Below are 226,199 nucleotides of genomic sequence, written 5' to 3'. Positions count from 1 at the left end.
CGGTGGTCGGGGCGGGGCGGGTGTCGGTCGACCACATGGTAGTGATCAGGCGCAGGGAGTCGGAGGCGGCCAGCGAGTTCGCAGCCGACACGGAGGCGGATCGGGTGATCGCCTCCCTGCGCGACCCCGACGCGACCCCGGATGCCGCAGGGTCCGACAAGCCGGGCTCGGACAGGCCCAAGGGCGGGACGAGCAGGGCCAGAGCGGACGCTCCAGGCGCGGAACCGGCTTCGGACAGGCCGCGGGCAGGAAAGGCCAAGGACGAGTCGAACCTCGAGGACACGGCGCCCCACCCACGCCCCTCGCGCCGCCCCGACCCCGACGAGCCTACGGCTCCCACCCCCGGGGACACGCTGGTAGCAGGCCGCAAGAAACCCTCCCCCCGCGGCCGCCGCCAGTCCCCCACCGACTGACGCCCCCAGGACCGGCCCGCAGCACCCGCTCCCCGGGACTCGCCATACGCGCCACCCCTGCGAGCGGACGCTTGCCGCACGTGGCCGGAAGACCGCGGCGCGGCCGGCGCGGGGAGGCGCCTCACCGCACGGGTGGAGTCAGGTGCGTTGGGCGGGGACGGGGTGGCGGGTCGTGCGTTGGGTAAGGGCGATGGCGGCGAGGATGACCAGGGCGCCGGCCGGCTGGTTCCAGGTGATGTGCTCGCCCAGGATGGCCACGCCCGAGATCACCGCGAAGACCGGGAGGAGGTAGGTGACCATGGAGGTCGTGGTGACGCCGGCGCGGACCTGGACCCAGTAGAGCAGCAGGTACGCCACCCCGGTGCCGAGCCCGCCGAGGCCGAGCAGGCTCCACCAGACCGGCGCGGGCGCGTGCAGGTCCACCAGGGGTACCCCGGCGAGGAGCGTGATGACGGCGAGCTGGACCGTGCCGCTGAGCAGTTGCCCGGCGGCCAGGACGACCGGCGGCTCGGGGCGGCGCCCGGTGATGAAGCGGCCCATGTAGGCCCCGCCCAGCCCGTAACAGGCGGCGGCGCCGAAACAGGCCAGGCTGCCACCGAGCTGCCCGCCGGCCATCGGCTGCCACACCCCGAGCACGACCATGACGCCGGCGAAGCCGAGGCCGAGGCCCGCGACCCGGCCGGGGGTCGGCTTCTCGGTGCGCAGCATCAGGGTGAAGGCGAGGGTGCAGAGCGGGGTGGTGGCGTTCCAGATGGAGGCGACCACGGAGGACACGTACTGCTCGCCGTACGCGAAGAGGGTGAAGGGCAGCGTGGTGAGCACGATCGAGGCGATCTGGAAGTGTCCCCACAGGCGCGGGTCGCTCGGCAGCCGCCTGCCGCCGAGCAGGACGGCCAGCAGCAGCACCAGCGCACCGATGGCCATCCGGCCGAAGGAGACCTGCAGCGGCTGCAGGGCCTCCACGGCGACCTTGATGAAGAAGAAGCTGTTGCCCCAGATGGCAGCGAGCAGCAGGAAACCGGGCAACCAAGGTTTGAGCACGGATGGAGCGTAGCGGTCAGGACCGACAAATAACCATTTGAACGAGTGAGTACTCGCTCATTACACTTGTAGGCATGACGAGAAGGCGAAGGGTGCCGGCCATGGCCCCAGAAGACCGCCGTGCCGCGCTCATCGCCGCCACGCTCCCCCTGGTGCGCGAGCACGGCACCGCGGTGAGCACCCGCCAGATCGCCGAGGCCGCGGGCGTGGCCGAGGGCACGATCTTCGGCGTCTTCCCCGACAAGGCCTCGCTGCTGCGGGCCGCATTGATGAGCGCGTTCGACCCGCAGCCGGCGGTGGACGCGCTTGCGGCCATCGGTGCCAAGGCCGACCTGCGTAAACGGCTGCAGACCGCGACCGAGGTGCTGCGGTCCGGGATGCGCGCCAACGCCAACCTCATCACCGCGCCCAGGGAACTGATGGCCGACGACGCCGAGTTCCACGAGCGGATGATGGAAGGCCGCCACCGGATATCGGCCGCGCTCGCCGCTCTGATGGAGCCCGACCGCGACCGCCTGCGCCGCTCCCCCGAGGCCACGGCGCACCTGCTGCTCATGCTGATCGCGGTGAGTGTTCACCGCGGCTTCGGCCAGGGCGGCGAGATCGGAGACATGGACGACGCGGAGATCGTCTCCGTTCTGCTCGACGGGCTGCTCGTGCGGCCCTCCCCCACCCCTTCGACAGAAAGCGCATCTTGATGCTGCTCCGTCTCTTGCGGGGCCAGCTCAAGCCGTACGGGAAAGAGATCACGCTCGTGGTCCTCTTCCAGTTCGTGCAGACGCTGGCCACGCTCTATCTCCCCACGCTCAACGCCGACATCATCGACAACGGCGTCATCCCAGGCGACACCGGGTACATCATGCGCATCGGGCTGGTGATGCTCGGTGTGACGCTCGTCCAGATCATCTGCTCGATCGTGGCCGTGTACTACGGCGCCAGGACCTCGATGGCCCTGGGCAGGGACCTGCGTGCCGCGATCTTCCACCGGGTGCAGGGCTTCTCCGCCCAGGAGGTCAACAGGTTCGGGGCGCCGTCCCTGATCACCCGGACCACCAATGACGTGCAGCAGATCCAGCTGCTCGTGCTGATGACGTTCACGATGATGGTGGCCGCGCCGATCATGTGCGTCGGCGGCATCGTGCTGGCGCTGCGCCAGGACGCGGCGCTGTCGTCGCTGCTGCTGATCGTGCTGCCCGTGATGATCGTCATCGTGGGCGTGATCGTGACGCTGATGCGCCCGCTGTTCCGCACCATGCAGGAGCGCATCGACCGGATCAACCAGGTGCTGCGCGAGCAGATCACCGGCATGCGGGTCATCAGGGCCTTCGTCCGCGACAGGCACGAAGGCGAGCGCTTCGGCGTGGCCAACGACCAGCTGACCGACGTGTCGCTGCGGGTCGGGCGGCTGATGGCGCTGATGTTCCCCACGGTCATGCTGGTGGTGAACGTCTCCAGCGTCGCCGTGGTGTGGTTCGGCGGCCACCGCATCGCCGACGGGACCATGCAGGTGGGCGCGCTGACCGCGGTCATCTCCTACCTGATGCAGATCCTCATGTCGGTGATGATGGCGATGTTCATGTTCATGATGATCCCCCGGGCCGAGGTCTGCGCCGAGCGCATCGACGAGGTCCTCGACACCGAGCCGACCGTCCACCCACCGGCCGAGCCCGTCACCAAGGAACGGCATCTCGGCGAGCTGGAACTACGGTCCGTGGACTTCCGCTACCCGGGCGCCGAGGAGCCGGTGCTGTGCGACGTGAGCCTCACCGCGCTGCCCGGCCGTACCACCGCGATCATCGGCAGCACGGGCAGCGGCAAGACGACGCTGCTCAACCTGATCCCCCGGCTGTTCGACGCGACCGCCGGCGAGGTGCTGGTGGACGGCGTCGACGTGCGCGACCTCGACCCGGTCGCGCTCTCCAGGGCGGTGAGCCTGGTCCCGCAGTCGCCCTACCTCTTCTCCGGCACCGTCGCCTCCAACCTGAGGTACGGCAGGCCGGACGCGACCGACGAGGAGCTGTGGCAGGCCCTGGAGGTGGCCCAGGCGCGCGAGTTCGTCGAGGCGATGCCCGGCGGCCTGGACGAGCCGATCTCCCAGGGCGGCACGAACGTGTCCGGCGGCCAGCGCCAGCGCCTGGCCATCGCCAGGACCCTGGTGCACCGGCCGGAGATCTACCTGTTCGACGACTCCTTCTCCGCCCTCGACTACGCCACGGACGCCAGGCTGCGCGCGGCGCTGGCCGAGGAGATCACCGACGCCACGATCGTCATCGTGGCCCAGCGGGTGAACACGATCCGCGACGCCGACCGCATCCTCGTGCTCGACGACGGCCGCGTGGTCGGCACCGGCACCCACGCCGAACTCATGAGCACCTGCCCGACGTATCGGGAGATCGTGCTGTCCCAGCTCACCGAACAGGAGGCGGCGGCATGACGACACAAGCGCCCCCGCGCCGGCCTCAGCCCGGCTTCGGCCCGGCCAGGATGATGTCCGGGCCCGCAGAGAAGGCCCTCGACTTCGGCGGGTCGCTCCGCCGCCTGCTGCGGCTGCTGCGTCCCGAGCGCGCGCTGCTGGCCGTCGTCCTGGCCCTCGGTACGGCCAGCGTCGCGCTGACCGTGACGGGCCCCAAGATCCTCGGCCACGCCACTGACCTGATCTTCTCCGGCATCATCGGGGCCCAGCTGCCCGCCGGGATCACCAAGGAACAGGCCGTGGCCGGGCTGCGTGCCAGGGGCCAGGGTACGTTCGCCGACCTGGTGTCGTCGATCGACGTGGTGCCCGGCCACGGCATCGACTTCACCCTGCTGGCCCAGGTGCTTGCCTGGGTGCTGGCGATCTACCTGGTGGCGGCGCTGCTCGGGATCGCGCAGTTCCGGCTGACCACGGTCGTCGTGCAGCGGGCGGCGTTCCGGCTGCGCGAGCGGATCGAGGCCAAGCTGGCGCGGCTGCCGCTGAGCTACTTCGACAGCCAGCCGCGCGGCGAGATCCTCAGCCGCGCCACCAACGACACCGACAACATCGCGCAGACGCTGCAGCAGACGATGAGCCAGCTCATCTCGTCCGCGCTGACGGTCGTGGCGGTGCTGGTGGTGATGTTCTGGATCTCGCCGATCCTGGCGCTCATCGCGCTGATCACGGTGCCGCTGTCGATCTACATCACCGCGGCCGTCGGCAAGCGGTCGCAGCCGCAGTTCATCAAGCAGTGGTCGTCGACCGGCAAGCTCAACGGCCACATCGAGGAGATGTACGGCGGGCACACGCTGGTCAAGGTGTTCGGCAGGCAGAAGGAGGCCGCCGAGACCTTCGACAAGCACAACCAGGCCCTGTTCGCCTCCAGCTTCCGCGCGCAGTTCATCTCCGGGATGATCCAGCCGGCGATGATGTTCATCGGCAACCTCAACTACGTGCTGGTCGCCGTGGTGGGCGGGCTCAAGGTGGCCTCGGGCGCGATCTCGCTGGGCGACGTGCAGGCCTTCATCCAGTATTCCCGGCAGTTCAGCCAGCCGCTGACCCAGGTGGCCGGCATGGCGAACCTGGTGCAGTCGGGCGTCGCCTCGGCCGAGCGGGTCTTCGAGCTGCTCGAGGCCGAGGAGCAGTCGCCCGAGCCGGCCAAGCCCGCGCGGCCGGCCGAGCTCAGGGGCCGGGTGGCGTTCGAGAACGTGTCCTTCCGCTACACGCCCGACAGGCCGCTGATCGAGAACCTGTCGCTGACCGTGGAGCCCGGGCAGACCGTGGCGATCGTCGGCCCCACGGGAGCGGGCAAGACGACCCTGGTCAACCTCATCATGCGTTTCTACGAGGTGACCGGTGGCCGTATCACGCTCGACGGCGTCGACATCGCCGAAATGTCCAGGGAGGAGCTGCGCGCCAACCTCGGCATGGTGCTGCAGGACACCTGGCTGTTCGGCGGCACGATGGCGGAGAACATCGGCTACGGCGCGGAGGGCGCCACGCGCGAGCGGATCGAGGCCGCCGCGGAGGCCGCGCACGTGGACCGCATCGCGCACACGCTGCCCGACGGCTACGACACGGTGATCGACGAGGAGGGCGCCACGGTCAGCGCGGGCGAGAAGCAGCTGATCACGATCGCCCGCGCGTTCCTGTCGGAGCCGGCGATCCTGATCCTGGACGAGGCGACCAGCTCGGTCGACACCCGGACCGAGGTGCTCATCCAGCGGGCGATGAACTCGCTGCGTGAGGGGCGCACCAGCTTCGTGATCGCCCACCGGCTGTCGACGATCCGTGACGCCAGCCTGATCCTGGTCATGGAGAACGGGCAGATCGTCGAGCAGGGCACGCACGAGTCGCTGCTCGCCGAGGACGGGGCCTACGCCCGGCTGTACTCGGCCCAGTTCGCGCAGGCCGTCGCGGAGGTGGACTGACTAGAGCTCGAACTTCGCCACCCGGCGCAGCTTGTTCATCGCGTCCAGCGCGGCCACCTTGTACGACTCGGCCAGCGTCGGATAGTTGAACACCGCGTCGACCAGGTAGTCGATGGTGCCGCCGCAGCCCATCACCGCCTGGCCGATGTGCAGCAGCTCGGTTGCGCCGGTGCCGAAGACGTGCACGCCGAGCAGGGAGCGGTCCTCGGGCGAGACGAGCAGCTTGAGCATGCCGTACGTGTCGCCGATGATCTGCCCGCGGGCCAGCTCCCTGTAGCGGGAGATGCCCACCTCGAAGGGCACCTGCGCCTTGGTCAGCTCGTCCTCGGTGCGGCCGATGAAGGAGATCTCCGGGATGGTGTAGATGCCGATCGGCTGCAGCGGGTGTATCTGGTGCAGCGGCTCGCCGCAGGCGTGGTGGGCGGCGATGCGGCCCTGCTCCATCGAGGTGGCCGCGAGCGAGGGGAAGCCGATCACGTCGCCGACCGCGTAGATGTGCGGCACCTCGGTGCGGTAGTCGGCGTCGACCGCGATGCGGCCGCGGTCGTCGGCGGTGAGCCCGGCCGCCTCCAGGGCCAGCTCGCCGGTCATGCCGTGGCGGCCCGCCGAGTACATGACGCATTCGGCGGGGATCTTCTTGCCGCTCTCCAGCAGCGTGATCGCGCCGCGCGGGCGGCGCTCGACGGCGGCCACGGTCTCGCCGAAGCGGAAGGTGACGGCCAGGTCCCGCAGGTGGTACTTCAGCGCCTCGACGACCTCCAGGTCGGCGAATTCGAGCATGCGCTCGCGCCGCTCGACCACGGTGACCTTGGTGCCGAGCGCGGCGAACATGGAGGCGTACTCGATCCCGATCACCCCGGCGCCCACGACGACCAGCGAGTCGGGTACGACGGGCAGGCTCAGGATCCCGTCGGAGTCGATGATCGTCTCACCGTCGAACTCCACGGACGCGGGCCGGGCGGGACGGGTCCCGGTGGCGATGATGATCTTCTCGGCGCTGACCTTGACGTCCCTGCCCAGCTCGTCGATGACGTCCACGGTGTGCGGGTCGACGAACCTGGCCGACCCCGTCAGCACGGCCACGTGGTTGCGCGAGAGCTGGCTGCGGATCACGTCGACCTCGCGCCCGATCACGTGCTGGGTACGGATGCCCAGATCGGCCACGGTGACCTCGTCCTTGACGCGGTAGCTCTGGCCGTACATCTCGCGCTGGTTGAGGCCGGTCAGATAGAGCACGGCCTCGCGCAGCGTCTTGGACGGGATGGTGCCGGTGTTGATGCACACCCCGCCGATCATGTTGCGGCGCTCGACGATCGCGACCCGCTTCTCGAGCTTGGCCGCGGCGATGGCCGCCTTCTGCCCGCCGGGCCCGGAGCCTACGACGAGCACGTCAAAGTCGGACACAACCTCACATTAGGCGAGTATCGGTTCCCGGTCGACGATCTGCCGCGCGCCCTCCTGACGGGCGCAGTGGGCGCAGCAGTACCAGCGCTGTTCCACCTGGACGCCGTGGCCGATCACCCTGGCGCCGCAGTGCTCACAGATGGGCGCCATCGCCTGGATGGCGCACTGGAAGGAGTCGAAGGTGTGCACCGCGCCCTGCGCGTGCACCTCGAACGCCATGTCGTAGTCGTTGCCACACGTCTCGCAGACGGCCATGGTCATCCCCTCAATGTCGGTCCGCCGGGGAGATACCCGCATCGAGGTCCACGTTTCCTCAACGGACCGCCATTTTCCGGCCGCGCATATTCAGGCCGCGCTGCCGCCGTCCACGACCAGGTCAGTGCCGACCGCGTAGCCCGCCTCGGGCGAGGCCAGGTAGAGCACGGCGCCCGCGATCTCGTCCAGCGTGGCGACGCGGCCGCTCGGGTTGGCGGTCCTGAGCCGCTCGGCCCTGTCGGCCTCGCTCTCGCCGGGCCGCTTGGACATCGGGGTGTCGGACGGGCCGGGGCTCACGGCGTTGATCCTGATCCCGTCGCCGATGTACTCCAGTGCCGCCGTCCTGGTCAGCGCGCTCACGGCCGCCTTGGAGGCGATGTAGGCGCCCATGCCCGGCGCCCTGCGGTGCGCGCCGAGTGTGGAGGCGGCGTTGACGATCACCCCGCCGCCCTGCTCCCGCATCTGGGCGATCTCGTACTTCATCGACAGCCACACACCCGTCAAGTTGACCGCGAGCACCCGGTCCCAGGTCTCCTTGTCCAGGTCGGCCAGTCTGCCGGGCGCGCCGATGCCCGCGTTGTTGAACGCGATGTCCAGCCTGCCGTGCCGCTCGACGACCGTCCGCACCATCCGCGTGGCATCCGCCTCGTCGGTCACGTCCGCCACCACCAGGCTCGCTCCGCCGCCGACCAGCTCGACGGTCTCGGCCAGAGACTGCTCGGTACGGCCCGCCACCACCACCGTGGCGCCCTCCTTGCCGAAGGCCTGCGCCGTCGCCCGCCCGATCCCGGAGCCACCGCCGGTCACCAATACCACTCGATCACGAAATCTCATGGCATTCACCTTAGGCGCGCCCCATAGACGATCATGAACCCGAGCGCCCCATGCCACACAAATCCCAGCATTCCCTTGCGCATCCGGTCATGTCCCAGTAAAGATCGTTGAACGCCTGTCATCTGCCGAAGGGAAGCCCGTGCTCACGCGAACGGTCATCGCGGCCGCCAGCTTGCTCGTCACCACCGGATTCGCCGCCGTCCCCGCCCAGGCCGCCTCTGCGCCCTACAGCCCGGAGCGGATCTGCGGGCCGGGGTTCCACCGGGTCAAGGACGGGCACCGGGCGATCCGTACCCACGACGGCGACGTCTTCGGCCACGTCTACCTGATGTACAGCAACCGCACCGGCGAGAACTGCGTGGCGGCGGTGAAGACCGAGTTCGTCGGCGAGCGCACGATCGTCGGCGCCAGCCTGGAGGTCCGCGGCGGCGCGCGGTCGGAGGACGTGCGGAACTACCGCTTCTACGCCGAGACCGGCCACCTGCGCGGAGCCTGGAAGTGCGTGAAGTACTCCGGCTGGATGCGCACCCCCGACGGCCGCGAGGAGGCCTGGGGCGGCCGCAGCTCCTGGGGCAACTGCCAGGGCTAGCAGATCCGCTGGTAGTCCCGCCCCGGCAGGTACTGCCGCCATTCCGCCTCGGTCAGCGACCGGCCGGACCGCCGGCACACCGCGCTCATCAGCGGACCGGCCGCCACGGGCAACCTGGTCGTGACGCCGGAGCGTCCGATGGCCAGCACCGAGTCGGAGGTGAAGGCCACCGACCTGGCCGAGCCGGGCAGTGACAGCGGCGCCCCGACGGGCTCGCCGTCGGCGACGTTCCACAGCGACAGCGAGGCGTCCTGCCCGATGAAGGCGAACAGCGCGCCGTCCGCGGAGAAGGCCGCTCCCCAGGCCGGCTCGCCGACGGGGAGCTGCCTGCCGACCTGCCGGCCCGTGCGGGTGTCCCACAGGCTGACCTTCTCGCCCGCCTGGGCGGCGAGCAGCCCGGCGTCGTCGCTGAACCACAGGTCGTCCACGCCGACGGGGAAGCCTAGCCGGGGGCCGAGCTCGCGCCCGGATTCCAGGTCGACGAGGCGGAAGCGGGTGTCCTCCAGCCCGACGGGGCGGCCCTGCGCGCCGATCGTCCAGGCGAGCAGGCGCGGCTTGGCGAGGCGCTTGACGCGGCCGCCGCCGGGCACGCGCCACAGGCTGAGGTCCTTGCCGGTCTCGGCCCATAGGCCACCGGGCGCGAAGAGCACCCTGTCGGCCGCGGGCAGCTCGGCCACCTGCTTGAGTGTGGCGGTGTCCCAGACGACGACGTCGTCCGGCCGTTTGATCGCCAGGTAGCGGTCGTCCGGGCTGAAGGTCATCGTGATGTCGTAGGCGGACAGCGGCGCGGCCTCGAAGGTCCGGCCGCCGAGGCCGATCTTCGGCGAGTCCGGTTCGTGAGCGGCCAGCAGGCTGCCGTCGCGGCTGAGCCGTACCTCGTCGTAGATCTCGCGTGTCGTGGTGTCGCCGAAGGGGACGGTGAGCGCGGTGTCGTCGGCCAGCAGGCGCAGCCCGCCGGGGATCGCGGCCGCGCCGGAGACCTGCACGCCCAGGGGGAAGCTGGTCAGCGTCTTGTCGGGCTCGATCACCCGATAGAGCTCGACGTTCTTGCCGAGCGAGACCAGCAGGCCGTTGCCGGCGAACAGCGGCCTGGCGTCGCGCTCCCACCCCGGCACGAAGCCGGTCTCCTTGCGGGTGGCCGCGTCCATGATCGACAGGGTGTCGCCGTCGGGTCTGGCGAGCAGCTTGCCGTCGGGACTGAACGCGACGGCGGGCCGGTGGCCGCCATAGCCCTTCCCCTGCCTGCCCGAGGGCAGCGCCCAGCGCCGCAACCCGCCGGTGAAGCTGCCGACGGCGTAGTCGCCGCCCGGGTGGACGGCGACGCCGGTGCCGGGCAGGTCGGTCTTGCGCCAGGTACGCGTGTCGTACACGCTCGTCGCGCCGCCCAGCATCATGACCAGGTAGCCCTGGTCGAAGTGGATCTCCAGGTCGATGTTCGCGTCGGCCTCGATCATCGGCGCGGCCGCCCGGCGCCCGGTGGCCAGGTCCCACACGCCGACTCCGCGGTCGTCGGCCACGGCCACCAGCCTGCCGTCGGAGGCCGCCAGGCGCAGCGTCCTGCCCTCCAGCCCGAGCCCGGCGAAGCCGCCCGCGCGCCTGCCCGTGGTCAGGTCCCACACGCGTACCTCGCCCGGGCTGACGCTCACCAGCGAGCGGCCGTCGGAGCTGAGCGCCCGCACCACGTCGGGTCCGGTGGCCGGGTCGTGGAAGGCGCCGCTCACCCGGCCTGCCACGGAGTCGACCAGCGCCGCCCGCGCCTCGTCCGTGGGCGCGAGCCGCCCGGCCGCCACGCTGAGCAGCGCCGCCACCACCGGGTCCCGGCCACGTAGCGTCCCGGCCAGCCCGGCCAGCCGCGCCGAGTCCGCCTCGTCGCGCTGCCCCGACAACTGGACGCCCTGCCGTACGGCGAGCGCGCCCGCGACCAGGGCCAGCGCCAGCAGGCCCGCCAGGGCGAGCGAGACCAGGCGGGTCCTGCGGCCGCGGCGGCGAGTGAGGGCCGCGCCCGCCTCCAGGAAGTCGCGCTCGGCCGGGGTGAGCGTGATGTTGCGCCGTTCGGTGGCCGCCCAGCGCAGCGCGTCGTCCAGCGTGCTGCCCTGGAACAGGTCGGCGTCCTTGCACCCGTGCCCCTGCCAGCGCCCGGCCGCCGCCCAGATCTCCCTGTGCACGGCCAGCCCGTCGCGGTTGGCCTCGATCCAGGCCCGCAGCCGCGGCCAGGCCATCGGCAGGGCGGGCCGCGCCAGCCGTACCCGATCATCGCCGGTGACCACGTAGGAGAAGGCGCCCAGCACCTCGTCGGCGCCCGCGGGCAGCTCGGACCTGTCGGCCTCGCGCAGGGTCAGCTCGCCCTCGCCCGTCACCGTGACCAGGCGCAGGAACACCTCGGGCACCAGCTCGCGGGCGGCCGGGCCGAGCGCGGCGTAGGCGTCCTCGGCGATCACGCCCAGCGCCGGGTCGCGGCCGGGGGTGCCGACCTGCCCGGAGTCGCCGGCGCCCTGGGCGAGCAGCCGCGCCGTGTCGAGCCTGCCGTCGCCGCTGATCAGCGCGAGCAGCAGCTCGCGCGCGGTCGGCCGCTCGGCGGGGTCCTTGGCCAGGGCGGCGCCCGCCAGGCGGCGCACCGGCTCGGGCAGCACGCTCAGGTCGGGCTGGTGCGACAGCACCCGGTGCATGACGGCGCCGAGCGCCTCGGCGGTGAAGGGGTCCTTGCCGGTGGCGGCGAACAGGGTGACCGCGCCCCAGGCGAACACGTCGGCCGGGGCGCCGGCGCGCTCGCCGGAGAACACCTCGGGCGCGGTGTAACTGGGCGTGCCGGCGACCATGCCGGTCGAGGTGAGCGACATCTCCAGGGTCCTGGCCACGCCGAAGTCGATGACGCGTGGGCCGTCGGGGCCGAGCAGCACGTTGTCCGGCTTGAGGTCGCGGTGGACGACGCCCGCGTCGTGGATGGCGGTCAGCGCGGTGGCGATCGCGGTGGCCAGGCGGTGCAGGTCGCCGCCCGCGAACAGGCGCCCGGCCGCGCGCAGACTGGGGCCCTCGACGTACTCGCTGACGATGTAGGGCCGCGGTCCTTCGAGGTCGGCGCCGAGCACGCGGGCAGTGCAGAAGTCGGCCACCCGCTGCGCGGCCACCGCCTCCTTGGCCATCCGGCCGCGCAGCTCGGGCTGGGTGCCGGGGTCGCCGCGCAACACCTTGATCGCCACCCGGGTGCCCTCGGGGTCGTAGCCCTCGTAGACGACGCCCTGGCCGCCCGTCCCGATCCGCCCGGACAGCCAGTAGCCGCCCAGCCTGGTCGGATCCCCGTCGATCAGCGCGCTCCCCATGCTGGGTTGGACTCCCGTCACCCCTGTTTGGTTGGGCAGACGTCGACGTAGGCGATGCCGGGGAGGTACCGGTCCCAGGTCGCCCGGTCGAGCGTGTGCCCGGCGCGGGCGCACACCCGCCGCACCAGGCGGGCGGGGTCGACGGCCACCTCGTGCACGACTCCCTCGGCGGGGGCGTAGAGCGTGGCGCCGTCCTGGCTGAAGGTGATCGGGTCGGGGTTGATGGTGTGCAGGTTGTAGGAGCCGCCGAGGCGCCTGCGGCCGTCGACGTCCCACACCTGCAGCAGCCCGGAGTCGGTGAGCGTGGCCAGCAGGTCGCCGCTGGGAGAGAAGGCCGCGTACTGCACCTGGCCGGCGGCCTTCGGCAGGGCGGGGCTCAGCCGCTTGGGCCCGCGCAGGTCCCACAGGCCCAGCCGGCCGTAGGTGTCGAGCCCGGTGGCCATCAATCCCCGGCGGGCGCTCAGCGCCAGCGCACCGCCGACGCCGAAGTCGCTGCCGACCTGCTTGCCCGTGGCCAGATCCGCCAGGCGGCCGTTGATGGAGGCATAGGTGCGGCCGTCGGGCATGATCGGCCCCATCTCCGTCCGGGTGGCGTACTGGTGCAGGACGCGCCCGTCCGTCGCGGCCATGACATAGGTGTGGAAGAGCGGTATCTCGCCCTGGTGCAGGGTCATCGCGATGGTCTTGCCGTCGGGGGTGAAGTAGACCTCGGCCGCGCTGCCGTCCTTCTCGGGCACCGGCACCGTCCACAGCAGCCTGCGGGAGGCCAGATCCCACATCCGCACCTTCTCGTCCACGGTGACCATGCGTGTACCGGACTCGTCGATAGACTCCGCGGTCGGCGGGTCGCCCTTCAGCGGCAGCGTGCCCAGGACCTTGCGGGTACGCACGTCCCAGACCCGGGGCCTGCCCTCGTTCGGGATCAGCACCGCGACCCTGGCGTTCGGGCTGAGCAGCGTCTGGCCGGGATTCACACGCACCTGCTCGGTCTGCGATCCGAAGTCGACGCTCACCACGGCGTCGTCCATCAGGTAGCGCACCGTACTGCCGTCCGGGTCGAAGGCCACGTCGGTCAGGTCGCCCTCGGCCCGGTAGACGAGCAGCTCGCGCTTTTTGGCCACGTCCCACACGGCCAGGTCGCGGCGGGAGAACCCGAGCAGGTGGCGGCCGTCGCCGCTGAAGCGCAGTACAGCACCGCTGTTGCAGAAGCCGCAGTCGATGCCGTCGCCCTCGGGGTCGAGTAGCCGTCCCGTGCCCGCGTCGACGAGTTTGATCAGGTCGGAACCGCAGGCGAGCGTCCTGCCGTCGGAGCTGAAGGCCACGGCCTCCGGATACTTGTGGCAGCCCTTCAGCCGCTGCTCCTCGGTGAGGCCCGGCAGCGCCAGCTCGCGCAGCTTCTCTCCGGGGACGACCAAGTACCTGCCGGTGGGGTCGACGATCGGGTCGTGGAATTGGTACTTGACGGGTCCGCCTTCCGGGAAGGTGACCTGCTTGCCGGATTCGACGTCGATGACGCGGTAGAGGTCCTCGGTGTCGAAGCTGATGGTCAGCATTCCTTCGCGCTCACCCCAGGTCGGGAGGAGAGGGAAGCTGGCCTCCGGAAGGTCCTTCCGTATCAGCTGTTTGCCTGTCTTCATGTCCCAGACGCGCAGCTCATCGGTGGTGCTCTGGGCGAGGTAGCGGCCCGTGCGACTCAGGCGCGGCGGAGCCGACAGGGTGCCCTTCAGCCGCAGGCCCTGCCAGCCGCCGGTGCGCCTGCCCGTGCGGACGTCGTAGACGTTGACGTCGACACCGCCGTCGCTGACGCCGCGGTCGCTGACGCTGACCATGGTGCGGCCGTCGCGGCTGAGCGCCCGCTGCGCGCCGCCTTTGGCGGACGGGTCGTGGAAGACGGCCGTCTCCTGCTGCTGCGCGGAGGCCGTCAGCGCGGAACGGGCCTCGCTCTGCGGCGACACCTGCCAGGCAGCCACGCTCAGCAGCATCGCGGTGGCCGGGTCGGAGGTCCGCATCCGGTCGGCCTCGCCCGCCACCTGCTTGGCGGCCAGCACGTCGCGCTGCGCGGCGGCCTGCCTGCCCTGGTAGACGGCGACGCCCCCGGCGGCCAGGGCCACCACGAGCAGGCCGGCCAGCCCGACCGTCGCCAGCGTCCTGCGGCGGGTGCGCCGCCTGGTCAGCCCGGTGCCGGCCTGCAGGAAGTCGCGCTCCCTGGGCGTCAGCGTCACGTTCCGCCGGCCGGTGGCGGCCCAGCTCAGCGCCTCCTCCAGGCGGCTGCCCTGCAGCAGGTCGCCGTCCTTGTGCCCGTGGTCGGCCCAGTGCCGCGCCGCCGCGGAGATCTGCCCCAGTACGGCCAAGCCGTCGCGGTCGGCGTCCACCCACATCCGCAGCCGCGGCCAGGCACGCAGCAGGGCGGGCCGCGACAAGGCCACCGCCTCGTCCCTGGTGGTCACCACGTAGGAGAAGGCGCGCAGGATGCGCTCGATCGCCTCGGCCTCGCGCTCGGGCCGACCGCCCAACAGCTCGTCACGCGTGGCCCACCGGCCGGTCTCGTGACCGTCCTCCCCGACGGACACCAGGCGCAGGAACACCTCGGCCGCCAGGTCGCGCTCCTCGGGGGGCAGCGCGCCGTAGGCGTCCTCGGCGATCGTGCCGAGCGCGGGATCGGGCCTGTCAGGCACGTGCACGCCGCGCGCGGTGCGAATGCCGGCGTCCAGCAGCCCGCGGGTGTCGGCGCCGTTGCCGCTGACCAGCGCGAGCAGCAGGTCACGGGCGGCGGGCCTGACAGCGGGGTCCTTCTCCATGGCCGCGCCGACGAGCGAGGCCAGCAAGGGCGGCAGCCCGCGCAGGTCCGGCTGGGCCGACAGCACCTGGTGCATGATCCCGCCCAGGTTGTCGGCGTTGAACGGGTCGCGGCCCGTGGCGGCGAACAGCAGCACCGCGCCCCAGGCGAACACGTCGGCCGGCGCGCCCGCCCGCTGCCCGGTGAACACCTCGGGCGCCATGTAGCTGGGCGTGCCCGACACCTCGCCGGTTCTGGTCAGCGACATGTCCAGGGTCCGCGCGATCCCGAAGTCGATCACCCGCGGCCCGTCAGGGCCGAGCAGCACGTTGTCGGGCTTGAGGTCGCGGTGGATGACCCCGGCGTCGTGGATGGCCGTCAGCGCGGTCGCCATCGCGGCCGCCAGGCGGTGCAGGTCGTCGCCGGTGAAACGGCGCCCCTCGGTGACCGCCTTGCGCAGGCTCGGCCCCGCCACGTACTCGCTGACGATGTACGGCTTGCGCCCCTCCAGGTCGGCGGCCAGCACCCGGGCCGTGCAGAACGAGGCGACCCGCCCGGCCGCCATGGCCTCCTTGGCGAAGCGCTCACGGCTGTGGCCGTTGTCGGCCGCGTGCAGCACCTTGACCGCGACCCGCTCTCCGTCGGGCCCGTAGGCCTCGTACACGACGCCCTGGCCGCCCGAGCCCAAGCGCCCGGACAGCAAGTAGTCCCCGATACCTTGCGGGTCTCCCGCGATCAACGGCTCCACGCCGGGTTAGATGTCCATTGCTGTCAGAAAAGTTGTCACAAACCGGGAGGCTGTCCCGTCCTGCTGGCGTCCCATCTTTTCTTGGAGGTTTCAGATGACCCAGCGGATCAGCCTGCCCCAGTTCGCCCCGGAGGCCTACAAGGCGTTCATCGCCGTCGAGGAGTACCTGGCGGGCAGCTCGCTGCCGCACAGCACGATCGAGCTGATCAAGCTGCGGGCCAGCCAGATCAACGGCTGCGCCTTCTGCGTCGACATGCACAACCGTGACGCGAAGAAGGCCGGTGAGAGCGACGAGCGCCTCTGGCACACCGCTGTGTGGCGCGAGTCGCCGCTGTTCACCCCGGCCGAGCGGGCCGCGCTCGCGCTGACCGAGGAGGCCACCCGCCTGGCCGACCGCGTGGCCGTGCCCGACGAGGTGTGGCAGGAGGCCGCCGAGCACTACGACGAGCCGCAGCTCGCCGCGCTGGTCGTGGCCGTGGCGATGATCAACGCGTGGAACCGGATCGGCGTGACCACGCGGCTGACTCCGGGAAGCTGAGCGCAACAAATCGGGAGACACGCGCGTCTGAGTGATCAATCACCCCCGACGAAGGGCAGAACGTGTCTCCCATCAAGCTCCTCACTGTGACGGCGGCGGCCGTCGCGGTCCTGTCCGCGACGGCCCTCCCCGCCTCGGCCGCCTCCCGCACGCGCCTGGTCAACGGCGCCACCGGCCTGTGCCTGGCCGTCGGCAAGAGCGAGGTCCGCGCCGGCAAGCGCGTCATCCAGTGGAACTGCAACGGACTGAAGGACCAGGCCTGGGTCTACCGCGACCACCGCCTGGTGAACGCCAAGACCGGGATGTGCCTGGCCATCGCCCACGGCTCCACGCAGAAGGCCAAGCCCGCCATCCAGTGGCCGTGCACCGACGGCGGGCTCGAGCAGGAGTGGGTCTACGACGACCTGCAGCGCTTCCAGAACAGGGCGACCGGCCAGTGCCTGGCCATCGGGCGGGGCGAGGCCAAGCCCGGCAAGTACGCCATCCAGTGGCCGTGCAAGACCACGGCGGAGCAGGCCTGGATGATGCAGTAACAACGCGAACCCGTAGAAATGCGTTGAGCTCGCCGGTCAAGCCCGGTTAGGTTGTCGCAAACGGCGGGCAGCCCACTGCAACTGCCCGCCAAGCCGCCGTCAAGCGGCCGGACGCACAGTGAAGGCGACCACCGAGAGGGGGCAGAGATCATGAAGCGCATCAGAATCACCAAGCCGCCGGTCAAGCGGCGCCCGGACCAGAGCACGGATCTGGACCTGCGCTCTCCCTCGGGACGGCGACTTCCGTACTGAAATACGCGATTTACAGCGACCTTACGGCAGTATCTGTAGACAACATAGGTAACAGAAACATCACGCCGGGGGACCCGCTGTATGAAGAGGCTTGTGGTGGTGCCGCCACACATCGCCAGGCACAAGGTGCGCGACATCCGCGGGGTGAGCCACCGCAGGCCCGTCGCCGCCGACCCCAAGGTCGTCGACCTGCGCGCCTACAGCGGTCGCAACGTGATCCGCTTCCCCGGCGGCCCTACTCCAGCCGCCTGACCGACCCCCCGCTCCAGCGGTCCAGCCGGGCGTAGGCGTCACGCCACTCCTCCGCGTAGGCCCGCCGTACCTGCTCGGGGAGTGCGGCCAGGATGCGGGCGGACGTCTGCTTGCCCGCGCCGTCCAGCAGCCACGGGACGGAGCGGGCGGGAGCCTGCCGGTGAGCCTCGTCGAAGGGCGCGTACTCCTCCTGGGTCAGCGTGGCGTCGATCAGCGCGAGCGCCTCCGACTCCTCGCGCCCCAGGTGCTCGCTCAGCCCGGTGAACAGGGCGTCCGTCAGCCCCGCGAGCCGTTCCAGACCGCCCTCGCGGTCGGCGAGCACCGCGTCGATCGCGTACAGCAGCGGATCGACGGTGGCGTGCTCGGCCTCCATCTCCTCCAGCAACGCCAGCTCGTCGGGACGGCCGGCCAGCGCCCGCCGCATCAGCGGCCACAGCAGCCGGTCCTCGGCGACGTTGTGGGCGCGCAGGTGGGCCTTGAACATCTCCCACCCGGCGGCCGTGCCGAGCACCCGGCACGGATCATCCGACAGACGCGCGGTGATGGTCGCGATGTGCTCGAGGTCTCGGCGCAGCGCGTCGTGCGTCGCGTGCATCACCGTGAAGTCGATCTTGAAGTATTCCGCCCCCGCCTTCTTCCTGCGCCGCAGCGGCCAGCCGCCGATCGACCAGCCGTCGGGCGCAGAGGGTACAGGTCCCCACAAAGCGGCAGTTCTCCAGACTGGTCAGGAGCGGGCGTAGAGCTTCTTGGCATAGGAAGCGTCTGCATAGTAGGCCTGTAGCTCCTCCAGCGACTCCGATGTCGTCTGGATCTCCTTGACGAGCTTGGCGTGCGAGGGCAGTGCGTCAGGCTCCCAGTTCTCCGGCTCCCACAGGTGGGAGCGCATGAAGGCCTTGGCGCAGTGGAAGAAGATCGTGTCGATCTCCAGGACGAGCGCCAGGTCGGGGCGGTGGCCCTTGACGATCATCTCGTCGAAGAACGGCGCCTCGCGGACCAGGCGGGCGCGGCCGTTGATGCGCAGGGTCTCGCGGCGTCCGGGAATGAGGAAGATGAGACCGGCGTGCGGGTTCTTCAGCACGTTGTGGAAGCCGTCGGCGCGGCGGTTGCCCGGGCGCTCGGGGATGGCGATCGTGGTGTCATCGATGACATGGGTGAAGCCGGCCGGGTCGCCCTTGGGTGAGACGTCGCAGTTGCCCTCGTCGTCTGACGTGGCGATCAGGCAGAACGGGGAGGCGGCCAGCCATTCCCGGTCACGCGGGTGCAGACGCTGCCGCTCCTTGGTCACGGCCCTGGGCATCACCTCGCCCAGCAGGTCGCGCAGTTCCGCCTCGGACTCGATCTCCACCCAGCTCATGCGATCTCCCTTCGCGTCAAACCCATTTTGTCAGGAGATAAAACACAAAGGCAGCGCAGGGTCAGGAGATGGGGGCCAGCATGCGGTGGGGTTCCTGGAGGGCCAGGCTGACCCGGTCCTGACGGGTGCGCTCCAAGCCCGGGCCGGGACGCACTTCCACGTCCTGTACGGGGACGCGTACGGCGCAGCGCTCGCAGAACGACACCGCGTCCAGCCGGGTCCCGCAGGCGTGGTGGAAGAACATCCGCCGCGGCCCCGAGCCGGTGAGATGCCGCTCACCCCACTGCGACAGCCCCAGCAGCGGCACCCACAGCTCCCTGCCCATCGGCGTGGGCACGTACTCCTCGCGCGGCGGGTTGTCCTGGTAGCGCCGCCGCTCCAGGATCCCGGACTCGACCAGCGTCGCCAGGCGCTGCGACAGGACGGCCCTGGGCAGGTCGAGGTGGGCCAGGAAGTCGCCGTAGCGCCGCACGCCGTACATCGCGTCGCGCAGCACCAGCAGCGTCCACCGCTCGCCGATCACTTCCAGGGCCTTGGCCAGCGAGCAGTCCTGGCCTTCGTAGTTCTTCCCGAGCGCCATGACCCCACTTTAGTTCATTCATTGAACCATGCTAGCGTTGCGGCGCATGAAGAGTTCAATCACTGAACCGACTAGGACGCTGACGGTCGCCTCGATGGCACCGCTGCTGGTGCTGACGAACTACACGGTGCCGATGGTCACGCTGCCGCAGACCGCGCACGACCTGGGCGCGGGCCCGACGGGGCCGGTGTGGATCCTGGGCTCGATCGCGCTGGGCCTGTCGTCATTGCTGCTGGTGTCGGGCGGGCTGGCCGACGACTACGGGCGCCGGCGGGTGCTGCTGGTGGGCACGGCGGTGCTCGCCGTGGCCGGTGTCGTCGCGGCGGTGAGTACGGCGGTGCCGCTGTTCGTGGCCGCCCGGCTGGTCCAGGGCGGGGCCAGCGCGGCGATGCTGGCGGCGAGCCTGGGCATCGTGGGCCACGCCTACCCGTCGGGCTCCGAACGGGTGCGGGCCACCGGCCGGTACGGGGCGATGATCGGGCTGGGCACCGCGGTGGGTCCGCTGGTGTCGGGCTTGCTGGCCACGGTGACGAGCTGGCGGTCGGTGTACTGGCTGATGGCGGCGGCCGCGGTGGTGCTCGCGGCGGTGTCGGCGCGGACGCTGGAGGAGTCGCGCGCCGCCGAGCCGCGCCGGTTCGACGTGCCCGGGGTCGTGCTGCTCACGCTGGGCGTGGCCGCGCTGCTGGCGGGCGTGACCGAGGGGCGGCTCGGCTGGTCGCGCCCGGTGGTGGAGATCGCGCTGCTGGTGGCGGTGGTGCTGATCGCGGCGTTCGTGCTGGTGGAGCGGCGGCGCGGGGAGCCACTGGTCGACCTGGAGCTGTTCAGGCGCCCGCTGTTCCTGGTGTCGACCGGCGGGGCGCTGGTCGTGGGCGCGGCGATCGTCGGGTTGCTCAGCTACCTGCCCTCGGTGCTGCAGATGGCCTACGGGATGACGCCGATGGCGACCGCGCTGCTGTTCTTCGCCTGGTCGGGGATGTCGTTCGTGGCCTCGCTGCTGGCCAGGTACGTGCCGCTGCCGGCGGGCGGGCGGCTGGCCTCCGGGATGGTGCTGACCGCGCTGGGGTTCTGCGGGCTGATCGGGGTGGCCTCCTCGCTGTCGCTGCCGGTGGTCCTGGCCGGGCTGGTGGTCAGCGGCATCGGGTCGGGGCTGATCAACTCCTCGATCACGCACCTGGCCATCGAGAGCGTCCCCGCGCACCGCGTCAGCATGGGGTCGGGGGCCAACAACACCGCCCGCTACATCGGCTCGTCGCTGGGCGCGGCCGGGGTCGCGCTGGCGGTGGGCGGGTTCGGCGTGCGGGCGGGCGCCACGGTGGCGGTCGTGGCGTGCATCGCGCTGACCGGGCTGACCGCGCTGGTCGCCCTGGGAAGCACGCGGGCTACCAGCGTCGCGCACCGGCCATGACGTACAGCAGGGCGTCACGGTCGGCGGCGAAGCGGCGCGGGTCGGCGCCTTCCCGCTCGGCGCGCAGGTGGAGCAGAGTGAGTTCGGTGGCGGCCTGCTGGTAGTCGCCCATGGCCTTGCCGAGCCCGGCTCCCCTGGCCCACCGAAGGGCCTGCCTGCGGCCCGCCGGCGTGCCGAGCATGGCCACGTCCTGCGGCGTGACGAGCCCGGTCGGCTGGTAGCCGGGCAGGTAGGCGGCCACCTTGCCGAGCAGCCGGCGGCGTTCGGCGACCGTGACCACGACCAGGCCGGCCAGCACCGCCATGATCACCAGATAGGCGCCGCCGAGCACCGGCAGCGACTGCGTCGTGGCCGCGCCGTTCCAGAGCGCGTGGAGGATCACTGCCCCGAGGTAGCCGAGCGGCACGGCGGCGAACCTGAACGGACCTCGCCGGGTGAGCGCGTAGGCCACGCCGATCCCGGTCATCGAGGTGTAGATGGAGTGGCCGAGGGGATCGATCAGCCCCCTGAGCACGAACAGGCCGACCGCGCCGCCGACGCCGTCCTCGCCGAAGGCGCCCAGGTAGTAGCCGACGTTCTCCACCGCGGCGAACCCGAGCCCGGCCAGCGCCGCGTACACGATGCCGTCGGTCAGCCCGTCGATCTCGCGGCGCCGGAACAGCAGCAGCAACAGCGCCGACCCCTTGAGCGCCTCCTCGATCACCGGCGCCAGGAACACGGTGCCGGCGTCGTCCACGGCCTGCTCGCCGAGCCCGGCCCTGGCGAACAGGGCCTGGCCTGCCAGCGTCAGCACGACGCCGAGCACGATCGCCACGCCGGCCCCCCAGGCGAAGGAGAAGGCCAGGTTCAGCTTGGGCTCGGGCTCGAGCCGGTCGAGCGAGAGCACCGCCGCCAGCAGCACGGGCAGCGGCGCCACCGCGAGCAGCGCCGACACGGCGAAGCCGACGGGCCCTCCGCTCAGCAGCAAAAGCACCAGCACGATCACGGCCAGCGCGCTGGAGACGCACAGCCCGATCACCAGCGCCTTGCTCGGACGGTAGGGGAGAGTCATGAGGCGACTCTCCCCCGCGCCCATCTACGCGCGCTTGATAGCTACTTGACGGCCTTGATCACCGCGGCCGCGATCGACCTCGGGTCGACGCCGAAGTGCTCGCGCACGGCCTCGCGCGTGTCCGACAGGCCGAAGCCGTCGGTGCCGAGCGAGGTCCACGGCCGGTCGACCCACGGGCTGATCTGGTCGGGCACCGCCCGCATCCAGTCACTGACCGCGATCACCGGGCCCTGCGTGCCCGCCAGAGCCTGCGCGATGTACGGCACGCCGTCCGTGGCCATGGCCTCGCGCCGCAGCTCGCTCCACGAGGTGACCGACCAGACGTCGACGCCCACGCCGTACTCGTCCCTGAGCAGCCGCTGCGCCTCCAGCGCCCAGTGGACGGCGGTGCCGCTGGCCAGGATGTGCGCCTGCCCGCCGCCGGCGGAGTAGCGGTAGATGCCCTTGACGATGCCCTCCTCGACGCCGGGCGGCATCTCGGGCTGGGGCATCGGCTCGTTGTAGAGCGTCAGGTAGTAGAAGACGTTCTCGGGCCGCTGGCCGTACATCCGCCTGAGGCCCTCGCGGACGATCACGCCGACCTCGTAGGCGAAGGCCGGGTCGTAGGCCAGCGCGGCGGGGTTGGTCGAGGCGATCAGGTGCGAGTGTCCGTCGCCGTGCTGCAGCCCCTCCCCCGTCATGGTGGTACGGCCGGCCGTCGCGCCGATGAGGAACCCGCGTCCGAGCTGGTCGGCCAGCGCCCACATCTGGTCGCCCGTACGCTGCCAGCCGAACATCGAGTAGAAGATGTAGAACGGGATCATCGGCTCGCCGTGCGTGGCGTAGCTGGTGGCGGCGGCGGTGAAACTGGCCATCGAGCCCGCCTCGGTGATCCCCTCGATGAGGATCTGGCCGTCGGTGGCCTCCTTGTAGGCCAGCAGCAGTTCCCTGTCGACCGCCTCGTAGCGCTGCCCGAGCGGCGAGTAGATCTTCGCGGTCGGAAAGAGCGACTCCATGCCGAACGTGCGCGCCTCGTCGGGGACGATCGGCACCCAGCGCCGCCCGGTCTCCGGCTCCTTCATCAGGTCCTTGACCAGCCGGACGAAGGCCATGGTGGTGGCGACCGGCTGCTTGGATCCCTTGGCCAGCGCCTGGAAGGGCTTGTCGCCAGGCAGCGGGAGCGCGGTGTGCACGCTCTTCCTGGCCGGGATGGGACCTCCGAGCTCGGCCCTGCGCTCGGCCAGGTAGCGGGCCTCGGGCGAGTCCTGCCCCGGGTGCAGGAACGGCGGGTAGTCCTGAAATTTCGGGACATCTAGGCCGAGGCGCTCGCCCATGACGCGGAACTCGTCCGCGGTCAGCTTCTTCATCTGGTGGTTGGCGTTGCGCGCCTCGACACCGGCGCCCAGCGTCCATCCCTTCACGGTCTGGACGAGGATCACAGTGGGTGCGCCCTTGTTCTCCAGCGCCCTGCGATAGGCGGCGTACATCTTGCGGGGCTCGTGCCCGGCACGCGAACCGCCCACAACCCGGCGCAGGTCCTCGTCGGACAGGTGCGTGGGGATCCCGCGGAACAGGTGCTCCCTGATGTAGGCGCCGTCGGAGGCGGCGAACGTCTGGAACTGCCCGTCGGGCACCTCACCGAGCCGGGCCACCAGCTCGTCCGACTCCAGCAGCGGGTCCCACTCGGCGCCCCACAGCGCCTTGACCACGTGCCAGCCCGCGCCGCGGAAGACGCTCTCCAGCTCCTGGACGATGCGCGTGTTGGAGCGCACGGGTCCGTCGAGCCGCTGCAGGTTGCAGTTGATCACATAGGTGAGGTTGTCCAGCCCCTCGCGGGCGGCCAGCGTGAGCGCGGCGGTGGACTCCGGCTCGTCCATCTCGCCGTCGCCGAGGAAGGCCCAGACGTGGCCGGCGCTGGTGTCCTTGATGCCGCGGTTGTGTAGGTACCGGTTGAAGCGCGCCTGGTAGACCGCGTTCAGCGGCCCCAGGCCCATCGACACCGTGGGGAACTGCCAGAAGTCCGGCATCGCCCGCGGATGAGGATAGGACGACAGACCGCCGACGGTCTCACGCCGGAACAGGTCGAGCCGCTGCTCGCTCAGCCGGCCTTCCAGGAACGCCCGCGCGTAGATGCCCGGCGAGGCGTGTCCCTGGAAGTACACCTGGTCGTGAACGCCGTGGAAGAAGTGGTTGAAGCCCACCTCGTAGAGCCAGGCGGCCGAGGCGTAGGTGGCCATGTGGCCACCTAGCCCCAGCTTGCTGCCTCTGGTCACCATCGCCGCCGCGTTCCAGCGGTCGTAGGCGGCGATCCGCTCCTCCAGCTCCAGGTCACCCGGGTAGGCGGGCTCCTCGGCCGTGGGCACGGTGTTCAGGTAGCGGGTGCTCGTGGCAAGCCTCCGCAGCAGGTACTCGACCCGGTCGGGGCCGGCCACCCGCCGGACCGCTTCGAGCGACTCGAGCCACTCCGCGGTCTCCTGAGGGTCCAGATCTTCCTTCATACCATCTATTAAACACCCAATCATCCCATCATCGGGTGGCCAAGAAATCCGCCGCCTTCCTGGTCCAGGTCCGCACGTCGTCCACGCTGGTGGAGACGTGGAACTCGCTGTTGGGCAGCAGCTCGTGGAGCTTCTCGCCGGTGGAGACCGGGTGGCCGGGGTCGGTGTCCCAGGACAGGATCAGCGTGGGAATCGTGATCTTGCCGACCTCCTCCTGGGCGGGCAGGTCGGAGCGGCCCAGCCCGCGCATCACCGACGGCAGCAGGCGCTCGGCGACGTCGGGCATGGGCAGCTGGGGCCCGTCCGCGAAGATCGCGGGCCCGCTCACGGACCCGAGCAGCTCCGCCAGACCGGTCAGCCCCTTGTCCTCGATCGCGTCGGCGCCCTTACGGTAGATCTCCTGCTGGGCGGGACGCGTCTCCCAGGCGGTCGGCGGGATCATCAGCACCAGCGCGCGGAACCTGTCGGGCGCCTTGACCGCGGCGTGCAGCGTCGTGGCCGTGCCGAGGGACGAGCCCATCGCATTGACGGGCCCGCCGCCCAGGCCGTCGACCAGCGCGATCAGGTCGTCGGCGAAGACCTCGAAACGGTAGTCGTCCGGCTCGGGCCGGCCCGTCGACCTGCCGTGGCCCCTGGCGTCGTAGCGGACCAGCCGGTTGCCCCCGGCCACGAACGGCGCCCAGTCGTTGAGGAAGCGGTCTTCCGCCTCACGGCTCAGCGCGGCGCCGTGCGCGTAGACCGCCAGCGGGCCGCTGCCCTCATCGGTGTAGTCCAGCACGGCATTCGAAAGGTCCAGCGTCGCCATCAGTTCGTTCCTTCGCGGTAGTAGGGGTCGGCCACCTCGCCGTCGGCGTAGACCTCGCGGCCGCCGATGAAGACCCTGCGTGCCCTGCTCATGACGTCCAGCGGGTCGCCGGACCAGATCACCACGTCCCCGTCCAGCCCCGGCGTGAGCGCGCCGACGCGGTCGTCCAGGCCGAGGATCGCGGCCGGGTTGACGGTGATCGTGCGCAGCGCCTCGTCGCGGTCGAGGCCCTCCTTGACCGCGAGCGTGGCCTGGTGGACCAGGAAGTGGATCGGCACGACGGGATGGTCGGTGGTGATGGCCAGCCGTACGCCCGCCCTGGCCAGGATGCCCGGGTTGCGCAGCGAGCGGTTGCGCAGCTCCACCTTGGAGCGGCTGGTGAACAGCGGGCCGATGATGACCGGAACGTCGCGCTCGGCGAGCATGTCGGCCAGCAGGTGTCCCTCGGTGCCGTGGTTGATCACCAGGCGGTAGCCGAACTCGTCGGCCAGGCGCAGTGCGGTGGCGATGTCGTCGGCGCGGTGGGTGTGCTGGCACCAGGGCAGCTCGCCGTCCAGCACCCGGACGAGCACCTCGAGCGTGCCGTCGCGGTCGAACGGCTTGCCCTCCTGCTCGGCGAACTCCCGCTTGGCCCGGTAGTCCTGGGCCTTCATGAACGCGTCGCGGATCACCGCGGCCACGCCCTGACGGGTGGAGGGCAGCTTCTTCTGGTCGCCGTAGACGCGCTTGGGGTTCTCGCCCAGCGCGCTCTTCACACTGACCGGCTCGCGGATCACCATCTCGTCGACGGTGCGGCCCCAGCACTTGACCGCCACGGTCTGGCCGCCGATCGGGTTGCCGGATCCCGGCTTGATCACCACCGTGGTGACACCGCCGGACAGCGCGTCGGCGAAGCCCAGGTCCGCCGGGTTGATGGCGTCCAGAGCGCGCAGGCGGGCGCCGTTCGGGTCGGTCATCTCGTTGGTGTCGTGGCCGGCCCAGCCGTCGGCCTCCTCGTGCACACCCACATGCCCGTGCGACTCCACGAACCCCGGCAGCACCCAGCCGCCGCCGGCGTCCACGACCGGCACGCCCTCGGGGACCTCCACGTCAACGCCGACGGCCACGATCTTCCCGTCCTGGATGAGGACGGTGCCGCCATCGATCGGATCACCCACGACGGGGACGACATATCCCCTGGTAATGGCAACATTCATGGATCGCAACCTATCGCCTTAGCTGGAGCCCCTGTTGCGGCGGATTCCGGACATCCCCTAGACCCCTTAACCCAATTTCGGGCATGGTTGTCCAGATCTTCAGTCAAGTTCTAGGGGGAAGTGCATGCGCAAGTCCGTGACGACCGTCGCCGTGGCGGCCTCGCTGGCGGTGGGGGGCTTCATCGCCAGCCCCGCCCAGGCCATCGCCGCGCGTTACACGCCGGAAGGGGTCTGCGGCGCGGGCTACGGGCGGGTCACCCACGACGGCAGCAGGGACGTGGCGTACCGCGGCGTCTCCTACGGCCGCGTCTACCTGCTCTACAACCGCGCCAAGCAGTCCAACTGCGTGGTCACGCTCAAGACCCGCTACACCGGGTCCAAGACGACGGCCTCCGCCACCCTGATCGTGCAGCCCAAGCCGGTCAAGGACACCAAGCAGGACCCGATCAGGCGGAGCGACTCGGGCAAGTACCAGTTCTACGCGGGCCCGGTCCGCGAGTACGCGCCGCGCTGCGTGAAGTACTCGGGTGTGATCATCAGCCCTGACGGCAAGGCCGCCTACGGCGGACGCACGAACTGGGACAACTGCTCCACCCCGTCCTGACGTTCACGTTGTACGGCAGGCCGCGCACCATGGCGCGGCCTGCCGTACATGCCCTATAGAGTCCGGACATGTCCGAAGAGCAGACGTACGGCCCGGGGCACGGGCCGGGGCCGCGGATGGAGACGGACGAGGAGCTGTCCAGGCTGCTGGCCTCGCAGACGTTCGGCGCGCTGGCCACCAACAAGTCCAGCGGCCACCCGAACCTGTCCACCGTGATCTACAACTGGGATCCCGAACAGCGGGTCGTGCGGATCTCCACGGTCGCGGGGCGAGCCAAGGTGCGCCAGCTCCAGAAGGACCCCAGAGCCGCGCTCTACGTGGCCAGCGACGACTTCATGGCCTTCGCCGTGGCCGAGGGTGAGGCGGAGATCTCCCCCGAGAGCGCCCGGCCGGGCGACGAGGTGGGCAGGGAGCTGCTGGCGATGTCGCCGGGCTTCGCCGATCCCGCCGGCCAGGCCGCCTTCCTGCGCCAGATGGTCGCCGACCGCCGGCTGGTGATCAGGCTTCGCGCATCGCGCCTGTACGGGACCGCGCTCGACGCGCGTTAGCGCGGCGGTCGTTGTAGGCGACCACGGCGATGACCAGCAGGATGAGGCCCAGGTCGATCAGCGCCGAGGTACGCATGCCGCGCACGTAGTCGCCGCCGGCCGAGGCCGCGAAGAACACGGCACCGATCACCGCGACCCCGCCCGATCCGCCGAACTGCTGGGCGGTGGACAGGAACCCTGATCCGATGCCCGCCTGATGCGGCGCGACCTCGACCAGCGCCGCCCCGATGAGCTGCGGCAGCACGAGCCCGTTGCCGGCGCCCACGAGCATCAGCGCCGCCATGATCCATGGCAGCCCGGCGCCGTCCGCCACCGCGACCAGCGTCAGGCCCGAGGCGCTGATCAGGCCGCCGAGGATCACGATCCGCAGGCCGTACCTCCTGACCAGCCGGGTGCCCAGCAGCGAGGTGACCGAGAACAGCACCCCCATCGGCGCGAACGCGAGCCCGGCGTGGAAGGCGTCCAGCCCCTCGCCGCCCTGCAGCAGCAGCGTGAGCGTGAACATGAACGAGGCGAAGTAGGCCATGAACGCGGCGATCGCGCCGACGCCCGCCAGGTAGGAGCGGACCTTCAGCAGCGCCAGGTCGAGCACCGGCTGCCCGCCGCGGGCGCCGAGCACGTACTGCCAGCGGACCGTCAGCGCCAGCACCGGGACGCTGGCCGCCAGGCAGATCCACGTCCAGGCAGGCCAGCCCGCGCTGTTGCCCAGCCCGAGCGGGACGAGGATGAGGGCCAGCCCGATGGCGAGCCCGGCCGCGCCCAGCAGATCGAGCTTGGCCGGCCTGTGCGCCACCTTCGGCAGCACGCGCATCGCCAGCGCGATCACGACGAGGCCGATCGGCAGGCTGATCAGGAAGATCACCCGCCAGCCGAGGCCGAACAGGTTCGCGGTCAGCAGCAGCCCGCCGAGCACCTGACCGGCGATCGAGCCGAGGCCGCCCGCCACGCCGTACCAGCCGATGGCGCGCGCCCGCTCGCCGGGCGGGAAGACGGCCGAGATCATCGCCAGCACCTGCGGGACCATGGCCGCGCCCGCCAGGCCCTGGAGCAGCCGGGCGATCACCAGCTGGACCGGGTTCACCGCCAGGCCGCACAGCAGGGACGCGATCGTGAAGGCGGCCACGCCTGCCACGAACAGGCGGCGGTAGCCGTACCTGTCGCCGAGGCGGCCGCCGGTGATCATGCCGGAGGCGTAGGTGAAGGCGTAGCCTCCCACGATCAGCTCCAGCGCGGCCGGGCCCGCGTCGAGCTCGCGCTGGAAGGCGGGTGCGGCCACGTTCACCACGAAGAAGTCGAACTGCGCCATGAACCAGGCCGAGAGCAGAACGGGAAGCATCCGGCCGGACTTCACGAAATATCCCCCTATTCGACGATCATCTCAGCCTAGGACGGGCCTTGCGGGAGACGTGACTCGGGCTTACCATCCACGTAATTGTTAGGAAACTTTCTTTAAAGAAAGGTCCTGAACGTGCGCCGATTAGTCACCCCCCTGATCGCCGTCCTCGTGATCATCGCCCTCGGCACCGTCCCCGCCCACGCGGCCGCCCGGCTGCTGGCGACCTTCAGCCTGGCGGGCACCACCGGCACGTTCGTCGTCAGCAACCCCGGCACGACCACGGTCACCGGGTGGAGCCTGGTCTTCGACCTGCCCTCCGGTGTGACCGCCGCCAACCCGCAGAACGGGACCATCACCCAGGCGGGCACCAGGGTCACCTTCACCCCCGCCTACTACATCAACTCGCTCGGAGCAGGGAAGAGCACCGAGCCCTACAGCCCCAAGGTCACGCTCAGCTCCGCCGTACAACCGACCGGCTGCACGATCAACGGCGCGAACTGCGACGGCACGGGCAGCGACCCGCCTCCCCCGCCACTCGTCAGCGCGACCTACACCGTCAGCGGCACCTCGGCCAAGTTCGTGATCGCCAACAACACGACCACCGCGCTGAACGGCTGGACGGTCGTCTTCGACCTGCCCGCCGGCGTGACCGCCGCCAACGCCCAGAACGGCACAATCTCGCAGAACGGGCGGACCGTCACGCTCTCCCCCGTCTACTACAACACGACCATCGCGGCAGGCGGCTCGACCGAGCCCTACAGCCCGACCTTCACGGTCAGTACGGCCGGCGCCCAGCCGACCGGCTGCCGGGTGAACGACGTCAACTGCGACGGTTCGCCCGACGCACCGCCGGGGACGCCGGGGAACCTGCGGTCGCCGGTCAAGACGACCAAAACGATCTCGCTGGCGTGGGACGCGGCCACACCCGGCAGCCTGCCGATCACCGGCTACGTGATCTCCAACGGCACGGAGGTGACCGGAACCTCGGCGACGATCACCGGGCTGACGCCGAACACCTCCTACACGTTCACCGTCAAGGCCAAGGACCGCAAGGGGAACCTGTCTCCCGCCTCCTCGCCGCTGACGGTGAAGACGAACAACCCCTCCGACGACACGCAGCCGCCGTCGGCACCGGCCAGCCTGCGCTCGACCGGCAAGACCTCCTCCACGGTCTCCCTGGCGTGGAACGCCTCCACGGACAACACCGGGGTCGCCAACTACGACGTCTACGTCGGGACCTCCGTCGCGGCGACCGTCATGGGCACCACGGCCACCATCTCGGGTCTGTCGCCCTCGACGGCCTACTCGTTCACCGTCCGGGCGCGGGACCTCTACGACAACGTCTCGCCCGCCTCGGCCGCTGTGTCGGTGACGACGTCGGACGTGGTGGAGACGGGGTACGCCCGGGTCGGATATTTCGTGCAATGGGGTATCTACGGCCGGCAGTACTTCGTGAAGAACCTCGAGACCACCGGCAACGCCGCCAAGCTCACCCACATCAACTACGCCTTCGCCAACCTCGACCCGGTCAACCTGACGTGCCTGCAGGGCGTCACCAAGGGCACCACGCAGAACCCGCAGGACCCCTCGCAGGGTGACGGCGCGGGTGACGCCGAGGCCGACTACGGCCGGCCCTTCAGCGCGGCCCAGTCGGTGGACGGCGTGGCCGACTCCGGGTGGGACAAGCTGCAGGGCAACTTCAACCAGCTCAAGAAGCTCAAGGTCAAGCACCCGGACCTGAAGGTGCTCATCTCGATCGGCGGCTGGACCTACTCCAAGTACTTCTCCGACGTGGCGGCCACCGACGCCTCGCGCAAGAAGTTCGTGGCCTCCTGCATCGACACCTACATCAAGGGCAACCTGCCCGTTTACAACACCTACGGCGGGCCGGGCACGGCCGCCGGGATCTTCGACGGGATCGACATCGACTGGGAGTGGCCGGGCGCCGAGGGGCACGCGGGCAACCACGTCTCGCCCAACGACAAGGCGAACCTGACGCTGCTGCTGGCCGAGTTCCGCCGCCAGCTCGACGCGCTGACCGCCCAGACGGGCAAGCGCTACCAGCTCACGGCCTTCACCCCCGCCGACCCGGCCAAGATCGCCGCTGGCTGGGACCTGCCCGAGGTCGCCAAATCCCTGGACATCTTCAACATCCAGGGCTACGACTTCCACGGCGCGGGAAGCGACAACTCGTGGGAGCCGAACCGCACCGGCCACCAGGGCAACCTCTACCTGGACACCGACGACCCGTACTCGTTCCACTTCAGCGTCGAGAACGCGGTCGACGTCTACCTGCAAGCAGGGGTGAACCCGCGCAAGCTCACCATCGGCCTGGCCTACTACGGCCGCGGCTGGCAGCAGGTCACCGACGGCGGCAAGTCCGGCGAGTGGCAGGCGGCCCAGGGCGCGGCGCCCGGCCAGTTCCAGGAGGAGGCAGGCACCCGCGGCTACAGCAACCTCGTCGCCTCGGTGCCAGGCTGCACGGTCCACCATGATGAGCAGGCGGTCGCCACCTTCTGCTACACCGGCGGCAACGGCCAGTGGTGGACCTTCGACGACACCTGGTCGATCGGGAAGAAGACGGCCTGGCTACGCGGCAAGAACCTGCTCGGCGCGATGATCTGGGAGATGTCGGGAGACACCGGCACCCTCACCACCGCCCTGGACGCAGGCCTGAAATAGACCCGTCCTCCGGCGGGCTAGTCCTCGGTCCCTTGTTCGACGTAGATGGTCAGAACACTCCCCTTGGGGGCCGAGACGCCCGCCGGAGGATCTTGGCGGACGACCCACGAGCGGCCGTGGGGTTCGGGGACCGCGATGCGGTCGCCGACGATATTGAAGAGCTCGCGGGCCCAGGCCCACTCCGGGGCGGTCTGCACGGCCTCCATGTTCTGGCCGATCAGGTTGGGGACCTGGACCATCTGGGGTGGCGGCGGCAGCCCCGCCTTGCGGGCCGGGAGGTGCGGTGCGAGCGCCTTGAGCCCGTCGGGGAAAGACGCCTCCTTGGGGTGGTTGACCGCGTGCGAGGCCGCCGCCGCGATCGTGTCCAGGTCGTCCGACACGTCCGCCTGCAGCTTGGCCAGCGCCGCCTCGTCCACCCCGACGAACTGGTCCTGGTGCGCCAGGATGTAGTCGATGTCCTCCAGCAGCTGCCAGTCACGGTTGCGCAGCCGCGCGCACCGCACCAGCACGTCCTGCTGATGCTCCAGGTCGATGAAGTTCGGCGTGCGCGGCAGGTTGAGGATCTCGTGCGAGTCCAGCAGCACCGAGTACGGCACGGCCTCCTCGCGTACCGTGGCGGGCCAGGCCTGCGAGATCGCCTGCAACTCCTCCAGGCTCCCCGGTTGCTTCGTGGCGACCTTGCCCCCCTCGGCGTACACGTTGATCGAGATGCTCTTGCTGCTGAGGGCGTTCTTGAACTCGGAGCTGAAGCCGCCGGAGGCGGAGAAAGTGGCGTATCCCCCGCTGACAGTCGCCGACAGGCTCTGCTGCTCGGTGCTGTCCTTGGTCTGGATCCGGCAGATGCCGACGAAGAAGCCGCCGCGCTGCATGCCCCTGACGAACATGTCGCCGAACACCCCGCGGAAGCGGTCCATGTCGCCGTCATTGATCAGCGCGACCGCCGCAGGGTTGGGCGTGGGGTTGCGGATGGAGGAGAACGCCAGCTGCAGTGTCGCCCGCACCGCGAAGAACACCGCCGAGGAGTGGATCTTCTGGTCGCGCGAGAAGCTCATCCGGGCGCTCGCGCTGAACAGCCCGACCCCGCCCGAGGCCGACGCGGAGATCCCCAGATGGGTCTGAAGGTCCTCTTCCGTCTTCAGCAGCTGCATGCTGTAGGTCAGGATGCTGCCCGCGGCGCCCTGGACCTCGTTGGGCTCGCCCATGGCGGCCAGCGCCTTCTTGTTGCCGCTCGGCGTGTCGATCCCGACGCCGTAGTCCATTCCGCCCTGGTACGGAATGTAGAGCTCCCCCATGGCCCCTCCCCTCCCGCGGCCCCTGCGCCGCCGCCTTCAGAAGAGCCCGACGGTCACCCGCTGTCAACGGCCCGGACGGCTCCACATGGTGAAGGAGGCCTCGGCGACCGTGTGCGGCGATCGCCGAGGATGTATCGCAGGCAGGCGTTCGCCCGGAGCGCCTGGAACGGGGGCACAGCGAAAGGGCGCGCGCCGAGCGGGGGGCGCGCGCCCGACTGCCGGAGGGTCAGAGGCGGCGGAGGACCGCGACGACCTTGCCCAGGACGCTGGCCTCGTCGCCGGGGATGGGGTCGTAGTTCGGGTTGTGCGGGACCAGCCAGACGTGGCCGTCCTTGCGCTTGAACGTCTTGACCGTGGCCTCGCCGTCGATCATCGCGGCTACGATGTCGCCGCTCTCCGCGACCGGCTGCTGACGGACGACGACCCAGTCACCGTCGGCGATGGCGGCCTCGATCATCGAGTCACCCGCGACCTGGAGCAGGAACAGCGTGCCCTCGCCGACCAGCTGCTTGGGCAGGGCGAAGACGTCCTCGACGCTCTCCTCGGCCAGGATCGGGCCACCGGCGGCGATGCGGCCGACGAGCGGGACGTAGGCGGCCGTGGGGCGGCTGATCGTGGACTCGTCGTCGGTGGCTTCGGGGTCGACCCACAGCACCGGCTCGCCAGGCAGGCGCACCTCGAGGGCGCGCGGGCGGTGCGGGTCGCGCCGCAGGTAGCCCTTGCGCTGCAACGCCGTCAGCTGGTGCGACACGCTGGACGTGCTGGTCAGCTGCACGGCCTCGCCGATCTCGCGCATGGAGGGCGGGTAGCCGCGCTGCTGGACGGAGTCGCGGATCACCTCGAGGATCTTGCGCTGCCTCGGGGTCAACCCCAGCGAATCCCGCCGGCGCACCGCGAGGTCGCTGACCCCGTTGCCGTCATCCCGCTCGCTCATGCTCTCCTCCTCGCCGGCGGACCTTCCGGTCCGTGGTCCTGATGTCGCACACAGCAACCGTATCGCCGCTGAAGATCATCTTCAAACAATTGTTCGAGTCTTTCTCGAAATTGTCAGCGGCGTGGTGTAGAACATCGTACGGGAGTTCGATCGACACCGTGTTCGATTTGACGATCTTTGATCGGCCTTTTTTGCGGAGGTCAGCCGTGCGAACAACCACAATCACACACCCGGACGACGACGCCCAGCTCACCCTTCTGGCCGATCTCACCCGCGAGGCGCGCCCGGCCCCGCCCCGCCCGGCGGGCCGCCGCCTGTGGCTTGTCCCCGAGCCGCGCAACGGGAGCGCGCGGCTCGGGGACGCCCCGTCCCGCGCGGACTCCACCCGTACGGCGGGCGGCACGGCCCACCGCCCGCGGCCGAAGCCAACCTCACAGCCGGGCGCCGGCAGGGCCAGGGAGGCGGGCGCGTCCACCGGCTCGCGGCGGCCCGCCGTACTCCCCGGTGGTGCGCGGCGGGGCAGAGGGGATGCGACGGTGCGGCCGGATCGCGCGGCACGGCGCGGCGCCGACGGTCCGGCGCGGCCTTCGAGGCGCGACCCCGGCGACACGGTGCGCGCACTGAGGCGAGGTGCGGCGGAAAGCGTGCCGAGGCCCGGCCGCGACGGCACGGCGGGCGCGCCGGGGTTGAGCGGCGCCCGGCGGCGCGTGGGCGCGAGGCGCGCCGCCAGGAGGCAGGCGTGCCCGGGGCGCGCGGCGGGGGATGGAGCCGTGCGGCTGACGCGGCGGGGCCGGATCGTGCTCGTGACCTTCTTCGTCGTGCTGACCCTGGGCATCTGCTTCGCGGGTGCCACGGCGACCGGGTGGGCGGCGCGGGGGGCCGCCGTGCCGAGCCATGCGGGCCTGCCGTGGGTGGTCGTCGACCAGGGCGACACGCTGTGGAAGATCGCCCAGAACGTCGACCACGGCGACGACCCAGCGAGGGTGGTGGCCGAGATCGTCCGGCTGAACGCTCTCGACGACTCCCTGATCCGCCCGGGCACGCGACTGTACGTCCCGGTGCACTGAACGGCCCGCCATACCTAACTCGACCGACCCCTCCAAGGAGGCCTTGAGAGGGTCAGATCATGGTCATTGATTTCGCCGTCGACCACGACGGAATGCGAACCTCCTCCCTCAGCCTGGGCTGGGTGCAACTTCAGCAGCCGTCCAGGCACGACGGATTCTCCGGGATGCCGTTCGGCGCACTGGGGCTGGTGGGCGAGCGGTTCGCGGCGCTCAGCCACAACCCGGCGGCCGTGGTCGCCGGGGAAGGGGTCGGCCGGGCTTTAGCGCGCGGCGTCACCCGCGCGCTCACGGCCATCGCGGCGCTGGTGGTGCCCGCCCTGTGGATGCGCTTCGCCAATGTCAACGGCGAGCCGATCCTGCCGAGGGCCGACGGCGTGCCCGAGACCGGCTTCCCCAAGATCGCCGAAGCCTGACGCGAGCGACACGCCCGGCACATGCCGCGCGAGCTGGCCTGATCAGCGACTTCGGCCCGATCGGAGCGGTCAACTTGCGTTCATGGTCGCGCACTTCTAGGTTGGAAACCACAACATCTAGTAGTTACACCGATGTAGGTTCACCACAAATTGTGGTTCCGTGGATCGGGCTTTACGCATGTCCGGAGGAGGCGCGAGCGTGCACTGTCCGTTCTGTCGGCACCCGGACACCAGGGTCATCGACAGTCGCTCGACGGAGGATGGCGCGGCCATCCGGCGCCGGCGGACCTGCCCGGAGTGCGGGCGCAGGTTCACCACGCAGGAGACCGTGTTGCTGATGGTGAGCAAGCGTAGCGGGGTAACGGAGCCGTTCTCACGGGACAAGGTGGTCGCGGGCGTGCGGCGGGCCTGTCAGGGCCGGCCCGTGCCGGAAGACTCGCTGGCCCAGCTCGGGCAGCGGGTCGAGGAGGCCATCAGGGCCAAGGGCGCGGCCGAGATCCCGTCCAACGAGGTCGGGCTGGCGATCCTGGGCCCGCTGCGGGAACTGGACGAGGTGGCGTACCTGCGGTTCGCATCGGTATATCGCGGTTTCGAGAGCCTGGCGGACTTCGAGGCCGAGATCGAACAGTTGAAGGTGGAGAGGGAGTCGAACCGGACACCTGGAGATCCCCGCGAGGGCGTCAAGGTGCCAGGTGAGACGGACTCGACCGTTAAAGGCGAGAAGGGGGAGTCATGACGGAGACGGCCAGCGGCTCGGTGGCACGCGGCGGTAAGAAGCCGCGCAAGGGTCTGAAGATGAAGCGGATCTTCACCATGCCCGGAGTGCATCCGTACGACGAGATCGCGTGGGAGCGCCGCGACGTCGTCATGACGAACTGGCGCGACGGCTCGGTCAACTTTGAGCAGCGGGGCGTCGAGTTCCCCGAGTTCTGGTCGGTCAACGCGGCCAACATCGTGACGACCAAGTACTTCCGCGGCGCGGTGGGCACGCCGCAGCGCGAGTGGAGCCTCAAGCAGCTCGTCGACCGGGTCGTGGGCATGTACACCAGGACCGCGGTGGACAACGGCTACTTCGCCACCGACGAGGACGCCGAGATCTTCGACCACGAGCTGAAGTACGCCCTGACGCACCAGGTCTTCGCCTTCAACTCCCCTGTCTGGTTCAACGTGGGCACCAAGTCCCCGCAGCAGGTCAGCGCATGCTTCATCCTGGCCGTGGACGACACGATGGAGTCGATCCTCGACTGGTACAAGGAAGAGGGTGTGATCTTCAAGGGCGGCTCGGGATCCGGCGTCAACCTGTCGCGCATCCGCTCCTCCAAGGAGCTGCTGTCCAGCGGCGGTACGGCCAGCGGCCCGGTGTCCTTCATGCGCGGCGCGGACGCCAGCGCGGGCACCATCAAGTCGGGCGGTGCCACGCGGCGGGCCGCCAAGATGGTCGTGCTCGACGTGGACCACCCCGACATCGAGGAGTTCATCGAGACCAAGGCGCGCGAGGAGGACAAGATCCGCGCGCTGCGCGACGCCGGGTTCGACATGGACCTGGGCGGCAAGGACATCGTCTCGGTCCAGTACCAGAACGCCAACAACTCCGTCCGGGTCTCCGACGAGTTCATGAACGCCGTGGAGAAGGGCGGCGAGTTCGGCCTGCGCGCCCGCCTGACCGGCGAGGTGATCGAGACCGTCGACGCCAAGGGGCTGTTCCGCAAGATGGCCAAGGCGGCGTGGGACTGCGCCGACCCGGGCGTGCAGTACGACGACACGATCAACGACTGGCACACCACCCCGGAGACGGGGCGGATCACCGCGTCCAACCCGTGCTCCGAGTACGTCCACCTGGACAACTCCTCCTGCAACCTGGCCTCGATCAACCTGCTGAAGTTCCTGAAGGACGACAACTCCTTCGACGTGGCCGGCTTCGTGAAGCTCACCGAGCTGATCATCACGGCGATGGACGTGTCGATCACGTTCGCTGACTTCCCGACGGAGAAGATCGGCGAGACGACCCGCGCCTACCGCCAGCTCGGCATCGGTTACGCCAACCTGGGCGCGCTGCTGATGGCCACCGGCCACGCCTACGACTCCGACGGCGGGCGCGCGGTCGCCGGCGCCATCACCTCGCTGATGACGGGCGTGTCCTACCGCCGTAGCGCCGAGCTCGCGTCCGTGGTCGGCCCGTACGACGGCTACGCCCGCAACGCCGACGCGCACAAGCGGGTCATGCGCAAGCACGCCGCGGGCAACGACAACCTGCGCACGATCGGCTCGATGGACGGCAAGATCCACGCCGAGGCGTCCCGCCAGTGGTCGGAGTGCCTCAAGCTGGGCGAGAAGAGCGGCTACCGCAACGCCCAGGCGAGCCTGCTGGCCCCGACCGGCACGATCGGCCTGATGATGGACTGCGACACCACCGGCATCGAGCCCGACCTGGCGCTGGTCAAGTTCAAGAAGCTGGTCGGCGGCGGCTCGATGCAGATCGTCAACCAGACGATCCCGCGGGCGCTCAAGCAGCTGGGCTACCAGCAGGAGCAGATCGAGGCCATCGTCGAGTTCATCGCCGAGCACGGCCACGTCGTCGACGCCCCCGGCCTCAAGCGGGAGCACTACGAGGTGTTCGACTGCGCGATGGGCGAGCGGGCGATCGCGCCGATGGGTCACGTCCGGATGATGGCGGCCGCGCAGCCGTTCCTGTCCGGTGCCATCTCCAAGACGGTCAACCTGCCCGAGTCGGCCACGATCGACGACATCGAGCAGGTCTACCTGGAGGGCTGGAAGCTCGGTCTGAAGGCGCTGGCGGTCTACCGCGACAACTGCAAGGTCGGCCAGCCGCTGTCCAACGCCAAGCCGAAGGCCGAGGAGCAGGTCGCCGCCGAGCCCGAGGTCAAGGTCATCGAGATCAACCGGCCCACCAGGCGCCGGATGCCCAACCAGCGTCCCAGCATGACCACCCGCTTCACGGTCGGCGGCGCCAAGGGCTACATGACCGCCTCGTCCTACCCCGACGACGGGCTCGGCGAGGTCTTCCTGAAGATGTCCAAGCAGGGCTCCACGCTGGCGGGCGTCATGGACGCCTTCTCGGTGGCGATCTCGATAGGGCTCCAGTACGGCGTGCCGCTCGAGACGTACATGAGCAAGTTCGTCAACATGCGCTTCGAGCCCGCCGGCATGACGGACGACCCGGACATCCGGATGGCCACGTCGGTGATGGACTACATCTTCCGCCGCCTCGCGCTGGACCACCTGCCCTACGACGAGCGGGCGGCCCTGGGCATCTTCTCGGCGGCCGAGCGGGCGGCGCAGCAGCGCGGCGAGGACCCGGCGGCGCTGCAGGAGGTCGTGGACAAGGAGGCCCTGGCCCAGTCCGCGCCCATCGAGACGCGGGGGGCGGTCGCGGAGCAGCCCAAGCCGCAGCCGGGCAAGGAGCTCACGCTGGAGAGCCACCAGCGCTTCACGGCCGACGCCCCGCTCTGCATGACCTGCGGCACGAAGATGCGCCCCGCGGGCAGCTGCTACGTCTGTGAGGGCTGCGGCTCCACCAGCGGCTGCAGCTAACCTTTCACCACGGAGGGGGTGCCGGTGTTCACCGGCACCCCCTCCCCCGTGTGGGGGAACGGGCTGGTCCGGCGGAGGGAGTCGGGCAGGGCCGACCCTCCGGGAGTGTGGGGCCGTGACCTTCTCGAATCCGCCCTCCGCCGTTCGCCGGACAGCATGGGCGGGAATCGCGGCCCTGGTGCCGTATGCGGCGATCAAGACGTACTGGGCCTGCGGCGGCAGGGCGGGCCTGCCGCCGGGGTTCGATCTCGCGGATGAGTTCCGGCGCAACGGCGCGCCCGTGGCGGTCATCTGGCTGGAGCATCATGGGGTGGACTTCACCGCGGCCCTGGCCGTAGCGGGAGCCGTCCTGCTGCTGGCACTGACCCGGCCGTGGGGCATGCGCCTACCGCGCTGGATCCCGCTGGGCGTGGCCTGGCCGGGGACGCTGCTGCTGCCGTACGGCGTGCTCACCGCGGTGCTCGCGCTGTCGGGAGGCGGAGGCGGCGGGCACGGCCCCACGAACTGGCTCGTCGTCGCGGCCGTTCTCGCCTTCTGCGGGATCGGTGGCGCGCTGGCGGTGTGCGCCCGCTCGTATCAGGCACGCTCCAGGCGGGTCAGAACGTGAAGCGGTAGTACTGGAAGATGCTCCGCAGGCCGGGCAGCCGGTCCATCCACCGGTAGAGGCCGCGGTAGAAGCCGGAGGGGATCAGCTGCCACTGCGCTCCGAAGGAATGCTGCTCGGCGCGGTGGAGGCGGGCGTTCCAGCGTTCGAGGTCCCGGCCGTCGCCGAGTCCCCAGTGGAAGACGGGCATGAGGCGGATGAACCACGGCGCCCCCGCGTCGAAGATCAACTCCCCGGCGGCGAAGTGGTCGGTCAGGCGCTGGAGAAGGCGGTGGACCTCGGTGGGAACGAGGTACGGCAGGAGCCCCTCGGCGATGATCAGAACCGGGCGGCCGGCGGGGATCTCCGCGAGCCAGTCCGGATCTGTCACCGAGGCGGCGATCAGGTGGTATCCGGGCCGCTCCGGGTAGAGCCTGCGGCGCAGGTCGATGACGGCAGGGATGTCCAGGTCGTACCAGGTCACCCCGGGGGGTGGATCCAGGCGGAGCATCCGGCTGTCCAGGCCGCACCCGAGCTGGAGCACCGTGGCGTCCGGATGGCGGGACAGGAAGTCGGCGCTCCAGGAGTCCAGGCGCTTGGCCCGCAGCGCGACCAGGTACTGGTTGCTCTCCGGGCGGACCCGCCGCTTGAGCGCGTCGAAGTCGTACTCCAGCCGGTCCACGGCCTCGGCGGCGTAGTGGTCGCCCAGGATCGAGCGCGGGTTACGGCTCTCCCACGCCCGCAGGTACAGGGTGCCGAGCAGCGTCCAGGTGATGCCGCCGTCGTCCAGGCCCCTGACGTCGATCTTGTCCGCGTTCAACCCCGGATCTCCTTCCGGTAGTCCTCCCAACGGCGGATCAGGTCGTTGGACTCGCGTTCCACGAAGGTGAGGAAGTCGCGCGACTCCTCCAGCCGGGCGCGCGCGTCGGCGCGGTCGTCGCCGACCACCGAAAGCCCGAACTCCAGGACCTGCAGCCCGTGCGCGACCACGGCGAACTGGGCGCGCAGCACCTGGGTCCACCCGCCCGGCGTGAGCCGGTAGCGGTGCTGGCGGTCGGGGGTGGGGAAGCGCTCGATCACGCCGCCCTCCTGGAGCTGGCGGGCCGCCGTACTCGTCGATGCCTTGCTGACCCCCAGCGCGGCGGCCAGTTCGGTGAGCGACTGGTGCGGGGGGTCGCAGATCATCAGCCGGCCGTACATCCGGCCCATGGTCCGCGAGCCGCCGAAGCCCTCCATGAGCAGCCCCATGCGGTCGACGAACTCGGCCTCTTCCGGCGTCATCCCATACACCTCGTTCAGTATGTACTTAACGAACTATACGTCCAAGCCCAGTGTTGGGCGATATTTCGGGAGATTTCTAGAATGTGTGCGTGACGGATTACCAGCGCGACGGCCTGAAGTGGTCAAAAGCAGCCCCCGAAGTGATCCCCGCCTGGGTGGCGGACATGGACCTCCCCACCGCCCCCGAGGTGGTCGAGGCGCTCAGGCGCCGCGCCGAAGGCGACCTCGGCTACCCCGCCTGGCTGGACGACGCGGCCGTCTCCCCGCTCGCCACGGCGTTCGCCGACCGAATGTCCACGAGGTACGGCTGGCACCCCGACCCCTCACACGTCCGTACCTACTCGGACATCAATCAGGCCCTCCAGGTGCTGCTCCACCTCTGGACCCGGCAGGGCGACGGCGTGGCCCTGCACACCCCCGCCTACCATCCCTTCCTCGGCACGATCGAGACGATGAAGCGCCGCCTGCACCCCATCCAGCTCGAACCCGATGGCGAGACCTGGCGCTCGGGCACCCCCGACCTGGCGAGCTGTCGCGTGCTCCTCCTGGTCAACCCGCACAACCCCACCGGCAGGGTCTTCACCCGGCAGGAGCTCGAAATCCTCGCCGAGCAGGCAGAACGCCACGACCTCCTGGTCATCGCCGACGAGATCCACGCCGACCTGACCTACGCCCCCAACCGCCACATCCCCTTCGCCACCCTCCTGCCCGAACGCACGGTCACGCTGACCTCGGCGACGAAGGCGTTCAACCTGGGCGGCGTCCGCTGCTCGGTCGCCCACGTCGGCATGCCCGAGCTGCGCAAGGCCCTGGAGGAGGAACCCCCCTTCCTGTACGGCTCGGCCAACCTGTTCGGCGTCGAGGCCACGATCGCCGCGTGGCGGCACGGGGACGCGTGGCTGGCGAGCACGCTGGACCTGCTCGACCGCAACCGCAGGACGATCGCGACCCGGCTGGCGGGCTACCGGATCCCCCAGGCCACCTACCTGGCCTGGCTACCTTCGGACCGGAACGCGGAAACCCTGGAACGCGAGGCGAAGGTGCTGCTCAGCGACGGATCGGCGTTCGGACCCGGCGGGGAGGGCCACGTGCGGCTGAACTTCGCGACCACCGAGCCCGTCCTGGCCGAGATCCTCGACCGGCTCACACGCTGAACTTCGGGAACTGCACGTTGTCCGGGACCCCGTCGACGAGCGGCATGTCGTGGTCCTGGCCCACGTCGTGGTACATGAGGCCCATGACGACGGCGACCGCGGCAGCCCGCGCCGTGAGCATGGCCATGAAGAGTCGCCGGCCGACCAGCTCCGTGCCGACCGATGCCGCGGGGTTCCCCGCTCTGAACACCGCCAGCGCGGCCATGGTGACGACCTCGGCGACCACCAGAGCGAACAGCGCGTCGTAGAGCTTGTTCAGCCGCTTGACCGCCTCCTGCAGGCCGAAGAATTTGGCCAGGGCCCGGTCGGCGAGCCGCGTACCCGCGGTGATGAAGTCCCGGATCTTCTTGTCGGCGGTGTCCATGGCGTCGCCACTCCACACCTTGGCGAGCAGATCCCCGGTGTCGACGGCGGAGGTGCCGAAGACGTCGAACAGCTGCAGGGCCTCATCGCGCCAGGACTTGAGCGTCTCGTCGATGGATTCGTCGTCCACGGTCATCATGCCCATCCAGAGGGCGAGCGTGAGGGCCCCGCTGACACACGTCCTGCCGCCCAGCTTGAAGTAGGCGTTGGCCCGGGCGCTGATCTTGCCGATGCGAGCGGCCTCCGTGGGCATGTTGCGCGCTGCCACCGACGAATAGACGTCCTTCATGCTCAACGCACGGCGCTCCAGGCCGGGCAGGCTGAAAAGGGTTCCGGCGGCGACGATCCCCAACACGGCGGGCTGCCAGCCCTTCGTGTCCTGGAAATGCGGGGACCCTGGAGCGAACGTGTCGTTGCCCAGCACGTCCTCGGGCAGGTCCCGTCCTCTCGGGATCAGCCCGGCAAGGGGCTCGTCACGGTCGACCTTCGGTTCGGGCGATCGCGAATCGCTCGCGATCAGGGCGAGGTTGGCGTCGGTGACCTTCTGGTAGCCCTTTGCGTTGGCCGCGAGGGTGCGGGCCATGCCGCTCGCGGAGGTCATGCCGCGCCGGACGTCCTCCACGAAGTCGTCACGCTGATCGTTGTGCCGCATCCTGGCGGGCTCTCCGACCAGGCCCAGCGCGCCCCAGCGCAGCTTGCCCTGATAGTCGGCGCTGCCGACGATTCGCTGCAGGTCCTCGGCGATCCGATCCGCGTTGAATCCGGCGGCACGCAGGCCGTGTTGACTGAAGGCGAGGCGTGTCCGACCCATTGACCAACCGTCACACAGGCAGTCATGACATATCAGCTCTGTGCCCATTTTGTGATCAAATACGGGGAACTTTGCGGGCAGCCGGAATGGACGAGGCCGAGGAGGCGCCGTACCGCCTGCTGATCCGCTCCCCCGGCGCACGGTAACGCGGAAACGAGGAGCGCGACCGCGCCTGGATTGCGGCACGGTCGCTCACCCGGTCATCGGATTCCTCTGCCGTAACCCTGACATGTCGTGAAAACGACAGGTCAGGTCAGCGGGGGCAGCTCCGGCGGTGTGGCCGCGGGGTGCTCCTCCAGCGCCTCCAGGGCCAGCTCGACGGCCTTGGCCAGCTGCGGGTCGCGCCCCGCGGCCCGGTCCTGCGGGGTCATGACGACCTCGAGGTCCGGGTCGACGCCGTAGTTCTCCACGCCCCAGCCGGGTCCCTCCAGCCAGAAGGAGTACCGGGGCTGGGTCACCACGGTGCCGTCGACCAGCGCGTACCGGGAGTCGATGCCGATCACGCCGCCCCAGGTGCGGGTGCCGACCAGCGGGCCGATGCCCCTGTTCTTGATCCCGGCGCTGACGATGTCGCCGTCCGATCCGGCGAACTCGTCGGCGACCGCCACGATGGGGCCGCGCGGCGAGTCCTCCGGATAGCGCATCGGCTCGTAACCGCGGACCCGCGCCCAGCCGGTGACCCGGCGCGACAGCTTCTCCAGCACCAGCTCGGAGGTGTGGCCGCCGCCGTTCTCCCGCACGTCCACGACCAGGCCCTCGCGGGCCATCTCGGTGCGCAGGTCGCGGTGGAACTGGGCCCAGCCGGAGGCCACCATGTCGGGCACATGCAGGTAGCCGAGCCGCCCGCCTGACGTCTCGTGGACGAAGGCCCTGCGGCCCTCCACCCAGTGGTGGTAGCGCAGCTGCGTCTCGTCGGCGATCGGGGTCACCACCACGCGGCGGGTCTCGCCGCCCGCGGCCGGCCGTACGGTCAGCTCGACGGGCTGGCCCGCCGTACCGGCCAGCAGTGGCAGGGGGCCGCGGACGGGGTCGACGGGGCGGCCGCCGACCGCGACGATCGCGTCGCCCGCGCGCACGGCCACGCCCGGCGCGAGCAGCGGCGAGCGCGCGTCGTGGTCCGACGACTCGCCCGGCAGGATCCGCGCCACCCGCCACACGCCGTCGGCGTCGCGCTCCAGGTCGGCGCCGAGCAGGCCCTGGCGGCGCTTGGGGTCGATGCCGGCGCCGTTGGCGCGGGCGTAGGCGTGCGAGGTGCCCAGCTCGCCCTGCACCTCCCAGAGCAGGTCGATCAGCTCGGAGTAGGCGCCGATGCGCTCGACCAGCGGCGCGTAACGGTCGAGCGCGCCCTGCCAGTCGACGCCGTTCATGTCCTCGCGCCAGAAGTGGTCGCGCATGAGTCGGCCGGCCTCGCGGTAGCTCTGGCGCCACTCCGCCACCGGGTCGAGCTGGACGTTGATCCGGTCCAGGTCGATGGTGACGACCTCGTCCCCCTCCGCGGCCGAGCGGGTCTGCAGGCCGTTCTTGCCGTTGCCGACCAGCCGGGAGCCGTCGGCGCTGACCTCGAACGCGCGGAACTCCTTGCCCAGCTCGCTCTTGGAGCGCTTCTTCAGGTCGTAGCGCTCGAGCACGACCTCGTGGTTGTGCTCCGTGCCGTCGCCGAGCTGGCCCGTCAGCGGGTGGCGCAGCCACAGCAGCGCGTCCTTGGCGGTGCGCAGGTTGTCGTAGCGGCCCGCGGGCACCGGCACCGGCACCACGCGCGAGGCCAGCCCCTCCGGGTCCACCTCGGTGCGCGGCGCCGCCGCGTCGTCCTTCTTGTCGTCCGGCTTCTTGTCGTCCTCGCCGTTGAACCCGCGCCCCTGCAGGCTCGGGTCGAACGGCGAGGGCGTGGTGGCCTGCAGCGGCACGATGTACGGCCGGCAGCCAGCCGGGAAGGACAGGTCGAAGACGTGCGCGTCGTAGACCGGGTCGAACGTCCTGATCGACAGGAACGCCAGGTGCTTGCCGTCCTTGGTGAAGACCGGGCTGTAGTCGGCGAACCTGAGCGGCGTCACGTCCAGCGTCGAGGTGCCGTCCAGGCGGCCCATCTTGATCTGCGACAGCGGCTCGTGATGCGGGTGCACCCAGGCCAGCCAGGCCGAGTCCGGGGAGAACGCCAGGCCGCGGATGTCGCCCTGGGTCGTGCGATCCAGCTGGCGCAGGTCGCCCGACTCGAGGTCGACGACGAGCAGCCGGCCGTCGTGCGTGGCCACGGCGGCGTGCTTGCCGTCGGGCGCGGCGGTCAGCTCCAGCACCCGGCCCAGCTCGCCGGCGGCCAGCGTCCTGATCTCGCCGCCCGGCGTGCCGATCTCCAGCGCGTCCTCGCCCGCCGCGTCCGACACCCACATCGCGCGGCCGTCGGCATCCAGCGTGCGCGGCAGCCGTACCCGCACGCCCGGCTCCACCCGCAGCGCGCCCGCGGGACCGTCGCGGTGCGTCACCCAGTGCGCGGTGCCGCGGATCTCCACCGCGCTCGCCCGTCCCGTCGCGTCGGGCGAGAACCCGCCGACCCGGTTCGGCGCCGGGCGCCTGGCCCGCGCCGGCCGCGGGCCGCCCAGCTTGATGTCCAGCTTGTACGGCTCGGCGTCCAGGCCCTCCATCAGCCACAGGTCCCCGGCGTGGGCGTAGACGATCCGCGTGCCGTCGGTGCTGGCGTGGCGGGCGTAGAACTCCTCGTACCCGGTGTGCCTGCGCAGGTCGGAGCCGTCGGGCAGAGCAGAGTGCAGGTTGCCCGTGCCGTCCGGGTCGGCCAGGAACGCGATCCTCTCGCCGATCCACATGACCGACCAGTACTGCGCCGTGCTGTCGGCGAACAGCCGGGTGAACTCGCCGTCGCCCTCGGCGTCCACCCAGATCTTGCCCGCGGTGCCGCCGCGGTAGCGCTTCCAGTGCGACGGCTCGCGCCACATCGCCGACACGGTGGCGGTCCTGCTGCCCTGGACTGCGACGTCGCTCACCCATCCGTACGGCAGGCGGGTGGCGGGACCCCCGTCGAGGGGTATCGCGTGGGCCCAGGTCCGTGCCCGGCCGCCCTCGCCCGCCGCCGTGACGGCCAGCACGTCTCCCTCGGCGCTCCATCCGCGGGAACCGGTGGTGGCGTTGCCCCAGTGGGTCAGCCGCTCACCTTCGGGACCGTCGATCTCGGCGGCGAACACTTCGGGGTTGCCCTCGCGGGTGCTCGTCCAGGAGATGCGGGTGCCGTCGGGGGAGAATCTCGGGTGCGAGACCGGGGTACGGTCGGCCGTGAAGCGCCAGGCCCGGCCGCCCGTCACCGGTGCCAGCCACACGTCGTCGTCGGCGACGAAGGTCACCAGGTCGCCGTGTAGATGCGGATATCTCAGGTAAGCGCCATTTGTCACAGCTGAACCCTAATGCGGGAGTGGCTTGGGAGTCGGTGCGACTTTTCGCCACCCGCCTGGATATTTCAGGACATGCTGTTGGTGCTATCTACAGGTATGGCAGGCATTTCCGTGGACGGCGCGGTTTCGGCGGGCCCAGTGCCCCAGGGTGCGCTCTCAGCGAAAGCCGTCCAGCCCGGCCCCTCTCCCGTCCAAGATCTCGTCATTGATCCACGCCACACGATCACGTGCGCTTGTCTGCTGGGCTTCGGGGTCTCCCTGATCGGCTCCGACATCTCGCCGCTCGCCTTCCGGGGAATCCGGCTGGCCCGGCTCCGAGATCTCGCCGCTTCGGGGTCTCCTTAGCCGGGCATGCTCCGAGATCTCGCCGCTCGCCTTCCGGGTCTCCCTGGCCGGCATGCTTCAAGTTCTCGCCACTCGCCTTCCGGGGCCTCCCCGGCCGGGCATGCTCCGAGATCTCGCGGCTTGCCTTCCGGGATCTCCCTGGCCGGGCATGCTTCGGGATCTTTGTTGCTTGGCAAGGGATCATGTCGACCGTCTGCTAGCGAAAGGAGCCCGTGCGTGGCATCGCCGTTGCCCGGTGCGATCGAGTTGCCCGGCGGGGCATGGGTGCGTGGTCGTGGGCTGCGTCAGCCCATACCTGCGGGCCCGGTGCCCGACTACGCCCTCTACCTGGGTTCGGCCCGGCTGCAGCGGCGTCACGAGCCCGCTCTGAGCTGGCCGCACGAGTGGGTCACATGGCCGGACTTCCTGCTCCCCCGCGACCGTGACCAGGCCGCCCACGCCATCGCCGACCTGCACCGGCGGGCGGGATCGGGCGAGGCGGTCGAGGTAGCGTGCAACGGCGGCGTCGGAAGGACGGGCACGGTACTGGCCTGCCTCGCCACCCTCGACGGGCTCTCCCCTGAAGAGGCGCTCACCTGGGTCCGCGCGAACCACCATCACCGCGCGGTGGAGACCCCCTGGCAACGCCGCTGGATCACCTGGTTCGCCACCACCACCGGGCCCTGACGTTTCCCCCGTGTGCCCTGCCCAGCTTCGCCCTAGACACCCAGCCCAGCTTCGCCCTGCACCCTGCCCCAGCACCCTGCCCCGGTTCCCCTATGCACCCTGGCCAGCTTGCCCCTATGCACCCTGCCTCAGTTTCCCTGTGTACCCTGCCTCAGGTGATCGAGCTGCGTGTGCTGGGTGAGGACGACTGGGGCGTATGGCGGGAGCTGCGACTGGCAGCCCTCGCGGAGGCGCCCTACGCGTTCGGGTCGACGTTGGCGGATTGGTCGGGTGACGGCGACCAGGAGGAGCGCTGGCGTGCCCGCCTCTCCATGCGCGGCTCGTACAACCTCGTAGCCGTCCTGGACGGCACCCCCGTAGGAATGGCCAGCGGAATTCCCGGATCCGACGAAGGTACGGCGGAGCTGGTGTCCATGTGGGTCAGCCCCACCGGCCGCGGCAAGGGCGTCGGCGACCACCTCATCGGAGCGGTCACCACCTGGGCGGTCGCCCGCGGCTCCCACACGCTCGAACTGGCCGTCAAGCCCAGCAACTCCCGAGCCATCGACCTCTACCACCGCCAAGGCTTCACCAAAACCGCCACCCCCGACGCCCCAACCCCCAACGGCACCACCCACGAACTCATCATGTCCAAACGCCTCTAGATGTACTGACCACGGCGGTTAGGCCTGGAGGCGACACATCGGATGATCTCGTAGCCCAGTTTGGGACATGATGTTTCGAGTTTGGGATTTGGAGTTTTGTGGCTAGTATCTGGGGCCTGTGACCGATTCGGCGAAGGAGTTGAGGGGCCGTGAAGCGCTGGGTGGCGAAGTTGGGTGGGAGCGTGCTGGCGGTGGGGGCGGTAGGCCTTGCGGGGATAGGCGCGTTCGCCGTGTCGATGCCTGGTGATGGCGGGTATGCCGATCTGGGCAAGGCGGGTTACCAGACCGACGGGTATGCGGTCACCAGCGATCCGTACGACTGGAGCAAGGCGAGCGTGTTCCTGGGAGCGGTGGACAAGGTGCGCTTCCGGGTGGTCCCGTCCCGTGGGGTCGCGTTCCTGGGGTTGGCCAAGCCCGAGGATCTGAACAGGTATCTCGCGGCGGTCGACTACACGATCGGGCATGAGAACACCGGCAAGGGGGTCACCTTCATCCGGCATCCCGGCAAGGCGCCCGCGACGCCGCCAGGGCAGGAAGGGTTCTGGCTGGCCAAGAGCGAGGGGGCGGGGCCGCAGACCCTGCAGTTCGACGCGAAGTCGCAGCTGGGCGACCGGGTCCTGGTGGTGTTGAACGCCGACGGCTCACCGGCCGTCAGCGGGATGGTCGAGAACGCGGCCTCGCAGCCGTCCCTGCCGTGGATCGGCGCCGGTTTCATCGCGGGCGGTGTCGTCCTCGGCGCCGGTTCGTTCCTGACCTTCCGCCGCGCCCGCCGCTGACCCCATCTCCCGGGAGCAGGTCCCAATGGTCAGCACGGCGGCTTCCCTGGTGCCGTGACGGCGGGGAGCGGCGCCGCCGGAGTGCCGACCTTGGACAGACGCGAACCCGCGACGGCGGGGGGCGGTAGGGCGGCTTGCCGTACAAGAACTAACCGCACAAGAACCGGCCGTACGAGACCTGGGAAAGGGACAGCGCCCGGGGCGCAGTCGATGCGGCCGGGCGCTGTTGCTGTGCGGTGGCTAGGGGACGATGTTGACCAGCTTGGGGGCGCGGACGATGACCTTGCGCGGCTCCCCCGACAGGTAGGGCTGGATCTTGTCCGAGGCCAGCGCCAGCTCGCGCAGGTCCGGCTCGGAGATGTCCGGCGAGACCTCCAGCCGGTCGCGGACCTTGCCCGCCACCTGCACCACGCACGTGACCGACTCCTGCACCAGCAGGGCGGGGTCCGCGGTGGGCCAGCCGGCGAAGGCGACCGAGCCCTTGTGGCCCAGGCGCTCCCAGCCCTCCTCGGCCGTGTACGGCGCGACCAGCGACAGCATGACGGCCAGCGTCTCGGCGGCCTCGCGGACGGCCGGGTCGGCGGCGCCGGGGCCGGAGTCGATGGCCTTGCGGGCGGCCGAGGTCAGCTCCATCATGCGGGCCACGGCCACGTTGAACTTGTGGGCGTCGACCTGGCTGGTGACCTCGTCGATCGTGCGGTGGGTGAACCGGCGCAGCTCCAGGTCGCCGTCCTCGAAGGAGACGCCGGGCTCGGCGGCGACCTCGTCCATCACGCGGAAGGCGCGGGCCAGGAACTTCTGCGAGGCGGCGGGCGAGACGTCCGCCCAGTCGATGTCGTCCTCGGGCGGGCCGGCGAAGATCATGGTCAGGCGGACGGCGTCGACACCGAAGTCGTCGATCTGCTGGCCCAGGTCGATGCCGTTGCCCAGGGACTTCGACATGGCCTTGCCCTGGTTGATCACCTGTCCCTGGTTCAGCATGCGCATGAACGGCTCGGTGAAGTCCACCATGCCCATGTCGTGCAGGACCTTGGTGAAGAAGCGCGAATACAGCAGGTGCAGCACGGCGTGCTCGATGCCGCCCACGTACTGGTCGATCGGGCCCCACTTACGCACCTGCTCGGGGTCGAACGGGCCGTCGGTGTAGCCGGGCGAGGTGTAGCGCAGGAAGTACCAGGACGAGTCGACGAAGGTGTCCATGGTGTCGGTGTCGCGCTTGGCGGCGCCGCCGCACTTGGGGCACTCGACGTTGACCCAGTCGGTGGCGCTGGCCAGTGGGGACACGCCCTTCGGGGCCAGGGCCTCGCCGCGCAGGTCAGGCAGTGTGACCGGCAGCTGCTCGTCGGGGACGGGCACCTCGCCGCAGTCGGGGCAGTGGATGATCGGGATCGGCGTGCCCCAGAAGCGCTGGCGGGACAGCAGCCAGTCGCGCAGCCGGAAGTTCACCGCGCCGGTGCCCTTGCCCTCGACCTCGAGGACGTTGATGATCTTGGCGATGGCCTCGGCCTTGGTCAGCCCGTCCAGCGGGCCGGAGTTGACCAGCTTGCCCTCGCCGGGGGTGGCCTCGCCGGTCTCGCCCGGGTCGGCCAGGCCGGTGTGCACGACGACCTTCACCGGCAGGTTGAACTCGCGGGCGAAGTCGAGGTCGCGCTGGTCGTGCGCGGGCACGGCCATGATGGCGCCGTGGCCGTAGTCGGACAGCACGTAGTCGGCCGCCCAGACCGGGATGCGCTCGCCGTTGACCGGGTTGATCGCGTAGCGGCCCAGGAAGACGCCCGTCTTCTCCTTCTCGGTGGACAGCCGCTCGATGTCGCTCAGCTTGGCCACGTCGGCGCGGTAGGCCTCGAAGGCCGCGCGGTGCTCGTCGGTGACGATCTCGTCAGCCAGCGCCGCGTCCACGGCGACCACGAAGAACGTGGCGCCGAACAGCGTGTCGGGGCGCGTGGTGTAGACGTGGACCGGCTCGTCGCGGCCTTCGATCTGGAACAGCACGTCGGCGCCCTCGGAGCGGCCGATCCAGTTGCGCTGCATGGCCAGCAGGCGCTCCGGCCAGGTGGCCTCCAACTGGTCCATGTCGTCCAGCAGCCGCTGCGCGTAGTCAGTGATCTTGAAGTACCACTGCGTCAGCTCGCGGCGGATGACGTCGGCGCCGCAGCGCTCGCACTTGCCGGCCACGACCTGCTCGTTGGCCAGCACGGTCTGGTCGTTGGGACACCAGTTGACCAGCCCGCCCTTGCGATAGGCCAGGCCGCGCTCGAAGAACCGGTTGAACAGCCACTGGTTCCACCGGTAGTAGTCGGGGTCGCTGGTGTGCAGGCGGCGCGACCAGTCGAAGGAGATGCCGTAGCGCTTGAAGGAGTTGGCCTGCGTGTCGATGTTGGCGTAGGTCCACTCGGCCGGGTGCGCGTTCCGCTTGATGGCGGCGTTCTCGGCGGGCAGGCCGAAGGAGTCCCAGCCGATCGGGTGCAGGACGTTGTAGCCCTGCTGGAACCAGTAGCGCGCCACGACGTCGCCGATCGCGAACACCTCGCCGTGGCCCATGTGCAGGTCGCCGGAGGGGTAGGGGAACATGTCGAGCATGTAACGCCGCTCCCGGGTGTCGGCGGCGTCCTCGCTCGCCAGGAACGGGTCCATCTCCTCCCACCGCTGCTGCCACTTGGCCTGCAGCGCCTGCGGATCGTACTCACTCACGGCGGTGTCCTTCTGGCTTGGTTGACCCCATAAGAAAACCCCTCGCGCACACAACGAGGGGCAGCCGCGACGGCGGGAAGACCTAGGGCCGTCGCGGCCCGCTAAGAAGCAGGGTCGCGGAACGCATAGGTCAAGCCTAGCGCACGTCTTCCACCGAATGCCGTTACTCGATCGAGCCCAACCGGCACAATAGACCCTTCAGGTCGTGCGAGACCTGATCCTGATCTACCCGTTATGACATCATATGTCCCATTAGATTACTCTCGTCGCCGTGGCGCATTCAGTCGAACCAGACCGATCGACGGGCCACCTGCCGATGCAGGACCCGCCGACCGATCCGCACGGCTTCGCGCGTTTCCCTGCGCAACCCCCTGGGACCCGTGAGATCATGCCCGATGCGTCAAATCAGGACATAACCTCGGGAGGTACGGCAGCAATGGCAACGGAGAATTCCGGACAACTGCCACCGTCCTGGCCCGAGCAGCCCCAGCCCGAGGTCCCCACCTCCTGGCCGGAGGCTCCGCTGCCCTCCTGGCCGGAGCCGGTCGTCAAGGACCCGGTCCCCGCGTGGGAAGAGCCGCCCCCGGCCCGCGACACCTCCTGGTCGAACCTGTCCAGCCCGGCCCCATGGCCCCAGCAGCCGGAGTCGCTCGAGCGCACGGCCTCCTACGACAAGGCCTCCCCGCCGACGTCCCTGCCTTCCGACCAGCTCGCGTACGGCAGGCCGCCCGCCCAGGACCAGCAGCCGTACGGCCGTCCCCCCACCCAGGACACGCACGTCTACGGCGCGCCACCGGTGCAGGACACGCATGTCTACGGCGCCCCGCCCGTGCAGGACACGCATGTGTACGGCGCGCCGACCGCCCAGGACACGCACATGTACGGCCAGCCCGCTCCCCAGGACCAGCAGCCCTATGGCCAGCCCGCTCCCCAGGACCAGCAGCCGTACGGCCAGCTACCCACCCACGACCAGCACGCGTACGGCCAGCCACCCACCCACGACCAGCAGCCGTACGGCGCGCCCACCGCCCAGGACCAGCACGCGTACGGCCAGCCGCCCGCCCAGGACCAGCAGCCGTACGGCCAGCCGCCCATCCAGGACCAGCACGCGTACGGTCAGCCGCCCGCGCCCATGCCCCAGCACCCCGGGCAGGCGCCGATGGGGCCCGAGCACGGCATGGACCCCCAGGGCCGCCCGGGAGCCAACCTCAGCCGCGACCCTTCCGACCCCGACCGCCCCTTCGTGACGGCCGGCCAGATCAGCGGCTCACGTACCCCTCCCCCCGAGCGCCAGCAGGAGCTCTGGAACACCGTCTTCGGCGACAACTACCAGGCGATGGGCGAGGAGGAGTCGCTGGACGACGACCAGCCGGGCAAGCCCATCTGGATCTACGCCCTGGCCGGGTCCGTCGCCATCGCCCTCATCGGCGCGCTCGCGTGGGCGTTCCTCGCGGGCCCCCTGGCCAGCGACGACCCCGCCCCCTCGAACACCCCGGCCGCCAAGTCGACCCCGACGGGCAAGAGCTCCCCCACCAAGCCGCCGACCACGATCGCCAAGATCCCGACGTATCCCGGCAAGGCGGCCCCGATCGCGGGCACCGTCTCGGACTCGCTCGCCAAGCTCACCGTGCCCCGCCTGGGCGGCACCTGGCAGCTCGACCAGCGCACCACGGTCAAGGCCACCTACGGCTTCGACACGCGCCAGTTCGCCCCGACAGGTCCCAACAGCTTCGCCCAGATCCTGACGGGACCGCTGCCTCAGCGACTCGCCTCGTCCTACACCACGGCCGACGACCTGGAGCCGGTCATCAAGCAGGTCGTGCTGAACGCCCGCAAGCGCTTCTTCCCGCAGCCGAACACGGTCAAGAAGCTCGGCCAGCAGCCACTCAAGGGCGTCAAGGGCCGCGCGATCGCCTACGAGCTCATCTCCGGCGACACCAAGACCGTCATCCTCACCGCCGCCGTCGACACGGGCTCAGACCTGCCGTCGATCGTCTACATGTCGATCCCGTCGACCAGCAAGCAACTCCTGCCAGACATCAACACCATCATCAAACGCCTCAAAACCACCCCCTAAGCGCCCCCAATCTCCACAGCAATCCCGTACGCCAAGCCCGACCTTCACAGTGACCCTGTACGGCGAGCCCGATCTTTGCAGTGATCCTGTACGGCGGGCCGCCGCCACCGGCCGCCCACCACACTTCGGCTAGGGGCCCGCGACCGGCGCTGCTGGCGAGTCGGGGACGCTTGCCCACCGTCACGGCGCGTCGGCAAGCGGGCACCACGGTCGCCCACCGCTCGCCGTAACGCGCCAGACGCAACCCTCGCGCCAAGGGCCACCCTGCCCGCCGCACCAAGGCGCCGACCTCCGCCGTCCCACGTCCCGCCGACCCGGCGCCAAGACCTACGACCCGGCCGGTACCACGACCCGGGTCCGGGTTGCGGTGCGCCCGCCCCGGCAGCCGGGTCTCCCGTGCGCCGGCAGGCGCAGTCACCTTGCCCGCGCAACCCCGCGCCGTACAGAGGCGCAGACCTGGTTAGAAGGTGCAGGTCATGTGTTTGGTGCCGTTGATGAAGCTGGAGTGGAGGCGGTCTGGCTTGCCGCCCTCGATCTGCGGGACCCGGCGCAGCAGCTCGCGGAACATCACCGTGATCTCCCGCCGCGCCAGGTGGGCACCCAGGCAGAAGTGCGGGCCAGGCCCGCCGAAGCCGACATGCGGGTTGGGGTCGCGCAGGATGTCGAAGGCGAGCGGATCGGCGAAGACCGACTCGTCGCGGTTGGCCGACCAGTAGAACAGCACGGCCTTCCTGCCCTTGCGGTAAAGGGTGCCGTTCATCTCGAAGTCGCGGGTGAGCTTGCGGCGCATGAAGTTGACCGGCGAGGCCAGGCGCACGATCTCCTCGACCGCACCGGGCGCACGCCCGTCGATGTCCTCCAGCCAGAGCGCGCGCTGGCCGGGGTTGTTGGTCAGCAGCCGCAGGCCGTAGGAGATGGCGTTGCGGGTGGTCTCGTTGCCGGCCACCACGAGCAGGATGAAGAACGAGCCCAGCTCCTGCAGCGTCAGCTGCTCGCCGTCGAGGTTGGCGTTGACCAGGGAGGACGTCAGGTCGCCCGTGGGATTGCCGGTGCGGTAGGCCGCCAGGTCCTGCACCAGCTGCTGCAGTTCCAGGCCGGCGTTGAGCAGCTGCTCGGCCACGCGGTCCATGTCGCCTCGGGCGTACTCGGGGTCGAAGCCGCCCAGGATGACGTTCGAGCGCTCGAAGACGAACTGGTAGTCCTTCTCCGGGATCCCCATCATGTCGCAGATGATCTTCAGTGGCAGGCGGGCGGCCACCTCGGTGACGAAGTCGCAGCCGGACCCCTTCACCAGCAGGTCGTCGACGATGCGGGTGGCGGCGGTCTCCACGTCGGCCTCGAACTGCTTGATCATCTTGGGCGTGAACGCCCGGGAGACGATCCGGCGCAACCTGGCGTGCCGCGGATCGTCCATGTTGATCATCGAGCCGAAGTACTCGGCGAACTCGGCGGGCATGTCCGGGATGTTCGTCGCGCCCCCGTCGCCGGAGCAGAACACCTCGGGGTTACGGCTGGCCTCGACGATGTCGGCGTGCCGGGTCAGCGCGTAGTAGCCGGGCCCCTTCGGCGCGAAGGAGACCTCCATCTCCTCGAAGAACGCGGGACTGTCCAGCGCCCGCAACCGCCGGAACGCCTCCTCCCGCTGGTCCATGGGCCTGGCCCAGAACTCCGGGTTCGAAAGGTCGAAGTCCACGACGCTCATGAGGCCATCATTGGGAAAAGCAACCACTTACGTCAAGAGAGTGTGACGTACACCGTACGTACCTTCGGAAAACCAGTTGATCACCCCGCTACGGTGGTCGCATGAGTTTCTTCTTCCGACGCTGACGTTCCGCCGGCGGGACGCGGCGTGAACCACCGCCGGCGATGCGGGACGGCCAGAGGCCGCCCCGGGTCGCGTCGTGGGAGAAGGACACGTGCACACGTTTGCCGTGGCCAGGGCCGTGCATGGCATCGAGCCCCTGGTGGCCGCGGAGATCATCCGTTTGAAGATCGGTGCGGTGCTCGAGCTGCGCCATCGTGAGGTGTGGTTCGAGCCGCGGCGGGATCCGCGGGCTCTGCGCCTGGCCGACGACGTGCTGCTGGTGGGGGCCGTGGTCGACGGCGTCGGCCGGCAGCGGTCGGCGCTCGACCGCCTGGCCCGCGCCGCCGAGGGCATCGGCGGGCCCGCCCTGGCGCACGAGGTGTCGGCCTCGTTCGTCGGGCGGCGCAACTACACCCGCTTCGACATCGAGGACGCCGTCGGGTCCCGGCTCGGCGGGCCGTACCACTCACGCAGGGACGGCGGCAGGCCACCCGAGGGGCTGGCGTCGTGGCGGGTCACGATCGAGAGCGAGCGGGCGGTCATCGCGCGACGCCTGGCGGATCGGCCCCTGCACCGCAGGCCGTACAAGTCCGGCGCCGTTCCCGGCTCGCTGCACCCGCCGCTCGCCGCCGCGATGGCGGAGCTGGCCCGCCTGGACGAGGCCCGCACGGTGCTCGATCCGTGCTGCGGCGCGGGCACCACGCTCATCGAGGCGGCCCACCTGGCCCCGCACGCCCGCCTGATCGGCCTCGACCACAGCCCGCAGGCCGTCAGGACGGCCTCACTCAATGCCGGTACGGCATGCGGAAGCGAACCCACCTGGATCCGAGCCGACGCGGGCCGGATCCCGCTGCCGACGGCCGGCGTGGACCGGGTGCTGGTGAACCCGCCGTGGGGCCGTCAGGTGCCCCCGGCGGGGCTGCTGGCCGCCGATCCGGACCGGCTGTGGCGGGAGGTGCGCCGGGTGCTGGCCCCCGGCGGGCTGGCCGTGGCGCTGGTGCACGGCGAACTCCCGCGGGGGCTCGCCGTGCAGCGCGTGATCGAGGTGAGCCTGTCGGGGCGGCACCCGGTGATCGCGATCCTCAGGAGGCCAGCCAGTCGAGGATGAGGGACCCGACCTCGCGGGGCTGCTCCAGGTGCAGGAAGTGACCGGCGCCCGCCACCTCCTCCACGCGCGAGCCGGCAGGCAGGTGGCCGAGCGCATCCTTGGCCATGCCGGGGTCCAGGCAGCCGTCCTGGGCCCCGTGCAGGTACAGGATCGGCGTGCTCGAGGCGGGCGCCGGCTCCGGGTAGCGGCCCGTGGGCGGGGTGGTGCCGAGCATGGCCCGGTAGTAGCCGATGGCGGCGGACAGGTTGGCGGGCTCGGCGAGGCTGCGCCGTACGAACTCAAGGTCCTGCGCGAAGTCGTAGCCGGGAGACCAGTCGGCCCACAGCGACTCCAGGAAGCCGGGCGCGGCGGCGGCCGGCTCGGCCAGCGCGGTCTGGAACAGGAAGATGTAGAAGGACCGCTTGAGCTGCGCGTAGTCCAGGAACGAGGCGGCCAGGGCGCCGGGCGGCGGCACCGCCAAGGTCACCGCGCGGCGGAAGCGGTCGGCCGCGACGTAGGTGGTCAGCGCGCCCCAGTCGTGACCGATCAGCACGGCGTCGTCGTCGCCGCCCAGCTCCTCGTGGAGGGCCAGCACGTCGGCGGCCAGCGCGGCGCGCTCGTAGGCGCCGTCGGCGGGCACCTCGGTCGGCGCGTAGCCGCGCGTGAACGGCGCGACCGCACGGTAGCCGCGCTGCGCCAGCTCGGGCAGCAGGTGACGCCAGGTGTGTGCGGAGTCGGGGAAACCGTGCAGGCATAGTGCCAGCGGCCCATCCCCTACGGTCAGATATGCGAACTCCATGCCATTGGCATGAATCGTCCTGATCTCCATGCCGCGAAACCTAGCATTCGACCCGCCGCGGGAGTAGCAGTCAGCTTCTCAATCGACAACGACCGAGCTTGCAGCTCCTCGCCGTCGACGGCTTCGACGGTCTGGTCCGCGTCAGGCAGCGTGACTCACTGCCCAGCCCGCTGCACCGCGTGAAGCGATGGTGCGGGCCTCCTTGCGGCGACGCCGCTTCAGCAGCCGTTTCGCGCTCTTGGTGGCCTTGGCCTGCAAGCGGCGGCGCACCACCCACCTCACCTCGAACATACTACCGAATCGAATCCCGATTTCCGGCGAGACACGCCCGCACCTGCGGGTCAGTCGCGGGCCAGGCCTCGCAGCAGACGCTCAAGACCGTACTCGAACTGATCAGTGAAGCTCGGATCGTCGGCCTCGACCACGCGCCTGGCGAAGTGCGGGTAGTCGCCGCTGTCCAGGACCCGGCGGATGTAGGGGGCGACGGAGGCCCGCCACTGGGTCTGGTCGAGCCCGGTCCGCAGCCGCTCCTGGGTCTCGGCCAGCTGGCGCGAGGCGGCGCCGAGCACGTAGTCGGAGATCAACCCCATCACCATGCCGGCCTGGGTGATGTCGCCGGTCAGGCCCTCGGCGGCGGCCAGCACGAGGTCCATGTGGCGCAGCGAGTTCGGCCCCAGCGCCGGTCTGGTTGCCAGCAGCCCGCCCAGCCACGGATGGCGTAGCAGCAGCTCCCGCTGCTCGCGGGCGATCCGGGCCAGATCGGCCCGCCAGTCGCCGGTCGGCTCGCCCGCCGGGCCGCCGCGCACCGCGTCGGCCATGAGGTCGAGCAGCTCGTCGCGGTTGGCCACGTAGCGGTACAGCGAGGTCGTGCCGGACTCGATCGCGGCCGCCACGCGGCGCATCGTCACCGCCGCCAGCCCCTCCGCGTCGGCGATCGCGACCGCGGCCTCCACGATGCGCTCCACGCTCATCGCCTGCCGCTTGGGACTGTACGGCTCGCGGCTCCACACCAAGGACATCTGCCACCCCCTCTGGTCATCATCCTAGCGATGTGGTTACAGTGTTCCCATCGACGGGAACAACGTTCCCACAACGCTTCTCCGAGGAGGAGAGATGGAAGACGTCCTGATCGCGGGCGGCGGGACCGTGGGCCTGAGCGCCGCGGTGTTCCTGGCCCGGCACGGCATCCGGCCCCTGGTCATCGAGCGCGACTCCGGCCCGCAGATCCACCCGCGCGCCACCGGCGTCGGCCTGCGGACCGTGGAGCTGCTGCGCGAGGTCGGCCTGGAGGCCGCGGTGAACGCGGTGGCCGTGGACATGACCGTCACGCTGGGCAGGGCGACCGCGCCCACGCTGGCGGCCGCCGGCCTGCCCGCGCTCGGCGACACCGCGCCCACCCGCGCCCAGGTCCTGGGCGACATGAGCTTCACCCCGGCGCGCATCCGCGGCACCTGCCCGCAGAACCGGCTCGACCGGGTGCTGCTGGAGGCGGCCCGCGAACGCGGCGCCCGCGTCGAGTACGGCACCGAGCTGGTCGCCGTCGAGCAGGACGCGGACGGCGTGACCGCGCACGTTCGCGGCCCCGGAGGCGAGCGCACGATCAGAGCCCGTTACCTGGTGGCCGCCGACGGCGTGCGCAGCACGGTCCGCCGAAGCCTGGGCATCGGCGTGTCGGGGCCCGGCCCGCTCGGCCCCTCCCTGCACAACGTGCTGTTCGAGGCCGATCTCAGCGCCCTGACCGGCGGCGTCACGTTCGCCATGTGCGACATCACCGGCCCGGAGGCCCCCGGCCTGCTGATGACGATCGACGCGGAGAAGGAGTGGGTCTTCCACACCGCCCAGGAGCCCTCGGCGGAGCTGGTCCGCACCGCGATCGGCGACCCCCACCTGGAGCTGGAGATCCTCAGCACGCTCGGCTGGCGGGCGCGCGGCCAGGTGGCCGACGGCTTCGCCGCGGGGCGGGTGTTCCTGGTCGGGGACGCGGCGCACGCGGTGCCACCGACCGGGGCGTTCGGCATGAACACCGGGGTGGCCGACGCCCACAACCTGGCGTGGAAGCTGGCCCACGTGCTGCGCGGCGAGGCGGACGCCGCCCTGCTCGACACCTACGAGCAGGAACGGCGCCCGGTGGCGCTGATGACCCTGGAGCAGGCGATGATCAGGATGGAGCACCCCATGGTGCACTGGGGCGGCGACGCCGAGTCGCGTGCGCGGGTGGGCGCGATCAACGCGCCGATCGTACACATGGGCTACCGCTACGGCACCCCGATCGAGGACCTGCCCTCCACCGAGGACATCACGCTGGTCCTGGACGGCTCGCCCGGCTCCCGGGTCCCGCACGTGTGGGTGCGGGAAGGGGTCTCGACGCTGGACCTGGTCGACGGCAGGTACTGCGTGTTCAGCGCCGAGCCCGTCGAGGCGGACGTGCCGGTGCACGTCGTCGAGGGCTGGCCGTACGGCAGGCTGCTCGTGCGGCCGGACGGGATCGTGGCTAGTGCGTATACCCCAGGTGCTTGATGCCGTTGATGAAGTTGGACAGCAGGAAGTCCGGCTCGCCGACGGACCTGATGCCGGGCAGCCGGGTGAACAGCTCGCGGAACATCACGGTCATCTCGCGCCTGGCCAGGTGCGCGCCCAGGCAGTAGTGCGGACCCGGCCCGCCGAAGCCCACGTGCGGGTTCGGGTCGCGGGTGATGTCGAAGGCGTCGGGATCGGTGAAGACCGCCTCGTCGCGGTTGGCGGAGTTGTAGAACAGCAGCACCTTGTCGCCCTTGCGGTACTGCTGGCCGTTCATCTCGAAGTCCTGGGTGAGCGTCCGGCGGAACTGGATCACCGGGGTGGCGTAGCGGACGATCTCGTCGCAGGCCTTGACGATGCGGCCGTCGAAGTCGCTCATCAGCAGCTCGCGCTGCTCCGGGTGGTCGGTGAAGAGCTTGAGCCCGTAGGCGATGGCGTTGCGGGTGGTCTCGCTGCCGGCCACGACCAGCAGGATGAAGAACGAGCCGAGCTCCTGCGAGGTGAGGTGCTCCTCGCCGTTGACCAGCAGGCTCACCAGGTCGCCCGTCGGGTGCTTGCGGCGCTGGTCGCCCAGGCGGGCGGCCAGCCGGTTCAGGCTGTGGCCGGCGTGCAGCAGCCTGAGCAGGCCCTTGCCCACGTTGAGGCGGCTCAGCTCGGGGTCGATGCCGGTGTACTCGGCGTCGGCGTTGCCGAGGATGACGTTGGTCCGCCGCAACACCATGTCATGAAATTTCGGCGGAATCCCCATCATGTCGCAGATCACGCGGACGGGGAGCTTGGCGGCGACCTGGGCGACGAAGTCCGCAGGCCCCTCCTTGATCGCCCCGTCCACGATCTCCGCGGCGGCGACGGCCAGGTCCTCCTCCATCTTGCCGAGGATCTTCGGGGTGAAGGCCCGCGAGACGATCCTGCGCAGCCTGGCGTGCCGGGGATCGTCCATGTTGATCATGGAACCGAAGTACACGGCCAGCCAGCGGGGCATGTCGGGGATGCTGTTGGAGCACGGCTCGCTGCTGAAGACGGCCGCGTTCCTGCTGGCCTCGGTCACGTCGGCATGCCGTACCAGGGCGTAGTAGCCCGGGCCGCCGCCGACGAACGGCAGGAACTGCTCCTGGACGAACGCGGGCCGGTCGAGCGCGCGCAGCCTGCGGAAGGCGTCCATGCGCTCTGCCTGGGGCAACCCCCAGAACGGGATCTGGGACAGGTCGACATCGGCGGAGACCGTCATGGCCTTCATGATTCGTGCAAGTGACCGCTTACGTCAAGTTCTGTCATCAGGGTCGCCTAGCGCGGGACGCCCGCCGTACAGGCCGCCCGGGGCGCGCTAGCCCTTCGCGATCAGGTCGGATCCCTTCTCGCCGATCATGATGGCGGGCGCGTGGGTGTGGCCGCGGTTGAGCGTCGGCATGATCGACGCGTCGACCACGCGCAGCCCCTCGACGCCGCGGACCTTGAGCGACGGGTCGACGACCGAGTCGGCGTCGGTGCCCATGCGGCAGGTGCCGACCGGGTGGTAGAGCGTCTCGCCGCGGTCGCGGGCCCACTGGGCCAGTTCCTCGTCGCTCTCGGGGTTGGTGTAGGGCGCCATCGGGGGGCCCGCCCACTGCTTCATGGCGTTGGTGGCGAAGACCTGCTTGGCCACCTTCAGCCCGGCGACGATCCGCTTCACGTCGGCCTCCTTGGTCAGGTAGCCGGGGTCGATCACCACGTCGCGCCCGTTGAGCCCGACCCTGCCGCGGCTTTCCGGCTGCAGCAGGATCACGCCGACGGTTAACCCGTGGCCGGTGGGGGGCGTGAGCCCGTGGTCGATGAAGGGCCCCGGCGCGAAGATCAGCTCGATGTCCGGCGCCGGCTCCTCCTTCGAGGTCCTGATGAAGGCGACCGCCTCGCCCACGTTCGTGGTGAGCATCCCCGACCGCAGCACCAGGTAGCGGAACAGCTGCACGATCGATTCGGCCTTGACCAGCGTCACCGGCTGCGTGCACTCGACGAACACCCCGGTCGACAGGTGGTCCTGCAGGTTCTTGCCCACCTGCGGCAGCTCGTGCACGAGCTCGACCCCGGCGTCGCGCAGTTCCTCGGCCGCGCCCACGCCCGACCGCATCAGCAGGTACGGCGAGCCGATCGCCCCTGCCGACAGGATCACTTCCCGCCGGGCCCTGACCTGGGCGCCGCCGTCGTGCTCGATCCCGATCGCGCGCGTGCCGTCGAAGACGACCCGGTCCACGGTCGCGCCGGTGATCACGGTCAGGTTGGGACGCTTGAGCGCCGGGCGCAGGTAGGCGTCGGCCGCGCTCCACCTCCGGCCGCGGTTCTGCGTGACCGGGGTCGGGCTGTAGCCCTCGTTGGAGGCGCCGTTGAGCTCGGGCAGCCGCTGGTAGCCGAGCTCCTGGCAGGCCTGCAGGAAGGCGGCGGTGGTGACGTTGGGGCTGCGCAGCTCGGAGATCACCAGCGGCCCCGAGGTGCCGTAGACGCCGCCTTGGTTGCTGCCGACCCGGTGCTCGGCCCGGGTGAAGTAGGGCAGCACGTCGTCGTAGGTCCAGCCGGGGATCCCCCACTGGTCGTAGTCGCGGCGGTGCCCGCGCACCCACATCTGCGCGTTCAGCGACGACGAGCCGCCGATGACGCGCCCGCGCGGCCAGTACAGTTCCCTGCCGGACATCTCGGCCTGCTTGGCCGTGGTGTAGTTCCAGTCGTAGTCGGTCTTGAACAGCTTGGAGAACCCGGCCGGCATCCGGATCTCCAGCTTGTCGTCCTGGCCACCCGCCTCGACCAGGGCGACGGACACCCCCGAGTCCGCCGACAGCCTGTTGGCCAGCACGCATCCCGCCGACCCCGCGCCGACGATCACGTAGTCGTACTCCATGGGCCCTCCAGGGGGTAAGTAATCTGGTACTTGCTTACTCCAGGCGAGCAAGCGAGTCCATACGCATCTGTAACCGCCGTTACCTACCGGTCAGTATGGAGTCCTGCTTAGATGACGTCATGCTGAACCTGTCGACGGTCCTCGAGGACAGCGCCCGGAACGCGCCCGACCACACCGCCCTGGTCTTCGGCGATATGCGCCTGCCGTACTCCATGATCGACACTGTCGCCAACCAGGTGGCCAACCTGCTGGTTTCTCGAGGGATCGGCAGGGGCGACAAGGTGGCGCTCGCCTGCCCCAACCTGCCCTACTTCCCGTTCGTGTACTTCGGGATCCTCAAGGCGGGGGCCACCGTGGTCCCGCTCAACGTGCTGCTGCAGTCGCGCGAGATCGCCTACCACCTCGACGACAGTGACGCCAAGGCGCTGTTCTGCTTCGAGGGCACGCCGGAGCTGCCACTGGGCGAGCGGGGCAGGGCCGGGTTCGAGGCCGCGCAGGGCTGCGAGCACTTCTTCGTGCTGCCCGCCACGCCGCTGGCGACCGAGTCGGAGCACGGCGAGTCCATCTGGGCCGCACTGGGCGGCATGTCCGGCGAGTTCTCGACCGCGCAGACGGCGCCCGACGACACCGCGGTGATCCTCTACACCTCGGGCACCACGGGCCAGCCCAAGGGCGCCGAGCTCAGCCACCAGAACATGCTGGTCAACTCGCTGGTCTGCGACAAGATGTTCCCGCGGAGCGAGGGCGGCGACGTCTACCTGGCGGTGCTGCCGCTGTTCCACTCCTTCGGCCAGACCGTGGTGATGAACACCGGCTTCCTGCGCGGCTCCACCGTGGTGCTGCTGCCCAGGTTCGAGGCGGGCCAGTCGCTCGAGCTCATGGTCAAGGAGGGCGTCACGTTCTTCGCGGGCGTGCCGACCAACTACTGGGCGATGCTGACGAAGATCCACGCCGATGGCGCCGAAGTGCCCAGCACGCTCAGGGTCGCCGTCGCCGGCGGCGCCTCCTCGCCGATCGAGGTGCTCAAGGACTTCGAGAAGACCTTCGGCATCGGCATCCTCGAGGGGTACGGCCTGTCGGAGACCTCGCCCGTGGCCAGCTTCAACCAGCTCGGCCGGCCCACCAAGCCCGGCACGATCGGCACGCCCATCTGGGGCGTGGAGATGAAGCTGATCGACCCCGACTGGAAGACGATCGAGGGCGAGGGCCCCGGCGAGATCGCCATCCGCGGCCACAACATCATGAAGGGCTACCACGGCAGGCCCGAGGCGACCGCCGAGGTCATGAACGACGGCTGGTTCCGCACCGGCGACGTCGCCACCCGCGACGCCGACGGCTACTACGCCATCGTCGACCGCGCCAAGGACATGATCATCCGAGGCGGGTTCAACGTCTACCCGCGCGAGCTCGAAGAGGTCCTGATGACGCACCCGGCGGTCTCGCTGGCCGCGGTCGTCGGGGTGCCGCACGAGTCGCACGGCGAGGAGATCAAGGCGTACGTCATCCGCACCCCCGGCGCTACGCTCTCTGAAGACGAGCTGATGGCCTGGGCGAGGGAGAACATGGCGGCCTACAAGTACCCGCGCATCGTGGAGTTCCGCGACGCGCTGCCGATGACGGCCACCGGCAAGATCCTCAAACGCGAGCTCCGCTAGTTGGCACTGCGTGGCCGGGAGGCCGAACTCGGCCTCCTTCATCGCCTGGCAGACGGCGTGACCTCCATCGGCGCCGCCGCGTTCGCGCTCGTCCGCGGCGAGCCGGGGATCGGAAAGACGTCCCTGCTCGGCTCGGTCGTGGAGTACGGCGCGGCCGCCGGGTTCGCCGTCGCGCGTGGCAAGGCGGAGGACCTGGACGCGGTCGCGCCGCTGTCGACGCTCATCTCGTCGCTGCGCCCGCTGCTGCCTGCCTCCGCGCCGGCGGACCTGTCGATCCGCTACGACCAGCGCCTGTGGCTGGTGGAGCAGCTGGCCGGTTACCTGGAGGCGCGCGCGCTCGAGGCGCCCGTGCTGGTCTCGGTCGACGACGTGCAGTGGGCCGACCAGCTCAGCCTGTTCGCCCTGCGCGTCCTGCCGGCCCGCCTGCGCTCGTCTCCCCTACTGTGGTTGCTGGCCAGCCGTGACGAGCACGGCGGCCCCGCATCCGAGATCGCCACTGCCGTGGCCAGGGACATGCCCGTCGACCAGATCCTGCTCGGCCCGCTGTCGGGCGGGGCCATGGCGCAGATCGCCGCCGACATCCTGGGCGCTCCGGCCGACGCCGGCACGGCGGAGCTGCTGCTTGGCGCCGGCGGCAGCCCCTTCCTGGCGGTGGAGCTGCTCACGGCCATGGCGGCCCACTCCCCGCTCGCGCCGATCCCCGCGGAGCCGGTGCGGGCCGCGATGCCTCCCACGGAGATCGCGGCCGGCCTGGCGCACGAACTGATCCACGCCTTGCCCGAGCGGCTGGTGGCCGGCGTGCGGGGGCGGCTTGAGTCCCTGCCCGCGAGGACGTTGCGGCTGCTGCAGATCGGGGCGGTGCTGGGGCGGCGCTTCGCCGTGGCCGACGCCGCCGAGCTGTGCGGGCACAAGCCGTCGGAGCTGCTCGACGCGCTGGAGGCCGCCGTCAGGGGCGGGCTGCTCGACGACGACGGCGACCAGCTGGTCTTCCGGCACGACCTGTTGCGCCAGGCGGTGTACGCGGGCATCCCCGCCTCCGCGCGCAAGGCGGTGCACCGGCAGGCGGCCGACCTGCTGGCCTCCTCGCACCGGGTCGCCGAGGCCGCCTACCACGTGCTGGAGAGCGCGGTCCCCGGCGACGAGGGGGCGATCGCGCTGCTGCGCAGGGCCGCCGACGACGCACTCGCCCTGATGCCCGACCTGGCCACCTACTACGTGACGGGCGCGCTCGAGCTGGCGTCCAGGGCGGGGACGCTGCGCTTCGAGGTGGGCGAGCAGGCGATCACGGTGCTGGGCAGGGCAGGTCGCGACCGTGACGCGGTGGGGCTGGGCGACGGGCTGCTCGCCCAGGACCCGCCGGCCGGGGTGGCGGGACGGCTGGAGGCCGCGCTCGGTGGGTCCCTGTGGAGCCTGAGCCAGGCCGCCGAGTTGCAGCGCCGTACCGGGGAGGCGCTGGCGCGCGGCGGAGCGAGCCCGCAGGTGGAGGCCAGGCTCGAGGCGCTGCACGCGCTGGCGCTGTCACGGTCGGCGGACCTGGCGGAAGCGGGCCGGGCCGGGGAGGCGGCGCTGGCCAGGGCCCGGGCGGTGGACGACCGCCGGGCGCGGATCACCTCGCTGCTCGCGCTCGGCGAGATCGCGCTGAACGCCGGCGACTGCCGGGAGGCGCTGGCCCGCTTCGCCGAGCTGCGCGGCGCGGATCCGGCGTTCACGCTGGAGGAGATCTTCGCGCTGCAGCATGTGGACGACCTGGCGGCCGGCGGCGCCCTGCTCGCGGGCATGCGCGACGACGCGCAGCGCAGGCCGCTGATGCTGGCCTGGGTCAGGGCCAACCAGAGCCTCGGGCTGGGCCGGCTGGACGACGCCGATGCCGACCTGGTGACGCTGGAACGCCTCGAGGACGACCTGATGGAGACCGTGCACGGGGTGAGCGCGCGTGTCCAGCGCGGCTGGGTGGCCCGCCTGCGCGGCGATGTGGACGGCGCGCACGCCTGCCTGGAGCAGGCCAAGAAGACCCTGGCCGGCAAGCAGGACGCGGGCGACCAGGCCGCGGTCGCCTTCCTGGAGGCGGTACTGGCCGGGGATCCGGCGCTGCTGCGGCTGGTGGCGGGACCGGTGACGCGCTGGCGGCTGCTGCGCGGGTGGCTGGCGCCCGCCGTACGGCTGGCGCTGCGCGCGGGCGACCGGGCGCTCGCCGAGGACCTGGCTGGGCAGGCGGCGCGGTACGCGGCGCGCAACCCCGACGTGCCGAGCGCGACGGGGCAGGCCGCCCAGGCAGCGGGGCTGGTGCGCGCGGAGCCGGAGTCGCTGCGGCACGCGGTGGCCCTGCTCGAGCGGGGCCCGCGCCCGCTGCTGCTCGCCGACGCGCGGACGGACCTGGGCCAGGTGCTGCTGTCCCACGGCGACAAGCAGCAGGCCATCTCCGAGCTCCGGCAGGCGGCCGAGGACTTCACCCGGCTCGGCGCGTACGGCGAGGCGGCCCGGGCCCAGGGCCACCTGGACGCGGCCGGAGCCGGGAGGCGCAAGGCCCCCAGGCGGGTCCGGCCGGTCCAGGGCTGGGGCGCGCTGACGCCCATGGAGCGGAAGGTCGCGGTGCTGATCGCCGAGGGTCACACGAACCGGTCGGCGGCGGCCGAGCTGTTCATCTCACCGCACACGGTCAACACCCACCTGACCTCCATCTTCCGCAAGCTGTCGGTCACCTCCAGGGTCCAGCTGGCCCGGGTGGTGATGGCCGAGCACACCCCTGGGCTCAGCCCCTGACGAAGGCCAGCAGGTCGGCGTTGAAGGCGGCGTCGTAGTCGCCGAACAGGCCATGCGGCGCCCCCGAGTACACCTTGAGCGTGGCGTCCTTGATCAGCTCGGCGGACTTGAGCGCCGAGTCGGCGATCGGCACGATCTGGTCGGCGTCGCCGTGCGCCACCAGCGTGGGCACGTCGATCTTGGCCAGGTCGGCGGTGAAGTCGGTCTCGGAGAACTGCTTGACGCAGTCGACGGCGGCCTTGAGCCCGCAGGCCATGCTCATCAGCCAGAAGGCGTCCCGCGCGCCCTGGGACACGCCGGGTCCGTAGAACGACGCGCTCAGGTCCTGGTAGAACTGCGACCGGTCGTTCAGCACGCCGGCGCGGATGCCGTCGAACACCTCGATCGGCAGGCCCTCGGGGTTGGCCTCGGTCTTGAGCATCAGCGGCGGCACGGCGCCGAGCAGCACCGCCTTGGACACCCGGGCGCTGCCGTGGCGGCCGATGTAGCGGGTCACCTCGCCGCCGCCGGTGGAGTGGCCGACCAGCACCGCGTCGCGCAGGTCGAGCGTCTCGATCAGGTGGGCCAGGTCGTCGGCGTAGGTGTCCATGTCGTTGCCGTTCCACGGCTGGCCGGAACGGCCGTGGCCGCGGCGGTCGTGGGCGATGGCGCGATAGCCGTTCTCGGCCATGAAGCGCAGCTGGCTGTCCCAGGCGTCGGAGTTGAGCGGCCAGCCGTGGCTGAAGACGACGGGCTGCCCGCTCCCCCAGTCCTTGAAGAAGATCTCGACGCCGTCAGCGGTCGTGACGAATCCCATGGTTCCCCCCAGTGACGGTTGAACGAATCGGTAGATGAGTCACGGTAGGTGTCGCTGGTGCGCCTGCCATCGCGTATTCACGTGAGATCCGGGATGGTTCACGGCATGATAGCTTCCTAAGTGCAATGTCTTGCTTGATGCAGATGTAAGCCTAAGGAAGGTGTGGGCGTGTCGACTCCCAGCGAGATGTTCCGACGCTACCTCAGCGCGATGGTGCTCAACAGCCTGGCCACGGCCGAGGCGGCTGGGCTGAACGCCACCGACTACTACGCGCTCAACCTGCTCGACCTGGCGGGCCCGCTCACCTCGGGCGAGCTGGCCACCCGCACGGGGCTGACCACCGGGGCTACCACGCGGCTCATCGACCGGCTGGAGAAGGCGGGCTGCGTGCGCAGGGTGCTGGATCCGGCCGACCGGCGCAAGGTCATCGTGGAGAGCGTCGGCGCGCCGCCCGGCCTGGACAAGGTCCTGGAGGGGACGCGGCGGCGGCTGGGCGAGGTGCTGATGAGCTACGGCGAGGAGCAGCGCGGCGTGCTGTTCGACTACTTCGGCCGCGCGTCCGAGGCCTACCAGGAGGCCACCGACGAGCTCAGATCGTGAGCGGCCCGCCCGTCGCTCGCGGGGCTCTGACGGTCACGACGCCACTCGTTCAGGCTGTCCGGCAGCCGCCGCCGGCCGGCATACGAAAACGACTCCGCCCCACATGGGTGGAGCGGAGTCGTGACGGCGGGATGCGTCACCCTTCAGGCGTGGCGTCTCCCTGGAGGCCCTCAGCCGAAGTGCGGCGACTGGCGGTTGCGGTGGCTTGCCGTAACAGCAGAGTCCTTACGGCCAGGTGACTGACGGACGCAGAGGAACCCCGGACTTGCCCTCGTCGTCGAGTTTGACGCCGAGGATCTGGTGGAGCTGGACCTTGTTGCGCTCGAAGCCGACGATGCAGCCGGCCATGTACAGCGCCCAGACGCGGGCCGTGCCGAGGCCGACCTCCTGGACGGCGTCCGCCCAGTTGGCGTCGAGGTTGTCGCACCAGTGGCGCAGCGTCTTGGCGTAGTGCTCGCGCAGGTTCTCCTCGTGGCGGATCTCGAAGCCGAGGTCCTCCATCTGCCTGACCAGCCAGCCCACCGACTCCAGCTCGCCGTCGGGGAAGACGTAGCGGTTGATGAAGCCGCCCTTGTTGAAGGTCTTCTCCGCGCCCGTGGGACGGGTGATGCAGTGGTTGAGTATGCGCCCGCCCGGCTTGAGCTTGCCGTACAGGAACTCGAAGTAGGACGGCACGTTGGCCTTGCCGATGTGCTCGGTGAGGCCGATCGAGCTGACCGCGTCGAAGTCCGTCTCGGGCACGTCGCGGTAGTCCATGTGCCGGACCTCGGCCAGGTCCTCCAGGCCCGCCTCCTTGATGGCGCGCTGGGCCCACTCGGCCTGCTGCTTGGACAGCGTGACGCCGAGCACCTTGACGCCGTAGTGCTTGGCGGCGTGCATGACCATGCCGCCCCAGCCGCAGCCGACGTCGAGCAGGCGCATGCCGGGCTTGAGGTCGAGCTTCCTGGCGACCAGGTCGAACTTGGTGAACTGCGCCTCCTCCAGCGAGGAGGTCTCCTCGGGGAAGACCGCGCAGGTGTAGGCCATGGACGGGCCGAGCACCCACTCGTAGAAGCGGTTGGAGACGTCGTAGTGATGGTGGATCGCCTCGGCGTCGCGCTGCTTGGCGTGGCGGGAGCCCAGCTTGGCCAGCGCGCTCTGGCGCATCTCCTGAGGGGGCGGCGGCACGCGCATCAGCAGGGGCTTGACGCCGAGCGCCCGGACCGCGTCCGCCTTCTCGCGGAGGGTCAGGTCATTGGTGGTGATGTTCCACATACGGTCCAGCAGCGTGTACATGTCGCCCTGGACGTCGAGGTGGCCGGAGATGTAGGCCCTGGCCAGCCCGAGCTCGCCGGGTGCCTGCGCGAGGTAGGCCACCGCGATGGGCGACTTCACCTCGATCGTGATGTCCGCCCCGTCCGGACCTGCGTTGCTGCCGTCATAGGCCTCGAACGCGATGTTGGTGTTCTGTCCAACGATTTTCTCGAAGATGGATGCAAGCGCCATCTGGTCACCTTCCCCGCACACACTTGTCGTACAGGTCCAGCAGGCGACCGTTCGGATCGTATTCCCGCTTGACCGGCCAGTAAGCATCGCCGTTGTACAGCTGCCAGAACTGCTCACGGGCGTAGAAAGAGGTCGAGTAGAGCGACTTGTGCCCGTCGAGGTCGTGCACAGCGTTCTCGATGAGCCGGTTGTAGTAACCGTCGAACTGTCCGCGCGGCAGCGACACCATGCCCCAGAAGCCGAAGTTGACGTACAACTTGCCCGGCTCGAGCGGATACAGCGGCCAGCGCGAGTTGGCCTTCAGCGGGCACATCCACACCGGCGTCATGCCCACCTTGTCGTGGAAGAACTCCAGGAATTCCGCGCCGCGCTCGATCGGCGCCTCGACGTCCTGGATCACCGCCTCCGACACCGGGCGCCCGGCCCAGCGGTCGACGCGGGCGGTCACGCCGTACTTGCGGTCGAGGGCCACGAGCCTGCGGTAGACGTCGGAGCGCATGTAGCGGCGCGGCATCAGCGAGCGCACGACCGGCTGCTGCACGCCGAAGGCGCGCGAGCACCAGAACCAGTCGGTGTCCCAGCGCCACAGGTAGTCGCGGACGGTCAGCCAGTCGCGCTTGCGCTTCCTGATCGACTGGTAGTAGATCCGCATGCCGGTGTAGTCGGAGACGTACGGCGCGCGGTCGGAGAAGCGGCCCAGGGTGACGTACATCTCGCCGGGGGTGAAGTACACCCCGTCCACGAAGTCGACCGGCTGGCCGTCGTGCTCCATGCTGTCGCAGATCTCCTGCATGGCCAGCATGCACTTGTCCGCGTCGGTGAACTTGACGTGCGTGAGGTGCACGTACGGCTGGACCTTGCGAAGCTTGATCTTGATACGCAGCGCGTAGCCGAGCGTGCCGTAGGAGTTCGGGAACGACCGGAACAGGTCGCGGTGCTCGTTGTCGTCGCGCGCCACGATGATGCGCCCGTCGCCGGTGAGGATCTCCAGCTCCTCCACCGACTCGTGCGGCAGCCCGTCGCGGAAACTGGTCGACTCGATGCCCAGCCCGGTGACCGCGCCGCCCAGCGTGATGGTCTTCAGCTGCGGCACCACGTACGGCATGAGCCCGTACGGCAGCGTGGCGTCCACCAGGTGCTCGTAGGTCGTCATGCCCTGGACCTCGGCCGTCATGGAGACCGGGTCGACGCTGATGACCTCGGCGAGGTCCCTTGCCGACAGCCTGGCCGTCTTGCCCGCGTCACGGAACCTGAACAGGTTCGAGGTGGCCTTGGCCAGGCGGGGCGCGGCGTCGCCGGGAATCTCGGCGTACGACTGCCGGATCTGCTCTACTGCCCGTTGGTGTGTCGACATCGATGTCGTCACAGCCCCTCCTTCGTCGGGGCTGTGACGACAGAGTCGCGCTGCGTTTGATTGGTTCGCTCGCTGCGCTCGTTCACGAAGCACCCCCTTGAGCTGGTAGAGATCGTCCGTAAGACCGTATCTCCCCAAAACACGACAGAACAGACCGGGGTGGTTAATGGCCCGAAAACTCATCATCGTGCCAGGTGATAACCCTACGCGGAGGGCGAACCGCCAAATTTCCTGGTGATCACCTGTGACACCCCGTTCACCACGTGCTCGACGGGACGGCCCTCGAGCGCCGCGGTGAGATTGGCCATCGTAGCGGTGAGCAGGCGTCCGGTGGAGGCCGGGGTGACGCCCGCGACGTGCGGAGACAGCAGGACCCGGTCGAGCTTGCGCAAAGGGTCGTCGACCGGCAGCGGCTCGGCGTCGAACACGTCCAGCGCGGCGCCGCCCAGGTGACCCGACTCGATCGCGGCGGCCAGCGCGGCCTGGTTGACGACGCCGCCCCTGGCCGCGTTGATCAGCAGCGCGCCCTCCTTCATCCGCCCGGCGTCGATCATGCCCCGGGTCTCCTCCGACAGCGCGATCACCACGACCAGCACGTCGGAGTCGGCGATCACGCCGTCCAGCGCGGTGTAGCCGGGCTCCTCGCGCGGCGTGCGCGTCCAGTAGGCCACCTGGCAGCCGAACGCCTCGAACAGCCGCTTGCAGATCACCCCGATCGGGCCGAACCCGACGATGCCCACCCGCGAGCCCGCCAGCTCCCGCGGCCTCAGCTGCTGCTGCGGCCACTCCCCCGCGCGCACGGCGGCGTCGGCCTCGCCGAGCTTGCGGGCCAGCGACAGCGCGGCGGCCAGGCACCACTCGGCCACCGAGGTGGCGTTCACCCCGGCGGCGTTGGCCAGCGGCACCCCGGCCGCCGCCAGCGCGTCCAGGTCGTAGCCCTCCACGCCGACCGCGGGCTGCTGCACGAACGCCAGCCTGGGTGCGGCGGCGACCGCCTCGGCGTCCAGCGCCAGCTCGGCCGACCAGTCGCCGAGCACGATCTCGGCCTCGGCCAGCCCGTCGAGCAGGCTCCCCCGGTCACGGGCGGCGGGAACCCGCACCTCGACCCGGTCGCCGAGAGGAGCCAGGATCGCGCGTACCAGATCCTCAGGCAGCGGAGGCAGGGCCAGGAGGTTCCAGGGGGTCATGCCCCCACAGTAAAGCTGTCGATCACCTGGCGCATCAGCGTGCCGCTGCGTTTCCACTGGGCCTCGGTCGTGGTCCACGACACCAGGTAGGCCGTCTCGCCGATGACGACCGAGCGCTGCAGCTCGTGATAGCGCTGCCCGGACGCGGCCCACGGCCGGTCGCCGCCCGTCCCGCCGGTCCAGGTGAACTCCCACTCGACCGCCTTGGTCCCCTGATGGATGACCCCGCGGCGGCGCACGGTCCGCAGGTCCCCGACGGACTGCCGCAGCTCCTCCTCCGAGTCGCGCACGTTCTGCGCGGCGTCGAGCTTGGCGTACAGCGCCTGGACGGCCAGATGCCCGCTCCTGTCCGGGCGTGTCCACTCGGTGTAGGCGTCCTTCTTGGCGCCCCTCCATCCGATGGGCCGCATGATCGACCAGCCGTCGGGCGAGGTCCAGCCGCGCACCACGGGCACCGGCTTGCTCACCGTCGGGGTCGGCGTGGCGGTCGGGGTCTTCTTGGGGGTCTGGGTGGGCGTGGTCGGCAGCGGGCTGGTGGCCGCCTGCTGGGTGACCTGCGGCGTGGCCCCGCCGGGCGCGGTGAGCGTGAGGTAGGCGACCGTGCCCCCGCCGCCGGCCACGGCGATCGCCGCGATGGCCGCGATCAGGGTACGGCTGCCGCGGCGCGGCTCGGCGGGAGTCTCGTGCCGCCCGTCGGCCTGGCTCCTGGCCGCGATGACCGCGGCCAGGAGCCGGTCGGCCTCGGCGGCGTCGACCCGCTCGTTCGCCTCCTTGCGCAGCAGGCCCTGCAGCGGCGGGTGCATGATCGGCGGGATCCTGCGGTAATCCGGCTCCTCGCTCAGCAGCGCGGTCAGCGTGGCCATGGGGTCGCCGCGCTCGAAGGGCGAGCGGCCGACCAGCGAGGCGTAGAGGGTGGCCCCCAGCGACCACAGGTCCGAGGCGGGTCCCGCCTCGGCGGCCCGGACGCGTTCCGGGGCCAGGAAGCTCGGCGAGCCGGTCACCATGCCGGTCTTGGTGAGCGAGGAGTCGCCCTCGGCCATGGCGATGCCGAAGTCGGTCAGCACGGCCCTGCCGTCGTCGGTCAGCAGGATGTTGCTGGGTTTCACGTCGCGGTGCAGGATCCCAGCCTCGTGGGCGGCGCGCAGGGCCGAGAGCACCTGGCGGCCGACGTCGGCGGCCTGCTCCACGGGCAGCGCGCCCGAGGTGGCCACGACCTCCTCGACGGATTGGGCGCGCACCAGCTCCATGATGATCCACGGGCGGCCGTCCTCCTCGACGACGTCGTAGATCGCGACCACCGACGGGTGGTTGAGCCGGGCGGCGATGCGGGCCTCCCGGGCAGTGCGCACCAGGTGTCGTTCCTGGTCGGCCCGGGGCAGCCCCTCCTGCAGCAGCACCTCCTTGACCGCGATGGGCCGGTTGAGCAGCGTGTCGCGGCCCTCCCAGACCACACCCATGCCCCCGCGCCCAAGCTCGCGCAGTAACTGGTAACGCCCGGCGATAAGCCGATTCCCAGCAACCATGACCAACCCCTGTAGACCCTCCGAACAGTGGGCAAGTTTCCCATATCTCCCACTGATCTCGTGGGAGGTATGGGAAGGACAGATCTAGGCGCCTTGCGGGCGCGCACCGAATGTTGTTCTACTGAGGCGTGCGCTCCCAAGCGTTCTACCAAGCGCTTGCTTGTGACTTGATAGCGGCCTACTCTCGAGGAGATGTCCATGTCTGAAGCCCGTCAGGGCCCGCTGGCCGGGGTTCGCGTGCTCGAGCTCGCCGGGCTCGCACCGGGGCCCTTCGCCGGAATGATGCTGGCCGATCACGGCGCGGAGGTCCTGCGGGTGGACCGGGTCCCGGCCGTCACCGACAAGCCGCGCGCGGACGTCATGGACCGCGGCAAGCACACCATCGGGCTCGACCTGAAGTCGCCCGAGGGCGTGGCCGCCTTCAAGGAACTGGCCAGGAACGCCGACGTGGTCATCGAGGTGTTCCGCCCCGGTGTGGCCGAGCGGCTCGGCATCGGCCCGGACGACCTGCACGCCGTCAACCCGCGCCTGATCTACGGCCGGATGACCGGCTGGGGCCAGGACGGACCGCTGGCGCCGACCGCCGGGCACGACATCGACTACATCGCGATCTCCGGCGTGCTGTCGATGCTGGGCCGCGACGGCGGCAAGCCGACCCCGCCAATCAACATCCTGGGCGACTTCGCCGGCGGCGGGCTCATGCTGGCCTACGGCGTGCTGCTCGCGCTGTTCGAGCGGGAGCGGACCGGCAGGGGCCGGGTGATCGACGCGGCCATGGTGGACGGCGCCGCGATCCTGTTCTCGATGTTCTACCACGGGGTGCAGAGCGGGTACTGGGGCCCGCGCGGGACGAACCTCCTCGACACCGGCGCGCCACAGTACGACACCTACGAGACCGCCGACGGGCAGTACCTTGCCGTCGGGTCGCTGGAGCCGCAGTTCTGGGACGCGATGGTGTCGCTCATGGGCCTCACCGACCTGCCCGACCGGCACGACAGGGAGCAGTGGCCCGCGCTGAAGGCCCGCCTGGCCGAGGAGTTCAAGCGGATGACGCGGGCCGAGTGGGAGGCCGTCTTCGACGGCTCCGACGCCTGCGTGTCGCCGGTGCTGTCGATGGCCGAGGCCGTCGGGCACCCGCACAACGTGGCCCGCGGCAGCTTCGTCGACGTGGACGGCATCCACCACCCCAGTCCCGCGCCCCGGCTGCTCGGCGAGCCCGACCAGGACCTGTCCCCCGCCACCCGGCTGGAGGACCTGTCGGCGTGGGGCATCCCCGCCGAGGACGCCGCCAAGCTCCGCTCGCAGGGGGTGCTGGCGTGATGGACGTCTTCGAAGCCCTCTACACCACCCGGGCGATGCGCAGGGTCCGCCCCGACCCGATCCCGCTCGAGGTGCAGCGCGGCATCGTGGACGCCGCGATCCGGGCCCCCAGCGGCGGCAACGCGCAGAACTGGCGCTTCCTGCTGGTCGACGACCCCGCCGTCAAGGCCGAGCTCGGCCCGCTCTACCGCGACGGGCTGCGCCAGCTGTGGGAGGGGCACTACAAGGCGCTCAGGGAGAACGCCGACGAGCAGACCCGTAAGGTGCTGGCCTCCGCCGAGCACCTGGCCGAGCACTTCGAGGCCTACCCGCTGATGCTGTTCGCGTTCGTGCAGTACGACCCGAGCGGCGGCTCGATCTTCCCGGCCGTGTGGAGCGCCCAGCTGGCCGCCCGCGCCCACGGCGTCGGCACCGCGCTGACCAGCATCCTGGCGATCTTCCATCCGAAGGAGACGCTGCGGATCCTGGGCGTGCCCGCGGACCAGAACTGGCGGCTGGCCTGCACGGTCACCTTCGGCTATCCGACCGGCCGATGGGGTGTGGCGCCGCGCCGCCCCGCCCACGAGGTCACCTACCGCAACCGGTGGGAGGAGCCGCCCGGCTTCGAGATCCCGTTACCTCTCTGGCAGGAGTAAGAGATGGACCTGCTCGACGGCGAGCTGTACGCGAACGATCCCTGGCCGGCGTACGCGTGGCTGCGGGAGCACTCTCCCGTCCACCACGACGAGGGCAACCGGCTGTGGGGGATCTCCAGACACGCGGACATCTCGGCGATCGAGCGTGATCCCAAGCTGTGGACCAGCACCGGCGGCTACCGGCCGCAGCTGCCGAGCGACCCGTCGATGATCGGGATGGACGACCCCGAGCACGCCGAGCGCCGCCGCCTGGTCTACCGCCGCTTCACCCCGCGCTACGTGCACGAGCGCTACGCGGCCCGCATCCGGCAGGTCGTCGTCGAGCTGATCGAGGCGGCGCTGCGCGAGGGCACGGTCGACGCGGTGCCCGCGCTCGCCGCGCCGCTGCCCGCGCGGATGATCGGCTGGCTGCTCGGCTTTCCCGACGAGGACTGGCCGAAGCTGCGCCACTGGTCGGAGACCACGATCGTGGCCGGCGGCGGGCAGCGCTACGTCACCCATGAGGCCGCGGTGGCCGCCGGGGAGTACGGGCTGGCCGTACTGGAGCTCGCCGCCGAGCGGCGCGGCTGCCCACGCGACGACCTGCTGTCGCTGTGGTCTGCCAGGCCCGACTATGACGACGAGCACCTGGCCAACGAGGCGCTGCTGCTGCTCGACGGCGGCGCGGAGACCACCAGGACGGTGATCGCGACGGCCATCGACGCGCTGATCAGGCATCCCGACCAGTGGGCGCGGCTGCGCGCCGACCCCGGGCTGATCGAGGGCGCGGTCGAGGAGTTCATCCGGTGGACCACGCCGATACTCAACATGTGCCGCGCCGCCACCCGCGACACCGAGCTGCACGGGCAGCTCATCCGCGGCGGCGACCAGGTCCTGCTCATGTACGGCGCGGCCAACAGGGACCCGTCGGTGTTCCACGATCCGGAGACCTTCGACGTGACCCGCAGGCCCGGCGGGCACATCGCCTTCGGCCTGGGCACCCACTTCTGCCTCGGGGCGGCGCTGGCCCGGCTCGAGCTGCAGATCTTCTTCGAGGAGTGGGTGGCCAGGGTGGGCTCGGCGACCTGGGCCGACGCGGAGGGGCCACGGATCCTGCCCAACGCGTTCGTGCGCGGTGTCACGTCCTTCCCTGTCTCGCTCTCAGCCGCGCCGCGCGGGTGAACTGGTCGTCGAAGCGGCGCGGGAAGGGCACGACGCGGTGCCTGTCACGGTGGGGCGCGGCCTGCCGTACCGTGTTGAAGCCCGCGGCGGAGACGATGCGATCCGCCGTCGCGAACAAGGGCCACGCCGGGCTTATGGAGACATGCCGGACATCCGGAGGCAGCCCGTCTGGGGCAGTGGGCGAGATGAGCGCCAGGGAGGGCGTGGCACCTTCGAGTGCGGCGCACTCGCGGGCGTAGTCCACCAGTTCCAGGGTCTCGTGGTCGGGGCCTGAGTGCACGACGAGCCAGTCCGCCGGGGCGGTCGCGGCGGCAGCCGGCGGGTCGACCAGGTGGAGCGGGGCGACGGTGCCCGAAATTTCCCGCAAATACGTGAGATGGGGGTCCGTGACCGGCTCGACCAGCCAGGTGCGGTCGAAGCGCAGCGCGTCGTCCGGGATCAGCGGCCGGTAGGCCTCCCACCGCAGCAGCCGCGCCAGGTGCACCACCGGTACCCCGGCAGGCACGTCGGAGGCGCTCAGCTCCCCGTCGAGCCCGGCGGGGAAGGCGTCCACGACGAACTCCGTCGCACCCTCCAGCGCCCCGGGAGCGGGCGGCTCGGTCAGGACGACGGCCTCCGCGCCCGGGTGCACGGTGTGCAGGTAGGCCCGCATCCGCGTCAGATGCCCGAGGCCGCCACCCCGCGCGTAGCAGACGATCACGCGACGTCGCGGAACACCCGCAGGTAGCCCTCGGTCTCGGCGCCCACCGTGAAGTCCCTGCGCACCCGCTCGGCGGCGGCCAGCCCGAGCTTGGCCAGCTCCTCGTCCGTCGCCCGCCAGGCCCGGTCCACCGCGGCGCGGCAGTCGTGCGGATCGCCCGCCCTGAACCGGAACCCGATCTCCGCATCCACCAGGTCGCCCAGCCCGCCCGCGTCGGAGGCCAGCAGCGGGACGCCGAGCGCGGCCGCCTCGAGCGCCACGTTGGGCAGCCCGTCGTAGAAGGACGGCAGCGCGACCAGGTCGCAGGCGGCGTAGACGGCCGGCAGCTCGTACCGGTCGAGGAAGGGCAGCCGTGTGTGCTCCATCGCGACCTCCACGCCCTCCTCCAGCTCGCCCACGAGCAGCAGGTGGAAGCCGTAGTCACGCAGTGCTTCCAGCAGGAACGCCACGCCCTTCTTGTTCTTCAGCTGCCCGACCAGCCCGATCGTGCGCCTGCCCGCCCGGGCCCGCCTCTCGTGGCCCGCCGAGCGCTCGGAGGGCAGGATCTCCCAGTTCGCGGTCTCGATCCCGTTGGCCACCCACGTGACCGGCACCTCCGGCACCAGCGCGGACACGAGCGGGGCGTGGGAGGAGGCCACCACGCACACCCTGGCCGAGGCGCGCAGCGCGTCCAGCAGGGCGGCCCGGCGGCGCAGCGAGAACACGCCGGTGTCGAAGTCGTTGCCGCGCAGCAAGGTCACCAGCGGCGCGCCCAGCCAGGCCGACAGGACGGGCGCGGCCAGCATGCCGTAGGTCCCGCCGAAGGCCACCACGTGCGTGTACGACTCGCCCGCCAGCACCGTCCACAGCCTGCGCAGGGCGTGCTCGGGGTTGTCCTCCAGCGGCACGGTCAGCAGCCGCCCGCCGTACTCGGCGCGCACCTCCCAGGGACGCGCCCGCCTGGTCAGGTGCGCGATGTCGAGCTCGACACCCGTCTGACGCAGCCCGCGCACGATCCTGTCGCACGACTCGGCCATGCCGCCGCGGCTCGGCGGGTAGTGCTCGGTGATCCACAGGATGCGCATCAGCTGTCCACGAAGTCGTCGCCGCCGTAGTCGAAGTCGCCCTCGCCGAAGTCGCCCTGGTCGTCGGGGTCGAACGCGCCGCGGTCGTAGTCGTCGAACGTGCCGTACCAGGTGGGATCGGAGTACGAGGTGGACGAGGAGTGGTAGTAGCCGGTGCGGTAGCCGCTGGTCCAGAACGGGTCGTACGGCGAGCCGTACCCCTGGGCGGTGGCGCATTCGGGGCAGAGCCCGCCGGCGTCATGCTGGCCGCAGATCGGCCTGCCGCAGCGCCCGCAGCCGGCGACGGCGGGCCGCCCGCAGCGGCCAAGCACGAAGAATCCGGTGCTCACCAGGCACGGGGTCACGCGGTCCTCCTCGTGGGGCCGGTCCACCTGAACAACTCGGTCGCGACCGTCATGATGGCGCCCAGCTGGTCGCGCTCCGCCGGGAGCGGCACCTTGGCGCTGGCCCTGATCACGGCCCTGGGGCCGGGCTTGACCTTCACCCTGATCCATGGCGGCGGAGGTCCGGCCGGCTGCGTGGCGGGCTGTGCCTTGGCCAGCGCGCGGGTGGTGAAGATGCGCTGGACGGCCTTGGACTTGCTCTTGGTCTTGTACTTGCCGCTGCGGCTGGTCTTGGAGACCCGCCGGTGGCGGACGACGTCGACGACGCCGAACTCCAGCACGCTGCCGTCACGCAGCTCCGAGCGCACCCGCAGCCACGGGTCCTGGACCCACCACTGCACGAGCTTGCGGATCGGCCGCTGGACGGGCAGTTGCTGCTGCGGGCCGGCCTTGCCGGGCACGGAGTGGCCGCGCAGGTCGGCGTTGATCCCGAGCGAGCCTTCGGGTCCCACGTCCTCGCACAGCACCCTGATCAGCGGAACCAGCACCGTCTCTGTGCGGGCGGGCAGCCGCCACTTGCGCCGGCGGACCACCTCGGTGTGCCGCGACAAGCTCGACACCAGCGCCGACCACTCGCTTTTCGGCAGCGTCGCGGAGAGCGTGTGCTCCCAGATCAGCCTCTGGTGCAGCGGGTGGAACTCGGCGATGGCCGCCTTGGTCTTCCGCCAGAACATGGCGAAACCCTACACACGCCGATAGACCTGGGCGAGCCTCGCACGAGACTGACTCCAGGCCGGCACGCGCTTCCTGGCCCGCTCGGCCATCTCCCGCGCCGCCTGCGGGTACTCCAGCAGGATCCGGATCGCCCGCGCCAGCTCGGCCGGCCGATCGGGCGCGACCAGCCGCCCGTCCTCCCCCAGGATCTCCCGTACGGCCGGCAGCGCGGAGGCCACCACGGGAGTGCCCGCGGCCATGGACTCCAGGATCTTCAGCGGCGCGCAGCCCTGGTCGAGGTTGCGCGGACAGGCGGTGAGCGGGGCCACCGAGACCTCGGCGCCCGCCAGCCAGCCCGCGACCTCCTCGTGCGGGAGCGTGAAGCGCCACACGAGCCTGCCGTCCACGCCGAGGCGCTCGGCCAGGCGGAGGTAGGGCTTGGCCCGCCGTTCGGGGACCGAGGAGCAGATGACCAGGCTCAGGCCGGTCAGGTCGGCGAGCCTGGCGAAGGCCCTCAGCAGCACGTCGACGCCCTGCCAGCGCTGGAGGGCGCCCACGTAGATGACGTACCGCTCCGGCGCGTCCTCGGGCTTTTCCGGGGTCACCGGGTCGGCGCCGTTAGGAACGAGATGGATCTTTTCCGGATTTATCCCTCTTTTGCGGAGGGCGTCGGCGATGACGGCGGAAGGCACCACAAGGGCGTCGGCGGCTTCGAGGCAGTGCTGCTCCAGGTCTCGCAGCTTGGCCAGGCTGGTGGGGGCGGCGTGCGGCCAGGTGTGCGGCAGCTCGATCGACGGCAGCCCGTTGACCTCGTAGACGACCTTGTGCCCGTGGCCGAGCACCGGCAGCGCGCTCCACGGGTCGCGCACGTGTACCAGTTCCAGCGTGCCCAGGTGCGGCCGCAGGTGCGCGGCCACCCAGGCGGAGTACGCCTCGGCTCGGTCGATCAGGTTGGGGATCTGCTCGTCGAAGCGGGCGATCTCGATGTCGCCCTCGCGCTGGTAGCGCGGCAGCCCGCCGCCGCCGAGCACGCCGAGCAGGCCGCCGCCGTAGACGGAGAACAGCTCGGCGGCCATCTGCCCGATGTGCACGGCGGAGCCCTTGCTGGACGGGAAGCGGTCGAAGGCGAAGTAGGCGGCGCGCACGCCGCTCACCTTATGGGGCGTACCGTTTCGTATGCCTTGTAGTCCTTCACCTCGAACTGGTCGTGCAGCCGCACGCCCTTGCGGTTGAGCTTGGCCAGGGTCCGGGTGATCCCGCTGGGCACGACGTTGACCAGCCGCATCGCCGAGACCAGCGCCCACAGGTCGAACGGCGACCCGGGCACGATCCGCTTGGCCGAGCCGACGGCGAACGCACGGCTCTGCCGTACGTACTCGCCGATCTCACGCTCGTAGGAGGGGAAGGCGCGGGTGTGGTCGCCGCCGAAGCGGGCCAGCTCGCCGGCCAGCACGTAGGCGCCGATCACGGCCAGGCTGGTGCTGCCGCCGACGGCGGGGCCCGGGCAGTAGCCGGCGTCGCCCGCCAGCGCGACCCGGCCGCGCGACCAGGTGTCCAGGCGCAGCTGGGTGATCGAGTCGTAGTAGAAGGCAGGAGTGGTGTCGAGCATGCCGAGGATCCTGGGCACCTCCCAGCCCATCCCGGCGAACTGCTCGCGCAGGAGCTGCTTCTGCCGCTCGATGTCGCGGTAGTGGTACTCCAGCGGCTCCGGCGTGCGGAACAGGAAGACCGCCCGAGCGTCGTCCAGGTGGGCCGCGCCGTATATTCCGGCCATCCTGCCCACGTCGGCCACGCTCTCCATGCGGCTGTCGAGCTCGAGGTAGTTGGGGACCGAGATCACGGCCAGGTACGCCCCGATCCAGGCGGAGAAGCGCTTCTCGGGGCCGAAGGTCAGGCGGCGCACGTTGGAGTGCAGGCCGTCGGCGCCGAGCACCAGGTCGAAGCGGCGGCCGGGGCCACGCTCGAAGCTCACCTCGCCGTCGTCGGAGATCGCCGTGATCGAGTCGTCGAAGATGTACTCCGCGCTGTCGCGGGTGAGGTCGTAGAAGATCTCGCTCAGGTCGTCGCGCATGATCTCTACGTGCCGGTCGGACACGGCCGTGTAGACGCGCCGCAGATCCAGCTCGACCGGCTTGGCGCCCTCGCGGTGGACGGTGATCCAGTTCGTGCCCGTCTTCATGGACTGGACGCGGTCGAGCACACCCATCTTCTCGGCGATGTCCATCGCGGGCCTGAACAGGTCGACCGCGTGACCGCCCGTCTTGCGCAGCGTCGGCGCCCGCTCGACGACGGTGACCTCGAAGCCGTAGCGGCCCAGCCAGTACGCCAGGACGGGGCCGGTGATGCTGGCGCCGGACACCAGAATCCTCATGACCAACCTCCTTACTTAACGGATGGTAAGTGGCTCTTCGAGGCTACCGCATGGGCTTACTTAACGATAGGTAAGCGATAGGCTGATCTCATGGCCGGCAGCGACACCAAGGAACGCATCCAGGCGGTTGCCCGCGAGCTCTTCGTCGAGCAGGGGATCCAGAACACCAGCCTGCGGCAGATCGCCGACAGGCTGGGCATCACCAAGCCCGCGCTGTACTACCACTTCACCTCGCGCGACGATCTGGTGCGCAGCATCGTCCAGCCGCTGGTGGAGGAGATGGAGGCCTTCGTCGACGGGCGGGAGCACGGTGACGGGCGCGGGCTGATCGAGGACTACTTCGACCTGATCTGGCGGCACCGCGACGTGCTCGGGATGATGGTGCGCGAGCTTTCCACGCTGGCCTACATGGACCTCGGCACCCGTATGTTCGCCTGGCGGCGGCGGCTGATCCTGCTGCTGCTCGGCCCCGATCCGACGCGGGCGCAGCACGTGGCCGCCACGGTGGCGCTGGGCGGGCTGTCCGACTGCGCGGTCGAGTACGCCGACGTGCCCGCGGAGCAGGTCAAGCCCGCCGCGGTCGCCGCCGCTCTCGGGGCGCTCGGGCTGGCATAAAACCTGGGCAAAACCACGGCTCCTGCGTGCTGCTCTCGCGGGTACGGCTGGCCGCGTGCCCGGGGAAACATGACGCCGTGGCGGCGAGTCAGCGGCACCGACTCGCCGGAAGCGCCGGGCGCGGGCCGTCAGCCGGAGTGCGGCGGGCGGCCGGTGGGGCGGCCTGCCGTACTTCCGCTGTTTTATACGGCGATGTAGCTGTTTATACGGCGATGTAGAGGTCGGCGCCCTCGGGGTGGTGGATCTCCAGGTCCGTGGCGAAGGAGCGCGGCGGCGTGCCGCCCGACTCGGTGTGCTTCCACACCTGCATCCACGCGTCGATGATCGCCTGCGGCATCGAGCCGCGGGCCTCCACCTTCAGGCTCTGACCAGCGGGGACGCGCACGGCCACCATGCCCTCGGGCAGCCGCGGAACCGTCCGCACGCCCACGCCGAGGATCTGGGTGTAGGCGCCGTGATGGTCGCTCTCGTAGTCGGTGAGGACCGCGTACAGGTTCTCGTCGATCCGTCCTGGCACGTGCGCGAAGGCCCCCGGCCCACCCGCGCGCTGCCAGAGCGCCGGCAGCTTGGCCTTGGCCTGGTCCATCTCGTCCGTGTTCGTGGTGCGCACGGCATAGCCGACCACCAGCACCTCGGCTCGCTCGACGACGTCCACTCGTCCTCCAACCCCCATAAGTCTCCCCGGCCGATCATAAAGCCACTGTTGACCTGCTACCGCATAAGATGGACGAACGTGAAGTTCCTCAACAGCCAAGAGCCGCTCTACGACCTGACCTACAGCGACGTGTTCATGGTGCCGTCGCGTTCCTCGGTCGGATCACGGCTCGCCGTCGATCTGTCCACCAACGACGGCACGGGCACCACCATCCCCGTCGTCGTCGCGAACATGACCGCCGTCGCCGGCCGCCGCATGGCGGAGACCATCGCGCGCCGGGGCGGCATCGCGGTGATTCCGCAGGACATCCCCATCGACGTGGTGGCCGACGTGGTCGACTGGGTCAAGAAGCGCGACCTGGTGCACGACACGCCGCTGACGCTCACGCCGCACGACACCGTGGCCGAGGCGCTACAGCTGCTGCCCAAGCGCGCCCACGGCGCGGTCATCGTGGTCGACTGGGACAACCGGCCCGTCGGCGTGGTGACCGAGGCCGACTGCCAGGGCGTGGACCTGTTCACGCAGCTGTCGCAGGTGATGTCCAGCGAGCTGCTGACGCTGCCCGCCGGGCTCGAGCCGCGCAAGGCGTTCGACCGGCTGCACGAGGGGCGGCACCGGCTGGCGCCGATCGTCGACGCCGACGGGCGGCTGGTCGGCATCCTCACGCGGACCGGCGCCCTGCGTGCCACGCTCTACCAGCCCGCGGTGGACGCGGCCGGGCGGCTGCGGATCGCGGCGGCGGTCGGGGTCAACGGCGACGTGGCGGCCAAGGCCAAGGAGCTGCTCGAGGCCGGAGCCGACGTCCTGGTCGTGGACACGGCGCACGGGCACCAGGAGAAAATGATCTCCGCACTGCGCGCGGTGCGGGCGCTGGATCCCGGCGTCCCGATCGCCGCCGGAAATGTCGTGACATCTCAGGGTGTGCGCGATTTGGTGGAGGCCGGCGCAGACATCCTGAAGGTCGGGGTCGGGCCCGGCGCCATGTGCACCACCCGCATGATGACGGGCGTCGGCCGCCCGCAGTTCTCGGCCGTCCTGGAATGCTCCCTGGAGGCACGCCGGCTCGGCCGCCATGTCTGGGCCGACGGCGGAGTCCGCCACCCGCGCGACGTGGCCCTCGCCCTCGCGGCCGGAGCGGCCAACGTCATGATCGGCTCCTGGTTCGCCGGCACCTACGAGTCGCCAGGGGACGCCCGGACCGACGCAGACGGCCGGCGCTACAAGGAGAACTTCGGCATGGCCTCGGCCCGCGCCGTCAAGCTCCGCACGGCGGAGGACACCCCCTTCGAGCGCGCCCGCAAGGCGCTCTTCGAGGAGGGCATCTCCACGTCCCGCATGTACCTCGACCCCCGCAGGCCCAGCGTGGAGGACCAGATCGACGCGATCGTGGCGGGACTGAGGTCGTCGTGCACGTACGCCGGCGCCACGAGCCTGGAGGAGTTCTACGAGCGCGCCGTCATCGGCATCCAGAGCGCCTCCGGCTACACCGAGGGAATGCCGCTCCACCAGAGCTGGTAGGCCCTTCAGTGGTGATGGGTGTACTCGTCGCGGCGGCGCAGCATGGCGGCGAGCATGAGGGGGAACATGGCCACGTGGGCCGCGACCATCAGGGTCATCCCGTCGATCACGCCCAGCCACAGCAGCGGGAACAGCGGCACGATCGGCAGGAACATGGCCGCGCACATCTCGAGCGTCGGCACCCAGGCGTGCCCGCGCAAGCGCATCCAGGCGGCCATCCCCACCGACATGTCGAAGGCCATCAACAGGTAGGCGAGCTCGGGTTCCCCGGTGTAGGACAGCCGGATCCCGAGCGCCGACCACAGCAGGTCGAGGGTGAACATCCCGACGAACATCGCGATGACCATCTCCACGTAGTGCACGGCGAACCGTAACCAGGACCGGCCCCCGGTGTGTGTCGTCTCAGGCATGGCTCCACTGTCCCGGCACGCCGTACCCGCTCCAAGCAGACATCGGGGACAGGTCCGGAATCTTGGGTTCTCGGTCTTTCTGCCATACGGTCGGGGCATGACCGTGCGGCGGGTGGTCGTGGTCGGGTACCACGCGGCGGAGTTGCTCGACATCGCGTGCGTGACCTCCAGCCTGATCGGCGCGAACGTGCACGCCGGCGCCCCGCTCTACGACGTGTGCCTGGCCACCCCGTCGGGCCTGCCCATCGACTGCGCCAGCGGGCTGACGCTCCAGGGTGACCAGGCGCTCGAACGCCTCACAGGCCCGCTGGACACGCTGGTCATATCCGGAGGCATCGGGCACGAGCTGGCCGCCGCCAACCGGGTGATCGTCGGCCACGTCCGCCGCCTGGCCAGGGAGAGCCGCCGCGTCGCCTCGGTGTGCACGGGCGCTGCGGTGCTGGCCGCCGCCGGTCTGCTGGACGGCCGGCGCGCCACCACCCACTGGGGGTACGCGACCACGCTCGCCGCCCGGCACCCGAAGATCACCGTGGACGCCGACCCGATCTTCATCAGGGACGGCAACGTCGCCACCGCAGCCGGCGTCACCAGCGCGCTGGACCTGACGCTCGCCTTCATCGAGGAGGACCACGGCGCCGACCTGGCCAGGGAGGTGGCGCGCAACCTGGTGACGTACCTGCAACGGCCGGGCAACCAGGCCCAGATGAGCATGTTCACCCAGGGCCCGCCGCCCGGCAACAGCCTGGTCAAACGCCTCGTCGACCACATCGCCGGCCACCTGGACGCCGACCTCACCACGGCCGCGCTGGCCGCCGGCTCAGGCGTGAGCGAGCGCCACCTGACGCGGCTGTTCCTCAGGCATCTGGGCCTGACTCCTGGCAGGTTCGTACGGCGGGCCCGCACGGAGGCCGCCGCGCACCTGCTCGCCTCGACCTCCCTGCCCATGGCCGCCGTCGCCACCCGGTGCGGCTTCGGCACGGCGGAAACCCTCCGCCAGGCCTTCGTCGACCGCTACGGCATCCCGCCGTCCCGCTACCGCCTGACCCAGACCGCCCCGTGACCTGGTCGCGCGGTCATGGCCGGGTGCGACGCCACCCTCCGGCGGCGTGGATGCCGCCGTCCACGTGCAGGGTCGTGCCCGTGACGAACCTGGCCAGGTCGCCGGCCAGGAACACCGCGGCGGCCGCGGCGTCGGCGGGATCACCCAGGTGCCCGAGCGGCGGGAGCCGTACGGGCTCGTAGTCCTCGAACGACTCGGCGCGGAGCCCCAGCTCGCCCTCGGTGGGCAGGGCGTCGGGCGCGATGGCGTTGACCCGGATGCCGCGCGGGGCGAGCTCCAGGGCCAGCGATTTGGTGAGGCTCTCCACGGCCGCCTTCATCGCCGCGTAGATCGCGAACCCGGGTGCGGCCTGGTGGGCCTCGCTCGAGGTGACGTTGACGATCGACGCGCCCTCTCCCAGCAGCGGCAGGAACCGCCGGATCATGCCGGTGACCTGGGTGAAGTTCTCCTCGACGAGGGTCCGCTCGCCCCGCACCGAGGTGTCGGCGAACGCCGCGTGGAACGTCCCTCCGGCGTTGTTGACCAGGATGTCGACCTTGCCCCAGCGCTCCTCGACAGCCCGCGCGAACACGTCCACGGCCACCGGATCCCGCACGTCGACGGTCATCGCCAGATCGGGCGTCGTCTTGGCGTGGTCGTTGCCAGGGAGCGCCCGGCGGTCCCGATCGCATATCGCCACATACGCCCCGAACTCCGCGAACGCCTCGGCGATGGCCAGACCGATCCCCCTGGCGGCCCCGGTGACCACGGCAACACGCCCGGTGAGCAGGATCCCATCGGGGGAAAGGGCGGCCATGGACGACGACAATATCCCGACCGCATAGAGTCTTCGGGACCATTCCATTCGTCAACAGGAGCACTCTGTGGCACTCGAGAAGCCGGAAATCGACTTCCCGGAGGGTAACCCGCCCGCCGACCTGGAGATCGTCGACATCGTCGTGGGGGACGGCCCCGAGGCCAAGCCGGGCCACAACGTCAGCGTCCACTACGTGGGCGTGGCGTTCTCGACGGGTGAGGAGTTCGACGCCTCTTGGAACCGCGGCCAGGCCTTCGAGTTCCCCCTCGGCGGCGGCCGCGTCATCGCCGGCTGGGACCAGGGCGTCGCGGGCATGAAGGTCGGCGGCCGCCGCAAGCTGGTCATCCCGCCGCACCTCGGCTACGGCTCCCGGGGCGCCGGCGCCTCCATCAAGCCCAACGAGACCCTCATCTTCGTGGTGGACCTCCTGGCGGTCCGCTAAGTCGCCCGGCCGGGGGCCACCGCCCCCGGCCACCCCTTTTCCTCAGCTCCGGGGAGGAAATTTGTCGGCGAGGTGAGGCACGATAGGCCTGTGCTTCTGATCGACGTGGTACGGGTGTCCGAGGCGGTGGCGCGGACCTCGGCCCGCCTGGGCAAGATCGGCCACCTGGCCGAGTTGCTTGGCCGCGTGCCCCCCGGCGAGGCGGAGATCGCGATCTCCTACCTGTCGGGCGAGCTGCCGCAGCGCCAGGTCGGCGTGGGCTGGCGCACGCTGCAGGACCTGCCGGCGCCCAAGCTCGTGGCCACGGCGACCCTGACCGACGTCGACACGTTGCTGACAAGAATCAAGGCCGTCTCCGGGCAGGGCTCGCAGGCGGCGCGAAAAGCACTGGTCACCGAGCTCTACAGGGCGCTGACGAGTCAGGAGCAGGCGTTCATCACCCGCTTGCTGAGCGGCGAGCTGCGCCAGGGCGCGCTCGACGGAGTGATGATCGAGGCGGTGGCCAAGGCTTCCGGCGCTCCCTCTGCTGATGTACGGCGTGCCTTGACGCTTCGTGGCTGGCTGCCCGCCGTCGGAGCCGCGGCGCTGAGCGGTGGGGTGGAGGCGTTGCACGCCTTCCGGCTCGAGGTGGGCCGGGCGGTCGCGCCCATGCTGGCGGGAAGCGCCCCGAATGTCGCCGCTGCCCTGGAGAAGGCGGGTGCGCCCGCGGCGCTGGAGTGGAAGCTCGACGGCGTACGCGTGCAGACGCACCGTTCCGGGTCCGAGGTCAGGGTGTTCACGCGCACGCTCGACGACATCACCGCCCAGGTGCCCGAGCTGGTCGAGGCCGTGCTCGAGCTGCCCTCCGACGACCTGGTGCTCGACGGCGAGGTGCTCGCGCTGCGGCCCGATGGGCGGCCGCATCCGTTCCAGGTCACGGCGAGCCGCGCCACCAGCAAGACGAACGTGGACAAGCTTCGCGAGGCGACCCCGCTCAGCGTGTTCTTCTTCGACGCGCTGCGGGTCGACGGCGACGACCTGCTCGACCTGCCCTACTCCGACCGCCAGGAACGGCTCAGCCGGGCGGTCCCGCCGGGCCTGCTCACGCCGCGCCTGGTCACGGACGACGTCACCGAGGCGGAGGCGTTCTTCGGCGACGTGATCAAGGCCGGGCACGAGGGCCTGGTCGTCAAGTCGCTGACCTCGCCGTACGCCGCCGGCCGCCGCGGCGCCGGATGGATCAAGGTCAAGCCGAGGCACACGCTCGACCTGGTCGTCCTCGCCGCCGAATGGGGCCACGGGCGCCGCCAGGGCAAGCTGTCGAACCTCCATCTGGGCGCGCGCGACCCGGAGGGCGGCGGCTTCGTCATGCTCGGCAAGACCTTCAAGGGCCTGACGGACGAGCTGCTGGCCTGGCAGACGGAGCGCTTCGTCGAGCTGGCCGACGGCCCCACGGACGGCTGGACGGTCCAGCTACGTCCCGAGCTGGTGGTGGAGATCGCCTTCGACGGCGTCCAACGCTCACCCCGCTATCCGGGCGGAATGGCCCTGCGCTTCGCCCGCGTCCTCCGCTACCGCCCCGACAAACGCCCCGACCAGGCCGACACCGTCGAAACCGTCCGCTCCCTCATGCTCTAACCCCCACGCCCTCCACCACCCGCAAGCCCAAGAACCACCCGCCCAAGAACCACCCGCAAGCCCAGGTGCCACCCCCAAGCCCGGGAACCACCCGCAAGCCCGGGAACCACCCGCAGGCCCAGGTGCCACCGCACGCCCTCGCATCCGCCACGGCCGTCCTTAACCCACCGCGCCTGACCACCGCCCTGGCGCCCTTCCCACCCTCGCAGCCGCCCCATCAATCCCACGAAGCACAAGGTGCTCGCAACCCATAAGACGCTCAGACGTGCAGCGCCACCAGGGCCCACCAACGCCTCCGTTGCCCACGGCCCCTACCGCCCCACCAAACCACCACGCCCCTCTTCGGTGCTCCCCCAAGCCAGGCGGCGCTCTACCCCCTCGGAAACCCACCAAACGCCCGGCACCCTCAGACTCGCGCCCCACCAGCCCTCAAATCCCACGTCGCGATCACCCTCAGATCCCCCGACCCGCCCAATCCCAAATCGCGCGCCACGCTCACCCCCAGACCCCGCGACCCACCACCCCACCTTCAAGCCGCGCCTCACACTCACCCCCAGACCCCGCGACCCACCACCGCACCCTCAGACGCGCCTCCCGCTCACCCTCAGATCGCGGGTCCCGCTGACGCTCAGATCGCGGGTCCCGCTGACGCTCAGATCGCGGGTCCCGCTGACGCTCAGATCCGGCGCTTCACCACCATGCCAACTCCCGAGCCCGCGATGAGCACCGGCAACTGACCGCAGCATCGGCGACTGCGCCATCACCTAGCCCTCCGAGGCCACGACGTCGCGAGCCCGCCCCCTCAGGGCCCTCAGGAGCCTCAGGGCCCATAAATCCCGAATGGCCACCCGCCCACTTCCAGCGGGTCCAGGCCAGCCATTGCTGCCCGCCGCGCGGCGTTTCTCAACGCCCGGCAGGCTGATGCGCAACGTGCCGCCGAACTGGGATCATGCGCGGCCTCCGGCTTGACGTGCCAATGCCCGGAAAATGGCCAAATGAGAAAGATCCAAGGAGTGGCCTCGGCGATCTGGGCCTAGATGTGACCAAAGTGAGATATGTCACTTAATGTCCCATTAGGTTGTCTTTGCCCGTTGTTGGTCGCATATGTTCGTCCACGTCGCGGGGAGCACCCCACTCCCCGCCCTAGGGATCGGCCGACGCGGCGCCCCCAGATTCCTCTTCCGCTCGGACCCATCCCTGTCCTGTCCCCTACCTAGGACCGTGGTTCCCTTGGGTCAGCATTCGAGCAAGCCGTCCAGCCAGAGCCCCCTCGGCCACGTGACGGCTCCCGGCAAGCGCCGCTGGGCAGCAGTCGCAGCCGGAGTCGCCGTCGTCGCCGCCGCATCCACCACCGCCTGGGCGGCCGTCTCGAACGGTGACGCCCCGCAAGCCACCACCGCGGTAGGCCTGGCAGCCGCCACCGGCGCACCCACCACGGCAACTCCCTCCCCCAGCTCGAGCACAACTCTCTCCCCCGCGAGCCCCACGCCGTCAGCGAGCGACACGCCATCTGCCGACAAGAGCGAGCAACCGTCGCCCTCGACCTCCGGCGAGCCCGCGATCCCCGCTCCCAAGCCCCCCGCGGTGAAGCCGGTAGTCAAGAAGTCGCACAAGCCATCCGCTCCCAAGTACCGAGTCCTGTCCGCCGGTAGGTGCGGCGCCTCCTTCTACGCCGAGGGACAGATGACGGCCAGCGGCGAACGCTTCAACCCATCGGCCATGACCGCCGCCCACAAGACGCTGCCGCTCGGCAGCAGGGTCCGCGTCATCAACCCGTCGAGCGGCAAGTCCGTCATCGTCCGCATCAACGACCGCGGCCCCTACGTCGGCGGCCGCTGCCTCGACCTCTCCGAGGCGGCCTTCAACGCCATCGGCGACACAGGCGCCGGCGTCATGACCGTCAAGTACCAGGTCCTCGCCCGCTAGGTCCACCCGAGTTCCGCGCCGCATGCGCGGGACTCGCTGCCCACCAGCTCCTCACCCGCTAGGTTCTCCCAGCCAGAGGTGAGGTGGCCTCTCCCCCACACCCATCGATGCCGACCCCATCGGCATCCCGCCCCCAGTCCCCCCGGCTACGGGCACCGGAACGTGGACCAAACCATGCCTCAGTCACCCCAGGCTGACCCTCAGCACCCCCACCTCCACTGACACCCCCCACTTCCACGTCTGGCGCCGCCGTACAGACGAGCCTGGACAAGCTGGCCGGCGGGCCCGCCGTCCTGGTGGAGGCCTGCCGCGACCCAGCCCGCTGGCCCTCGCCACTTCCACTGGCCGCGGTCCACCCCGCTGACACCCACCACTTCCACTCGCCACGCGCTATCTCCGCTGGCCCCACTTCCACGCAGCCCGGCCGCCCTCGCCGGCCCAGGCCCACTGGCCCACTGGCCCGCACCCCCGCTGACACCCACCGCTCCCACTCGCCACGCGCTATCTCTGCTGGCCCCCACTTCCACGCACCCGGCTCACCCTCGCTGGCCCCCACTTCCAGTGGCCATGGCTCCCCGCTGGTGCCCGACCTCCCCACGTACTAAAGCGCCCGACACCTCCGGCCCCCGATGGCGCCTGACACCCCCACCCTTCCCGCGCTTTCAACCCTGGTCGATGGGCGCACCTCAAAAGGACTCTCGAACCCCAGCAATGCGTCGGAACCGAGCCGTCCCATCGAGCAGCCCTGAGCACACCGCCTCCTCCTACGGCGCCCTCTCGTCGGACCTCCCCTGCCACGCCCCTTCTCCGGGCCTCCCCTCCCAGACCTCTTGTCTCGGCCTCCCTCTCAGACCGCTTGTCCGGGTGTCCCTCCCAGACCGCTTCTCTGGGCGTCTCTCCCAGACCACTCTCCAGGCGGGCGTCCCTGCCAGACCGCACTCCGGGCGTCCCTCCCGGACCGCTTCTCTGGGCGTACTTCTCGGACCGCGACGGGCTCGGCATGCCTGCCGTACACGCTGAGTCAGAAGCCGAACGGCAGTGCCCTACTTCAGCAGGCGGACCGTGAGCGGATAGCGGAACGGGTTCTCGGAGAGGGCGGAGATGCCCCCGGCGATGGCCAGGACGACCGCACCCACCCAGATGATGGGCAGCAGCACCACACCGACGATCGTGAAAGGCAGCAGGAAGGTCGCTCCGATCAGGGTGAGCTGGAAGTTGAGCGCTTCCAGCGCGTGCTGCCTGATGTACGGGGACGTCTTGCCGCCCGTCAGGAGCATGATCAGGGGACCGACGATCGGCAGGCCGACGAGTGCCAGCCCGTGGGCCGCCGCGGCGCCGAGGCGCTCGTTGCTCTCTGTCTGCCCGTGGGGCCGCGGCGCGGGCGGCGGCATCGGGCGCGACCTGGGTACGTGCCGCGAGCCGTACAGCTCGTTCATGATCGGCATGAGGTCGCCGTGGGTGCGCGCGGTCATCGCGCGCTCCAGCCGTTCGTCGAACTCGAGCTTGTCGAAGCGGCCCTCCGCGTAGGCGGCCTTGACGTGCTCGACCACGTGGTCGCGGTCCTCGCTGCTGACCCGCAGGTGGGCCGGCGGCACCTGTCCGGGCCCCAGGGGTGTGGGTGCCCCAGCCATAAGAGCCATGCCTCTCCTTAGGTGTGACCAGTCGGCACCCATCCTTGCTCGAATGCCCGTCTCGGCCATCAGGGACGAACCCCTAGGTATCCCCGAGATCTTCCCCGGACGCACCAGGGCGCGGCGCGATATAAAAAGGAACCATGAGATGGCGAGACCGCTACGGTATCCGGCGCCTGCGTGGCTCGAAGGTCGCCAAATTCGACCGGGAGGCCACAGACGCGGACATCGAGGCGCTTATCGCCTTCGCGAAGTCCCGGCGGGGCGTCGAGTTCTACGTCGAGCCGGAGACGTTCGCCACCGACACCACCGCGGTGGCGGTCGCCGATGACGGCGAGTGGACCCGTCGCCGCGTCGGCTCCCCGGCGGTGATCCGCAAGGTCGCCCGGGACCTCGCGCTCCCGGCCTATGACGTGCAGCTCACCGGTTATCCCCCTCGCATGCGTGAGTACAACGCCCGCCGCCGCAACGAAGAGCAGGCATAGCGGCGAGCCCCGCTGAAGATTCCACCTGCCAGAAGATCACGCACGATAGGGCGACCAGCACGCCAGGATCCGAGCCGGTACGGCAAGCCGCACGTGACCCCGCCCAGCCTGGTACGGCGAGCCGCACGTGACCCTGTCTAGCCTGGTGCGGCGAGCCGCGCGGGGCCCCTGCCTAGCCCGGAACGGCGAGCTGCACGTGACGCCTAGCTCTGAACGGCGAGCCGCATGTTCGGCCTCGCCTACCCTGGCGTGGCGTCGTCGAAGACGCTGACCAGCGGAAGCAGCCAGGTCGCGTTCGCACGCCCCATGGCGGCGTCGAGCTCGGCGGGGGTCGGCATGCGACCGCGGAGAACCGTCGGCGACAGCAGGTGCTGGAGCGCGTGCATGAGCAGGTTGGCCATCGAATAGCCGGGATCGATGGCCAGGGCGCGTTCGAGAGCGATGGAGGCCAGCACGGCGTCACCCGACCGCCACGAAGCCATGGCCAGCAGTGACGCCACCGGCGGCATGAACCGCGGCTCCAACCTGCGGGTCAGATCTTTCCAGAGCCCTGCGTGCGCGTCCTCCATCAATGTCCATGCCTCGTCGCGGATCCTGATCACCGCCAGGTCGAGGCCGAGCCGGGCTGCCTCGGCGTCGTCGAGCCGGTCGCCACGGACGTGCGTGGCGATCGCGGCACGTACCCTGACCAGGCCTTCGGCCACGAACTGCGCGGCGAACTCGTTGGAATCCTTGGCCTCTGCCAGCCTGGTCCGCACGTCCGCGACGGCATCCGCGGTGGCCCGGCGCATGGCCATCCGCACCGGACCACTCGCGGGCGCGATGGTGCGCTCGAGCGTCCGCCGGTCAGGCAGCGCGACCAGGCCTCGCACGGTCGCCTCCGCCGCCACCTGACTGCTCGAGATGTCATACGGTGTGCCCTCCGGAGGGCAGCAGTGCGCCAGAGTGCATATGTAGGACCAGTAGCGGCCGCCGTCGGCTCTGAGGGCCTCGTCGATCTCGACCCCACATCTCGCGGCGACCAGGCGTAGCTCGTCGATAGCGGGTGTGACCTGGTCACCTCTGCCATATCCCACCACGATGGCTTGGGTGATCGCCTCGCGCTCGATCAGCGCCGACAACGGCCCCAGCGCGCTTGGCGGCAGCGGCAGCCCCCACCGGGCGACGACTTTGGCCAGCCCGGACACGAGCCCGATGAGGATGAGACTGTTCTCGGGATGGAATCCCACGAGGTACGGCACGGCCGCCAGGATGTCGGCGGGGCTGGCCAGGGTCAGGCGGGGCTCGGAGGCGTTGGTCGTCATGGCCCAGGAGCGTGCCCGGAGTTGGCCAGGCGCGAGAACGCCGAATCTCGTTCTGTGGATAAAGGCGGCCGATGGCCAAGGCTGTGGATAACCGAGGTTGCGGCGCCACGATTCTTCGGCATTATGGGCGGCGGCCTCGCGCACCTGGCACCGGGAGCGGGGCTCGCGATAACCCCTAAAGAACTCGTGCGAGCCAGGCGCGCACGAGTCTCTATGAGGCAGGTGTGAGCCAGGGCGCACACGAGAAAGCAGGTGCGCAGCCAGGGCGCGCACGGGTCTCTAGGCAGTAGGTGCGAGCCGGGGCGCGTACGAACAAGTAGGTGCGAGCCGGGGCGCGTACGAGGCGCTAAGAAGAAGGTGCGAGTCGAGCGCGCACGAGAAGAGCGGCACCCGCCACGGCCGCAGGCATGGCGATCACCGCGACGAACGGCACAAGGAAGAGCAGGAAGATCGGGACTCCGAACCCCAGGGCGGCCGATTTGTTGGCACGGAGGATCGCGAAGCGCTCCTTACGGGCGAGACCGCGACGCTCCATGGCCAGCGTGGTGAGCTCGACAGTCAGGAAGAACCCGGAGACAGCGCCGCCGATCACGGGAATGACCGTCTGACCGATGACAGGAATGAACCCGAGGAAGAACAGCGGCACCGAGAAGAGAAGCACGTACCCCAGCGTCACCAGGCTGTCCTTAATCGACCGCGGCAGTGATCGCCACCACGGCTGCTCCTCGACGTCCGGCAACGGGTCGACCGCCGCGGACAGCTTCTCGTAGAAGGGCTCGCCGATGGCGAGCGTCAGCGCGGTGAAGGTGAGCACGGCCAGCCCCAACCCGCCCAGAAATACAGCGATCCCAATCAGGACGCGGAAGGCGTCGCGCCATCCCCACGTGTCAGCGAAAGGAGTGAGGACCCGTGCCAGGTCGAGCGCGTTGGTGCCGAGCAGGATCAACGCCACCACGTAGACAACTAATGCGATCAGAGCGGGCAGGAGACCGAATGCCCACCAGCGACCATGCCTGGCAGCCCAGCCCGCGCCTTGAGCGAAGAAGCCGACGCCGGCCACGAAGTCACGCAAAGATCGCATGCCCGGCAGGCTACCGGCTAGCGCCAGAAAGAGGTCACCGAGTAACCGAGTTCGTCGAACAGACTCCTCAGCAGGGGCAGCGAGACGCCCAGCACGTTGCCGTGATCGCCCTCGATGCCCTCGACGAACCATCCGCCGCGCCCGTCGATACTGAACGCGCCCGCGAGCGAGAGCGGCTCGCCAGTGCCGATGTACGCCTCGAGCTCCTCGTCCGTGGGCTGGCCGAAGCGGACCACCGTGGTGGCGACCTCCGCCGCCTGGGTGCCGGTTGCCGCGTCGACGACGCAGTGGCCGGTCACGAGGCGGCCGGTCCTGCCGCGCATCAGACGCCAGCGCTCGGTCGCGGCCTGAGGTGTGCCCGGCTTGCCGTACGGCCGGCCGTCCAACTCCAGGATCGAGTCGCAACCGATGATCAGTCCCTCGTCCAGCCCCTCCGCGACGGCGGCCGCCTTGGCCTTGGCCAGCACCAGGCTCAGGGCGGCGGGCGTGTGGGCGGAGTACGCGTCCTCGTCGACACCGCTGACGATCACCTTGGGATCGAGTCCGGCGCTGCGCAGCAGAGCGAGGCGGGCGGGAGAAGCAGAGGCCAGGACGATCACCACCCCAGCTTACCGGTCTGCCCATCGGCCCCGACTCCGCCCCAGCATGCCTCAGGCGGGAGAAGACGCCCTGTGGGCAAGCGATTCATGAGCACGGGGGCGCCTGAGGCACCCGCACCTCGTGGAGGCTCGTACGCTGCGACGGGCCTCGTTCGGGGACTCGAGCTGTCAGCGTGGGTGGAGGTCGCCTCCGGCAGGCACGGAGGCCGGCTGGCGAAGGCACCGGGACCCGATTGCGTCACGCGAAGGACTGGCTTATGACGTGTGCGCCGCTATGTCCCGACGGGTGGTGTAGATCAGCCGGAGCGTGAAGCTCTGCCGGCTTGACCGTGCCGTGAGGAGTTCGGGCTCTGCCACCTCCTCGGCCTGAGCCGAAGGCCGTGAGCGGGCAGGCCCGCAAGGTCAGGTTGTCGGCCAGATCATCGACCGGGGCAGTGGACGCCTCATCGGAGCATTGCGCACGTACCAGGGCGTGGTTGGTAGTACCTGGCGTGGTTGGTAGTACCTGGCGTGGTTGGTAGTACCTGGCGTGGTCGGTGGTTCGCGAGCGGGCGTGGTTGGTAGTACGCGAGCGGGTGGCTGTGGCGAGGCGGTGATCGGGTGCGGGGCCTCTGGGTTACCAACCGGGGGTTCTAGGTGCCCGGGGCCTCTGGGCTACCAGTCGGGGTTCGAGGTGCCCGGGGCTGGCTGGGGCCGGATGTCCTCGGGTTCAGCGGCCTGGGATTCCGTGCGGGTTTGCTGTGGTACGGCGGCGCCGCCGTCACCGAAGATGCCGCCCAATAGACCACCGAGGAGGTCCTCGAGGCCGCCGGGCATGGCGGACTGCTCTTGGTTGAGATCGTCGGCTACGGCGCCGGCGTCCATGTTCTGCTGGGAGGCACGATTGGCAAGGAGCGACATGACCATGGGTGCGAGCAGAGGCAGCAGCTTCATGATGGCGTTGCTGTTGACACCGGAGAATTGCGACAGTCCGGTCGCGGCCTCTTCGGTGCCTTCGCCACCGAAGACGTGCTCGAGGATGCTCTGGCCGTCGCGCTCCAGCGAGGCGACGTCGCCGGTGAACGGGTCGGTGTCCACGTGGTCGTCGAGTGCGGTGCGCAGGGCTTGCGCGCCGTCCAGGTTGTCCGCGTTACGCGCCATGCCGCCGACGATGGTGCCCGAGGCGGCTTCGACGACCTGGCGCGCTGTGGCGGTGTCGGTGCCCAGGAGGCCGGCGATCTCCTGGATCCCGGAATCGCCCAGCTGTGCGAGAAGCTCGTCATTGAGTGACACGACAGTCCCCCGATCATTGGTGAGGGAGAGGCTTCCCTCCGCCGAATCGATCTATTTCTCGGTCTGTCCTATTTCTCCACCAAACCGCACGGTCAGGTGCATCCAGCGTCTGGCACGCGAGTAGCTCCGGCGGGGGCTTGGGTGCGACAGTCCGGGAGTCACGGCGTGGGACGCCTGGGCGCGACAGGCCGGGCCTCCCCACACGAGCACCTCAGCGCGACAGCCCCGGAGTCCTGACACGGGGCGCCTGGATGCAATTGGCGGGAAGTCTCGGCACCAGCACCTCAGCGCGAGAGCCCAGGTCCTGACACCGGGCATTTGGACGCGGCAGCCCGGGAGTCCCGACACGAGCACCTCAGCGCGACAGCCCGGGAATCCCGACACCGGACACCCGGACGCGACAGGCGGGAAGTCTCGGCACGAGCGACTCGGCGTGAGAGGCCGGAGTCCCGGCACGGGTGCGAGAGGACGGAGATTTCGGCACGGGCGACTGGATGGGATGGGCGGCGGTGCGGGGAATTGGAGCTACTGGTGGGGCCGAAGAGGGAGCGGGGGCCAGCACTCTGGGCGGTAGAAAAGCCGGTGGGCGCCGACGGCCACCGGGAAGTCAGTGGTCGCCGGCGCCCAGGCCGATTCGGTTTACACCTCGCTGCGGAACAGTCAGGCGGTGGGCGTTTGCTCTGGCGCGTCGACCGTGGCGGGCGTGTCAGGAGCCGAGAGGCCTGCGGCTGCGTAGGCGCCGGATTCGTCGAGGGTCTCGTGTTCCAAGAGGGCCGCGACGATGCCGTCCAGCTTGCCGCGGTTCTCCGTGAGGATCCGGACGGCCCGCTCGTAGCACTCGTCGACGATGCGACGGGCCTCCTCGTCGACCATCGCGAGGGTGGCCGGAGACGCCTGGGGCTGCTGGCCGTCGTTGGGGAGGATCGTGAGGGGACCCACCTTCTCGGACATGCCCCAACGGCCGACCATGCCGCGGGCGATCATGGTGACCTGCTCGAGGTCGTTCTCCGCGCCGGTGGTGATGACGCCGAAGACGACCTGCTCGGCCGCCATGCCACCGAGTGCGCCGGTGATGCGGCCGCGGAGGTACTGCTCGTCGTAGGCGTAGCGGTCGGTGTCCGGCGTCGACAGGGTGACGCCGAGGGCACGGCCACGCGGAATGATCGAGACCTTTCTGACCGGATCGGCACCCGGCTGGAGCATGCCGAGCAGGGCGTGCCCGGCCTCGTGGAAGGCGGTGCGAGTGCGTTCCTCTTCCGGCATGACGATGCTGCGAGCGGCACCGAGCTGGAGCTTCTCCAGGGCGTCGGCGAAGTCGGCCGAGCCGACCTTCTCCTTGCCTCGCTTGGCCGCAAGCAGGGCTGCCTCGTTGACGAGGTTGGCCAGGTCCGCGCCGGTCATGCCGGGCGTGGTCTTGGCGAGCTGCTCCAGGCTCACCTCGCCGTCCAGCGGGACGCCGCGCGTGTGCACCTCGAGGATGGCGGTACGGCCTGCCGCGTCGGGGAGGCCGACCTGCACGGTCCGGTCGAAGCGGCCGGGGCGCAGCAGGGCGGGATCGAGGATCTCGGGGCGGTTCGTGGCGCCGATGACGATCACGCCTTCGGCACCGGAGAAGCCGTCCATCTCGGTGAGGATCTGGTTGAGCGTCTGCTCGCGCTCGTCGTGGCCGCCGATGCCGCCGGCACCGCCACGGGCACGGCCGATGGCGTCGATCTCGTCGATGAACACGATGGAAGGAGCGACCTTGCGGGCCTCTTCGAACAGATCACGCACGCGGGAGGCGCCCACGCCGACGATCATCTCGATGAACTCGGAGGCGCTGGCGGAGAAGAACGGCACGTTCGCCTCGCCGGCGACGGCGCGGGCCAGCAGCGTCTTACCCGTGCCGGGAGGACCGGCCAGCAGCACGCCCTTGGGCAGCTTGGCACCCAGGCGGCGGTACTTGCCGGGGTCCTTCAGGTAGTCGACGACCTCGACGAGCTCGTTCTCCACCTCGTCGATGCCGGCCACGTCCTCGAAGGTGACGCGGACCTTGCCCGCCTCGACCGGTTTGGCGGCCTTCGATCGGCCCAGGCCGCCGAGCCCGCCACCGCTCATCATTGAGGCGCCGCGGCGCATGATCCAGATCCAGAGCCCGGCCAGCAGCACGACAGGCAGCAGCGACAGGAGCAGGTTGCCCCAGAAGCCACGGCTCTGGTCGATGGGCTTGGCCTGGATGATCACGCTGGCGTTGTCGAGCTGCTGTGACAGCTGGTCGTTGTTGGCGAAGGCGGGGATGGTCGTCTGGAACTTGGTGTAGCTCTTGTTGTTCGCGTCAGGGTTCTGCCCGGCGGCCTTGAGGTCGCCCTCGATGTTGAAGCCCTGCGCGTAGATGTCCTTGACGTTCTTGGCGTTCACCTGCTTGACGAACTCGGTGTACGAGATCGTCTCGACCTTCCCGGTGTCGAAGAAGGACGACACCACGAAGAAGGCGGCATAAACCACGAGGAGGGTGATGACGAACCGCCACCAGTTGATCTTCGGGCGCCCGCCGGGCGTACCAGGGAGGCCTTCCGCGCGCCACGGCGGCTTCGGCTTGTCCTTGTCCGAGGATCCAGAGCGGCGATCCGGTGCTTGCGGCGCCCCAGAGCGCCGACGCTGCCCGGGCTCAGTGCCCGGTCCGTTTGCACCTTCCACGGCGTCACTCCCCCAAATCGCCGCAACCATGATCTCTAGCCTAGAACACGCACCCCGGAGGCCACGCGCTGGACGTCACCCCATTGCTTACGCTGCGTGTCAGGCACTGAGACGAACACCAGACCAGGCTTGGCCATTCCCCCGTCGAGCACCGCGACCGCCGCCCGGGAGGCGTGCTTGCCGTACTTGACCTGGTAAATCAGCATCCAGCCGCGGTCGACCGACTGTGACGCGATCCACCTGATCGTGGCGCCCTTGGGGTGGAGCGTGAGCGTCCAGCGCGCGGCGAGCAGCGCGGTGTCGCGCCAGTCCTGCTGGCGCTCGATCGGCAGCGGGCAGCTGACGAGCAGGCCGCGCAGACCCGCACCGTGCTTGGGCAGCACCTGGCGAGTGGTGAAGGGTGCGGGTCCGTAGAGCTTCCACGGCCTGCCCAGGCGAGGTACGGCAAGGCCGGTGCGTGTGTCCTTGACCACGTACCGAGGCACCCGGGAGGCGGGCACGGGCTGGATGGATCCAGGTAGCCGGGCAATCCGGGCGTCGGCGTAGAAGGCCTCCATCGCGGTGTACCCGGGAGCGAGGGTGGCGCCGGGCGTGGGCGTGGGCCGCCCCATCAACGCGGAAGCCGAGGGCACCGCGCCCGGCGGGGACCCGGACGGCATCGCGGCCGCGGTTTCGGAGGTGGTCGGGACGCCGGCCGGCGCGGACGCGGACGGCACGGCACCAGAGGCCGTGGGGACGGCGGATGCCGTGGGCAAGGTGCCCGCGGGGCCCGGGGAGGAGGTGGGGCCGGACGGGGAAGGTGCGGCCGATGGCGCGGCGATCGGCCGTGCCGGGACCTCGTCCGGCCGTGATGGGAGCACCATGATCACACCGGCGACGACGACCGCCGCCGCCGCGAGCACGCCGAGCCCCCGGTACACATCCCGCATCCGTAGATCACCAACGCGGGAGCGTCTGGGCGGGGAAGCTGGGGTTCCCGGTTTGCTAGTGGTTCTCACACCGGAACCCACGGTCTCACTGTCCCCATCGAACACGACGGGAGCGTACGACATATCTGGCGATTACGCGTATGAAGCGACCGAAGTGACATCATGGCGATGTGGATCAGGTGGAATTCCCCCTCGGCCCAAGCTCGGGAACAGCTGGGACGCGGACGAGTCTCGTGGACCAGGGGGCGCCCCCATCCGAGTCGCGCGGAGCTCAGGCGCACGCCGAGCTCGGGGACTCGGCGGAGCTTCGGCCCGGCTCGCCCCTGAGCCACGCTGGGACGCAGGCGATCCCGGCAGGGCAGGTGGAGCTCCGGTTCGATGCCGGGTCTCGGGAGGCGCAGACGCACACCAATTTGTCCGCGCTGCGGCGGGATCGGACGGGTGTGTGGGTCGCCGGCGACGAGACGGCGACGGTCGAGCACCTGATGTGGACGGGCGAGCGTTTCGATGGGCAGCGGACGTTCCACCTGGCCGACTACGTCGAGTTGCCCGCGGGGCCCGACATGGAGGCCGACATCGAAGGGCTGGCGGTCAGGGACGGCTACCTGTGGGCGGTGGGCTCGCACAGCCTGAAGCGCCGACGGGCCAAGTCGGCGAATCCGGCCAAGGCGGCCAAGCGGCTGGCCACCGTACTCAGGGAGGAGAACAGGTTCGTCCTGGTCCGGCTGCCGCTGGATCCGGTGACCAACTCCCCGCAGAAGGGCGCGATCATGTCGGGCCCCGAGAATGTCGCGGAGCAACTGGCGGACGATCCGCACCTGGCGCCGTTCACCAAGCTGCCGGGCAAGGACAACGGCTTGGATGTCGAGGGCATCGCGGTCCACGACGGCCAGGTCTACCTGGGGCTGCGCGGTCCCGTCCTGCGCGGGTGGGCCGTGGTGCTGGAGATGGAGCTCCACGTCTCCGGTGGCGGGACGCGGATGCGCCCGAGCAGGCCGTACCGGAAGCACTTCCTCGACCTGGACGGGTTGGGGGTGCGCGACCTGTGCCCTTACCAGGGTGACCTGCTGCTGCTGACCGGGCCCAGCATGGATCTGGACGGACCGGTGCGGGTGGTGCGGTGGCGCGTGGGCGAGGATCGCGACCTCGTTCCGGCCGAACGGCTGGAGACGGTGCTCGAGCTGCCGTACGGGCACAGGGAGGACCATCCGGAAGGGCTGGCCGTGCTGGAGGACGGCAGGCTCATGGTCGTCTACGACAGCCCGTCGCCGCGGCGGATCACGCCGGAGGGCGGAGTGCTGGCGGACGTCTACGAGCCCGCCGCACTCCGCCACGACAACACGTAATCGCGACCGATCACGCCGGTGGTGCCGGACGCGTCTGTAGCGGAGAAAGCACGCCAACTTGATTCACGTCAGGTTTATGCGGGGGGGGTGGCGCGCGGGTCCGAGGGGCTCCGGAGTGAACCGGGCAGCCTGAGTGATCCGCCAGCCGAGAACAAGCCGGTGAACCGGGGAGCCTGAGTGACCAGCCAGCCCGAGAACAAGCCGGGCAACCAGGCAGCCCGGATGACCCACAAGCCCGAGAACAAGCCGGTGAATCAGGGAGAGTCTGAGTGACCCGCTGGCTCGAGGGGCTATGGGGTGAACCAGGGGGCCTCGGCGGCGAAGGTGCAGGAACCCGGCTCGATCTCTGTGAAGCCGGCGTCACGGACGACGGGTAGGCCGGCGGCGACCATGGCCTTGAAGTCATGCACGGTGGCGGTGCGAACCGAGACCGCGAGGCCCTGCGTACGCCAGGCCGCTCGGTCGGCGGGTGAGGTGGCCCACCAGGCGAGCTGGGCGGCGTGGCCGGCCTGGGCCATGGCCTTGCCCGCGGACATGGTCAGTTCCGGGTTCTCCCTGAGGATCGGAGGTGAGGCGGGACCGGGAGGCACCGTGTCGGACATTTCGGTGCCCGATACCTGCAGGCGGGAAAGGTCCTTGGGCCATGCGTCCAGGGGCACCGGCGGGTGCACGCGTACCTCGGCCGTGCGGTGTTCGATCGTGCGGCCGGGCAGCGCGAGCACGCGCGCCCACTCGGCCCCGCGGGCGCGGCGCACGACCTTGCGGATCTTCCCGGTGGACTCCCAAGCCGCCACCGGCTCGGCGAACTCCCCCGGATCATCGAGCAGCGACAGCACCGCCATCGCCGCCGCCTCGAGCGCGTCGGTGCGCTCGGGCGGGTTGACCCGCTCCAGCCTGACGACCAGGGGGAGGACCATCAGCTCTACGTCGTTCATCGCCCTCTAGCATGCCCGATCGCCAGCGACATGCCGGACGCCAGGATGCACAGTCCGCCCGAGACGAACCAGGCCAGGTCGTAGGCGCCCAGGTGGTCGCGGGTGAGCCCGGCGCCCACGGCGGCGAACGCCGCGCCGATCTGGTGCGAGGCGAACACCCAGCCGAACACCACGGACCCGTCGGAGCCGAAGATCCGGCGGCACAGCGCGACGGTCGGCGGCACGGTCGCCACCCAGTCCAGCCCGTAGAAGACGATGAACACCAGCATGCTCGGATGCGCCGATTCGGCGAACAGGCTCGGCAAGATCATCAGCGACAGCCCGCGCAGCCCGTAGTAGACGCCGAGCAGCACCTTGGGATCCACCCGATCGCTCAGCCACCCGGAGGCGACAGTGCCCACGATGTCGAAGACCCCGATGACCGCCAGCAGGCCCGCGGCGACGGGCTCGGCCATGCCGTGGTCGTGCGCGGCCGGGATGAAGTGGGTCCCGACCAGGCCGTTCGTGCTGGCGCCGCAGATCGCGAAGCCGCCGACCAGATACCAGAACGCCCGCGTCCCCGCCGCGCTCCGCAGCACGCCCACGGCCCTGACCGCAGCGTTCACCCGCGCGGCCTCCACGCGACCGGCGCTCACCGCAGCGGTACGGCCGGCATCCTCGGACACGTCGGAGATGGCGGGCTCGGCGCCCAGCGCGGTAGTTCCCACGTCTTCCGGGCGGTCGCGCATCAGCCACCACACCAACGGCACCACGATCAGAGCGCCACCCGTCACGGTCAGGGACGCCGCCCGCCAGCCGGGCCCGGCCGCCAGCTGGGCCAGCACCGGCAGGAAGATGAGCTGCCCGGTGGCTCCCGCCGCCGTGAGCACCCCGGTGACCAGGCCGCGGTGCCGTACGAACCAGCGATCGGTGACCGTGGCGACGAACACCAGCGCCATCGACCCCGTGCCCAGCCCCACCAGCACGCCCCAGCACAGCCACAGCTGCCAGCTGGCCGTCATCAGCACGGTGAGCCCACTGCCCGCCGCTACCAGCAGCAGCGCGAGGCTGACCATGCGCCGCATGCCGAAGCGGTCCATCAGCGCGGCTGCGAAGGGAGCGGTCAGCCCGTAGAGAACCAGGTTGATGGACACGGCGGCGGAGATCGTGCCCTTGCTCCAGCCGAACTCCTCCTGGAGCGGCGTGATCAGGACGCCCGGCGTCGCACGGAATCCGGCGGCGCCCAGGATCGCGACGAAGGCCACGGCGGCCACGAACCAGGCTCGGTGCAGGCGAGGAGGACGGGTGGTCGTCAAGGTCATTGGGCAATCGTCAGGTATCCACCCAAGATGTCGCGAGTGGCCCGACGGCCAATATGTGAAAGAATTCGGCCATGGTGCATCGGATCGCGGTCGTGGCGCTGGACGAGTTCGCGCCGCTCGACCTGGGAGTGCCAGGACAGGTGTTCCGCTCGGCGCGGACGCGGGACGGCAAGAAGCTCTACGAGGTGGTGACCTGCTCACCGGGTCGCAGGCCGGTGCGGTGCTGGGCCGGCTACACCGTGCTGCCCGACCACGACCTGGACATCCTCGACACCGCCGACACCGTGCTCGTCCCGGGCATCCACGGCGGGCCGCCCCTTCTCGAAGGGGTCATCCCGGACGAACTGCGCGACGCGCTGCAGAATCGGCCGCGGATCATGTCGATCTGCACGGGCGCGTTCGTGCTGGCCGCCGCCGGGCTGCTCGACGGGCGACCGGCCACCACGCACTGGGCCGACGCCGACCACTTCGCGGCCATGTTCCCCGCGGTCAAGCTGGACGCCAACGTGCTGTTCGTCGACGACGGCGACGTGCTGACCTCGGCGGGCGTGGCCTCGGGCATCGACCTGTGCTTGCACGTGATCAGGCGCGACTTCGGCAGCGAGGTGGCCAACCGGGCCGCGCGGCGATGCGTGACGCCGCCGTTCCGCGAGGGCGGGCAGGCGCAGTACATCGAACGGCCGCTCGCCGGGCCCGACGAGAACAGCACCGCCGCCACCCGCGCCTACATGCTCGCCCACCTGAACGCGCCGCTCGACCTGGCGGCGCTGGCGGAGCACGCGTCGATGAGCGTGCGCACGTTCACGCGGCGCTTCCGCGAGGAGACCGGGCTGTCGCCGGCCCGCTGGCTGACGCGGCAGCGCGTGGAGCACGCCCGGGACCTGCTGGAGAGCACGGACCTGGGCGTCGACCAGGTCGCCAGGCGCGCCGGCTTCGGCAGCGCGGTCTCGCTCCGCCAGCACCTCCACGCCGCCGTCGGCGTCGCCCCCCTCGCCTACCGCCACACCTTCCGCCGCCTCTGACCCACTTCGAGCAGTACGGCACGCCCACCGCCTCCAGCAGAGCCCACCCACTCCTAGACCCCGCGACCTCACGCATGCCCCCATCCGGGGCCTCGAGACAGCGTCCGACTGAGCCGGAGACTCCTAATCCCTGCGCGGCGCCGGGGTGGCGAGGAGAGGTGTGGCGCGATGTGGGTGGTGCTGGGTCTCGGCTTCGGTGGGGTTGGGAGGGATTAGGGGTGGGTTGGGTGGCGGTCTTGGTGGGTGGCGCGGCTCCAGAGGGTGGGCCAGCCGCCGTCGAGCCACGTCTCCGGGACGAGTAGCCCGCTTTCGAGGACCCGTTCCCAGAAGGCGTCCAGGTCGGCGCCCAGCTCGACCGCCCCGTCCAGGGCCTGCTGCCAGGGCCCGGCAGGATCGGCCAGGTCGGAGGCGGGGTAGCCGGGCACCGCGGTCTCCCCCGGCACCGTGATCGGCGTCCCCTCCCCGCGGGCCGTCGCGGCGATCACGAGCGCGCACAGCACCTGGGTCCCGGCTCCCCGGAGGTGCGAAGGGGTCCCGATCGTCCAGCGGATCCTCCGGGCCACCAGCTCCATCGAGCGGGCCGCCGCCACGTCCGGGTGCCTGGCCAGCCGCCGCATCGACGAGGGCAGCGGGGCGTCGGCGAGGAGCGGCGCCAGCCGTACCGTCAGATCGAGGTTGTCGAGCACGGCCCGCAGCGGGCGGATGCCGGTCGCGGCCCACAGCTCGGCCAGCGGCGTGTCCTGGAAGGCGCGACCGAGCCGTTCCGCGGGCATGCGGCGCAGCGCGGTCAGGTTGTGCGCGCGCTGGAGGGTGCGCAGCGCGCGCTCGGTCTCGGGCGCGGCCATGGCACGCGCAACCTGCCGGGCCAGCGGCTCGGCGATCTCCCTGAACAGCCGCCCCGGCCGGCGCGTCCCCGGCGCTCGCGGCGAGGGCGACGGCTCGTCCGGAGGTTCCTGCTCCGGTACGGCGGGCCGCAGCGAACCCACCCACCTGGTGACGGCCTCGGCCACCTCCGGCGGCGGATCGTCGTTGAACCGGGCACGGAACTCCTCCACCCGCCAGCCCCGCGTGCCGGGCCGCAGCTCCAGGTTGGCCACGATCCTGCCGTCCGGGGCCCGCAGGGCCACCAGTCCGAAGTCGCCCCGGGTCGCGCCGCTCACGTAGTACTCCCCGGCGATGCAGTTGCCCATGTAGGAGGCCCACTCGGCGAGCAGGCGGCCGCCGCGGGCACACTCGACGCGCAGGTCGGTGCCCGGGAGCGGCAGGCCGTCGGCCTCGGCCAGCGCGGCGGGCAGCCGGAACGTGCCCGTCAGCGCCTCCGACACGTGCGCGCTCGCGGCCAGCTCCCGAACCAGCTCCGCCCACGTACGGCAGCGCCGGGACACCCGCCCGCCGTACGAGGCGAGCTGCGCGGTGCCCGCCACAGCCAGCGCGATCGTGTCGTAGCGGGGGTCGAGCGGGTCCGGGTCGTCGGGGTGGTAGAGGAAGTACGGCGTCGGGTCGCCGTAGTGGGCCACCGCGGCCTCGGCCCCGTGCAGCTGGGCCAGCGCGTCGGCCAGGTCGGCCAGCCAGAGCAGGTCCCCGGCGGTCTCCTCCTCCGGAGCCCGGTTGGCCAGCGGCTCGCCCCCGCCCACCGGCGGCTGCAGCCACGTGGACGGCTGCCGCACCTCGGTGTGGCCGACCGCGGCACGCCAGTCGGACAGGGTTCCCTTCGCCCAGTCGTGCAGGTACCGGTGCGCGACGGCGATCCGCTCGGTGGCCGCCGCCAGGACCACGGTCCCGTAGTCCTCGGCCCTGGCCAGGCGCTGGGCGGCGAACGGCTCCGGCGTGTCGCCGAGCCTCCTCGCCAGGTCGCGCACGTAGCAGCCGGGGCGGGCGGGCACGCCAGCCAGCCCTGGCACCCGCCTGGCGGCCCAGCCCGCCTCGCCGTCGCCCATCAGCGGCGCGGCCGCGGTCAGCTGGGCGGCGCACCGTTCGAGACCGGCCTGCGTGCCGTACTCGGCCACAGCCACCGCGGCGCGCAGCAGGACGGTGGCCGCCTGCGCGTCGCACATCACACGGTGCGCGGCCTGCGCCCAGTACCACGGCGGCGGGACCCAGCGGGCGGCCTCGCCCAGGGTCGGCTCGTGGCCCAGTTCGGCGCGCACGCGGGCGATGAGCTGCTCGTCGGCGTGGTCGCTGTACCTTCTGCGCACGTCCTCGAGGCGGCTGCGGACGGCCGTCAGCTTCTCCGTCCTCCGATTTCTCGCCTGGGCGGCGGCCACGCGCCCGCGCAGATCGAGCAGCAACTCCAGCCGCCGCTTCGCGGGGAATCCCTCGAGCACCCGCCCAAGATTCTCCGCCACCGCCGACGCGGGCCCCCGATGCCCGGCCTGATCAATCCCACCCACAGCAACATGGAGCCCGTCGCCCTCCCCAGCTCCGTCAAGCAGACCATCGCCCTGCCCAGGTCCGTCAAGGATGCCGTCGACCTGCCGAGGTCCGCCGAGGAGACCGTCGCCCTGGCCGCGATCAGCCACTGCGGCGTCGAGGTGCCCGGGGTCGGCGGGGGTGGCGGGAAGCCGTTCGGGCTGCCCGAGGTCGGCGGGGAGCCGCTCGAGGTCGGCCGGGGCGACGGGGAGCCGCTCGAGAACGGCCGGGGCGACGGGGAGACGTTCGGGCTGTCTGGGAGCGGTTGGGGTGGTGAGGAGGCGTTCGAGTTGCTCGGGTTCGAGGAGGTCGCTGGCGGCGGAGGCCAGGTCCAGGTCTGCCCACCGGCCTTCCGCGATGGCGCGACTCGCGGCGGCGGCCACCGGCTTGGTCGCCCCGGCCCCGAACAGCGCCACCAGCACGCCCGCCCGCTCACCCAGCCGTTCGATCCCATCGACCCCCAGGACGCGCAACGCGGCCAGCACCGCATCCCGCCGATCCCCGCGCGCCCCCTCCAGCCGGGCCGACCTGAACCCGGGCCGCAGCTCCACCCCCGCCCCGGCCGCCACGACCCCGCCCTCGGCCACCAGCCGCGCCAACTCCCTCGCCGCCGCTTGCCCATCCCCATGCTCGGGTCCGAGGACCACGGGCGTCCCCTCAGGCAGCCCATCCCGGACAACCCGCCCACGCGCGTCCCAAACCGCCTGACCCTTACCCGCGACCACCCCGAACGCCAGCCGAATCACGCCAGCCATGATTCGCTCCCCCACCCCACCAAATCAAGGCAAATACCCCCACCCGCCGCCCAGCCCGCCCATGTCCGCTCCGGCGGAACTGCGTCGCCTGCGGGAGTTTCCCAGGCGGGTCTGCCGGTCGCCCGGAGACTGGACGGTCCCGTGGCGTCCTCGTCCTGGCCCGTCTACGGCTGGAGTGGTGCCTGCCTTCCGGGCGTCGTAGCGGCGGGGCGGCGGCATCCGGTCAGCGGGCGTCTCCCTGGACGTGCTCAGCCGAAGTACGGCGACTGGCGGGTGGGGTGGCTTGCCGTACCGCCAGAAGAGCGCGACGTACCGGCAGACGAGCATGTGGCACCGTCAAGGCAAGCGTCACGACCAGACAAGCGTCAGGACCGATCAGAGGAGCGTCAGAAACCGCTAGGCGAGCATCAGGACCGGCCAGACGAGCCTCAGGACCGACCAGAGGAGTCACGACCGACCATACGAGCGCCAGAAACGGCTAGGCGCGCGTCAGGGGCGGGCAGATCGGCGTGCTGGGCCTTCACGAGAGCGGGCAGCGTCGCAAGAGGAAGGGTCTGGGGTGTCAGGTGTCGAGGGTGTCGGCGAGGTGGCGGATTTCGATGACGACCTCGTCGTGCCGGCCGCCGGCCTGGATGCGGTCGGCGAGGGCGTGGAGCTGGCCGGACGGGAGCCAGCCGCTCTTCGACCTGAGCGGCAACCGGATGGGCCCCTTGGCGGCCTCCTTGATCACCAGCACGGGGATGCGCACGTCGGAGCGTACGTCGGGCATCGACTCCAGGTAGACGTTCTCGACGGCGGGCAGCTCGATGCGGGTCGTGCGGAGGGTGGCTCGGCGGACCAGGTAGGAGCCCTCCAGCCAGGTACGGGTCCGCTTCACGACGAGCGCCCACAGGCCCGCGATGATCGCCACCGGCAGCACGCCGAACAGCGCGATCATCACCGCGATCTCGCCGGCCTCGATGCCCTCGCTGGACGCGCCGGCCAGCACCGTCACGACGGCCACGATGGCGCTGAACACCACCACCACGGCCAGGCATCCGCACCCGGCCCGCACCCCCGCCGCCACCGGGACGTCGATCTCAACCCGCTCCACGCAGGCAGAATAGTGCGCCCGCTGTCCGGGCCTTGCGGGGGTCCTCGTCTTGTTTTTCTTGTACGGCAAGCCGGCGATACGCCGCCCGCCGCCATGGGCTCGCGACCCGCGACCGGCGCTGCCGGCGAGTCGATGCCGCCAGCTCACCGCAACGCCCCTCCGGAACGCAGGCACCGCTCCACCGCGGATTGGGCGATCTGGGCTACGGCCGGTTGTGCGGGCGGCCCCGGCCGAAGCCGCGGAAGACCAGGAAGACGAAGATCCACAGCGGCCAGATGTGCACGTGACCCGAGGTCAGCGACACCACCGCCACACCGACGATCGCCAACACCACGAACGGCACCCACCACATCGACTGGTGCGGGTTGCGCGGCGGGGGCGCCTCCGGCACGGGCTGCGGACGTACGGCGGGCACGGGCAGGTCACCGGTGAGCGAACGCAGGTCGCCGAGCGTCTTGGCCGCGTAAGCCGAGGTGGTCCGCTCGTCGAACTCCTCCAGCGTCAACCGGCCCTGCGCGTAGTTCTCGCGCAGGGTCTCGGCGACCTTCTCCCGGTCCTCGTCCGACGCCCGCAACCGACTGTCTTGAAAGTCCTCCACATATCTGATTCAACCTCTTCATCCGGCTTCGTGGATCCACCCACGGGTGTAAGCCTCATAATTCATCGGTAACTTATATACGCTTGGGTCATGCACGCGTTCGACATCCTCGGGGATCCGGTCCGGCGCCGGATCCTGGAGCTCCTGGCCGACGGGGAGCTGGCCGCCGGGCAGATCGGCGCCGTGGTGCAGGAGGAGTTCGGCATCTCGCAGCCGGGTGTGTCGCAGCACCTGCGGGTGCTGCGCGAGAGCGGGTTCGCCACCGTCCGGGCGGAGGGCACCAAGCGGGTCTACGCCGCCAACCCCGAGCCCCTTAAGGAAGCGGACGAGTGGCTTGATCGCTACCGTGGGTTCTGGCGGCAGCGCCTGGACGCGCTGGGCACGGAGATCGCGAGAGGGAGGCGTTCGAGACAGTGATCAGGTGGACGGAGGCTGGACGGCAGCACGAGGCGCCCTGGCGCTCGGCCCTCGGCGCGCCGCCGCCGAAGGACGTCATCGTCGCCGACGACCGAATGCCCGCCGCCACCGCGTACCACCTGGCCTGCGAGGGCACCGCCCTGCTCTGGCGGGGCGACTTCAACAACGCCCGCCAGTTGCTGGCCGCCATGGGCCGCCGCTGCAAGCCCGCCCCGCCGGGCTCCGGCTTCCACCGCCACCGCCAGGCCCAGGCGCAGCGCGCCCATACGCTGGGCATGCTGCTGATCCCCTTCGAGGCGGGCAACGTCATCCCGCTGCGCAGGGCTCCCGACGTACGGCAGGCCTGCGCGGAGGCCTACGACGACCAGGGCCCAGCGGTCGGCCCGCTGCGCGAGCTGCTCGGCGTGATCGGGGCGCACGAGTGGCGCCGTCGCGGCGTCGAGGTGCCCGCCCTCGGCGACCGCATCCATCCGCACTACGGCGTCTTCTCCCCCATCCGCGGCGAGTACGTCGACCTGGTCGCCCAGGCCCCGCTGCCCACCACCGGCACCGCCTTCGACCTCGGCACCGGCTCCGGCGTGCTGGCGGCGGTCCTGGCCAGGCGGGGCGTCGAGCGCGTGGTGGCCACCGACCTCGACCCGCGCGCGATCGCCTGCGCCCGCGACAACCTCACCCGCCTGCACCTGACCGACCAGGTGGAGGTACGGCAGGCCGACCTCTACCCGCCGGGCAGGGCCGGTCTGGTGGTGTGCAACCCGCCGTGGCTGCCCGCCAAGCCCGCCTCCCTCCTCGACCAGGCCGTCTACGACCCGAAGGGCCGCATGCTGCGCGGCTTCCTGGAGGGGCTGGACGAGCACCTGGAGCCCGGCGGCGAGAGCTGGCTCGTCATGTCGGACCTGGCCGAGCAGCTGGGCCTGCGCGCCCCCGGCGAGCTGGAGGCCAAGATCGCCGCGGCCGGGCTCAAGGTCGTCGACCGCCTGGACACCAAGGCCCGCCACCCCCGCTCGGCGGATGAGGACGACCCGCTGAGCGCGGCCCGCGCCGCCGAGATCACGTCCTTGTGGCGCCTCACGCGCTGAACGCGCGCCGGTAGGCCGACGGGGAGGTGCGCATGGCGCGGGTGAAGTGGTGGCGGAACGTCACCGGGCTGTCGAAGCCGACCGCGACGCCGACCTCCTCCACCGGCGCCTGCGACGACTCGAGCATCGGCAGGCAGGCCGCCACGCGTTGCGCGATCACCCAGCGCAGCGGACTGGTACCCGTCTGGCGTTTGAAATGCCGGATGAACGAGCGCTCCGACATGCGCGCCTCGCGCGCCAGCCGGGCGACCGTGAGCGGTTCGGCGAGGTTGCCGAGCGCCCACGCCATCGCCCTGGCCACGCCGTCGTCGTCGCCGGGCGGCGGCACCGGGGCCTCGATGAACTGCGCCTGCCCGCCCTCCCTGTGCGGCGGGATGACCAGCCGCCTGGCCACCGCGTTGGCCACCCGCGCTCCGTGGTCCTTGCGCACCAGGTGCACCAGCAGATCGAGCCCGGCGGCGCTGCCCGCGCTGGTCAGCACGTCGCCGCCGTCCACGTACAGCACCGAGGGCGTCACCCGGACCGCCGGATAGCGGCTACGCAGCAGGTCGGCGTAGTTCCAGTGGGTGGTCGCCTCGCGCCCGTCCAGCAGCCCGGCCGCCGCCAGCGCGAACGCCCCCGAGCAGATCGACACGATCCGCGCGCCCCGCCCGTGCGCCGCCCGCAACGCCTCGACCAGCTCGCCCGACACCTCGCCGCGCACGTCGGCCACCCCGGGCACGATCACCGTGTCGGCCGCCGCCAGCACGTCCAACCCGTGCTCGGCCCGCATGGTGAAGCCGCCCACCACCCGCAGCGGTTCCGCCGTCTCGGCGCACACCGACAGCGTGTACCAGGGCACGTCCAGCTCCGGCCGCGGCAGCCCGAAGATCTCCACCACGCAGCCCAGCTCGAACGGCGCCATCCCGTCGAACGCGAGCACCGCCACGGACGGCAGGCGAGCGGGCATCAGCATGCCCGCATGCTACGCGGCCGCCTCGTGCCCGACCGGCACCCCGTGTCAGTGCCCTGTACGGCGGGCGACCCGGGACCGTGGTGCCCGCGGCACGCTGCGCCGTTACGGCGGGCAAGCGTCCCCGACTCGCCGGTGACGCCGGGCGCGGGCCCTCGGCCGGAGTGCGGCGGGCGGTTCGGCGGCCTGCCGTACCAGGCGTGCCGGGTGGTGGACCGGCCTGCCGTACAGGCAGAGTGGGGCCATGAACGAGATGCTGCCGATGATGCGGCGCGCCGCCGAGCGCACCGGCGCGCTGACGCGGGGCCTGAGCGAGGAGCAGCTGGCGTTGCCCACGCCGTGCGAGAAGTACGACGTGCGAACCCTCATCGCCCACCTGGAGTGGGCGGTGGAGAACTTCGCGTCCGTGGCGTCCGGCGGCGAGAAGCTCCCGCGCGAGGAGGAGTACCACGGCGACTTCCCCGAGCGGGCCGCGCGGATGCTGGCCGCCTGGGAGCGCCCCGAGGCGTGGGAGGGCGTCAGCGCAGCCATGGGGCTGCCGATGCCCGTGCTCGCCAACATGGCGCTGGTCGACATCGTCGCGCACGGGTGGGACCTGGCCGTGGCCACCGGGCGGGACTACGAGGTGGACGAGGAGACGGCGACGGCCGCGCTGGCCTTCACCGAGCAGATGGCGCCGATGGGGCGAAAGCGGGGCGCGTTCGCCGACCCGGTCGAGGTGCCCGAGGACGCGGCCACGCTGCACCGGCTGCTCGGCATCATCGGCCGCGACCCCTCTTGGAGATAACGAATCGGGCCCGCCCTGGAAACAATTCGTAATTCATCCGCCTTATCACTATGAGGCGGAAATAACGGTTTGATGTTGGGCATTACGCGTTGATCGCGGTTTGTGCTCGCTTGCGTCTCCTGCCCGGCTTTTTCCGTGCCGAGGTCCGTCTTACGGCATGGAGGTGTGGTGACGATGAAATTTCGTCCTTTAGCCATCACTGTCGGAATGGCGGCCGTCTTCGTGCTGACCGCCTGCGGAGGCCCGGGTTCGAGCGTCGACTCCGAGCAGAAGGCCCAGGGGCAGCACAACAACAGCCTTCAGCAGCCCACGACAGCGCAGACCGATGCCGAACAGGACACGACCCAGGCGCAGATCTCGACCTTCGCGCTGGACGTGGACACCGCCTCGTACGCCTACGCCGGCCGTACGCTCAAGGAAGGGCGCAGGCCCGAGGCGGGGCAGATCCGTCCGGAGGAGTTCATCAACGCCTTCAGGCAGGACTACCCGCAGCCGGCCGACGACGGCTTCACGGTGCAGGTCGACGGGGCGCGGATGGGCGGAAACCAGGCGATCCTGCGCGTGGGGCTGCAGACGCGCGCCTCTGACAGCGCGGCGCGGCGACCGGCGAACCTGACGTTCGTGGTGGACGTGTCGGGGTCGATGGCCGAGCCCGGGCGGCTCGACCTGGTCAAGCAGGCGCTGCACACGCTGATCGGGCAGCTGTCGCCGGGCGACGAGGTGTCCATCGTGTCCTTCAGCGACGAGGCCAGGGTGCTCGCCTCGATGACGCCTCTGACCGCCGGCGCCGACCTGCACGCGGCGGTGGACCGGCTGGCCGTCGAGGGCAGCACGAACCTGGAGTCCGGGCTGGTCACCGGCTACCAGGAGGCGGCCAAGGCGTTCCGTCCCGCCGCCACGAACCGCGTCATCCTGCTGTCCGACGGGCTGGCCAACCAGGGCGAGACCGAGTGGCAGGCCATCCTGGACCGGGTCAAGGAGTACGCGGGGCGGCAGATCGCGCTGCTCACGGTCGGCGTCGGGCGGGACTACGGTGACCAGCTCATGGAGCAGCTGGCCGACCACGGCGACGGCGCGGCCGTCTACGTCAGCACCCAGGCGGAGGCGGACAAGCTCTTCGCCACCCAGCTGCCCGCCACGATCGAGCTGCGGGCGCGCGACGCCAAGGCGCAGGTGGTGTTCAACCCGGCGGTGGTCGAGAGCTACCAGCTGATCGGGTACGAGAACCGGGCGCTGTCGGCCGAGGAGTTCCGCGACGACAGCCGCGACGGGGGCGAGGTCGGTCCCGGGCACTCGGTCACCGCGCTGTACTCCGTACAGCTCAAGCCGGGGGCGCGCGGGCAGCTGGCCGCGGCGAGCGTGCGCTGGCAGGACCCTGACACGCGCAACCCGTCCGAGGCGAGCAATGCGATCCAGGTGAGCAAGCTGGCGGACTCGATGTGGTCCTCGACGCCGGTACGGCTGCAGGTGGACGTGGTCGCGGCCGCGTTCGCGCTGCAACTGCGCGACGGGAAGGCCTACGGGATGGACCTGGCGACGCTCGGCGAGCACGCGCGGCGGCTGGCGGGCGCCTCGGAGGACTCCCAGGTGGGCGAGCTGGCCGACCTGATCGCGCGGGCGGACGCTATCCCGTGATCGGGACGCCGCCGTTGTCGCGGTAGTAGAAGTCGTAGAGCGCCTGGGCGAACTCGTCCTTGGCCAGCAGGCCATCGCGGTTGACGTCGAGGCGCTCGAAGGCGTTGCGGGCCGTCTTGCCGACCACGTCGTAGGCCGCCCACAGCCTGGCGTACTCGGCCTTGGACAGCTTCTCGTCGCCGTCGGTGTCGAGCGCGTCCCACAGGGCGTCGCCGATCGGCCACACGATCCTGGCCACGAACTCCAGGCGGTCGGCGGCCCTGATGGCGTGGCGGACGTAGGCCTTGCGGCTGATCCGTCCGAAGCCGTCGGTGCCGATGGCGGCCACGGCGTTGAGCCAGGCCTGCTCGTAGGCCTTTAAGACGCGGGCGCGGTGGGGGTCGACGATTCCCAGCCGATCGCAGACGGATCTGGCGACGACCGCCATGTCCTCCCGATCCAGAAAACCGTCATGGTCCATGTCACTGGTATCGAAGGCGTTTCCGGCATTTAGCGCATGAGGATTCATGTCCCACCCCGCTGAAACACTCCCGCATCATGGTGTTCGCGGGCCCCTATGCCTGTCAACCGAATTGTCAGAATTCCTTGCCCCGCCACGGGAAATACCGGGAGCATTCCGGCGAACAGCCAATTTGCCATCGGCATGAGTCTCGGATAGCAGAACAACGAGGTACGGGTTCCCAGAATCGACGGGCTGTCGAGCACCAGCGGCAACTCCGCGAGCAAGAACGGCACGGCGCTCGCGATCTGCTCCCCCGACGGGCTCGCCGCGTCGACGATCGGCGCGACCGCGGTAGCGCAGTGCTCGCGGAACGCGGAATCGGCGGCGAACAACCGCTCCACCTCGCACCGCAACCGCGAGTAGGCGGGCTGGCCCATCAGGTCCGTCCAGCTGAACACCCCCACCCCGCGCAGGCCCAGCCCGCCGAGCGCCCGCATCACCCGGTTACGCGTGTTGTTGATCTCCTCTCTGGCCTTCTTCCGCGCCCGCTGCGGCGGATACCCCCGCGCCACCAGCGTCCCGGCCAGCTCGGCGCCCGGCACCAGCACGTCCACCCGGTCGAACTCGGCGCCCGCCCACCGCAGCAGCTCGGCCAGCACCGGGACGCTGAAGAACCCGTTCAACGCGGACACGCCCAGCAGCGCGTGCTCCCTCCGCTCGAAGATCCGCCCACACCTGGCGGTCAGAGGGGTCGCCTCGATCACTCCCATGCCACGGACAGTAGCAACGCCATCACCCTTCGCGAACGGCCGGAGGGGTGGCTCACGTCGGATAGACTTGACCACGCATCACGGGGCTATGGCGCAGTTGGTAGCGCGCCTCCATGGCATGGAGGAGGTCTGGGGTTCGAATCCCCATAGCTCCACTTTTCTTCCTCGTCGTGTTCGCGGCCCCCTTCGGGGGCCGCTTCCCGTTTCCGGGGTTTACACCGGGGGGTAACCCCCGGACCCCCAGCGTCGGGCCAAAGGGCCTCGCTTCGCTCGGGCTCTGTTCAATTAACGCTTTCGCCGCATCGGGCTCGTGGTTGGGTGTTGCGCTTCGCTTGGGTGGCTTTGATTCGCGCTTTCGCCGTGTCGGGTTGGTTGGCTACGCGGGGCTCGGCGGTTCCGCGGCCGGTCGTGAGGGCTCACGGGTTTCCCATCGTGACGAGCGCTACCTTGACCGGCTCCGGGGTAGCGGCTCACCAGGGCTCAGGGGCACCGTATGGCACGTGGGTGAGCTTGTCTGGGTTGATCAGGCCGTACACCTCGCGCACTCGCGTACCTGTGGCGTCCGGTTCCATGGTGAGGGCGACCCGTACCACCCCGTCAGCCAGGAACAGGCAGGTCGGTGCCGCTCCTGTGGAGACCCATCGGGGCTCGAGGCCCGCGTAACGCGGGCCGATCCTGGCGAACAGGCGGGCCACCTTGTCCGCACCACGCACGGGGCGCAGCGCCGCGCGTACCTGGCCGCCGCCGTCGTTCCAGAGCGTGACGTCGGGCGCGAGCGCCTTGATGAGCTCGCTGAGGCTCCCGCCGAGAGCAGCGGCCACGAAGCGCTCGGCGGCCAGCCTGGCCTGGCGGGGGTCAGCGGCGAAGCGGGGCCGCCGGGCCTGGACGTGCTCGCGAGCCCGGTGCGTGAGCTGGCGCACGGCTGCCGGTGACCGGTCGAGGATCCGGGCAATCTCCGCGTGTTCGTAGCCGAACGCCTCCCGCAGCACGAAGGCCGCCCGTTCCAGCGGCGTGCGCGTCTCCAGCACCACCAGCAGCCCGGTCGTGACGTTGTCCGCGTCGAGGACGTGATCAGGGGAGGTCACCAGCGGCTCGGGGAGCCACGGCCCTACGTAATCCTCCCTGGCGCTGCGGAGGCTGCGCAGGCGCTCCAGGGAGCGTCGTACGGCGATGCGGACCAGGTAGGCACGCGGGTTCTCCACCCGGGCCTGGTCCACGCCCGCCCAGCGCAGCCAGGTGTCCTGAACCACGTCCTCGGCGTCGGCCACGCTGCCGAGCATGTCGTAGGCCAGCGTGAACAGCAGATTCCTGTGCTCACCGAACACCCGCTCCCCCGACACCCGCTCCCCGACGGCCCGCTGCCCTGATCCCTGGACCCCGGATACCTGAGCACCAGATACCTGAACGCCAGCCACCTGGACACCGGGCACCTGAGCACCGGGCACCTGAGCACCGGACGTCACCTGGGCGTCTGCCACCATCCCCGTCCCCCTTCCTGAGGTCTCTCCATCAGACCTTTGCGGCAGCCGGAAATGTGACATGTGAGAGGCACGTCACAGCCGGAGATGTCACATACACGGCTCCTCACCGCGTCTGTTGCACGTCAGCGACAGCTCAGAAAGGGAGTCGGAACGTGCGAGATCTCCTCGTCAAGCTCGCCACCTCCGTGGCGGCGGCGACGATGCTGGTGACCGGGGTGTGGGCGCGACTGGATCCAGCGAGCTTCGCCCGGTGGGCCAACTGGCCCAATCACGTGCACTTCCTGCACGACGCGGGCGTGTTCCAGATCGGGATAGGGCTGATGATGCTCTGCGCGTTCTGGTGGCGCGATGTGCTGGCCGTGGTGCTGGCCGGGTTCGTGTTCACCAACACCTTCCATGCCGTCAACCACGCCCTGGACCGGCACCTGGGCGGCCATGACTCCGACTGGTGGACGCTCGCCCTCGTCTCGGTGCTCGGGGCGATCGCGCTCGCGGCCCGGCTGCGCGCCCTGAACAAGCAGAGCAAGCAGGGCAACCTGGGCACGCAGGGCAACCTCAGCAGCCTGGCCAAGCAGAGCGGGCTGGGCAACCTGGACAAGCAGGGCAACCTCAGCAGCCTGGGCAAGCAGGGCGGGCTGGGCGAGGTCGGCGGGAGGGAGCGGGCATGAGGGTGCTGCTCGCCGGAGCCACCGGCACGTTGGGGAGCGAGCTGGTGGCCCAGTTGCTCGGCGCGGGCCACTCCGTGCTCGGCATCACCCGATCAGAACGCGGCGCCCAGCGGCTCGCGGTCAGCGGCGCCGAACCCGTGGTCGCCGACCTGATGGACCGCGACGCGCTGCTGACCGCGCTGGACGGGCACGAGGCTGACGCGGTGATCCACCAGGCGACCGCGCTCACCCGGACGCCGCTGTTCCACCGCGACCTCTACGCCACCGACGCGCTGCGCGACCAGGGCACCGCCCACCTCGTCAGCGCGGCCAGGAGCGTGGGCGCGCGCCGGTTCGTCACCCAGTCGTTCTTCCTCGGATACGGCTACCGCGACCACGGCCAGGAACCGGTCACCGAGGACCGGCCCTTCGCCGAGCCCGGCCAGGGAGCTTTCGATCCGCACATGAGGTCGATGCGGGCCAACGAGCAGCAGGTGTTCACCGCTCCGGGGATCGATGGCGTCGCCCTGCGCTACGGCATGTTCTACGGCCCCGAGGTGTCGACCAGGAAGCTGATGGACCTGGCCCGGCGGCGGCTGCTGCCCGCTGTCCGCCCGGCGAGTGTCGTCTCGCTCGTGCACATCCATGACGCCGCGTCGGCCGCCGTCGCCGCGCTGGAGCACGGTCAGCCGGGCCGGCCGTACAACGTCGCGGACGACGAGCCGGTGCCCTTCGACGAGTACGTGCGGGCGCTGGCGGCCGCGGCGGGGGCGCCCTCGCCGCTCCGGATGCCGGGCTGGCTGCTGCGGGCGACGCCGTACACGCACGCGCTCATGGTGGGCACGCGCCTGCGGTTGAGCAACGCCAGGGCCAAGGCGGAGCTCGGCTGGCGGCCCACCTATCCGACCTACCGGGACGGGATCACACGTGGGCTGTTTGATGGGGAGTGAGGAGCCTGCGCTAAGGGAGAAGTGTTTCCTTCGTCATCGGCTCTCCTGCACGTTGTCGGGTCCTTCCTTTCCGGCCGCTTCATCCGCGCGAAGAGCGTCGAGGACCGTGTCCACGGTGATGTGAAGCGTGAACGGCACCAGCTCGTAGAACTTCATCGCCTTGCCCTCAGGCGACAGTTCCAGCACGCCGGTGATCATTCCGGCCTGCTCCAGCCGCTGGAGATGCATGTAGAGCAGAGGCCGTGAGATGCCCAGCCGTCGGGCCAGCTCGCTGACGTGCAGCCGCCCCGTCGAGAGCTCAGCGATGATCTTCAGTCGCTGCGGATGGCCGAGGGCCGCGAGCGCGCCCAGCAGCTCCTCACTGGTCAGCGTCCAACCTCCTTACACCTGCCATTTATATCTTACACGTGCATCACGCGTCCGCCCCCTGGGGACTGTTACTGTCGCGCCATGTCCAAGACCGAAATTGACGTGGTGACCGCCGAGTTCTTCGGCGCCTTCGACAACCGGGGCGGCAAGGCGGCCGACGTGGCCCGCCTGCGCAGGCTGGTTCTTCCGGGCGGCGTGATCGTCAAGACCGGCCCGGAGTTCATGGCGTACAGCGTGGAGGAGTTCATCGAGCCCCGCGAGCGGCTGCTGAGCGAGGGCCGGCTGGTCGAGTTCTCCGAGTGGGAGACCTCCGAACGGACCGACATCGTGGGCGACATCGCGTCGCGATTCGGCGAGTACCGCAAGTCCGGGATCTTGGACGGCGAGCCGTACGAGGGCGGCGGGACCAAGACCATCCAGTTCGTCCGCACCTCAGAGGGCTGGCGGATCGCCGCGGTCGCCTGGTACGACCAGCCCTAGAACGACGCCTATGACGTGCGCGACGCCAGCACGTCGAAGGCGTGGCGGCGATGGGCGGCGAAGAGCTCGAGGGCGCCGTCGGCGTCGCGGGCACGCAGGGCGGCGGCGAGTTCGCGGTGCTCGTCGCGGACATGCGACAGGTAGCCCGCGGAGCTGACGCCGACCCGGGTCAGCAGGAACAGGTGGACCTGGGAGCGGATGGCCTGCCACGCCTCCTCCAGGCGCCGGTGCCGCGCCGCGGCGTAGACGGCGTCGTGGAAGGCGATGTCGCAGCGCACCATGTCGTGCTCGTCCGCGGCGCGGTCCATGCGCGCGGCCGCCTTCTCCACGGCCGTGAGATCCTCGTCCGAGGCCTGGGTGACCACCAGCTGGACGGCGAGCTGTTCCAGCGCGCCACGGAGGCTGTCGAGCTCGGCCACGTCCTCCGCGGAGAGCGCGGTGACGGTGGTGCCGCGGTGCCATTCGCCGTGGACGAGGCCCTCGCGTTCCAGCCGGAGCAGCGCCTCGCGTACCGGGCCGCGGCTGACGTCGAGCTGACCGGACAGCTCCACCTCCCGCAGCTGCGCCCCCGGGGCGTAGACCCCGGCGAAGATGGCCTCCCTGATCTGGTCCGCGACCTCGTCGGCGAGGCCCCGGCGGCGGGCCGGGGCCACCCTGCCCTGTTCGCTCATACCCTCAGCCTCCCACGACCGACGCTCGTGTCGGAATGTTAACATTCAGACATTGCTCGGACTCAGGAAGGGACATCACCATGACGATCCCGCGGTTCCACCTGGCCATGCCGGTCGACGATCTGGCGGCCGCGCGCCACTTCTACGGGGAGGTGCTGGGCCTGGAGCAGGGCCGCAGCGCGGACACCTGGGTGGACTGGAACCTGCACGGCCACCAGTTCGTCACCCACCTGGCGCCGGCCAGCGCGCGGCGGGTCCACAACCCGGTCGACGGCCACGACGTCCCCGTGCCGCACTTCGGCCTGATCCTGACCGTCCCGGAGTTCCACAAGCTCGCCGACCGGCTCCGCGCCGCGGGCACCGGCTTCGTCATCGAGCCGTACGTGCGCTTCGAGGGGCAGACCGGCGAGCAGTGGACGATGTTCCTGCTCGACCCGGCGGGCAACGCCCTGGAGTTCAAGGCGTTCGCCGACGACTCCCAGGTCTTCGCCGCCTGACGGCGATCAGGCGCCGGTGAGGCGGGGGTTGGCCCGGCCGGTGTGCAGGAACTCGATCCGGTCTTCGCCAATGAAGGCGATGGCCGTGTGCAGCCCGCCGCGGGGTTCGGCGAACAGGAACGTGTCGCGGCTCGTCGCCGAATCCGGGCTAGACGTGGGGCTGGTCCAGGACGAGGGCATCACGGTCTCGCCCGCGCTCGGCCGTACCGCCTATCGCGTGGTGCAGGAGGCGCTGACCAACGCGCGCAAGCACGCGCCGGGCGCGGCGGTGCGGGTACGGCTCAGCCGGCGCGATTCGGCGCTGCTGGTGAGCGTCCGCAACGCCGTGGCCGCGAGGGAGTCCTTCGTGCTGCCGCCCTCTTCCCGCACCGGGCTGCTCGGGCTGCGGCAGCGGGTCGAGCTGGTGGGCGGCGAGCTGCACGCGGCGCCGACCGCCGAGGGCGGCTTCGAGCTGACCGCGGCACTGCCGGTGGTGACCCCGTGATCCGGGTGCTGCTGGTGGACGACGAGCGGATGGTCTGCGCCCACCTGCGCGCGATCCTGTCGCGGGCCCGGGACATCGAGGTGGTCGGCGAGGCCCACGACGGCGCCGAGGCCGCCCTCCTGGCCTACGACGCCGGCCTCGTCACCCGCTGACCCGGCGCGCGGAGGGAAGGCGGGTGGATAGAATCTTGTTCGTGTCCGAGCTCGAGCGTGTGCCGCCCGGTGTCGACCCGTCCGTTCCCAGTTCCGCCCGCGTCTATGACTACTTGCTTGGCGGGAAGGATCATCTGGCCGTTGACCGGGTGGTGGCCGACCGGCTGCTGACGGTGGCGCCTGATACGCGGCTGGTCGCCAGGGCGAACCGGGTCTTCTTGGTGCGGGCCGTGCGGCAGATGGCCGAGATGGGGATCCGGCAGTTCATCGATCTGGGGACGGGGATTCCGACCTCGCCCAGCGTGCACGAGGTGGCCAGGCAGGTGAACCCGGCGTGCCGGGTGGTGTACGTCGACAACGACCCGGTGGTGCAGTTGCACGCCAATGTGCTGCTCGCCAGCGAACCCGGCGTGGCCGGCATCCGGGCGGATCTGCGGCAGCCTGAGGAGCTCCTGAGCGACCCGCACGTGACCGGGTTGATCGACTTCGACCAGCCGGTGGGCGTGCTGATGCTCGCCGTACTGCACTTCGTCATGGACGACGAGGACCCGGCGGGGATCGTGAAGAGGTTCAGGGACCGGATGGCGCCGGGCAGCCAGCTGGTGCTGTCGCACACGATGGCCGAGAGCGACCCCGAGGCGATCAAGCAGCTGCAGATCACCACGGCGAACTCTCCTGCGCAGGCGGTTTTCCGCACGCACGAGCAGGTGCTGCGTCTCTTCGACGGGTTCGAGCTGCTCGAGCCGGGGCTGGTCCCAGTGCAGGATTGGCGCAGCGGCGACGACGAGCTGCCGCTGCTGGACGGGGTTCCGCGGCTGCGGGTCGACGGCGGCGTCGGGGTGCTAGCCTGAAGATCGAGGACGTGCGAAGACCGAAGCCTGGTATGGGTTAGTCCGGGTGAATCGAACACCGCACCCCGGGGTGTGACCTGTACGTCCCTTTCTTTGTCATGTCGCGAGGAAGGGACGGATGTCATGTCGCATCCGCATGTGATCATCATCGGCGCCGGGCTGGGCGGGCTGTGCCTGGCCCAAGGGCTGCGCAGGCGCGGGATCGGTTTCGAGATCTTCGAGCGCGACGACTCGCTGACCACCCGGCTGCAGGGCTACCGCATCCACGTCGACGGGCAGGGCGACGCCGCGCTGGCCGCCTCGCTGCCCGAGCACCTCTACCGCCTGTTCCGCGCCACGTCGGGCACGCCCAGGCAGCTCGACATGACCGTCTACGACCACCTGCTCAACCGGCTGACCGTGAACGAATCCGACGACCCTGACGGCATCCACATGTCCGTCAATCGGGTGACACTTCGCGAAATCCTCGGCAGTGGGATCGACGTCCGGTTCGGCAGGAGGCTCACCCACTACGAGCGGCACGCCGGCGGCAGGGTCACCGCGCACTTCCAGGACGGCGGCACGGCCACCGGGGATGTGCTGGTCGCCGCCGACGGGGTCAACTCCGCCGTGCGCCGCCAGTACCTGCCGCACGCGCGCATCGTGGAGACCGGCATCCGCCAGCTCTGCGGCCGCATCCCGCTCAACGCGGAGACCAGGCCGCTGTTCACCGACGAGATGTTCGCCGTGTTCACCCCCATCGTCGGGCCGGGCGGCGAGTACGTCGGGCTGGGCCCGGTGGAGTTCCCCGAGCCCATCGAGCGCGCCGCCGCCAGGCTCGCTCCCGAGGTACGGCTGAGCGGAGCGCGGGACTACATGACGGTCTCCTTCGGAGGTCGCCTACCCGACATTTCCGATAAGGCGGAGGTGCTGGAGCGCATCAGCGACTGGCATCCGAACATCCGCGGCATGATCGAGCACTGGGAGTCCGAGACGGTCTTCCCCATCACGCTGCGCACCAGCGTCCCCATCGATCCGTGGCCCGCCACCAACGTCACGCTGCTCGGCGACGCCATCCACGCCATGAGCCCGGCGGGCGGCGTCGGCGCCAACACCGCCATGCGCGACGCCGCCACTTTGGCGGCCGCGCTGGCGCAGGGGCCGGAGGCGATAGCCGGCTACGAGGCGGCGATGACCGAGTACGGCTTCGCCGCGGTGCGCGACTCGGCGGCCAACGGCGAACGCGTCCTGGGTTCGGACCCGCTGCCGATCTAGGTCTCTAGGCGAAGGCTCGTGGGTGGCGCGGCGCCCAGCCCGTCGCCTCCTTGAAGCGGCCGTTGCTGACCCGCAGCGACCGCGTCAGCGAGGTGAGCGCGTCGCCGAACAGCAGCGCACCGCGCCCGGGACCGCGCACCCACAGGTCCGAGCCGGCCGCCTTGGCCACCGCCTCGACGTAGTCGCGCTTGGTCAGCGGCTCGTCGTCGACCACGTTGTACGTCCCGGCAGGGGCGTGCAGCGCGGCGGCGACGGCCGCGCCCGCGTCTGCCACGTGGATGGAGGACACGTAACCCTCCGGCGGCCCGAGCACCATCCCGACGTGCCGCCTGGCCATGGCCAGCAGCTGCTCGCTGTGTGCGGCGCCGGGACCGTAGAACCAGCCGAACCGCAGCACGATCCCGATCCCGCCGGAGGCGGTGAACAGGTGCGTGTTGGCCTCGGCGGCGAAGTTGGACTGGGCGAGCGGATAGTCGTCCACCTGCGCGCTCTCGTCGATCCAGGCGCCGCCCGAGTCGTGGTAGACCATCGCCACCGACTCCTGGATCAGGCGCCCGACCCCGGCCTCCTGCGCGGCGTAGACGACGGCCGCCGAGCCTTCCGAGCGGACACGCCGGTTCTCCGCCCACGCTCCGGCGCTCATGAAGCGCCACATCGGCGGGATCGCGGTGGCAAGGTTGACGACGGCGTCGTATCCCTCGAACGCCTCGGCCAGCGCCCCACGGTCGAACAACGACACCGTGACCGCGGCGGCCCCCTGGTCGGCGAGCGCGGTCGCCTTGGCCGGCGTCCGGGCCAGGGCGGTCACCGTGTGCCCCGCTCCGACCAGCGCCGGAATCGCATGACGGCCGATCGCCCCGGTGCCGCCGGTGACGAAAACCCTCACATGACGAGCCTAAGCCTCGTCGGCCCGCTTGGGGGCGTTGCGCCGCTGTTCCTCGGCCCGCTCGCGACAGCGGCGCAGGAACTCCTCGTCGTCGTCGGGGTTGTTGGCGGCGAACCGGCCCGGCCTGTCGTACTCCGGGTAGCGGCTCGGCGGGCCGCTGCGCACCGCCTGCGGCCGCCCGGCGGCCAGCCACACCAGCGACCCCACCAGCGGGAACAGCAGCACGACGAACAGCCAGAGGATCTTGGGTAAGTTCCTGCAGGCCTCCTCGGGCGTGGTGATCACATCGAACAGGGCATACAGCCAGAGCACCAGCGTGATCAGGCCGAGACCCTCGGACAGGTAGAGCACGGCGCACCTCCTGCGAAGATCGTGTCATGGAGCTGAGGAACTGGGCGGAAAACATAGCGTTTCGCGCGAGCGAGATCCACCGGCCCACGTCGCTGAGCGAGCTCCAGCACCTGGTCTCCGGCGCCTCGCGGATCCACGCCCTGGGCAGCGGCCACTCCTTCAGCCACGTCGCCGACTCGCCCGGGGACCTGGTCGCGCTCGACGGCATGCCGTACGAGGCGGACGTGGACATGGAGGCGGGCAGCGTGCGGGTCGGCGCGGGCGTCACGTACGCGCGGCTCGCGCCGGAGCTGCACCGGCACGGGTTCGCGCTGGCCAACCTGGCCTCGCTGGCGCACATCTCGATCGGCGGCTCGGTCGCGACCGCCGCCCACGGCTCGGGCGATGACAACCAGTGCCTGGCCGCGGCCGTGTCCGCGATCGAGCTGGTCACCTACGACGGGTCGCTCGTCAGCCTGGAACGGCGCGATCCGGACTTCCCCGGCGCGGTGGTGGCGCTCGGCGCGCTCGGCGTCGCCACGGCGCTCACGCTCGACCTCGTGCCGGCCTTCGAGCTGCGGCAGTACGTCAGGGAGGGCCTGGAACCCGGCTTCGACCCCGCCGAGATCATGTCCGACGGCTACAGCGTCAGCCTGTTCACCGACTGGAGCTCCACCCGCGCCTGGCTCAAGCGCCGCACCGAACTGGCCGACGGCTGGTACGGCACGCGGCCCGCCACCCACCAGGCGCATCCCGTGCCCGGCAAGCCCGCCGAGAGCTGCACCGGACAACTCGGCGAGCCGGGACCGTGGCACGAGCGGCTGCCGCACTTCCGGCACGACTCCCCGCCCAGCAGCGCGGGCGACGAGCTGCAGTCGGAGTTCCTGCTGCCCAGGCGGCACGCCGCCGAGGCGATCACGCGGCTGCGCGCCGTCCGCGACAGGCTCGCGCCCGTGCTGCAGATCTCGGAGATCAGGACCGTGGCGGCCGACGAGCTGTGGCTGAGCCCGTTCCGCGGGCGCGACAGCGTGGGGATCCACTTCACCTGGGTGCGCGACACGGCGGCGGTGCTGCCGGTGATCGGGCTGGTGGAGGACGTGCTCGCGCCGCTGGAGCCGCGACCGCACTGGGGGAAGCTGTTCACCCGCCTGCCGGCCTGCCCGGAGGAATTCAGAGAGCTGGCCGAGCGGTACGACCCGGCGGGCAAGTTCGGCAACGAGTTCCTGCGCGCGTACCTGACAGAGGATGACAGGTAAGCGTGCCAGGATCGCCTCCATGACCGCAAAGGGAACCTTCAACATTGACAACTGGACTCCGCAGCCGCCCTACGACGACCGCGACGGGATCCAGCTCGGCCAGGTCACGCTGGCCAAGACCTTCCACGGCGACCTGACGGGCACCAGCATGGTCACCATGCTGGTGGCCGGCACCGAGGTCGAAGATTCGCGGTCGTATGTGGCGATCGAGCGCATCGACGGCACGCTCGACGGCCGCCAGGGAAGTTTCGTGGTCCAGCACAGCGCCGCGAGCGACCGCGGGAAGCAGTCGCTCACGATCAGTGTGGTGCCCGACTCCGGCACCGGGGAGCTGCGCGGGCTGCGGGGCACGATGGACATCGATATCGCGCCCGACGGCTCGCACTCCTACACCTTGGAGTACTCCCTCTGAGCCTTCCGCGCGGCCAGCGCGAGCAGCGCGACCGCGCCGAGACCGAAGACGATGTGGCTGACCAGGTTGAGCGTGGGCGTCGAGGGGACGAGGGTCCCGGTGAAAAAGGCGTGCCAGACGTAGGTCAGCAGGGCGCCGCCGGCCAGCGCCATCCGGTGCGCGCCGCCCCAGCCCTGCCGGGCCGACCAGGTCAGCGCCAGGATCGCCATGCCCGCCTCGGCGGCGACCAGCGTCACGATCGACAGCCACGCCGGGGCCTTGCCGGGCATCAGCGTCATCAGCTCGAACACGAGCCCGCCCACCAGCGTCACCGCCAGCACCAGCCACGGGCGAGGCGCCGCGCCGGCGGCCGGCGTCGTCCGCCTCGGCAGCCGGAAGGCCGCCACGACGAGCGCGACCACGATCACCACGATGGCGACGAGCTGCGGGGCCGAGGCCAGGAAGTGGCTCATCTGGTAGGAGAAGACCGTGTTGAACGCCGCGCCCAGCACCGCGAGCACGGCCGCCACAGTGAGCCCGGCCCTGCCGAGCCACGGGGTGGTCCGCTGCTCGCCTGCCAGCTCTTCGACCAGCGCGATCGGCACGCTGATGCTCCACACCGTGTGCAGGCAGAGCACGAACAGCGTCCACGGCACGCCGATCCCGAGCGCGGGGACGAATCCCTCGTCGAGGAGGCGCTGGCCGGCGTAGTTGGGGTTGAACAGGGACATCGTCATGATCCCCTCCTCGAACACCCCGTAGGCCAGCGCCATCAGCACGATGCTCGGCCAGCGCAGCCCGGCGCGCCGCGCCACCTCGCGGATGAGCACCGTCGCCCCGCCGTAGGTGGGGGCGAGAACGACCAGGAAGTGCAGCGACGTGATCGGGAAGTCGCCCAGCAGGAACTCCGCGACCAGGGGGGACAGGAGAGCGAGACCGAGAGCCAGAACGATTCGACGCATGCGGCGATCATTTCCGAGCCCGCGGCAAAAGGGATGTGCCATCGATCCGGATCTCGGTATGACAATCGTCCTATGCCAAGCCATTGGGCCTGGGGTGACGAGCCGTCACCTACCGAGCTGCTCGACCTCGCCCGCGCCACGGGCCTGGGCGATCCGTCCTCCTGGGAGCCTCCCGTCCCGTTCGAGGCGGTACGGCTTCCGCCGCCACGCATCCCGATCGCGCCGGACATAGCGGCGTTCAGTACGGCGGAGCCGTACATCCGGGCGACGCACACCTACGGCCAGGCCTACCGGGACCTGATCAGGGCCTACCGTGGCGACTTCGCCAACGCCCCCGACGTCGTGGCGATGCCCCGCGACGAGTCCGAGGTCACCCGGGTCCTGGAGTGGGCGTCGGCCACCGGCGTGCCGGTCATCCCGAGGGGCGGCGGGACCAGCGTGGTCGGCGGCGTGGAGGCGCGTTTCGACGGGCCCGCCGTCTGCCTGGACCTCACCCGGATGGACCGGGTGCTCGAGGTGGACCGGGCTTCGCGGGCGGCGCTGGTGCAGGCGGGCGCTGCGGGGCCGGTGCTCAACGGGCAGCTGCCCGGCGGGCTGCAGCTGCGCTTCTTCCCGCAGTCGTACGAGTTCTCCACGCTCGGCGGGTGGATCGCCACCCGGGCGGGAGGCCACTACGCCACGCTGCACACGCACATCGACGACCTGGTCGAGTCCGTGCGCGCGATCACCCCGGCCGGGGTGTGGGAGTCGCGCCGCCTGCCGGGATCCGGCGCCGGGCCCTCGCCCGACCGGTGGCTGCTCGGGTCCGAGGGGACCCTGGGCGTCATCACGCAGGCGTGGGTGCGGATCCAGGAGCGGCCTGCTTTCAAGGTGTCCACCCCGGTGCGCTTCGCCTCCTGGGAGCGGGCCGTTTCCGCGGTGCGCGATCTCGCCCAGTCGGGGCTGAACCCGGCCAACTGCCGGCTGCTCGACGCCAGGGAGGCCGCGCTGGCCGCGGGCGGCGACGGGAAGCACTGCGTGCTCATCGTCGGGTTCGAGTCGGCCGACCATCCTGTCGACACCTTGATGGCGCGGGCCCTGGAGATCGCCGGAGGCGAACCCGGGCGGGCTCGGCAGGATCGGGAGTGGAAGGGCAGCTTCACCGGCATGCCGTACCTCCGCAACGCGCTGCCGGGGCTTGGGGTGATCGCGGAGACGTTCGAGACCGCGGTCACCTGGGACCGCTTCCCGGCGCTGCACGAGGCGGTGCTGGCCGAGGTGGACGCCACGTGCCGGATCGCCTTCGCCTACCCGGACGGGCCCGCGCCCTACTACACGGTGCTCGCGCCGGCGCCCAGGGGCGAGGAGACGGCCGTCTGGGACTCGATCAAGCGGCGGGTCTCGGATGCCGTGCTGCGGATGGGCGGGACGATCACCCACCACCACGCGGTCGGCCGCGATCACCAGCCCTTCTACGAACGGCAGCGGCCGGAGCCTTTCGCCCTCGCGCTCAAGGCGGCCAAGGCCACCCTCGATCCGCGCGGGATCCTCAACCCCGGCGTGCTGGTCTGAGCCTACTCGGCGGTCACTCCTGGTCGTCCTGGGCCGTCGCGTCCGCCCTGGCGCCCGTGATCGGGTGCGCCAGGCGGATCGTGACGAGGTGGCTGGCGACGCCGGAGTCGATCAGCTTGCCGTCAGGGCCGAACGTGCCCAGGCCGAAGTCGTTGTCGTTGGCGATCACCAGCGTCCACGGGTCCACCAGGGCGACGCCCTCGATCTTGCCGGGCAGGCCGGGGATCGCGGCCAGGTCGACGGCGAGCTGCTTGGTGGCCACGGTGACGTCCGACGGCACGGACTGCTCCAGCGTCGGGGTGGTCTCCGGCCTGCCCAGCAGGTTGGTGGCCTGGCGCAGGTCGACGGTGTAGAGGCGGGCCACGGCGTCCGTGCGTTCCTGGAGCAGCAGGCGGCCCGGGCTCAGCACGTTCAGCGCGGAGATCTTCATGTCGCCCTGCTGGGCGGCCGGGTCGAAGGTGGCCACGTTCTCCATCGTGTAGGCCCACTCGCCCGTCGGCCTGCCGGTGCGCAGGTCGACGCGGAGGATGCGGGAGGTGCTCGACGCTTTGCCGGTCTTCTTGTCCGGATTGGCCAGCGGGCTCTGCACCGCCAGGTAGAGCGCGTGCTCCCAGCGGGACACGCCGAGCGCCTCGAAGCCCCGGTTCTGCTGCCTCGTGGCGAACACCGCGGGCAGCGTGTCGTACACCGGGTACTTGGCGGTCAGCCGCAGCCCCTCCGGCACGTAGCGGGCCAGGATCCGGCCGTCCGATCCGACGTGCACCAGTGACGGCGAGTACTCCTCCACCAGCCAGAAACCGCCGCGGCCGTCGGTGACGAGGTCCTCGGTGTCCAGCCCGCCCGGGTCGTAGGGCAGCTGCGTCTGCCCGTCCCAGCTGTAGGGGACCTCGTCGTGGTCCGCCAGGTTCGACAGCCCGGTGATCGGTGTCCCGTCGGCGTTCTTGATCGTGATCGTCCGCGCGATCCTGGCCTGGCCGTTCCTGACGGCCACCTTGACGATGGCGGGCGCGAACTCGGGCACCGGGAAGGTGCGCCGCTTCTCGCCGTTCACCTTCGGCTCGCCGTTCGGCCCGCGGTCGGTGACCATCCAGTACTCGCCCCTGCGCTGCGCGGGATACAGTCCGCTGCCGACGCCGCCCAGCTTCACCCCGTGGTCGTCCTTGACCAGCCCCTGCTCGAACTCGCTCAACGGCGGCGCCGGAATCGTCACATCCGACACGACCCTGGGCTCGGCCGCGGCCTGAGCCGCTCCGGGCAGGGCAACGAACAGCGCGGAGGCGGCAGCCAGCCCCGCAACGACAGAACGCGACACGACGCTCCTCATCGGTCAAACGGCAGGTGATCACCCGAAACCTACAGATCCCCGGTGTCCACCCTCTGAAGCCGAGATGAACGCTTCAGAAGTGTCGGGGCGGGGCGATAGCTTCTTGGGCATGGCACCACCGTCCGCAGGGGAGGTTCGGCAGCTCTTGCGGCGGGCCGGGCGGCTGGGCGGGGACGCGCGCGGGCTCATCGCCGAGTACGGCAAGGCCGTCGCGGACGTGCGTTCCGCGCTCGAGCCGGTGCGTGAGCGGCAGGCCAGGGCCGAGCTGGGGGCCATCCCCGTGTCCCGGTTGAAGGACGTCACCGGGGGCGGGTTGCGGCTGACGGCCTTGGAGGAGGCCGGATACTCCACCGTGCTCAGTGTTCTCGATGCCACGCCGTACGAGCTGCAGAAGCTGCCCGGCGTCGGGCCGAAGACGCGGTGGCAGGCGCAGAGCGCCGCGCAGCAGATCGCGCGGGCCGCGCGGGAGTCCGGCACCGTGCACATCGACGTCGAGCGGCAGGATGCCGAGACCACGCGGCTGCTCGTGGCGCTGCACGGGCTGGTGGCCGCCGGGCCCGAGCTGTCGCGGGCCCGCCGTACCGCTCAGGCGCTCGAGCAGCGGCTCAAGGCGCTGGTCCCCGACGCGCGTTCCCTGGGCAGGTGGTGGCGCAGGCTGCTGACCGGCGGGAAGCGGCGGGCCCGCGCCGAGCAGGCCGTCGAGCGGATCGCGGAGCTGCTCGCCGAGGAGACCGAGACGCGGCTGCTCCTCGCGCAGGCCACCACCGACCTGCTCCGCCCGCCGCCGGACGCGACACAAGCGTGGATCGACTTCGAGCTCCACTCGGCCGACTACTACAACCTGCTGGCCGAGCTGTCGGCCCTGGCGCCGCTCGACCGGGCCGCGGCCGAGGGGTTCCTGCCCGACGACCTGGCCGAGCGGGTGCGGCGCCAGGAGCTCGACGACACCCGGCGACGGGTCTCGCTGCGCGGCTACCAGGCGTTCGGCGCCCGATTCGCGATCGTGCAGCAGCGCGTGATCCTCGGTGACGAGATGGGGCTGGGCAAGACGATCCAGGCCATCGCCGTCCTGGCCCACCTGCACGCCCGCGGCACGACGCATTCGCTGGTGGTCTGCCCCGCGAGCACACTGATCAACTGGGTGCGCGAGATCGAGGCCCGCAGCACGCTCGGCGCCTTCCGCTTACACGGCGACCGGCGCGACCTGGCGCGTTCGGCCTGGCTCGAACGCGGCGGGATCGCGGTGACCACGTTCGACGGGCTGCACAGGCTTGCCCCCTCACCGCAGGTCGGGATGCTCGTCGTCGACGAGGCGCACTACGTGAAGAACCCCGAGGCCCGCCGCTCCAGGGCCGTGGCCGGATGGTGCGACCAGGTCGCCCGGGTGCTCTTCATGACCGGCACGCCGCTGGAGAACCGGGTCGAGGAGTTCCGCAGCCTGGTCGGCTACCTCCAGCCGGACCTGCGTCCCAAGGTCGCGGCCGGGGCGCAGGCCTTCCGCCGCGCCGTCGCCCCTGTCTACCTGCGCCGCAACCAGGAGGACGTGCTCACCGAACTTCCCGGCCTGGTCCACGTCGACGAATGGGAGGAGTTCAGTACGGCTGACGCCGACGCCTACCGCGAGGCGGTGGAATCGAGCCGGTTCATGGCGATGCGCCGGGCGGCGTACGCCGTTCCGGAGAAGTCGGCGAAGCTGGAACGGCTGCGCGAACTGGTCGACGAGGCCGCCGTCACCGGCCTCAAGGTCGTCGTCTTCTCCTACTTCCGCGACGTGCTGGCCTCCGTCGCCGACTCGCTCGGCCCTTCGATCCACGGCCCGATCTCCGGCGACCTTGCTCCCGAACGCCGCCAGCACGTCGTGGACGCCTTCACCGAGGCGCCCGGGCACGCGGTGCTGCTCGCGCAGATCCAGGCGGGCGGGGTCGGCCTCAACCTGCAGGCGGCGTCCATCGTGATCATCTGCGAGCCGCAGGTCAAGCCCACCCTGGAGAGCCAGGCCGTGGCCCGCGCCCACCGCATGGGCCAGGTCCGCCGGGTCCAGGTGCACCGCCTCCTCACCCCCGACAGCGTCGACGAGCGCATGCTCCGGATCCTGCACGCCAAGACCGTCCTGTTCGACACGTACGCCAGACGCAGCGACCTCGCCGAATCCACCCCCGACGCGATCGACATCTCCGACCAGTCATTGGCCCACCAGATCATCCAGGAGGAGCAACAACGCCTCGCCGGCGGCCCCGCTCACGGGCGTTAGGATAGAGAAGCTGAAATTAGTGTTCATCCGTCAAATCGAAAGCTGAGCTTATGCTAGAGGTCCGACGGCTCAAGCTTCTGCACGAACTCGCGCACTACGGAACGGTGGCGGCCACCGCCGAAGCGCTCCAGCTCACGGGTCCCGCGGTGTCACAGCAGCTCGCCGCGCTGGAACGGGAAGCGGGAGTGCGGCTGCTCGAGAAGCAGGGGCGGACACTCGTGCTGACCGCCGCCGGCCGGCTCCTGGTGTCCCACGCGGACATCATCCTGGGCGACGTGGCGGCGGCGGAGTCCGCGCTGGCCGCTCTTCGGGCGGACGGTTCCGGCACGGTCCGCATCGCGGCGTTCCCCTCGGCGGCCCGCAGCCTCGTCGCTCCCATCTGGACGAAGGCGCCGGGCGTCTCACTGAGACTGCTGGAGCTGGAGCCGGATCTCGCCGTGGGTGCGCTGATGCACCAGGACGTCGACGTGGCGATCGTGCACAGCTACACCCTGCTACCCCGCCAGACACCGGCGAACTGCGAAGTGCACCCCATCACCGACGACCCGGTCCTGCTGGCCCTTTCCGAGGAGACCGCGCGCGAGCACGGGCTCTCACCGGAGCAGAAGGTACGGCTGGCCAGGTTCGCCGACGCCGCATGGCTGGTGCCCGCCAAGGAGCACTCGTGCCACGAGATGATCCAGCGCGCGTGCGGGGCCGCGGGTTTCGTACCCGAGGTCGTCGCCGAGGCCACCGACTTCTCCGTCCTCGCGGCCCTCGTCGCGGCGGGCGCCGGCGTCGCGCTCGTCCCCCGGATGGCCCTCCCCGAGGCGCATGGCCCGATCAGCCTCCACCCCCTGACGGCGCCCGTGGTGCGCACCATCTACGCGCTGACGCGAACCGGCACCTCGCGCCGCCCGGACGTGCGAGCGGTCCTCGCCGCACTGATTCGATAAGCACAACTTCCGACTTGTAGAAGAAATCGGAACTGGTGCTTATTCATATGAGCCGCCATTCTTGTCCACATGGCACTCATCGACCTCCGCAGCGACACCTGCAGCCGTCCCACCAGGGCCATGCGCGAAGCGATGGCCTGGGCGGACGTCGGTGACGACGTGTACGGCGACGACCCGACGGTGAAGGAACTGGAGGCCGAGACCGCGGCGCTGCTCGGAAAGCAGGACGCGGTCTACATGCCGACCGGCACCATGACCAACCAGGTCGGCATCCGCGCACACACGGAACCCGGCGACGCTGTCCTCTTCGACCAGAACGCGCACGTCTACCTCCTCGAGGGAGGCGCCCCGGCCGCCTACTCGGGCGTCCTGCCCCGCCTGCTCCCCGGCGTACGCGGCATCTTCACCGCGACCGACGTCATCGCCGCCGTGGGCCAGCCGCACCCCTTCTTCCCGGCTACGGTGCCCGCGCCGGTCACGTTGCTGTGCGTGGAGAACACGCACAACGCGGGGGGCGGCGCGATCTGGCCGCTCGACCGCCTGCGCGAGGTCACGTGCACCGGCCGCGACCTCGGGCTCAGCCTGCACCTCGACGGTGCCCGGCTCTGGCACGCGACCGCCGCGACCGGCGTGGAACTCGCCGAATACGCGGCCCCGTTCGACACCGTGAGCGTGTGCTTCTCCAAGGCACTAGGCGCACCGATGGGCTCATGCCTGGCGGGTCCCGCGGAACTCATCACGCGCGCCCGGCGCTTCAAGCAACAGCTGGGAGGCGGCTTCCGCCAGGCAGGCATCGTGGCCGCCGGCGCCCTCCACGCCCTGCGCGAACACCGCCCCCGCCTACCGGAGGCCCACGCCAACGCCAGGCGCTTCGCCGAAGCGGTGTCGCAACTGGACGGCATAGACCTCGATCCCGCAGAGGTCGAAACGAACATCGTCCGCTTCAAACTCACCAAGTCCACCGCGGCCGCCTTCGCTGACGAGGCCCACCACCTGGGCCTCCATGTCCTGCCCTCCGGCCCGGACGGTATACGAGCGGTCTTCTACCTGGACATCTCCCCTGCCGACACCGACCGCGCGATCATCATCATCGCCAAGACACTCGCCACTTTGTGACGGAGGTTCAGCCGCTGAACCCACTCCATGCCTTGGCCTCCGTCCTCGACAGCTTGTCGCGGCTGTACCACCCCAAGGCGGCGGCGAAGAGCGTGGTGAGACCTCCAAGGCTGATCGCGATCTTCTTGGAGCTGCCGGCGAGAAACGACGACATCCGCCAGGCGATCGAGTCCCTCTGGATCAGCAGTGTCGGATTGAAAGTCGCCGCTACGGAGAAGGCGAGCAGGGCGGCGACGAACATCGCCGATGCCGCGTTGAGCACCCCGTAGGCGATGTTGAGCGTTCCGACGATGGATTGCAGCGCTCCGGTCTTGGAACCCAAGCCGTTCTCGTAGTCCCGGCCGGCGTTGTGGAAGCCGGCGACCCTCTTGGTCGCCGCCGCCGCAGCGTCGCCCCGCCATCGGACCAGATCACCGTTGACCATGCCGGCGGCGACCGCACTCGGCCGAATCTCCGGTGCGCCGCCCAGCGCGCGGCCTCGGCGGTTCAGCACGTCGTTGATCCGCTCATCGGATGGCACCAGCAGGGCCAGCGCGACGAGCTGAGCCATCATGGCGGCGGCGGACATCGCTCCGGCCATCCTGGCGTAGCCCAGCGTGAACTTGCTGAACCTGCTCATCTTCGCGATCTCGTAGTTCGGCACGTAGCGCACGCTGAGGGGATGGCCGGGCCTGTGGAACTCGTGAACGGCCGCGCCCCAGGTCTTGGCGAGAACGACGCCACCGACCGACAGGGGAAAAACGTGCCGGGCCGGGGTGGTCGCGAAATCCTGACCGGACCATGAGCCGCTCTCCGGGCTCCCGCCGTGTGGCGGTCCCTCGACGCGCAAGGATCCGCGATACCTCGTGAGCTCCTCCCGATAGGCCTGCACGAGCTCGTTCAGCCGCCGCCTGGTCTCGTCTTCCGTCGCCACGTAGCGCGTCGCCGTCGTATGGAACATGTCCGCCAGGCCGTCTGCGGATGCGGCTCCGTGCCGCGCGTCCTCCACCTCGCCACGAACGCCGTCGTTGTACGCGGATCGGAAGATCTCGCCAACCAGGCTGAGCGCCCCGGGCGGTAGGAGACTGCCGTCAAGTTCCCCGGCCGTACGATCGAGATCTTCCCGCATCGTCTGCGAATTCACGACCGCTCGCGAAAAGGTGTCCAGATCCCAGCCAAGCTCATCAGACGCATCCACAGGCGATCAACCTAGCAGCGTCCCCGAACACCCCACCCGGCGTGCGGGACTCTCCTCACCGATCAACCAGAACGGAATCGTGGCGTCGACGGCGTCTCACGTCCTGGTAGTCGACCACCTGGGTAAACCACGCATGACCGTGCCTCGCAGGAATCCCAGGGACACCTAAAACCTCCACCCCGACGGAACCCGCCTCGTGGTCGTCCGAAACGCCGACGAGCGCGTGGACACCTACGCCGTCAAGACAGGCAAGCGCCTGTCCAGCGTCGCCCTCAAGTTCCCCGGCGGCGAATATCTCGGCACCGGTCTCGGCTGGTCAAAGGAGGGTCCCTTCCTGGTGCGCGGGTACCTGTACGACCGCGTCTACTACCTGGACCTGACGACAGGCAAACTCTGGCGCCGCAAGCACTGACACGCGAACACCGCACAGGCCAGTGGACCTGCAAGGTGGCGCTGGACGTGTGACGCCAGGAGCGATCTCTTGACCGGCACGCGTGAGCATAGCTCGGGTCAGTGGTCCCAGAGCCGTTTTCCCTGGTAGGGCGGCTCGTACGGCGGTATACTAAGCGTAGGCCTGTGGGACGACGAGGGAGCCTGACCCGAGAGCCCTCAAGGGGGCACAACGGAAGGACTGAGAGGCCGGAGCCAAAGGCAACGGCGACCCCTAGTCACCTGATCCGGACCATACCGGCGAAGGGAGAGCGCCTCACAGGTCTTATGTTGCCCGCGAGCGACGAGGGCGCGCGGAAGCACGACGGTCTCCGGGACGTCGCGTAGCGCCGCGCTTGGCCGTACGACAGGGCTTCGCGAGGCGCACGTCCAAGGTCGGCACGTCAGCGTCCGGTGAGGCCTAGGGCGGCGTCGACGATGGAACCTGTGTCGATGCCGTGGATCGCGTGCGCGTCGTGCAGGTCGCTCGACTGGCCGAACTCCGTCACTCCGAGGCAGCGGATCCGGTCGCCGCGCGCGCCCGCGAGGAACGCCAGGGTGTGTGGATGGCCGTCGAGGACGGTGACCAGAGGCGCGGTGTACTCCGCGGGGAACAGCAGGTCGATGATGCCGCTGCCCTCGCCGCAGGTGAGCCGGCCCCGGGCCTGCATTGACCGGAACACCAGGTCAGGGCTGGTGAGACAGACGACGCCTGCCACGATCCCCTGCCCGGCGAGCAGGTCGGCAGCCCGCATGACCTCGGGCATGATCGCTCCGACGGCGACGAGGGTCACCTGCTCGGTGGCGGGCTCGTGATCGGTGATCCGGTAGCCGCCCGCGACGGCCTGCCTGCGGCGCCGTTCGAGGAGCGGCCCGTCCGCCGGCAGGCGCGCGAGAGCCTGGTCGAGGGGTCGAGTCGACAGCCGGAAATACGACGAGGTACCGCCCGGCACGCCCACCTTCCGCATCGCCTCCAGCAGGCACCACTCCAGGTCCTGCGCGAATGCGGGCTCCCACGCGACACAGCCGGGCTGCTCCAGCCCGATCGACGGGGTGGTGATCGACTGGTGCGCCCCGCCCTCGGGGGCCAGAGTCACCCCCGACGGCGTGCCCACAAGGATGGATTGGCCGCCGGAGTAGATGCCGTAGGACCACGGTTCCAGCGCGCGCGAGACGAACGGGTCGTAGATCGTGCCGATCGGGATGAGGCGCTGCCCCCAGCGGCTCCAGGTCGCGCCCAGCTCGCCCAGCAGCCCCACCAGGTTGACCTCGGCGATGCCGAGCTCGATGTGCTGGCCGGTGCCGACCTCGGACCACTTCAGGAGCCGCTCGGTGTCGTCGGCGAACCAGTCCCGGCGGTCCGTGACCGACCAGACGCCCGTCTTGTTGATCCAGCCGCCGAGGTTGGTGGACGACGCGACGTCGGGGCTGCAGGTGACGACCCGGGCGGCGACCTCGGGAGCCTCGCGCTTGAGGTCGGCGAGCAGCCGGCCGAAGGTGGCCTGGGTCGAGGCGGGCGCCCGGTGCTGTCGGCCGAGCGAGACCGGTACGTTCGCGGGCTTGTCGTGCGCGATCGGAGTGCGTCTGAGCCTCTCGCCCCGCTCCGCGCACAGCTTGGCCTCCGGCGAGCCAGGCTCGAACGCGCGCCACGGGTCAGCCATGTCGGTGCCGCAGGACTGCGCCAAGGTGGCCATCTGGGCCTCGGTCAACAGAGCCGAGTGGTTGTTCGGGTGCCCCTCGGTCGGCAGGCCGCGGCCCTTGACGGTGTAGGCGAACACGACGGTCGGGCGGTCGTCGACGCTACGGTAGGTGTCCAGCAGCAGCTCGAGGTCGTGGCCGCCGAGGTCACGGATCGCCCGCGCCATCCGCGGGGGCGAGATTCCGTCGACCAGGTCGCGCAGCGCCCGGCCGGCCGAGTCGCCCGCGATCCGGCTGGGCAGCTCGGAGACGTCCGCCCGCAGCAGCCGCTGGTACTCCTCGTTCGGCATTTCCTCCAGGCGGCATCGCAGTTCCTCGCCACCCGGCCGGGCGAAGAGCTCGGAGACCTCCCGGCCCCACTTGAGGACGACGACCCGCCAGCCGGCGGCCTCGAACATGCCCCGCAGACGGTGGATCTGCACGTCGGGCACCACCCGGTCGAGCGATTGGCGGTTGAAATCGACCACCCAGAGCAGCTCACCCAGTTTGGCGACCGACGGGTCGGCGACGGCTTCCCAGATCGCGCCCTCGTCCAGCTCGGCGTCACCGATCAGGCTGATGAACCGACCTGCCGGAGGGGTCTCGTCGAACCGCGAGCGCAGGTAGCGGTGGGAGATCGCCGCCCACACCGGGGCGGTGGCGCCGATGCCCACAGAACCCGTGGAGAAGTCGACGGTGTCGTGGTCCTTCAGGCGGCTGGGATAACTTTGCAGGCCGCCCTTCTCGCGCAGCGTCGGCAGGTACTTCGCGTCCAGGTCACCGAGCAGGTAGTTGATCGCGTGCAGCACCGGTGACGCGTGCGGCTTCACGGATACGCGGTCGAGCGCGGTCAGTTCGTGGAACCACAGCGACACCATGATGTCGACCATCGACGCCGACGACGCCTGGTGCCCGCCGACCTTGATTCCGGTGTCGTTGGGCCGGCTCCGGTTGGCCACGTCGACGATCGACGTGGCCAGCCACAGGACGCGCCGCGAGATCTCTCGCATGGTCGCGATGTCGTACGGTTGCCCGGCTCCGGCCGCGAGGCCCGTGGGTCCCCGAAGACCGGCGTGGGCCGGGACCATCGTGTCGTAGCGCATGGGAGTCCAGCTCTTCTCGGTTGCGGAGGTCTACGGGTGCGACGCGCCCGCGTGCGCGGGAGCCGTACGACTCGCGGCGAGGGCCTGGTCGAGGTCGGCGATCAGGTCCTCGTGGTCCTCCAGCCCGATGGAGAGGCGGACCAGCCCGGCGGCCGGGCGGGCCTCGGGGGCGACGGGCCGGTGCGTCAGCGCGGCGGGATGCTGGACCAGCGAGTCGACGCCACCCAGGGACACCGCGTGGGTGAAGAGGCGGACCGCCGATGTGAGGCGCCTGGCCTGCTCCAGACCTCCGTGGAGGTCGATCGAGATCATCGCCCCTGGGCCCTTCATCTGCCGGCCGACAAGTCCCCGTGGGTTCCCCGCGATGCCGGGGTAGTGCACCTGGGAGATGCTCGGATGGGTGCTCAGCCACGCGGCGACGCGCTGGGCGTTCGCCTGCTGCGCCCGGACCCGGATCGGGAGCGTGGCGAGACCCCGGTGCAGGAGGTAGGCGCCAAGGGGGTGAAGAAGGGCACCCGTGATGGCGCGGACCCGGCGCAGCGCGGCAGCCTGCTCCTGGTTACAGGCGATGACGCCGGCGATGACGTCGCCGTGCCCCCCGAGATACTTGGTCGCGCTGTGCAGCACCATCGAGGCGCCGAAATCGACGGGGTTCTGCAGGATGGGGGTCGCGAAGGTGTTGTCCACGAGAACGGGAACGCCGCGGGCCGTCTCGACGACGGCACGGATGTCGACCAGGTCGAGTGTCGGGTTGGCGGGTGTCTCCAGCATGATCAGCGCCGTGTCCGGCCGGAGCGCCGCGGCAACGCCCTCGGCCGTACAGAACGACACCTCGGCGCCGAGGACGCCCGAAGCCAGCAGGTGATCGGTCCCGCCGTAAAGTGGACGGACCGCCACGATGTGGCGGTGACCGGTCTCCCGCGTCATCGCGAGGATCGCCGCGGTCGTCGCCGCCATCCCCGAGGAGAACGCCACGGCTGCCTCGGTGTGCTCCATCCGCGCCAGTGCCGACTCGAATCGGGCCACGGTCGGGTTCCACAGCCGCCCGTAGACGGCTCCGCCCTCCTCGTACGGCGTGCCCCCGCCGGCCATGGCCTCGTACGAAAGGCCGCCGGCCTCGATGTCCGGCAGCGGATTGGTCGAGGACAGATCGATGGGAAGCGCGTGAACACCTAGTTCGGCGAGGTCCTCGCGGCCCGCGTGGACGGCTATGGAGTCGAGCTGCAGCCGAGGCGAAATCATGTCGCCACGATGAGCGAATCCGCAGATAATTTCAACGGTTGTTGTGGAAGCTGGCACTCTACGCGAGAATCGATGCAGATTCCGCAAATGGAGCACTCATGTCTGACCTGTCGTCGAAGAATCCGCAACACGCTCCGGCGTCTCTCGACGGTACCGACCTGGCCATTCTCGCCGCCCTCGTGAAGGACGGCCGGATGACCAACGCCGCACTCGCCGCCAGGGTGGGAGTCGCCGAATCCACGTGCGCGTACCGGGTGCGCGCCCTGAGGCAGTCGGGTGTCATCGCGAGCATCAACGCCCGGCTCAACTTCGGCGCGCTCGGCCACCCGATCCACGCGATCATCAAGGTCCGTCTGGGAAGTCACAACCGAGAGCACGTCCGCAACCTCTACGACAAGCTGGTCATGGTGCCGGGGGCGCTGACGGTCCTCCACGTGGGCGGCGACGACGACTTCCTCTTGCACGTGGCCGTGGAGAGCCCGGAGAAACTCCGAGATCTCATCCTGGAACACGTGACCGTCTACCCGGTGGTGCAGCGGACGGAGACCCAACTGGTGTTCGAGGTACGCGAAGGCCGCGGCGTGCTGAATCCGTGAACGTCTCCGGTCGGCGGGGCGTCCTTGAGCAGGAACCCCGACGCCCCGGCCCGCAACGCCGCGAAGGCGTACTCGTCCAAGTCGAAGGTGGTCAGGACAACTCGCCAAGCTCGACAACAGGGAAGACCCGTTCCTCGACCTGATCGGCGATCCCGACTGGCCACGCGAAAGATCGCCAAGCACCTACGCGGCATCCGTGACGAGCGCGCCGGCCTCGAAGCCCGACGCAGCGAACGAGAGCTTTCTTGATCGTGTTCCGGCTCAGCTCAAACTCCTGACGATCCCCAGCACGCCTGCCTGCCATACGCCAGCGGCCCGCGCGGGCGGCGCCGATCCTGGGGCGATCAGTGGGGGCCGAGGATCCTTCTTCGGATAACCCAGCGATGCCGACGAGGCGTCATCACGGTTTGGTGTCGATCACGCGTCGCTGACCTGGCTGTGTCACGAAGAGTGACACCCGTGGACGGCTTGACCGTATCTCGTGTCGCGTCGTTCATCCACGTAGGAACGGCCACCGTTAGTCGAATTCGTGTTCTATTAGTTGCGATCGTCACTGAACGTCGATCTTGACCTCAGGTGCCTCCCTCTGGGTTGATCAAGGTGTCTTTACTTCCTCATCCTCAAGAGCGGAGATCCCTGATGCGCCTGTTACCTGTGGCACGCCCTCACCCCGTCGGCCCCCTGCTCACTCGGCTCGCACGCCGGTCGGTAGGCCTCCTGTCGGCTTTCGCCATGGCAACCGGGCTTCTGCTCGCCGTGACTCCGACCGCCTCGGCCGCCGACTCCACGACAGACCTCGGTATGAACTGGTCGAACCGACCCGGTGATATTGCCGTCGGCAACGGAAAGGTCTTCGTCTCCAACGGAGACCGCATCGCTGTCACGGACGCAAAGGGCCAGCTCGTGGGCGCGATCACCAGCCTGTCCGACGCCTACGGGCTTGCCATGGCTCCGGACGGCGCGCACCTGTACGCAGCGCTGATCGGCCCCAGGCAGGTCATCGAGATCGACACCGCCAGTTTGGAGATCACCCGGCGCATCGACCTTGCCGCCTATCCGTGCCCGACGAACCTGGCGCGCTCCGGCGACTGGCTATGGGTGGGCTACGGTTGCCTGACTACCTGGGGCGGCGGCGTCATCGGGCTGGACCTGTCGACGCCCGCGCCGCAGCCGGTCGCCGTCGCGACCGATCTCTTCGGCGCTCCGGTGCTCGCCGCAGGCGGGAACACACTGGCGGTCGGTGAGAGGGAGCTGAGCCCTTCCGACATGTTCGTTTACGACGTGAGCGCAACGCCCACGCTGCGGGGCACGATCGACGGCCTCACCAACGAGACATCGGGCCCCATCGAACTCGTCGTCACCCCCGACGGGTCGAACCTACTCTCGGCATCGGCTACCCCCTACCGCTTCGAAAGATGGGACACCACCACCCTGGCCAGGGTCCGTTCCTACGGTGAGGAGCCAGGCTCGCCCGGCCTTCCGATGGGCCTGGCGCTCAGCCCGGACGGAACGCGGGTCGTGGGCGGGCGCACCCACGGCACCGACATCACCATGTACGACGCGACGACAGGGGCGAAGATCCACGAGGTGGACAACGAAATCGGCGACCTGGTCGCCGGCAGCGTCGCGTTCTTGGGCACCGACGTCTTCGCTGTCCTGAGGTCCTCCAACGACGACAGCCTCCACCTGTGGCGACTCGAAGGCTTCACCCGCCCGGACTCGACGCTGACGTTGACGGCTCCCGCCGACCCGTTCGTGAACCGGCAGCTCGCTCTCACCGGGCGGCTTGAACTCCCCGGCGAGCCGGCTCCCGGTACGCAGACCCTCACGGTGACCCGTCGCCTCCCTGATGGAACCAGCCAGCCGCTCGACAACGTGACAACCGCTGCGGATGGCAGCTTCACCGTCACCGACACCCCGACGGTCGGCGGAGAGCACGTCTACACCGCGTTCTGGGGTGGAAACGGCGGCTTCCGCGGGAGTACGGCTTCGGTGACGGCGACGGTCAAGTACAAGCCATCCCTCACGCTGACAGGCCCAGCCGGCGGACCGGTCGGCACGACGCTGACCTTCAGCGGGGTGCTGCGATTCGACGGCCTGAACTCCACGGATGGCTTCACGCTCAAGGTGAGCCGGACTGTGAGTAACGGCAACGGCACCATCACCACGACTCTGCCGTCGGCGCACCCCAGCAGCAACGGGACATACCGCTTCACTGACCGGCCGCGTGAGCCCGGTATATACACCTACACCGTCGAGTGGCTCGGCAGCGGTCTCTTCCCTCCCGCGACGGCGAACCACGACGTGCGAGTGCTGACGGTCATCGAATAGCCGCCACCCTGGCGATAGGGCGAGCGCCGCTCGGCTACATCAGCGAGCGGCGCCTGAGCTAAGCCGCGTGGCAAGTCCGGGACCGCCAACGTCCTGTTGGGCGATCCGACCGCCTGCCCGGACGCTTCGACGGACGCGAAGTCCGCACCGTAGCCGTTGACCCCGAACGCGCACCCCTCATCTACCTGGCGCCTTCGAGCTGTACGCCACCGGCACCCACGGCTACGAATCACTCCGCGACACCCTCACAGACGCACGTCTTCGCATGAAGCCCACCAAGAGCCACCCAGCAGGCGCACAGATCTCCATCCACAAGATCGGCAAATGCTGCGTGACCGCTACTACCTGGGGATACGTCACCCAAGACGGCATCGACTACCAGGGCAGACACGAACCAATCATCCAAGCCGAGCTGTTCAACCGCGTCCGGTCCTTTTCAACGAGCACGGGGCAGGCGTCCGCGCCCGCACGCACCACCACGACCTCAAGGGCTCCATTGGTGCCACCGCAGCACGCACCGGCTGATCATCATGTCCGGCAAGAGCAAGAGCGGACGTCGGTACCTGTACGTCATGTGCTGTGGCCGCCAAGACCGCACTTGCGACCTCCTGAGCAACCCTCACGAGCTGTACGGCACCGCCAACCAAATCGCCGAACGCCTGCTCAACCAAGCGTGTCCTTCACACCCCGCTACATCGACGCGACGACACTGACAGAACCCCCAGAGTCAGCACCTACGACCCCACAGCCCCCATCGCCCCACCGCCGTACGTCCACGGGAGCGAAAGCACAACCACGAGACTGACGCGGCGCAAGCGTGAAATCGAACAGAGCCCGAGCGAAGCGAGGCCCGTTGGCCCGACGCTGGGGGTCCGGGGGTCACCCCCCGGAGTAAACCCCGAAAACGGGAAGCGGCCCCCGAAGGGGGCCGCGAACATGACGAGGAAGTAAGTGGAGCTATGGGGATTCGAACCCCAGACCTCCTCCATGCCATGGAGGCGCGCTACCAACTGCGCTATAGCCCCGTGATGCGTGGATAAGTGTATAGGAATCCGAGGGCGCTCGTGTCACGTCATGCCCTGTGTGCTACGTCTTAGGTTTCATGTCGAGCTTTGAAGACCAGAGAAGCCTGCTGACCGGCGTCGCCTACCGGATCCTCGGGAGCGTGGCCGATGCCGAGGATGTCGTGCAGGAGGCGTGGCTGCGCTGGTCCGGGGTCGACGAGGCGACCGTGGATGACCCGAAGGCGTACCTGATCCGCGTGACGTCGCGGTTGGCGATCGACCGGTTGCGGTGGGCGAAGTCGCGTCGCGAGGCGTACGTCGGCCCGTGGCTGCCCGAGCCGATCAGCCTGGCGCCCGACGTGGCCGAGCACGCCGAGCTGGCCGATTCCGTGGAGCTGGCGCTGCTGGTGGTGCTGGAGACGCTGTCGCCGCTGGAGCGGGCGGTGTTCGTGCTGCGGGAGGCGTTCGACCTGCCGTTCTCGGAGATCGCGCAGGTGATCGGGCGGGGTGAGGCGGCGACCCGGCAACTGGCCAAGCGGGCGCGCGAGCACGTACAGGACAAACGCGCGCGCTTCGAGGTGGATCTGGGGCAGCGGCGGCAGATCACCGAGCGTTTCATGACCGCCGCGTCCGATGGCGACCTCGACGGGCTGATGGAGCTGCTGTCGAGCGAGGTCACGCTGGTCAGCGACGGCGGCGGCAAGGCACGCTCGCCGCTGCGCACCCTCACCGGCGCGATCAACGTCACCCGCTTCCTCGCCTCGATCACGACGCCGGACGGCATCGCGAAGTTCATGGCCTCGATCAGCGTGACGGACTTCGCGGACATGTCGTACGGCATGGCCACCGTGAACGACGCCCCCGCCATCGTCATGTCGGTCGCCGGGCGCGTGGTCTCGGTCATGGCCCTGGACATCAAGGACGGCGCTATCGACACCATCTACCTCCTCGCCAACCCCGACAAACTCACCCACCTCACCCCGACCTTCCCCGAGCGCTAGCCGTACGGCGGGCCCCGTTTGCGTGGCAGGTCGGGTTTGGCAGGGTCGCCTCATTGCCGTTCATGGAACCGCGGCTTGACCTTGACCTTAGGTCAGGCTCGACGCTGATGGCATGACGATCTCAAACACGAGTCACTCGGGCTGGAGTGGCATGTTGCCGGTGGAAGACACCGCGCTGGCCGTGACCGACACCGGCGGCACAGGTACCCCCGTGGTCTACCTGAACGGTTCCTACGCCAGCCAGCGGCACTGGCGCCCCGTCATCAACGACCTGGGGTCGGGGTGGCGACACATCACCTACGACGAGCGGGCTCGCGGCAAGTCGCAGAAGTCGGCGGACTACTCCTTCGAGGCCTGCGTCCGGGATCTCGACGCCGTCCTGAAAGCCAGGAGGGTGGAGCGGCCGATTCTGGTGGGCTGGTCCTACGGCGCGTTGCTCGGGGTGCACTGGGCCGCTCGTAATCCGGGCCGCGTCGCCGGCGTGGTCGGGGTCGACGGCCCATATCCGTCCGGCTGGACCGACGATGCCGACCACGAACGCATCCGGCGGCTGTTCCGTAAGGCCCGGTGGGCGTTGCCGATGGCGCGCCTCATCGGCAACGCCGCGCAGATGAGTGCCGAACAGCATGCCGACATCAACATCGAGGCCCACATACTCCACGCCGCCCTCGAACCGATCCTCGACAGCGTGACCGTCCCGGTCCGATACGTGGTCGGCTCCGGGGAGGCCCTGGGAAGCAAGAATGACGAGCAAGAACAGATGCGCACTACGCTCAACCCCGTGCTCGCCCGCAACCCGAACCTCACGATCAGCGCGAAGGTCGCCGGCAACCACGGCACGATCGTGCGCAAGGATTTCCGCGCCATCGCCGAGGCCACCCGCGAGGTCGCCGCTCTCACCCGCGAAGGTCGCTGACGGCCATGACCAGCGGCGTCACGATCGGCCAGGCGGCGGCCTTCGCCGGCGTCACGATCAAGACCATCCGCCACTACCACCGGCTCGGCCTGGTCGACGAACCGAGCCGTGACGGTTCTGGCTATCGCCGTTACGGGTCGTCCGACCTGCTGCGGCTGGTCCAGGTCCGGACGCTGGCCGAGTCCGGCGTACCGCTATCCGAGATCGGCGCCCTGCTCGGCGCCGATCCGCAGCGGTTCGCCGCCGACCTGGCCGAGGTCAAACGGCGGCTGACCGATCGGATCGAGGAGATGATCGCGCGCCGCGACTTGCTGGACCGGCTGGCCAACGGTGACCGGGCCCTGTTGCCCGACCGGGCCTGCGCGCTGTTGGACCGGGCCGCCGGCCTCGGCTTCACCCCGGACGAGGTGGCGGCCTACCGCGAGGGCATGGTGCTGGCCAGGGCCCTGGTCCCCGACGGCTTCGACGACTATCTCACCAAGGCCGAACACGCCCTCGACGACACCCGGTTCATCGCCTTGAACAAGCAATGCTGGGCCGCCAAGGACTTGGAACCCGACGACCCCCGCATCGAGGAACTCGCGAACGCCTTGGCCGACCGCTTCCTCGCCAACCCCGCGTTGCTCGCCATCTCGTACGGCCTCCAGGCCCGCACTGACGCCACCCGATACGGCCTGCTCAACCATCACCGCGAAGACCAGGCCTCGGCCATGGCCCGGCTGACCACGCTGGTCGAGATGAAACTGCGCTCCGCCGGCGTAGACATCCCACACCAATAACCGCAGCCCCACAGTGGCCATAGTCGGAGACGATGGCTCAGCTGCTCAGGCTGATGCGGTGTCGTGTCAGCGGCCGTGTCAGCACGGCGACGGCCCGGTATCAGGGCGGTCGGCGATCGTGGACGCCATGAACGGTTCAGCCATTGCGCTCGTGCTGCACGGTGATTGCAACGCGGCATTGCCTTCGCACGCAGAGTAATTGCACCACTTTGTCGCCATATATCCGGGCAAACGCCTTCCGGATGATTGACAGGCAACCTAGCTTTCGAGCTGCGGAAAACACGTACTATCGCGAGTAGACCCTTGGCCGACGAGAGGAATGACCATGGAACACACCGTCACCACGATGCCGACGACGCGTCAGCCCGGCTGCCCCTTCGACCCGCCCAAGGAGCTGATCGACGCCCAGCGGCACGGCCCCATCAGCCGCACCACGCATTTCGGCGGCAGTCCCGGCTGGCTGATCACCGGATACGACCTGGTCAGGTCGGTGCTGGCCGACCCGCGGTTCAGCTCGCGCAAGGAGCTGCTGAACTTCGGCGACTTCGAGGTCCCGCCGGCGCCGCCCGGTGAGTTCCTCCTCATGGACGACCCCCACCACAGCCGCTACCGCAAACCGCTGGTGGGCAAGTTCACCGTACGGCGGATGCGGCTGCTCACCGAGCGCGTCGAGCAGATCACCGCCGAGTGCCTGGACGCCATGGAGAAGGCCGGGCCGTCGGCCGACCTGGTGACCGCGTTCGCCAAGCCCATCCCCGCCATCATCATCTGCGAGCTGCTGGGCGTGCCGTACGAGGACCGGGGCTCCTTCCAGGAGAACGTCGACAAGTTCATGAACGGGGAGACCAGCGACGAGGACGTGCTCGCGGCCTACACCGCGGTCCAGAGCTACCTCGCCGAGCTGGTGGTAGCCAAGCGCGCCAACCCCACCGACGACGTGCTCAGCGAACTCACCGACAGCGATCTGACCGATGAGGAGCTGAAGGGCGTCAGCCTGATCCTGCTCGCGGCCGGGCTCGACACCACCGCGAACATGCTGGCGCTGGGCACCTTCGCGCTGCTGCAGAACCCGGCGCAGCTGGCCGCGCTGCGCGCCGACCCCGCGCTCACCGAGAAGGCCGTGGAGGAGCTGATGCGGTATCTGAGCGTCGCCAAGACGTTCTGGAGGACGGCGCTGGAGGACGTCGAAGTGGGGGGCCAGCTCATCGAGGCCGGCACGACGGTCACCCTGTCCCTGAACACCGCCAACCGCGACCCCAAGCGCTTCACCGACCCCCACGTGCTCGACCTCCGCCGGCAGGACGGCGGGCACCTGGCCTTCAGCCACGGCGTCCACCAGTGCCTGGGTCAGCAGCTGGCCCGCGTCGAGATGCGGGTCGCCTTCACCGCGCTGCTCGACCGCTTCCCCACGCTGCGCCTGGCCGTACCGGCCGAGGAGGTCAGCCTGCGCCCGGAGACCGCCGACATCTACGGGGTCAAGAGCCTCCCGGTCACCTGGGACGCGTGACCTCGAGCCAGCGAACGGCCACCCACCACTGCTGTGGTCGCTCGCCTGCGTCAGCAGTACGGTGACCAGAATCGTGACCGCGGCATCGGGGCGACCCGGCGGAACGCCCCTGCCGAAGGGCGGCGATGGTCTCCCGCCGCCGTTCGGCAGGGGCAGGGGCGGAATGGAAGACCACGGCGTGCAGGCCACCTGCCCGGGGCCGTCCGGCACGTTACGCAAGACCATCTCGCGACATATCGCGATTGCGCGTACCATGTCTGACCGTGACCGACGATCCCGCCCCGCGAGCCTCGGACGCCGACCGCGACCGCGTCGCGGCGGCGCTCGGCGAGGCACTCACCACAGGAAGACGCACCAGCGCCGATGAAGGTCGGCGGTGTGCGCGCAGTGACGATTAGTCGGTCGTCGCCACGGTTCGGCACAATGTCTGACATGCGAGTCGAATTGCTCGGACCGTTCGAGGTCCGAAACCGTGGTGGGGCCGTCGTAGAGGTTCCTGGGATTCGGCTGCGCGCACTGCTGGCTGCGCTCGCCCTCGAACCTGGCCGGATCGTCACGCGTACGAGGCTGGTGGACTGGATTTGGGGAGAACAGCCGCCCACGGACGAAGTGAATGCCTTGCAGGCGCTGGTGTCCAGGCTCCGCAGGGTGTTGCCGGACGGTGTGATCGAGGCGGATTCCGGCGGGTACCGGCTGGCCGTACCTACTGATGCCGTGGACGTGTCCCGGTTCGAGCAACTGGTCGGTCAGGCCCGCGCCGCTGAGCCTGCGGCGCGGGCGGATCTGCTGCGCTCGGCCTTGGCACTGTGGCGCGGTACGGCCATGGCGGACATCGCGCTGCAAGGCAGCGATGCGTTCGACGCCGCGGTCACGCGTCTGGACGAGCTCTACGTCGCCACGCTCGGGGATCGGGTGGATGCGGATATTCGCCTCGGCCGTGGCTCGGAGCTGGTCTCGGAGCTGACCGAGCTGGTCGCCACGTATCCGCTGCGTGAGGGGTTCGTGGCGGCCTTGATGCGAGCGCTCGCCGAGGCGGGGCGTGGCAACGAGGCGTTGACCGTGTACCAGCGGACGCGCGAGCGGCTCGCCGAGGAGTTGGGCGCCGACCCATCGGCTGAGCTCTCCGCGCTGCACACCGCGCTGCTCCGTGGCGAGCTGGGCCAGCGAGCGGAGAGCGGCAGGACGAACCTGCGCGCCGAGCTGACGAGTTTCGTCGGCAAGGACGATGACATCTCCGCCGTCGCCGGCCTGGCCATCAAGCACCGGCTGGTCACCTTGACGGGGCCGGGTGGCTCCGGCAAGACAAGGCTGGCCACCGAGACCGCCCGGACCATGCTCGCCGAGCTACCGGACGGGGCATGGCTGGTCGAGTTGGCCTCGGTGCAGGCAGGCGGTGAGCTGGCACAGGCCGCCCTTACCGCTATCGGCCTGCGCGACCAGGCACTGCTCGGTGATGCGCGGGGCGGAGAACCGATGGATCGGCTCATCGCCGCGGTCAGGGAGCGCGCGATCTTGCTGATCCTGGACAACTGCGAGCACATGATCGAGGCGGCCGCGGCTTTCGCGGATCGGCTTCTGGGTGAGTGCCGGAGGCTGCGGATCCTGGCAACGAGCAGGGAACCGCTCGGTATCACCGGGGAGGTGCTGTGGCAGGTCGAACCGCTCGCGCTGCCCGCGAACGGCGCCGGCCCCGCCGAGGTCGGGTCCTCGCCCGCGGTGCGGTTGCTGCGGGACCGCGCGGAGCTGGTGCGCAAGGACATCGGCTCCGACGCGCACACCTTGTCGACCATGGCGCGGATCTGCCGGGCGCTCGACGGGATGCCGCTGGCGATCGAACTGGCCGCTGCACGGCTACGCACCATGTCTGTCGATCAGCTGGCACGTGGGCTCGATGACCGTTTTCGGCTGCTGACCGGCGGCAGCCGTACGGCGCTGCCCCGGCACAAGACACTGCGCGCGGTCGTGGACTACAGCTGGGATCTGTTGACCGAGGCCGAACGTGGCGTGCTGCGGCGGCTCTCGGTGTTCTCCGGCGGGGTGAGCCTGGAGGCGGCCGAACGGGTGTGCGGGGACGAGGTCGCCGGGGAGCAGGTCTTCGACGTGCTGACCGCGTTGATCGAGAAGTCGCTGCTGCTCGCCGACGGCGAAGGCACGCCGCGCTACCGGATGCTCAACACCATCAGGGAGTACGCGGCACAGCGCCTCGCCGAAGCCGGGGAAACCGAGCTGGCGCGCCGGGCGCACCTTGCCTACTTCACCGAGCTGGCCGAGACGGCCGACCCGCACCTGCGTCGGGCCGAGCAGGTGGAGTGGCTGTCCAGGCTCGAGGCCGAGCACGACAACATCAGTGCGGCCGCGCGCGGAGCGATCGCCGAGGGATGGGCGCAGGAGGCGATGCGGCTGGTCGGGGCCTCGGGCTGGTACTGGTACCTCGGCGGGCACAGGGCCGAGGGAACCGAGCTGAGCATCGCGGCGGCCTCGCTGCCCGGTGAGGTCTCCGACGAGGTGCGGGCGATGGCGTACACCATCGTGACGGTGTTCGTGACCTCCGGGATCAGCGGCGATCAGTTTCAGGCGCGGGAATGGATCGAGGAGGCGCACCGGATCATCCAGCGCAGCGGGAGTCGCCACCCGCTGCTCGGGTTCGTCGCGCCGCTGGCGGCGTTGCTGCATGGACCGGCGGAGTTCCTGCCCGCGTTCGAGCCGCTCATCGCCGGCGGCGATCCATGGGTGCGCGCGCAGGCCAGGCTCGCTCGTGGCCGGTTGCGGCTGTCGATCGGCGGCGACGAGACCGACGTGGACCTCGACGGCGAGATCGCCCTTGCCGAGTACCGCGCGCTGGGTGACCGGTTCGGGATCTCGTTCGCGCTGAGCTTCCTGGCCGATCGGCTCGCCATGCGCGGCGAGTTCGCACGCGCGTGTGAGCACTATGAAGAGGCGGCCGCGGCGCTGGCCGAGGTGAGTGCGATCGAGGACGTGGTCGGCCTGCGGGCGCGGCTGGCTCAGCTGTACTGGCTGCTCGGCGATGAGCGATCCAGCATGTCCGCCATGGCGGAGGCGGAGCGGTGCGCGGACGGGATCACCTGGCCGGACACGCTCGCCGAGCTGGCGCTGACGAAGTCGCAACTGGCGCGCTGGCGCGGCGAACCGGAGCAGGCACGCCACCACCTGGCCACGGCCCTGGCGATCCTGGGCAACGCGGACCTGGCCGACTCCATCCACATCCAGGCCATGAACCTGTACGGATACCTCACGGAGGATCTCGAGCAGGCCCGTGCGCATCGGCGCGAGGCGTTGCACGCGGTCATGGAGCACATGATTCCTTCGATGATCGCCGAGGTGTTGATCGGGATCGCGGATGTCGCGCTGCGCCAGGGACAGTACGAGCAGGCCGTGCGATTGCTGGCGGCCAGCGACGCCGTGCGCGGTACGCCGGATCGTTCGCAGCCGGACGCGTCCAGGATCGCCGCGGAAACGCGGAATCGCCTCGGCGAACCTGTGTTCACCGAGGCGACCCGCGACGGACAGCGGCGGGACTGGCGGGAGCTGGCGGAGATCACGCTCGCTTCGTGAACGACTTGCGCGCCCACACGTAGCCGATCAACATGAGCCCCACGCACCAGGCGACCGCCGTGATGGCCGTGCCCGCCGATGGCGCGCTGCCGGTCAGGAACCCGCGCAGGGTTTCGATGATCGGGGTGAACGGCTGGTACTCCGCGAACTGCCGTACACCCGCCCCCATCTTGTCGGCCGGCACGAACGCGCTGCTCAAGAAGGGAAGCAGCATCAGCGGGACGCCGAGGATGCCCGCGCTTTCCGGTGTCTTCGCCGCGAGACCGGCCCCGATGGTCAGCCAGCTGATCGCCAGCACCGCCAGCACGATGATGCCGATCGCGCCGAGCCACTCCGGGAAGCTCGCCGACGGGCTGAATCCCATCAGGAACGAGACCGCGATGACGAGCGCGATGGCCACCAAGGTCCGTAGCAGGGTCGCGATCACGTGCGCGTTCAACACTGCGCCCCGGGACACGTCCATGACGCGAAGCCGGTTGATGAATCCGGTCGTCATATCGGAATTCACCCCGGTCGCGGTGGGGCCGATTCCGTAGCCGATGGTCATGATGATCAACCCTGGCGTCGCGTAGTCGACGTAGTCGGTGCCGACGCTGAATCCGCCGCCGAGCACGTAGACCATGAGGAACAACACGAAGATCGGCATGATGATGGCGTTGAGCAGCGTCAGCGGATTCCGCATCGTGTGCCGGAAGTTGCGCCGCATCATGGTGGCGGAATCCGCCAGGGAAGCTGAGATGGCGTTCATCGTGCGTTGACCTTCTTGTTCGCGTTACCGGTAAGGGCGAGGAAGACGTCATCGAGGTCCGGTGTGTGCACCGACAGTTCCTCGACTTCTATGGAATGCGCATCGAGCCGATCGAGCAGCGCGCGCAGGGATTTCACCCCGCCGTCGCCGGGAACGCGCAAGGTCAGCTCTTCGTCGTTCCTGGTGGATCCGGGCAGGACCTGTGCCGCGACGTCGAGTTCGTGCCGCTGAGTGAACAGCAGCCGGATATGGCTGCCGGGGATCTGGCGCTTGAGCTCGTCGGCGGTGCCCTCGGCTACCAGCCGGCCCTGATCGAGTACGGCGATGCGGTTGGCGAGCTCGTCGGCCTCGTCGAGGTACTGGGTGGTGAGGAAGATGGTCGTACCGTCGGCGACCAGCCCCCGGATGATCTCCCACATGGTGCGGCGGCTGCGGGGATCGAGTCCAGTCGTGGGCTCGTCCAGGAAAATGATCTGCGGCTCGCCGACCAGCGTCATGGCGAGGTCCAGCTTGCGGCGCATGCCGCCGGAGTAGGACGACGCCGGTTTGTCCGCCGCTTCGACCAGCTCGAACCGGTCGAGCAGGTGGTCGGCGATTCGCTTGCCCTTCTTCTTGGGCAGGTGCAGGAGGTCCGCCATCATCAGCAGGTTCTCCTGGCCGGTGAGCAGGTTGTCCACCGAAGCGAACTGCCCGGTGACCCCGATCGCCGCGCGTACCGCCTTGGCTTCCGTGGCCACGTCGTGCCCGGCGACGACCACCTTCCCGGCGTCCGGGGTGATCAGCGTGGTCAGCACGTTCACCGTCGTGGTCTTGCCGGCGCCGTTGGGCCCGAGCAGGGCGAAGATCGTGCCAGTCCGGACATCCAGGTCGATGCCGTCGAGCACGGTCTTGTCTTTGTATGCCTTGCGCAGCCCCGAGGCCGCAATGGCTGAACCGTTCATGGCGTCCACGATCGCCGACCGCCCTGATACTGGGCCGTCGCGGTGCTGACACGACCGCTGACACGACACCGCATCAGCCCTGATCCCCACCCGAACCTCTGCCGGCTGTGCCGCGGACAGGGCCTGGTGCCGCTCCCGGGTGCCCACTGCGTCGTTTTAGGGATTTGCTGCGTGCGGTTGATGCGCTCTAGGGTGCCGCTCATGGCTTGTCGCATTTCCGAGCTGGTGATCGAGTGCCGGGATCCGCAACGGCTGGCGGCGTTCTGGTGCGAGGTGCTGGGCTTCATCGTGCTCGACACCGACGACGACGGCGCGGTGGAGATCGGACCACGGGAAGGGTTCGGCGGATTGCAGCCGACTCTGGTCTTCAGCCCCAATGCCGAGCCCAAGGTGGGCAGGCCGCGGCTGCACTTCGACGTCAACGCCACCGACCGCGATCAGGACGCCGAACTCGAACGACTCCTGAAGCTCGGGGCGCGCCCGGCCGACATCGGCCAGACCGGCGAGGAGCCCTGGCACGTCCTGGCCGACCCCGAAGGCAACGAATTCTGCCTCCTGCGAGCCCGCCTGAGCTGAGCACCGGCAAACGCTGGTCGCGGTCATCGTCATGGTGCATCCAAGCGACATCAGCGGCGCGGACCGCAAGCGCCACCTCACCCTGCTCACCACCTCAACCGCCCTCCCCCCCTTCCTCGGCACACGTGACGGCGGTCGCGAAAATGGGTAGATCTTTGGATGGTGGTCGCCTAGCTTGGGTTCTCACCCCTACGTGAGGACTTCGCGCGCATGACGCCGCCTGCTCTTTAGACCTGACACTTCCCTGCGCATCGGTCGCCGACGACGCCGTCGGCTCTGTTTTCCGTGCTCTTCGTCAGGTCTTCAGAGAGATCATGTCTTCACATCCTCATATCGTGCTGCCCTGGGCGGTGCGGCGCACCCACCTGCCTCTGCTCGCCCTCCGGTGCGTGGCCTGCCCTTCCGGCCGCGCCAACATCGGCAACGGCAAGTTCCGCGTCAACGCCAACGGCAAACTTCTCGACGTCTGGCTCCTGGTCAACTGCGTTACCTGCGGCCGGACCAGCAAGCTCACCGTCCACGATCGCGTCCCGGTCCGCTCACTGCCCGCTGACCTTCTGGCCGGTTACTCGGCCAACTCGCCTTCCCTCGTCGTGGATACCCTTCTCGACCCGTTGATCGCCCGGCGCAACCGGTTCGCGCTCGATTGGGACGGATGCTGGGAACTCCACGCACCTCCCGTTCCCGAGGATCCGTGGCCCCTTCAGATCACGGTCACCTTCGACGATCCCGTGCCAGTCCGTCCCGAACGGCTCATCGCTCAGGGATTAGGCATGAGCCGTCATGAGATCGCTCACAGAGTCAAGATCGATATCCCGCTGAACCGCAGGACGAAACAGGATTTCTCATTCGTCCTGGTGTGGTCGGTTCAGTAGGTCCAGCTGTCGGTGCGACGCTCTCCGCCAAGGCAGAAAACGGCTGTGCCGCGTTCTGCCTTGGCCAGGTCGACGCGGATCCAGTCGGCCTTCTTGATGGCACCCGTCCTGCACCCGGGCCTAGGAGGCGGTGCGGTGGCGGGTGGGGATGCCCGCCTCGGCCACCAGGGATTCGAGGTTGGTTCCTGTCCTGGACAGCAGGTGGGCGGCGCCGTTGGCGGGGTCGGCGAGCAGGCCCCAGAGGAGGCGTTCGCCGGTGACCGGGCCCGCTTTCGCCATGGCCACCTCGATGACCTTGCGGGTGTGAGGTGCGAGCGGGATCGAGCCGAGAGGGCCGTGGAGGGTGACGCGAAGCACCAAGGCCCCAGACACGCGCCCACCGATCGGCCGTGCATCCTGCCCGACGTGCGCGGGCTGCACGACTTCTACAAGGTGCCGAGCTGGGGGTGCGGGTTCAGCTTGCTGTGCGGGTGTGCATGGTGAGGGTGGCCTCATCGAGTTCGAGGGAGACCGTCACCGTGCCGAGCTGCGACGTCCGGGTCACGTGCGTGCCACCGCACGGGATGTGGGCCTCGCCGTCCGGCAGCGCGCAGCGCCAGGTACGGCGGGCGGTCAGCGTCGGGCCGGGCACGTCGACCCAGACCGGCGCATCGGCGGCCACCCAGTGCTTGAGGCGCTCGTTGACGGCGCCGGCGACCTGGTCCAGGTCCAGCTCCTCGGCGGAGAAGCCCTTCTTGCGCAGCGACTTGCCCAGCCGGTAGACGTCCACGCTGCCGTACTCGGTGATGCGCGAGGAGGTGATCGCGGTCTGGTCGAAGTCGGGGTTGCCGAGCGCGTCGGTGGCCGTCTCCTTGCGCCAGCGCGGCGCCAGGGCGGCGTTGAGCGCGAGCGCGGCCAAGTGGCAGGCGGTGTGACCGGCCGACAGGGCGGCACGGTAGTCCGCGTCGACGACCAGGTCCACCTCCTCCCCCACGGGAAGCGGGCTGTCGACGACGTGCACCACGAGCCACCGCCATCCCTCGGCGCCCCGCCGTACCGGGATGTCGTCGCCGATGAACAGGCCCTCGTCCGACTCGGCGGCGGTCACGCAGTCGACGACCGGCAGGCCGCCGATCGTGCCGCGGTCGGCGGGCTGGTCGGGCCAGGTGTGGTCGAGCGGGTGGAAGGGCGTCTCGGTGGTGACGAGGCCGTGCCGAGCCCCCGCCGGCACGGCCTCGACGATCTGGGAACGGCCGGTGACCTGGCCTTCCGGGAAGGTGACGACGGTGGAGTTCACGCCTCCATCTTCCCAGCCTCGTCCTCGAGGAAGCGGTTGCGCCCCGCGTACAGGCCGGTCAGCAGCTGCACGCCGACGACGGCGAGCATCATCGTGTACGGCACGGCCCACCCGCCCGTGGCCTCGCGCAGCAGCCCGACCAGCAGCGGTCCGGCGCCGGCGATGAGGTAGCCGGCACTCTGCCCGAAGGCCGACAGCCCGGCGGTCGCCTCGGGCGTGCGGGTGCGCAGGCCGAGCATCATGAGCGCGAGCGGGAACGAGCCCATGCCGATGGACACGAACACCACCCAGACCAGGGCGGTCGAGGGGGGCGCGAGCCACATGCCGAGGAAGCCGATGACGTAGGAGACGACCAGGCCGACGACCATCGGCCGCTGGTCGCGGAAGCGGGAGGCGACGGCGGGCACCACGATCGAAACCGGGATGTTGAGCGCGGTGAAGATGCCCAGGACGAGCCCGGCCTGGCCGGTGGAGAAGCCGTTGTCGGTCAGTATCGTGGCCAACCAGCCGAACATGATGTAGGCGATCATCGACTGGGTGCCGAAGTAGACGGCGACCATCCAGGCCAGCCTGCTCCTGGCGAGGCGGCGGATGCCGGAGTCCTGCTGGCCGGTGTCCCGCTCCGGCTCATTGCGGATGAGCGCAAGCCACGGAATGGCGGCGACGACGGCCAGGAGCGCCCACACGCCGAGCGCGATGTGCCAGTCGCCCGACGCGCGCTCGATCGGCACCGTCGCCGCGGCCGCCAGCATGGTGCCGGCCGCCAGCGCGGTGGTGTAGACGGTGGTCATGATCCCGGTGCGCTTGGGGAAGTGGCGCTTGATGAGGGTGGGGATCAGCACGTTGCCGACCGCGCCGCCCGACAGCGCGAGCGCGCTGCTGAGCAGGAACACGGTCGACGAGCCGACCAGCGAGCGCAGCAGCAGCCCCACGCCGAGCGTGACCAGCGCGAGCAGCAGCAGCCTGTGCTCACCGATACGCCTGGCCAGGGTGGGCGTGATCGCGCCGACCGAGGCGAAGGCCAGCACGGGCAGGGTGGTGAGCAGGCCGGTGCCGACGCTGGACATGCCGAGCCCGGCGGAGAGCTGGTCGAGCAGGGGTCCGACGCTGGTGACGGCCGTCCTGAGGTTGAGCGCGGCCAGGACGATTCCCAGTACGAGCAGCCAGGCAAGGGATCCGGTTCTGGTCCTGGACTCTTGGGCGATGACGCTCATGCGGCCGCCAAACCTCCACTCATCAAATCATGGGACGAATCACCATCCTAACAGGACCGAAATATCCCTTTATTCCTGTCCAGGCCAAAGCCCTCTTCCCCGATCGGGAAGAGGGCGGGCAGGAGCCGTCAGTGGAGCGGCGGGACCTCGCCGCGCCACGCGCCGGTCTCGCCACCGCGCGACTCCACGAAGTCCTTGAAGCGGCGCAGGTCGCCGCGTACCCGCATGCGGACCAGCTGCAGCCAGTCGCCCGCGACCTCGGCGAAGCCCGCGGGGTCGTAGGCCATCTGGAGCGTGACACGGGTGGTGATGTCGTCGAGCCGGTAGAAGGTGACGACGCCGGCCTGGTGCGGCCCGTCGACCGAGCGCCAGGCGATGCGCTCGTCGGGGCGCTGTTCGACGATCTCGGTCTCGAACTCGCGCCTGACCCCGGCGATCTCGGCCACCCAGGCGTTGCGCGTATCGCTGAGCTGCTTGACCGACTCCACGCCTTCCATGAACTCGGGGAAACTCTCGAACTGCGTCCATTGGTTGTAGACCACCCTGACGGGGACCACGATGTCTACGGAGTGCTCGATTGTGCTCATGAGGGGCCCTACTGCCCGGTACGGCGAGCGGTTAACGCCTGCGCAGCAGCCAGTACAGGCCGACCACCGGGAGCACCAGCGGGATGAACAAGTATCCCCTGCCGTAGCCGGACCACACGGTGGCGTGCGGGAAGGCCGCGGGGTCCATGACGCTCGCCGTACCGACGATCAGGACGCCTGCCAGCTCGATGAACAGGGCCACCAGCGCGACGCGGCGGGCGCCGGCGACCAGCGCGACGGTGAGCACGATGTAGACGGCGGCGGCGAAGGCCGACAGCGAGTAGGCCAGCGGCGCCTCGGCGAACTTGGTGGCGATCTGCACGCCCGCCCGCGCCGAGGCGGCCAGCGCGAACAGCCCGTAGAGGCCGACCAGGACCCGGCCTGGCCCCTTGCCGATCGAGGAGGTCGTCATGCGCCGGTCTGCCAGATCTGCAGCAGCCTGCCCGTCATCACCGCGATCGCGAACCCGGCCACGACCAGGATCGCCGACCCCCACCTGCTGCGCTCGGCCAGCGCCAGGAACACCCCCGCGGGCGGGATGATCGCTTGGCCGCCCAGGTAGCCGTACAGCAGGGCCCTGGCGTCCGGCCCCTCGCCGCGCACCATGGCCGCGATCACGAACCCGGCCTGCACGAGCACCAGCACCTCGAGGACGGCGAAGCCGATGAGCAGGACCATGCCCATCGCCCGATCGCGGATCGCGGAGACCAGCGCGGCCAGCGCGAGCAGCAACGACCAGACGATGACGATCGTCGCGAGGGTGGTGTTCACCGGAAAAGGCTATCGCCGGGGCACGCCGGTGGCCGCATAGGATCGGGAGCGTGGAAAGGATCCTGGTCAGTGCCTGCCTGATGGGCCGCAAGGTCCGCTACGACGGCCGGGCCAAGACCAGCTCGGACGCTCAGCTGGCGACCTGGCGGCAGGAGGGGCGGCTGGTGCCGTTCTGCCCGGAGGTCGAGGGCGGGCTGCCGACACCGCGCCCCGCGGCCGAGATCGAGGGCGGCGTGGGCGGCGCCGCCGTGCTGTCGGGCGCCGCCAGGGTGCTGGCCACCGACGGCTCCGACGTGACGGGCGAGTTCCTGGCGGGCGCGCAGGCCGCGCTGACCGTGGCGACCTCGTTCGGCATCAAGGTGGCGGTGCTCAAGGAGGGCAGCCCGTCGTGCGGCGCGCTGTCGATCTACGACGGCACGTTCCGCGGCCGCCGCACGCCCGGCCAGGGCGTCACCGCGGCGCTGTTCGAGCTGAACGGCATCCGCGTCTTCACCGAGGACCACGTGGCCGAGGCGGCCGACTACCTGCGCACTCTGGAGACGTAGAGCGCGCCGCTCAGGCCGAGCCCGAGCAGGGCGGCCATGACGCGGTGGTACCAGGTGTCGAGCGCGGTCGCCGGGGCCGCACCGAGCCCCAGCGAAAGGACCCCGAGCAGCACGCCTGCCAGCGCGAAGGCGTGCGAGTACAGGAGGGGGTCCCAGGAGGCGCGCGACCGGTAGGCGCCGCCGAGCAGCGCGAGCCCGCACAGCGTCTCGGCGACGACGGCCGGGATGATCACCGGCTCGCGCAGCTGCCCGAGTGTGATCCCGGCGTGCAGCAGCGCGAACGTGAAGAAGACGACCGCGTAGAACACCGAGAGCGCGCGGAGCGCCTTCCTGAGTGCGTCCATGCGCTCACGCTCGCAGTTTCGCCCCCCAGGGAAATCCTCCCCGGGGAGACGATCGGGCTACGCCGCGGAGAGCATGCGCCGCACCAGCCGGATCACCTCGTCGATGGTGACCTGGGCCTCCTGGTCGGACTCGCAGGCGGCCACCTCCCTGCCCGCCTCGCCCATCACGGTGGTCAGCAGCACGACCAGGACGTGGCTCTCCCTGCTGTCATCCAGGCCGAGCAGGCGCTTGTTGCCGCCGATCCAGTCCCAGCCGCGCTGCCTGCGCAGGGTGGCGAACTCGGCGGGCCCGTCGTTCTCCAGGAACAGCCTGGCCACCTCGCGCTGCTCCCACGAGCCCTCCAGGTAGGCGCGGGCCCCGGCCAGGAAGCGCTCGGTGGTGCCGTCGACGGCCTTGGCCGCCCGGTGCGTGCGGTCCTCCTGGTTGCGCATGAACTGCTCCCACAGCGACAGGAACAGCCCGGGTTTGCCGCCGAAGTGGTGGTAGAGGCTTCCGACGCTGATGCCGGAGGCGTCCACGATGTCGGCCACGGTGGCCTCGCCGTACCCCTTGGCCAGGAAGACCTCGCGAGAGGCGCGCAGCAGCGCCTGCCTGGTGCCGCTCGCCCGTCCCCAGCGCGCCATCAGCACTCCCCGGCGATCGCGGCGTCTCTAAGAGCTCGACGCATGACAGGCATTATGTACGAGGCGAAGGCGCCAGGCGGGACCGGAGAGATCGCGTGCGAGGATGGGGCCGTCATGCGTGCCACCCCCTTGTTCCGTCTCGCCCGCGCCGCGGTGTTCGCCGCCGTGTGCCTGGGACTGGGCCTGGTGGCGCACACCGTGGCGGGGGGCACCGTGAGCCTGCCGACCGCCGCCACGGGCCTGGCGCTGTCGTCCGTGGCCGCGCTCCCGCTGACGGGCAGGGAACGCGGACTGCCGGTGATCCTGCCGGTGCTGGGCGCGGTCCAGGCCGCCATGCACGTGGTGTTCGCCGCCGCGCACGGCATCCCGCAAGGGCAGACGTTCGCGCACTGCGTCGACCCGGGCTTCGGCATGATCGTGCTGCACGGGACGGCGGTCACGCTGACCGCGATCTGGCTGGCCAGGGGCGAGGCCGCCTGCTGGGCGCTGCTGCGCCTGCTCGTCACCGGACTCCTGCGCTTCCTGATCGCCTTTCTCACCCCAGAAGCCCCCAAAGCACCAAATTTCCCGGCATTTCGTGCAGTACGGCAGGCCACCCCAGACCGAACCCCGGTCACACGGCGAGGTCCCCCATCCGTGGTCGGCAACACCCTGACCTGACCACGGAAACATCTGAAAGGACCTCACCAGCCATGCGCCTGACGCATGCTCTCTTCGCCGTGCTCGCACTCTCCGCGTGCGCCCCCGCCTCCACCCAGCCGGCCACCACCCAGAAGGCGGCCCCCGGCTACCCCGTCACGATCACGAACTGCGGCCGGCCGTACTCCTTCACCGCGCCGCCCCGCCGTACCGTCCTGATGAGCGGCGGCGCGGTCGGCCAGGTGTCGGCGCTGCTGGCACTCGGCCTGGACCAGCAGATCGCGGGCAACGCCCAGTCCTACGGCACCTCCGACGTGCCCGGCAGGCAGGCGGCCATCGACCGGCTGCCCAAGGTGAAGATCCAGCAGGGCGGCTTCGACATCTCCCGCGAGACGATGCTGTCGCTGCGACCCGACTTCGTCATCGGCACCACCAGCTACGACTTCGACGCGCAGAACGGCTACGCCACCCGCGACGAGCTCGCGGCGGTCGGGGCGAACTCGTGGCTGCCGAACTCGACCTGCGGCAAGACGGGCACGATCAACGGCACGCAGACGATCGAGGACAGCTACGGGATGCTGCGCGACTTCGGCAAGATCTACGGAGTCAGCGCCAAGGCCGAGCGGCTCATCGCCGAATCCAAGCGGCAGATCGCCGCGATAGCCGACAAAGTGCGCGACGAACCCAAGCCCAGGGTGATGTACATCATCCCCGGCATGAGCATGGGCTCGGCCGAGTTCAGCTCGATCGGCGGCAACGGCATCTGGAACGACATCTTCGCCAAGGCGGGCGCCGTCAACGCCTTCCACGGCCAGGAGGTGTTCCTGAACCTCAGCAAGGAGCAGGTGGCCAAGACGGACGTGGACGCCGTCGTCATCATCAACTGGCGCAACCCCGACCCGGACGCCGAGGCCAGGAAGCTGTTCGCCGAGTTCCCGCAGTGGGGCAAGAAGTACGTGGTGCTCTCCGACTCGGCCTATCTCGGCCCGGACAACGCGGTCGCGGTGGAGCGCATCGCCAGGATGCTGCACCCGGACCGGTTCTGATGCCGCGCAGAATCCCCCTCCTGCCGGTGCTCGTCATCCTGGCGGCAGCGCTCGCGCTGGCGATGCTGGTGGCGGTCGGCGTCGGCTCGGTCACGATCCCGCTCGGCAGGACGTGGGCGGTCGTCACCGGCCACGGCGACCCGATCGACGCCCGCATCCTGATCGACTACCGCATCCCGCGGGTGCTGCTGGCCGCGCTGGCGGGCGCGGGCCTGTCGATCGCGGGCGCGGTGCTGCAGACGCTGGTCACCAACCCGCTGGCCGACCCGTACGTGCTGGGCATCTCCTCCGGCGCGTCGGTGGGCGCGGTGCTCGTGATGATCGTCGGCGTGAGCGGGCTCGGCGTCTCGTCGGCCGCGTTCGCCGGGGCGATGGCCGCGGCGCTGCTGGTGTACACGCTGGGCCAGCGGCGCGGCCGGCTGACCCCGACCCGGCTGGTGCTGGCCGGCGTGGCCGTGGGCTCGGTGCTGCTGGCGGTCACCAGCTACCTGCAGCTGCGCGCCGACCCGGCCGAGCTGAAGAAGGTGATGTTCTGGATGCTCGGCAGCGTCGCGGGCGCGCACTGGGAGCAGCTGCCCCCGGTCGCGGCCACGGTGCTGGCCTGCACGCTGGGTTTGATCCTGTACGGCAGGCGGCTCAACGCCCTGGTCACCGGGGAGGAGTCGGCGACCGCGCTCGGCATCGACGTCAGGCGGGTCCGCATCGCGCTGCTGGTGGTCTCCTCCCTGCTGACGGGCGCCGTGGTGGCCGTGGCGGGCGGGATCGGGTTCGTCGGCCTGATGATCCCGCACCTGGTACGGCTGGCGTTCGGCACCGACCACCGGCGGCTGCTGCCGCTGGCGGCGCTGGTGGGCGCGATCTTCATGGTGCTCGTGGACCTGCTGTCGCGAACCGCCGACCGGCCTTCCGAGCTGCCGCTGGGCATCTTCACCGCGGTGTTCGGCGCGCCGTTCTTCCTGTGGCTGCTGCGCAGGGAGGAGGCATGAGGCTGCGGGTCGACGACGTCCGGGTGCGCCTGGGTGGGACCCCGGTGCTGCACGGCGTCAGCCTGACGGCAGAGCCCGGGCAGGTCGTGGGCTTGGTGGGACCGAACGGCAGCGGCAAGTCCACGCTCCTGCGCACGATCTACCGGTCGGTGCGTCCGGAGGCGGGAACGGTTCGCCTCGATGAGCACGACGTGTGGGCGGGCTCGGCACGGGCGGCGGCCAGGCAGATCGCGGCCGTGCTGCAGGACGACACCACCCCGCCCGGCATGACGGTCAAGGAGGTGGCCGAGCTCGGGCGGACGCCGCACCACGGGCTGTTCGACCGGGACGGGCCGCAGGACGCGGCCGCGGTCGAGGAGGCCATGAAGCAGGCGGGCGTCCTGGCGATGGCCGCCAGGCCGTTCGGCTCGCTGTCGGGCGGCGAGCGGCAGCGCGTCCACCTGGCCAGGGCGCTGGCGCAGCGGCCGCGGCTGCTGGTGCTCGACGAGCCCACCAACCATCTCGACATCCGGGCCAGGTTCGAGCTGCTCGATCTGGTCAGGGCGCTCGGCGTGACGACCGTGGCGGTGCTGCACGAGCTGGACCTGGCGGCCCGGGCGTGCGACACGCTGGTCGTGCTGCACGGCGGCCGGGTCGCGGCGGCGGGCCCGGTGCTTGACGCCCTCACCCCGCAGATCCTGGCCGAGGTGTTCGGTGTCAGCGCGGCGGCCGCGTGCTCCGCGGACGGGGTGGTCAGGATCACCTACGGGGCGGAGCCGCTGAAGATCCCCCGGAGTTAGCGCAACTTTGCCGGGCCCCCGGGAGTCACACACATAGCGATCAGGGGGCCCGGCACGTCGCCACACCAACGGGAGGATCCGGCTATGCCTGTGGACCTGAACAACGCACGACCCCTGGCCTGGGATTCGGCCACGCTCGACGCGGACACCCGCGAGATGCTGAACAACCTCCAGCCCAACATCCTGCGCGCGCACGTGCGCGAGCACCTGTCGGTGCTGTTCGTCCGCTTCAACGACGTGGCCGAGGGACGGCGCTTCCTGCGCGACCTCGCCACGACGCGGATGAAGTCCGCGCGTCAGCACCTGGAGGAGGTGCGCGACTTCAACCGCGGCGACCGGCGTGGCACGCCGTACGTCGGGATGGGCATCAGCAAGGCCGGCTACCGCGACCTGGGGCACTCGGTGGAGGACATGCGGCGCTTCGGCGACAAGGTCTTCCGCGACGGCATGAAGCGGCGCATCGCCGAGGTGAACGACCCGGCCGTGGACCAGTGGGAGAACACCTACCAGCGGGAGATCCACGCGGTCATCCTGATCGGCGACGCCGACCCCGAGCCGGTCGCCGAGCTGCGCGAGGAGATCATCGGCAAGCTGCCGCAGAGCGCGCGCCTGCTGGGCGAGGAGACCGGCCAGGGCATGCGCAACCCCGACGGCAACGGCATCGAGCACTTCGGCTACGTCGACGGCCGCAGCCAGCCCCTGTTCGTCAAGGACGAGGTGGACAAGGAGCCGCACCAGCACTGGAACCCGGCGTTCCCGCTGAGCAACATCCTGGTCGCCGACCCGCTCGCGCCGAACCCTGGCCGCCACTTCGGCAGCTACTTCGTCTTCCGCAAACTGGAGCAGAACGTGCGCGCGTTCAAGGAGATCGAGCGCGACCTGGCCGACGGCCTGGGCCTGACCGGCGCCGACCGCGACAGGGCGGGCGCCATGCTGATCGGCCGTTTCAAGGACGGCACCCCGCTGACGCTCAAGCCGAAGGCGGCCGGCGGCCCGGTCGTCAACGACTTCACCTTCGACGCCGACACCGGGTCGAAGTGCCCCTTCAGCGGTCACATCCGCAAGACCAACCCGCGCTCGTTCGGCCGCGAGGTGCTCATGGCCCGCCGCGGCCAGACGTACGGCGAGCGGACCGACGACCCGTGGGACGGCTCTCCGCCGGAGGCCCGCCCGAGCGGGGAGGTCGGCCTGCTGTTCATGGCGTTCAACGCCAGCCTGCTGAGCCAGTTCGAGTTCACGCAGCAGAGCTGGGCGGACAACCCCGGCTTCCAGAACGAGGGCACCGGCCACGACCCGGTCATCGGCCAGGGCAAGCGCGAGGTGAAGGTCACCTTCCCCAAGGTCTGGGGCAAGCCGGAGCTGTCGCCGCCGCAGCATCAGGTGGAGCAGACGATCACGATGCTGGGCGGCGAGTACTTCTTCATGCCGTCGCTGGCCTACCTGCGCAACCTCTAGGGGCGGCCGGCGTGCGGCACTGAAACCTCCACCGCTTGGACCTGTCCGGTGCGGCCGGGGTCCTTCATCGCCTCCTCCATGCCGGGCCAGACGGCGTTGAGCACGTACAGGGTGCCGTCGCCCAGCATGCAGGCGAAGCAGCCCCGGTCGGCCTGGACGGTCTGCAGGACCTGGCCGCCCTCGCGGACGCGCACGCACCGCTGGTTCGGCACGTCGGCGTACCAGACGGCGCCCTCGGCGTCGAGGCAGATCCCGTCGGGGAAGCCGTCGCCGCAGTCGGCCCAGACGCGGCGCCCGGAAAGGGTGCCGTCCTCGGCGATGTCGAAGGCGGTGAGCCGGTTGGCGTGCGACTCGGCCACGATCAGCGTCGAGCCGTCGTCACTGATGGCCATGCCGTTGCCCCAGGCCAGTTCGGCGGCGACCTCGGTGGCCCGGCCGTCAGGGGTGACCAGGACGAGGTTGGCGCCGTTGACGTAGGCGTTGCCGCGGGCGTCGACGACCAGTTCGTTGAACACCTGGCCCAGCGGCGTCAGGTCGGCGTGGGTGACCAGCGTCCCGTCGGGCTCGCGGCGCAGCAGCCGCCCCTCCTGCCCGGCGACGACCAGCTCACGCCCGTCGGGCAGCCAGTCGATGCTGAAGGGGATCCAGGTGGGGACGGTGAACTCGACCCGGCTCTCGCCCGCGGGATCGATGCTGATGATCTCACCCGCACCCCAGTTGGCCAGCCAGAGTCGGCCGTCGTGCCAGCGGGGGGATTCCGGCAGGCCCAGCCCGGTGAGCAGCGTCTTCATGATGCGATCCTCTCTCTCACCTGGATATACGAAGCCACTGGCCGGATTTCGACACGAACTTTGTGTCAATTTCCAGCATCAAACCGGATATGACAAAAATGCTTGCCGCAGCGGCATTAATCGTGATTTCTGGCTCCATCGTGTCCGTTACTCCGGCTCAGGCCGCGACCGCAACGTGTCCCGTGGCCTCGAAGGCCGAGGCCAAGCGTTCGTACAACGCCAAGGCAGACACGCCCCCGCGGGGCGCCGAGGCCATCAAGGGCGCCCGCGTCGGATACATCCCCGAGGGCTTCAGCTCCGGCCAGGTCGTCGTCAACAAGCACCACGGCGTCACCGAGTACGGCTACCAGTGGACCGACAAGCGGTCCGACACCGACCCGAAGGCCCGCACCCTGTGGGTGCGGGTGGTCTGCTGGTCCAAGGCGGGCAAGCTCTCCCAGCTCAAGAACGCCCCCTTCGACGTGGGCACGTTCTCGGGTGACACGAAGGTCGCCACGCTCGGCGGACGCAAGGTGCTCACCATGAAGGGCGACGGCGCGCTCGGCACGGGACTCCTGGTCGGCTGGGTGGAGCGCAAGGGCACGGTCGTCACGGTCATGGCCAGCCAGCCCGTGGTCGGGGACCTCGACAAGATCGTGGCGGGCATCCGGCTATGATCTCCCAGGGGGAGATTCGGGGATGTTTCGGGCGTTCTTCAAGACCGAGGTGGGCAGCACCAGCCTGCTGCTGATCGCGACGGTGCTGGCCCTGCTCTGGGCCAACTCGCCGTTCGGCGACACCTACGAGGCGTTCTGGCACATCCCCATGGGCCTGTCCTTCGGTCAGGCCGAATTCTCCCTCGACCTGCGCCACTGGGTGAACGACGGGCTGATGACGATCTTCTTCTTCGTCATCGGCCTGGAGATCTCCTACGAGGTACGGCTCGGCCAGCTGCGTGACCGGCGGCTCATCGCCGTCCCCTCCGTGGCGGCCCTCGGCGGGATGATCGTCCCGGCCGCGGTGTACCTGATGCTCAACGCCGGCGGCCCCGGCGCGGGCGGGTGGGGTGTGCCCATCGCCACCGACACCGCGTTCGTGCTCGGGCTGCTGGCCATCGTGGGCGCCCGCTGCCCGGATCCACTCCGGGCCTTCCTGCTGACGCTGGCCATCGTGGACGACGTGCTGGCGATCATCATCATCGCCGTCTTCTACACGGCCAGCCTGTCGGTGCCCGCGCTGGTCACGGCCGCGGTGCTGCTGGCGGCGATCGTGACGCTGCGCTGGCTGAAGATCTGGCGGGCGCCCGCCTACATCGTGCTCGGCTTCGCGCTGTGGGTGGCGACGCTGGAGAGCGGTGTCCATCCGACGCTGGTCGGGATCGCGCTGGGCGTGCTGGTACTGGTGTACGCGCCGAGCGACCACAAGCTGCTGCGGGCCGGTGAGGCCGTGCAGGAGTTCACCAGCGACCCGAGCGCGGAGGCGGCCCGTCAGGCGGCGCGCAGCGTCAAGAGGGCGGTCTCGGTCAACGAGCGGCTGCAGCTCCTGCTGCACCCGTGGAGCAGCTACGTCATCGTGCCGATCTTCGCGCTGGCCAACGCCGGCGTGCGGCTCGACGCCGACACGCTGCGGGCGGCGACCACCTCGCCCATCGCCATCGGCGTGGCGGCCGGGCTGGTGCTCGGCAAGGTCATCGGCATCTCGATCGGCACGTGGCTGCCGCTCAAGCTCAACTGGGGCGTGCTGCCCGGCAACCTGGTCTGGGGCCAGCTGCTGGGCGGCGCCGCGGTGTCGGGCATCGGCTTCACCGTGGCGCTGTTCATCGTCGACCTCGCCTTCGACGACCCCGCCGTCCAGAACCAGGCCAAGATCGGCATCCTGGCCGGGTCGCTGACGTCGGCGCTGATCGGCTGGATCATCTTCAAGCTGGCCTGGGACCGGGGCGGTGTGTGCGCGCCGCCCGACGCCGAGCCGGAGGAAGAGCTGCCTGAGCTGCTGTCGGTGCCGGTCGGGCCGGACGACCACGTGCGCGGCCCGAAGGACGCCGCGGTGACGATCGTGGAGTACGGCGACTTCGAGTGCCCGTTCTGCGGGCGGCTGCACCCGATCATGGAGGAGGTGCTCAAGCGCCACCCCGAGGTGCGGATCGTGTTCCGGCACTTCCCTCTGCGCACCCTGCACCCGCGGGCGGTGGCCGCGGCGCTGGTGGCCGAGGCGGCCGCCGACGAGGGGCGCTTCTGGGAGATGCACGACATCCTCTTCGACAACCAGCGCTTCCTGACCGACTCCGACCTGGCCCACTACGCCGCCGAGCTCGACGTCGAGCCGTGGGCCGACGTGCCAGGCCACAAAGCCAGGGTCGCCGCCGACGAGCAGTCGGGCTACGACAGCGGGGTGCGGGGCACGCCCACGCTGTTCATCAACGGCGTGCGCTATCAGGGTGGCCTGGACCTGGCCTCGATCAGCCGGGCGGTGGAACGGGCAAGCGTTTCCCCATAAGGTCGCGGCGTGGGAAATCTTTGGATCCTCGCCTTCGGCGTCCTCCAGCTCATCGTCCTGATCGCGGGCATCTTCGTGACCGCGTTCGCCAAGAGCCACCGTGGCAGGGGCGCGATGCTCGGCATGTTCGGCTGCATCCTCCTGTTGGTCGGCGTGATCTGGCAGGTTCTCTACAGCCTGTTCCTTCCGGAGCTGGTGCGTTCGTTCGATCTGTCCTTCAGTTCACCGCTCATCTACGCCGGGAGCGCCGTCGGCATCCTGATTGACATGGCGGGAACCCTTTTGCTGGTCTTCGGGGTGGCGGCCCGCTCCAACCCCGCGGAGCAGCCCGCGCCCGTCTACCAGCAGCAGTGGCCGGCTCCCGGATGGCAGCAACCCCAGCAGCCGCAGCCGGGCCAGCAGCAGCCCGGGTGGCCGCCGCAGCAGCCGCCTTACGGCCAGCAGGGTCAGTGACCTGTCAGGTACTCGCGCCAGGTGATCTTCCCCGTGGGCCGGGCCCGCGTCGTCAGGTGCCCGGCTCTGAAGGCCCGCCCCAGCCTGCCGGGGATCCGGATCCGCAGCACCCGCCCGCTCCTGCCGCGCGCCCGTAGCCACGTCTCCAGCAGCTCGCCCGCGCCGATCACCTCGGGCCCGCCGTACTCCGTGATGCCGCCGAGCGGGCCGCCGCGTATCCGTGAGACCAGCTCGACGGCCACGTCCCGCACGTCGACGGGCTGCACGGGGAGGCCGGGATCGATGACCCGGACGCGGAACCGCGTCATCAGCGTGAAGCCCTGCGCCACGAACTCGTGGAACTGCGTCGCCCGCACGATCGTGTACGGCACGCCGCTCGCCTTGATCAGCCGCTCGGCCTTGATCTTGGAGCCGTAGTAGCCCAACGGCACCCGGTCGGCGCCGACGATCGAGACGTAGATCACGTGCCGCTCCCCCGCGGCCCGCAGGAGCCGCGCGGTACCGCCCTGCTCCACCCGGTCGGTGTAGCGGCCCCGGTAGGGCGCCGAGGCCAGGTGCACGATCGTGTCCACCCCGTCCACGGCCGCCGCCAGGCCCTGCCCGGTGGTCAGGTCCACGACCACCCACCGCACGCCGCCCTCCGACGGTCGCGCGGTACGGCTGGCGGCGCGCACCTCGAACCCCTCGCGGGCCAGCACGTCGATCAACACCCGGCCGAGCCTGCCGCTCGCTCCAGTCACCAGAACCCTTGTCATGCAGACAGGACGGCGCACCCGCCCGAGATGTGACAATGTCGGGGTAGATTTCCGCGCCCGGACGTCAGCCCGAGGGGATCATGACGCCACAGCAGCCCTGGCCTCAACAGCCCGATCCCAACCGGACCGTGCGCCACCGCTGGCCGCAGCCGCCCCCGCCACAGCCGCCGGAGCCACCTGGCACCCAGCGCCTGCAGTACACGCCGGACATGTTCCCCGACGTCCAGCAGTACGAGGCCAAACCGCCCAGGTCCGCCTGGTGGTGGGTGATCCTCGTCGGCGGGCTCGCGGTGATCGTGGCCGGCGCGGCGGTCGCGGTCATCCTGTGGTCGCGCGGCAGCCAGCCCGAGACCCGCAAACCGCGTCACACCTCCTCCTCGGCCGCGGCCCATGGCGCCGCCCGGGTCACCGACTCGGCGGCGCACCTGTCGTACCCGGTCCCGGCGGGGTGGACGAAGGCCGAGGACGGCCTGGCCCAGCCGTACAGCTCGGGGCTGAAGCGCGACGGCGGGATCGTGCGGGCGTTCATGCAGCCGGGCGCGCCCGGCGCCCAGGCCAGCATCGAGCAGCTGCAGGCCCAGGCGCGGGTGGTCGCCGAGCAGCAGGCGCGCAGCCTGCTGCCGGGCACCAGCACGGTCCAGGGCGTCGAGACCAGGGCGGTGCAGGTCGGCGGGCGCGCCGCGGCGTCGGCCTCGTTCACGCTGGCCTTCCAGCGGCAGGATCCGGCCTACGTGCGTGTGGTGGCGGTGCCGACGGGCGACGACACGATCTCCTACCTGCTGGCCGCCCTGTCGCCCGACGGCGACGTGACGCGGCGCGCGGTCGACCAGATCCTGGACGACGTCACGCCCGGGTGAACTCCATCGTCCAGTTGGTCTCCCACGTCTGCTCGCCGTCGACGGAGAAGGCCTGCTCCCAGCGGCAGGCGTCCGGGCCGTGCACGGTCCAGATGAAGCGGCAGCGCACCGGCGTGCCCTCGTGCTCGTCGTCGGCGTAGAAGACGCCTCTGTTGCCCTCGAAGCGCCCGACGAGCGGTTTGGTGTCCATCTTCGGGTCCAGGCTGCTGATCCAGTAGATCGACCACAGCTCGGTCGCCGGGTCGTACAGGCGCACGGTCATCCCCTTGGCGCCGCCGGCGGGGAAGCTGATCTCGTCGACGTTGGCGCCGCCGTCGAACGTCCGCCAGCAGCGGCTCCTGCCCTCGAACTCGTCCCAGTCGTCGCTGCCCGCCAGGCGCTTCTTGAGCTTGCGGTTGGCCGAGATCCACTCGCCCTCGAGAAAGTCGAAATCGTTCATGCGGGCGACCGTAAGCCGCATTCGCTGACAGGTAGTGTCAGCGTCAATGCGCGCATCTCGCCTCGTCTCGATCCTCCTGCTGCTGCAGACGCGCGGCAGGATGACCGCGCGCGAGCTGGCCACCCGGCTCGAGGTGTCCGCGCGCACGATCTACCGCGACATCGAGTCGCTGCACGCCGCGGGCATCCCGCTGTACGGCGACGCGGGCCCGAACGGCGGCTACCAACTGCTCGACGGCTACCGGACCCGGCTGACCGGGCTGACCGGCGACGAGGCGGAATCGCTGTTCCTGGCCGCGCTGCCGGGTCCGGCGGCCGAGCTCGGGCTGGGCGCGGTGGTGGCGGCGGCGCAGCTCAAGCTGATGGCGGCGCTGCCGGTCGAGCTGCGCGACCGGGCCGGGCGGATCCAGGAGCGCTTCCACCTGGACGCGCCGTCCTGGTACCGCGATCCTGAGCAGGTCACGCACCTGCCCGCGGTGGCCGACGCCGTGTGGGACTCCCACGCCATCCAGATCCGCTACCGGCGCTGGCGCGAGCCGGAGGAGGTCGAGCGCCGCCTGGAACCCTACGGGCTGGTGCTCAAGGCGGGCCGCTGGTACGTGGTCGCCGGATGTGGCGACCAGATCCGGACTTATCGCGTTTCGCAGATCTTGTCGCTGCATCCGCTGCCGTCACGCTTCACCCGGCCAGCCTCCTTCTCCCTGGCCGACTTCTGGCGCCGCTACACCGAGGAGTTCGAGGCCAGCCTGCGACGCGGCCAGGCCTGCCTGCGGCTGTCGCCTGCCGGGTTCGAGCGGCTGGGGCACCTGATGACGCCCGGCGTGGTGAGTGCGGCGGCGGCCACCGCCTCGGAGCCTGACGGGGCGGGTTGGGTGCGGGTGACCGTACCGATCGAGTCTGTCGCGCACGCCACCGGCGAGTTCCTGCGGCTGGGCGGGGAGATGGAGGTCCTGTCGCCGCCCGAGCTGCGCGAGAGCGTGGCGGCCACGGCGGCCGAGATCGCACGACGGCACGGGTGTTAAGCGTTTCGCAAGTCCCGTCCGCCACGCTGGCAACAGGGGGTTGCCCATGCGGATGATGACGGTGATCGCTGGAGTGCTGGCACTGTGCCTGGCAGGTGGGGTGCCCGCGGAAGCACGTGACACGGTCTACAGCCTGCCCAGGACGACAGTCACGGCGACCGTGGCCAAGGACGGGTCGGTCGGCGTGGTGGAGGAGCACACGTTCCACTTCTCCGCCGAGGGCCACGGGGCCTACGTGGACCTCCCGGTCAGCTACCGGTCGCGGATCGAGGACGTGACGGTGAGCGAGGGCGGCCTGGCCTACCGGGAGGCGGGCACCGCCGAGCTGGGCGTGGACCGCCCGGCGGCGACCTTCGCGCAGCGCGACTGCGGCGGCGTGCATCGGGTCGTGTGGTACTTCGCCGCCAAGGCGGACTCCGATCGGGTCTTCCGCCTCTCCTACCGGCTGCGCGGCGCGGTCACCGCCTACGACGACCGCGCGTTCCTGCACCTTCCTGTGTGGGGCAAGAACTGGGATCCGGCGCTCGACCGGCTCGAGGTGTCGGTGCGGCTGCCGCGGGCGGGCAAGAAGAAGGAGACCTACGCGGCCTTCGGTCAGCCCGGTGAGCTGCTCCGGCCGTCCTTCGCCAAGCAGACCGTGTCGGGCACGGCCAAGGACGTACCCGGCGGCCGGCCCGTCGCGCTCGACGTCGTGTTCCCCCGCAAACAGCTCGCGCTGACGCCGGACACGGCCGAGGAGGTGCGCAATGGCAGCGGCGCGGCCGACCTGGAGACGCTGCGCTCGGGCGGGTCGCTGGCAGGCGCCGACACCGGCACCGGCTGCCCGGCCACGCTGACGTCCTCGTCTTCTTCGTCGTCCTCGTCGTCCGGCAGCGGCGCCGCTGTCCTCGTGCCGATCCTGGGCCTGGTGGGGCTGGTGGTCGTGTCGATCATCTTCCGCGGCGCCGGCGGCGGGTCGCAGCGGTCGCGGCGGCACCACCACAGCTCCGGCTTCTTCTCTTCCTCCTCCGGCGGAGACAGCTCCTCGTCCTCGTCCTCCTCTTCTTCCTCTTCCTCTTCTGATGGCGGGGGCGGCGGCGGGGGCGCCTGGTAAGTGGGCCTATCGGGCCGGGTTTGAGGGTATTTCGTGTTCTGAGACCCTGCCCGGGGAGCCCGGTATGGACCTGCGTGAGCGGCTGCTGATCCAGGTGAGCGCCCGCGACGTCTACGACGCTCCCGCGCTCGCCGCTCACCCGGGGTCCGGGCTGGTGTTCACGGGCCAGGCCGCGCACGATGCCGTCCGGATGGTACGGCGGCGCGGCTACGACGGCCCGGTGCTGGCCGACCGCCGCCGTTACGCCGGCTCCGCCAGGGTCGCCGGGTCGGCCGGGCTGTCGGCGGAGTGGATCGCCGACCAGGTGGAGGCGGGCGTGACCGCGCCGCTCACGGATTCGGGCTACATCGGCCGTGGCGAGGCGGGGGCGCTGCACGCCATCCTGGAGCAGGCGGCCGCCTGGGACGGCGTGATCGCGGTCCTGCCCGTGCACGCCTCGTGGGCGGCGGAGGCCAGGCCGGCCCTGGAGGCGGCGATCACGACCTTCGGCGGCCCGGTCGCCCTGGTGATCGAGGACGCCGCCGCCCGCCGCGGCCCGCTGCCCTATCCGCTGCTGTCGGCGGGTGTGGAGGCCCTGGGGGCGCTGGCGGCCGGGGCTGACTGGGCGGCGGTCGGCGTGCGGGAGGTCCTGCGGCATCTTTATCCGGAGCCGCACGAGGTGCGCGGCGGCTGGCGGCGGGGCGGCGCCCGCAGCGCGCTCGTGCCGGAACCGCTCGCGTTCGTCCCGGTCGAGCGGCTCGGCCGCGGTGCCTGCCCGTGCTCGGTCTGCCACGGGCGACCCCTGTCACGGCTGCGGGACGCGCCGGAGCTGGAGGTCAACCTGCACAACAGCACGGTCCTGCACCGCCTGCACACCCGGCTGCTGCGCTCCACCCACCGGGAACGCTGGTGGCAGGCCCTCACGGGGTGAGCGAGGACTCCGACACGTGCCAGCAGTGCGTCCAGTGGTCCTCGGCGAGCACCGTCCTGGCCGGGACCTCCGACGAGCACACCGGCAGCGCGACCGGGCAGCGCGGGTGGAAGCGGCACCCGCTCGGCGGAGCGATGAGGCTGGGCGGCTCGCCGTGCCGCCCCCTCGCCTGCACTGCCTCGGCGGGCGCGCTCCGGTCGGGATCGGGCGCCGAATCCAGCAGCAGCTGCGTGTAGGGGTGGCGCGGCGCCTGCGTCAGCGACTCGGCGGCGCCGCTCTCGATCAGCCGCCCGGCGTACATGACCGTGATGTCCTGCGCGAAGTAGCGGGCGCTGGCGATGTCGTGCGTGATGTACAGCAGCGCCAGCCCGGTCTCGTCGGCCAGCTTCTCCAGCAGCCGCAGCACGCCGAGCCGGATCGACACGTCCAGCATCGACACCGGCTCGTCCGCGATCAGCGCGACCGGCCGCACCGCCAGCGCCCTGGCGATCGCCACCCGCTGGCGCTGCCCGCCCGACAGCTCGTGCGGCAGCTTGTCCATGAACTGGTCGACCGGCGTGAGGCTGACCCGTTCGAGCAGCTCGGCCACCAGCTCCCGCTCGTGCTCCGCCGAACGGACGTGCCCGTGGATGCGCAGCGGCCTGGCCAGGTGGTAGCGCACCCGGTGGAACGGGTTGAGCGAGGCGAACGGGTCCTGGAAGATCAGCTGCACCTGCCGCCGGAACTCCCTGAATCCCCGCACCTGCTTCCCGCGCAGCAGCACCTGCCCGGACGTGGGCGGATACACCTGGGCCAGCAGCCGCGCCACCGTGCTCTTGCCGCAGCCGCTCTCGCCGACCAGCGCGCTGACCGTGCCGGCGCGCAGCGCGATCGACACGTCCTCCACCGCCTTGAGCACCGGCCGCCGCGCCCCGAGCCGTCCGCGTGCCACTGTGAAGTGCTTGGTCAGATTGCGCCCCTCCAGGACGACCTGCCCGCTCATGATCTCTCCTCCAGCTGTACGGCTCCCGCCCCGTCGTTGAGCAGGCACGCCACCTCCCCCTCCGGACCTGGCTCCAGCCCGGGACGCCGCTCGGCGCACTCCGGCATCGCGAAGCGACACCGCGGGTGGAACGCGCACCCCGGCGGCAGTGACCGCAGGTCGGGCGGCGTGCCGGGGATGCCGAGCAGCTCCTCGCGGGGTCCGCGCAGCCGGGGGAAGGAACGCAGCAGCCCGAGCGTGTACGGGTGGCGCGGCGCCTGTTTCAGCGACGCGGCCGTGCCCGTCTCCACCAGCCGCCCGCCGTACATGATGGCGATCCTGTCGGAGATCTCCATGAGCAGCGACAGGTCGTGCGTGATGAACACGACCGCGAAGCCGTACTCCTCGCGCAGCGCCCTGATCTCGTGCAGGATGTCGCGCTGCACCACCACGTCGAGCGCCGTGGTCGGCTCGTCCATGATGATGATCTCCGGGTTGAGCGCGAGCGCGATGGCGATCGCGGCGCGCTGCCGCATGCCGCCCGACAGCTCGTGCGGGTAGCCGCGCCGCCGGTCGGCGCTGATGCCGACCCGCTGCAGCAGCTCCACCGTCCGCTCCTGGCGGTCCTTGCGCGGCATGTCGGGGCGGTGGATGCGGAGCACGTCGTCGATCTGGGCGCCGACCGTGCCGACCGGGTTGAGCGAGTTCATGGCGCTCTGGAAGACGACTGCCAGCTCCTTCCACCGGAAGGCCCGAAGGTCCCGCTTGCCGAGCTTCAGCACGTCGACCGGGTCGCCCTCGCGCGGCCGGTAGAGCACCGACCCGGCGGTGATCGCGGCCGGCGGGCGCAGCAGTCTGGCCACTGCGTTTGCCAGCGTCGACTTGCCGCTGCCGCTCTCGCCCGCCAGGCCGAGGATCTCGCCGCGGCGCAGGTCCAGCGACACCTCGTCGACGGCGTGCACGGCCCCGGTGTTCGACAGGTAGTCCACACCGAGTCCGCGGATCTCCAGCACGTTCATGTCCGCTTCACCTTGATCGCTTTGATCTTGATCGTGCGGAGCCGGGGGTTGGCCAGCTCGTCGATGCCGAAGTTCACCAGTGCCAGGCCGGTGCCGATGAGCGCGATGCACAGGCCGGGCGGCACGAACCACCACCAGGCTCCGATCAGCAGTGCCTGGTTGATCTGCGCGAAGTAGAGCATGCTGCCCCAGCTCACCGTCGACAGGTCCGCCAGCCCCAGGAACGACAGGCCCGCTTCGGCCAGGATCGCGCCGACCACCGTCGCCAGGAAGCTGGTGGCGATCACCGGCATCAGCACCGGCAGGAGCTCGTAGAAGATGATCCGCAACGGCCGCTCGCCGCTCGCCCGTGCCGCCTCGACGAAGTCGCGCCGCCGTACCGACAGCGTCTGTGCGCGCAGCACGCGCGCGCCCCACGCCCAGCCGGTGACGGCGATCACCACCGCGACCGAGGCGACGCCGCGCTGCGGCAGGTAGCCGGCCAGCACGATGATCAGCGGCAGCGCCGGCAGCACCAGGAAGATGTTGGTGAGCACCGACAGCACCTCGTCGATCGCGCCGCCGAAGTAGCCGCCGACCAGCCCCACCAGGACGGCGAACGCGGTCGCGATCACCGCCGACAGCAGGCCGACGCCCATCGAGATGCGCGCGCCGAACACGATCTGGCGCACGATGTCCTGCCCCGTCTGCGTGGTGCCCAGCCAGTGCTCGGCCGAGGGACCCTGCAGCCCGCCCGCGCCGGTCGCCGCAGGATCGCCGCCCACGAGCAGCGGCCCGGCCAGCGCCATGAGCGCGAAGAAGACCAGGATGCCGATACCGATGCGGATCTTCACTGTCGCGTCCTCGGGTCCAGGACCACATAGGCCAGGTCGGCTAGGAAGTTGGCCACCAGCACCGCCAGCGAGATCACCAGGAAGATGCCCTGCATGAGCGGGAAGTCCTCGTTCTCCACCGCCTTGAGCAGCACCGAGCCGATCCCCGGGTAGGAGAAGACGATCTCGGTCAGCACCGAGCCGCCCACCACGAAGCCCAGGCTCAGCGCGAAGCTGGTGATGTTGGGCAGGATCGCGTTGCGCGCGGCGTAGGCCCACATGACGCGGCGGCTGGTCAGCCCCTTGGCCTCGGCCATCACCACGTAGTCCTCGCCGAGCGTGGTCACCATCACGTTGCGCATGCCGAGGATCCGGTCGGCCATCGAGGCCGCCACGATCGTCACCGCGGGCAGCACCGCGTGGTAAGCCACGCTCCCGGCGAACTCCCCGGTCCAGCCCGGGTCCACCTCCAGCGCGTAGGCCCGGGTCGTCGGGAACCAGCCCAGCACCGTGCCGAACACGAACGCCAGGATCAGCGCCACCCAGAAGTACGGCACGGCGTGCATGAACGTCGCCGTCGGCAGCACCCCGTCCAGCCAGGTGCCGCGTTTCCAGGCCATCAGCACGCCGAGCGAGGTGCCCACCACGTAGCTGATCAGCGTGGCCACCCCGACCACCCCGATCGTCCACGGCAGCGCCTCCGCGATGACCGAGGAGACCTCCGTGGGGAAGAACGTGATCGAGCGGCCCAGCTCGCCGTGGGCCAGGTTGCCCAGGTAGTCGAGGTACTGCTGCCACAGGCCGGCGTCGCTGATGCCGAACGCCCGCTTCATCGCCTCGATCGCGGCCGGGTCCAGGTTGCCCTTCATCCGCGCCACCAGCAGCTCCACCGGATCCCCCGGCATGAGCCGGGGGATCAGGAAGTTGAGCGTGACGGCGGCCCAGGCCGTCAGGACATAGAACCCGAGCCGCCTGACCAGAAACCTCACGTGCCGGCCGGCTTCAGGTGCAGCAGGACGACCGCGGCGTCGGGCGAGCTGTACGGCGAGGGCATCGCGTACGGGTCCTGCTCGCTGGGCCAGCCGGTGTACTTGTTGGTGCGGAACTGCGACCAGGACGGGCTGTAGAACAGCGGGACCACCGGCAGCTTCTCCACCATGATCTTGCCGAGTCCCTGTACGGCCTGCTGCTGCTTGGCCAGATCCTCGGTGGCGGCGTACTCGGCGATCAGCTTGTCGGTGGCGTCGTCCTTCCAGCGCTCGTAGTTGGCCGAGCCCGCCTTGCCCACCGGCACCGCGAGGGGACCGTAGAGGAGGGAGCGCAGCTGCTCGTAGGGCGTCGGCCCGACCTCGGCTCCCCTGATCGACAGGTCGTAGTCGCCCTTGCCCACCTTGGACACCCAGTCGGCGAACGCGACGCCTCTGGTCTCGACCTTGATACCGACCTTGGCCAGGTCTTCCCTGATGAGCTGGGCGCAGTTCACCCAGTCGGTGAACGGCGAGGGCACCAGGAGGGTGAAGCTGAGCTTGGCGGGGTCGACGCCCTTGAGCAGCTCCTTGGCCTTGTCCACGTCGACCTTGAAGGCGGCGTCCTTGTACTCCGGCGGCAGGTAGGCCTCGCCGCCCGGCATCGTCACGGTCGTCGGGTGCGCCACGTGCGTGTACCCGCGTTCGGCGATCTGGACGAGTTTGTCCCGGTCGATGGCCAGGCTGATGGCCTGCCGTACCTCCGGCTTGGCCAGGACGGGGTTGGTGAGGTTGGGCAGCAGGTCGACCACGCCCTCGGGCGGGAAGAAGAACTTGTTCTGGTCCGGCTTGCCCTGCACGAAGATCTTCTGGATGTCCGGCACGAACGCGCCGGCCCAGTCAAGCTCGCCCTGCTGCAGCGCGCTCTGCACCGCGTTGGCGGTGTAGGCGGGGAACTTCAGCGTGGGCACCTGCGGCTTGCCCGGCTGCCAGTAGGCGTCGTTCTTCACCATCTCGTACAGCTGCGCGCTGAACTTCGACAGCTTGTACGGGCCCGTGCCGACCGGCTTGGGGTTGGTGAAGGTGACCGGGTCCTGCTTGTCGAACAGGTGCTTGGCCACGATCGGGGAGCTGCCGGCGATGTTGAACAGCTTGGCGTAGGAGGTGGTCGTGAAATCGATCTGCACCTTGTCGGGGGCCACGACCTTGGTGCCGGCGATGTCCAGGGCGCTCTTGTTGAGCTCCGGGTACTTCTTCATCGTGTCGAAGGTGAAGGCGACGTCGTCGGCGGTGAACGGCTGGCCGTCGCTCCACTTGACGCCCTGGCGGAGGGTGAAGGTGAGGGACTTGCCGTCGTTGGACCACTCGTGCTTGGTGGCCAGCCAGGGGGTGATCTCGCCGGGTTTGAGCTTGTTGAAGTACTCCAGGGTCTCGTAGATCATCCCGGTGGTGCCGAAGTTCACGTTTTCCAGGTGGAAGGGGTTGAAGTCTTCCTGGAAGGTGCCGGCGTCCACGGCGTGGATGATCAGCGGCTTGCCGGTCTTGCCTGCGTTTGGTCCGGATTTTTCGCCATTTCCTGTGGAGCATGCGGCTATGGCGAGGATGAGGGCTGTGGCGGCTACCAGGGTTCTTCTCATGGGGGGTTTTGCCTTTCCTGTTGCCTGCGGTTCGAGGAACTCCTCCTGCTTCCTCGGCCCGCTCTGTGGTGCCTCACCCGTCCGTCCCCGAGCCCTCCTGGCCTTGGTCCTCGGGAAGTACGGCGGCCGGGTGCGTCAAGTGGCGCCTCCGCCGGCGCCTGCGTCGGCGCCTTTGCCCGAACGTCTGTCGGCGTCTCCGTTGACGCTCCCGTCCGTGGCTCCGTTCGCCCGCTCGTCGGCGCCTGCGTTGGCGCGTTCGTCAGCGCCAGCGTCGGCGCGCTCGTCGGCGCCTGCGTCGGCACGTTCGTCGGCGCCTGCGTCGGCGCCTGCGTTGGCGCGTTCGTCGGCACCTGCGTCGGCGCGTTCGCTGGCGCGTTCGTTTGGGCCGAAATGCGTGAGGCGGAGGTCGCGGGAGCCCTTGGGGGCGGCGAAGGCCTGGGCGCGGCGGAATCCGGCGGGCGCGCCACGGACGATCGTGAGCGCGCGGTAGTAGTCCACGTACGGGAAGCCATAGGTCTCGCCGCGGGCGAAGGCGTAGCCCGTGATCGCCTGCGACCAGACCTCGTAGGCCTCATCCCGCAGGTCGACGAACACGTCCGGGGCGAAGCCCTCGGCGTCCTCCCAGTTGTCGGCGTAGTAGAGCTCCCCGGCCCAGTACGCCGGGTGCTCGCGCTCCAGCGTCTTCAGCCCGCCGAAGAAGCGGGCGTCCTGGACGATGCGGTGCGTGCGGGCGTGGTCCTTGTGGATCGAGGCGCTCCAGTGGGTGAGGATGACGTCCGGCCGCAGCTCCCTGATCTGGTCGCCGACGCGCATCTTGACGTCGTCGTCCTCGGGCAGCAGCCCGTCCTCGTAGTCCAGGAACCCGACGCCCGCGCCGATCCTGTCGGCGAACGTCTCGGCCTCCTCCCGCTTCTGCTTGGCGTACTCGGCCACCGGCGTGCGCGGATGCCCCCGCTCCCCCAGTGTCAGGTGCAGCAGCGTCGCCCGGTCGCCGTTCATCACATGCTGGGCCAGTACGGCTCCCGCGGTGAGGTCGAGGTCACCCGCGTGCGCCCCGATCGCCAGCACGTGGATCCCGCTCACACCGTCCTCCTCATCACGTGGAACCTCCTGGTCACGGCGTAACCCGCCTTCGTGTACAGATGTCCTGCCGGGCTCTGCTCGCCCGTCCACAGGAACCAGGAGGAGTGCAGGCCCTCGGCCCGCATCCGCGTCATGGTCAGATGCAGCAGAATCTTGCCCAGCCCAGTCCCCTGCATCTCCGGATCAACCCCAAAGGGCCCAAACCTCTCCAGAACCCCCCGATAAGCCCCATACAAAGCAAATCCCACAATCTTCACGCCACCCCGCCCCCCTGCCCCCGCACCAGCTTCACCGGCGTTGGCCGCGTTGAGGGCGTTGCCCGCGTTGCCCGCGCTGCCCGCGCTGCCCGCGCTGCCCGCGCTGGCCACGTTGGCGGCGTTGCCCGCGCTGCCCATGCTGCCGGAGTTGGCTACGTTGCTCGCACTGATGGCGTTGCCCGCGTTGATGGCGTTGCCCGCGTTGGCGGCGTTGGCGACTTCGCGGGCGGCGGTGACTTCGGTGGCGATGGCCGCGTTGGTGACGTTGGTGGCCTTGGTGGCGATCACGATGCGGCTTGGCGTTCTGTGGGCTCTGATGGCCTCGCCCCAGTCGGGGTTGAAAACGTTCGCCGCGAAGCGCACGAGCTCCGGCAGTTCCCCATCGCGAGGGCTGCGGAAGCCGTACCCCTCGCTCTCACGCTGGGCGAGCAGGCCGTGCACGTCATCGGGCATCACGTAGCCGACCAGCGACCGATCCATCGCCACCGGCGAGTAGAGCGTCGCGAACCCCAGCTGCTCCAGCAGCCGTAACCCCTCCGGGTACGCCTCGGGATCTGCCCCCGGCAGCACATAGTTCGGCGTATACGACGCGAAGTCCACCCGCACCCGCCCCTGATCCCGCAGGAACGCCACGGCCTCCTCCACCAGTCGCCGCCCTAACCCGCTCCCCCGGTATTCAGGCACGACGAAGAAGAACGGAATCCACCCGGTCTCGGGCTCCAGATCAGTGCCGGGCGCCAACGGGGTCAGCCTCCGCACGGCGTACGCACACCCGACAACCCGCCCGTCGACCACGGCCACCCGCAGCCCCTCGGGATCGAAGTTCGGATCCAGCAACACGCAGTCGCGGAACCATCCGGCGGTGGTGGGGTCGGCCCGCAAGCTGCGATTCCAGGCCTCGACCAGCGAGCCCTCATCTCCTGCGGCGAACGCGCGCACGGTGACCTCGGCCAATGGTGGTCCTCTCACCTCGGTACTTGATGAAAAGCTTTCCCACAGTTGACCTCCGGGTCAACAAATTCTGGGAAGAAATTTTCTCGCCGTCTCACTCCTTGGAAACTTTCCTTCGCCCCCTCAGAACCGCCCCCACCCCCACCAGCCCAAACAGGTTGTGCGTGGTCGACTGACCAAAAGGCCAGCCTCGCAACGCCTTTGGCGGAGGTTCATCGTGAAGGCATGGTCACGCTGGCAGGACTGGGCAACCCTGGTCACCGGCCTCTACGCAGCACTCTCGCCGATCTGGGTGGACGGCGCCTCCGGTGCCACTCCCACGCTCATCGACCTGAGCGCCCTCACCGCGATCACTTCGCTGGCGTCACTCAGTAATCCCGGCACGGTGGCCACCGAATGGCTCAACGCCCTGTGGGGTGTCCTGCCGTTCGTCGCACCATGGGTCATCACATACACCGACGGCCGGGACGCATCCTGGACGTCCTGGGTCGTGGACGTCGTCCCCGTGCCCCTCAGCCTGACCGCGCTCCCGTCAGCCGAGCAGCACACCAGCAGGCGGTCCAACTTGAGCGCCATCCCCATCCCAAGAGGTCGGACCACCCCTAGTCCGGCTCCACCCCTACTTACGTTCGCCCTCGCCCTAGCCAGGACCTCGACGCGGGCAATCACCGTGCAGGGGCGATCACCATGCGGGGGGACTGCCACACCGCATCGCATGCACCGGACAACCTGTCCCTCGACCGTACTCACCACCCCGGTCACACCGGACGCCCACTTGCTGTAGGACACGTTCCCGCGATCTGGCTAGAAGCCCCAGACACAGTCGAGCCGGACGACGTGCCTAGATCCCGGACCCGCGACGCGGGCGTGCCTAGAAGCCCTGGGCCCCGGGCGACGCGGACAACCTGACTAGGAGCGCGGCCTCCACCGCGCGCGCCTCGGCCAGCGCCAGCTGTTTCAGCAGCTCGGTCACGAACAGCTTGCGTGCCATGTCCGGGCGATGCGGACGACGTGGGACTGTCCAAGCCTCCGGCCGACCGGGAGAACCGCCCGAGAGAGACCCTTGCCACGGTTCTGGGCACGTGGATGCCCGCCGTACATGAACACAAGAAGGCGTAAGGGCGCTTGTGGATGCTCGCCGTCCGTGAATACGAGAGAGCGCAAGAGGCCCTGGTAGATGCTCGCCCGTTCGTGAATACGAGAGAGCGTAAGAGGCCCTTGTCGATGCCCGCCGCATGGATTTGCGAGGGCGCAAGAGGCCCTGGTGGATGCTCGCCGTTCGTGAACACGAGAGGGCGTAAGAGGTCCTTGTGGGATGCCCGCCGTACGTGAACACGAGAGGGCGTAAGAGGTCCTTGTGGGATGCCCGCCGTACGTGGATATGAGAGGGCGTTAGCGGCCTTTTTCGTATACCAGCAAGCCCTTGGACAGGCCGAGTGGGACCATGAGGAGTTCGACGATCAGTGCCTTCCAGGCGTAGTAGAGGTTGACCGCCTTGTTCAGGTAGACGAACGGGACGTTCGCCAGGACGCGCCACAGGGCCAGGCGTCTTCGGTGGGCGGCGTACATGAGGGCGGGCAGCGTCAGGAGGAGCTCGCCGCCCGTCCACCAGCCGAGGGTGCGCCAGGCGGGCGCGTGCATGCCCAGCGTCAGGACGAACGGCGTGGCCCACCACACGGGCGCCAGCACGATCTCCACCAGCGCCACGATGACCCACGTGGCCAGCATCGGCTTACGGGTGACCAGGCGGGGAAGATGGAGCCGGACGTTCTGCATGAAGCCCGATATCCAACGCCACACCTGTTTGCGCAGGTACGGGAGCGTCTCCGGGTCAGCAGCCCACGCGGACGCATCGGACACGTAGACGGCCTTGCGGCCGGCCAGCTGCTGGCTCCACGTCAGGTCCATGTCCTCCACGATCGTGCGCACCGGGAAGCCGCCCTCCAGGGTCTCCCGGCGGAAGACCGAGCAGCAGCCCGAGCACACCATCGGGCTGGCGGCCAGTTGCTGGATCGGGCGGTGCCAGTGGAAACCGAAGAGGTACTCGATCGATCGGCCACGCTCCCAGACCGTGCGGGTGAACCGGGTCTGCACGTTGCCGGCGGCGATCACCACGTCGGGATCCTCGAAGACCGGTTTGATCTTCTCGATGTAGTCGGGAGCCAGCACGGTGTCGGCGTCCACCGCCAGCACCAGGTCAGTGTCGCAGTACGGCAGCGCGTGGTTCTGCGCTGCCGCCTTGCTGCCCAGGTTGTACGGCGGGCGGAGCACGACCGCGCCATGGCCCACCGCCACCTCGCCCGTCCTGTCCGTGGACGCGTCATCGACCACGATCACCCGCTCCGGCGGGACGGTCTGGGCCGCGATGGACTCCAGCGTGGCGGGCAGCCCTCGCTCCTCGTTGTGCGCCGGGACGATCACGGTCAGCGTCGCGCTCATCGCCGCCCCCGCCACTTGACCGCCACCCACGCCACCAGGCCAACCAGGGTGTATACCGTCATGCTGAAGCCCAGCATGGGCGGGCCTCCGGGCATCTCGTGCTCCTCTCATGCCGATGTGTTGCGGCTACGAGAATGCCCTCGAGGGCGACCGGGCGACGGTGGCGAGCGTCGTTCTGTGGACAGCGCGGGGACGTTGGCCAAGCCTGTGGACAACCACAACCGCCATCGCATCGCATGGGCCGCTACCGCCTCGCGCCGAGGCATGCCGACAGCGGTCAGAGTGGCCGCAAGAGCCGTATCGGAGGGTCGGCGTGGCACGCCGTCTCAACGAGCAAGCACGGGAAGCGCCTGAAGATTGTCGCTGTGCGGGCCGGTGTCCCGCTCCAAGGCTCCGGCGGGGAAGACCGAGCCCGCACAGCGACGGGCCTCCGAACCGGAAGCCCAGCCCCGTGCAGGAAGGGGCTCTGCACGGAACCGCTAGCCCCCGGCCAAGCCACACACAAGCGACGAAAACCCCGCCGCCCACGCCCCCGACACCCTCAAGCCCAAACCTCGGCCACCCACCGAGCCAACCCCCAACCCCACCCACGACGACGAAGCGCCACACCCAGTTACGGTCCACCCGAACCGAACACCCCAGCCACGTCTACAGCCCGGCCGAACTGAACAAACCAGGCCCAGCCTGCCAGCCGTTCGAACCGAACACCCCACCCCGGCCTAACAGCCAGCCGAACCGAGCAACCCAGCCACACGTATAGTCCGGCCGAACTGAACAAACCAGGCCCAGCCTGCCAGCCAGCCGAACCCAACAACCCAGGCCCGGGACCAACAGCCAGCCGAACCGAACAACCCAGGCCCGGGACCAACGGCCGACCGAACCGAGCAACCCAGCCACGTCTCCGAAAGGGCGAAACCGCCTCCCATACGCGCAACGCCGAAATGCGAAACCCACCCGAGCCACAACCCCAGCCACGAGACCCGGCGAACCCAGCCAGCATCCCAACCCGGCGAAAGCGCAAATCAAAAACCGCCCGAGCGAAGCGAGGCCCATCGGCCCGACGCTGGGGGTCCGGGGGTTACCCCCCGGTGTAAACCCCGAAAACGGGAAGCGGCCCCCGAAGGGGGCCGCGAACACGACGAGAAAAAAAGTGGACCTAATGTGCGCTTACTCGAACACCGCGCCGCAGGTGGAAGCACTGAGCTCCGCGCTCAGCGAGTCGCTGCGATCACAGGACCCCACGGTGCTCCGGCGATGACGACACGAGATCGTTTGGGCGAACAACACTCCGGCTAACGAACATGGAGCTCCTGGTCAGCTATTGCTGGTCGGGAGCTTCCTTGTCTCGCCTGGCCACGAACGAGCCCAACCCAGGTTCGGTGTAGATCAAGCCATCCTCACGCAGCTTGGCCACGGCCTTCTGGGTCGTGGCGACAGCTAGTCCGAACTCGTCCATGAGGGCCATGACCGATGGCATGCGATCGCCCGGAGCATACTCACCCGTCCTGATGCGCTCCGCGAGGATCTCGTAAAGCTGCTTCCACCTGGGAATACTTGGCTGCCAGACGATCACCTAAGCACGATAGGCGTACTACGTACATCACTGCATCGCTGGTGTTCTAGGTGTATCAGGTATTGCACGTCTACTATGCAATCCATGGAGGTTCCCGACTTCGACGTGTGGAGAGACAGCGCCGGAACGCTGCACGCCAGGCACCGCGCGTCCGGCGTCGTGGTGACTGCCCGTCATCCACGCCACCTCTGGCTTCTCGCCGCACGCGTCCTGTACGCCCACATTGTGGGCAGTCAGTCATGACCGGCCCCAGCCTGCGCGTCCCCTACATCACCGCGTGGTCCGGCGAATTGATCACCGCGCCTCTCATGTTCGCTCACCACGCCGAAGCAGGCGGGCCCCGGCTTACCTATGCCGACCCAACGCCGTGTGACTGGCAGTACGGCGTCCTTCGCGCCCGCCTGGGCCTTCAGCGTGGTGGCTGCCCCGAATGGAAGCTGGTCAACACGCTCAGACAGTGGCGGTGCATGGAGCATTGGCTCTGCCAGGTGTGCGGTACCTCCGCCATCGACCCCGGCACGGGGCGAGTGTCGTGGTTGCTTGATGACGACATCGACAGCACCGCGCCCGACCAGGGATACACCAACGCTCCCCCAACGTGTCGAGCCTGCATCCCCGAGGCGCTTGCCTCCTGCCCCAGACTCCGGAGGGGAGCTGCCGCCTACACCGCCGCCGACGTTGAGCCCTTCGCCGTACTCGGTCACGTCTTCCGCCCAACGCGAGGTGGGGGCGCGGAAGTGGTGGACCGCAACGTCATGGTCCGGCTTGAGGAGTTCGACCGCTTGACCCGGACGCTCGCTCATCAGCTTGTCGTCCTGCTCAGCGGACTTGAACGGGTGTCGATATGAGCTCTGACCTGACGTTCGCGCGTCACCGCGTCGTCAGGTCAGCGGTGGTCCCGCGTGCGGTTCATGACGATGGCCGCAACGCGGGACCACCGTCCACATGGAAGGGTCTCAACCTGGTGAGCAGAGTCGCCGACTATCGCCGGATCGCCGATTCCCTACGGTCGTGGATCGCGACGGGCGGGTACCCGCCTGGCAGCATGCTCCCGTCCGAGTCAAGGCTGTGCAAGGAGTTCGGCGTTGCTCGAACCACGGTCCGACGTGCCCTTACGCTCCTAGAGGGCGAGGGGATAATTCTTGCCGTACCGGCAAAGGGGCGTGTGGTTCAGGGCGGACCAACCACCCCGCACTACCGCTACCAAGCGATCGCGGATGATCTACGCGGTCAGATCCTGCGAGATGAACTCCCCGCTGGGGCTACGCTCCCCAGCGAGGCAACGCTGTGCCGCCGTTACGCCGTGTCCCGCAACACCATTCGCCAGGCACTCGGAATCCTTGAACGGGATGGCCTGGTGGCGGTCAGGCAAGGAAGCGGACGGATTATCACTCTGTGAGCTCTGGTTCTGAGTGCGTCAACGTGGACCATGGGATGTCGGCGGTTGTGATTATCTGGTCAGCGCCGATGAATCGGGAAGCCACGAGGATTCCCGCATCGTGCGCCGCCTGACCTGCGTGACTCGCCGATGCGTCCTTTATCAGGCGGGGGGTAAGGTCACGCTCGAATGCATCAACCACGGTCTTAAGCACACAGCTTTCCGTGTCGAGGCCGCAAACGTAGAGGTCGCTCCAGCCGCGCTCTCGCACGAGCGCTTCGCCTTCTTCGTTGAAAAAGCTGTAGATTGTCTTGTCCACGACCGCCGCTGACTTGTCGATGTACGGGATGAGTTCGGGCACTATATCGATCTCAGGGGACTCTTTGAGCTTTGACCAGCGAATCAGCCGTTCGTAGGGGCTTCCGGCATAGTTTAGATATCTCGTGAATACGACATCCCCGCCAGCACTCTGCCATCGATCGACAAGTTCGGCGATCACTGGAATAACCGGGCTCGACTGAGCGCTGACGAAGCCATTCTGCATGTCGATCACGATGAGCACCGCCGAATCCCTGAACATCGCTCTTACCCTTCGCCTGTTTCCTTGAGAATTTCGATCGCTTCCGCGAGATGGTCCAGTATTCCGCTGGTATCCAGAACGGCTTTTCTCATGCACTTGTGATACTCGGTCTCTTGCGCGCGGGCGTTGATCAGGCGTGAGCGGACCGCTCGAAGAAAACGCCAGCCGTACTCGTCCGGGACTCTCGGATCGAACCCCTGCTCCACCTGGGCTCTGATGGATTCGCAGTAGGCCCACATTGCCTGCGTCGCGAGCTCAACATTCACTATTTCGCTCTCTGCGAGCGCTCTGCGTGGTGCGGCCGGGTAGTAGACAACACCAGACCACGACGCGTACCCCAGCGAGACCCCCTTGAAGCCAAAGGAGGTCATTTCTCCATGCTCAAACCCATCGGAGAGAAGTGATCTCTCGACCAGCTCCGCGTGTGCCAGGGACGCGTCCGTCATCTCCGAATCTCGCTCGTGCAAGATCCGGGGTATGCACATGATCCGTAGTGCGGTATCCAGTTCGTACTGTGCCCAGGATGGCGTGTGAACCCAATAGGCGCTCAGAACATACGAAGCTTCGACTGGGATCGAGAGCGACGACGATAGGTAATCAGACGCCCATTCTCGATCTCGGGCATATGTTTGCCGACGCCAGATCGCAAGGTGCGCCAGATTGGGGAGCTCAAGTTCTTCAGTGAGATGGAACATGGCCACGCCAAAGGGCCACATGTGAAGCGCGCATTCGCCATGAGGGTTATCTACTTTGATCCCTTGGCACTCTAGGCCAAAGTTAAACTCCGATTGAGCCCCAGACGCGTTGCACACGAGATGTGAAACCCGCTGCGCCCCAATGTAAGCCGGGATGAACTTGTGGGATCTGACTCCAGAAAGCTGTCCTGGCGCCGTTGTCGTCGGGGTGATATCGCCAAATAGCTCTTGAGCCGTGGCCTCGTAAATCGTGCAGTAGAGCTCGATGTATAGAGGGTCGCGGCAAACCACCATGCCGGACTCATGGCGATACATAGCTTTCTCGATCGAACCAAGCTCAGGTAGTCCGCGACTTTCACCCAAGCGATGCAGCTCTTTGGCTGCGCGCTTTCGACTCCAACCACGCTCTTCACGCTTGGCCATCAGGACGCGATTGGGCTCCGGCGTCTTGTTCTGGTCCCTGGGGGATGGGACGTCGGACACGGACTATGTCCTCTCATGTCTACGCCTGTCATCTGCCGCTTGCACGCCTCAAGTTCGAGGCTTGGAGCCATGAGACAGAGACAAGGCACTAGCCAGAGCCCCCCAGATGGCATTCCGAGCGATCCGAGCCGCATCCGCGAAAGTTCCATGGCCGGTTGTTCGTCATCTGACCTGCCCACGACAAGAGGTGTCCAGAAGCTTGCCAATAGTAGACCGGACGAACTCAACCTGTCCTGTCCGGTAGCGATTCCACGCCAATCCCCCGCTGGACGTGTCCTTTCAGGCGCCGAAAGCAGCCGACGAGACCAGCTCACGGTGGATCTGCGGCTTGTTGCCGACTTCCTCGACAGCCACCCCAAGATTCCGGTCCCGCCATTTGTGGATATATCTGTATATCCGCAACACAATGCTTCGTCCGCCCCCGAGGCGAATGCCCTCGTGGAGCTGGAGCGGATCGCCGCCGAACTCGGCTGCACGGTGAAGGTTCGTGGCGGCCACTACACCGCCACCCGCACATTCGGCCTGGTCACCTACAAGGTCGTCGTGATCACGGCGGATGCGATGGCTCGTCACCGCGCCTGGTGGTCCTACCAGGACGCCGTTCGTCCGGACACGGACGAGGCGGTGTGAGCGATGGACATCCCCCTTCTCATCGTCGCGCTGGCAGTGGTTCTCGCCGTCGCAACGCTCGCGTTGTTCGTGGTCCTGGTGATCTCGATCCGTCGCGACGACAGCCGCCGCACTTTCGACGGCGCGCCCAGCAGCGCGCAGGCCCTGACGCGCAACCTGCTGGGTGCCTACGCCCACCACTGCCCGCCGTCCGACCTCTGCCCTGGAAGGAGGTGAGGCCCAATGCGAACTCTGCCGATCGGCCCTGCTGGCCAGTGCCTGTGCGGTGCTCCCGCCCACGGAAACCGTCGCTGCGCCAAGTGTCGCGCCCGCTGGCGCTACCGCCGTCGCAAGGCCCGTCATGACGGCATCTAGCCCACGACCTGACGAAAGAAGGTGAAGCCCCGTGACCGTGACCGTCCCTCTCGTGCTCGTGGTCGGCGCGGTGGTGTTCGTCGCCTGGCGCTACCTCGGTCTGCGCCTGTGGCACGCCATCGCCGCCCTGGTGTTCGGCTTCCTGCTGGCCGCCACCACCCTTGCCCCCGACATCCGCCGCGTGATCCAAGCCGCCATCGGCTGGATCACCGGCCACTGAAGGAGTGTGATGCCTAATGACCCATTCCCACCCCTATCCCTACGCTGACCTGCAAGGAGCCGCCCACCGCAACACCACCGCCGTCCACCTGCTGACGACCTTCGCCAAGTCCGCCCCCGCCCTCGACGACATGTGGCAGCACATCTTCGCCGCCTTCGACGACACCCCCACCCTGATCCACGAGATAGACCGCCTGCGCACCGCGCTGGCCGCCGCCCGCTTCCAGCGGGCAAACCTGATCGCCGCCATCCGCGCCACCCTTGCCGCCCACCACGACGGCGAACACGATCCGCTGTACTACATCCGCGACGAACTCGACGCTCAGACGCGCATGGCTGGTGGTGGCCGATGAATCCCCGCCACCGCACCTCCCGCTCCCAGATGCGACGCAACGCCCGCCGCATGCGCCGCTACGGCGTCCAGCCCATCGCCTCGATCACCGATGATCTCGACTTCGCACCCCTGATCATCGTGGCTATCGGGCGGGCGCTATGGCGCTACCGCTCCGAACTCGCCCCCGTCACCCTGGCGCTGCTGTGCCTGGTCGGCGGGTGGATCCTGCACCGCGCGTATCCCACCTGGTGGCCCGCCATACTGACCATCACCGCCCTAGTGGCGGGGGCCCTGGTCGTGTGGGGGCGCTGGGTCAACCTGACCCGCCCCATCGAACGCGGCTACGCCGCCGTCACCACGGCGTTCACGGGCGGATGGCTGACCGCCGGCACCCTGCTGGGGCCGTTCGGCCGGCCACTGCCCGCCGTGCTCGGCATCGGCGGCGTGCTACTGGCCGTGCCCTGGTGGGCACACCGACGCCGCCGCGCCCGCGTCCGCGTCGAACGCACCCTCGCCGCCTGGCCCGACATCGCCGAAACGGTCGGTCTCGCGGGCTCACGCGTCCAATCGGCGATCGTGGACCTGTGGGGCTACCGCTTCCGCCTCGCGCTGGGACGCGGCCAAACCGTCGAAGACGCGATCAACCGCATCCCCAACCTGGAATCCGCACTCGGCAGCAGACGCGGCGCGATCCGCGTCCAACCCGTCCCAACCAAGCACGCCAACCGCGCCGACGTCCGGGTCATCGAAACCGACCCCCACGCCGACGCCATCACCTGGCCAGGCCCCTCCATCACCTCCATCACCCAACCCGCCAAGCTCGGCCTGTTCGAAGACGGCAGCCCCGTCCGCGTATCCCTGCTACGCCGTCACGCCCTCATCGGCGGCATCGCAGGGGCAGGCAAGTCCGGAGCCGTCAACGTCCTGCTCGGCGACCTCACCGCCTGCCCCGACGCGATCATCTGGGGCGTTGACCTCAAACGCGGCATGGAACTGCAACCCTGGGCAGCCTGCCTCGACCGGCTGGCCACCACACCCCAGGAAGCCGACGCCCTGTTCGCCGACGCCGTGACCATCCTCGACGGACGGGCCGACCACATGGCCCAGCAAGGGCAACGCACCTGGGAACCCACCCCGGGCGCACCCGCCCTGATCCTCCTGGTCGACGAGTACGCCGAACTCGTCGACGAAGCCCCCGAGGCGGTACGGCACGCCGACTCCATCGCCCGACGTGGCCGCGCCGTCGCCGTGCAACTCGTGGCCGCCACACAACGCCCCTCCCAGAAGGCCATGGGCAAGGGAGCCGTCCGCTCCCAGATGGACGTCCGGATCGCGTGCCGCGTCCGCGAACAACGCGACGTGGACCTCATCCTCGGACAAGGCATGCTCAAAGCCGGATGGCACGCCCACCGCCTCGACGCCCCCGGCAAGTTCCTGATCTCCGCCCCCGAACACGACACCCCACGCCGCGCCCGCACCTACCTACTCGACGACAACGGCGTACAACGAACCGCCACCCACCACGCACCCCACCGCCCCCGACTCGACGCCGTCTCCCTATCCGCCCTGGAAGTCGCCACAATCAAGCCGCACACGAGCGTAGAGACCGACAAGACAGCAGGGCGGCACGCACGCTCACAGGGCACTCAGGACGCGGAGAACGCTCTAACCGACGCCCTGGAGAACGCCCCTGCTGACGGGGCGACTATGGATGAGCTCATGCGCCTGACCGGCATGGGACGGCGCTGGGTCTACTACCGCCTCGACGAACTCACCCGCGCCGATCGCGTCGTGCAAGTCTCGCGCGGACGCTGGCACGCTGCTCCTCACAATCCGTAACCGATGCCCGGTTCGTGCACGTGCACGCCTCGCGCGCGTCTGCGCCTATGGGACGCATGCACGCCGTGCATGTGCACGAACAACAGCTACGGAACGTGACGAGCGGACAGAGGAGGTGAGGATGCCTGCCCAAGATCAGAGTGCACGCCAAACGCCGCAACCCGATCAACGAAGACCTCTTGCTCCAGGCCGTAGCGCTGATCGCCCGGGAACTGTCGGACTCCGAATCACCCAAAGCTGTTCCGAAGTCGAAACAAGCGAGGTAGTTTGGAGATCCAGCTACCCAGCGGAGCGCATGATGACCGACGATCAGCAGCCCTCCCCCTCGTTGGGCCAGTACCTCGATGAGGCACGCAAGCAAGCCCGCTACACCCTGCGCCAACTGGCGACGGAATCCGGCATCACCCTGTCGTCCATCTACCGCCTGATCAGCGACGACGTGGACCGCCCCTCCACAGAGAACCTGATGAGTCTCGCCAAGGTCCTCCACCTCGACCCGGCGGAGGTGTTCGCCCATGCGGGCATCTCCGCCCCCTCCACCGACCTCGACACCCTCCTGCGCAGTCAGTACGGACTACCCGATCACGCCATAGCCCAGATCCACGCGATCATCGCCGCCCACACCGACCAGAAGGGAGACCGCCCGTGACCAAGCGCGCCGTGCTCTACCTCCGTGTCTCCTCACGCGGCCAGGTTGATACCGACTACGACCCGGAAGGCATCTCCCTGCCCGCCCAGCGCGCTGCCTGCGAGCGCAAAGCGGCAGAACTCGGCGCGGAGATCGTCGATGAGTACGTCGAGCCCGGACGCTCCGCCACCACGGTCGAAGGTCGCCCCCGCTTCCAGGAGATGATGGCCCGCATCAAGGCACGCCGGGACGTGGACTACGTCATCGTGTACAACCGGGCACGCCTGCACCGAAACGGCATCGACGCCGCCATCACCAAGCGCGACCTTCGCACCTTCGGTGTGCAACTCATCTCGATCATGGATTACACCGAAGACTCCGCCATCGGTGACCTGGTCAGCACCGTGATCGACGGCGTCAACGAATACCAGTCCCGCGCCTCAGGCGCCGACATCTCCTACAAGATGGCCCAGAAGGTCATCAGGGGCGGCAGCGTAGGCCGCGCCCCGCTCGGCTACCTCAACGTCCGCGAACGCTTCGAAGGACGCGAAGTCCGCACCGTAGCCATAGACCCGCAACGCGCGCCGTTCGTCCGCCTGGCCTTCGAGCTGTACGCCACTGGCACGCACGACTACGAGTCGCTGCGCGACACCCTCACCGACGCCGGGCTCCGCATGAAGCCCACCAAGAGCCACCCAGCGGGCGCGGAGATCTCCATCCACAAGATCGGCAAAATGCTGCGTGATCGCTACTACCTGGGATTCGTCACCCGAGACGGCGTCGAGTACCAGGGCCGTCACGAGCCGATCATCGAACCCGACCTGTTCAACCGCGTCCAAGAGGTCCTGTTCAACGAGCACGGAGCGGGCATCCGCGCCCGCAGGCACCACCACTACCTCAAGGGCTCGATCTGGTGCCACCGCAGCCACCACCGCCTGGTCATCATGCCTGGCAGGAGCAAGAACGGCACCCAATACCTGTACTACATGTGCCGTGGCCGCCAAGACCGCACCTGCGACCTCCCCTACCTCCCCATCCACGACGTCGAACAGGCAGTAGCCCACCACTACGCCACCCTCGCCATCCCCGCACAGCTACGCGAGCGCATCACCGCACGCATGGACGCCACCCTCGCCGACAACTCCGCAACCGGCGAAGCGCTCCGCATCGAGATCAAGAAACAACTCGCCAAGCTCGACAACAGGGAAGACCAGTTCCTCGACCTGATCGGCGATCCCGACTGGCCCCGCGAAAAGATCGCCAAGCGCCTACGCGCCATCCGCGACGAGCGCTCCACCCTCGAAGCCAAACTCTCCCGCAGCGAACACCCCGACCTCGACCAGGGACGCACGGCACTCACGACCGTGCTGAACCTCCTGAGCAACCCCCACGAGCTGTACGGCGTCGCCAACGAGACCGCCCGACGCCTGCTCAACCAGGCATTCTTCACACGCCTCTACATCGACGCCGACGACGCCGACCGCACGCCCGATGTCAGCGCCGACGACCCCACAGAGCCCATCGCCCCGCTCCTGCACGTTCAACGCAGAAACGGCGGTGTCCCGAAGGACACCGCCGTTGATCAAACTTCCGCGCTACTCGCGTTCGCCCTCGAAGAGGGGTGTTCGAGTAACACGTCTTGGGTGGAGCTATGGGGATTCGAACCCCAGACCTCCTCCATGCCATGGAGGCGCGCTACCAACTGCGCTATAGCCCCTGGTCACCGCTCCGAGTCCTCCCGTTGCGGCGCTCGGAGAGCATATAGCCTTCACGGAGGATTCACCTAATCGCCCGACCCACCAGCACAGCCAGCCCATCCAGCTGCCGCATCAGCCCGAACTCGAACACCGAGTCAAGATCAACCTCCACCCCAGGCTGCCCCACCACCCGGGCCAGCGTGGGAAAGGCGCCGGAACCCAGCATCGAGCCGAGATCACGCCCGCGGGCGCGGATCCACTCGTCGTCGGTGATGCCCGTGTCCGCCAGCGCCTGCGTCTCCGACTGCAGCGCCGCCGCCGCGCCGCCGATGAACTGCGCCAGCGACATCCCGATGTGCAGTATCGTGCGCGCGTCCAGGCCGAGCCCGTCGACCGCGCGGAGCAGCCACTCGAAGTGCGCCATGCCGTTCGCGATGAACTGCGGCCGCGACAGCGACACCGCCTGCGCCATCCACGGATGCCGCCGGTGCACCCGCCACTGCGACCGCAGCGACATCTCCACCTGGGCCCGCCAGCCCGGCGGCCGCTCCGCCGGCAGCGGCTCCTCGCCGTAGGCGGCGTCGGCCATCAAGTGGACCAGCTCCTCCTTACCCGCCACATGCCGGTAGAGGGACATCGCCGAGGAATCCAGCTCCGCCGCCAGCCGCCGCATCGACACCGCCGCCAGCCCCTCACGGTCGGCCACGCGCATCGCCACCCGCACGATCCGCTGCCGCGACAGCTCGTCGCCGGTACGGCGGGCTCGCAGCGGATCCGTCACCACCGTCCCCACGCCGGGCACCACCCGCACCAGCCCCTCCTCGCGCAGCGCGGCCAGCACCTTCGTCGCGGTCGCCATCGCCACCCCCCACTCCCTGACGATCTGCCGCGTCGACGGCACCGCCTCCCCCGCCCCGAGCTCCCCCTCGACGATCCGCCGCCGCAGTTCCTCCACGATCCGCACGTACGGCGCGCTCATCGCCACCCACCCCTCTCCGCCGAACAGCCGAGCCGCCGAGCCGCCAGGCCGCCGGTGCACTAGTGCACTCTCCCACAAAAGCCGCTGTCACCCTATGGTGCGCGTACAGCGTATAGAGAGGGAGAAGTCACATGAAGACCGCGCTCATCTGCGGCGCCGGCATCGCGGGGCCCGCGCTCGCCTTCTGGCTGCACAGGTACGGCTGGCAGCCCACCATCGTGGAGCGCGCCCCCGCCCTGCGCGTCGGCGGCCAGGCAGTCGACTTCCGCGGCGCCCCCCAGCTCCAGGTGCTCGACAGGATGGGCCTGCTGCCCGCCATCCGCGACGCCCAGACCGGGATGGGCCCCATCGCCATCGTCAACGAGGCCGGCGCGAAGGTGTCCAGCCTGCCGACCGAGGCGTTCAGCGGCGACGTGGAGATCCTGCGCGGCGACCTCGGCCGCATCCTGTACGAGGCGACCCAGGACACCACCGAGTACCTGTTCGGCGACTCCATCGCCGGCATGGAAGAGACGCAGGGCGTCGAGGTCACCTTCGACAGCGGCACCACCCGCACGTTCGACCTGGTGGCGGGAGCAGACGGGACCCGGTCACGGGTGCGGGCGCTGGCCTTCCGCAGCGAACTGCACCACCTGGGCATGTCCACCGCGATCTTCACCACGCCCAACTCGTTCGGCCTCGACCGCCAGGGCCTGATGTACAGCGCGCCGGGCAGGAGCGCCACGATCCTCGGCCTCGGCGCCGACGCCAAGGTCATGCTCGACTTCGCATCTGCCGAAATATCGCAGGAGATCGACCACAGGGCGCTGGTGGCCCGCCAGTTCGCCGGGGACCGCTGGAAGGTCCCCGAACTGCTCGAAGGCATGTGGCGAGCCGACGACTTCTACTTCGACACCGCTACCCAGGTCACCGTCGAGCACTATTCGACGGGCAGGATCGTGCTGGTGGGCGACGCCGGCTACGGCCCGGGCCCGGGCGGGATGGGCTCCGGCCTGGCGATGATCGGCGCCTACACGCTCGCCGGGGAACTGGCCGCACACGACGACCACACCGCCGCGTTCGAGGCGTACGAGCGCCGCCTGCGTCCCTACGTCCAGATCTGCCACAAGCAGGCCAAGGGCGGGGAGAGGTTCCTGGTCCCGCGCAAACGCTCGCAGATCTGGATGCGGAACCAGACGATGCGGCTCATGCCGTACCTGCCGTTGAAGAAGATGATGGCGAAGGCGGCCAACGCCATCACCCTCGAAAGCTACGGCTAGACCGAGTCGTCGCTGCTGATCGGCTCGGGCAGGGTGCCCGCGTTGTGCTCGAGCAGGCGCCAGCCCTTGCGGCCCTCCTCCAGCACCGACCACGAGCAGTTGCCCAGCCCGCCCAGCGCCGACCACAACGGCTCCGGCAGGCCCAGCAGGTCGCAGATGCCCAGCCGGAGCGCGGCGCCGTGCGAGGCCACCACCAGCAGGCCCTTCTCCTCGAGCTTGGAGGCCCAGCGGCGCAGCGCGGCCCCCACCCGGCCGGCGACCTCGGTCACCGGCTCGCCGTCCGGCGCCTCCCACGAGGCGTACTCGGCCGGCCAGCGGGCGGCGATCTCGTCGCGGGTCATGCCCTCCCACGCGCCGCCGCCGCGCTCGCGGAAGTCCTTGTCCACCGACACGTCCAGGCCCACGATGCGGCCCAGCGCCAGCGCGGTGTCGTTGGCCCGCCGCAGATCGGAGGAGACGATCATCGTCGGACGGAGCGAGGCCAGCAGCGAGGCCGCACGCGCGGCCTGCGCCATCCCGGTCTCATCGAGGGGGATGTCGCTGTGGCCCTGGAAGCGGTGCTCGACGTTCCACAGTGTCTGCCCGTGCCGCAAGCAGACGATGCGGCGGCTCATGCGTATCTCTCGCTCAACGCTCGAGATCCGCACGAGCCAAGACTGCTGTGTTTGATCGTTCCCTCGCTTCGCTCGCTCACGTGCGAGCCCGCTGCATGTTGACCTGCGCGACGCTCTCCGGGAGGGGGATCGCCGGGCAGTCCTTCCACAGGCGCTCCAGCGCGTAGAAGACGCGGTCCTCCTCGTGCTGGACGTGGACCACGATGTCGAGGAAGTCGAGCAGCACCCAGCGGCCTTCGCGCTCGCCCTCGCGGCGCACTGGCTTGACGTCGGCCTCGGTGCGCAGCTTGTCCTCGATCTCGTCGACGATGGCGCGCACCTGCCGGTCGTTGGAAGCGGAGCAGAGCAGGAAGGCGTCGGTGATGACGAGCTGCTCGCTCACGTCGTAGGCGAGGATGTCATCGGCCAGCTTGTCGGCCGCGGCCTCCGCGGCGATCTTGACGAGCTGGACGGCTCTGTCGGAAGCGGTCACGATGCGGGTCTAACCTCCTGAGTTGGCGTCACTGCCCACCTAAGAGACTACCCTTCTCACCCACTTCACCCCGCTCGGTAGAGTCCTCGCTTGTTGATGTACTGCACGATGCCGTCCGGCACGAGGTACCAGATCGGCTCACCCTTGGCCACGCGCTGGCGGCACTCCGAGGAGGAGATGGCCAGCGCCGGGATCTCCAGCAGGGTGACCTTCCCCGCGGGCAGCCCGGGATCGTGCAGCGGATGCCCCGGACGGGTGCAGCCGACGAAGTGCGCCAGCTCGAACAACTCGTCCACGTCCTGCCAGGTCAGGATGGCGCCCAGCGCGTCGGCGCCGGTGATGAAAAAGAGGTCGGCCTCGGGCCCATAGATCTCGGCAACGTCCCGCAAAGTATCGATGGTGAACGTCGGCCCGGGCCTGTCCACGTCCACCCGCGACACGGAGAAGCGCGGATTGGACGCGGTGGCGATCACCGTCATCAGATAGCGGTCCTCGGGAGCCGACACCTCACGCTCGGCTTTCTGGTACGGCCGGCCCGTCGGCACGAACACCACCTCGTCGAGCTCGAAATGGTGAGCCACCTCGCTGGCGGCGACCAGGTGGCCGTGATGGATGGGATCGAACGTCCCGCCCATGACTCCCACCCGCCGCTCCCCCTGGACAACAGGCGCATTCATCATGAAACGGACCTTACGCGGAACCCGTACCAGAACATGATGGCACCCCCCTCACCGAGGAACGCGCACCACACTCGCCGCCGACGTAGCATGCCGGGCATGACGACCACTCCGGATCGCAACCGCGTCCAACTGCCCGGCATCTCGTCTCGTGCCTACGAACACCCCGCAGACCGGTCCGCGCTGGTCGCTCTGCGCAAGCTGAGTGGGTTCGACACCGTTCTTAAGCAGATGTCCGGCCTCATCAGCGAGCGCCGGCTGCGCCTGATGTACCTGGCGTCGGCCGTTCGGGTCAGCGAGACCCAGTTCCGCTCCGTGTACGACATGGGCCGCGACGCCGCCTACACCCTCGACCTGCACCGGATCCCCGAGATCTACATCCAGCAGGACCCGCAGGTCCAGGCCAAGGCGATCGGCTTCGACGACCCCTTCATCGTCGTGACCACCGGCCTGCTCAACCTCATGAACGAGGAGGAGCAGCGCTTCGTCATCGGCCACGAGACCTCGCACATCCTGTCGGGCCACGCGGTCTACCGCACGATGCTCGACATCCTCACCCGCCTGGCCACCCGCGTCGCCTGGATCCCGCTCGGCTACATCGGCCTGCGCGCGATCGTGGCCGGCCTGGAGGAGTGGTACCGCAAGTCGGAGCTGTCCTCCGACCGCGGCGGTCTGCTCGTCAGCCAGGACCCCGAGGCGGCCAAGCGCGCGCTGATGAAGCTGGCCGGCGGCGCGTACACCCACGAGATGAACATCGAGGCGTTCCTGGAGCAGTACCAGGAGTACGACACCGCCGGCGACCTGCGCGACGGCTTCCTCAAGGTGCTCAACCTGCTCGGCACCACCCACCCATTCGCCGTGGTGCGCGTCGCCGAGCTCGACAAGTGGCAGCGCAGCGGCGACTACGAGCGCATCATCGGCGGCGACTACCCGCGCCGGGAGGACGACCCCAACGCCCGCGTCACCGACGAGGTCAAGGCGGCCGCCGAGTCCTACCGCCGCTCCTGGTCCGAGTCGCAGGACCCGTTCATCGGCGTGCTGCGCGACGTCGCCGAGGGCGCCGTCAATGCCGGTGAGCGCATCTTCAACCGCTTCTCCCGCCGCGAAGGCGGCCAGGGCTAAACCCTGCCGGGCAGCCCGGTAGAAGGGCAGAGGCGGTTCATAGCAGGAGCGCGATCGCGCGCACGGCCGCCGCGCACAGGGCGACGAACCCGCCCAGCACGGCCAGTGCGCGCAGCCGCTCCCTGCGCAGCTCCGGCAGCTTCGCCCCGATCCGCTCGATCTCCCGCCCGGTGAATCCGCCGCACAGCACGCCGAACACCACCCCGGCCGCGGTGACGGGCGCGGGCTCCTGCCACCACCAGTCGCTGTGGATCTGCCCGCCGCCGGTCACCCACAGCGCGCCTCCCGCCGCCACCGCGATCGGCACACCCGGCCACACCGCGGCCGTCGCCGCACCCGCGACCAGCGCGAACGGGAATAGCGCCACCCGCAGCGCCACCCGCACCCGTTGCGAGGCGCGGTTGCGCACCATCCAGTGACTGATCCAGATCGTCCGGATCAGCACCACGAACACCCCGGTGATGCCGATCGTCGCGATCGGCCAGATCACCGACGCCACCACGCACGGCACCGCCAGCACGGCCAGCAGCAGCAGCGCGGCCGTGCCCGCGGGCAGCGTCGTCGGCGCCGGCTCCCCCTGATCGTCGGCCTTCCGCTTCATCCTCGTACGGCTGCGCGCCCCGGTGGCCTTGGCCTCGGCCCGGACCCGGGGCACCGGCGTCTCCCCCGTCCGGCTGCGCGCGGACACCCGCCCTGTCAGACCCTCCGCCCGCGACCGCGCCGCCACGCCCTCGCCGGCCCGGCCACGCCCCGAGGCCGCCTCACCCGTCCGGGAACGCCCCGCAGCGCTGTCTCCTGTCCGAGAACGCGCGGCAGGCGCTTCGCTCGCGCGGCCTCGCGCGGCAGGCGTCTCGGCCGTGCGAGCCCGCGGAGTGGCCGCTTCTCCCGTGCGGGGCCGCGGTGCGGCCGCTTCCCCTGTGCGAGGCCGCGCGGCCGCCGCATCTCCCGTGCGGGCGCGCGGGGCCGCCGCCTCGCCGGCGCGTGGCCGGGGCGTCACCGCCTCCTCCGGCTTGCCGCGCGCGGCCGCGTCCTGGGGACGGCTGCGCGGCCCGGTGTTCCTGCCCTCCTCCGCCGCCGGGCGGGCAGGACGCTTGCGCTCCAGCGGCTCGGCAGGTGCGGGCACCGCCGCGCCAGTCGCCCTGGCCAGCCGCGACAGCCGGTCGGACAGCAGCGCCGCCGTGGGCCGCTTGCCCGGCTCCCGGTTCAGCGCGGCCCGCACCAGCGGCAGCAACGCCACCGGCACGCCCTTCAGATCCGCCTGGCCGTTCAGCACCGCGTACATCTGCGCCTCGGCCGTCCCCCGCCCGAACGTCGGACGGCCCGTCGCCGCGAAGGCCACCGTCGCCGCCCACCCGTGCACGTCCGCCGGCGAGTCGACCTGCTCGTCGGCGAAGATCTCCGGAGCGGTGTACCCGGGCGTGCCCAGGAAAGTGCCCGTCAACGTCAGCCGGGTCGCGTCGTGCACCTGCGCGATGCCGAAATCGATCAGGACCGGCCCCTCGGCCCCCATGAGGATGTTGGCCGGCTTCAGATCCCGGTGCACCACCCCGGCCGCGTGGATGATCGCCAGCGCCGTCGCGATCCCCTGTGCCAGCTCCACCAGCTCGGCCACGGCCAGCGGACCGCTGTGCCGTACCGTCTCCATCAGCGTCGGGCCCTCGATGTGCTCCATCACCAGATAGGGGCGCTCGCAGCCCAGGTCGGCGTCCAGCACCCGCGCCACGTAGGGGCTCTCGACCCGACGCAGCGCACGGACCTCGCGCTCCAGCCGGATCCGCGAGGAATCGTCGACGATGTCGTGCAACACCTTGAGGGCGACCCGCTCGCCACGGCGGGTGCTGGCGAGGTAGACCTCGCCCATACCGCCACGGCCGAGCCGCTCGAGGAGGTTGTATGGCCCGACCTTGCCGAGCTTGCTCACCGTCCCTCCCCGCTCGGCGCGCCCATAAGGGACACAACCCTAGCGCCGGCACGGGCGGTATTGCCTGCGGCGCGCCGGAAGTTACCGCTGCGAAGTATCCGTAAAGATGGTGTCCAACCCCGACGCGGGCTCCTGCGACAGATCCCTGCGCCCCTTCCTGCGCCAGTTGACATGGCCTCGCTTCTCCAGCCAGAGCAGCAGGCGGTCGGCGCCGAACAACACGGCCGCCGAGAACAGCAGGGCGATCACGAGCTCCATGCACCCAAGTCAAGCCGGGTACGGCGGGCCGCCACGGCAGCGACACGCCGACCTGGACATGTCATGACGTGCGCAGATGCCCCTCGCCGGTGTAAACCCACTTGGTCGATGTCAACTCCGGCAGCCCCATCGGGCCGCGCGCGTGCAGCTTCTGGGTGGAGATGCCGATCTCCGCGCCGAACCCGAACTCGCCGCCGTCGGTGAACCGGGTCGAGGCGTTCACCGCCACCGCCGCCGAGTCGACCAACGCCACGAAGCGGCGCGCCGCCGCCTGCGAGCGGGTCACGATGGCGTCGGTGTGGGCCGAGCCGTACTTCCTGATGTGGGCGACCGCGTCCTCCAGCGAGTCGACCACCGCCGCGGCGATGTCCAGCGCCAGGTATTCGGCGTAGAAGTCGTCGTCGGTGGCGGGCACCACCTCGCCGAGCGCCGCGATCCGGGAGTCGCCGTGCACGGTCACCCCCGCCTCGGCCAGCGCCTTCAGCGCCATCGGCACGAACTCGGCGGCCACGTCGCGGTGGACCAGGAGCGTCTCCGCCGCGTTGCACACCGACGGGCGCTGCGCCTTGGCGTTGACCAGGATGGCGGCCGCCAGCTCCAGGTCGGCCTCGGCGTCGACGTAGACGTGGCAGTTGCCGACGCCGGTCTCGATGACCGGAACCGTCGACTCCTCCACCACCGAGTTGATCAAGGAGGCGCCGCCGCGCGGGATCAGCACGTCGACCAGGCCGCGGGCGCGCATCAGCTCCTTGACCGAGTCGCGGGTCCGGCCCGGCACCAACTGCACCGCGTCCGCCGGCACCTCGGTGCCGGCCAGCGCGTCCTGCATGACCCGCACCAGCACCGTGTTGCTCTGGTAGGCGCTGGAGGAGCCCCTGAGCAGGACGGCGTTGCCGCTCTTGAGACACAGCGCCGCCGCGTCGACGGTCACGTTGGGGCGTCCCTCGTAGATGATGCCGATCACGCCCAGCGGCACCCGCAGCTGCCGCAGCTCCAGCCCGTTCGGCAGCGTGCCGCCCCGCACGACCTCGCCCACCGGGTCGGGCAGGTCGGCGACCTGGCGCACCGCCTCCGCGATGGCCTCGACGCGCCGCTCGTCCAGCCGCAGCCGGTCGATCTGGGCCTCGGCCGTGCCCTGCGCCCCGGCCTGCGCCACGTCCTCCGCGTTGGCGTCGATGATCTCGGCGGACCTGGCCACCAGCGCCTCGGCGATCGCGCGCAACGCCCGGTCCTTCGGCGCCCGCGACAACGGGGCCAGCTCGGCGGCGGCCTGACGCGCCGCCTGGGCCACCTTCAGGAACTCCATCAGTCCAGTATGACGATGTCGTCGCGGTGAATCAGCTCGCGTTCATATTCCGGACCGAGCTCGCTCGCCAGGTCCCGCGTCGAGCGACCCAGCAGGCCGGGGATCTCGCCCGCGTCGAAGTTGACCAGCCCGCGCGCCACCACCCGGCCGCGCGGCGCGCACAGGTCCACCGGGTCGCCCGCGGCGAACTCGCCCTCCACCGACGTCACCCCGGCCGGCAGCAGCGACTTGCGGCGCCCGACGACCGCCTCGACCGCGCCGTCGTCCAGGTGCAGCCGGCCGCGGCCCGTCGTGGCGTGCGCCAGCCACAGCAGCCTGGTGCCCGGGTGGCGGCCGTCCGGGTGGAAGTAGGTGCCGACGTCCGCGCCCGCCAGCGCGTGCGCGGCGTGCGCGGCCGCGGTCAGCACCACCGGCACGCCGGCGCCGGTGGCGATCCTGGCCGCCTGCACCTTGGTCACCATGCCGCCGGTGCCGACGCCCGCGCCGTTCTTGCCCAGCTCCACGCCCACCAGGTCGTGCGGGCCGCGCACCTCGGCCAGCCGGCGCGCGCCCGGCCTGCTCGGCGGGCCGTCGTAGAGGGCGTCCACGTCCGACAGCAGCACCAGCGCGTCCGCGCGGATCAGGTGCGCCACCAGTGCCGCCAGCCGGTCGTTGTCGCCGAAGCGGATCTCGTCGGTGGCGACCGTGTCGTTCTCGTTGACGATAGGCATGATGCCCAGCTCCAGCAGCCGCGACAGGGTGCGCTGGGCGTTGGCGTGGTGGGCTCGGCGCATCATGTCGTCGGCCGTCAGCAGCACCTGCCCCACCCGCACGCCGTACCGGGCGAAGGAGGAGGTGTAGCGAGCCACCAGCACGCCCTGCCCGACCGAGGCGGCAGCCTGCTGCGTGGCCAGGTCACGCGGTCGCGTCGGCAGCCCCAGCGGGCCCAGGCCGGCGGCGATCGCGCCGGAGGAGACCAGGACGATCTGCGCGCCCGTCGCGCGGCGCGCCGCCAGCACGTCGACCAGCGCGTCCACGCGGTCGACGTCGATCATGCCTTGGGGGGTGGTCAGCGACGAGGAGCCGACCTTGACGACCACCCGCGACGCTGAGCTGATCCGATCTCGCACGCTAAAACCCTAACCGAGCCGCGCAACCGGCTTTTCTCAGCCCAGCCGGTTGTCGGTGCCGCGCGGGCCCTGGTGGACCGCCTCGGCGTTGAGCGTGGGCTGCCAGTCGAAGACGTAGCCGCCCTCCATCGGCCCGATCACCACCTCGGCACCCGCGGACGCGCCGGCCTTGACCAGCTCCTGCTCCACGCCGAGCCGCTCCAGCCTGTCGGCCAGGTAGCCGACCGCCTCGTCGTTGGTGAAATCGGTCTGCCTGATCCACCGCTCCGGCTTCTCGCCGGTCACCTGGAACAGGTTGTCGTTGACCTTCCGTACGGCGAAGCCCGCCTCACCCAGCTGCTTGGGCCTGATGACGAGCCTGGTGGGCTCCTCCACCGGCTTGGTGGCGCGGGCGGCGGCCACCCACTCGCCCATCGCGTAGGTCAGCTCGCGCAACCCGTCGTGGGTAGCGGCGGAGATCGTGAACACCTGCAGGCCGTGCTGCTCGAACTCCGGCCTGACCAGGTCGGCCAGCTCACGGGCGTCGGGCACGTCGGCCTTGTTCAGCACGACCATGCGCGGGCGGCCGTCCAGCTTGCCGTAGGCGGCCAGCTCCGCCTCGATCACCTCGTAGTCGGAGACCGGGTCACGGCCGGGCTCCATGGTGGCGCAGTCGATGACGTGCACCAGCATGTCGCACCGCTCCACATGGCGCAGGAACTCGTGGCCCAGCCCCCTGCCCTCCGAGGCGCCCGGGATCAGGCCGGGCACGTCGGCCACGGTGAAGACGGTCTCGCCCGCGGTGACCACACCCAGGTTCGGGATCAGCGTCGTGAACGGATAGTCGGCGATCTTGGGGCGGGCGGCGCTCAGCGCGGCGATCAGCGACGACTTGCCGGCGCTGGGGAAGCCCACCAGCGCCACGTCGGCGACGCTCTTCAGCTCCAGCATCACGTCCAGCCCGTCGCCCGGCTCGCCGAGCAGTGCGAACCCCGGCGCCTTGCGCTTGGTGCTGGCCAGTGCCGCGTTGCCCAGCCCGCCGTGGCCGCCCTGCGCGATGACGTACCGGGTGCCGGCGCCCACCAGGTCGACCAGGATCTCGCCGGTGCCTGCGTTCTTGACCACCGTGCCGTTGGGGACCGGCAGCACCACGTCCGGGCCGTTGGCGCCGTCACGGTTGGAACCCTGGCCCTGCTTGCCGTTGGCCGCCTTGCGGTGCGGCCTGCGGTGGTAGTCCAGCAGGGTGGCCGTGTTCGGGTCGACCTCCAGGATCACGTCGCCGCCGCGGCCGCCGTTGCCGCCGTCGGGGCCTCCGAGGGGCTTGAACTTCTCCCGATGAATGGAGGCACAGCCGTTTCCCCCATCTCCGGCGCCGACATGCAGCACAACTTGATCCACGAAGTCCGGCATTTTGCCCCCCCTTCTCAGGCATACACAACGCCATAGCGGCGCGTAACAGTCCCACCACGAGGGACACGCCGCCTGCGCGCCGTCAACCCACGACGGCGGGCGGCGGGTCCCCACGGCCTGCCGTACAAGACAGGCCGGACAAAACAGAAGGGGTGGATCACAAGAGATCCACCCCTAATGAGAAACGATCAGTTCGCGACCGGCACGATGCTGACGGCGCGGCGACCGCGCTTGGTGCCGAACTGCACGTGACCGGCGGTCAGCGCGAACAGCGTGTCGTCGCCGCCACGGCCCACGTTGTCGCCGGGGTGGAAGTGGGTGCCGCGCTGGCGGACGATGATCTCGCCCGCGTTGACCAGCTGGCCCCCGAAGCGCTTGACGCCCAGGCGCTGGGCGTTGGAGTCACGGCCGTTCCGGGTGGACGACGCGCCCTTCTTGTGTGCCATCTCTCTAACTCCCGATCAGGCCTGGTCGATACCGGTGATCTTGACCTGGGTGTACCGCTGGCGGTGACCCTGGCGCTTCTTGTAACCGGTCTTGTTCTTGTACTTGAGGATGCGGATCTTGGGGCCCTTGGTCTCGCCGAGAATCTCGGCACTGACCGTGAACTTGCCCGCCTCCGTGGTCACATCGCCGTCGTTGACGACGAGCACCGTCGGCAGCGAAACCGAAGAGCCGACTTCGCCGGCGACCTTGTCCACCTCGAGGACGTCACCGACGGAGACCTTCTGCTGCCTGCCGCCGCAACGAACGATCGCGTACACCGCGGAACCCTTCTCCTGACTTCTGAATGCTGCGCCCGGCATTCGGCTGCTGTCTGAAACCGACGAACCGAGTAGGCGCGCGAACAGGGCACGCCACTGGACGCACCGATTCTCAAGGATACCGAATATCGGGACCCCGGTCGAACCGGCGGAACGTCGGGCTATCCACCGGAGGCGCCCCCTTGCGGGAGCGCCTGCCTAGTCGGCGGACTTGGCTCGGCGGGAGCGTCTCCGCCCCCTGCCGGAAGTCTGACCAGCTTGGTCGTCCTCTTCAGGGACGTCATCAAGCGCACCGGTCACCGTATCACGCGCGGACGACGCTGCTGACACCTTGTCGTTGACGGCCTTCTCGACCGCCATCTTCCCCTGCGTGCCGCGCGGCTCCGGCTTGGACTCGACCGGCTCGGTCGAGACGATCAGGCCGCGCCCGTTGCAGCAGTCGCACGGCGTCGAGAACGCCTCCAGGAGGCCCTGACCGACCCGCTTACGGGTCATCTGGACCAGACCCAGGGAAGTGACCTCGGCCACCTGGTGCTTGGTCCTGTCGCGCGCCAGGCACTCCAGCATGCGCCGCAGCACCAGGTCACGGTTGGATTCCAGCACCATGTCGATGAAGTCGACGACGATGATGCCACCGATGTCGCGCAACCGCAGCTGGCGGACGATCTCCTCGGCCGCCTCCAGGTTGTTGCGAGTGACCGTCTCCTCCAGGTTGCCGCCCTGGCCGGTGAACTTGCCGGTGTTGACGTCGACGACCGTCATGGCCTCGGTGCGGTCGATCACCAGCGAGCCGCCGCTGGGCAGCCACACCTTGCGCTCCATCGCCTTGCCCAGCTGCTCATCGATGCGGTAGTGCTCGAAGACGTCGGTGTCCTCGGTCCACTTGGTGAGCCGCTCGGCCAGGTGCGGAGCGACGTACTTGACGTAGTCGTCGACCGTCTCCCAGGCCTCCCCGCCCTGTACGACCAGGGTGGTGAAGTCCTCGTTGAACACGTCGCGCACGACCCGGATCGTCAGGTCCGGCTCGGCCGACAGCAGCTCAGGCGGGCTGGCCGACTTGGCCTTCTTCTGGATGTTCTCCCACTGCGCCGACAGGCGCGCCACGTCGCGGGCCAGCTCCTCCTCCGAGGCGCCCTCCGCGGCCGTGCGCACGATCACGCCGGCGTTCTCCGGCATGACCTTCTTCAGGATGGTCTTGAGCCGGGTGCGCTCCTTGTCGGGCAGCTTGCGGCTGATACCGGTCATCGACCCGTCAGGGACGTAGACCAGGTAGCGGCCTGGCAGGCTGATCTGGCTGGTGAGCCTGGCGCCCTTGTGACCGATCGGGTCCTTGGTGACCTGCACCAGCACCGACTGGCCCGACTTCAGCGCCGCCTCGATCCGCTTGGGCTGGCCCTCGAGCCCGGCGGTGTCGAAGTTGACCTCGCCCGCGTACAGGACCGCGTTGCGGCCCTTGCCGATGTCGACGAAGGCGGCCTCCATCGACGGCAGCACGTTCTGGACCTTGCCCAGGTAGACGTTGCCGACGTAGGACTGGCTGGCCTCACGGTTGACGTAGTGCTCGACCAGCACGCCGTCCTCGAGCACCGCGATCTGGGTGCGGTCGCCCTGGCGGCGCACCACCATCATCCGGTCGACCGACTCGCGCCTGGCCAGGAACTCCGACTCGGTGATGATCGGCGGACGGCGGCGGCCCAGCTCGCGCCCCTCGCGGCGGCGCTGCTTCTTGGCCTCGAGCCGGGTCGAGCCGCGCACGCTCTGCACGCCGTCGGCCGACGTCTCCAGCGTGGAGCTGCGGCCCGTGCGTGGCGCGCGGATGCGCACCACCGTGTTCGGCGGGTCGTCGCCGGACGGCTCGGCGCCCTCGTCACCGCCGCGGCGGCGGCGCCTGCGACGGCGGCGCGAGCCGGCGGACTCCTCCTGGGAATCCTCCTCCTGCTGCTCGTCCTCGGACTCCTCATCGGACTCGTCGGACTCGTCCGCCTCGTCGCGCTCGCGGGACTTGCCGCGGCCACGGCCGCCCCTGCGCCGGCGGCGGCGCCTGCTGCCGCCCTCTTCCTCCTGGTCGGAGTCGCCGCCCTCGACGTCGGCGTCCTCCTCCTCCGGCTCGGCCTCGTCGACCGGCTCGGCGACCTGCGGCTCGGGCCGGGCAGGCTTGGCCTGGCTCGGGTCGGGCGCCTGGAACAGCGGCGCGAAGATCGCGGTGGGACGCTGGAAGACGGCTTCCGGCTGGTCGTCCACCTGGGTGCGGCCGAACGGGTCGACGAGCAGGCTCGGCTTGTCCTCGACCTCGTCCAGGTCCTCGCCGGCGGGCTCGTCGTCGAGCGGCTCGTCCTCGGGCAGCTCGTCCAGGACGGCCTGCGCCGCGGGCTCCTTCTCGAAGACCTCGGGCGGCGGCGCGGCGGGCCTGGTGGCGCGCCTGCCGCGGGTCGTCTTGGGCGGCTCCTGCTCCTGGACCGCGCTCTCCTGAGCGGCGGCCGTCTCCTCGGCGACGACCTCCTGCACGGCAGCCTCGACCGGGCTCTCGACCGGCTCGGCCTTCTTCCTGGTACGGCGCTTCTTCTCGGGCTCGGGAGCCTCAGCGGCCGGCGCCTCAACGGCGGCCGGCTCGGCCTCGGCCTCCTCGCTCTTCTTGGTACGGCGGCGCGCCGTGGTGGCCGTGGAGCGGGCTCTGGAGGCCCGCTTGGGCTTCTCCTCGGCGACCGGCTCAGCCACGGCCTCAGCCTCTATTACGGCGTCGGCAACGGCCGTCGCCACCACGGTCTCGACCGGGCTGGCGGGCGGCTCGTCGGGAACCTCCGGCGGCGGACCGGCCGGACGGCTCGCGACGCGGCGGCGAGGGGTCGCCTCGGTCTGTTCAGTTGTTTCCCCGTCGGGGCCTGTGGCCCCGGCGTTGGGCTCGTTGTCGAGCATGCGGGCGCTCTCCCGTCAGCTCCCGGGCGCGTCGCCGCGCCGCGCAGGAGCCCTCGTGTCTCGTTGTCCGCCGCCCCCTCGGTGAGGGTGCGGCGCCAAGTCCTGTCAGCGGCCGTGTCCCGCTCGCGCGGAACACTTCCTTAACCGGCGTCGTGCTCACCCGCCGGTCCCGCTTCGCCGCCGCGCGTGATGTCGCGGTCAAGGTCGAACGGGTCGGCAAGCGCACCGGTGCGTACGTCCAGCGGCCCCTGCGCCAGCCTGGTCACCTCGGGGGGGACCGGCGGCGCGAAGTCGGCCACAAGGCGCAGCCCTGTGAGCACGTCGTCGGGTCGAACGGCAGGAGTTACGTGCCGAACAACCATGCGCAGTATGACACACGGCTGTCCTTGCACCTGAGCTGCGGTTCTATCTGTTCCCTCGGGGGCCGTGAGACTCAGTACGGCCTCTCGCGCGTCGAAACGGCGCGGTCCCTTCTTGGTCAGCCGTTCTACTTCAACGGTGCCGGCGGCGAGAAACTTCCCCACCGCCGTCTCGGCCTCGCCCTGGTCGGCGCCGGGAAGGCGCACCTCCCACACCGAGGCCTCCAGACGGTCGGCCAGCCCTCCAGCCCCCGCCTCTACCACCTCGAGCACGTCGAGCCCCGGCGGCAGCGAGCCGTCCAGGTCGGCGCGCAGCCGCGCGGGATCGCACGGCTCGGTCACGCCGATCTCGAGATATTCGGCCTCACTGGCGACGCCGGTCGGCGCCGCTCCCGCGTAGGAGATCTTCGGGTGGGGCGAGAAGCCCGCGCTGTAGGCCACCGGAATGCCGGCACGGCGCACCGCTCGTTCGACGGCGCGCGAGATGTCGCGGTGGCTGGTGAAGCGCAGACGGCCGCGCTTGGCGTAGCGGACGCGAAGCCGCTGCGCCGTCGGCGCGGGCGCAGGCCCGGGAACAGGTTTCAGAGCCTTGTCGTCCTTCCCATGTCAGAGTTTCCCTACGCCCAGAATAATCCGCCCCGGCACCGGCCGTGACTCTCCGTGGATCACCCCAGCCCCGGAGTACCCCTTTCGCCCAGCCCGAAAGCCAGATCGCGCGCCCAAAACTGCTGACATCCGTTGTACGGCGAGCCGCTATCACCGACGTCTCTCACCCAAAAGCGCTGACTCCTGCCGTACGGCGAGCCGCCGCCATCTCTCGCCCAGAAGTTCCGACTTCTGCTGTACGGCGAGCCGCCGCCACCGGCCGCCCGCCGCACTTCGGCTGGCGACCCGCGCCCGGCGCTCCCGGCGAGTCGGCGCCACTCCCCGCCGCCACGCCACCCCGATCCCAGGCACCCCGGCCACCGGTTTCCCACCGTCCAGGGCGCCGGCCTCCGCCGTACCCCTACTCGCCGACCCGGCGCAGCGGGACACGCTTTGGGAGGTTCGACTGGAAACCCACGGCCCCGCCCCATACGGCGAGAAACCCGAGCCCCGGGACGCGGAACCCGGACGCCGTAACGGCGGGCGACCCCGCATCACCGCAGGAGCGTCCCCCTGGACAGAGGCCGGCCGAAGTACGGCGACTGGCGGCAGGAGCGGCCTGCCGTACAGGAATCCAGACCTGCACCAGAAATCCAGACCTGCACAGGAACCCAGACCTACCGAACAGACGCCCAGATCTGGCGGACGGACGCCCAGACCTGCCGAACAGAAATCTGGACCAGCAGGAAAACTCAGACGACCGTGAGCGGGAGGAGTTTGCGACCTGTCGGGCCGATCTGGATCTCGGTGCCCATGGTGGGGCAGACGCCGCAGTCGTAGCACGGCGTCCAGCGGCAGTCCTCGACCTCGCCGCCGCCGACGGCCTCCTGCCAGTCCTGCCACAGCCACTCGCGGTCGAGCCCGGCGTCCAGGTGATCCCAGGGCAGGACCTCGTTCTCCTCGCGCTCGCGGATGGTGTACCAGTCGACGTCCACCCCGGCCGAGGCCGCGCCCTTCATCCAGCGCTCGTAGGAGAAGTGCTCGCTCCACCCGTCGAAGCGCCCGCCGTCCTCCCAGACGGCGCGGATGACGGCGCCGACCCGCCGGTCGCCGCGGGAGAGCAGGCCCTCCACGATCGACGGCTTGCCGTCGTGGTAGCGCATGCCGATCGCCCTGCCGTACTCGCGGTCGCCCCGCAGCGTGTCCTTCAACGCCTTGAGCCGCCGGTCGACCGTCTCGTGGTCGGCCTGGGCCGCCCACTGGAACGGCGTGTGCGGCTTGGGCACGAACCCGCCGATGGAGACCGTGCACCGGATGTCGCGCGAGCCGGTGATCTCGCGGCCCGCCTTGATGACCTTCTTGGCCAGGTCGGCGATGCCGAGCACGTCCTCGTCCTGCTCGGTGGGCAGGCCGCACATGAAGTACAGCTTGACCTGCCGCCAGCCCTGCGAGTAGGCGGTGGACACGGTGCGGATCAGGTCTTCCTCGGTGACCATCTTGTTGATCACCTTGCGCATCCGCTCAGAGCCGCCCTCGGGCGCGAACGTCAGGCCGGAGCGCCGCCCGTTGCGGGAGAACTCGTTGGCCAGGTCGATATTGAAGGCGTCGACGCGGGTGGAGGGCAGCGACAGCGAGGTGTTGGTGCCCTCGTAGCGGTCGGCCAGGCCCTTGGCGATGTTGCCGATCTCGGAGTGGTCGGCCGACGACAGCGACAGCAGGCCGACCTCGTTGAAGCCGGACTCCTTGATGCCGTTGTCGACCATCGCGCCGATCGTGGTGATCGACCGCTCCCGCACCGGGCGGGTGATCATGCCGGCCTGGCAGAAGCGGCAGCCGCGGGTGCAGCCGCGGAAGATCTCCACGCTGAACCGCTCGTGCACCGTCTCGGCCAGCGGCACCAGCGGCTTCTTCGGGTAAGGCCACTCGTCCAGGTCCATGACCGTGTGCTTGTGGATGCGCCACGGCACGTCGGGCCGGTTGGGCGCGACGCGCTTGATCCGCCCGTCCGGGTGGTAGTCGACGTCGTAGAACTTCGGGATGTAGACGCCGCCGGACTCGGCCAGGCGCATGAGGAGCTCGTCACGGCCGCCGGGCGAGCCCTCGGCCTTCCACTCCCTGATCACCTCGGTGATGGCGATCGCGATCTGCTCGCCGTCGCCCAGCACCGCCGCATCCAGGAAGTCGGCGATCGGCTCCGGGTTGAAGGCGGCGTGGCCGCCGGCCAGCACGATCGGGTCGTCGTCGCCGCGCTCGGCCGCCCGAAGCGGAATCCCGGCCAGGTCGAGGGCGGTCAGCATGTTGGTGTAGCCCAGCTCGGTGGAGAACGACACACCGAGTACGTCGAAGGCGCGCACCGGCCGGTGGCCATCGACGGTGAACTGCGGGACGCCGTGCTCACGCATCAGCGCCTCCAGGTCCGGCCAGACCGAGTAGGTCCGCTCGGCCAGGGTGCGAGGCAGCTCGTTGAGGATCTCGTAGAGGATCGCCACGCCCTGGTTGGGCAGCCCCACCTCGTAGGCGTCCGGGTACATCAGCGCCCACCGCACATCGGCGGAGTCCCACTCCTTCACGGTCGAGTTGAGCTCACCTCCGACGTACTGGATCGGCTTCTGCACCTTCGGCAGCAGCGCTTCCAGGCGCGGGAAAATCGACTCGACAGACATACGTACCAGGTTAGCGGCGCTCAGACCGTGGCAGGTCCCGGGATGCCGATGTCGTCAGCCAGGAACATGGATCTAGTTGAACGCCTGTTCCCTGATCCTTATCGCTTGCAAAAGCCCGACCGCCATCAAATTCGCGAACGTCGCCGTGCCGCCGTAGGACACGAACGGCAGCGGCAGCCCGGTGATGGGCATGATGCCCACGGTCATCCCGATATTGACGAAGGTCTGGAACGCCAGCCAGCACACGATCATCCCCGCGACCATCGTGCCGAACCGGTCGTCGCACTGCCTGGCGATCCGCAGCCCCCGCAGCAGCACCACTCCCAGCAGCAGCACCACCGTCAAGGAGCCCAGGAAGCCGAACTCCTCCCCCGCCGCGGTGAAGATGAAGTCGGTGTGCTGCTCGGGCACGAACCGCCCGGTCGTCTGCCCGCCGTCCAGCAGCCCCTTGCCGAACACCTCCCCCGACCCGATCGCGATCAGCGCCTGCGTGCTGTTGTAGCCGACGCCGCGCGGATCCACGCTCGGATCCAGGAACGCGGTGAAACGCGCGATCTGGTACGGCTCGAGCAGCTTGAACGCGAACACCGACACCGTGCCCGCCACCCCCACCAGCGCCAGCAGCACGAGCCAGCGTTTGCGCACCCCCGCGATCACCAGCCCGCAGCCAGTGATCACCGCCAGCACCAGCGTGGTGCCGAGGTCGGGCTGCAGCATCACCAGCCCCATCGTCACCAGCGCCGCCAGCAGCGCGAACATCATGTCGATCATGCGCGGCCTGTCGCTGCCCTCCCCCGGCTGGGCCAGCAGCATCGCGATCATCAACACCAGCCCGAGCTTGGCGAACTCCGACGGCTGTACGGCGAAGCCGCCCCCCAGCATGATCCACGAGTGCGACCCGTTGACGGTCGAGCCCAGCGGGGTGATCACGAGCCCGAGCCCGATCAGCGTCACCAGGTACACCACCGGCGCGTACGCGCGCAGCAGCCGGTGGTCGACCATCGACACCAGGGCGCACAGCACCGCCCCAATGGCCACGTTCAGCACGTGCTTCTTGACCAGCCCGGTGGAGCCCGGCGCCCACGTCCTGGTCGACGACCACACCAGCAGCGTGCCGATCACGCTCAGCGCGGCCACCGCGACCAGCAGCACGCCGTCCATCCGCCACACCGCTGACTGGGCTCCGACCGCTCTCCGGGTGAGGGATCGGCGGCGGGCCAGCAGCGTGCGGTCGATCACCGGGCCACCGTCCCGTCAGGTGCGATCAGCGGCAGCCGCGACGCAGGCCTGCCGCCGGGCACCAGTGCCGGCCGTTTGATCCCGAAGATCCCCTCATAGATCTCCCGCGCGGCGGGCGCCGCCGTCGTGGCGCCCATGCCGCCCTGCGACACCATGACGACCACCACGAAGCGCGGGTTGGCCGCGGGCGCGAACGAGGCGAACCAGGAGGTGTCCTCCTTGCCCCACACCTGCGCGGTACCGGTCTTGCCACCGATCCTGACCTGGTCCATCGGGAACCCGGAGAACGCGCCGGCCGCCGTACCGTCGGAGGGCACCTGGCTGAGCGCGTCCTTGATGTAGGCCCGGTCCTTCGCCGAGATGGGCAGCTTGCCCACCACCGGCGGGTCGATCGTCTGCACCAGCGTGCCGTCCGGCCGCACCCGCGCCCAGGCCACCCGCGGGCTGCGCAGCTTGCCGTCGCTCACCAGCGCCGCGTACGCCCTGGCCAGCTGCAGCGGCGTCACCAGCACGTCGCCCTGCCCGATGGAGAAGTTGGCGGCGTCACCCGGCCGCAGCAGGAACCCCTCGACGCAGTTCTCGTAGGCCAGCCGCTTGAGGAAGGCGGCCCTGCTCGCGCTCTTGACCTCCGGGTAGCCGGTGCGCGAGCGCTTGCAGTTGTCGGCGCTGGTCTGCTGCCACATGTCCTTCTTCCAGGTCCGGTCGGGGATGCGGCCCGACGACTCGCCCGGAAGGTCGATCCCCGTCGGCTTGCCGAACCCGAACGACCTGGCCATGTTGGCGAAGACCTCCTTCGGCGGAGTCTTCGGATGCAATCCGCCGTCCTTGAGCCACTGCTCGTAGGAGGTCCGGTAGAAGATCGTGTCGCACGACTTGACCAGCGCGGTGTGCAGCGTCATCGGGCCGAGCCCGATGCCGTGGAAGTTGTTGAACGCCCGGTCGCCCACCATGTAGGAGCCGGGGCAGTCGTAGGTGCCATGCAGCGGGTAGCCGGCCTGCAGCATGGCCGACACCGACGACACCTTGAACGTCGAACCGGGCGCGTACTGCCCGTTGATGGCCCGCGACACGAGCGGCTTGCCCGACTTGTCCGACAGCAGCCGCTGGTACTCCGCCTCGGAGATGCCCCCGGTCCAGATCGTCGGGTCGTAGCCGGGCGCGCTGGCCATGGCGATCACCCGCCCGGTCCGCGGGTCGAGCACCACCCCCGCGGCGCCGTCGGCCTTCGGCGCACTCTTCATCGCGTGCGCGATCGCCTGCTCCACCACGTTCTGCACGCGCGCGTCGATACTGGTGATCAGCGTGTCGCCGCTGGTCGGCGCCACCTGCTGCTCCACCCCGAGGACCTTGCCCAGCCGGTCGACCTGCACCTGGCGCAGCCCCGGCTTGCCGCGCAGCGCCTCGTCGTAGACGTACTCGAGCCCGTCGCGACCCACCAGATCCACGCCGGAGAAGCCGGCCTTCAGCCCGACGCGCTTGTCCAGCTCCTCCTGCGTGACCGGCTGCAGGTAGCCGAGCAGCTGCGCAGCCGCCTTGCCCTGCGGATACTCCCTGACCGCCTGCACCTCGGCGGTGACCCCAGGGAACTCCTCCTGCCGCTCCAGGATCTGCAGCGCCTCGCGCGTCTGCACCCGCTCGTCGACGGGGATCGGCTGGTACGGCGAGCCGGGCCAGCACGGCCGCGTCACCCCGGCACCGCACGACCTGATCCGCTTCTCCAGCTGCTTGACCGGCTTGCCGAGCACCTGCGCCAGCTTGGCCAGCACCTCCGCGCCGCCATCGGGCATCCGCTGCAGCCGCTGCCTGTCGACCGACACCACCAGCGCCGTCTTGTTGCGCACCAGCGGGCGGCCGGAGGAGTCCAGGATCTGCCCGCGCACCGCGGGCACCATCACGCTGCGCGTCCTGGTCTCGGTGGCCGCGTTCACGAACTCCTTGCCGCGCACCACCTGTACCTGCCACAGCCGCGCGCCCAGCACAGCCAGCATCGACAGCACCACCACCTGGAGCACGACCAGCCGCATGCGCATCCGGCTCATATCGCGTACTCCAGCGTTCTCCTCCTGGTCGCCAGCCACACCACGGCAGGCGCGACCACCAGCGTGTAGACGATCGTGATCGGCGCCCTGGCGGCCAGCGCGGACAGCGTCACGCGCGGATCGCCGATCAGCCCGCCCACGACGGCGGCCACCAGCGGCGCGATCAGCACGCACAGGACCACGGTCGACACCGGCCCGCCGGCGCCGCGCCCCGCCACGTAGCCGACGACGGCCAGCACGAACGCGTACTGCCCGACGACGTGCGCCACCGGCGGCATGATGTCGATCACCAGCCCGGCGCAGAACCCGATCACCGCGCCCGCCGCGGGCCCGCGCAGCAGCGCCGCCCCGATCACGGCGAGCAGCACCAGGTCGGGCACGCCGCCGCCGGGCAGCGCCAGCCGGTTCACCACGATCACCTGCACCAGCACCGCCGCCAGGACGACCAGCGCGGCGATCATCGGGCGCCGTCCTTCGGCGGCAGCAGCGCGTCCCTCGGGTCACGCTTGGGCGCGTCCACGACCACGCCCACCACGTCCAGCGCCGTCAGGTCCGCGTACGGCCTGGCATAGGCGATCCGCGTCAGCTCACCCGGCGTGGCCTCCACCCGCTCGATCACCCCGACGGGCACCCCCGGCACGTACGGCGTGCCGCGCTGGGAGCCGAAGCTGACGATGCGGCCACCCCGCTCCAGCGGCGCGGTCGAGTCGAGCAGCTTGAACTGCACCAGCCGGCCGTTCTCCGCCACGCCGTGCACCACGCCGATCTCGTTGCCGTTCTCCAGCCGTGCCCCCGCCGACGAGGCGGGATCGCTGATCAGCACCACGGTCGCGGTGCCGGACTCCGCCTGCACCACCCGGCCGACGAGCCCGTCGCCGTTGAGGACGGTCATCTCCGGCCTGATCCCGTCGGCGGTGCCCGCGTCGATCTCCGCCGCCTCCTCGAACCCGGGCACGCCGCGCCTGGCCACCACGTTCGCGGTCACGATCTTGTAGCCGCCCAGCCCCGACAGGCCAAGCAGCCGCTTGAGCTGGCCGGACCTGCCCGCGTCGAGCCTGCCGGCGGCCAGCTCGGAGCGGAGCTTGGCGTTCTCGGCCTTGAGGCGCTGGATGTCGCTCTGCGCACTCGGCGCGTTGACCATGGCCTGGAAGAAGCCGCCGACCGGGTTGGTCACGGTGGTGCCGACCTGCTCCGCCGAACCGAACAGCCAGGCTCCGCCGGCGCGCAGCGCGCCCAGCGGCGAGCCCTCCCCCGAGCGGTGGTCGATCGTCAGGGTCACCAGCGCCGCCAGCAGCAGCAGCCCCAGGATCATCCGAGCGCGGCGCGTGTCCCTCATCGCATCCCCACGATCAACCGGGCGTCGCAGTCCTGCACCGCCCCACTCACCGGCACCTCACCCGTACCGGACCGGCGAGCGCCCCGCGTACGGCGCCCAGCCTCGCCCTTTCCGGGCGGCCAGGGCTGGTGAGCGTGCGTCATATCAGCGCCTGGACTCCGGGACGAGCACCTGCTGCAGCGCCTCGAACTCCTCCACGCACCTGCCCGAGCCGAGCGCGACCGAGTCAAGGGCGTTCTCGACGAGGTGGACGGGCATGCCCGTCTCGTTCCTGAGCCGCTCGTCCATGCCCTTGAGCAGGGCGCCGCCGCCGGTCAGCGCGATGCCACGGTCCATCAGGTCGCCCGACAGCTCCGGCGGGCACTTGTCGAGCGTGGTCTTGACCGCGTCGATGATGGTGTTGATCGGCTCCTCGGTGGCCTTGCGGATCTCGTCCCTGGACACCACGATCGTCTTGGGCAGCCCACTGACCAGGTCACGCCCCCGGATCTCGGCGTGGCAGTCGTCGCCGGAGGGGCAGGCCGAGCCGATCGCCATCTTGATCTCCTCGGCGGTGCGCTCACCGAGCATCAGCGAGAACTCCTTCTTGGCGAAGGTGATGACCGCCTGGTCGAGCTCGTCGCCGCCGACCCTGATCGACTGGCTGGTGACCACGCCGCCCATCGAGATGATCGCCACCTCGGTGGTGCCGCCGCCGATGTCGACGACCATATTGCCCGTCGGCTCGTGCACCGGCAGCCCGGCGCCGATCGCCGCGGCCATCGGCTCCTCGATGATGTAGACCTTGCGCGCGCCCGCCTGGTAGCCGGCCTCCTTGACCGCCCGCTGCTCCACGCCGGTGATGCCGCTCGGCACGGCGATGATGATGCGCGGCTTGGCGAAGTGACGGCGTTTGTGCACGCGCTGGATGAAGTACCGCAGCATCCGCTCGGTCACGTCGAAGTCGGCGATCACGCCGTCCTTCAACGGGCGGACGGCCACGATGTTGCCGGGTGTGCGGCCGATCATGCGCTTGGCCTCGATGCCAACCGCCACGATCTTGCCGGTCGCGGTGTTGATCGCGACGACAGACGGCTCGTTGAGCACGATGCCGCGGCCGCGCACGTATACCAACGTGTTCGCGGTGCCGAGGTCGACCGCCATATCGCGGCCGAGAAAGGCGAGCTTGCTGCCCATGGGGAACGAGGCCTTCCGTCACGTCGTTCGCGTGTCACTACGGATCGCATTCGAATCGTAACGTGACGTACCCACCAGCGAGCGCAATGAGCCCTGGTGCCCCACAAAAATCTTGAGCCCTACGGCTTCCCCCTGCTTTGCCCCATTCCCACCACGCAACTCCGCCGAAAGCCGGGCTTGACCCCCGAAGCGCCTTCTGAACCGCGGCTTCCGTCTTCCACCCACCTTCACCGGTACGGCAAGCCCGCTCCCCAGCCACACCGGCACCCCAAACAACCTCAATGCCCTGGTACGGCATCCACCAGTTCGCCGCGATGCGGGCGTACCGCACGGGAGAAAGCGAACGCGCCCGGCCTGCCGGCGGAAGCGGCTGAGCGGGCGCGTCGGAAAGCGTGGGCCTAGAAGCGGTCCGGGAAGAAGATCTTGATCTCGCGAGCCGCCGACTCAGGCGAGTCGGACCCGTGGACGACGTTCTCGCCGATCTCGAGGGCGTGGTCGCCACGGATCGTGCCGGGCGCGGACTTGACCGGGTCGGTGAGGCCGGCGAGGGCGCGGAACGCCTCCACGGCGCGCGGACCCTCGAGGACCATCGCGACCAGCGGTCCGGAGGTGATGAAGTCGACGAGCTCGCCGAAGAACGGCCGCTCGGAGTGCTCGGCGTAGTGCGTCTTGGCGGTGTCGGCGTCGAGGGTACGCAGGTCCATCGCCACGACGTTGAGGCCCTTGCGCTCCACGCGGGCGATCACGTCGCCGATGAGGCCACGCTTCACACCGTCGGGCTTGATCAGGACAAGGGTGCGCTCGGACACGGGAGGTTCTCCTTTGAACAGGTCTTTGGGCCGCGGAGCCGGCGGCCTGGCTTGCGCTCCGCGGGACGCGCCGCGCGGGCGGGGTGCCCGCGCGTCACTGTGGATGCCGCTCAGCTTACCGTCCCCCTGCCCTTTCCCCTGCGCCCCTGGCCTCGGCGGGGGCGCATGGCCGGTCGCGTGCGCATGGAGCGCGTGCTCGTGGCCCACGGGATCGGGCGGGTCAGGGGGTTGTGCCGTCCTCGGGTGACTGGGTGGGTGGCGGCACGGGCGGGATCGGGCCTGTGGTCTCGGCGGTGCCCGCCTGGTCCGTCACGTCCGGCCCGGAACCGTTGGCCTGGACTCGCGACGTCACCCGCGGGATCTCCCCGGTAGGCCGATCCTCGTCGTCCCGCGGCTCCTCCGCTTCTTGGTCGGGACGGCGTTCCTCGGTGCCTCGCGGCTCGTCCTTCGAAACCGCCGCCTCGCCGGACGCGCCCGGCTTTCCGGACTTCTCCGGCTCCTCGAACGCGCCCGCGCTCACGGACGCGGGGGCTTCGGATGCGAATGCCCCCACCTCACCGCGTCCCGCCCGCGCGCGGACCGCGGCCATGACGTCCGCCCCGTCATCCTCCGCGCCCTCGGCACGCCCGGCCTCCTCCGCGCTCTCGGTACGGTCGGCCTCCTTCACGCCCTCGGTACGGTCGGCCTCCGGAGCCCGTGGCCCGGGAACCTCCGCACCCGCCGCCCCGGCAGCCTGCCCGGCCACGCCAGCCGCGACGCCCGCCGTACCGGCGTCAGAAAGGCCCGCCGTACCAGAGCTGGAAAGACCAGTGCCAGAGCCCAAGAGGCCCGTACCAGAGCCCAAGAGGCCCGTACCAGAGCCCGAGAGGCCCGTACCAGAGCCCGAGAGGCCCGCGCCAGAGCCCGAGAGGTTGGCGCCAGAGCCCGAGGGGTTGGTGCCAGAGCCCGAGGGGCTTGTACCAGGGACAGGGGCGCTGTAGGGGGCATCGGCCAGAGCGGGCGCTGAGCGGCGGGCGAGGAGCGCGGCGAGGACGATGACCGCGACGACCAGGAAGCCGCCGATCAGCGCCCAGAGGTGCAGAGCCCCGACGAAGCCGTCCACGAGCTCCTGCGCCGACTTGGCCCCCTGCAGCACCATGACCTGGATGCCGGTGCCGAGGAGGTAGCCCGCGAGCACCCCGGGGAAGCACAGCGCCAGGCCGAACAGCGAGGCGCCGAGCCCGGCGGGCCGCATCGCGGCGGTCATCGCGACCGCGGCGCCCACGGCCAGCAGCGTGAAGGGGATGACGAGCACCATCCCGCTCTCGGCGGGCACCAGCACCCGCACCGAGCACAGGCCGACGACCACGGCGAGCAGGCCGAGCGGCGTGAGCCACCTGGTGAGCGCGCCGCCGAAGAGCCGTACCAGAACCGAGGCCGCGACCGCGGAAGCGCCGGCGATGCAGAACGGCAGCCACAACCCCTTGAGCCCGGGCCCGCCGAGACCGCCCATCTCAACGTAGGTGATCTGGGCGACGCTGGGCAGCACGACCGTGCCGACCGCGACCATGGCGTAGGCCAAGGTGCGGCCCTCGGGCGAGCCGATGGACGCCAGCGCCAGCATGGCCGCGACCGCCAGCACGGCGACCAGGACGACCAGGCTGGGGCGCCAGTTCTCGTTGGCGGTGCTGATGGCCACGAACGCGATCCCCGCGGCGGGCACGGTGGCCAGCAGCAGGCGGCTGCGTTCCTTGGCCCGCGGGCTCGGCGTGACGTGCTCGCCGCGGACGAGCCAGACCAGGAAGTATCCGGCGGCCAGCGCCAGCGAGACCCCGGTCAGCAGCGGATACGGCTGGAGCGTGATGCGCCAGCTCCTGACGCCGTCGAGCGGCCAGAGCGCCAGCGCCTGCGCGGAGACCAGGCTGAGCGCCAGCATCCCCGTCCAGAGTGCGCGCAGCCACGGCGGCCTCTCCCACGCGGCGGCCAGCGTGGCGGGCACGAGGACGCCTGCGCCGATGCCGTGCAGCACGCGCAGCACGCCGACCAGGAACGTCGAGCCCGCGTAACCGCCCGCGGCGTCGGCCACTGCCAGCAGCGCCAGCCCGGCGACCAGGATGTGCGCCACCTTCAGCCGGCGCAGCGCCACGGCGGCCAGCGGGACGGTCAGCATCATCGCCGGCAGTGCGAGCCCGTGCGCGCGCATGAGCCCGAGCCGGTCGATGTCGCCGGGGAGCAGGTCGGCCACGACGGAGACGGTGTTCGGGATCGCCACGATGGCAAGCGGCAGCGCGGCCACGATGAGCAGCCCGAGCACGGCGTCGAGCAGCCAGGGCAGCTTGGCGTCTGAAGCGGGACCCGCGTGGGCGGACCGCTGGATTGGGGGGACGGCCATGTTGGCCGACTTTAGCGGGAAGTCACGCCCTCGACACGGCGAGCGACGAATATCGATGTGATCCACAGCGCCGCGAAGACCACCCCGAGGAAGAACATCGTCGGCACCAGGAACCCGGCGCAGATCGCCAGCACCTGCACCACGGTGCCGAGCACGTAGCCGATCGGCCTCTTGAGCAGGCCCGCGGCGACCAGGCACAGCACCAGCAGCCCGATGCCGACGGTGACGGCCAGCGCGGGCGTCACGCCGTTGACGCTGATCGCCACGGGTGTGATGAGGCCCACGACGATGGCCTCCAGCCCGAGCACGCTGGCGCCCAGGCGCCGCATACCCGGGGTGACCTGAAATTTCATGACCCATCCGCCTTCAGCAGGAAGCGGGCGTCGCCGGCGGTCACCACCGAGCCGGTGATCAGCACGCCGGTGCCGCTGAACTCGCCCTCGGCGTCCGCCATGCCGATGCCCCTGTCGATGGCGTCGTCGAGCCGCTCGACCACGTGCACGCGGTCCTCACCGAAGAAGCCCATCGCCAGCTCGCCGAGCTCCTCCGCCGACATCGACCTGGGCGAGGAGTTGCGGGTGACGACGATCTCGTCGAGCACCGGCTCCAGCAGCTCGAGAAGCCCGTCGACGTCCTTGTCGCTCATGACGGCGACCACGCCGACCACCTTGGCGAAGTCGAACGCCTCGTGCAGGCCGTCCAGCGTGGCCTGCATGCCGCCGGGATTGTGCGCGGCGTCGACCACGACCGTCGGGCTCCTGCGCAGGATCTCCAGCCGTCCCGGGGAGGCGGCCTGCGCGAAAGCCTGCCGTACCAGCTCGATGTCCAGCGGGTCGTCACCGCCCGTCAGCGCCTCGACGGCGGCCAGCGCGCACACGGCGTTGCTCGCCTGGTGGGCGCCGTAGAGCGGGAGGTAGACGTCCTCGTAGACGCCCTTCAGGCCGCGCAGCGTGAGCAGCTGCCCGCCCATCGCGACCTCGCGGGCGAGCACGCCGAACTCGATCCCCTCGCGCGCCACCACGGCCCCCGTGTCGGCCGCGCGCCGCATCAGCACCTCGGCGGCCTCGATGTCCTGCTGGGCCAGTATGGTTGTCGCGCCCGGCTTGATGATGCCCGCCTTCTCACCCGCGATGGTCGGGATGTCGGGTCCGAGCCGATCGGTGTGATCCAGCGAGATCGGGGTGATGACGGCGACAGTGCCGTCGGCGACGTTCGTGGCGTCCCAGGTGCCGCCCATGCCGGTCTCGATGACGGCCACGTCGACCGGGGTGTCCGCGAAGGCCGCGTACGCCATCGCGGTCAGCAGCTCGAAGAACTGGATGCGGCGCCCCTGGGTGTCGTTCAGTTCGACGTAGGGCGCGATCTCCTCATAGACCTCGGCGAAACGCTCCTCGCTCAGGGGTTCGCCGTCGACGCAGATGCGCTCGCGCATCGACACCAGATGCGGGCTGGTGAAGCGGCCCACCCTCAGGTTCCGCTCACGAAGCAGCGCCTCGGTCAGGCGGGCCGTGCTCGTCTTGCCGTTGGTGCCGGCGATGTGCACGACAGGGTAGGACCGCTGGGGCGAGCCGAGCAGGTCCATGAGGGCCGCGATCCGGTCCAGCGTCGGCTCGAAGTCCCATTCGACGCCGCGGTCCATGATCGCGCGTTCAACCGCACGATAATCCACCCCTCAACCCTACTTTCCCCCAAGCCCCCTTCCACCCCCGCCCATTCCCGCACGCTCTCCCCAGCCTGCCCGCATCAGCTCCCCGCCACCCGCTGCCTCCAATCCCACACCGCGCAACCAGGCTGGGAACCCCCCAACGTCCCCGCTCTCTGGCAACGCCTGTAGCACTCCGGGCCACTCCCACCCGGAGTGGCCCACCCCTCAAACACCCCCCAAAAACACCCGCCTCCGGCGCGCCACGAGCCAACCCACCAAACACGGCCAGAAGCCCGTGGTACGCCCGTCACGGACGAGCTGGCACAGCGTCACAAGCGGCGACATGTCCCTACGGGCGGCGCTCGCGAGGCGCGGAGATGGCCACGCGCCTCATGTCACACGACAAGCACCACCCACTTGCGCACAGAATCGCCGAAGCAGTCACAGCGCATCGACCGCCCACTCGCCGGCGACTCAGCGGTGACGCACGCAACAGGCGACGAAGCCCGGCACGCAAGCATCAGCGGAAACGCGAAAAGCGCCGCCCTCGCCACTTAGGAGGCCCGGAAATCGCGGCAATAGCACCCCGCCGCCCGGGGCCACCGATCGGAACCAGCGAAGATCTCCAGGCCCAAGCCAACACCTTGGAAGCGCGCAAGGGCCACCCACACCATGGACGGCCCCTGGAAGGTCACAGCCGGCCACCCCCCTTGCCGGGGATGGCCGATCGAGGCACGCGAGGGGTCGCTCAAGCCCCTGGCCGCACCTCTGTGTCGCGAAGGGGCCTCCCACACCGTGGACGGCTCCTGGAGACGCAGCAGGCCTCCTCCGCTGCCGAAGATGGCCGGTCTCAGCACGTGAGGAGATCACCATGGGCTTGGAGCAGCACCCCCGGAACGCGAAAAGGGGCCACCCACACCCCGTGGATGGCCCCCCGAAACGCGAAAAGGAGGCCATCCCGGCGGTGCGGAATAGCTCCCTGGATGACCCGGCGAAACGCGAAAAAGGGGCCACCCGACACCTCAGGCTGGCCCCCTGGAAACGCGGAAAGAGAGGCCACCCCTGGCGTGCGGGAGAGCCCTGGAAACACGGAAAGGGGCCACCCACACCGTGGATGACTCCCGAAACGCGATAAGGCCACCCCGACCCCCGGGATGGCCCCTGAAACGCGGAAAGAGAGGCCACTCCCGACGTGAGGAAGAGCCCCCGAAATGCGGAAAGGCCCACCCCATACGGGGTGGGCCTTTCCAGCAATATTTGTGCGGCGGCGACCTACTCTCCCACACCCTCCCGAGTGCAGTACCATCGGCGCTGGGAAGCTTAACTTCCGGGTTCGGAATGTAACCGGGTGTTTCCTTCCCGCCATAACCACCGCAACCCTACGAGACATGTTTGCTGTCTCAGAATTGCGTAGTGGACGCGAGCAAAACCTTCGAATGCGGCGCAGCTCTGGACCCGGCGAAGAGTAACAGAGCGCCAGCACACACCCGAAAGCGTGTTGCTTTGTGGTCAAGTCCTCGGCCTATTAGTACCGGTCAGCTCCACACGTTACCGTGCTTCCACCTCCGGCCTATCAACCCGGTCGTCTACCG

204 protein-coding genes, 3 tRNA genes, 2 rRNA genes, 3 pseudogenes and 1 riboswitch (1 of these 213 running past the window's edge) are annotated in these 226,199 nt (G+C 70.0%); of the genes and pseudogenes, 93 read left to right on the top strand and 119 right to left on the bottom strand.

What is annotated here, in order from left to right; translation table 11 throughout:
* On the top strand, positions 1-413 hold the 3' portion of the coding sequence (locus tag ACIBHX_RS01060) for a DoxX family membrane protein (RefSeq protein WP_397062982.1). The gene continues 334 nt to the left of window position 1, outside the view; 413 of the gene's 747 nt are visible here — the last part of the coding sequence; its start codon lies off the left edge, out of view; the stop codon is at positions 411-413.
* A gap of 138 nt (positions 414-551) precedes the next feature.
* On the opposite strand, the gene ACIBHX_RS01055 is transcribed toward ACIBHX_RS01060, so the two are convergent.
* Positions 552-1,454, bottom strand: coding sequence for a DMT family transporter (locus ACIBHX_RS01055; RefSeq protein ID WP_397062980.1), 903 nt, complete (start codon positions 1,452-1,454; stop codon positions 552-554).
* A gap of 74 nt (positions 1,455-1,528) precedes the next feature.
* Here ACIBHX_RS01055 and ACIBHX_RS01050 point away from each other — a divergent pair, with 74 nt between their 5' ends.
* From ACIBHX_RS01050 to ACIBHX_RS01040, 3 genes are read left to right on the top strand one after another with little or no spacing between them, the layout of a single operon-like run.
* A complete protein-coding gene (locus tag ACIBHX_RS01050) occupies positions 1,529-2,152 on the top strand; it encodes a TetR/AcrR family transcriptional regulator (protein WP_397062978.1) in 624 nt (207 codons plus the stop codon).
* Complete coding sequence (locus ACIBHX_RS01045) at positions 2,152-3,888, top strand: ABC transporter ATP-binding protein (RefSeq protein WP_397062976.1); 1,737 nt, start codon at positions 2,152-2,154, stop codon at positions 3,886-3,888. The genes ACIBHX_RS01050 and ACIBHX_RS01045 overlap by 1 nt, the downstream gene beginning before the upstream one ends.
* On the top strand, positions 3,885-5,837 hold the full coding sequence (locus ACIBHX_RS01040; RefSeq protein ID WP_397062974.1) for an ABC transporter ATP-binding protein: 1,953 nt from the start codon (positions 3,885-3,887) through the stop codon (positions 5,835-5,837). Before ACIBHX_RS01045 ends, ACIBHX_RS01040 begins: the two co-directional genes overlap by 4 nt.
* Here ACIBHX_RS01040 and sthA read toward each other — a convergent pair whose 3' ends face one another.
* The 3 genes from sthA to ACIBHX_RS01025 all read right to left on the bottom strand — a co-directional run bounded on the left by sthA (position 5,838) and on the right by ACIBHX_RS01025 (position 8,330).
* Entirely contained in the window at positions 5,838-7,241 is a 1,404-nt protein-coding gene (sthA, locus tag ACIBHX_RS01035; protein ID WP_397062972.1) for a Si-specific NAD(P)(+) transhydrogenase, read from the bottom strand.
* A 9-nt stretch (positions 7,242-7,250) separates the two neighbouring features.
* Positions 7,251-7,496: a hypothetical protein gene (locus tag ACIBHX_RS01030; RefSeq protein WP_397064990.1), complete on the bottom strand. Its 246-nt coding sequence runs from the start codon at positions 7,494-7,496 to the stop codon at positions 7,251-7,253.
* A gap of 90 nt (positions 7,497-7,586) precedes the next feature.
* Positions 7,587-8,330: an SDR family NAD(P)-dependent oxidoreductase gene (locus tag ACIBHX_RS01025; protein WP_397062970.1), complete on the bottom strand. Its 744-nt coding sequence runs from the start codon at positions 8,328-8,330 to the stop codon at positions 7,587-7,589.
* 139 nt (positions 8,331-8,469) lie between these two features.
* Between ACIBHX_RS01025 and ACIBHX_RS01020 the strand changes: the two genes are divergently transcribed.
* The gene (locus ACIBHX_RS01020) at positions 8,470-8,919 is read left to right on the top strand and encodes a hypothetical protein (RefSeq protein WP_397062968.1); all 450 of its coding nucleotides are present in this window, start codon (positions 8,470-8,472) and stop codon (positions 8,917-8,919) included.
* Here the strand turns inward: ACIBHX_RS01020 and ACIBHX_RS01015 are convergent.
* Together ACIBHX_RS01015 and ACIBHX_RS01010 are read right to left on the bottom strand one after the other, a co-directional pair.
* Positions 8,916-12,236, bottom strand: coding sequence for a protein kinase (locus ACIBHX_RS01015; RefSeq protein WP_397062966.1), 3,321 nt, complete (start codon positions 12,234-12,236; stop codon positions 8,916-8,918). The two genes, ACIBHX_RS01020 and ACIBHX_RS01015, sit on opposite strands and share 4 nt — an antisense overlap.
* A gap of 17 nt (positions 12,237-12,253) precedes the next feature.
* Positions 12,254-15,760, bottom strand: a complete 3,507-nt coding sequence (locus tag ACIBHX_RS01010; protein WP_397062964.1) for a protein kinase — start codon at positions 15,758-15,760, stop codon at positions 12,254-12,256.
* A 94-nt stretch (positions 15,761-15,854) separates the two neighbouring features.
* On the opposite strand from ACIBHX_RS01010, the gene ACIBHX_RS01005 reads away from it, so the two are divergent.
* The 3 genes from ACIBHX_RS01005 to ACIBHX_RS00995 all read left to right on the top strand — a co-directional run bounded on the left by ACIBHX_RS01005 (position 15,855) and on the right by ACIBHX_RS00995 (position 17,335).
* Positions 15,855-16,298, top strand: coding sequence for a carboxymuconolactone decarboxylase family protein (locus ACIBHX_RS01005; RefSeq protein ID WP_397062962.1), 444 nt, complete (start codon positions 15,855-15,857; stop codon positions 16,296-16,298).
* Between the two features lie 62 nt (positions 16,299-16,360).
* Positions 16,361-16,831 (top strand): RICIN domain-containing protein, encoded by a 471-nt coding sequence (locus ACIBHX_RS01000; protein ID WP_397062960.1) that lies wholly within the window; start codon positions 16,361-16,363, stop codon positions 16,829-16,831.
* 333 nt (positions 16,832-17,164) lie between these two features.
* The gene (locus tag ACIBHX_RS00995; protein WP_397062958.1) at positions 17,165-17,335 is read left to right on the top strand and encodes a hypothetical protein; all 171 of its coding nucleotides are present in this window, start codon (positions 17,165-17,167) and stop codon (positions 17,333-17,335) included.
* On the opposite strand, the gene ACIBHX_RS00990 is transcribed toward ACIBHX_RS00995, so the two are convergent.
* The 3 genes from ACIBHX_RS00990 to ACIBHX_RS00980 form a co-directional block, all read right to left on the bottom strand.
* On the bottom strand, positions 17,319-18,038 hold the full coding sequence (locus ACIBHX_RS00990; protein WP_397062957.1) for a hemerythrin domain-containing protein: 720 nt from the start codon (positions 18,036-18,038) through the stop codon (positions 17,319-17,321). The genes ACIBHX_RS00995 and ACIBHX_RS00990 overlap by 17 nt on opposite strands.
* 21 nt (positions 18,039-18,059) lie before the next feature.
* Positions 18,060-18,689: a pyridoxamine 5'-phosphate oxidase family protein gene (locus ACIBHX_RS00985; RefSeq protein WP_397062955.1), complete on the bottom strand. Its 630-nt coding sequence runs from the start codon at positions 18,687-18,689 to the stop codon at positions 18,060-18,062.
* A gap of 61 nt (positions 18,690-18,750) precedes the next feature.
* Complete coding sequence (locus ACIBHX_RS00980; RefSeq protein WP_397062953.1) at positions 18,751-19,269, bottom strand: winged helix-turn-helix transcriptional regulator; 519 nt, start codon at positions 19,267-19,269, stop codon at positions 18,751-18,753.
* Between the two features lie 94 nt (positions 19,270-19,363).
* On the opposite strand from ACIBHX_RS00980, the gene ACIBHX_RS00975 reads away from it, so the two are divergent.
* Positions 19,364-20,674, top strand: a complete 1,311-nt coding sequence (locus ACIBHX_RS00975) for an MFS transporter (protein ID WP_397062952.1) — start codon at positions 19,364-19,366, stop codon at positions 20,672-20,674.
* On the opposite strand, the gene ACIBHX_RS00970 is transcribed toward ACIBHX_RS00975, so the two are convergent.
* Genes ACIBHX_RS00970 through ACIBHX_RS00955 form a run of 4 tightly spaced genes read right to left on the bottom strand, consistent with a single transcriptional unit; the run spans position 20,649 to position 26,203 of the window.
* Positions 20,649-21,725: a PrsW family intramembrane metalloprotease gene (locus ACIBHX_RS00970; protein WP_397062951.1), complete on the bottom strand. Its 1,077-nt coding sequence runs from the start codon at positions 21,723-21,725 to the stop codon at positions 20,649-20,651. The genes ACIBHX_RS00975 and ACIBHX_RS00970 overlap by 26 nt on opposite strands.
* 41 nt (positions 21,726-21,766) lie before the next feature.
* Entirely contained in the window at positions 21,767-24,202 is a 2,436-nt protein-coding gene (gene aceE, locus ACIBHX_RS00965) for a pyruvate dehydrogenase (acetyl-transferring), homodimeric type (RefSeq protein ID WP_397062950.1), read from the bottom strand.
* Positions 24,203-24,230: 28 nt separating this feature from the next.
* Entirely contained in the window at positions 24,231-25,007 is a 777-nt protein-coding gene (locus tag ACIBHX_RS00960) for an alpha/beta fold hydrolase (protein WP_397062949.1), read from the bottom strand.
* Complete coding sequence (locus ACIBHX_RS00955) at positions 25,007-26,203, bottom strand: amidohydrolase (protein WP_397062948.1); 1,197 nt, start codon at positions 26,201-26,203, stop codon at positions 25,007-25,009. The genes ACIBHX_RS00960 and ACIBHX_RS00955 overlap by 1 nt, the downstream gene beginning before the upstream one ends.
* 124 nt (positions 26,204-26,327) lie before the next feature.
* Here ACIBHX_RS00955 and ACIBHX_RS00950 point away from each other — a divergent pair, with 124 nt between their 5' ends.
* Together ACIBHX_RS00950 and ACIBHX_RS00945 are read left to right on the top strand one after the other, a co-directional pair.
* The gene (locus ACIBHX_RS00950; RefSeq protein ID WP_397062947.1) at positions 26,328-26,807 is read left to right on the top strand and encodes a hypothetical protein; all 480 of its coding nucleotides are present in this window, start codon (positions 26,328-26,330) and stop codon (positions 26,805-26,807) included.
* A 68-nt stretch (positions 26,808-26,875) separates the two neighbouring features.
* Positions 26,876-27,355 (top strand): TIGR03618 family F420-dependent PPOX class oxidoreductase, encoded by a 480-nt coding sequence (locus ACIBHX_RS00945; RefSeq protein WP_397062945.1) that lies wholly within the window; start codon positions 26,876-26,878, stop codon positions 27,353-27,355.
* On the opposite strand, the gene ACIBHX_RS00940 is transcribed toward ACIBHX_RS00945, so the two are convergent.
* On the bottom strand, positions 27,306-28,706 hold the full coding sequence (locus ACIBHX_RS00940; protein WP_397062943.1) for an MFS transporter: 1,401 nt from the start codon (positions 28,704-28,706) through the stop codon (positions 27,306-27,308). The two genes, ACIBHX_RS00945 and ACIBHX_RS00940, sit on opposite strands and share 50 nt — an antisense overlap.
* A 117-nt stretch (positions 28,707-28,823) precedes the next feature.
* On the opposite strand from ACIBHX_RS00940, the gene ACIBHX_RS00935 reads away from it, so the two are divergent.
* Positions 28,824-31,373 carry a glycosyl hydrolase family 18 protein gene (locus tag ACIBHX_RS00935; protein ID WP_397062941.1) on the top strand — a complete coding sequence of 850 codons (2,550 nt, stop codon included), beginning with the start codon at positions 28,824-28,826 and terminating at the stop codon, positions 31,371-31,373.
* Between the two features lie 17 nt (positions 31,374-31,390).
* Here ACIBHX_RS00935 and ACIBHX_RS00930 read toward each other — a convergent pair whose 3' ends face one another.
* A complete protein-coding gene (locus ACIBHX_RS00930; RefSeq protein ID WP_397062939.1) occupies positions 31,391-32,665 on the bottom strand; it encodes a PASTA domain-containing protein in 1,275 nt (424 codons plus the stop codon).
* A gap of 226 nt (positions 32,666-32,891) precedes the next feature.
* Positions 32,892-33,599, bottom strand: coding sequence for a transcriptional repressor LexA (gene lexA / locus ACIBHX_RS00925; protein ID WP_397062937.1), 708 nt, complete (start codon positions 33,597-33,599; stop codon positions 32,892-32,894).
* 206 nt (positions 33,600-33,805) lie between these two features.
* Between lexA and ACIBHX_RS00920 the strand changes: the two genes are divergently transcribed.
* The 5 genes from ACIBHX_RS00920 to ACIBHX_RS00900 all read left to right on the top strand — a co-directional run bounded on the left by ACIBHX_RS00920 (position 33,806) and on the right by ACIBHX_RS00900 (position 39,238).
* Entirely contained in the window at positions 33,806-34,666 is an 861-nt protein-coding gene (locus ACIBHX_RS00920; RefSeq protein WP_397062935.1) for a LysM peptidoglycan-binding domain-containing protein, read from the top strand.
* 59 nt (positions 34,667-34,725) lie between these two features.
* Complete coding sequence (locus ACIBHX_RS00915; RefSeq protein ID WP_397062934.1) at positions 34,726-35,079, top strand: hypothetical protein; 354 nt, start codon at positions 34,726-34,728, stop codon at positions 35,077-35,079.
* Positions 35,080-35,278: 199 nt separating this feature from the next.
* Complete coding sequence (gene nrdR / locus ACIBHX_RS00910; protein WP_397062932.1) at positions 35,279-35,815, top strand: transcriptional regulator NrdR; 537 nt, start codon at positions 35,279-35,281, stop codon at positions 35,813-35,815.
* The gene (locus tag ACIBHX_RS00905; protein ID WP_397062930.1) at positions 35,812-38,631 is read left to right on the top strand and encodes a vitamin B12-dependent ribonucleotide reductase; all 2,820 of its coding nucleotides are present in this window, start codon (positions 35,812-35,814) and stop codon (positions 38,629-38,631) included. Before nrdR ends, ACIBHX_RS00905 begins: the two co-directional genes overlap by 4 nt.
* 115 nt (positions 38,632-38,746) lie before the next feature.
* Positions 38,747-39,238 (top strand): hypothetical protein, encoded by a 492-nt coding sequence (locus tag ACIBHX_RS00900; RefSeq protein ID WP_397062928.1) that lies wholly within the window; start codon positions 38,747-38,749, stop codon positions 39,236-39,238.
* On the opposite strand, the gene ACIBHX_RS00895 is transcribed toward ACIBHX_RS00900, so the two are convergent.
* Positions 39,228-40,034: a class I SAM-dependent methyltransferase gene (locus tag ACIBHX_RS00895; RefSeq protein WP_397062926.1), complete on the bottom strand. Its 807-nt coding sequence runs from the start codon at positions 40,032-40,034 to the stop codon at positions 39,228-39,230. The two genes, ACIBHX_RS00900 and ACIBHX_RS00895, sit on opposite strands and share 11 nt — an antisense overlap.
* Positions 40,031-40,495, bottom strand: a complete 465-nt coding sequence (locus ACIBHX_RS00890; protein ID WP_397062924.1) for a GbsR/MarR family transcriptional regulator — start codon at positions 40,493-40,495, stop codon at positions 40,031-40,033. Before ACIBHX_RS00890 ends, ACIBHX_RS00895 begins: the two co-directional genes overlap by 4 nt.
* Before the next feature lie 89 nt (positions 40,496-40,584).
* Here ACIBHX_RS00890 and ACIBHX_RS00885 point away from each other — a divergent pair, with 89 nt between their 5' ends.
* Positions 40,585-41,649: a MalY/PatB family protein gene (locus tag ACIBHX_RS00885; RefSeq protein WP_397062922.1), complete on the top strand. Its 1,065-nt coding sequence runs from the start codon at positions 40,585-40,587 to the stop codon at positions 41,647-41,649.
* Here ACIBHX_RS00885 and ACIBHX_RS00880 read toward each other — a convergent pair.
* Positions 41,639-42,823, bottom strand: coding sequence for a hypothetical protein (locus tag ACIBHX_RS00880; RefSeq protein WP_397062920.1), 1,185 nt, complete (start codon positions 42,821-42,823; stop codon positions 41,639-41,641). The genes ACIBHX_RS00885 and ACIBHX_RS00880 overlap by 11 nt on opposite strands.
* Positions 42,824-43,071: 248 nt before the next feature.
* Entirely contained in the window at positions 43,072-46,218 is a 3,147-nt protein-coding gene (locus ACIBHX_RS00875) for a PDZ domain-containing protein (protein WP_397062918.1), read from the bottom strand.
* Positions 46,219-46,779: 561 nt separating this feature from the next.
* Between ACIBHX_RS00875 and ACIBHX_RS00870 the strand changes: the two genes are divergently transcribed.
* The 3 genes from ACIBHX_RS00870 (at position 46,780) to ACIBHX_RS00860 (ending at position 48,649) form a co-directional block, all read left to right on the top strand.
* Positions 46,780-47,229, top strand: coding sequence for a protein-tyrosine phosphatase family protein (locus ACIBHX_RS00870; protein ID WP_397062916.1), 450 nt, complete (start codon positions 46,780-46,782; stop codon positions 47,227-47,229).
* Between the two features lie 155 nt (positions 47,230-47,384).
* Positions 47,385-47,873: a GNAT family N-acetyltransferase gene (locus tag ACIBHX_RS00865; protein WP_397062914.1), complete on the top strand. Its 489-nt coding sequence runs from the start codon at positions 47,385-47,387 to the stop codon at positions 47,871-47,873.
* Between the two features lie 149 nt (positions 47,874-48,022).
* Positions 48,023-48,649: a hypothetical protein gene (locus tag ACIBHX_RS00860; protein WP_397062913.1), complete on the top strand. Its 627-nt coding sequence runs from the start codon at positions 48,023-48,025 to the stop codon at positions 48,647-48,649.
* Between the two features lie 240 nt (positions 48,650-48,889).
* Here ACIBHX_RS00860 and leuS read toward each other — a convergent pair whose 3' ends face one another.
* Positions 48,890-51,340, bottom strand: coding sequence for a leucine--tRNA ligase (gene leuS, locus ACIBHX_RS00855; protein WP_397062912.1), 2,451 nt, complete (start codon positions 51,338-51,340; stop codon positions 48,890-48,892).
* Positions 51,341-51,776: 436 nt separating this feature from the next.
* Between leuS and ACIBHX_RS00850 the strand changes: the two genes are divergently transcribed.
* Positions 51,777-53,417 (top strand): hypothetical protein, encoded by a 1,641-nt coding sequence (locus ACIBHX_RS00850; protein WP_397062910.1) that lies wholly within the window; start codon positions 51,777-51,779, stop codon positions 53,415-53,417.
* A gap of 460 nt (positions 53,418-53,877) precedes the next feature.
* Here the strand turns inward: ACIBHX_RS00850 and ACIBHX_RS00845 are convergent, their stop codons facing one another.
* Entirely contained in the window at positions 53,878-55,119 is a 1,242-nt protein-coding gene (locus ACIBHX_RS00845; protein ID WP_397062909.1) for a cytochrome P450, read from the bottom strand.
* A 214-nt stretch (positions 55,120-55,333) separates the two neighbouring features.
* Between ACIBHX_RS00845 and ACIBHX_RS00840 the strand changes: the two genes are divergently transcribed.
* Complete coding sequence (locus tag ACIBHX_RS00840) at positions 55,334-56,329, top strand: TRM11 family SAM-dependent methyltransferase (RefSeq protein WP_397062907.1); 996 nt, start codon at positions 55,334-55,336, stop codon at positions 56,327-56,329.
* Here the strand turns inward: ACIBHX_RS00840 and ACIBHX_RS00835 are convergent.
* Both ACIBHX_RS00835 and ACIBHX_RS00830 read right to left on the bottom strand, forming a co-directional pair.
* Positions 56,304-57,107 (bottom strand): alpha/beta fold hydrolase, encoded by an 804-nt coding sequence (locus ACIBHX_RS00835; RefSeq protein ID WP_397062905.1) that lies wholly within the window; start codon positions 57,105-57,107, stop codon positions 56,304-56,306. The genes ACIBHX_RS00840 and ACIBHX_RS00835 overlap by 26 nt on opposite strands.
* A gap of 341 nt (positions 57,108-57,448) precedes the next feature.
* Positions 57,449-58,126, bottom strand: a complete 678-nt coding sequence (locus ACIBHX_RS00830) for a TetR/AcrR family transcriptional regulator (RefSeq protein WP_397062904.1) — start codon at positions 58,124-58,126, stop codon at positions 57,449-57,451.
* A 94-nt stretch (positions 58,127-58,220) separates the two neighbouring features.
* On the opposite strand from ACIBHX_RS00830, the gene ACIBHX_RS00825 reads away from it, so the two are divergent.
* Positions 58,221-59,624 (top strand): FAD-dependent monooxygenase, encoded by a 1,404-nt coding sequence (locus ACIBHX_RS00825; RefSeq protein WP_397062902.1) that lies wholly within the window; start codon positions 58,221-58,223, stop codon positions 59,622-59,624.
* On the opposite strand, the gene ACIBHX_RS00820 is transcribed toward ACIBHX_RS00825, so the two are convergent.
* On the bottom strand, positions 59,599-60,852 hold the full coding sequence (locus ACIBHX_RS00820) for a cytochrome P450 (protein ID WP_397062900.1): 1,254 nt from the start codon (positions 60,850-60,852) through the stop codon (positions 59,599-59,601). The genes ACIBHX_RS00825 and ACIBHX_RS00820 overlap by 26 nt on opposite strands.
* Before the next feature lie 96 nt (positions 60,853-60,948).
* Positions 60,949-62,490 (bottom strand): GMC family oxidoreductase, encoded by a 1,542-nt coding sequence (locus ACIBHX_RS00815; protein WP_397062899.1) that lies wholly within the window; start codon positions 62,488-62,490, stop codon positions 60,949-60,951.
* A 119-nt stretch (positions 62,491-62,609) separates the two neighbouring features.
* On the opposite strand from ACIBHX_RS00815, the gene ACIBHX_RS00810 reads away from it, so the two are divergent.
* Positions 62,610-64,145: a long-chain fatty acid--CoA ligase gene (locus ACIBHX_RS00810; protein ID WP_397062897.1), complete on the top strand. Its 1,536-nt coding sequence runs from the start codon at positions 62,610-62,612 to the stop codon at positions 64,143-64,145.
* Entirely contained in the window at positions 64,146-66,905 is a 2,760-nt protein-coding gene (locus ACIBHX_RS00805) for an ATP-binding protein (protein ID WP_397062896.1), read from the top strand.
* On the opposite strand, the gene ACIBHX_RS00800 is transcribed toward ACIBHX_RS00805, so the two are convergent.
* Positions 66,895-67,701, bottom strand: a complete 807-nt coding sequence (locus ACIBHX_RS00800; protein ID WP_397062894.1) for an alpha/beta fold hydrolase — start codon at positions 67,699-67,701, stop codon at positions 66,895-66,897. The genes ACIBHX_RS00805 and ACIBHX_RS00800 overlap by 11 nt on opposite strands.
* A gap of 168 nt (positions 67,702-67,869) precedes the next feature.
* On the opposite strand from ACIBHX_RS00800, the gene ACIBHX_RS00795 reads away from it, so the two are divergent.
* Positions 67,870-68,301: a MarR family winged helix-turn-helix transcriptional regulator gene (locus ACIBHX_RS00795; protein ID WP_397062892.1), complete on the top strand. Its 432-nt coding sequence runs from the start codon at positions 67,870-67,872 to the stop codon at positions 68,299-68,301.
* A 225-nt stretch (positions 68,302-68,526) separates the two neighbouring features.
* On the opposite strand, the gene ACIBHX_RS00790 is transcribed toward ACIBHX_RS00795, so the two are convergent.
* The 4 genes from ACIBHX_RS00790 to ACIBHX_RS00775 all read right to left on the bottom strand — a co-directional run bounded on the left by ACIBHX_RS00790 (position 68,527) and on the right by ACIBHX_RS00775 (position 73,850).
* Positions 68,527-69,786 carry a class I SAM-dependent methyltransferase gene (locus ACIBHX_RS00790; RefSeq protein ID WP_397062891.1) on the bottom strand — a complete coding sequence of 420 codons (1,260 nt, stop codon included), beginning with the start codon at positions 69,784-69,786 and terminating at the stop codon, positions 68,527-68,529.
* Positions 69,787-69,790: 4 nt separating this feature from the next.
* Positions 69,791-71,140 carry an FAD-binding oxidoreductase gene (locus tag ACIBHX_RS00785; RefSeq protein ID WP_397064989.1) on the bottom strand — a complete coding sequence of 450 codons (1,350 nt, stop codon included), beginning with the start codon at positions 71,138-71,140 and terminating at the stop codon, positions 69,791-69,793.
* A 203-nt stretch (positions 71,141-71,343) separates the two neighbouring features.
* The gene (locus tag ACIBHX_RS00780; protein ID WP_397062889.1) at positions 71,344-72,327 is read right to left on the bottom strand and encodes an NAD(P)-dependent oxidoreductase; all 984 of its coding nucleotides are present in this window, start codon (positions 72,325-72,327) and stop codon (positions 71,344-71,346) included.
* The gene (locus ACIBHX_RS00775) at positions 72,324-73,850 is read right to left on the bottom strand and encodes a serine/threonine-protein kinase (RefSeq protein ID WP_397062888.1); all 1,527 of its coding nucleotides are present in this window, start codon (positions 73,848-73,850) and stop codon (positions 72,324-72,326) included. Before ACIBHX_RS00775 ends, ACIBHX_RS00780 begins: the two co-directional genes overlap by 4 nt.
* Before the next feature lie 198 nt (positions 73,851-74,048).
* Between ACIBHX_RS00775 and ACIBHX_RS00770 the strand changes: the two genes are divergently transcribed.
* Genes ACIBHX_RS00770 through ACIBHX_RS00760 form a run of 3 tightly spaced genes read left to right on the top strand, consistent with a single transcriptional unit; the run spans position 74,049 to position 76,966 of the window.
* Positions 74,049-75,170: a CaiB/BaiF CoA transferase family protein gene (locus tag ACIBHX_RS00770; RefSeq protein ID WP_397062887.1), complete on the top strand. Its 1,122-nt coding sequence runs from the start codon at positions 74,049-74,051 to the stop codon at positions 75,168-75,170.
* Positions 75,170-75,805, top strand: a complete 636-nt coding sequence (locus ACIBHX_RS00765; RefSeq protein ID WP_397062885.1) for a nitroreductase family protein — start codon at positions 75,170-75,172, stop codon at positions 75,803-75,805. Before ACIBHX_RS00770 ends, ACIBHX_RS00765 begins: the two co-directional genes overlap by 1 nt.
* A 3-nt stretch (positions 75,806-75,808) precedes the next feature.
* Positions 75,809-76,966: a cytochrome P450 gene (locus ACIBHX_RS00760; protein WP_397062883.1), complete on the top strand. Its 1,158-nt coding sequence runs from the start codon at positions 75,809-75,811 to the stop codon at positions 76,964-76,966.
* Here the strand turns inward: ACIBHX_RS00760 and ACIBHX_RS00755 are convergent.
* Genes ACIBHX_RS00755 through ACIBHX_RS00730 form a run of 6 tightly spaced genes read right to left on the bottom strand, consistent with a single transcriptional unit; the run spans position 76,923 to position 82,138 of the window.
* Positions 76,923-77,666 carry a hypothetical protein gene (locus tag ACIBHX_RS00755; protein WP_397062881.1) on the bottom strand — a complete coding sequence of 248 codons (744 nt, stop codon included), beginning with the start codon at positions 77,664-77,666 and terminating at the stop codon, positions 76,923-76,925. The two genes, ACIBHX_RS00760 and ACIBHX_RS00755, sit on opposite strands and share 44 nt — an antisense overlap.
* Complete coding sequence (locus ACIBHX_RS00750) at positions 77,663-78,730, bottom strand: glycosyltransferase family 4 protein (RefSeq protein WP_397062880.1); 1,068 nt, start codon at positions 78,728-78,730, stop codon at positions 77,663-77,665. Before ACIBHX_RS00750 ends, ACIBHX_RS00755 begins: the two co-directional genes overlap by 4 nt.
* Positions 78,730-79,074: a hypothetical protein gene (locus tag ACIBHX_RS00745; protein ID WP_397062878.1), complete on the bottom strand. Its 345-nt coding sequence runs from the start codon at positions 79,072-79,074 to the stop codon at positions 78,730-78,732. The genes ACIBHX_RS00750 and ACIBHX_RS00745 overlap by 1 nt, the downstream gene beginning before the upstream one ends.
* Positions 79,071-79,787 carry a hypothetical protein gene (locus tag ACIBHX_RS00740; RefSeq protein ID WP_397062876.1) on the bottom strand — a complete coding sequence of 239 codons (717 nt, stop codon included), beginning with the start codon at positions 79,785-79,787 and terminating at the stop codon, positions 79,071-79,073. Before ACIBHX_RS00740 ends, ACIBHX_RS00745 begins: the two co-directional genes overlap by 4 nt.
* Before the next feature lie 9 nt (positions 79,788-79,796).
* Entirely contained in the window at positions 79,797-80,912 is a 1,116-nt protein-coding gene (locus ACIBHX_RS00735) for a glycosyltransferase family 4 protein (RefSeq protein WP_397062874.1), read from the bottom strand.
* Positions 80,913-80,917: 5 nt separating this feature from the next.
* Positions 80,918-82,138: an FAD-dependent monooxygenase gene (locus tag ACIBHX_RS00730; RefSeq protein ID WP_397062872.1), complete on the bottom strand. Its 1,221-nt coding sequence runs from the start codon at positions 82,136-82,138 to the stop codon at positions 80,918-80,920.
* 90 nt (positions 82,139-82,228) lie between these two features.
* On the opposite strand from ACIBHX_RS00730, the gene ACIBHX_RS00725 reads away from it, so the two are divergent.
* Entirely contained in the window at positions 82,229-82,753 is a 525-nt protein-coding gene (locus ACIBHX_RS00725; RefSeq protein ID WP_397062871.1) for a TetR/AcrR family transcriptional regulator, read from the top strand.
* Positions 82,754-82,955: 202 nt separating this feature from the next.
* Here ACIBHX_RS00725 and ACIBHX_RS00720 read toward each other — a convergent pair whose 3' ends face one another.
* Positions 82,956-83,408, bottom strand: coding sequence for a GyrI-like domain-containing protein (locus ACIBHX_RS00720; RefSeq protein ID WP_397062869.1), 453 nt, complete (start codon positions 83,406-83,408; stop codon positions 82,956-82,958).
* Between the two features lie 78 nt (positions 83,409-83,486).
* Between ACIBHX_RS00720 and ACIBHX_RS00715 the strand changes: the two genes are divergently transcribed.
* Positions 83,487-84,926 carry a GuaB1 family IMP dehydrogenase-related protein gene (locus tag ACIBHX_RS00715; RefSeq protein WP_397062868.1) on the top strand — a complete coding sequence of 480 codons (1,440 nt, stop codon included), beginning with the start codon at positions 83,487-83,489 and terminating at the stop codon, positions 84,924-84,926.
* Between the two features lie 5 nt (positions 84,927-84,931).
* Here ACIBHX_RS00715 and ACIBHX_RS00710 read toward each other — a convergent pair whose 3' ends face one another.
* Positions 84,932-85,336, bottom strand: a complete 405-nt coding sequence (locus tag ACIBHX_RS00710) for a hypothetical protein (RefSeq protein WP_397062866.1) — start codon at positions 85,334-85,336, stop codon at positions 84,932-84,934.
* Between the two features lie 97 nt (positions 85,337-85,433).
* Here ACIBHX_RS00710 and ACIBHX_RS00705 point away from each other — a divergent pair, with 97 nt between their 5' ends.
* The gene (locus ACIBHX_RS00705) at positions 85,434-86,396 is read left to right on the top strand and encodes a GlxA family transcriptional regulator (RefSeq protein ID WP_397062864.1); all 963 of its coding nucleotides are present in this window, start codon (positions 85,434-85,436) and stop codon (positions 86,394-86,396) included.
* 13 nt (positions 86,397-86,409) lie between these two features.
* On the opposite strand, the gene ACIBHX_RS00700 is transcribed toward ACIBHX_RS00705, so the two are convergent.
* Positions 86,410-87,192, bottom strand: coding sequence for an SDR family oxidoreductase (locus ACIBHX_RS00700; RefSeq protein WP_397062862.1), 783 nt, complete (start codon positions 87,190-87,192; stop codon positions 86,410-86,412).
* A gap of 67 nt (positions 87,193-87,259) precedes the next feature.
* On the opposite strand from ACIBHX_RS00700, the gene ACIBHX_RS00695 reads away from it, so the two are divergent.
* From ACIBHX_RS00695 to ACIBHX_RS00685, 3 genes are all read left to right on the top strand, one after another.
* Entirely contained in the window at positions 87,260-87,634 is a 375-nt protein-coding gene (locus ACIBHX_RS00695) for an FKBP-type peptidyl-prolyl cis-trans isomerase (protein WP_397062860.1), read from the top strand.
* Positions 87,635-87,724: 90 nt separating this feature from the next.
* Entirely contained in the window at positions 87,725-89,251 is a 1,527-nt protein-coding gene (locus ACIBHX_RS00690; RefSeq protein WP_397062858.1) for an ATP-dependent DNA ligase, read from the top strand.
* 1,230 nt (positions 89,252-90,481) lie between these two features.
* Complete coding sequence (locus ACIBHX_RS00685; protein WP_397062856.1) at positions 90,482-91,177, top strand: septal ring lytic transglycosylase RlpA family protein; 696 nt, start codon at positions 90,482-90,484, stop codon at positions 91,175-91,177.
* Between the two features lie 1,043 nt (positions 91,178-92,220).
* Here ACIBHX_RS00685 and ACIBHX_RS00680 read toward each other — a convergent pair.
* Positions 92,221-92,817 carry a DUF1707 and DUF4870 domain-containing protein gene (locus ACIBHX_RS00680; protein ID WP_397062854.1) on the bottom strand — a complete coding sequence of 199 codons (597 nt, stop codon included), beginning with the start codon at positions 92,815-92,817 and terminating at the stop codon, positions 92,221-92,223.
* 134 nt (positions 92,818-92,951) lie between these two features.
* Here ACIBHX_RS00680 and ACIBHX_RS00675 point away from each other — a divergent pair, with 134 nt between their 5' ends.
* Positions 92,952-93,293 (top strand): hypothetical protein, encoded by a 342-nt coding sequence (locus ACIBHX_RS00675; RefSeq protein ID WP_397062852.1) that lies wholly within the window; start codon positions 92,952-92,954, stop codon positions 93,291-93,293.
* 239 nt (positions 93,294-93,532) lie between these two features.
* Here ACIBHX_RS00675 and ACIBHX_RS00670 read toward each other — a convergent pair whose 3' ends face one another.
* The 6 genes from ACIBHX_RS00670 to ACIBHX_RS00645 all read right to left on the bottom strand — a co-directional run bounded on the left by ACIBHX_RS00670 (position 93,533) and on the right by ACIBHX_RS00645 (position 101,154).
* Positions 93,533-94,597 (bottom strand): DUF4192 domain-containing protein, encoded by a 1,065-nt coding sequence (locus tag ACIBHX_RS00670; RefSeq protein ID WP_397062851.1) that lies wholly within the window; start codon positions 94,595-94,597, stop codon positions 93,533-93,535.
* Between the two features lie 346 nt (positions 94,598-94,943).
* Positions 94,944-95,678 carry an EI24 domain-containing protein gene (locus tag ACIBHX_RS00665; protein ID WP_397062849.1) on the bottom strand — a complete coding sequence of 245 codons (735 nt, stop codon included), beginning with the start codon at positions 95,676-95,678 and terminating at the stop codon, positions 94,944-94,946.
* A 17-nt stretch (positions 95,679-95,695) separates the two neighbouring features.
* Positions 95,696-96,277: a Maf family protein gene (locus ACIBHX_RS00660; RefSeq protein ID WP_397062847.1), complete on the bottom strand. Its 582-nt coding sequence runs from the start codon at positions 96,275-96,277 to the stop codon at positions 95,696-95,698.
* Between the two features lie 654 nt (positions 96,278-96,931).
* Complete coding sequence (locus ACIBHX_RS00655; RefSeq protein ID WP_397062845.1) at positions 96,932-97,549, bottom strand: DUF937 domain-containing protein; 618 nt, start codon at positions 97,547-97,549, stop codon at positions 96,932-96,934.
* 660 nt (positions 97,550-98,209) lie between these two features.
* Entirely contained in the window at positions 98,210-100,255 is a 2,046-nt protein-coding gene (gene ftsH / locus ACIBHX_RS00650) for an ATP-dependent zinc metalloprotease FtsH (RefSeq protein ID WP_397062844.1), read from the bottom strand.
* A gap of 5 nt (positions 100,256-100,260) precedes the next feature.
* A complete protein-coding gene (locus tag ACIBHX_RS00645; protein WP_397062843.1) occupies positions 100,261-101,154 on the bottom strand; it encodes a hypothetical protein in 894 nt (297 codons plus the stop codon).
* Between the two features lie 362 nt (positions 101,155-101,516).
* On the opposite strand from ACIBHX_RS00645, the gene ACIBHX_RS00640 reads away from it, so the two are divergent.
* Complete coding sequence (locus tag ACIBHX_RS00640) at positions 101,517-102,500, top strand: DUF3616 domain-containing protein (protein WP_397062841.1); 984 nt, start codon at positions 101,517-101,519, stop codon at positions 102,498-102,500.
* A 290-nt stretch (positions 102,501-102,790) separates the two neighbouring features.
* Here ACIBHX_RS00640 and ACIBHX_RS00635 read toward each other — a convergent pair whose 3' ends face one another.
* Positions 102,791-103,435 (bottom strand): peptidyl-tRNA hydrolase, encoded by a 645-nt coding sequence (locus ACIBHX_RS00635; protein WP_397062839.1) that lies wholly within the window; start codon positions 103,433-103,435, stop codon positions 102,791-102,793.
* Positions 103,432-104,736 (bottom strand): MFS transporter, encoded by a 1,305-nt coding sequence (locus ACIBHX_RS00630; RefSeq protein ID WP_397062837.1) that lies wholly within the window; start codon positions 104,734-104,736, stop codon positions 103,432-103,434. The genes ACIBHX_RS00635 and ACIBHX_RS00630 overlap by 4 nt, the downstream gene beginning before the upstream one ends.
* Positions 104,737-104,807: 71 nt before the next feature.
* On the opposite strand from ACIBHX_RS00630, the gene ACIBHX_RS00625 reads away from it, so the two are divergent.
* The gene (locus ACIBHX_RS00625; RefSeq protein WP_397062835.1) at positions 104,808-105,758 is read left to right on the top strand and encodes a GlxA family transcriptional regulator; all 951 of its coding nucleotides are present in this window, start codon (positions 104,808-104,810) and stop codon (positions 105,756-105,758) included.
* A gap of 212 nt (positions 105,759-105,970) precedes the next feature.
* On the opposite strand, the gene ACIBHX_RS00620 is transcribed toward ACIBHX_RS00625, so the two are convergent.
* From ACIBHX_RS00620 to ACIBHX_RS00610, 3 genes are all read right to left on the bottom strand, one after another.
* On the bottom strand, positions 105,971-108,922 hold the full coding sequence (locus ACIBHX_RS00620) for a hypothetical protein (RefSeq protein WP_397062833.1): 2,952 nt from the start codon (positions 108,920-108,922) through the stop codon (positions 105,971-105,973).
* A 562-nt stretch (positions 108,923-109,484) separates the two neighbouring features.
* Positions 109,485-110,015 (bottom strand): hypothetical protein, encoded by a 531-nt coding sequence (locus tag ACIBHX_RS00615; protein WP_397062831.1) that lies wholly within the window; start codon positions 110,013-110,015, stop codon positions 109,485-109,487.
* 202 nt (positions 110,016-110,217) lie between these two features.
* On the bottom strand, positions 110,218-110,613 hold the full coding sequence (locus ACIBHX_RS00610) for a DUF1707 domain-containing protein (RefSeq protein WP_397062830.1): 396 nt from the start codon (positions 110,611-110,613) through the stop codon (positions 110,218-110,220).
* Between the two features lie 90 nt (positions 110,614-110,703).
* Between ACIBHX_RS00610 and ACIBHX_RS00605 the strand changes: the two genes are divergently transcribed.
* Together ACIBHX_RS00605 and ACIBHX_RS00600 are read left to right on the top strand one after the other, a co-directional pair.
* Positions 110,704-111,030, top strand: a complete 327-nt coding sequence (locus tag ACIBHX_RS00605) for an ArsR/SmtB family transcription factor (RefSeq protein ID WP_397062828.1) — start codon at positions 110,704-110,706, stop codon at positions 111,028-111,030.
* A complete protein-coding gene (locus ACIBHX_RS00600; protein WP_397062826.1) occupies positions 111,027-112,109 on the top strand; it encodes a methyltransferase in 1,083 nt (360 codons plus the stop codon). Before ACIBHX_RS00605 ends, ACIBHX_RS00600 begins: the two co-directional genes overlap by 4 nt.
* Here the strand turns inward: ACIBHX_RS00600 and ACIBHX_RS00595 are convergent.
* The gene (locus ACIBHX_RS00595) at positions 112,099-113,064 is read right to left on the bottom strand and encodes a helix-turn-helix domain-containing protein (protein WP_397062824.1); all 966 of its coding nucleotides are present in this window, start codon (positions 113,062-113,064) and stop codon (positions 112,099-112,101) included. The two genes, ACIBHX_RS00600 and ACIBHX_RS00595, sit on opposite strands and share 11 nt — an antisense overlap.
* 241 nt (positions 113,065-113,305) lie before the next feature.
* On the opposite strand from ACIBHX_RS00595, the gene ACIBHX_RS00590 reads away from it, so the two are divergent.
* A complete protein-coding gene (locus ACIBHX_RS00590; RefSeq protein ID WP_397062823.1) occupies positions 113,306-113,848 on the top strand; it encodes a TIGR03086 family metal-binding protein in 543 nt (180 codons plus the stop codon).
* 174 nt (positions 113,849-114,022) lie between these two features.
* The gene (locus ACIBHX_RS00585; RefSeq protein WP_397062822.1) at positions 114,023-115,483 is read left to right on the top strand and encodes a von Willebrand factor type A domain-containing protein; all 1,461 of its coding nucleotides are present in this window, start codon (positions 114,023-114,025) and stop codon (positions 115,481-115,483) included.
* Here ACIBHX_RS00585 and ACIBHX_RS00580 read toward each other — a convergent pair.
* A complete protein-coding gene (locus ACIBHX_RS00580; protein WP_397062820.1) occupies positions 115,473-115,943 on the bottom strand; it encodes an EF-hand domain-containing protein in 471 nt (156 codons plus the stop codon). The genes ACIBHX_RS00585 and ACIBHX_RS00580 overlap by 11 nt on opposite strands.
* 44 nt (positions 115,944-115,987) lie before the next feature.
* Positions 115,988-116,695 carry a tRNA-dependent cyclodipeptide synthase gene (locus ACIBHX_RS00575; protein ID WP_397062818.1) on the bottom strand — a complete coding sequence of 236 codons (708 nt, stop codon included), beginning with the start codon at positions 116,693-116,695 and terminating at the stop codon, positions 115,988-115,990.
* Between the two features lie 82 nt (positions 116,696-116,777).
* Between ACIBHX_RS00575 and ACIBHX_RS00570 the strand changes: the two genes are divergently transcribed.
* Positions 116,778-116,850, top strand: a tRNA-Ala gene (locus ACIBHX_RS00570).
* Positions 116,851-117,165: 315 nt separating this feature from the next.
* On the opposite strand, the gene sigJ is transcribed toward ACIBHX_RS00570, so the two are convergent.
* The gene (sigJ, locus tag ACIBHX_RS00565; protein ID WP_397062816.1) at positions 117,166-118,176 is read right to left on the bottom strand and encodes an RNA polymerase sigma factor SigJ; all 1,011 of its coding nucleotides are present in this window, start codon (positions 118,174-118,176) and stop codon (positions 117,166-117,168) included.
* 152 nt (positions 118,177-118,328) lie between these two features.
* On the opposite strand from sigJ, the gene ACIBHX_RS00560 reads away from it, so the two are divergent.
* Together ACIBHX_RS00560 and ACIBHX_RS00555 are read left to right on the top strand one after the other, a co-directional pair.
* Positions 118,329-118,844, top strand: a complete 516-nt coding sequence (locus ACIBHX_RS00560) for a hypothetical protein (protein WP_397062814.1) — start codon at positions 118,329-118,331, stop codon at positions 118,842-118,844.
* Complete coding sequence (locus ACIBHX_RS00555) at positions 118,841-119,773, top strand: NAD-dependent epimerase/dehydratase family protein (protein WP_397062812.1); 933 nt, start codon at positions 118,841-118,843, stop codon at positions 119,771-119,773. The genes ACIBHX_RS00560 and ACIBHX_RS00555 overlap by 4 nt, the downstream gene beginning before the upstream one ends.
* 33 nt (positions 119,774-119,806) lie before the next feature.
* On the opposite strand, the gene ACIBHX_RS00550 is transcribed toward ACIBHX_RS00555, so the two are convergent.
* Both ACIBHX_RS00550 and ACIBHX_RS00545 read right to left on the bottom strand, forming a co-directional pair.
* Complete coding sequence (locus tag ACIBHX_RS00550) at positions 119,807-119,971, bottom strand: hypothetical protein (RefSeq protein WP_397062810.1); 165 nt, start codon at positions 119,969-119,971, stop codon at positions 119,807-119,809.
* Positions 119,972-120,124, bottom strand: a pseudogene (locus ACIBHX_RS00545) (ArsR/SmtB family transcription factor); the annotation flags it as partial.
* A 99-nt stretch (positions 120,125-120,223) separates the two neighbouring features.
* Here ACIBHX_RS00545 and ACIBHX_RS00540 point away from each other — a divergent pair.
* Positions 120,224-120,622: a DUF4440 domain-containing protein gene (locus tag ACIBHX_RS00540; RefSeq protein ID WP_397062808.1), complete on the top strand. Its 399-nt coding sequence runs from the start codon at positions 120,224-120,226 to the stop codon at positions 120,620-120,622.
* Positions 120,623-120,630: 8 nt separating this feature from the next.
* Here the strand turns inward: ACIBHX_RS00540 and ACIBHX_RS00535 are convergent, their stop codons facing one another.
* The gene (locus tag ACIBHX_RS00535; protein ID WP_397062807.1) at positions 120,631-121,293 is read right to left on the bottom strand and encodes a GntR family transcriptional regulator; all 663 of its coding nucleotides are present in this window, start codon (positions 121,291-121,293) and stop codon (positions 120,631-120,633) included.
* Positions 121,294-121,373: 80 nt separating this feature from the next.
* On the opposite strand from ACIBHX_RS00535, the gene ACIBHX_RS00530 reads away from it, so the two are divergent.
* The 5 genes from ACIBHX_RS00530 (at position 121,374) to ACIBHX_RS00510 (ending at position 124,531) form a co-directional block, all read left to right on the top strand.
* Positions 121,374-121,790, top strand: coding sequence for a VOC family protein (locus ACIBHX_RS00530; protein WP_397062805.1), 417 nt, complete (start codon positions 121,374-121,376; stop codon positions 121,788-121,790).
* A gap of 70 nt (positions 121,791-121,860) precedes the next feature.
* Positions 121,861-122,274: an ATP-binding protein gene (locus tag ACIBHX_RS00525; protein ID WP_397062804.1), complete on the top strand. Its 414-nt coding sequence runs from the start codon at positions 121,861-121,863 to the stop codon at positions 122,272-122,274.
* Entirely contained in the window at positions 122,271-122,426 is a 156-nt protein-coding gene (locus ACIBHX_RS00520; protein ID WP_397062802.1) for a hypothetical protein, read from the top strand. The genes ACIBHX_RS00525 and ACIBHX_RS00520 overlap by 4 nt, the downstream gene beginning before the upstream one ends.
* A 41-nt stretch (positions 122,427-122,467) precedes the next feature.
* The gene (locus tag ACIBHX_RS00515) at positions 122,468-123,277 is read left to right on the top strand and encodes an SAM-dependent methyltransferase (RefSeq protein ID WP_397062800.1); all 810 of its coding nucleotides are present in this window, start codon (positions 122,468-122,470) and stop codon (positions 123,275-123,277) included.
* A 123-nt stretch (positions 123,278-123,400) separates the two neighbouring features.
* Positions 123,401-124,531 carry an FAD-dependent oxidoreductase gene (locus ACIBHX_RS00510; RefSeq protein ID WP_397062798.1) on the top strand — a complete coding sequence of 377 codons (1,131 nt, stop codon included), beginning with the start codon at positions 123,401-123,403 and terminating at the stop codon, positions 124,529-124,531.
* 4 nt (positions 124,532-124,535) lie between these two features.
* Here the strand turns inward: ACIBHX_RS00510 and ACIBHX_RS00505 are convergent, their stop codons facing one another.
* Both ACIBHX_RS00505 and ACIBHX_RS00500 read right to left on the bottom strand, forming a co-directional pair.
* Entirely contained in the window at positions 124,536-125,417 is an 882-nt protein-coding gene (locus tag ACIBHX_RS00505) for an NAD-dependent epimerase/dehydratase family protein (RefSeq protein ID WP_397062796.1), read from the bottom strand.
* A 9-nt stretch (positions 125,418-125,426) separates the two neighbouring features.
* The gene (locus ACIBHX_RS00500; RefSeq protein ID WP_397062794.1) at positions 125,427-125,768 is read right to left on the bottom strand and encodes a PLD nuclease N-terminal domain-containing protein; all 342 of its coding nucleotides are present in this window, start codon (positions 125,766-125,768) and stop codon (positions 125,427-125,429) included.
* A 26-nt stretch (positions 125,769-125,794) separates the two neighbouring features.
* Here ACIBHX_RS00500 and ACIBHX_RS00495 point away from each other — a divergent pair, with 26 nt between their 5' ends.
* Complete coding sequence (locus tag ACIBHX_RS00495; protein ID WP_397062792.1) at positions 125,795-127,003, top strand: FAD-binding protein; 1,209 nt, start codon at positions 125,795-125,797, stop codon at positions 127,001-127,003.
* 19 nt (positions 127,004-127,022) lie between these two features.
* Positions 127,023-127,415 carry a DUF3224 domain-containing protein gene (locus ACIBHX_RS00490; protein ID WP_397062790.1) on the top strand — a complete coding sequence of 131 codons (393 nt, stop codon included), beginning with the start codon at positions 127,023-127,025 and terminating at the stop codon, positions 127,413-127,415.
* On the opposite strand, the gene ACIBHX_RS00485 is transcribed toward ACIBHX_RS00490, so the two are convergent.
* Positions 127,391-128,356, bottom strand: coding sequence for a hypothetical protein (locus ACIBHX_RS00485; RefSeq protein ID WP_397062788.1), 966 nt, complete (start codon positions 128,354-128,356; stop codon positions 127,391-127,393). The genes ACIBHX_RS00490 and ACIBHX_RS00485 overlap by 25 nt on opposite strands.
* 72 nt (positions 128,357-128,428) lie before the next feature.
* Here ACIBHX_RS00485 and ACIBHX_RS00480 point away from each other — a divergent pair, with 72 nt between their 5' ends.
* A complete protein-coding gene (locus ACIBHX_RS00480) occupies positions 128,429-129,907 on the top strand; it encodes an FAD-binding oxidoreductase (protein ID WP_397062786.1) in 1,479 nt (492 codons plus the stop codon).
* A 13-nt stretch (positions 129,908-129,920) separates the two neighbouring features.
* On the opposite strand, the gene ACIBHX_RS00475 is transcribed toward ACIBHX_RS00480, so the two are convergent.
* Positions 129,921-131,219, bottom strand: coding sequence for an esterase-like activity of phytase family protein (locus ACIBHX_RS00475; RefSeq protein ID WP_397062785.1), 1,299 nt, complete (start codon positions 131,217-131,219; stop codon positions 129,921-129,923).
* Between the two features lie 121 nt (positions 131,220-131,340).
* On the opposite strand from ACIBHX_RS00475, the gene ACIBHX_RS00470 reads away from it, so the two are divergent.
* The 3 genes from ACIBHX_RS00470 to ACIBHX_RS00460 all read left to right on the top strand — a co-directional run bounded on the left by ACIBHX_RS00470 (position 131,341) and on the right by ACIBHX_RS00460 (position 135,533).
* Positions 131,341-133,482: a DEAD/DEAH box helicase gene (locus ACIBHX_RS00470; protein WP_397062783.1), complete on the top strand. Its 2,142-nt coding sequence runs from the start codon at positions 131,341-131,343 to the stop codon at positions 133,480-133,482.
* Between the two features lie 50 nt (positions 133,483-133,532).
* Positions 133,533-134,417 carry a LysR family transcriptional regulator gene (locus ACIBHX_RS00465; protein ID WP_397062781.1) on the top strand — a complete coding sequence of 295 codons (885 nt, stop codon included), beginning with the start codon at positions 133,533-133,535 and terminating at the stop codon, positions 134,415-134,417.
* A gap of 69 nt (positions 134,418-134,486) precedes the next feature.
* Positions 134,487-135,533, top strand: a complete 1,047-nt coding sequence (locus ACIBHX_RS00460; protein WP_397062779.1) for a threonine aldolase family protein — start codon at positions 134,487-134,489, stop codon at positions 135,531-135,533.
* Positions 135,534-135,540: 7 nt separating this feature from the next.
* On the opposite strand, the gene ACIBHX_RS00455 is transcribed toward ACIBHX_RS00460, so the two are convergent.
* On the bottom strand, positions 135,541-136,710 hold the full coding sequence (locus tag ACIBHX_RS00455; RefSeq protein ID WP_397062777.1) for a hypothetical protein: 1,170 nt from the start codon (positions 136,708-136,710) through the stop codon (positions 135,541-135,543).
* Positions 136,711-136,906: 196 nt separating this feature from the next.
* Here ACIBHX_RS00455 and ACIBHX_RS00450 point away from each other — a divergent pair, with 196 nt between their 5' ends.
* The gene (locus ACIBHX_RS00450; protein WP_397062775.1) at positions 136,907-137,122 is read left to right on the top strand and encodes a hypothetical protein; all 216 of its coding nucleotides are present in this window, start codon (positions 136,907-136,909) and stop codon (positions 137,120-137,122) included.
* A gap of 189 nt (positions 137,123-137,311) precedes the next feature.
* Positions 137,312-137,426, top strand: a riboswitch (TPP riboswitch).
* Positions 137,427-137,543: 117 nt separating this feature from the next.
* On the opposite strand, the gene ACIBHX_RS00445 is transcribed toward ACIBHX_RS00450, so the two are convergent.
* On the bottom strand, positions 137,544-139,826 hold the full coding sequence (locus ACIBHX_RS00445; RefSeq protein ID WP_397062773.1) for a transketolase-like TK C-terminal-containing protein: 2,283 nt from the start codon (positions 139,824-139,826) through the stop codon (positions 137,544-137,546).
* A 123-nt stretch (positions 139,827-139,949) separates the two neighbouring features.
* The gene (locus ACIBHX_RS00440; protein WP_397062771.1) at positions 139,950-141,161 is read right to left on the bottom strand and encodes a trans-sulfuration enzyme family protein; all 1,212 of its coding nucleotides are present in this window, start codon (positions 141,159-141,161) and stop codon (positions 139,950-139,952) included.
* 98 nt (positions 141,162-141,259) lie between these two features.
* On the opposite strand from ACIBHX_RS00440, the gene ACIBHX_RS00435 reads away from it, so the two are divergent.
* Positions 141,260-141,757: an Lrp/AsnC family transcriptional regulator gene (locus ACIBHX_RS00435; protein ID WP_397062769.1), complete on the top strand. Its 498-nt coding sequence runs from the start codon at positions 141,260-141,262 to the stop codon at positions 141,755-141,757.
* Positions 141,758-141,765: 8 nt separating this feature from the next.
* Here ACIBHX_RS00435 and ACIBHX_RS00430 read toward each other — a convergent pair.
* Positions 141,766-141,858, bottom strand: a pseudogene (locus tag ACIBHX_RS00430) (DNA-binding response regulator); the annotation flags it as partial.
* Between the two features lie 490 nt (positions 141,859-142,348).
* On the opposite strand from ACIBHX_RS00430, the gene ACIBHX_RS00425 reads away from it, so the two are divergent.
* Positions 142,349-144,088 carry a hypothetical protein gene (locus ACIBHX_RS00425; protein ID WP_397062768.1) on the top strand — a complete coding sequence of 580 codons (1,740 nt, stop codon included), beginning with the start codon at positions 142,349-142,351 and terminating at the stop codon, positions 144,086-144,088.
* A gap of 952 nt (positions 144,089-145,040) precedes the next feature.
* Here the strand turns inward: ACIBHX_RS00425 and ACIBHX_RS00420 are convergent.
* Positions 145,041-145,113, bottom strand: a tRNA-Ala gene (locus ACIBHX_RS00420).
* A 77-nt stretch (positions 145,114-145,190) separates the two neighbouring features.
* On the opposite strand from ACIBHX_RS00420, the gene ACIBHX_RS00415 reads away from it, so the two are divergent.
* From ACIBHX_RS00415 to ACIBHX_RS00395, 5 genes are all read left to right on the top strand, one after another.
* Entirely contained in the window at positions 145,191-146,093 is a 903-nt protein-coding gene (locus tag ACIBHX_RS00415) for an RNA polymerase sigma-70 factor (RefSeq protein WP_397062766.1), read from the top strand.
* Positions 146,094-146,244: 151 nt separating this feature from the next.
* The gene (locus ACIBHX_RS00410; RefSeq protein ID WP_397062765.1) at positions 146,245-147,009 is read left to right on the top strand and encodes an alpha/beta fold hydrolase; all 765 of its coding nucleotides are present in this window, start codon (positions 146,245-146,247) and stop codon (positions 147,007-147,009) included.
* A gap of 5 nt (positions 147,010-147,014) precedes the next feature.
* The gene (locus ACIBHX_RS00405; RefSeq protein ID WP_397062763.1) at positions 147,015-147,788 is read left to right on the top strand and encodes a MerR family transcriptional regulator; all 774 of its coding nucleotides are present in this window, start codon (positions 147,015-147,017) and stop codon (positions 147,786-147,788) included.
* 325 nt (positions 147,789-148,113) lie between these two features.
* Positions 148,114-149,295 carry a cytochrome P450 gene (locus tag ACIBHX_RS00400; protein ID WP_397062761.1) on the top strand — a complete coding sequence of 394 codons (1,182 nt, stop codon included), beginning with the start codon at positions 148,114-148,116 and terminating at the stop codon, positions 149,293-149,295.
* 363 nt (positions 149,296-149,658) lie between these two features.
* Positions 149,659-152,868, top strand: a complete 3,210-nt coding sequence (locus tag ACIBHX_RS00395; RefSeq protein WP_397062759.1) for a BTAD domain-containing putative transcriptional regulator — start codon at positions 149,659-149,661, stop codon at positions 152,866-152,868.
* On the opposite strand, the gene ACIBHX_RS00390 is transcribed toward ACIBHX_RS00395, so the two are convergent.
* Both ACIBHX_RS00390 and ACIBHX_RS00385 read right to left on the bottom strand, forming a co-directional pair.
* Positions 152,852-153,616: an ABC transporter permease gene (locus ACIBHX_RS00390; protein WP_397062757.1), complete on the bottom strand. Its 765-nt coding sequence runs from the start codon at positions 153,614-153,616 to the stop codon at positions 152,852-152,854. The two genes, ACIBHX_RS00395 and ACIBHX_RS00390, sit on opposite strands and share 17 nt — an antisense overlap.
* Positions 153,613-154,557 (bottom strand): ATP-binding cassette domain-containing protein, encoded by a 945-nt coding sequence (locus ACIBHX_RS00385; RefSeq protein ID WP_397062755.1) that lies wholly within the window; start codon positions 154,555-154,557, stop codon positions 153,613-153,615. Before ACIBHX_RS00385 ends, ACIBHX_RS00390 begins: the two co-directional genes overlap by 4 nt.
* A 201-nt stretch (positions 154,558-154,758) precedes the next feature.
* Here ACIBHX_RS00385 and ACIBHX_RS00380 point away from each other — a divergent pair, with 201 nt between their 5' ends.
* Both ACIBHX_RS00380 and ACIBHX_RS00375 read left to right on the top strand, forming a co-directional pair.
* Complete coding sequence (locus ACIBHX_RS00380) at positions 154,759-155,133, top strand: VOC family protein (RefSeq protein WP_397062753.1); 375 nt, start codon at positions 154,759-154,761, stop codon at positions 155,131-155,133.
* A gap of 335 nt (positions 155,134-155,468) precedes the next feature.
* The gene (locus ACIBHX_RS00375; RefSeq protein ID WP_397062752.1) at positions 155,469-156,008 is read left to right on the top strand and encodes a DUF1062 domain-containing protein; all 540 of its coding nucleotides are present in this window, start codon (positions 155,469-155,471) and stop codon (positions 156,006-156,008) included.
* A gap of 120 nt (positions 156,009-156,128) precedes the next feature.
* On the opposite strand, the gene ACIBHX_RS00370 is transcribed toward ACIBHX_RS00375, so the two are convergent.
* From ACIBHX_RS00370 to ACIBHX_RS00345, 6 genes are all read right to left on the bottom strand, one after another.
* Positions 156,129-156,380: a hypothetical protein gene (locus tag ACIBHX_RS00370; protein WP_397062750.1), complete on the bottom strand. Its 252-nt coding sequence runs from the start codon at positions 156,378-156,380 to the stop codon at positions 156,129-156,131.
* An 82-nt stretch (positions 156,381-156,462) separates the two neighbouring features.
* The gene (locus ACIBHX_RS00365) at positions 156,463-157,284 is read right to left on the bottom strand and encodes a metal-dependent hydrolase (protein ID WP_397062748.1); all 822 of its coding nucleotides are present in this window, start codon (positions 157,282-157,284) and stop codon (positions 156,463-156,465) included.
* Complete coding sequence (locus ACIBHX_RS00360) at positions 157,281-158,498, bottom strand: CynX/NimT family MFS transporter (protein WP_397062746.1); 1,218 nt, start codon at positions 158,496-158,498, stop codon at positions 157,281-157,283. Before ACIBHX_RS00360 ends, ACIBHX_RS00365 begins: the two co-directional genes overlap by 4 nt.
* A 128-nt stretch (positions 158,499-158,626) precedes the next feature.
* A complete protein-coding gene (locus ACIBHX_RS00355; RefSeq protein ID WP_397062744.1) occupies positions 158,627-159,085 on the bottom strand; it encodes an SRPBCC family protein in 459 nt (152 codons plus the stop codon).
* Between the two features lie 31 nt (positions 159,086-159,116).
* On the bottom strand, positions 159,117-159,497 hold the full coding sequence (locus tag ACIBHX_RS00350; protein WP_397062742.1) for a hypothetical protein: 381 nt from the start codon (positions 159,495-159,497) through the stop codon (positions 159,117-159,119).
* On the bottom strand, positions 159,494-159,856 hold the full coding sequence (locus ACIBHX_RS00345) for a hypothetical protein (RefSeq protein ID WP_397062740.1): 363 nt from the start codon (positions 159,854-159,856) through the stop codon (positions 159,494-159,496). Before ACIBHX_RS00345 ends, ACIBHX_RS00350 begins: the two co-directional genes overlap by 4 nt.
* A 50-nt stretch (positions 159,857-159,906) precedes the next feature.
* Here ACIBHX_RS00345 and ACIBHX_RS00340 point away from each other — a divergent pair, with 50 nt between their 5' ends.
* On the top strand, positions 159,907-160,401 hold the full coding sequence (locus ACIBHX_RS00340; RefSeq protein ID WP_397062739.1) for a DUF523 domain-containing protein: 495 nt from the start codon (positions 159,907-159,909) through the stop codon (positions 160,399-160,401).
* Here ACIBHX_RS00340 and ACIBHX_RS00335 read toward each other — a convergent pair.
* Both ACIBHX_RS00335 and ACIBHX_RS00330 read right to left on the bottom strand, forming a co-directional pair.
* On the bottom strand, positions 160,377-160,745 hold the full coding sequence (locus ACIBHX_RS00335; protein WP_397062737.1) for a hypothetical protein: 369 nt from the start codon (positions 160,743-160,745) through the stop codon (positions 160,377-160,379). The two genes, ACIBHX_RS00340 and ACIBHX_RS00335, sit on opposite strands and share 25 nt — an antisense overlap.
* 57 nt (positions 160,746-160,802) lie before the next feature.
* On the bottom strand, positions 160,803-161,369 hold the full coding sequence (locus ACIBHX_RS00330) for a TetR/AcrR family transcriptional regulator (protein ID WP_397062735.1): 567 nt from the start codon (positions 161,367-161,369) through the stop codon (positions 160,803-160,805).
* 114 nt (positions 161,370-161,483) lie between these two features.
* Between ACIBHX_RS00330 and ACIBHX_RS00325 the strand changes: the two genes are divergently transcribed.
* From ACIBHX_RS00325 to ACIBHX_RS00305, 5 genes are all read left to right on the top strand, one after another.
* Positions 161,484-162,029, top strand: coding sequence for an MFS transporter (locus tag ACIBHX_RS00325; protein ID WP_397062733.1), 546 nt, complete (start codon positions 161,484-161,486; stop codon positions 162,027-162,029).
* 32 nt (positions 162,030-162,061) lie between these two features.
* Entirely contained in the window at positions 162,062-163,054 is a 993-nt protein-coding gene (locus ACIBHX_RS00320; protein ID WP_397062731.1) for an ABC transporter substrate-binding protein, read from the top strand.
* Positions 163,054-164,040: a FecCD family ABC transporter permease gene (locus ACIBHX_RS00315; RefSeq protein ID WP_397062730.1), complete on the top strand. Its 987-nt coding sequence runs from the start codon at positions 163,054-163,056 to the stop codon at positions 164,038-164,040. Before ACIBHX_RS00320 ends, ACIBHX_RS00315 begins: the two co-directional genes overlap by 1 nt.
* Entirely contained in the window at positions 164,037-164,819 is a 783-nt protein-coding gene (locus tag ACIBHX_RS00310) for an ABC transporter ATP-binding protein (protein ID WP_397062728.1), read from the top strand. The genes ACIBHX_RS00315 and ACIBHX_RS00310 overlap by 4 nt, the downstream gene beginning before the upstream one ends.
* Positions 164,820-164,903: 84 nt before the next feature.
* Entirely contained in the window at positions 164,904-166,274 is a 1,371-nt protein-coding gene (locus tag ACIBHX_RS00305; protein WP_397062726.1) for a Dyp-type peroxidase, read from the top strand.
* On the opposite strand, the gene ACIBHX_RS00300 is transcribed toward ACIBHX_RS00305, so the two are convergent.
* A complete protein-coding gene (locus ACIBHX_RS00300) occupies positions 166,271-167,065 on the bottom strand; it encodes an SMP-30/gluconolactonase/LRE family protein (RefSeq protein ID WP_397062725.1) in 795 nt (264 codons plus the stop codon). The genes ACIBHX_RS00305 and ACIBHX_RS00300 overlap by 4 nt on opposite strands.
* A 182-nt stretch (positions 167,066-167,247) precedes the next feature.
* Here ACIBHX_RS00300 and ACIBHX_RS00295 point away from each other — a divergent pair, with 182 nt between their 5' ends.
* From ACIBHX_RS00295 to ACIBHX_RS00285, 3 genes are read left to right on the top strand one after another with little or no spacing between them, the layout of a single operon-like run.
* Positions 167,248-167,721, top strand: a complete 474-nt coding sequence (locus ACIBHX_RS00295; protein ID WP_397062723.1) for a hypothetical protein — start codon at positions 167,248-167,250, stop codon at positions 167,719-167,721.
* Positions 167,722-167,743: 22 nt separating this feature from the next.
* Entirely contained in the window at positions 167,744-169,540 is a 1,797-nt protein-coding gene (gene nhaA / locus ACIBHX_RS00290) for a Na+/H+ antiporter NhaA (protein WP_397062721.1), read from the top strand.
* Between the two features lie 9 nt (positions 169,541-169,549).
* Positions 169,550-169,993, top strand: a complete 444-nt coding sequence (locus tag ACIBHX_RS00285) for a hypothetical protein (RefSeq protein WP_397062719.1) — start codon at positions 169,550-169,552, stop codon at positions 169,991-169,993.
* On the opposite strand, the gene ACIBHX_RS00280 is transcribed toward ACIBHX_RS00285, so the two are convergent.
* Positions 169,987-170,748, bottom strand: a complete 762-nt coding sequence (locus tag ACIBHX_RS00280; protein WP_397062718.1) for an SDR family oxidoreductase — start codon at positions 170,746-170,748, stop codon at positions 169,987-169,989. The genes ACIBHX_RS00285 and ACIBHX_RS00280 overlap by 7 nt on opposite strands.
* 80 nt (positions 170,749-170,828) lie before the next feature.
* On the opposite strand from ACIBHX_RS00280, the gene ACIBHX_RS00275 reads away from it, so the two are divergent.
* Positions 170,829-171,605 carry a hypothetical protein gene (locus ACIBHX_RS00275; protein ID WP_397062716.1) on the top strand — a complete coding sequence of 259 codons (777 nt, stop codon included), beginning with the start codon at positions 170,829-170,831 and terminating at the stop codon, positions 171,603-171,605.
* Here ACIBHX_RS00275 and ACIBHX_RS00270 read toward each other — a convergent pair.
* Complete coding sequence (locus ACIBHX_RS00270) at positions 171,592-172,044, bottom strand: hypothetical protein (RefSeq protein WP_397062714.1); 453 nt, start codon at positions 172,042-172,044, stop codon at positions 171,592-171,594. The two genes, ACIBHX_RS00275 and ACIBHX_RS00270, sit on opposite strands and share 14 nt — an antisense overlap.
* A 46-nt stretch (positions 172,045-172,090) precedes the next feature.
* On the opposite strand from ACIBHX_RS00270, the gene ACIBHX_RS00265 reads away from it, so the two are divergent.
* From ACIBHX_RS00265 to ACIBHX_RS00255, 3 genes are all read left to right on the top strand, one after another.
* Positions 172,091-173,065: a helix-turn-helix transcriptional regulator gene (locus ACIBHX_RS00265; RefSeq protein ID WP_397062712.1), complete on the top strand. Its 975-nt coding sequence runs from the start codon at positions 172,091-172,093 to the stop codon at positions 173,063-173,065.
* A 46-nt stretch (positions 173,066-173,111) separates the two neighbouring features.
* Complete coding sequence (locus ACIBHX_RS00260) at positions 173,112-174,158, top strand: DUF2207 domain-containing protein (RefSeq protein ID WP_397062711.1); 1,047 nt, start codon at positions 173,112-173,114, stop codon at positions 174,156-174,158.
* A 64-nt stretch (positions 174,159-174,222) separates the two neighbouring features.
* On the top strand, positions 174,223-175,068 hold the full coding sequence (locus ACIBHX_RS00255; RefSeq protein WP_397062710.1) for a hypothetical protein: 846 nt from the start codon (positions 174,223-174,225) through the stop codon (positions 175,066-175,068).
* Here the strand turns inward: ACIBHX_RS00255 and ACIBHX_RS00250 are convergent.
* The 7 genes from ACIBHX_RS00250 to ACIBHX_RS00220 all read right to left on the bottom strand — a co-directional run bounded on the left by ACIBHX_RS00250 (position 175,058) and on the right by ACIBHX_RS00220 (position 182,756).
* The gene (locus tag ACIBHX_RS00250) at positions 175,058-176,050 is read right to left on the bottom strand and encodes an ABC transporter ATP-binding protein (protein WP_397062708.1); all 993 of its coding nucleotides are present in this window, start codon (positions 176,048-176,050) and stop codon (positions 175,058-175,060) included. The genes ACIBHX_RS00255 and ACIBHX_RS00250 overlap by 11 nt on opposite strands.
* A complete protein-coding gene (locus ACIBHX_RS00245) occupies positions 176,047-177,048 on the bottom strand; it encodes an ABC transporter ATP-binding protein (RefSeq protein ID WP_397062706.1) in 1,002 nt (333 codons plus the stop codon). The genes ACIBHX_RS00250 and ACIBHX_RS00245 overlap by 4 nt, the downstream gene beginning before the upstream one ends.
* Positions 177,045-177,881: an ABC transporter permease gene (locus ACIBHX_RS00240; RefSeq protein ID WP_397062705.1), complete on the bottom strand. Its 837-nt coding sequence runs from the start codon at positions 177,879-177,881 to the stop codon at positions 177,045-177,047. The genes ACIBHX_RS00245 and ACIBHX_RS00240 overlap by 4 nt, the downstream gene beginning before the upstream one ends.
* Complete coding sequence (locus tag ACIBHX_RS00235; RefSeq protein WP_397062703.1) at positions 177,878-178,849, bottom strand: ABC transporter permease; 972 nt, start codon at positions 178,847-178,849, stop codon at positions 177,878-177,880. The genes ACIBHX_RS00240 and ACIBHX_RS00235 overlap by 4 nt, the downstream gene beginning before the upstream one ends.
* Complete coding sequence (locus ACIBHX_RS00230) at positions 178,846-180,339, bottom strand: ABC transporter substrate-binding protein (protein ID WP_397062701.1); 1,494 nt, start codon at positions 180,337-180,339, stop codon at positions 178,846-178,848. Before ACIBHX_RS00230 ends, ACIBHX_RS00235 begins: the two co-directional genes overlap by 4 nt.
* Before the next feature lie 258 nt (positions 180,340-180,597).
* The gene (locus ACIBHX_RS00225; protein WP_397062699.1) at positions 180,598-181,545 is read right to left on the bottom strand and encodes a PIG-L deacetylase family protein; all 948 of its coding nucleotides are present in this window, start codon (positions 181,543-181,545) and stop codon (positions 180,598-180,600) included.
* Positions 181,542-182,756: a GNAT family N-acetyltransferase gene (locus ACIBHX_RS00220; protein WP_397062697.1), complete on the bottom strand. Its 1,215-nt coding sequence runs from the start codon at positions 182,754-182,756 to the stop codon at positions 181,542-181,544. Before ACIBHX_RS00220 ends, ACIBHX_RS00225 begins: the two co-directional genes overlap by 4 nt.
* A gap of 157 nt (positions 182,757-182,913) precedes the next feature.
* Between ACIBHX_RS00220 and ACIBHX_RS00215 the strand changes: the two genes are divergently transcribed.
* Positions 182,914-183,537, top strand: coding sequence for an SPW repeat protein (locus ACIBHX_RS00215; RefSeq protein ID WP_397062695.1), 624 nt, complete (start codon positions 182,914-182,916; stop codon positions 183,535-183,537).
* Between the two features lie 608 nt (positions 183,538-184,145).
* Here ACIBHX_RS00215 and ACIBHX_RS00210 read toward each other — a convergent pair.
* Together ACIBHX_RS00210 and ACIBHX_RS00205 are read right to left on the bottom strand one after the other, a co-directional pair.
* Positions 184,146-185,192 (bottom strand): glycosyltransferase, encoded by a 1,047-nt coding sequence (locus ACIBHX_RS00210; protein ID WP_397062693.1) that lies wholly within the window; start codon positions 185,190-185,192, stop codon positions 184,146-184,148.
* A gap of 1,318 nt (positions 185,193-186,510) precedes the next feature.
* Positions 186,511-186,765, bottom strand: a complete 255-nt coding sequence (locus ACIBHX_RS00205) for a GntR family transcriptional regulator (protein WP_397062691.1) — start codon at positions 186,763-186,765, stop codon at positions 186,511-186,513.
* A gap of 239 nt (positions 186,766-187,004) precedes the next feature.
* On the opposite strand from ACIBHX_RS00205, the gene ACIBHX_RS00200 reads away from it, so the two are divergent.
* Complete coding sequence (locus ACIBHX_RS00200) at positions 187,005-187,613, top strand: hypothetical protein (RefSeq protein WP_397062689.1); 609 nt, start codon at positions 187,005-187,007, stop codon at positions 187,611-187,613.
* Positions 187,610-188,164, top strand: coding sequence for a GntR family transcriptional regulator (locus ACIBHX_RS00195; protein ID WP_397062687.1), 555 nt, complete (start codon positions 187,610-187,612; stop codon positions 188,162-188,164). The genes ACIBHX_RS00200 and ACIBHX_RS00195 overlap by 4 nt, the downstream gene beginning before the upstream one ends.
* Here ACIBHX_RS00195 and ACIBHX_RS00190 read toward each other — a convergent pair.
* On the bottom strand, positions 188,154-188,705 hold the full coding sequence (locus ACIBHX_RS00190) for a cysteine hydrolase (RefSeq protein ID WP_397062685.1): 552 nt from the start codon (positions 188,703-188,705) through the stop codon (positions 188,154-188,156). The genes ACIBHX_RS00195 and ACIBHX_RS00190 overlap by 11 nt on opposite strands.
* Before the next feature lie 23 nt (positions 188,706-188,728).
* Positions 188,729-189,901, bottom strand: a complete 1,173-nt coding sequence (locus ACIBHX_RS00185; protein ID WP_397062683.1) for a hypothetical protein — start codon at positions 189,899-189,901, stop codon at positions 188,729-188,731.
* Positions 189,902-190,216: 315 nt separating this feature from the next.
* On the opposite strand from ACIBHX_RS00185, the gene ACIBHX_RS00180 reads away from it, so the two are divergent.
* The 7 genes and pseudogenes from ACIBHX_RS00180 to ACIBHX_RS00150 all read left to right on the top strand — a co-directional run.
* On the top strand, positions 190,217-190,531 hold the full coding sequence (locus tag ACIBHX_RS00180) for a hypothetical protein (RefSeq protein ID WP_397062681.1): 315 nt from the start codon (positions 190,217-190,219) through the stop codon (positions 190,529-190,531).
* 3 nt (positions 190,532-190,534) lie between these two features.
* The gene (locus ACIBHX_RS00175; protein WP_397062680.1) at positions 190,535-190,747 is read left to right on the top strand and encodes a hypothetical protein; all 213 of its coding nucleotides are present in this window, start codon (positions 190,535-190,537) and stop codon (positions 190,745-190,747) included.
* A 169-nt stretch (positions 190,748-190,916) separates the two neighbouring features.
* A complete protein-coding gene (locus ACIBHX_RS00170) occupies positions 190,917-191,105 on the top strand; it encodes a hypothetical protein (RefSeq protein ID WP_397062678.1) in 189 nt (62 codons plus the stop codon).
* Positions 191,106-191,121: 16 nt separating this feature from the next.
* Entirely contained in the window at positions 191,122-191,457 is a 336-nt protein-coding gene (locus ACIBHX_RS00165; protein WP_397062676.1) for a hypothetical protein, read from the top strand.
* Positions 191,454-193,277: a cell division protein FtsK gene (locus ACIBHX_RS00160; RefSeq protein WP_397062675.1), complete on the top strand. Its 1,824-nt coding sequence runs from the start codon at positions 191,454-191,456 to the stop codon at positions 193,275-193,277. Before ACIBHX_RS00165 ends, ACIBHX_RS00160 begins: the two co-directional genes overlap by 4 nt.
* 298 nt (positions 193,278-193,575) lie before the next feature.
* Complete coding sequence (locus tag ACIBHX_RS00155) at positions 193,576-193,926, top strand: helix-turn-helix domain-containing protein (protein ID WP_397062673.1); 351 nt, start codon at positions 193,576-193,578, stop codon at positions 193,924-193,926.
* Positions 193,923-194,912: pseudogene (locus ACIBHX_RS00150) on the top strand (recombinase family protein); the annotation flags it as partial. The gene ACIBHX_RS00155 and the pseudogene ACIBHX_RS00150, both read left to right, overlap by 4 nt.
* Before the next feature lie 261 nt (positions 194,913-195,173).
* Here the strand turns inward: ACIBHX_RS00150 and ACIBHX_RS00145 are convergent.
* The 3 genes from ACIBHX_RS00145 to ACIBHX_RS00135 form a co-directional block, all read right to left on the bottom strand.
* Entirely contained in the window at positions 195,174-195,491 is a 318-nt protein-coding gene (locus tag ACIBHX_RS00145; RefSeq protein WP_397062671.1) for a hypothetical protein, read from the bottom strand.
* Positions 195,492-195,549: 58 nt separating this feature from the next.
* Positions 195,550-195,622: transfer RNA gene (locus ACIBHX_RS00140), tRNA-Ala, on the bottom strand.
* A 62-nt stretch (positions 195,623-195,684) separates the two neighbouring features.
* Positions 195,685-196,641 (bottom strand): TetR/AcrR family transcriptional regulator C-terminal domain-containing protein, encoded by a 957-nt coding sequence (locus ACIBHX_RS00135; RefSeq protein ID WP_397062670.1) that lies wholly within the window; start codon positions 196,639-196,641, stop codon positions 195,685-195,687.
* 71 nt (positions 196,642-196,712) lie between these two features.
* Here ACIBHX_RS00135 and ACIBHX_RS00130 point away from each other — a divergent pair, with 71 nt between their 5' ends.
* Positions 196,713-197,840, top strand: coding sequence for an FAD-dependent monooxygenase (locus ACIBHX_RS00130; protein ID WP_397062668.1), 1,128 nt, complete (start codon positions 196,713-196,715; stop codon positions 197,838-197,840).
* On the opposite strand, the gene ACIBHX_RS00125 is transcribed toward ACIBHX_RS00130, so the two are convergent.
* The 3 genes from ACIBHX_RS00125 to nadD form a co-directional block, all read right to left on the bottom strand.
* Entirely contained in the window at positions 197,837-198,454 is a 618-nt protein-coding gene (locus tag ACIBHX_RS00125) for a histidine phosphatase family protein (protein ID WP_397062666.1), read from the bottom strand. The two genes, ACIBHX_RS00130 and ACIBHX_RS00125, sit on opposite strands and share 4 nt — an antisense overlap.
* 76 nt (positions 198,455-198,530) lie before the next feature.
* Positions 198,531-198,926: a ribosome silencing factor gene (gene rsfS / locus ACIBHX_RS00120; RefSeq protein ID WP_397062665.1), complete on the bottom strand. Its 396-nt coding sequence runs from the start codon at positions 198,924-198,926 to the stop codon at positions 198,531-198,533.
* A 65-nt stretch (positions 198,927-198,991) separates the two neighbouring features.
* A complete protein-coding gene (gene nadD / locus ACIBHX_RS00115) occupies positions 198,992-199,606 on the bottom strand; it encodes a nicotinate-nucleotide adenylyltransferase (RefSeq protein ID WP_397062663.1) in 615 nt (204 codons plus the stop codon).
* A gap of 96 nt (positions 199,607-199,702) precedes the next feature.
* Between nadD and ACIBHX_RS00110 the strand changes: the two genes are divergently transcribed.
* Positions 199,703-200,725 carry a M48 family metallopeptidase gene (locus ACIBHX_RS00110; RefSeq protein WP_397062662.1) on the top strand — a complete coding sequence of 341 codons (1,023 nt, stop codon included), beginning with the start codon at positions 199,703-199,705 and terminating at the stop codon, positions 200,723-200,725.
* A 37-nt stretch (positions 200,726-200,762) separates the two neighbouring features.
* On the opposite strand, the gene ACIBHX_RS00105 is transcribed toward ACIBHX_RS00110, so the two are convergent.
* The 21 genes from ACIBHX_RS00105 to ACIBHX_RS00005 form a co-directional block, all read right to left on the bottom strand.
* The gene (locus ACIBHX_RS00105) at positions 200,763-202,646 is read right to left on the bottom strand and encodes a protein kinase (protein WP_397062660.1); all 1,884 of its coding nucleotides are present in this window, start codon (positions 202,644-202,646) and stop codon (positions 200,763-200,765) included.
* Positions 202,647-202,727: 81 nt separating this feature from the next.
* Positions 202,728-202,904, bottom strand: coding sequence for a hypothetical protein (locus tag ACIBHX_RS00100; protein ID WP_397062658.1), 177 nt, complete (start codon positions 202,902-202,904; stop codon positions 202,728-202,730).
* Between the two features lie 61 nt (positions 202,905-202,965).
* Positions 202,966-204,210: a glutamate-5-semialdehyde dehydrogenase gene (locus ACIBHX_RS00095; protein ID WP_397062656.1), complete on the bottom strand. Its 1,245-nt coding sequence runs from the start codon at positions 204,208-204,210 to the stop codon at positions 202,966-202,968.
* Entirely contained in the window at positions 204,210-205,319 is a 1,110-nt protein-coding gene (gene proB / locus ACIBHX_RS00090) for a glutamate 5-kinase (protein ID WP_397062654.1), read from the bottom strand. Before proB ends, ACIBHX_RS00095 begins: the two co-directional genes overlap by 1 nt.
* Positions 205,320-205,355: 36 nt before the next feature.
* Positions 205,356-206,708 (bottom strand): GTPase ObgE, encoded by a 1,353-nt coding sequence (obgE, locus tag ACIBHX_RS00085; RefSeq protein ID WP_397062652.1) that lies wholly within the window; start codon positions 206,706-206,708, stop codon positions 205,356-205,358.
* A 188-nt stretch (positions 206,709-206,896) separates the two neighbouring features.
* Positions 206,897-207,154 carry a 50S ribosomal protein L27 gene (gene rpmA / locus ACIBHX_RS00080; RefSeq protein ID WP_397062650.1) on the bottom strand — a complete coding sequence of 86 codons (258 nt, stop codon included), beginning with the start codon at positions 207,152-207,154 and terminating at the stop codon, positions 206,897-206,899.
* A 15-nt stretch (positions 207,155-207,169) separates the two neighbouring features.
* Complete coding sequence (gene rplU / locus ACIBHX_RS00075; RefSeq protein WP_049575732.1) at positions 207,170-207,472, bottom strand: 50S ribosomal protein L21; 303 nt, start codon at positions 207,470-207,472, stop codon at positions 207,170-207,172.
* 198 nt (positions 207,473-207,670) lie between these two features.
* Entirely contained in the window at positions 207,671-210,385 is a 2,715-nt protein-coding gene (locus ACIBHX_RS00070; protein ID WP_397062649.1) for an Rne/Rng family ribonuclease, read from the bottom strand.
* A 140-nt stretch (positions 210,386-210,525) separates the two neighbouring features.
* Complete coding sequence (locus tag ACIBHX_RS00065) at positions 210,526-211,329, bottom strand: TIGR03936 family radical SAM-associated protein (RefSeq protein ID WP_397064987.1); 804 nt, start codon at positions 211,327-211,329, stop codon at positions 210,526-210,528.
* 752 nt (positions 211,330-212,081) lie between these two features.
* The gene (locus tag ACIBHX_RS00060; protein WP_397062647.1) at positions 212,082-213,992 is read right to left on the bottom strand and encodes a TIGR03960 family B12-binding radical SAM protein; all 1,911 of its coding nucleotides are present in this window, start codon (positions 213,990-213,992) and stop codon (positions 212,082-212,084) included.
* Between the two features lie 72 nt (positions 213,993-214,064).
* Positions 214,065-215,231, bottom strand: coding sequence for a rod shape-determining protein RodA (rodA, locus tag ACIBHX_RS00055; RefSeq protein ID WP_397062645.1), 1,167 nt, complete (start codon positions 215,229-215,231; stop codon positions 214,065-214,067).
* On the bottom strand, positions 215,228-217,270 hold the full coding sequence (gene mrdA, locus ACIBHX_RS00050; protein WP_397062643.1) for a penicillin-binding protein 2: 2,043 nt from the start codon (positions 217,268-217,270) through the stop codon (positions 215,228-215,230). Before mrdA ends, rodA begins: the two co-directional genes overlap by 4 nt.
* Complete coding sequence (gene mreD, locus ACIBHX_RS00045) at positions 217,267-217,731, bottom strand: rod shape-determining protein MreD (protein WP_397062642.1); 465 nt, start codon at positions 217,729-217,731, stop codon at positions 217,267-217,269. The genes mrdA and mreD overlap by 4 nt, the downstream gene beginning before the upstream one ends.
* Entirely contained in the window at positions 217,728-218,606 is an 879-nt protein-coding gene (mreC, locus tag ACIBHX_RS00040) for a rod shape-determining protein MreC (RefSeq protein WP_397062640.1), read from the bottom strand. Before mreC ends, mreD begins: the two co-directional genes overlap by 4 nt.
* Positions 218,607-218,750: 144 nt before the next feature.
* Entirely contained in the window at positions 218,751-219,782 is a 1,032-nt protein-coding gene (locus tag ACIBHX_RS00035) for a rod shape-determining protein (RefSeq protein ID WP_397062639.1), read from the bottom strand.
* A 398-nt stretch (positions 219,783-220,180) separates the two neighbouring features.
* Positions 220,181-220,591 (bottom strand): nucleoside-diphosphate kinase, encoded by a 411-nt coding sequence (ndk, locus tag ACIBHX_RS00030; RefSeq protein WP_397062637.1) that lies wholly within the window; start codon positions 220,589-220,591, stop codon positions 220,181-220,183.
* A 220-nt stretch (positions 220,592-220,811) separates the two neighbouring features.
* Positions 220,812-222,962 carry a hypothetical protein gene (locus tag ACIBHX_RS00025; RefSeq protein ID WP_397062635.1) on the bottom strand — a complete coding sequence of 717 codons (2,151 nt, stop codon included), beginning with the start codon at positions 222,960-222,962 and terminating at the stop codon, positions 220,812-220,814.
* Positions 222,963-222,973: 11 nt separating this feature from the next.
* Positions 222,974-223,315 carry a DUF4233 domain-containing protein gene (locus tag ACIBHX_RS00020; protein WP_397062633.1) on the bottom strand — a complete coding sequence of 114 codons (342 nt, stop codon included), beginning with the start codon at positions 223,313-223,315 and terminating at the stop codon, positions 222,974-222,976.
* Positions 223,312-224,601 (bottom strand): bifunctional folylpolyglutamate synthase/dihydrofolate synthase, encoded by a 1,290-nt coding sequence (locus ACIBHX_RS00015; RefSeq protein ID WP_397064985.1) that lies wholly within the window; start codon positions 224,599-224,601, stop codon positions 223,312-223,314. Before ACIBHX_RS00015 ends, ACIBHX_RS00020 begins: the two co-directional genes overlap by 4 nt.
* Before the next feature lie 1,265 nt (positions 224,602-225,866).
* Positions 225,867-225,983 (bottom strand): 5S ribosomal RNA (gene rrf / locus ACIBHX_RS00010).
* Between the two features lie 129 nt (positions 225,984-226,112).
* Positions 226,113-226,199, bottom strand: a 23S ribosomal RNA gene (locus ACIBHX_RS00005); the annotation flags it as partial.

Source organism: Nonomuraea sp. NPDC050536, assembly GCF_044457685.1.
GTDB lineage: Bacteria > Actinomycetota > Actinomycetes > Streptosporangiales > Streptosporangiaceae > Nonomuraea.
This window is presented reverse-complemented; position numbering and strand designations above follow the sequence as displayed.

Excerpts from the sequence above, each read along its gene's own strand:
- ACIBHX_RS00440 (WP_397062771.1), bottom strand. The coding sequence starts at position 141,161 with ATGATTTCGCCTCGGCTGCAGCTCGACTCCATAGCCGTCCACGCGGGC.
- ACIBHX_RS00525 (WP_397062804.1), top strand. The coding sequence starts at position 121,861 with ATGAAGGCGATGGCCGTGTGCAGCCCGCCGCGGGGTTCGGCGAACAGG.
- ACIBHX_RS00905 (WP_397062930.1), top strand. The coding sequence starts at position 35,812 with ATGACGGAGACGGCCAGCGGCTCGGTGGCACGCGGCGGTAAGAAGCCG.
- ACIBHX_RS00160 (WP_397062675.1), top strand. The coding sequence starts at position 191,454 with ATGAATCCCCGCCACCGCACCTCCCGCTCCCAGATGCGACGCAACGCC.
- ACIBHX_RS00250 (WP_397062708.1), bottom strand. The coding sequence starts at position 176,050 with ATGAGCGGGCAGGTCGTCCTGGAGGGGCGCAATCTGACCAAGCACTTC.
- ACIBHX_RS00305 (WP_397062726.1), top strand. The coding sequence starts at position 164,904 with ATGCCTGTGGACCTGAACAACGCACGACCCCTGGCCTGGGATTCGGCC.
- ACIBHX_RS00210 (WP_397062693.1), bottom strand. The coding sequence starts at position 185,192 with ATGAGCGCGACGCTGACCGTGATCGTCCCGGCGCACAACGAGGAGCGA.
- ACIBHX_RS00510 (WP_397062798.1), top strand. The coding sequence starts at position 123,401 with ATGTCGCATCCGCATGTGATCATCATCGGCGCCGGGCTGGGCGGGCTG.
- nadD (WP_397062663.1), bottom strand. The coding sequence starts at position 199,606 with ATGATGAATGCGCCTGTTGTCCAGGGGGAGCGGCGGGTGGGAGTCATG.
- ACIBHX_RS00995 (WP_397062958.1), top strand. The coding sequence starts at position 17,165 with ATGAAGAGGCTTGTGGTGGTGCCGCCACACATCGCCAGGCACAAGGTG.
- ACIBHX_RS00585 (WP_397062822.1), top strand. The coding sequence starts at position 114,023 with ATGAAATTTCGTCCTTTAGCCATCACTGTCGGAATGGCGGCCGTCTTC.
- ACIBHX_RS00705 (WP_397062864.1), top strand. The coding sequence starts at position 85,434 with ATGACCGTGCGGCGGGTGGTCGTGGTCGGGTACCACGCGGCGGAGTTG.
- ACIBHX_RS00595 (WP_397062824.1), bottom strand. The coding sequence starts at position 113,064 with ATGCTGATGCCCGCTCGCCTGCCGTCCGTGGCGGTGCTCGCGTTCGAC.
- ACIBHX_RS00700 (WP_397062862.1), bottom strand. The coding sequence starts at position 87,192 with ATGGCCGCCCTTTCCCCCGATGGGATCCTGCTCACCGGGCGTGTTGCC.
- ACIBHX_RS01015 (WP_397062966.1), bottom strand. The coding sequence starts at position 12,236 with ATGGGGAGCGCGCTGATCGACGGGGATCCGACCAGGCTGGGCGGCTAC.
- ACIBHX_RS01040 (WP_397062974.1), top strand. The coding sequence starts at position 3,885 with ATGACGACACAAGCGCCCCCGCGCCGGCCTCAGCCCGGCTTCGGCCCG.
- ACIBHX_RS00270 (WP_397062714.1), bottom strand. The coding sequence starts at position 172,044 with ATGAACGATTTCGACTTTCTCGAGGGCGAGTGGATCTCGGCCAACCGC.
- ACIBHX_RS00280 (WP_397062718.1), bottom strand. The coding sequence starts at position 170,748 with ATGACAAGGGTTCTGGTGACTGGAGCGAGCGGCAGGCTCGGCCGGGTG.
- ftsH (WP_397062844.1), bottom strand. The coding sequence starts at position 100,255 with ATGGTTGCGGCGATTTGGGGGAGTGACGCCGTGGAAGGTGCAAACGGA.
- ACIBHX_RS00775 (WP_397062888.1), bottom strand. The coding sequence starts at position 73,850 with ATGGTTGCTGGGAATCGGCTTATCGCCGGGCGTTACCAGTTACTGCGC.
- ACIBHX_RS00780 (WP_397062889.1), bottom strand. The coding sequence starts at position 72,327 with ATGACCCCCTGGAACCTCCTGGCCCTGCCTCCGCTGCCTGAGGATCTG.
- ACIBHX_RS00315 (WP_397062730.1), top strand. The coding sequence starts at position 163,054 with ATGCCGCGCAGAATCCCCCTCCTGCCGGTGCTCGTCATCCTGGCGGCA.
- ACIBHX_RS00810 (WP_397062897.1), top strand. The coding sequence starts at position 62,610 with ATGCTGAACCTGTCGACGGTCCTCGAGGACAGCGCCCGGAACGCGCCC.
- rpmA (WP_397062650.1), bottom strand. The coding sequence starts at position 207,154 with ATGGCACACAAGAAGGGCGCGTCGTCCACCCGGAACGGCCGTGACTCC.
- ACIBHX_RS00880 (WP_397062920.1), bottom strand. The coding sequence starts at position 42,823 with ATGGGTCGGACACGCCTCGCCTTCAGTCAACACGGCCTGCGTGCCGCC.
- ACIBHX_RS00535 (WP_397062807.1), bottom strand. The coding sequence starts at position 121,293 with ATGAGCGAACAGGGCAGGGTGGCCCCGGCCCGCCGCCGGGGCCTCGCC.
- ACIBHX_RS00470 (WP_397062783.1), top strand. The coding sequence starts at position 131,341 with ATGGCACCACCGTCCGCAGGGGAGGTTCGGCAGCTCTTGCGGCGGGCC.
- ACIBHX_RS00390 (WP_397062757.1), bottom strand. The coding sequence starts at position 153,616 with ATGAACGCCATCTCAGCTTCCCTGGCGGATTCCGCCACCATGATGCGG.
- mreD (WP_397062642.1), bottom strand. The coding sequence starts at position 217,731 with ATGATCGCCGCGCTGGTCGTCCTGGCGGCGGTGCTGGTGCAGGTGATC.
- ACIBHX_RS00580 (WP_397062820.1), bottom strand. The coding sequence starts at position 115,943 with ATGGACCATGACGGTTTTCTGGATCGGGAGGACATGGCGGTCGTCGCC.
- ACIBHX_RS00245 (WP_397062706.1), bottom strand. The coding sequence starts at position 177,048 with ATGAACGTGCTGGAGATCCGCGGACTCGGTGTGGACTACCTGTCGAAC.
- ACIBHX_RS00645 (WP_397062843.1), bottom strand. The coding sequence starts at position 101,154 with ATGCGGGATGTGTACCGGGGGCTCGGCGTGCTCGCGGCGGCGGCGGTC.
- aceE (WP_397062950.1), bottom strand. The coding sequence starts at position 24,202 with ATGAAGGAAGATCTGGACCCTCAGGAGACCGCGGAGTGGCTCGAGTCG.
- ACIBHX_RS00195 (WP_397062687.1), top strand. The coding sequence starts at position 187,610 with ATGAGCTCTGACCTGACGTTCGCGCGTCACCGCGTCGTCAGGTCAGCG.
- ACIBHX_RS00485 (WP_397062788.1), bottom strand. The coding sequence starts at position 128,356 with ATGCGTCGAATCGTTCTGGCTCTCGGTCTCGCTCTCCTGTCCCCCCTG.
- ACIBHX_RS00815 (WP_397062899.1), bottom strand. The coding sequence starts at position 62,490 with ATGGAGTACGACTACGTGATCGTCGGCGCGGGGTCGGCGGGATGCGTG.
- ACIBHX_RS01005 (WP_397062962.1), top strand. The coding sequence starts at position 15,855 with ATGACCCAGCGGATCAGCCTGCCCCAGTTCGCCCCGGAGGCCTACAAG.
- ACIBHX_RS00675 (WP_397062852.1), top strand. The coding sequence starts at position 92,952 with ATGAGATGGCGAGACCGCTACGGTATCCGGCGCCTGCGTGGCTCGAAG.
- ACIBHX_RS00255 (WP_397062710.1), top strand. The coding sequence starts at position 174,223 with ATGGACCTGCGTGAGCGGCTGCTGATCCAGGTGAGCGCCCGCGACGTC.
- ACIBHX_RS00110 (WP_397062662.1), top strand. The coding sequence starts at position 199,703 with ATGACGACCACTCCGGATCGCAACCGCGTCCAACTGCCCGGCATCTCG.
- ACIBHX_RS00980 (WP_397062953.1), bottom strand. The coding sequence starts at position 19,269 with ATGGCGCTCGGGAAGAACTACGAAGGCCAGGACTGCTCGCTGGCCAAG.
- ACIBHX_RS00950 (WP_397062947.1), top strand. The coding sequence starts at position 26,328 with ATGCGCAAGTCCGTGACGACCGTCGCCGTGGCGGCCTCGCTGGCGGTG.
- ACIBHX_RS00550 (WP_397062810.1), bottom strand. The coding sequence starts at position 119,971 with ATGATCACCGGCGTGCTGGAACTGTCGCCTGAGGGCAAGGCGATGAAG.
- ACIBHX_RS00175 (WP_397062680.1), top strand. The coding sequence starts at position 190,535 with ATGGACATCCCCCTTCTCATCGTCGCGCTGGCAGTGGTTCTCGCCGTC.
- ACIBHX_RS00740 (WP_397062876.1), bottom strand. The coding sequence starts at position 79,787 with ATGTTCTGGCGGAAGACCAAGGCGGCCATCGCCGAGTTCCACCCGCTG.
- ACIBHX_RS00975 (WP_397062952.1), top strand. The coding sequence starts at position 19,364 with ATGGCACCGCTGCTGGTGCTGACGAACTACACGGTGCCGATGGTCACG.
- ACIBHX_RS00625 (WP_397062835.1), top strand. The coding sequence starts at position 104,808 with ATGGTGCATCGGATCGCGGTCGTGGCGCTGGACGAGTTCGCGCCGCTC.
- ACIBHX_RS00750 (WP_397062880.1), bottom strand. The coding sequence starts at position 78,730 with ATGCGCATCCTGTGGATCACCGAGCACTACCCGCCGAGCCGCGGCGGC.
- ACIBHX_RS00415 (WP_397062766.1), top strand. The coding sequence starts at position 145,191 with ATGTCGAGCTTTGAAGACCAGAGAAGCCTGCTGACCGGCGTCGCCTAC.
- ACIBHX_RS00435 (WP_397062769.1), top strand. The coding sequence starts at position 141,260 with ATGTCTGACCTGTCGTCGAAGAATCCGCAACACGCTCCGGCGTCTCTC.
- mreC (WP_397062640.1), bottom strand. The coding sequence starts at position 218,606 with ATGAGGGACACGCGCCGCGCTCGGATGATCCTGGGGCTGCTGCTGCTG.
- ACIBHX_RS01030 (WP_397064990.1), bottom strand. The coding sequence starts at position 7,496 with ATGGCCGTCTGCGAGACGTGTGGCAACGACTACGACATGGCGTTCGAG.
- ACIBHX_RS00300 (WP_397062725.1), bottom strand. The coding sequence starts at position 167,065 with ATGAAGACGCTGCTCACCGGGCTGGGCCTGCCGGAATCCCCCCGCTGG.
- ACIBHX_RS00320 (WP_397062731.1), top strand. The coding sequence starts at position 162,062 with ATGCGCCTGACGCATGCTCTCTTCGCCGTGCTCGCACTCTCCGCGTGC.
- ACIBHX_RS00400 (WP_397062761.1), top strand. The coding sequence starts at position 148,114 with ATGGAACACACCGTCACCACGATGCCGACGACGCGTCAGCCCGGCTGC.
- ACIBHX_RS00125 (WP_397062666.1), bottom strand. The coding sequence starts at position 198,454 with ATGAGCCGCCGCATCGTCTGCTTGCGGCACGGGCAGACACTGTGGAAC.
- ACIBHX_RS00605 (WP_397062828.1), top strand. The coding sequence starts at position 110,704 with ATGCACGCGTTCGACATCCTCGGGGATCCGGTCCGGCGCCGGATCCTG.
- ACIBHX_RS00680 (WP_397062854.1), bottom strand. The coding sequence starts at position 92,817 with ATGGCTCTTATGGCTGGGGCACCCACACCCCTGGGGCCCGGACAGGTG.
- ACIBHX_RS00890 (WP_397062924.1), bottom strand. The coding sequence starts at position 40,495 with ATGACGCCGGAAGAGGCCGAGTTCGTCGACCGCATGGGGCTGCTCATG.
- ACIBHX_RS00380 (WP_397062753.1), top strand. The coding sequence starts at position 154,759 with ATGGCTTGTCGCATTTCCGAGCTGGTGATCGAGTGCCGGGATCCGCAA.
- ACIBHX_RS00930 (WP_397062939.1), bottom strand. The coding sequence starts at position 32,665 with ATGGGGGAGCTCTACATTCCGTACCAGGGCGGAATGGACTACGGCGTC.
- ACIBHX_RS00015 (WP_397064985.1), bottom strand. The coding sequence starts at position 224,601 with ATGGACCGCGGCGTCGAATGGGACTTCGAGCCGACGCTGGACCGGATC.
- ACIBHX_RS00710 (WP_397062866.1), bottom strand. The coding sequence starts at position 85,336 with ATGCCTGAGACGACACACACCGGGGGCCGGTCCTGGTTACGGTTCGCC.
- ACIBHX_RS00830 (WP_397062904.1), bottom strand. The coding sequence starts at position 58,126 with ATGTCCTTGGTGTGGAGCCGCGAGCCGTACAGTCCCAAGCGGCAGGCG.
- ACIBHX_RS00410 (WP_397062765.1), top strand. The coding sequence starts at position 146,245 with ATGTTGCCGGTGGAAGACACCGCGCTGGCCGTGACCGACACCGGCGGC.
- ACIBHX_RS00095 (WP_397062656.1), bottom strand. The coding sequence starts at position 204,210 with ATGGAGTTCCTGAAGGTGGCCCAGGCGGCGCGTCAGGCCGCCGCCGAG.
- ACIBHX_RS00820 (WP_397062900.1), bottom strand. The coding sequence starts at position 60,852 with ATGACGGTCTCCGCCGATGTCGACCTGTCCCAGATCCCGTTCTGGGGG.
- ACIBHX_RS00765 (WP_397062885.1), top strand. The coding sequence starts at position 75,170 with ATGGACGTCTTCGAAGCCCTCTACACCACCCGGGCGATGCGCAGGGTC.
- ACIBHX_RS00630 (WP_397062837.1), bottom strand. The coding sequence starts at position 104,736 with ATGACCTTGACGACCACCCGTCCTCCTCGCCTGCACCGAGCCTGGTTC.
- ACIBHX_RS00060 (WP_397062647.1), bottom strand. The coding sequence starts at position 213,992 with ATGTCTGTCGAGTCGATTTTCCCGCGCCTGGAAGCGCTGCTGCCGAAG.
- ACIBHX_RS00020 (WP_397062633.1), bottom strand. The coding sequence starts at position 223,315 with ATGAAATTTCAGGTCACCCCGGGTATGCGGCGCCTGGGCGCCAGCGTG.
- ACIBHX_RS00275 (WP_397062716.1), top strand. The coding sequence starts at position 170,829 with ATGACGCCACAGCAGCCCTGGCCTCAACAGCCCGATCCCAACCGGACC.
- ACIBHX_RS00850 (WP_397062910.1), top strand. The coding sequence starts at position 51,777 with ATGGCAACGGAGAATTCCGGACAACTGCCACCGTCCTGGCCCGAGCAG.
- ACIBHX_RS00025 (WP_397062635.1), bottom strand. The coding sequence starts at position 222,962 with ATGGCCGTCCCCCCAATCCAGCGGTCCGCCCACGCGGGTCCCGCTTCA.
- obgE (WP_397062652.1), bottom strand. The coding sequence starts at position 206,708 with ATGCCGGACTTCGTGGATCAAGTTGTGCTGCATGTCGGCGCCGGAGAT.
- ACIBHX_RS00350 (WP_397062742.1), bottom strand. The coding sequence starts at position 159,497 with ATGACGACCTCCTCGATCGGCAAGGGGCCAGGCCGGGTCCTGGTCGGC.
- ACIBHX_RS00260 (WP_397062711.1), top strand. The coding sequence starts at position 173,112 with ATGCGGATGATGACGGTGATCGCTGGAGTGCTGGCACTGTGCCTGGCA.
- ACIBHX_RS00725 (WP_397062871.1), top strand. The coding sequence starts at position 82,229 with ATGGCCGGCAGCGACACCAAGGAACGCATCCAGGCGGTTGCCCGCGAG.
- ACIBHX_RS00325 (WP_397062733.1), top strand. The coding sequence starts at position 161,484 with ATGCGTGCCACCCCCTTGTTCCGTCTCGCCCGCGCCGCGGTGTTCGCC.
- ACIBHX_RS00845 (WP_397062909.1), bottom strand. The coding sequence starts at position 55,119 with ATGAGCGTCGTGGACTTCGACCTTTCGAACCCGGAGTTCTGGGCCAGG.
- ACIBHX_RS00070 (WP_397062649.1), bottom strand. The coding sequence starts at position 210,385 with ATGCTCGACAACGAGCCCAACGCCGGGGCCACAGGCCCCGACGGGGAA.
- ACIBHX_RS00035 (WP_397062639.1), bottom strand. The coding sequence starts at position 219,782 with ATGGGCAGCAAGCTCGCCTTTCTCGGCCGCGATATGGCGGTCGACCTC.
- ACIBHX_RS00730 (WP_397062872.1), bottom strand. The coding sequence starts at position 82,138 with ATGAGGATTCTGGTGTCCGGCGCCAGCATCACCGGCCCCGTCCTGGCG.
- ACIBHX_RS00360 (WP_397062746.1), bottom strand. The coding sequence starts at position 158,498 with ATGAGCGTCATCGCCCAAGAGTCCAGGACCAGAACCGGATCCCTTGCC.
- sigJ (WP_397062816.1), bottom strand. The coding sequence starts at position 118,176 with ATGGTGGCAGACGCCCAGGTGACGTCCGGTGCTCAGGTGCCCGGTGCT.
- ACIBHX_RS00465 (WP_397062781.1), top strand. The coding sequence starts at position 133,533 with ATGCTAGAGGTCCGACGGCTCAAGCTTCTGCACGAACTCGCGCACTAC.
- ACIBHX_RS00540 (WP_397062808.1), top strand. The coding sequence starts at position 120,224 with ATGTCCAAGACCGAAATTGACGTGGTGACCGCCGAGTTCTTCGGCGCC.
- ACIBHX_RS00395 (WP_397062759.1), top strand. The coding sequence starts at position 149,659 with ATGAAGGTCGGCGGTGTGCGCGCAGTGACGATTAGTCGGTCGTCGCCA.
- ACIBHX_RS00790 (WP_397062891.1), bottom strand. The coding sequence starts at position 69,786 with ATGGCGCTTGCATCCATCTTCGAGAAAATCGTTGGACAGAACACCAAC.
- ACIBHX_RS00555 (WP_397062812.1), top strand. The coding sequence starts at position 118,841 with ATGAGGGTGCTGCTCGCCGGAGCCACCGGCACGTTGGGGAGCGAGCTG.
- ACIBHX_RS00670 (WP_397062851.1), bottom strand. The coding sequence starts at position 94,597 with ATGACGACCAACGCCTCCGAGCCCCGCCTGACCCTGGCCAGCCCCGCC.
- ACIBHX_RS00335 (WP_397062737.1), bottom strand. The coding sequence starts at position 160,745 with ATGGACGCACTCAGGAAGGCGCTCCGCGCGCTCTCGGTGTTCTACGCG.
- ACIBHX_RS00200 (WP_397062689.1), top strand. The coding sequence starts at position 187,005 with ATGACCGGCCCCAGCCTGCGCGTCCCCTACATCACCGCGTGGTCCGGC.
- ACIBHX_RS01050 (WP_397062978.1), top strand. The coding sequence starts at position 1,529 with ATGACGAGAAGGCGAAGGGTGCCGGCCATGGCCCCAGAAGACCGCCGT.
- ACIBHX_RS00970 (WP_397062951.1), bottom strand. The coding sequence starts at position 21,725 with ATGACTCTCCCCTACCGTCCGAGCAAGGCGCTGGTGATCGGGCTGTGC.
- ACIBHX_RS00355 (WP_397062744.1), bottom strand. The coding sequence starts at position 159,085 with ATGAGCACAATCGAGCACTCCGTAGACATCGTGGTCCCCGTCAGGGTG.
- ACIBHX_RS00575 (WP_397062818.1), bottom strand. The coding sequence starts at position 116,695 with ATGGGAGTGATCGAGGCGACCCCTCTGACCGCCAGGTGTGGGCGGATC.
- ACIBHX_RS00985 (WP_397062955.1), bottom strand. The coding sequence starts at position 18,689 with ATGAGCTGGGTGGAGATCGAGTCCGAGGCGGAACTGCGCGACCTGCTG.
- ACIBHX_RS00945 (WP_397062945.1), top strand. The coding sequence starts at position 26,876 with ATGTCCGAAGAGCAGACGTACGGCCCGGGGCACGGGCCGGGGCCGCGG.
- mrdA (WP_397062643.1), bottom strand. The coding sequence starts at position 217,270 with ATGAGCCGGATGCGCATGCGGCTGGTCGTGCTCCAGGTGGTGGTGCTG.
- ACIBHX_RS00955 (WP_397062948.1), bottom strand. The coding sequence starts at position 26,203 with ATGAATGTTGCCATTACCAGGGGATATGTCGTCCCCGTCGTGGGTGAT.
- ACIBHX_RS00130 (WP_397062668.1), top strand. The coding sequence starts at position 196,713 with ATGAAGACCGCGCTCATCTGCGGCGCCGGCATCGCGGGGCCCGCGCTC.
- ACIBHX_RS01025 (WP_397062970.1), bottom strand. The coding sequence starts at position 8,330 with ATGAGATTTCGTGATCGAGTGGTATTGGTGACCGGCGGTGGCTCCGGG.
- ACIBHX_RS00530 (WP_397062805.1), top strand. The coding sequence starts at position 121,374 with ATGACGATCCCGCGGTTCCACCTGGCCATGCCGGTCGACGATCTGGCG.
- ACIBHX_RS01045 (WP_397062976.1), top strand. The coding sequence starts at position 2,152 with ATGCTGCTCCGTCTCTTGCGGGGCCAGCTCAAGCCGTACGGGAAAGAG.
- ACIBHX_RS00330 (WP_397062735.1), bottom strand. The coding sequence starts at position 161,369 with ATGGCGCGCTGGGGACGGGCGAGCGGCACCAGGCAGGCGCTGCTGCGC.
- ACIBHX_RS00460 (WP_397062779.1), top strand. The coding sequence starts at position 134,487 with ATGGCACTCATCGACCTCCGCAGCGACACCTGCAGCCGTCCCACCAGG.
- ACIBHX_RS00385 (WP_397062755.1), bottom strand. The coding sequence starts at position 154,557 with ATGAACGGTTCAGCCATTGCGGCCTCGGGGCTGCGCAAGGCATACAAA.
- ACIBHX_RS00635 (WP_397062839.1), bottom strand. The coding sequence starts at position 103,435 with ATGAACGACGTAGAGCTGATGGTCCTCCCCCTGGTCGTCAGGCTGGAG.
- ACIBHX_RS00960 (WP_397062949.1), bottom strand. The coding sequence starts at position 25,007 with ATGGCGACGCTGGACCTTTCGAATGCCGTGCTGGACTACACCGATGAG.
- ACIBHX_RS00495 (WP_397062792.1), top strand. The coding sequence starts at position 125,795 with ATGGAGCTGAGGAACTGGGCGGAAAACATAGCGTTTCGCGCGAGCGAG.
- ACIBHX_RS00310 (WP_397062728.1), top strand. The coding sequence starts at position 164,037 with ATGAGGCTGCGGGTCGACGACGTCCGGGTGCGCCTGGGTGGGACCCCG.
- ACIBHX_RS00265 (WP_397062712.1), top strand. The coding sequence starts at position 172,091 with ATGCGCGCATCTCGCCTCGTCTCGATCCTCCTGCTGCTGCAGACGCGC.
- ACIBHX_RS00785 (WP_397064989.1), bottom strand. The coding sequence starts at position 71,140 with ATGTCGACACACCAACGGGCAGTAGAGCAGATCCGGCAGTCGTACGCC.
- ACIBHX_RS00490 (WP_397062790.1), top strand. The coding sequence starts at position 127,023 with ATGACCGCAAAGGGAACCTTCAACATTGACAACTGGACTCCGCAGCCG.
- nhaA (WP_397062721.1), top strand. The coding sequence starts at position 167,744 with ATGTTTCGGGCGTTCTTCAAGACCGAGGTGGGCAGCACCAGCCTGCTG.
- ACIBHX_RS00445 (WP_397062773.1), bottom strand. The coding sequence starts at position 139,826 with ATGCGAGAGATCTCGCGGCGCGTCCTGTGGCTGGCCACGTCGATCGTC.
- ACIBHX_RS00800 (WP_397062894.1), bottom strand. The coding sequence starts at position 67,701 with ATGGGATTCGTCACGACCGCTGACGGCGTCGAGATCTTCTTCAAGGAC.
- lexA (WP_397062937.1), bottom strand. The coding sequence starts at position 33,599 with ATGAGCGAGCGGGATGACGGCAACGGGGTCAGCGACCTCGCGGTGCGC.
- ACIBHX_RS00620 (WP_397062833.1), bottom strand. The coding sequence starts at position 108,922 with ATGGCTGGCGTGATTCGGCTGGCGTTCGGGGTGGTCGCGGGTAAGGGT.
- ACIBHX_RS00825 (WP_397062902.1), top strand. The coding sequence starts at position 58,221 with ATGGAAGACGTCCTGATCGCGGGCGGCGGGACCGTGGGCCTGAGCGCC.
- ACIBHX_RS00915 (WP_397062934.1), top strand. The coding sequence starts at position 34,726 with ATGGTCATTGATTTCGCCGTCGACCACGACGGAATGCGAACCTCCTCC.
- ACIBHX_RS00835 (WP_397062905.1), bottom strand. The coding sequence starts at position 57,107 with ATGGAGTTCGCATATCTGACCGTAGGGGATGGGCCGCTGGCACTATGC.
- ACIBHX_RS00480 (WP_397062786.1), top strand. The coding sequence starts at position 128,429 with ATGCCAAGCCATTGGGCCTGGGGTGACGAGCCGTCACCTACCGAGCTG.
- ACIBHX_RS00760 (WP_397062883.1), top strand. The coding sequence starts at position 75,809 with ATGGACCTGCTCGACGGCGAGCTGTACGCGAACGATCCCTGGCCGGCG.
- ACIBHX_RS00405 (WP_397062763.1), top strand. The coding sequence starts at position 147,015 with ATGACCAGCGGCGTCACGATCGGCCAGGCGGCGGCCTTCGCCGGCGTC.
- ACIBHX_RS00165 (WP_397062676.1), top strand. The coding sequence starts at position 191,122 with ATGACCCATTCCCACCCCTATCCCTACGCTGACCTGCAAGGAGCCGCC.
- ACIBHX_RS00590 (WP_397062823.1), top strand. The coding sequence starts at position 113,306 with ATGAACGAGATGCTGCCGATGATGCGGCGCGCCGCCGAGCGCACCGGC.
- ACIBHX_RS00100 (WP_397062658.1), bottom strand. The coding sequence starts at position 202,904 with ATGGAGCTCGTGATCGCCCTGCTGTTCTCGGCGGCCGTGTTGTTCGGC.
- ACIBHX_RS00155 (WP_397062673.1), top strand. The coding sequence starts at position 193,576 with ATGACCGACGATCAGCAGCCCTCCCCCTCGTTGGGCCAGTACCTCGAT.
- ACIBHX_RS00770 (WP_397062887.1), top strand. The coding sequence starts at position 74,049 with ATGTCTGAAGCCCGTCAGGGCCCGCTGGCCGGGGTTCGCGTGCTCGAG.
- ACIBHX_RS00665 (WP_397062849.1), bottom strand. The coding sequence starts at position 95,678 with ATGCGATCTTTGCGTGACTTCGTGGCCGGCGTCGGCTTCTTCGCTCAA.